161 protein-coding genes, 1 tRNA gene and 6 pseudogenes (2 of these 168 cut by a window edge) are annotated in these 230,686 nt (G+C 71.1%); 94 read left to right on the top strand and 74 right to left on the bottom strand.

The genetic code is table 11. The features are described 5' to 3' along the window. A protein-coding gene (locus WME89_RS32515; RefSeq protein ID WP_438003550.1) for a hypothetical protein crosses the window boundary here: on the bottom strand, positions 1-202 show its 5' portion. Its footprint begins 83 nt before the window's first position; the window shows 202 of its 285 coding nt (coding positions 1-202); it begins with the start codon at positions 200-202; its stop codon lies beyond the left edge, outside the window. Positions 203-223: 21 nt separating this feature from the next. Beyond that, positions 224-388, bottom strand: coding sequence for a DUF1328 family protein (locus WME89_RS32510; protein WP_081426868.1), 165 nt, complete (start codon positions 386-388; stop codon positions 224-226). A gap of 365 nt (positions 389-753) precedes the next feature. Between WME89_RS32510 and WME89_RS32505 the strand changes: the two genes are divergently transcribed. Next, a complete protein-coding gene (locus WME89_RS32505; RefSeq protein WP_438003549.1) occupies positions 754-2,061 on the top strand; it encodes a DUF362 domain-containing protein in 1,308 nt (435 codons plus the stop codon). Positions 2,062-2,172: 111 nt separating this feature from the next. Here the strand turns inward: WME89_RS32505 and WME89_RS32500 are convergent, their stop codons facing one another. Both WME89_RS32500 and WME89_RS32495 read right to left on the bottom strand, forming a co-directional pair. Further along, the gene (locus tag WME89_RS32500; RefSeq protein ID WP_438003548.1) at positions 2,173-4,704 is read right to left on the bottom strand and encodes a methyltransferase domain-containing protein; all 2,532 of its coding nucleotides are present in this window, start codon (positions 4,702-4,704) and stop codon (positions 2,173-2,175) included. Positions 4,705-4,752: 48 nt separating this feature from the next. Continuing rightward, positions 4,753-5,088, bottom strand: coding sequence for a protein secretion chaperonin CsaA (locus tag WME89_RS32495; protein ID WP_438003547.1), 336 nt, complete (start codon positions 5,086-5,088; stop codon positions 4,753-4,755). A 241-nt stretch (positions 5,089-5,329) separates the two neighbouring features. Here WME89_RS32495 and WME89_RS32490 point away from each other — a divergent pair, with 241 nt between their 5' ends. Beyond that, the gene (locus WME89_RS32490) at positions 5,330-17,704 is read left to right on the top strand and encodes an amino acid adenylation domain-containing protein (RefSeq protein ID WP_438003546.1); all 12,375 of its coding nucleotides are present in this window, start codon (positions 5,330-5,332) and stop codon (positions 17,702-17,704) included. Here the strand turns inward: WME89_RS32490 and WME89_RS32485 are convergent. After that, positions 17,619-18,662, bottom strand: coding sequence for a fatty acid desaturase family protein (locus WME89_RS32485; RefSeq protein WP_438003545.1), 1,044 nt, complete (start codon positions 18,660-18,662; stop codon positions 17,619-17,621). The two genes, WME89_RS32490 and WME89_RS32485, sit on opposite strands and share 86 nt — an antisense overlap. A 158-nt stretch (positions 18,663-18,820) precedes the next feature. Here WME89_RS32485 and WME89_RS32480 point away from each other — a divergent pair, with 158 nt between their 5' ends. Beyond that, entirely contained in the window at positions 18,821-19,162 is a 342-nt protein-coding gene (locus WME89_RS32480) for a nuclear transport factor 2 family protein (RefSeq protein ID WP_438003544.1), read from the top strand. Between the two features lie 333 nt (positions 19,163-19,495). Here the strand turns inward: WME89_RS32480 and WME89_RS32475 are convergent, their stop codons facing one another. Beyond that, a complete protein-coding gene (locus WME89_RS32475; protein WP_438003543.1) occupies positions 19,496-21,559 on the bottom strand; it encodes a B12-binding domain-containing radical SAM protein in 2,064 nt (687 codons plus the stop codon). Positions 21,560-21,663: 104 nt separating this feature from the next. Further along, on the bottom strand, positions 21,664-24,318 hold the full coding sequence (locus WME89_RS32470; protein ID WP_438003542.1) for a DNRLRE domain-containing protein: 2,655 nt from the start codon (positions 24,316-24,318) through the stop codon (positions 21,664-21,666). Positions 24,319-24,622: 304 nt separating this feature from the next. Between WME89_RS32470 and WME89_RS32465 the strand changes: the two genes are divergently transcribed. Both WME89_RS32465 and WME89_RS32460 read left to right on the top strand, forming a co-directional pair. Next, positions 24,623-25,654, top strand: a complete 1,032-nt coding sequence (locus WME89_RS32465; RefSeq protein WP_438003541.1) for a synaptic vesicle VAT-1 family membrane protein — start codon at positions 24,623-24,625, stop codon at positions 25,652-25,654. 627 nt (positions 25,655-26,281) lie between these two features. After that, entirely contained in the window at positions 26,282-27,211 is a 930-nt protein-coding gene (locus WME89_RS32460; protein WP_438003540.1) for a hypothetical protein, read from the top strand. Between the two features lie 144 nt (positions 27,212-27,355). Here WME89_RS32460 and WME89_RS32455 read toward each other — a convergent pair whose 3' ends face one another. Both WME89_RS32455 and WME89_RS32450 read right to left on the bottom strand, forming a co-directional pair. Next, positions 27,356-28,087 carry a sigma-70 family RNA polymerase sigma factor gene (locus WME89_RS32455; protein WP_438003539.1) on the bottom strand — a complete coding sequence of 244 codons (732 nt, stop codon included), beginning with the start codon at positions 28,085-28,087 and terminating at the stop codon, positions 27,356-27,358. Beyond that, complete coding sequence (locus tag WME89_RS32450; RefSeq protein ID WP_438003538.1) at positions 28,084-28,392, bottom strand: hypothetical protein; 309 nt, start codon at positions 28,390-28,392, stop codon at positions 28,084-28,086. Before WME89_RS32450 ends, WME89_RS32455 begins: the two co-directional genes overlap by 4 nt. A 162-nt stretch (positions 28,393-28,554) precedes the next feature. Here WME89_RS32450 and WME89_RS32445 point away from each other — a divergent pair, with 162 nt between their 5' ends. Continuing rightward, positions 28,555-30,150, top strand: coding sequence for a serine/threonine-protein kinase (locus WME89_RS32445; RefSeq protein ID WP_438003537.1), 1,596 nt, complete (start codon positions 28,555-28,557; stop codon positions 30,148-30,150). Positions 30,151-30,216: 66 nt separating this feature from the next. Here WME89_RS32445 and WME89_RS32440 read toward each other — a convergent pair whose 3' ends face one another. The 4 genes from WME89_RS32440 to WME89_RS32425 form a co-directional block, all read right to left on the bottom strand. Then, on the bottom strand, positions 30,217-30,399 hold the full coding sequence (locus WME89_RS32440) for a hypothetical protein (RefSeq protein ID WP_438003536.1): 183 nt from the start codon (positions 30,397-30,399) through the stop codon (positions 30,217-30,219). A 132-nt stretch (positions 30,400-30,531) separates the two neighbouring features. Then, positions 30,532-30,603 (bottom strand) — tRNA-Thr (locus WME89_RS32435). Positions 30,604-30,709: 106 nt separating this feature from the next. Next, positions 30,710-31,639, bottom strand: a complete 930-nt coding sequence (locus WME89_RS32430) for an alpha/beta fold hydrolase (RefSeq protein WP_438003535.1) — start codon at positions 31,637-31,639, stop codon at positions 30,710-30,712. A gap of 59 nt (positions 31,640-31,698) precedes the next feature. After that, entirely contained in the window at positions 31,699-32,469 is a 771-nt protein-coding gene (locus WME89_RS32425; protein WP_438003534.1) for a peroxiredoxin, read from the bottom strand. 78 nt (positions 32,470-32,547) lie between these two features. Between WME89_RS32425 and deoC the strand changes: the two genes are divergently transcribed. The 3 genes from deoC (at position 32,548) to WME89_RS32410 (ending at position 36,118) form a co-directional block, all read left to right on the top strand. After that, positions 32,548-33,495, top strand: a complete 948-nt coding sequence (gene deoC / locus WME89_RS32420; RefSeq protein ID WP_438003533.1) for a deoxyribose-phosphate aldolase — start codon at positions 32,548-32,550, stop codon at positions 33,493-33,495. A gap of 95 nt (positions 33,496-33,590) precedes the next feature. After that, the gene (locus tag WME89_RS32415) at positions 33,591-35,135 is read left to right on the top strand and encodes an aldehyde dehydrogenase family protein (protein ID WP_438003532.1); all 1,545 of its coding nucleotides are present in this window, start codon (positions 33,591-33,593) and stop codon (positions 35,133-35,135) included. Positions 35,136-35,278: 143 nt separating this feature from the next. After that, entirely contained in the window at positions 35,279-36,118 is an 840-nt protein-coding gene (locus tag WME89_RS32410; RefSeq protein WP_438012001.1) for an aldehyde dehydrogenase family protein, read from the top strand. 24 nt (positions 36,119-36,142) lie between these two features. Here the strand turns inward: WME89_RS32410 and fmt are convergent, their stop codons facing one another. Together fmt and WME89_RS32400 are read right to left on the bottom strand one after the other, a co-directional pair. Further along, the gene (fmt, locus tag WME89_RS32405) at positions 36,143-37,078 is read right to left on the bottom strand and encodes a methionyl-tRNA formyltransferase (protein ID WP_438003531.1); all 936 of its coding nucleotides are present in this window, start codon (positions 37,076-37,078) and stop codon (positions 36,143-36,145) included. A gap of 85 nt (positions 37,079-37,163) precedes the next feature. Beyond that, positions 37,164-37,976, bottom strand: coding sequence for a formylglycine-generating enzyme family protein (locus WME89_RS32400; RefSeq protein ID WP_438003530.1), 813 nt, complete (start codon positions 37,974-37,976; stop codon positions 37,164-37,166). Positions 37,977-38,444: 468 nt separating this feature from the next. Between WME89_RS32400 and lon the strand changes: the two genes are divergently transcribed. Together lon and WME89_RS32390 are read left to right on the top strand one after the other, a co-directional pair. Continuing rightward, positions 38,445-40,898, top strand: a complete 2,454-nt coding sequence (lon, locus tag WME89_RS32395; RefSeq protein WP_438003529.1) for an endopeptidase La — start codon at positions 38,445-38,447, stop codon at positions 40,896-40,898. A 237-nt stretch (positions 40,899-41,135) separates the two neighbouring features. Further along, entirely contained in the window at positions 41,136-42,302 is a 1,167-nt protein-coding gene (locus WME89_RS32390) for an FHA domain-containing protein (protein WP_438003528.1), read from the top strand. A 52-nt stretch (positions 42,303-42,354) separates the two neighbouring features. On the opposite strand, the gene WME89_RS32385 is transcribed toward WME89_RS32390, so the two are convergent. After that, positions 42,355-43,461 carry a hypothetical protein gene (locus WME89_RS32385; RefSeq protein ID WP_438003527.1) on the bottom strand — a complete coding sequence of 369 codons (1,107 nt, stop codon included), beginning with the start codon at positions 43,459-43,461 and terminating at the stop codon, positions 42,355-42,357. A gap of 104 nt (positions 43,462-43,565) precedes the next feature. Further along, complete coding sequence (locus WME89_RS32380) at positions 43,566-44,273, bottom strand: hypothetical protein (RefSeq protein ID WP_438003526.1); 708 nt, start codon at positions 44,271-44,273, stop codon at positions 43,566-43,568. A gap of 258 nt (positions 44,274-44,531) precedes the next feature. On the opposite strand from WME89_RS32380, the gene WME89_RS32375 reads away from it, so the two are divergent. Further along, positions 44,532-45,137, top strand: coding sequence for a hypothetical protein (locus WME89_RS32375; RefSeq protein WP_438003525.1), 606 nt, complete (start codon positions 44,532-44,534; stop codon positions 45,135-45,137). Positions 45,138-45,231: 94 nt separating this feature from the next. Here the strand turns inward: WME89_RS32375 and tssG are convergent, their stop codons facing one another. The 5 genes from tssG to tssD (WME89_RS32350) all read right to left on the bottom strand — a co-directional run bounded on the left by tssG (position 45,232) and on the right by tssD (WME89_RS32350) (position 49,771). Then, a complete protein-coding gene (tssG, locus tag WME89_RS32370; protein ID WP_438003524.1) occupies positions 45,232-46,332 on the bottom strand; it encodes a type VI secretion system baseplate subunit TssG in 1,101 nt (366 codons plus the stop codon). Then, a complete protein-coding gene (tssF, locus tag WME89_RS32365; protein WP_438003523.1) occupies positions 46,329-48,098 on the bottom strand; it encodes a type VI secretion system baseplate subunit TssF in 1,770 nt (589 codons plus the stop codon). The genes tssG and tssF overlap by 4 nt, the downstream gene beginning before the upstream one ends. 73 nt (positions 48,099-48,171) lie before the next feature. Then, positions 48,172-48,591, bottom strand: a complete 420-nt coding sequence (tssE, locus tag WME89_RS32360; protein ID WP_437661662.1) for a type VI secretion system baseplate subunit TssE — start codon at positions 48,589-48,591, stop codon at positions 48,172-48,174. 46 nt (positions 48,592-48,637) lie between these two features. Beyond that, the gene (gene tssD / locus WME89_RS32355) at positions 48,638-49,123 is read right to left on the bottom strand and encodes a type VI secretion system tube protein TssD (protein WP_438003522.1); all 486 of its coding nucleotides are present in this window, start codon (positions 49,121-49,123) and stop codon (positions 48,638-48,640) included. 141 nt (positions 49,124-49,264) lie between these two features. After that, positions 49,265-49,771 (bottom strand): type VI secretion system tube protein TssD, encoded by a 507-nt coding sequence (gene tssD / locus WME89_RS32350; protein WP_436622852.1) that lies wholly within the window; start codon positions 49,769-49,771, stop codon positions 49,265-49,267. 618 nt (positions 49,772-50,389) lie between these two features. On the opposite strand from tssD (WME89_RS32350), the gene WME89_RS32345 reads away from it, so the two are divergent. Continuing rightward, positions 50,390-51,307 carry a hypothetical protein gene (locus tag WME89_RS32345; protein ID WP_437618423.1) on the top strand — a complete coding sequence of 306 codons (918 nt, stop codon included), beginning with the start codon at positions 50,390-50,392 and terminating at the stop codon, positions 51,305-51,307. A gap of 294 nt (positions 51,308-51,601) precedes the next feature. Here the strand turns inward: WME89_RS32345 and WME89_RS32340 are convergent, their stop codons facing one another. Both WME89_RS32340 and WME89_RS32335 read right to left on the bottom strand, forming a co-directional pair. Further along, positions 51,602-52,357, bottom strand: coding sequence for a hypothetical protein (locus WME89_RS32340; protein ID WP_438003521.1), 756 nt, complete (start codon positions 52,355-52,357; stop codon positions 51,602-51,604). A gap of 22 nt (positions 52,358-52,379) precedes the next feature. After that, positions 52,380-53,672, bottom strand: a complete 1,293-nt coding sequence (locus WME89_RS32335; protein ID WP_438003520.1) for a type VI secretion system-associated FHA domain protein — start codon at positions 53,670-53,672, stop codon at positions 52,380-52,382. A 185-nt stretch (positions 53,673-53,857) separates the two neighbouring features. Between WME89_RS32335 and WME89_RS32330 the strand changes: the two genes are divergently transcribed. The 17 genes and pseudogenes from WME89_RS32330 to WME89_RS32250 all read left to right on the top strand — a co-directional run bounded on the left by WME89_RS32330 (position 53,858) and on the right by WME89_RS32250 (position 81,130). Beyond that, positions 53,858-55,738, top strand: coding sequence for a transglycosylase SLT domain-containing protein (locus WME89_RS32330; RefSeq protein ID WP_438003519.1), 1,881 nt, complete (start codon positions 53,858-53,860; stop codon positions 55,736-55,738). Between the two features lie 37 nt (positions 55,739-55,775). Further along, complete coding sequence (tssH, locus tag WME89_RS32325; protein WP_438003518.1) at positions 55,776-58,481, top strand: type VI secretion system ATPase TssH; 2,706 nt, start codon at positions 55,776-55,778, stop codon at positions 58,479-58,481. 258 nt (positions 58,482-58,739) lie between these two features. Beyond that, positions 58,740-59,354: a type VI secretion system lipoprotein TssJ gene (gene tssJ / locus WME89_RS32320; protein ID WP_438003517.1), complete on the top strand. Its 615-nt coding sequence runs from the start codon at positions 58,740-58,742 to the stop codon at positions 59,352-59,354. 174 nt (positions 59,355-59,528) lie between these two features. After that, the gene (gene tssK, locus WME89_RS32315; RefSeq protein ID WP_438003516.1) at positions 59,529-60,890 is read left to right on the top strand and encodes a type VI secretion system baseplate subunit TssK; all 1,362 of its coding nucleotides are present in this window, start codon (positions 59,529-59,531) and stop codon (positions 60,888-60,890) included. Positions 60,891-60,924: 34 nt separating this feature from the next. Further along, positions 60,925-61,602: a DotU family type IV/VI secretion system protein gene (locus tag WME89_RS32310; protein ID WP_438003515.1), complete on the top strand. Its 678-nt coding sequence runs from the start codon at positions 60,925-60,927 to the stop codon at positions 61,600-61,602. Positions 61,603-61,644: 42 nt separating this feature from the next. Then, a complete protein-coding gene (gene tssM, locus WME89_RS32305; RefSeq protein ID WP_438003514.1) occupies positions 61,645-65,358 on the top strand; it encodes a type VI secretion system membrane subunit TssM in 3,714 nt (1,237 codons plus the stop codon). A 549-nt stretch (positions 65,359-65,907) separates the two neighbouring features. Continuing rightward, a complete protein-coding gene (gene tagF / locus WME89_RS32300) occupies positions 65,908-66,903 on the top strand; it encodes a type VI secretion system-associated protein TagF (RefSeq protein ID WP_438003513.1) in 996 nt (331 codons plus the stop codon). Positions 66,904-67,005: 102 nt separating this feature from the next. Next, the gene (gene tssA / locus WME89_RS32295) at positions 67,006-68,703 is read left to right on the top strand and encodes a type VI secretion system protein TssA (RefSeq protein WP_438003512.1); all 1,698 of its coding nucleotides are present in this window, start codon (positions 67,006-67,008) and stop codon (positions 68,701-68,703) included. 112 nt (positions 68,704-68,815) lie between these two features. Next, positions 68,816-69,307 (top strand): type VI secretion system contractile sheath small subunit, encoded by a 492-nt coding sequence (gene tssB / locus WME89_RS32290; protein WP_436622864.1) that lies wholly within the window; start codon positions 68,816-68,818, stop codon positions 69,305-69,307. A 3-nt stretch (positions 69,308-69,310) separates the two neighbouring features. Next, positions 69,311-70,827 (top strand): annotated as a pseudogene (gene tssC, locus WME89_RS32285) (type VI secretion system contractile sheath large subunit). A gap of 87 nt (positions 70,828-70,914) precedes the next feature. Continuing rightward, positions 70,915-71,505 carry a TIGR00730 family Rossman fold protein gene (locus tag WME89_RS32280; RefSeq protein WP_438003511.1) on the top strand — a complete coding sequence of 197 codons (591 nt, stop codon included), beginning with the start codon at positions 70,915-70,917 and terminating at the stop codon, positions 71,503-71,505. A gap of 876 nt (positions 71,506-72,381) precedes the next feature. Continuing rightward, positions 72,382-73,536: a glycosyltransferase family 1 protein gene (locus WME89_RS32275; RefSeq protein ID WP_438003510.1), complete on the top strand. Its 1,155-nt coding sequence runs from the start codon at positions 72,382-72,384 to the stop codon at positions 73,534-73,536. Beyond that, positions 73,521-74,645 carry a UDP-galactopyranose mutase gene (glf, locus tag WME89_RS32270; protein WP_438003509.1) on the top strand — a complete coding sequence of 375 codons (1,125 nt, stop codon included), beginning with the start codon at positions 73,521-73,523 and terminating at the stop codon, positions 74,643-74,645. Before WME89_RS32275 ends, glf begins: the two co-directional genes overlap by 16 nt. A 50-nt stretch (positions 74,646-74,695) precedes the next feature. Beyond that, entirely contained in the window at positions 74,696-76,594 is a 1,899-nt protein-coding gene (locus tag WME89_RS32265) for a glycoside hydrolase family 2 protein (protein ID WP_438003508.1), read from the top strand. Further along, positions 76,591-77,712 (top strand): galactokinase, encoded by a 1,122-nt coding sequence (galK, locus tag WME89_RS32260; RefSeq protein ID WP_438003507.1) that lies wholly within the window; start codon positions 76,591-76,593, stop codon positions 77,710-77,712. Before WME89_RS32265 ends, galK begins: the two co-directional genes overlap by 4 nt. Continuing rightward, positions 77,709-79,889 carry a family 1 glycosylhydrolase gene (locus tag WME89_RS32255; RefSeq protein WP_438003506.1) on the top strand — a complete coding sequence of 727 codons (2,181 nt, stop codon included), beginning with the start codon at positions 77,709-77,711 and terminating at the stop codon, positions 79,887-79,889. The genes galK and WME89_RS32255 overlap by 4 nt, the downstream gene beginning before the upstream one ends. Before the next feature lie 137 nt (positions 79,890-80,026). After that, the gene (locus WME89_RS32250; RefSeq protein WP_438003505.1) at positions 80,027-81,130 is read left to right on the top strand and encodes a hypothetical protein; all 1,104 of its coding nucleotides are present in this window, start codon (positions 80,027-80,029) and stop codon (positions 81,128-81,130) included. A gap of 130 nt (positions 81,131-81,260) precedes the next feature. On the opposite strand, the gene WME89_RS32245 is transcribed toward WME89_RS32250, so the two are convergent. Further along, positions 81,261-81,821 (bottom strand): helix-turn-helix domain-containing protein, encoded by a 561-nt coding sequence (locus WME89_RS32245; protein ID WP_438003504.1) that lies wholly within the window; start codon positions 81,819-81,821, stop codon positions 81,261-81,263. 91 nt (positions 81,822-81,912) lie between these two features. Here WME89_RS32245 and WME89_RS32240 point away from each other — a divergent pair, with 91 nt between their 5' ends. Both WME89_RS32240 and WME89_RS32235 read left to right on the top strand, forming a co-directional pair. Next, positions 81,913-82,725, top strand: coding sequence for an SDR family NAD(P)-dependent oxidoreductase (locus tag WME89_RS32240; RefSeq protein ID WP_438012000.1), 813 nt, complete (start codon positions 81,913-81,915; stop codon positions 82,723-82,725). Then, positions 82,722-83,747, top strand: coding sequence for an S-adenosylmethionine:tRNA ribosyltransferase-isomerase (locus WME89_RS32235; RefSeq protein WP_438003503.1), 1,026 nt, complete (start codon positions 82,722-82,724; stop codon positions 83,745-83,747). The genes WME89_RS32240 and WME89_RS32235 overlap by 4 nt, the downstream gene beginning before the upstream one ends. Positions 83,748-83,836: 89 nt before the next feature. On the opposite strand, the gene WME89_RS32230 is transcribed toward WME89_RS32235, so the two are convergent. Beyond that, entirely contained in the window at positions 83,837-84,310 is a 474-nt protein-coding gene (locus tag WME89_RS32230; protein WP_438003502.1) for a cupin domain-containing protein, read from the bottom strand. Between the two features lie 414 nt (positions 84,311-84,724). Between WME89_RS32230 and WME89_RS32225 the strand changes: the two genes are divergently transcribed. Beyond that, positions 84,725-84,955 carry a VF530 family DNA-binding protein gene (locus tag WME89_RS32225; RefSeq protein WP_438003501.1) on the top strand — a complete coding sequence of 77 codons (231 nt, stop codon included), beginning with the start codon at positions 84,725-84,727 and terminating at the stop codon, positions 84,953-84,955. Between the two features lie 162 nt (positions 84,956-85,117). On the opposite strand, the gene WME89_RS32220 is transcribed toward WME89_RS32225, so the two are convergent. Then, positions 85,118-90,709, bottom strand: coding sequence for an nSTAND1 domain-containing NTPase (locus tag WME89_RS32220; RefSeq protein ID WP_438003500.1), 5,592 nt, complete (start codon positions 90,707-90,709; stop codon positions 85,118-85,120). A 290-nt stretch (positions 90,710-90,999) separates the two neighbouring features. Between WME89_RS32220 and WME89_RS32215 the strand changes: the two genes are divergently transcribed. Continuing rightward, on the top strand, positions 91,000-91,401 hold the full coding sequence (locus tag WME89_RS32215) for a group II truncated hemoglobin (protein WP_438003499.1): 402 nt from the start codon (positions 91,000-91,002) through the stop codon (positions 91,399-91,401). A gap of 46 nt (positions 91,402-91,447) precedes the next feature. Continuing rightward, positions 91,448-91,678, top strand: a complete 231-nt coding sequence (locus WME89_RS32210) for a hypothetical protein (RefSeq protein WP_437618395.1) — start codon at positions 91,448-91,450, stop codon at positions 91,676-91,678. Positions 91,679-91,693: 15 nt separating this feature from the next. Here WME89_RS32210 and WME89_RS32205 read toward each other — a convergent pair whose 3' ends face one another. Both WME89_RS32205 and WME89_RS32200 read right to left on the bottom strand, forming a co-directional pair. After that, positions 91,694-92,995 carry a dicarboxylate/amino acid:cation symporter gene (locus WME89_RS32205; protein WP_438003498.1) on the bottom strand — a complete coding sequence of 434 codons (1,302 nt, stop codon included), beginning with the start codon at positions 92,993-92,995 and terminating at the stop codon, positions 91,694-91,696. Positions 92,996-93,138: 143 nt separating this feature from the next. Further along, on the bottom strand, positions 93,139-94,302 hold the full coding sequence (locus WME89_RS32200; protein WP_438003497.1) for a M20 metallopeptidase family protein: 1,164 nt from the start codon (positions 94,300-94,302) through the stop codon (positions 93,139-93,141). Between the two features lie 337 nt (positions 94,303-94,639). On the opposite strand from WME89_RS32200, the gene WME89_RS32195 reads away from it, so the two are divergent. From WME89_RS32195 to argC, 5 genes are all read left to right on the top strand, one after another. Further along, positions 94,640-94,852: a YgaP-like transmembrane domain gene (locus WME89_RS32195; protein ID WP_438003496.1), complete on the top strand. Its 213-nt coding sequence runs from the start codon at positions 94,640-94,642 to the stop codon at positions 94,850-94,852. A gap of 8 nt (positions 94,853-94,860) precedes the next feature. Further along, positions 94,861-95,472: an RNA polymerase sigma factor gene (locus tag WME89_RS32190; protein WP_438003495.1), complete on the top strand. Its 612-nt coding sequence runs from the start codon at positions 94,861-94,863 to the stop codon at positions 95,470-95,472. A gap of 5 nt (positions 95,473-95,477) precedes the next feature. Further along, entirely contained in the window at positions 95,478-95,876 is a 399-nt protein-coding gene (locus WME89_RS32185; RefSeq protein ID WP_438003494.1) for a hypothetical protein, read from the top strand. A gap of 30 nt (positions 95,877-95,906) precedes the next feature. Next, positions 95,907-97,451 (top strand): IMP dehydrogenase, encoded by a 1,545-nt coding sequence (locus tag WME89_RS32180; RefSeq protein WP_438003493.1) that lies wholly within the window; start codon positions 95,907-95,909, stop codon positions 97,449-97,451. A gap of 75 nt (positions 97,452-97,526) precedes the next feature. Next, positions 97,527-98,477: an N-acetyl-gamma-glutamyl-phosphate reductase gene (gene argC / locus WME89_RS32175; RefSeq protein WP_438003492.1), complete on the top strand. Its 951-nt coding sequence runs from the start codon at positions 97,527-97,529 to the stop codon at positions 98,475-98,477. Between the two features lie 77 nt (positions 98,478-98,554). Here argC and WME89_RS32170 read toward each other — a convergent pair whose 3' ends face one another. Both WME89_RS32170 and WME89_RS32165 read right to left on the bottom strand, forming a co-directional pair. After that, positions 98,555-98,983 (bottom strand): YciI family protein, encoded by a 429-nt coding sequence (locus tag WME89_RS32170; protein WP_438003491.1) that lies wholly within the window; start codon positions 98,981-98,983, stop codon positions 98,555-98,557. A gap of 159 nt (positions 98,984-99,142) precedes the next feature. Continuing rightward, on the bottom strand, positions 99,143-100,120 hold the full coding sequence (locus WME89_RS32165) for a LysR family transcriptional regulator (protein WP_438003490.1): 978 nt from the start codon (positions 100,118-100,120) through the stop codon (positions 99,143-99,145). 76 nt (positions 100,121-100,196) lie between these two features. Here WME89_RS32165 and WME89_RS32160 point away from each other — a divergent pair, with 76 nt between their 5' ends. Beyond that, positions 100,197-100,859 (top strand): glutathione binding-like protein, encoded by a 663-nt coding sequence (locus WME89_RS32160; RefSeq protein ID WP_438003489.1) that lies wholly within the window; start codon positions 100,197-100,199, stop codon positions 100,857-100,859. A 369-nt stretch (positions 100,860-101,228) separates the two neighbouring features. Then, positions 101,229-101,831, top strand: a complete 603-nt coding sequence (locus WME89_RS32155; RefSeq protein ID WP_438003488.1) for a hypothetical protein — start codon at positions 101,229-101,231, stop codon at positions 101,829-101,831. Between the two features lie 95 nt (positions 101,832-101,926). On the opposite strand, the gene WME89_RS32150 is transcribed toward WME89_RS32155, so the two are convergent. The 3 genes from WME89_RS32150 to WME89_RS32140 all read right to left on the bottom strand — a co-directional run bounded on the left by WME89_RS32150 (position 101,927) and on the right by WME89_RS32140 (position 104,611). Next, positions 101,927-102,730, bottom strand: a complete 804-nt coding sequence (locus tag WME89_RS32150) for a hypothetical protein (protein ID WP_438003487.1) — start codon at positions 102,728-102,730, stop codon at positions 101,927-101,929. A 257-nt stretch (positions 102,731-102,987) separates the two neighbouring features. Next, a complete protein-coding gene (locus WME89_RS32145; protein ID WP_438003486.1) occupies positions 102,988-103,719 on the bottom strand; it encodes a transcriptional regulator in 732 nt (243 codons plus the stop codon). A gap of 385 nt (positions 103,720-104,104) precedes the next feature. Then, positions 104,105-104,611: a MarR family winged helix-turn-helix transcriptional regulator gene (locus WME89_RS32140; protein WP_438003485.1), complete on the bottom strand. Its 507-nt coding sequence runs from the start codon at positions 104,609-104,611 to the stop codon at positions 104,105-104,107. 173 nt (positions 104,612-104,784) lie between these two features. On the opposite strand from WME89_RS32140, the gene WME89_RS32135 reads away from it, so the two are divergent. Then, positions 104,785-105,552: a hypothetical protein gene (locus tag WME89_RS32135; protein ID WP_438003484.1), complete on the top strand. Its 768-nt coding sequence runs from the start codon at positions 104,785-104,787 to the stop codon at positions 105,550-105,552. 83 nt (positions 105,553-105,635) lie between these two features. Here WME89_RS32135 and WME89_RS32130 read toward each other — a convergent pair whose 3' ends face one another. The 3 genes from WME89_RS32130 to WME89_RS32120 form a co-directional block, all read right to left on the bottom strand. Then, the gene (locus tag WME89_RS32130; RefSeq protein ID WP_437661728.1) at positions 105,636-106,028 is read right to left on the bottom strand and encodes a hypothetical protein; all 393 of its coding nucleotides are present in this window, start codon (positions 106,026-106,028) and stop codon (positions 105,636-105,638) included. An 846-nt stretch (positions 106,029-106,874) separates the two neighbouring features. Then, positions 106,875-107,672, bottom strand: coding sequence for a phosphotransferase enzyme family protein (locus WME89_RS32125; protein WP_438003483.1), 798 nt, complete (start codon positions 107,670-107,672; stop codon positions 106,875-106,877). A 196-nt stretch (positions 107,673-107,868) separates the two neighbouring features. Further along, positions 107,869-109,599, bottom strand: coding sequence for a hypothetical protein (locus tag WME89_RS32120; RefSeq protein ID WP_438003482.1), 1,731 nt, complete (start codon positions 109,597-109,599; stop codon positions 107,869-107,871). Positions 109,600-109,984: 385 nt separating this feature from the next. Between WME89_RS32120 and WME89_RS32115 the strand changes: the two genes are divergently transcribed. Beyond that, a complete protein-coding gene (locus tag WME89_RS32115) occupies positions 109,985-111,088 on the top strand; it encodes an ABC transporter substrate-binding protein (RefSeq protein WP_438003481.1) in 1,104 nt (367 codons plus the stop codon). A gap of 125 nt (positions 111,089-111,213) precedes the next feature. Here the strand turns inward: WME89_RS32115 and WME89_RS32110 are convergent, their stop codons facing one another. The 3 genes from WME89_RS32110 to WME89_RS32100 all read right to left on the bottom strand — a co-directional run bounded on the left by WME89_RS32110 (position 111,214) and on the right by WME89_RS32100 (position 118,897). Further along, positions 111,214-116,757 (bottom strand): DUF4215 domain-containing protein, encoded by a 5,544-nt coding sequence (locus WME89_RS32110; RefSeq protein ID WP_438003480.1) that lies wholly within the window; start codon positions 116,755-116,757, stop codon positions 111,214-111,216. Positions 116,758-117,300: 543 nt separating this feature from the next. Next, complete coding sequence (locus tag WME89_RS32105) at positions 117,301-118,296, bottom strand: VOC family protein (RefSeq protein WP_438003479.1); 996 nt, start codon at positions 118,294-118,296, stop codon at positions 117,301-117,303. Next, positions 118,286-118,897 (bottom strand): pyridoxamine 5'-phosphate oxidase family protein, encoded by a 612-nt coding sequence (locus tag WME89_RS32100; RefSeq protein ID WP_438003478.1) that lies wholly within the window; start codon positions 118,895-118,897, stop codon positions 118,286-118,288. Before WME89_RS32100 ends, WME89_RS32105 begins: the two co-directional genes overlap by 11 nt. A 225-nt stretch (positions 118,898-119,122) precedes the next feature. Here WME89_RS32100 and WME89_RS32095 point away from each other — a divergent pair, with 225 nt between their 5' ends. Then, the gene (locus tag WME89_RS32095; RefSeq protein ID WP_438003477.1) at positions 119,123-120,043 is read left to right on the top strand and encodes a helix-turn-helix domain-containing protein; all 921 of its coding nucleotides are present in this window, start codon (positions 119,123-119,125) and stop codon (positions 120,041-120,043) included. 130 nt (positions 120,044-120,173) lie between these two features. Here the strand turns inward: WME89_RS32095 and WME89_RS32090 are convergent, their stop codons facing one another. The 6 genes from WME89_RS32090 to WME89_RS32065 all read right to left on the bottom strand — a co-directional run bounded on the left by WME89_RS32090 (position 120,174) and on the right by WME89_RS32065 (position 127,059). Further along, positions 120,174-122,000 (bottom strand): amidohydrolase, encoded by a 1,827-nt coding sequence (locus WME89_RS32090; RefSeq protein WP_438003476.1) that lies wholly within the window; start codon positions 121,998-122,000, stop codon positions 120,174-120,176. Beyond that, positions 121,997-122,554, bottom strand: a complete 558-nt coding sequence (locus tag WME89_RS32085) for an antibiotic biosynthesis monooxygenase (RefSeq protein WP_438003475.1) — start codon at positions 122,552-122,554, stop codon at positions 121,997-121,999. The genes WME89_RS32090 and WME89_RS32085 overlap by 4 nt, the downstream gene beginning before the upstream one ends. A gap of 11 nt (positions 122,555-122,565) precedes the next feature. Beyond that, entirely contained in the window at positions 122,566-123,243 is a 678-nt protein-coding gene (locus WME89_RS32080; RefSeq protein WP_438003474.1) for a hydrolase, read from the bottom strand. A gap of 355 nt (positions 123,244-123,598) precedes the next feature. Further along, positions 123,599-125,152 (bottom strand): hypothetical protein, encoded by a 1,554-nt coding sequence (locus WME89_RS32075; protein WP_438003473.1) that lies wholly within the window; start codon positions 125,150-125,152, stop codon positions 123,599-123,601. An 8-nt stretch (positions 125,153-125,160) separates the two neighbouring features. Next, a complete protein-coding gene (locus WME89_RS32070; RefSeq protein WP_437618373.1) occupies positions 125,161-125,766 on the bottom strand; it encodes a fused MFS/spermidine synthase in 606 nt (201 codons plus the stop codon). A 165-nt stretch (positions 125,767-125,931) separates the two neighbouring features. After that, the gene (locus tag WME89_RS32065; protein WP_438003472.1) at positions 125,932-127,059 is read right to left on the bottom strand and encodes a hypothetical protein; all 1,128 of its coding nucleotides are present in this window, start codon (positions 127,057-127,059) and stop codon (positions 125,932-125,934) included. 962 nt (positions 127,060-128,021) lie between these two features. Between WME89_RS32065 and xylA the strand changes: the two genes are divergently transcribed. Continuing rightward, positions 128,022-129,353 (top strand): xylose isomerase, encoded by a 1,332-nt coding sequence (gene xylA / locus WME89_RS32060; protein ID WP_438003471.1) that lies wholly within the window; start codon positions 128,022-128,024, stop codon positions 129,351-129,353. A gap of 132 nt (positions 129,354-129,485) precedes the next feature. Here xylA and WME89_RS32055 read toward each other — a convergent pair whose 3' ends face one another. Further along, the gene (locus tag WME89_RS32055) at positions 129,486-130,484 is read right to left on the bottom strand and encodes an SGNH/GDSL hydrolase family protein (RefSeq protein WP_438003470.1); all 999 of its coding nucleotides are present in this window, start codon (positions 130,482-130,484) and stop codon (positions 129,486-129,488) included. Positions 130,485-130,852: 368 nt separating this feature from the next. Here WME89_RS32055 and WME89_RS32050 point away from each other — a divergent pair, with 368 nt between their 5' ends. Both WME89_RS32050 and WME89_RS32045 read left to right on the top strand, forming a co-directional pair. Continuing rightward, complete coding sequence (locus WME89_RS32050; protein ID WP_438003469.1) at positions 130,853-131,698, top strand: helix-turn-helix domain-containing protein; 846 nt, start codon at positions 130,853-130,855, stop codon at positions 131,696-131,698. A gap of 623 nt (positions 131,699-132,321) precedes the next feature. After that, on the top strand, positions 132,322-132,948 hold the full coding sequence (locus WME89_RS32045; RefSeq protein WP_438003468.1) for a glutathione S-transferase family protein: 627 nt from the start codon (positions 132,322-132,324) through the stop codon (positions 132,946-132,948). A 69-nt stretch (positions 132,949-133,017) separates the two neighbouring features. Here the strand turns inward: WME89_RS32045 and WME89_RS32040 are convergent, their stop codons facing one another. After that, positions 133,018-133,857: an inositol oxygenase family protein gene (locus WME89_RS32040; RefSeq protein WP_438003467.1), complete on the bottom strand. Its 840-nt coding sequence runs from the start codon at positions 133,855-133,857 to the stop codon at positions 133,018-133,020. 300 nt (positions 133,858-134,157) lie between these two features. Between WME89_RS32040 and WME89_RS32035 the strand changes: the two genes are divergently transcribed. The 3 genes from WME89_RS32035 to asnB all read left to right on the top strand — a co-directional run bounded on the left by WME89_RS32035 (position 134,158) and on the right by asnB (position 142,938). Beyond that, positions 134,158-134,304 carry a hypothetical protein gene (locus tag WME89_RS32035; RefSeq protein ID WP_438003466.1) on the top strand — a complete coding sequence of 49 codons (147 nt, stop codon included), beginning with the start codon at positions 134,158-134,160 and terminating at the stop codon, positions 134,302-134,304. Next, a complete protein-coding gene (locus tag WME89_RS32030; protein ID WP_438003465.1) occupies positions 134,301-140,807 on the top strand; it encodes a pentapeptide repeat-containing protein in 6,507 nt (2,168 codons plus the stop codon). The genes WME89_RS32035 and WME89_RS32030 overlap by 4 nt, the downstream gene beginning before the upstream one ends. Positions 140,808-141,087: 280 nt before the next feature. Further along, entirely contained in the window at positions 141,088-142,938 is a 1,851-nt protein-coding gene (gene asnB / locus WME89_RS32025) for an asparagine synthase (glutamine-hydrolyzing) (RefSeq protein WP_438003464.1), read from the top strand. Between the two features lie 99 nt (positions 142,939-143,037). On the opposite strand, the gene WME89_RS32020 is transcribed toward asnB, so the two are convergent. Both WME89_RS32020 and WME89_RS32015 read right to left on the bottom strand, forming a co-directional pair. Next, on the bottom strand, positions 143,038-143,460 hold the full coding sequence (locus WME89_RS32020; protein ID WP_438003463.1) for a VOC family protein: 423 nt from the start codon (positions 143,458-143,460) through the stop codon (positions 143,038-143,040). Positions 143,461-143,600: 140 nt separating this feature from the next. Continuing rightward, entirely contained in the window at positions 143,601-144,620 is a 1,020-nt protein-coding gene (locus WME89_RS32015) for a sigma-70 family RNA polymerase sigma factor (RefSeq protein ID WP_438003462.1), read from the bottom strand. Positions 144,621-145,125: 505 nt separating this feature from the next. On the opposite strand from WME89_RS32015, the pseudogene WME89_RS32010 reads away from it, so the two are divergent. Both WME89_RS32010 and WME89_RS32005 read left to right on the top strand, forming a co-directional pair. Then, positions 145,126-145,731 (top strand): annotated as a pseudogene (locus WME89_RS32010) (hypothetical protein); the annotation flags it as partial. A 126-nt stretch (positions 145,732-145,857) separates the two neighbouring features. After that, a pseudogene (locus tag WME89_RS32005) lies at positions 145,858-146,445 on the top strand (pectate lyase); the annotation flags it as partial. 66 nt (positions 146,446-146,511) lie between these two features. Here WME89_RS32005 and WME89_RS32000 read toward each other — a convergent pair. From WME89_RS32000 to WME89_RS31990, 3 genes are read right to left on the bottom strand one after another with little or no spacing between them, the layout of a single operon-like run. Next, on the bottom strand, positions 146,512-147,129 hold the full coding sequence (locus WME89_RS32000; protein WP_438003461.1) for a serine hydrolase domain-containing protein: 618 nt from the start codon (positions 147,127-147,129) through the stop codon (positions 146,512-146,514). Beyond that, complete coding sequence (locus WME89_RS31995; protein ID WP_438003460.1) at positions 147,068-147,337, bottom strand: serine hydrolase; 270 nt, start codon at positions 147,335-147,337, stop codon at positions 147,068-147,070. Before WME89_RS31995 ends, WME89_RS32000 begins: the two co-directional genes overlap by 62 nt. Positions 147,338-147,372: 35 nt before the next feature. Next, on the bottom strand, positions 147,373-148,809 hold the full coding sequence (locus WME89_RS31990; protein WP_438003459.1) for an amidase: 1,437 nt from the start codon (positions 148,807-148,809) through the stop codon (positions 147,373-147,375). Positions 148,810-149,121: 312 nt separating this feature from the next. Here WME89_RS31990 and WME89_RS31985 point away from each other — a divergent pair, with 312 nt between their 5' ends. Then, positions 149,122-149,913, top strand: a complete 792-nt coding sequence (locus tag WME89_RS31985) for a VOC family protein (RefSeq protein WP_438003458.1) — start codon at positions 149,122-149,124, stop codon at positions 149,911-149,913. Positions 149,914-149,929: 16 nt separating this feature from the next. Here WME89_RS31985 and WME89_RS31980 read toward each other — a convergent pair whose 3' ends face one another. Beyond that, a complete protein-coding gene (locus tag WME89_RS31980; RefSeq protein WP_438003457.1) occupies positions 149,930-151,084 on the bottom strand; it encodes a hypothetical protein in 1,155 nt (384 codons plus the stop codon). A 205-nt stretch (positions 151,085-151,289) separates the two neighbouring features. On the opposite strand from WME89_RS31980, the gene WME89_RS31975 reads away from it, so the two are divergent. The 10 genes from WME89_RS31975 to WME89_RS31930 all read left to right on the top strand — a co-directional run bounded on the left by WME89_RS31975 (position 151,290) and on the right by WME89_RS31930 (position 168,524). Continuing rightward, positions 151,290-152,093 (top strand): N-formylglutamate amidohydrolase, encoded by an 804-nt coding sequence (locus WME89_RS31975; protein ID WP_438003456.1) that lies wholly within the window; start codon positions 151,290-151,292, stop codon positions 152,091-152,093. 245 nt (positions 152,094-152,338) lie between these two features. Further along, positions 152,339-154,774: a type VI secretion system Vgr family protein gene (locus WME89_RS31970; RefSeq protein WP_438003455.1), complete on the top strand. Its 2,436-nt coding sequence runs from the start codon at positions 152,339-152,341 to the stop codon at positions 154,772-154,774. A gap of 6 nt (positions 154,775-154,780) precedes the next feature. Further along, entirely contained in the window at positions 154,781-157,453 is a 2,673-nt protein-coding gene (locus WME89_RS31965) for a DUF2169 family type VI secretion system accessory protein (RefSeq protein WP_438003454.1), read from the top strand. Then, positions 157,450-158,529, top strand: coding sequence for a pentapeptide repeat-containing protein (locus tag WME89_RS31960; protein WP_438003453.1), 1,080 nt, complete (start codon positions 157,450-157,452; stop codon positions 158,527-158,529). Before WME89_RS31965 ends, WME89_RS31960 begins: the two co-directional genes overlap by 4 nt. A 79-nt stretch (positions 158,530-158,608) precedes the next feature. Further along, a complete protein-coding gene (locus WME89_RS31955; RefSeq protein ID WP_438003452.1) occupies positions 158,609-159,334 on the top strand; it encodes a DUF3540 domain-containing protein in 726 nt (241 codons plus the stop codon). A gap of 52 nt (positions 159,335-159,386) precedes the next feature. Continuing rightward, on the top strand, positions 159,387-159,779 hold the full coding sequence (locus tag WME89_RS31950) for a DUF4150 domain-containing protein (protein ID WP_438003451.1): 393 nt from the start codon (positions 159,387-159,389) through the stop codon (positions 159,777-159,779). Then, a complete protein-coding gene (locus WME89_RS31945) occupies positions 159,776-161,440 on the top strand; it encodes a hypothetical protein (RefSeq protein ID WP_438003450.1) in 1,665 nt (554 codons plus the stop codon). The genes WME89_RS31950 and WME89_RS31945 overlap by 4 nt, the downstream gene beginning before the upstream one ends. Positions 161,441-162,040: 600 nt before the next feature. Further along, positions 162,041-162,943, top strand: a complete 903-nt coding sequence (locus WME89_RS31940) for an NAD-dependent epimerase/dehydratase family protein (RefSeq protein WP_438003449.1) — start codon at positions 162,041-162,043, stop codon at positions 162,941-162,943. Positions 162,944-163,644: 701 nt separating this feature from the next. Beyond that, on the top strand, positions 163,645-164,490 hold the full coding sequence (locus WME89_RS31935; RefSeq protein ID WP_438003448.1) for a hypothetical protein: 846 nt from the start codon (positions 163,645-163,647) through the stop codon (positions 164,488-164,490). Positions 164,491-164,498: 8 nt separating this feature from the next. Beyond that, the gene (locus WME89_RS31930) at positions 164,499-168,524 is read left to right on the top strand and encodes a serine/threonine-protein kinase (RefSeq protein WP_438003447.1); all 4,026 of its coding nucleotides are present in this window, start codon (positions 164,499-164,501) and stop codon (positions 168,522-168,524) included. Here WME89_RS31930 and WME89_RS31925 read toward each other — a convergent pair. Next, positions 168,521-168,868 (bottom strand): YciI family protein, encoded by a 348-nt coding sequence (locus tag WME89_RS31925; protein ID WP_436622934.1) that lies wholly within the window; start codon positions 168,866-168,868, stop codon positions 168,521-168,523. The genes WME89_RS31930 and WME89_RS31925 overlap by 4 nt on opposite strands. 59 nt (positions 168,869-168,927) lie before the next feature. On the opposite strand from WME89_RS31925, the gene WME89_RS31920 reads away from it, so the two are divergent. After that, positions 168,928-169,656 carry a class I SAM-dependent methyltransferase gene (locus WME89_RS31920; protein WP_438003446.1) on the top strand — a complete coding sequence of 243 codons (729 nt, stop codon included), beginning with the start codon at positions 168,928-168,930 and terminating at the stop codon, positions 169,654-169,656. Between the two features lie 36 nt (positions 169,657-169,692). Here WME89_RS31920 and WME89_RS31915 read toward each other — a convergent pair whose 3' ends face one another. The 3 genes and pseudogenes from WME89_RS31915 to WME89_RS31905 form a co-directional block, all read right to left on the bottom strand. Continuing rightward, positions 169,693-170,895: a cytochrome P450 family protein gene (locus tag WME89_RS31915; RefSeq protein WP_438003445.1), complete on the bottom strand. Its 1,203-nt coding sequence runs from the start codon at positions 170,893-170,895 to the stop codon at positions 169,693-169,695. A 149-nt stretch (positions 170,896-171,044) separates the two neighbouring features. Further along, positions 171,045-171,695 carry a response regulator transcription factor gene (locus tag WME89_RS31910; protein ID WP_437661793.1) on the bottom strand — a complete coding sequence of 217 codons (651 nt, stop codon included), beginning with the start codon at positions 171,693-171,695 and terminating at the stop codon, positions 171,045-171,047. 582 nt (positions 171,696-172,277) lie between these two features. Further along, positions 172,278-172,619 (bottom strand): annotated as a pseudogene (locus WME89_RS31905) (carboxyltransferase domain-containing protein); the annotation flags it as partial. A 120-nt stretch (positions 172,620-172,739) separates the two neighbouring features. Between WME89_RS31905 and WME89_RS31900 the strand changes: the two are divergent. From WME89_RS31900 to WME89_RS31885, 4 genes are all read left to right on the top strand, one after another. Further along, entirely contained in the window at positions 172,740-173,468 is a 729-nt protein-coding gene (locus WME89_RS31900; RefSeq protein ID WP_438003444.1) for a DUF6531 domain-containing protein, read from the top strand. Then, positions 173,410-176,808 (top strand): RHS repeat-associated core domain-containing protein, encoded by a 3,399-nt coding sequence (locus WME89_RS31895; protein ID WP_438003443.1) that lies wholly within the window; start codon positions 173,410-173,412, stop codon positions 176,806-176,808. The genes WME89_RS31900 and WME89_RS31895 overlap by 59 nt, the downstream gene beginning before the upstream one ends. After that, on the top strand, positions 176,784-178,541 hold the full coding sequence (locus WME89_RS31890; RefSeq protein WP_438003442.1) for a hypothetical protein: 1,758 nt from the start codon (positions 176,784-176,786) through the stop codon (positions 178,539-178,541). Before WME89_RS31895 ends, WME89_RS31890 begins: the two co-directional genes overlap by 25 nt. Positions 178,542-178,870: 329 nt before the next feature. Beyond that, positions 178,871-183,355 (top strand): SIR2 family protein, encoded by a 4,485-nt coding sequence (locus WME89_RS31885; RefSeq protein WP_438003441.1) that lies wholly within the window; start codon positions 178,871-178,873, stop codon positions 183,353-183,355. 137 nt (positions 183,356-183,492) lie between these two features. Here the strand turns inward: WME89_RS31885 and WME89_RS31880 are convergent, their stop codons facing one another. From WME89_RS31880 to WME89_RS31865, 4 genes are read right to left on the bottom strand one after another with little or no spacing between them, the layout of a single operon-like run. Beyond that, positions 183,493-185,034 carry an amino acid permease gene (locus WME89_RS31880; RefSeq protein WP_438003440.1) on the bottom strand — a complete coding sequence of 514 codons (1,542 nt, stop codon included), beginning with the start codon at positions 185,032-185,034 and terminating at the stop codon, positions 183,493-183,495. Next, positions 185,027-188,764 carry an urea carboxylase gene (uca, locus tag WME89_RS31875; RefSeq protein ID WP_438003439.1) on the bottom strand — a complete coding sequence of 1,246 codons (3,738 nt, stop codon included), beginning with the start codon at positions 188,762-188,764 and terminating at the stop codon, positions 185,027-185,029. The genes WME89_RS31880 and uca overlap by 8 nt, the downstream gene beginning before the upstream one ends. Next, positions 188,761-189,441, bottom strand: a complete 681-nt coding sequence (locus WME89_RS31870) for an urea amidolyase associated protein UAAP2 (protein WP_438003438.1) — start codon at positions 189,439-189,441, stop codon at positions 188,761-188,763. Before WME89_RS31870 ends, uca begins: the two co-directional genes overlap by 4 nt. Continuing rightward, complete coding sequence (locus WME89_RS31865) at positions 189,438-190,286, bottom strand: urea amidolyase associated protein UAAP1 (protein ID WP_438003437.1); 849 nt, start codon at positions 190,284-190,286, stop codon at positions 189,438-189,440. The genes WME89_RS31870 and WME89_RS31865 overlap by 4 nt, the downstream gene beginning before the upstream one ends. A gap of 330 nt (positions 190,287-190,616) precedes the next feature. Between WME89_RS31865 and WME89_RS31860 the strand changes: the two genes are divergently transcribed. From WME89_RS31860 to WME89_RS31825, 8 genes are all read left to right on the top strand, one after another. Further along, positions 190,617-191,387 carry a TetR/AcrR family transcriptional regulator gene (locus tag WME89_RS31860; RefSeq protein WP_438003436.1) on the top strand — a complete coding sequence of 257 codons (771 nt, stop codon included), beginning with the start codon at positions 190,617-190,619 and terminating at the stop codon, positions 191,385-191,387. A gap of 875 nt (positions 191,388-192,262) precedes the next feature. Further along, positions 192,263-192,655: an effector-associated constant component EACC1 gene (locus WME89_RS31855; RefSeq protein ID WP_438003435.1), complete on the top strand. Its 393-nt coding sequence runs from the start codon at positions 192,263-192,265 to the stop codon at positions 192,653-192,655. Beyond that, positions 192,655-194,106 (top strand): hypothetical protein, encoded by a 1,452-nt coding sequence (locus WME89_RS31850; protein WP_438003434.1) that lies wholly within the window; start codon positions 192,655-192,657, stop codon positions 194,104-194,106. The genes WME89_RS31855 and WME89_RS31850 overlap by 1 nt, the downstream gene beginning before the upstream one ends. Further along, on the top strand, positions 194,103-196,205 hold the full coding sequence (locus WME89_RS31845; protein WP_438003433.1) for a hypothetical protein: 2,103 nt from the start codon (positions 194,103-194,105) through the stop codon (positions 196,203-196,205). The genes WME89_RS31850 and WME89_RS31845 overlap by 4 nt, the downstream gene beginning before the upstream one ends. A gap of 152 nt (positions 196,206-196,357) precedes the next feature. Continuing rightward, complete coding sequence (locus WME89_RS31840; RefSeq protein ID WP_438003432.1) at positions 196,358-196,597, top strand: hypothetical protein; 240 nt, start codon at positions 196,358-196,360, stop codon at positions 196,595-196,597. A gap of 18 nt (positions 196,598-196,615) precedes the next feature. Beyond that, on the top strand, positions 196,616-197,698 hold the full coding sequence (locus WME89_RS31835; RefSeq protein WP_438003431.1) for a hypothetical protein: 1,083 nt from the start codon (positions 196,616-196,618) through the stop codon (positions 197,696-197,698). Between the two features lie 633 nt (positions 197,699-198,331). After that, complete coding sequence (locus tag WME89_RS31830) at positions 198,332-198,604, top strand: hypothetical protein (RefSeq protein WP_438003430.1); 273 nt, start codon at positions 198,332-198,334, stop codon at positions 198,602-198,604. Positions 198,605-198,654: 50 nt separating this feature from the next. Continuing rightward, positions 198,655-199,908 (top strand): S8 family peptidase, encoded by a 1,254-nt coding sequence (locus WME89_RS31825; protein ID WP_438003429.1) that lies wholly within the window; start codon positions 198,655-198,657, stop codon positions 199,906-199,908. 89 nt (positions 199,909-199,997) lie between these two features. Here WME89_RS31825 and WME89_RS31820 read toward each other — a convergent pair. Continuing rightward, positions 199,998-200,117: pseudogene (locus WME89_RS31820) on the bottom strand (aminoglycoside N(3)-acetyltransferase); the annotation flags it as partial. A 179-nt stretch (positions 200,118-200,296) separates the two neighbouring features. Here WME89_RS31820 and WME89_RS31815 point away from each other — a divergent pair. The 4 genes and pseudogenes from WME89_RS31815 to feoB form a co-directional block, all read left to right on the top strand. Next, a pseudogene (locus tag WME89_RS31815) lies at positions 200,297-200,551 on the top strand (alcohol dehydrogenase catalytic domain-containing protein); the annotation flags it as partial. Positions 200,552-200,745: 194 nt separating this feature from the next. Further along, the gene (locus tag WME89_RS31810) at positions 200,746-200,943 is read left to right on the top strand and encodes a hypothetical protein (protein WP_438012089.1); all 198 of its coding nucleotides are present in this window, start codon (positions 200,746-200,748) and stop codon (positions 200,941-200,943) included. Positions 200,944-200,964: 21 nt separating this feature from the next. Then, a complete protein-coding gene (locus WME89_RS31805; protein ID WP_437302600.1) occupies positions 200,965-201,324 on the top strand; it encodes a FeoA family protein in 360 nt (119 codons plus the stop codon). Then, on the top strand, positions 201,321-203,270 hold the full coding sequence (gene feoB, locus WME89_RS31800) for a ferrous iron transporter B (protein ID WP_438003428.1): 1,950 nt from the start codon (positions 201,321-201,323) through the stop codon (positions 203,268-203,270). Before WME89_RS31805 ends, feoB begins: the two co-directional genes overlap by 4 nt. A 120-nt stretch (positions 203,271-203,390) precedes the next feature. Here the strand turns inward: feoB and WME89_RS31795 are convergent, their stop codons facing one another. The 5 genes from WME89_RS31795 to WME89_RS31775 all read right to left on the bottom strand — a co-directional run bounded on the left by WME89_RS31795 (position 203,391) and on the right by WME89_RS31775 (position 211,302). Then, the gene (locus tag WME89_RS31795; RefSeq protein WP_438003427.1) at positions 203,391-205,613 is read right to left on the bottom strand and encodes a cytochrome c peroxidase; all 2,223 of its coding nucleotides are present in this window, start codon (positions 205,611-205,613) and stop codon (positions 203,391-203,393) included. Positions 205,614-206,578: 965 nt separating this feature from the next. After that, positions 206,579-207,397 carry an aminoglycoside N(3)-acetyltransferase gene (locus WME89_RS31790; RefSeq protein ID WP_438003426.1) on the bottom strand — a complete coding sequence of 273 codons (819 nt, stop codon included), beginning with the start codon at positions 207,395-207,397 and terminating at the stop codon, positions 206,579-206,581. 22 nt (positions 207,398-207,419) lie between these two features. Beyond that, a complete protein-coding gene (locus tag WME89_RS31785; RefSeq protein ID WP_438003425.1) occupies positions 207,420-209,027 on the bottom strand; it encodes an FAD-dependent monooxygenase in 1,608 nt (535 codons plus the stop codon). Beyond that, positions 209,028-210,089, bottom strand: a complete 1,062-nt coding sequence (locus tag WME89_RS31780; protein WP_438003424.1) for a 3-oxoacyl-[acyl-carrier-protein] synthase III C-terminal domain-containing protein — start codon at positions 210,087-210,089, stop codon at positions 209,028-209,030. Between the two features lie 223 nt (positions 210,090-210,312). Continuing rightward, entirely contained in the window at positions 210,313-211,302 is a 990-nt protein-coding gene (locus WME89_RS31775; protein ID WP_438003423.1) for an AraC family transcriptional regulator, read from the bottom strand. A 71-nt stretch (positions 211,303-211,373) separates the two neighbouring features. On the opposite strand from WME89_RS31775, the gene WME89_RS31770 reads away from it, so the two are divergent. From WME89_RS31770 to WME89_RS31730, 9 genes are all read left to right on the top strand, one after another. After that, positions 211,374-212,303, top strand: a complete 930-nt coding sequence (locus WME89_RS31770; protein WP_438003422.1) for a zinc-binding dehydrogenase — start codon at positions 211,374-211,376, stop codon at positions 212,301-212,303. Further along, the gene (locus WME89_RS31765) at positions 212,300-213,031 is read left to right on the top strand and encodes an SDR family oxidoreductase (protein ID WP_438003421.1); all 732 of its coding nucleotides are present in this window, start codon (positions 212,300-212,302) and stop codon (positions 213,029-213,031) included. The genes WME89_RS31770 and WME89_RS31765 overlap by 4 nt, the downstream gene beginning before the upstream one ends. Before the next feature lie 121 nt (positions 213,032-213,152). After that, the gene (locus WME89_RS31760) at positions 213,153-213,782 is read left to right on the top strand and encodes a LysE family translocator (protein ID WP_438003420.1); all 630 of its coding nucleotides are present in this window, start codon (positions 213,153-213,155) and stop codon (positions 213,780-213,782) included. Between the two features lie 481 nt (positions 213,783-214,263). Continuing rightward, entirely contained in the window at positions 214,264-215,226 is a 963-nt protein-coding gene (locus tag WME89_RS31755) for a PEGA domain-containing protein (protein ID WP_438003419.1), read from the top strand. 378 nt (positions 215,227-215,604) lie between these two features. Beyond that, positions 215,605-216,816, top strand: a complete 1,212-nt coding sequence (locus WME89_RS31750; RefSeq protein ID WP_438003418.1) for a hypothetical protein — start codon at positions 215,605-215,607, stop codon at positions 216,814-216,816. Between the two features lie 15 nt (positions 216,817-216,831). Next, positions 216,832-217,608, top strand: coding sequence for a hypothetical protein (locus WME89_RS31745; RefSeq protein ID WP_438003417.1), 777 nt, complete (start codon positions 216,832-216,834; stop codon positions 217,606-217,608). A 247-nt stretch (positions 217,609-217,855) separates the two neighbouring features. Further along, on the top strand, positions 217,856-217,993 hold the full coding sequence (locus WME89_RS31740; protein ID WP_438003416.1) for a hypothetical protein: 138 nt from the start codon (positions 217,856-217,858) through the stop codon (positions 217,991-217,993). Beyond that, the gene (locus tag WME89_RS31735) at positions 217,990-218,226 is read left to right on the top strand and encodes a hypothetical protein (RefSeq protein ID WP_438003415.1); all 237 of its coding nucleotides are present in this window, start codon (positions 217,990-217,992) and stop codon (positions 218,224-218,226) included. The genes WME89_RS31740 and WME89_RS31735 overlap by 4 nt, the downstream gene beginning before the upstream one ends. A gap of 153 nt (positions 218,227-218,379) precedes the next feature. Beyond that, the gene (locus WME89_RS31730; protein WP_438003414.1) at positions 218,380-218,838 is read left to right on the top strand and encodes a YciI family protein; all 459 of its coding nucleotides are present in this window, start codon (positions 218,380-218,382) and stop codon (positions 218,836-218,838) included. Positions 218,839-218,957: 119 nt separating this feature from the next. Here the strand turns inward: WME89_RS31730 and WME89_RS31725 are convergent, their stop codons facing one another. Together WME89_RS31725 and WME89_RS31720 are read right to left on the bottom strand one after the other, a co-directional pair. Next, a complete protein-coding gene (locus tag WME89_RS31725) occupies positions 218,958-219,575 on the bottom strand; it encodes a hypothetical protein (protein WP_438003413.1) in 618 nt (205 codons plus the stop codon). 179 nt (positions 219,576-219,754) lie between these two features. Continuing rightward, the gene (locus WME89_RS31720) at positions 219,755-220,618 is read right to left on the bottom strand and encodes a DUF6209 family protein (RefSeq protein ID WP_438003412.1); all 864 of its coding nucleotides are present in this window, start codon (positions 220,616-220,618) and stop codon (positions 219,755-219,757) included. Between the two features lie 302 nt (positions 220,619-220,920). Between WME89_RS31720 and WME89_RS31715 the strand changes: the two genes are divergently transcribed. Continuing rightward, positions 220,921-221,982 (top strand): acyltransferase family protein, encoded by a 1,062-nt coding sequence (locus WME89_RS31715; RefSeq protein WP_438003411.1) that lies wholly within the window; start codon positions 220,921-220,923, stop codon positions 221,980-221,982. 51 nt (positions 221,983-222,033) lie between these two features. On the opposite strand, the gene WME89_RS31710 is transcribed toward WME89_RS31715, so the two are convergent. After that, positions 222,034-222,231, bottom strand: a complete 198-nt coding sequence (locus tag WME89_RS31710; RefSeq protein ID WP_438003410.1) for a hypothetical protein — start codon at positions 222,229-222,231, stop codon at positions 222,034-222,036. Continuing rightward, complete coding sequence (locus tag WME89_RS31705) at positions 222,228-223,202, bottom strand: GAF domain-containing protein (protein WP_438003409.1); 975 nt, start codon at positions 223,200-223,202, stop codon at positions 222,228-222,230. Before WME89_RS31705 ends, WME89_RS31710 begins: the two co-directional genes overlap by 4 nt. A gap of 242 nt (positions 223,203-223,444) precedes the next feature. On the opposite strand from WME89_RS31705, the gene WME89_RS31700 reads away from it, so the two are divergent. Further along, entirely contained in the window at positions 223,445-224,461 is a 1,017-nt protein-coding gene (locus WME89_RS31700) for a formylglycine-generating enzyme family protein (RefSeq protein WP_438003408.1), read from the top strand. Positions 224,462-224,615: 154 nt separating this feature from the next. Here WME89_RS31700 and WME89_RS31695 read toward each other — a convergent pair whose 3' ends face one another. Next, entirely contained in the window at positions 224,616-226,127 is a 1,512-nt protein-coding gene (locus tag WME89_RS31695) for a phosphotransferase (protein ID WP_438003407.1), read from the bottom strand. A gap of 434 nt (positions 226,128-226,561) precedes the next feature. Then, positions 226,562-227,863: a glycoside hydrolase family 43 protein gene (locus WME89_RS31690; RefSeq protein WP_438003406.1), complete on the bottom strand. Its 1,302-nt coding sequence runs from the start codon at positions 227,861-227,863 to the stop codon at positions 226,562-226,564. 1,395 nt (positions 227,864-229,258) lie between these two features. Between WME89_RS31690 and WME89_RS31685 the strand changes: the two genes are divergently transcribed. Together WME89_RS31685 and WME89_RS31680 are read left to right on the top strand one after the other, a co-directional pair. Beyond that, the gene (locus tag WME89_RS31685) at positions 229,259-230,461 is read left to right on the top strand and encodes an aldose epimerase family protein (RefSeq protein ID WP_438003405.1); all 1,203 of its coding nucleotides are present in this window, start codon (positions 229,259-229,261) and stop codon (positions 230,459-230,461) included. A gap of 76 nt (positions 230,462-230,537) precedes the next feature. After that, positions 230,538-230,686: the beginning of a sugar-binding protein gene (locus WME89_RS31680; RefSeq protein ID WP_438003404.1), read on the top strand. 871 nt of this gene lie beyond the right edge of the window; 149 of the gene's 1,020 nt are visible here — the first part of the coding sequence; its start codon is at positions 230,538-230,540; its stop codon lies off the right edge, out of view.

The raw sequence follows: 230,686 nt of genomic DNA, 5'->3' as shown, positions 1-230,686 counted from the left end.
GGGCAGGCACCTCGGGCTGGTGCTTCCCCGGATCCCCTCCGGGCCGCTCCGGTGTCGTCCCCGGGAGCTGGATCTCGCGATCCGGCGACGTGTGGCCGGGCGAGCCCGGCGTCTCCGGCTGCTCGCCGGGAGGGCTCATCATCGGCTGCGGCACGCCGGGCCGCCAGGGCTCGCCGTTCGCTGGTTGAGATGCGTTTCTCATGGCTTCACCCGTTCCTTGGCGTCACGAGGGGACGCGGCGCCCGAGCGCGAGCGAGATCACGGCGAGCACCAGGAAGGCGACGAACAGGATCTTCGCGATCCCCGCGGCGCTCGCGGCGATACCGCCGAAACCGAAGATGGCAGCGATGATCGCGATGATGAAGAAGGTGACAGTCCAGCCGAGCATGTTGTCCTCCAAGGTTTCTCAGGGGGTCGATCCGTTATCTTCGTGGAGACGACCTCAACGCGAGTCTTTAGGCCCTACTGCACCCTCTGTGCCGAGAGGCCGCAGAGGCCGGCGGCTGGCGCGTTCCCCGGCGTTCCGGCCCGGATGAGCCGGCCCGCGTCGGGCCGGGCGCCGACGTTTCCGTCCCGGGACGTGAGCGGGTCCCCATTTCGTGGGGCATGATGCCTCGATCGTGACAGGGTGCACCTGTGCGGGCCGGACCTGGGCGCGCGGCGCCGCGCGCGCCGCGCTGCACCGAGCCTCCACGGGGACGCCCCACAACTTCCCGGATCGGGCGACTCGGGACGAGCTATAAGGACCTGGCCATGCCGAAATCGAAGGTTGCTGTCATCCGCACGTCCCCCGCGACGGTGCTCTCGGACTATCACCGGCTGATGAACCTGGCCGGTTACCAGGACGTGATCGCCAAGGACGCCGACACGGCGCTCAAGGTGAACATCTCCTGGCACTTCTTCTACCCGAGCTCTTCCACGACGCCCTGGCAGCTCGAGGGCGTCATCCGGGCGATGACGCAGGACGGGTACTCGAAGGACCTGATCCACGCGTGCCACAACCGCACGGTCGTCATCGACGCCCACCTGGGCGAGCGGGAGAACAAGCAGATCGACGTCGTTCAGGCGCAAGGCCTGCGCAACGTGCACCTCTACGAGGGGGAGGAGTGGATCCCGATCGGGGACGCGGTCGGCGATCTGCGCAAGAAGTTCCTCTGTCTGAACGAGGTGTACCCGAAGGGGTTCTCGATCCCGAAGCGCTTCATCGGCGAGAACATCATCCACCTGCCCACGGTGAAGACGCACATCTTCACGACGACCACGGGCGCGATGAAGAACGCCTTCGGCGGCCTGCTCAACGAGCACCGGCACTGGACGCACCCCGTCATCCACGAGACGCTCGTGGATCTCCTGATGATCCAGAAGAAGATCCACCGCGGGGTCTTCGCGGTGATGGACGGCACCTTCGCGGGCGACGGGCCTGGGCCGCGCTGTATGGTGCCGCACGTGAAGAACGTCCTGCTCGCGTCCGCGGATCAGGTGGCGATCGACGCGGTGGCGGCGAAGCTGATGGGGTTCGACCCCATGCGCGACTGCAAGTTCGTGCGCCTCGCCCACGACCTCGGCCTCGGGACGGGGGACGTGCGCGACATCGAGCTCGTGGGCGACCTGGACGCGGCGAACGAGAACTGGAACTTCGATGGACCATTCAAGGAGATGACGTTCGCCTCGCGCAACCAGCACCGCATCTACTGGGGTCCGCTGAAGAAGCCGGTGGAGTGGTCGCTCAAGACCTGGCTCGCGCCCTGGGCCTACGTGGCGTCGGTCACGTACCACGACATGTTCTGGTACCCGCGCTACGCGAAGGAGAAGATGGCGCCGGTGCTGGAGAGCCCGTGGGGGCGGCTGTTCGCGAACTGGGGCAAGGTGCAGCCCGACGCCGAGGGGCAGGGGTATCCCGACGTGGGGCCGGCGAGCAACGAGCTCGTCCGGACCGGGGTGCGGCACTTCCTGGAGGGCATGCGCCTCGTGGGGATGGCGGTGGCGGAGTCGCCGGAGATCCAGGTCCGCAAGCGGGCGCGCGCGAAGGCGGCCGGCGGGCGCGGGACGGCGGCGGTGTAGTCCTGGCGGCGCGGCGCGAGCGGCGCCGCGCGCCTACGGCTGTGGCGGCGCGGCGCGAGCGGCGCCGCGCGCCTACGGCTGTGGCGGCGCGGCGCGAGCGGCGCCGCGCGCCTACGGCTGTCTCCTGGGGTCCCGTTCGGCGTCGCCGAGCGGCTTCCGGGACACGACCATGACCATCTGGCCGTGCGACTCGGGGAACACGGCCCGGAACGCGAGCTCGACGTCCACGAGCTGCCCGATCTGGTTCGGGCCGAGCCGCTGGAGGTCGAGCTCGTAGGTGAGGGCTTCGGGCATGAGCCCGATGGGCCGCACTTCCTCCACCGCGAGCCCCTGCTTGCGAACGAGGTCGGCGATCTCCCGCCTCGTGGGAGAGTTGCGTCGCATCTCTTCCATCTGCGCGTGCGAGTAGATGGAGAGAAAGCTGAGGTGCGGGCACTCGATGTCCCAGGTCGACATGATGAAGACGCCGCCCGGCCGCAAGCACCGGTGGACCTCCGCGAGGACGGTCTCCAGCTCTGCGGCGGGGAAGTGCGCCGCGGTCCCCATCATGCACGTGATGAGGTCGAAGTGGGCGTTATCGAAGGGGAGCGACCGGGCGTCTCCCACGCGATAGTCCGGGTTGCGCGCGTTCCCCCTCTTCCGCCTCGCGTACTCCACGGCTTCCGGCTCGACGTCGAGCCCGAACGCCTCGATGCCCATGCCGGCCAGGATCGTCGGATAGCGACCGGTCGCCGCGCCGATGTCGAGGCTGCGCTTGAACGGGCCGTAGCGGCCGACGTTGTCGAGGACGTGGACGAGCTCCAGCGACTTCTTCGCCTCGTCCTCGGGAACGGAGCGGTCGTAGCGCATGTACGCGGCGACGTCGTACTCGAGCCCCGCGCGCCGGCTCGGGTCGACGTTCTCGAGCGCGTGCTCGGTGATGATGTTCAGGATGCGCCGGCGCTCCTTGGCCGTCACCGCGAGCTCCTTGGAGCGCGCATGTAGGATCGGCTGGAGCGACGGGTCCACGTCCACCATCCGCGGCACGTCGGGACCGAGCAACCCGAGCAGCAAGCCGTCGTACCAGTCCGCCTTGGATGGCACCCCTCTCGGTCCCGGAGCCGGCGGGGCGTCGTCGAGCCGCTCGAGCCGCGCGAAGACGTCGCGGTACCCTGGATTGAACGTGAAGAGGACCTCGTAGTACTTGCGCGCTTCGGCCGGCTGCCCGATGTCCTCGTGCGCGCGCGCCAGGCTGTAGAGCGTCCGCCTCGCCTCCTCGGTGATCTGCTGTTCACGGGCCCTGCGGAACGACGACTTCGCGGCGGCTTCGAGCCCGGCCTTCGAGAACGCCTCGCCCGCCCTGGTCAGGCTCTGCAGCCTGAGCTGGTCGTCCTGCCCTGCCCAGATGTAGTGAAGGGCGGCGCGCCTCCAGTCCTGCTGCTCCTGGTAGATCGAGGCGAGCAGAAAGTGGCTCCGCCGGTGGGTCGGGTACGCGGCCGTATCCTCGCGGAGGACCTGGAGCGCGAGGTCGGCCGACGCCTTGTCTCCGAGGAGCGGCGCCCAGTCCTTGAGCCGGCGGACCGCGTAGTCGACGAGCCCGTACTTCCGGAAAGCGGCGACCGCCGTGGCAGCGCACGAGAGCGACTCGCCCCCTCCTCCCGCCCGCTCCACGCGGCCCTCGAGCGCCAGGAGCTCGTCGACCGCCGCGTCGTTCGCGTGGTTCTTCACCACGCGCAGCGTGCCGTCTCCCGATCCCACGACAACCAGCGACGCATCGGAAGAGAGCGACGTCGACCAGACCTCGCCGTCGGTGTAGAGCGACCACAGGAGGCGCCCCTCGCGGTTCGTGATGTACGCCCTGCCGTCGAAGCACCCGAGCGCGGCGGTGCCCTTCGAGGAGACGGCGGCGCCGCAGATCGGGCGCTGCGAGACCACCTCGGTGCGCGTGACCGCGCGCGGATGACCGAGGCGATGCATCATCGCCCGTCCGTCGCGCAGGCCGACCACGCCCCACGCGGCGTCGCGCGAGAGCGCGGCGTGGTAGGTGCCCGTCGGACAGCCTTGGCTGTCCACCACGCTCATGTCGCCGTCGAACAACGTCACCGAGCGATCGTAGGCAGCGGCCAGGATGCGCTGTCCGTCGCCCGAGATGGACACGCCGTAGACGCCGGCGTCCCCGAGCTTGACCCGGGCGACCTCGCCGAAGCGCCCGTTCGCTTCCTGGAACAGATAGGCACAGCCGTCCCAGCTCCCGACCACGAGGCGCTCGCCGTCGTCGGACAGGCTGACGCTCCACACCGGAGCTTCGAGCGCGTGGCGCCACAGCTCCTGCCCCGCGCGGTCGAGCACGAACACCGTGCCCGACGCGGGGTGTTTGGCCGCCGTACCGACGGCGATCCGCGCGCCGTCGGCGGAGATCGCGACCGCCCACGCCTCGTTGTCGAGCGAGCGCCTCCACCTCGGCTCTCCCGTGTCCGAGAAGAGGGCGACGGTCCGGTCGGTGCTCGCCGCCGCGACGAGCGAGGCGTTGGGCGTGGCGGACACGCAGATGACGGGCGAATCGAGGTTCCGGCTCCACACCTCGGTATAGGATGAATCAGGCCAGCCCGAGGCGCCGTGGGGCGCGCGGTCGCCGGGTCGTTTGCTCTCGGATCGGTTGCTCATCGAGTGCTTCCCTCAAGATGAAGAGTCTGCGAGGAGGGCTCAGTCAGCTCAGAAGACCGCGACGCCGAGCTCCACCTCGGACTGCGGCGTCAGGAAGATGGTCGCGCCGCCCTCCCCGGGGACGCCCAGGACGAGCACCTCGGAGATCTCGGGCCCCATCTTCTTCTGACCGAAGTTGATAACGCCGACGATCTGTCGCCCGACGAGATCGTGTTTTTCGTAATTGCGGAATGCACCGCAGGAGACCTTGACGCCGATCTCCGGGCCGAAGTCGATGCGCAGTCGATAGGTCGGCTTCTTCGTCGCGGCGTCTTCTACCGCGACGATGCGCCCGACCCGGATGTCAAGCTTCTCGAAATTGTCGAATCCAGCGATTGGTTTCATGCGCCTTCCTGGGTGACGACCGGACAGAAATTTCCCCCGGCGCCTGCGCACCGGGGCGGCTGCGCCGCGCGCGGCTACAACGTTCCCCTGGTCGCGCCTTGGCCCTCGCGAGAAGGCGGCGCTCCGGCGGCCGATGGCGCGGGCCCGCGGAGCGCTCGCCCTGGAGCGAGGAATGAAGGAGCAACCTGGAAGGCATCCTACTAGCGATTCGTATTCGAGGGTGATAATAAGTGCGCCGCCCATGGTTGAATCGCAGAACGCTCCCGACCTCGTGGAGCTGCTCGAGCGTCGCGCGGCGGATTCCAATGCGAGCAAGGCCTTCACCTTCCTTGTAGACGGCGAACGGACGGAGGAGCACCTCACGTACGGCGAGCTTCGCCGGCGCGCCCGGGCGATCGCATCGCTGCTCCAGTCCAGGCTACGACCCGGAGCCCGAGTCGTCCTCCTCTACCCTCCTGGGCTCGACTACATCTCCGCGTTCTTCGGCTGCCTGGCTGGCGGGTTCGTCGCCGTCCCTGCGTATCCGCCCAACCCCGCGCGACTGCAACGGACGCTGCCGCGCCTCCAGGCGATCGTGAGCGACGCGCAGGCCGACGTCGTGCTCACCACGAGCTCGATCCTGGGCATGACCGGAGCCCTCGCGGCCCTCGCGCCGGATCTGGGGCAAAAGGCCTGGCTCGCGACCGACACGCTCGATCTCGAGCTCGAAGGTGCATGGAGGAGGCCTGGCACGTCGCCAGACACGCTCGCGTTTCTCCAGTACACGTCGGGCTCCACGGGCAACCCGAAGGGAGTGATGCTCACGCATCGCAACCTGCTCGCGAACGAGCGGATGATCCAGGAGGCCTTCGACCTGTCGCCGCGATCCATCGGCGTGGGCTGGCTGCCGCTCTATCATGACATGGGTCTGATCGGGAACGTCATCCAGCCCATCTACGCAGGGTTCCACTGCATCCTGATGTCGCCGCTCCACTTCCTGGAGCGGCCGCTCCGCTGGCTGGAGGCCATCTCTCGCCACAGGGGAACGGCGAGCGGCGGGCCCAACTTCGCCTTCGATCTGTGCGTCAGAAAGAGCTCGCCCGAGGAGCGCGAGCGCCTCGATCTCCGCAGCTGGAAGGTCGCGTTCAGCGGCGCCGAGCCCGTCCGGGCGGAGACCCTCGCGCTCTTCGCCAGGGCGTTCGAGGGGTGTGGGTTTGCCGCCCAGGCGTTCCTTCCGTGCTTCGGGCTTGCCGAGGCCTCGCTGCTCGTGACCGGCAAGCCGCCGGCGAGCGCGCCGGGCGTGACGCGCGTCGACGCTCGAGCGCTGGAAGAGGGCCGCGCCGTCGAGTCGGCCGCTGAAGGCGCGCGCTCGCTCGTCGGCGCGGGGCGAGCGCCCGCGGGCACGCGCGTCCTGGTCGTCGATCCGGTCGGGCACCGCCCGTGTCCGGACGGCCATGTGGGCGAGATCTGGGTCTCTGGGCCGCATGTGGCCGTCGGCTACTGGGGAGATCCGGAGAAGAGCGCCTCGACCTTCGGCGCTCGTCTGTCGGGCGACGCGGAGCCCACGCTCGGCGATCTCCGCTTCCTGCGCACTGGAGACCTGGGCTTCCTCAGGGGCGGCGAGCTCACCCTCTGCGGTCGGCTCAAGGACCTCATCATCCTCCGCGGGCGCAACTACTACCCGCAGGATTTCGAGCGCAGCACCGAGGAGTCCCACGCCGCGCTCCGGCGCGGATGCTCGGCGGCCTTCTCGGTCGACGTCGACGGGGAGGAGCGGCTCGTCATCGCCGTCGAGGTCGACCACCGCGCGCTCGCGGGGACGAGCTCCGACGAGATCTTCGCCGCCGTCCGGGGAGCGATCGCCAGCGACTCCGACGTGCACGTCCACGCGATCGCCTTGCTCAAGGCCGGCTCGATCCCGAAGACGTCGAGCGGCAAGATCCAGCGGCACGCGTGCCGCCGTCTGTTCCTGGAAGGCTCGCTCGATGTCGTCAGCGCGACCGCCGGAGCCGACGCGCCGCCCCCCGGCGCGCTCGTCGCGGCGGCGGACGTGCGCGCGGCGGCGCCGCCGGCGCGGCCGGCGCTCATCGAGGGCCTCGTTCGCGCGGAGCTCTCGCGCGCGCTGCGCCTCCCGGTCGAGCGCGTCGACATGGCTGCTCCGCTGAGCGGGCTAGGGCTCGACTCGCTCATGGCCGTCGAGCTGAGCTACCGGATCTCGGAGCGCCTCGCCGTCGCCTTGCCCGTCACGGCGCTGCTCGGCGACGGGTCCGCGAAGGACCTCGCCGCGAGGGTCCTCTCGCTGTTCTCGTCCGCGCCCCCGGACGACGCGGCGGCCGCCTCGGCCCCCGCTCAGGAGGGGCCGGCCGGGCGGGGCGGGGGGGACGGAGCGCCGCTCTCGGCGGGGCAAGAGGCGATGTGGTTCCTGCAGCAGCTCGCGCCGGACAGCTCTGCCTACAACCTCGCGACGTCGCTCCGCATCAAGGGAGAGCTCTCTCCGCGCGCCCTCGAAGGCGCCCTCCGCGCGCTCGTCGCGCGCCACGCGGCGCTCCATACCACCTATGCGCAGGTCGGTGACCGCGTCGTGCAGCGAGCGCGTCCCGAGCTCGCGAGCGGGTTCAGGCTCGAGGTCGTCGACGCGTCCTCGTGGAGCGACGACGCGCTCGCAGCGCGGCTGAGCGAGGCGGCGGACCGGCCGTTCGATCTCGCGGCCGAGCCGCCGCTGAGGGCGCACCTCTTCTTCCGGTCCGAAGGCGACAGCACGCTCGTCCTCGCGGCGCACCACATCGCCACCGACCTCTGGTCGATCGTCCTCCTGATGAGCGAGCTCCGCTCCGTGTACCCCGCCGTGCGCGCGGGCCGGGGCGCGCCGAGCCTCGCCACGCCCAAGGCGAGCTACGGCGACTTCGTGGCCTGGCAGCAGCGCTACCTCGCGACCGCCGGCGAGGCCGACTGGGCGTACTGGCAGGCGCAGCTCGCCAAGGCGAGCCCGCTCGAGCTTCCGACGGACCGGCCGCGGCCGGCGGTGCAGACCTACCGAGGCGCGGCGCACCGAGCGCCGCTCGACCCGGGGCTCGTCGCGGCCGTCGCGGAGTTCGCGCGGCGCGAGGGCGCGACCCCCTACGTGGTGCTCCTGGCCGCGTTCGAGATCCTCCTCTCGCGCTACAGCGGCCAGTCGTCGTTCCTCATCGGCTCGCCGGTCGCCGGGCGGCTCGATGCGTCGTACGAGCGCGTGGTCGGCTACTTCGTCAACCCGCTGCCGATGCTCGCCGATACGAGCGGTGACCCGAGCGTGCGCGAGCTCGTCCAGCGCGTGCGCCGCACGGTGCTCGGCGCGCTCGAGCACCAGAGGTTCCCCTTCGCGCTCCAGGTGCAGCGGGCGCAAGGCGCGCGGGACGCGAGCCGATCCCCGCTGTTCCAGGTGATGTTCGTGCTCGAGCAGGCGTACCTCGAGCACGAGGCCGATACGGCGATGCTCGTGCTCGGCGCGGGCGATCGGCCCGTGCCCTTCGGCGGGATGGAGCTGTGGCCCGCCCCGCTGCCGCGCAGGTCGGCGCAGTTCGATCTGACGCTGAGCGTGGCGCACGCCGACGGGCGGATGTCCGCGAGCTTCGAGTACAACACCGACCTGTTCGATCGCGGCACGATCGAGCGGATGGCCATGCACTTCGAGGTGCTGCTCCGGGCCGCGCTCGCGGCCCCGCACGAGCGCGCGCGCCGGCTGCCGCTCATGCCCGAGGCGGAGCGGCGTCAGGTGCTGGAGGCGTGGAACGCGACCGAGGCGCCGCGCGCCCAGGGCACGCTGCACGGCCTCTTCGAGGCGCAGGCGAGGCGCACGCCCGACGCCACGGCGCTCGTGTCGGGGACGACGCGGCTCTCGTACCGCGAGCTCGACGCCCGGGCGAACGGGGTGGCGCAGCGGCTCGTCGCGCGCGGGGTGAAGCCCGAGCAGGTCGTGCCGGTGATGCTGGAGCGCGGCGCGGATCTCGTCATCGCGCTCCTGGGCGTGCTGAAGTCGGGCGCGGCGTACGCGCCGATCGACCCGGCCTACCCTCGCGAGCGCGTGGGGTTCGTGCTCGAGGACACCGACGCGCCGGTGGTGCTGACGCAGGCGTCGCTCGTGGACCACCTCGGCGAGGCGTACCGGGCGCGCGCGATGTTCATCACGGACGCGCGCGCGTCCTCGCCCGCGCGCGGCGGCGAGGGTGAGCTCGCGCAGAGCCACCGCGCGTACATCATCTACACGTCCGGCTCCACGGGGCGCCCCAAGGGCGTCGACATCGAGCACCGGAGCGCGGTGGCGTTCGCGTCGTGGGCGATGCGTGTGTTCGGCCCGGGCGAGCTCGAGGGCGTGCTCGCGGCCACCTCGGTGTGCTTCGACCTGTCGATCTTCGAGCTGTTCGTGACGCTCGCCGCCGGGGGCAAGGTGCTCATGGCGGAGAACGCGCTCGCGCTGCCGACGCTGCCGGCGCGCGACGAGGTCACGCTCGTGAACACCGTGCCGTCCGCCGCGGCGGAGCTCCTGCGGTGCGACGGGATCCCGCGGTCGGTGCGCACGGTCAACCTCGCCGGCGAGCCGCTGCCCGCGGAGACGGTCGCGGCGCTCTACGCGCTGCCGCACGTGGAGAAGGTCTACAACCTGTACGGCCCGTCCGAGGACACCACGTACTCGACCTACGTCGAGACAACGCGAGGCGGCTGGCGGCCGACGATCGGCCGCCCGATCGAGAACACGCGGGCCTACGTGCTCGACGCCGAGCTCGAGCCTGTCGCGATCGGCGTGGTCGGCGAGGTGTACCTGTCGGGAGCGGGGCTCGCGCGCGGTTACTTGAACCGCGCGAAGGAGACCGCCGCGCGCTTCCTGCCGGACCCGTTCAGCGAGGTGCCCGGCGCGCGGATGTACCGGACAGGCGACGTCGCGCGGTACCTGCCCGACGGGAACATCGAGTTCCTCGGCCGCACCGATCACCAGGTCAAGGTGCGCGGGTTCCGCATCGAGCTCGGAGAGGTCGAGAGCGCGCTGCGACGATGCGCGGGCGTCCGCGACGCTGTCGTTGTGGCGCGCGGGGATGCCCCGGGCACGAGGCGCCTCGTCGCGTACGTGACGGGGGACCCGCACGCGGGGTCGCTTCGCGAGCAGCTCCGCGCGCGCCTGCCCGAGTACATGGTGCCGAGCGGGTTCGTGGTGCTGGAGGCGCTGCCGCTGACGCCGAGCGGGAAGGTGGACCGGCGGTCGCTGCCGGAGCCTGACGACGCGCTGGGCAACGAGCACGTGGCCCCGCGGACGGCGGGCGAGGAGCGTCTGGCGGCGATCTGGCGCGACGTGTTGCGTGCCGAGCGCGTGGGGGTGACCGACAACTTCTTCGAGCTCGGAGGGCACTCGCTGCTGGCGACGCAGGTGGTCTCGCGTATCCGCCGTGAGCTCGGGGTCGAGGTGCCGCTGCGGTCGCTGTTCGAGGCGCCCACGGTGGAGCTGCTGGCGGCGCGGCTGGGGAGCGAGGGTGCGCGTGCGGCCGGGCCGTCGATCGTGGCAGCGGCACGGGGAGCCGGTCCGCGGCCCGCCTCGTTCGCGCAGGAGCGGCTGTGGTTCCTGGACCAGCTCGAGCCGGAGAGCGTGGCGTACAACATCCCGATGGCGCTGCGGATCGAGGGGCGCCTGGACGTCGACGCGCTGGCCAGGAGCGTGCGCGAGGTGGCGCGTCGGCACGAGTCGCTGCGCACCACGTTCGCGCAGGGCGCCGAGGGCGAGGTGGTGTCGGTGGTGCATGCGGAGCCGCTCGGGGGCCTCGAGCACGAGGACCTGCGCGGCGAGGCGGACGGGTCATCCCGCGCGCGGGCCGAGGCGGAGCGCGAGGCCAGGACGCCGTTCGACCTGAAGCGGGGTCCGCTGCTGCGGGCGCGGCTGCTGAGCCTGTCGGAGCGAGAGCACGTGTTGCTCCTGACGCTGCATCACATCGTGAGCGACGGCTGGTCGCTGGGCGTGCTGGTGCGCGAGGTGACGGCGCTCTACGAGGCCTTCGCCCACGACCGCGGGTCGCCGCTCGCGCCGCTGTCGATCCAGTACGCCGACTATGCCGCATGGCAGAGGGCGTGGCTCTCTGGCGCCGAGCTCGAGGCGCAGACGGCGTACTGGAAGGGCCACCTGGCGGGGGCCCCCGCGGCCCTGGAGCTGCCGACGGACCGACCGCGCCCGGCGGTGCAGAGCTACGCCGGCGCGACGGTCCGCCGGGCGCTGGGCAAGGACCTGTCCGAGCGCGTCGAGGCGCTGAGCCACAAGCTCGGCGCGACGCCGTTCATGACGCTGCTGGCGGGCTTCAGCGTGCTGCTGGGCAGGTACAGCAACCAGCGGGACATCGTCGTCGGCACGCCGATCGCCAACCGCACGCGCGCCGAGACCGAGCCGCTCATCGGGCTGTTCGTCAACACGCTCGCGCTGCGGACCGATCTGTCCGGGGACCCGACGTTCGTCGACCTGCTCGGGCGGGTCAAGCAAGCGACCCTCGGCGCCTATGCCCACCAGGACCTGCCGTTCGAGAGGGTGGTCGAGGCCCTCAACGCCCCGCGCGACCTGAGCCGCTCGCCGGTCTTCCAGGTGATGTTCTCCTTGCAGAACGCGCCCGCTCCCGCGCTCGAGCTCGCGGGCCTCACGCTCGGCCTGCTCGACCTCGATCCGGGCACGTCGAAGTTCGACCTCATGCTCGACGTCGTGCCCTCGAAGGAGGGCTACGTCGCCCGGTGGGAGTTCAACTCGGACCTCTTCGATGCGCCGTCCATCGAGCGTCTGGCGAGCCATTTCATCAACGTCCTCGATGGCGTGCTGTCGCGCCCGGACAGGTCGGTGTACGGGGTGCCGATCCTCTCGGCCGGGGAGCGGCGGAGCATCGTCAAGGGCTGGAACGCGACCCGCGCCGACCTCCGACCCACGCCGGTGCACGCGCTCTTCGAGGAGACGGCGCGCCGGCTCCCCGGCGTGCTCGCCGTGCTCTTCGACGGTCGATCGATGACGTACGCGGAGCTTCATCGCCGGTCGAACCGCTTTGCCCGCCATCTCCAGAAGCTCGGCGTCGAGCCGCACTCCCTCGTCGGCATGTGCCTCGAGCGCTCGCTCGACGTTCCTGTCGCGGTCCTCGCGATCCTCAAGGCCGGCGCGGCCTGCGTCCCCATGGATGCGAGCTACCCGAGCGAGCGGCTCCGCTTCATGGCCGAGGACTCGCGCGCGCCGGTGGTCGTGACGCAGACCCATCTCCGCCACCTCGTCGAGGGCAGCGGCTCGCGCGTCGTCTGCATGGACGACTGCGCGGCCGCGTGGGCGGAGCCCGACACGGATCTGGCGGTGGAGGTCGGCCTCTCGGGCCTCTGCTACGTCATCTACACGTCGGGCTCGACCGGCCGCCCCAAGGGCGCTGCGCTCCCCCACCTGATGCTCACCAACCTCGTCCAGTGGCAGCTCACCGAGTCGACGATGGGCGTCGGCGAGCGGACGCTCCAGTTCTCGCCGCTGAGCTTCGATGTCTGTTACGACGAGCTGTTCTCCACGTGGGCGTCGGGCGGGACGCTCGTCCTCGTGAGCGAGGAGACGCGCCGCGACCCGGCGCGCCTGCTCGAGGTGATCCTCCGCGACCGCGTCGCGCGCCTCTTCATCCCGTTCGTCGCGCTCCAGGGCATCGCCGAGGCCGCGCGCGAGAAGGCCACGCTCACGGCGCTGCGCGAGATCGTCTGCGGAGGCGAGCAGCTGCAGATCACCCCCGAGGTCGTCGATCTGTACAGGCAGCTGCCGGGCTCGCTGCTGCACAACCAGTATGGCCCGACGGAGAGCCACTTCGTCACCGCGTATCGCCTCACGGGCGATCCCTCGCTGTGGCCGAGGCTGCCGCCGATCGGAAAGCCCATGTTCAACACCCAGATGTACGTGCTCGACGCTCGGCTCGAGCCCGTGCCCGTGGGGGTGCGCGGCGACCTGTACATCGCGGGCGTGAACCTGGCGCGGTGCTACTGGCAGCGCGGCGACCTGACCGCCGAGCGCTTCGTGCCGGATCCGTTCAGCGACACGCCGGGCGCGCGGATGTACCGCACAGGAGACGTCGCGCGGTATCTGCCCGACGGGAACATCGAGTTCCTCGGCCGCTCCGACTACCAGGTCAAGGTGCGCGGGTTCCGCATCGAGCTCGCCGAGATCGAGCAGGCGCTCATGGCCATCGAGTCGGTCGGCGCTGCGTCCGCGGTGGTGCGAGAGGACCGGCCAGGGCTGAAGCGGCTGATCGGCTATGTCGTCCCCCGGCCCGGCGCGGCGCTCGACGCGAGGGCGCTGCGCGCGGCGCTCAGCCAGCGCCTGCCCGAGTACATGGTGCCGAGCGGGTTCGTGGTGCTGGAGGCGCTGCCTTTGACGCCGAGCGGGAAGGTGGACCGGCGGTCGCTGCCGGAGCCTGACGACGCGCTGGGCAACGAGCACGTGGCCCCGCGGACGGCGGGCGAGGAGCGTCTGGCGGCGATCTGGCGCGACGTGTTGCGTGCCGAGCGCGTGGGGGTGACCGACAACTTCTTCGAGCTCGGAGGGCACTCGCTGCTGGCGACGCAGGTGGTCTCGCGTATCCGCCGTGAGCTCGGGGTCGAGGTGCCGCTGCGGTCGCTGTTCGAGGCGCCCACGGTGGAGCTGCTGGCGGCGCGGCTGGGGAGCGAGGGTGCGCGTGCGGCCGGGCCGTCGATCGTGGCAGCGGCACGGGGAGCCGGTCCGCGGCCCGCCTCGTTCGCGCAGGAGCGGCTGTGGTTCCTGGACCAGCTCGAGCCGGAGAGCGTGGCGTACAACATCCCGATGGCGCTGCGGATCGAGGGGCGCCTGGACGTCGACGCGCTGGCCAGGAGCGTGCGCGAGGTGGCGCGCCGGCACGAGTCGCTGCGCACCACGTTCGCGCAGGGCGCCGAGGGCGAGGTGGTGTCGGTGGTGCATGCGGAGCCGCTCGGGGGCCTCGAGCACGAGGACCTGCGCGGCGAGGCGGACGGGTCATCCCGCGCGCGGGCCGAGGCGGAGCGCGAGGCCAGGACGCCGTTCGACCTGAAGCGGGGTCCGCTGCTGCGGGCGCGTCTGCTGAGCCTGTCGGAGCGAGAGCACGTGTTGCTCCTGACGCTGCATCACATCGTGAGCGACGGCTGGTCGCTGGGCGTGCTGGTGCGCGAGGTGACGGCGCTCTACGAGGCCTTCGCCCACGACCGCGGGTCGCCGCTCGCACCGCTGTCGATCCAGTACGCCGACTATGCCGCGTGGCAGAGGGCGTGGCTCTCTGGCGCCGAGCTCGAGTCGCAGACGGCGTACTGGAAGGGCCACCTGGCGGGGGCCCCCGCGGCCCTGGAGCTGCCGACGGACCGACCGCGCCCGGCGGTGCAGAGCTACGCCGGCGCGACGGTCCGCCGGGCGCTGGGCAAGGACCTGTCCGAGCGCGTCGACGCGCTCAGCCACAAGCTCGGCGCGACGCCGTTCATGACGCTGCTGGCGGGCTTCAGCGTGCTGCTGGGCAGGTACAGCAACCAGCGGGACATCGTCGTCGGCACGCCGATCGCCAACCGCACGCGCGCCGAGACCGAGCCGCTCATCGGGCTGTTCGTCAACACGCTCGCGCTGCGGACCGATCTGTCCGGGGACCCGACGTTCGTGGACCTGCTCGGGCGGGTCAAGCAAGCGACCCTCGGCGCCTATGCCCACCAGGACCTGCCGTTCGAGAGGGTGGTCGAGGCCCTCAACGCCCCGCGCGACCTGAGCCGCTCGCCGGTCTTCCAGGTGATGTTCTCCTTGCAGAACACGCCCGCTCCCGCGCTCGAGCTCGCGGGCCTCGAGGTGAGCCGGCTCGACATCGAGGACCGGATCGCGAAGTTCGATCTGTCGCTCCACGTGGCCCCCACCGCGCAGGGTTACGTTGCGACCTGGGAGCTCAACACGACCCTGTTCGAGCGCGAGACGGTCGAGCGGATGGCCGCGCACTTCGAGGTGCTCCTCCGCGGCGCGGTCCTGGCAGCGGAGCGCCCTGTGGCGATGCTCCCGCTGCTCGACGCGGGCGAGGAGCGGCGCCTGCTTGCCGAGTGGAACGCGACCGAGGCGCCGTTCGACGCGGACGCGTGCATTCACGACCTCTTCGAGGCGCAATCGCGCCGCACGCCCGACGCCGTGGCGGTCACGTTTCGAGGCGAGTCGCTGACGTACCGGCAGCTCGACGCCCGGGCGGACCGCGTGGCGGCGCGGCTACGGGAGCTCGGGGTGGGGCCCGACGTGTGCGTGGCCGTCTGCATGGACAGGTCGATCGACATGCTCGCGGCGCTGCTCGGGACGCTGAAGGCGGGCGGCGCCTACGTGCCGATGGATCCCTCGTACCCGCGCGAGCGGCTCGCGCACATGCTGGAGGACTCCCGTTGCCAGATCGTGGTGGCAGACGAGCGCCACGCGCGGGCATTCCAGGGCCAGGTGGCGCACGTGCTCCGCCTCGACGTCGACCGCCTCGACGTCGACCGCCTCGAAGCGAAGCCTGCACTGAAGCCGGCGATCCGGTCGACGCATCTGGCGTATGTGATCTTCACGTCCGGCTCGACGGGGCGCCCCAAGGGCGTGCAGATCACGCACCAGGCGGTGGTCAACTTCCTGACCTCGATGGCCGCGAGCCCGGGGCTCGACGCGCGCGACGTGCTGCTGGCGGTGACATCCATCTCGTTCGATATCGCGGCGCTCGAGCTCTTCCTGCCGCTCGTGCGGGGCGCGAAGCTCGTGCTGGCCGACCGCGATACGGCGGCGGACGGGCGCCGCCTCGTGGAGCTGGCTCGGTCGAGCGGCGCGACCGTCGTCCAGGCGACGCCGGCGACCTACTGGCTGATGATCGAGGCCGGGTGGCCATCGACGCTGCGCTTCAAGGCGCTGTGCGGGGGTGAGGCGCTCTCGGCGGCGCTGTCGAAGGAGCTCCGCGCCCGGGCGGAGTCGGCGTGGAACATGTATGGTCCCACGGAGACGACGATCTGGTCGACGTCGCGCCGGCTGGCGTCGGACACGCCGTCGATCGGCCGGCCGATCGCGAACACGACAGTGCGCGTGCTCGACGGCCACGGCCGTCCCTGCCCCGTGGGCGTCGCCGGCGAGCTCCACATCGGCGGTGTCGGCGTCGCGCGTGGCTACCTGGGCAGAGCCGATCTGACCGCGGAGCGCTTCGTCCCCGACCCGTATGCCGCTCATCCCGGAGCGCGGCTGTACCGCACGGGCGATCTCGTGCGATGGCGGGCGGACGGTGAGCTCGAGTTCCTCGGGCGAATCGACCACCAGGTGAAGGTCAGAGGCTTCCGGATCGAGCTTGGCGAGATCGAGACCGTGCTGGCGTCGCACCCTCGGGTCCGCCGGGCCGTGGCCGTCGTGCGGGAGGATGCGACGGGCGACAAGCGCCTCGTCGCCTACGTGGTCGCCGAGGAAGGCGACACGTCCCTCTCCGCCGCGCTGCGGAGTCACCTCGCGCTGTCGCTGCCGGAGTACATGATCCCGACCGCCTTCGTCGCGCTCGAGGGCCTGCCGCTCACCCCGAACGGGAAGGTGGACCGCAAGGCGCTCCCCGCGCCGGAGCTGGGCGGGGCCGCGGATCGCTACGTGGCTCCGGCCGATCCGACCGAGGAGGCGCTCGTGCGGATCTGGCGAGAGGTCCTGAAGGTCGAGCGTGTCGGCATGAACGACAACTTCTTCGAGCTGGGAGGCCACTCGCTGCTCGCGACGCAGCTCGTCGACCGCATCGGCCGACAGCTCGGAAGGGCTCTCTCCCTGAAGGATCTCTTCGAGGCTCAGACGCCCGCCGGCTTGCTCTCGCGGGCCTCCGCGCCGCTCGACCCCGCCGCGACGAACCCTGTCGTGCTTCGGTCTGGCGCGTCGCGGCCGCTCTTCCTCGTCCACGCCATCGGCGGCGGCGTATCCGAGTATGTGGCGCTCGCGCGCGAGATGCCCGACGGACAGGCCGTGCTCGCGTTCCAGGCGAGGGGGCTCGACGGCTCCGAGGCGCCGGACGAGACCGTGGAGGCGATGGCGTCGCACTACATCGCGTCGATGCGCGGGGCGCAGCGGACCGGTCCCCTGACGATCGCCGGCTGGTCGATGGGCGGCGTCGTCGCGTTCGAGATGGCCTGCCAGCTCGAGGCGTCGGGCCATGGGCCGAACGTCGTCGTGCTCCTCGACCCGCCCCTGCCCGAGGAGTACGCGGCGGCGACGGGCGAGCGCTGGGCGCTCGGGGAGTACCTCGCGGATCTCGCGCTATCGAGCGGGCGAAGCCTGCCGCTCTCGCGAGACGAGCTCACCCGCCTCGCGGCGCGCGAGGAGCGGGACGCGCTCGCGATCGCGGCCGCGCGTCGCGAAGGCATCCTCCCGCAAGCCGTGACGGACGAGCTCCTGCGCGCCCGCATCGCGGTCTTCGAGGCGAATCAGCGCGCGCTGCGCGCGTATCGCCCTCGCCGGCGCCTCGCGGGGGATGTCGTGCTGCTCCGCGCCCAGAGCTCGGCGTCCAGCAGCGGGGCGTCTGACAATGTGTGGACCGACTGGATCCGTGGGGCCGTCACGATCGAGACGGTTCCAGGGGACCATTACTCGATGCTTCGCCAGGCTGGGCGGTACCTGCGCCGATGCCTTCGGCCGACCTGAGGTCGCCTGTCCCGCTCCCGGCGCCGGCTCGCTTGCTCGCGAGCTCGGCCGCCGTCTTCGAATAGAAGATCGGCAGATTGATGTAGTGCGAGAACGGCACGATCCTGCGAGCGGCGGGCAGCTCCGCGGTGGTGCGCGAGAGCTTCAGCCAGTGGACGCCAGGGCGGAGGTGGTGCTCCTGGTGGTAGCCGAGGTTGAACGTCAGCAGGTTGTACAGCCTCGCGTAGCAGCTGACCGAGTCGCGCTTCGGATCCATGGGGTCGGCCGCACCCCAGTGTTGAAGGTAGTTCTCGGCCTGGCGCAGCGTGTCGATGAGGTAGGTGACCGGGATGAAGTAGAAGAAGAAGAACTTCCAGTCGATCGCGCAGAGCGTCGCGCGGAACGCGATCCAGGCGGCGATATCGAGCTTGGTCTTGAGGAGCGTGTCGCCCTGTTGAAGCTGCGTGAGCAGGCGGAGCCCCATCGCGGGATCCTTGGGCACGGCGAGCCGTGCCACCCGCTCGAGCGGCCATTGCTTGAGGAGGACGAGCAGCACCAGGTGCTTGAGGCCGAGCGACTCGACGACGTACATCGAGAACGCGAGGAGCTGCTTGTGGAGGGGCCGCTTGAGCCCGAGGATCTCGAGGATCGACTCGTCGTTCCAGGACTGTGCCGTCGCGTGGTGGAGCCCGTGCCCGATGTTGTAGGGCGTCTTCGGGGTCCCCGTCATCGAGAAGCCCATGGTCGCCAGCGTGTTGAGCCAGCCCGCTCGAAAAAATGGCGTGTGGTAGTGGTTGTGGTTCGCTCCTGCGTTCTGCAAGGAGAGCGCGAAGAGGACCGGCACCATGGCGACGAGCGCGAGCGGCGGCAGCCCCTTGTACGCGTAGGCGAGGACGATGTATACGGTCACCTGGAAGGGGATGACCGCGACGCTGGCGACATCCCAGCGAGAGAACCGGAACACTCGGCTCCGCGACATGGGTCGGATTTTCCTCGGGTTTGTCGGTCGACCTACGGGGACAGCGCTTGTGATGGTACCATTCGTCACAAGGCCGTCAAGCGCCTCTCGGCGGCGCCTGTCTTGTCGGTTTCATCTCGCAGTCCGCGAGCGCGTGCATTGGGCAAGGAGGAAATACCATGGTGACGCCTGTCGAGATCGTTCAACGCCAGTTCGATGCTTACAACGCGCACGACCTCGAGGGGTTCGTCGCGAGCTACAGCGACTCGATCAAGGTGTTTCGAATGCCGTCGTCCGAGCCGACGATCACGAGCAAGGCGCAGTTCTCCGAGTTCTACGCGACGAAGCGGTTCAACATCCCCGGGCTGCGCGCGGCGTTGCTGGCGCGCATGTGCGTCGGCAACAAGGTCGTGGATCACGAGCGCATCTGGGGGCTCGGCGAGCAAACGGTGGACATCATCGCCGCCTACGAGATCACAGACGGGCTCATCTCGACCATGTGGATCTTCCCCGCCACGTAGTCAGCGCCGCGAAGTCCCGAGTTGCCACCGGGGATGAGCGCGACTTCGTCCTGCAACCGTTTCATGCGATCTGCTTCCGGGCCGCAAGCCGGATGAGCCACTGTTCCCATGGCGCCGATGCGCGCGGCGCCGGTGCGCGAATGACACCCCAGCTCGCGCCGTGCGCGGCGCTCCGGACCGGAGGCTGTTCGCGCCCAGCCGCCACGGCTTGAGCAAAATTGGCAGGGGCCGGCGCGGAGCGCGCCCCGCCGCGATGGGCGCGCCCCGCCGCAATGGGCGCTCCCCGCTGCAATGGGTCGCGCCCCGCGCGCCGCGATCCCGCCGCAGCGGCGCTCAGCGCGCCGCGCTCGTCGCGTGCGACGGCCGCCGCCCGGACGTCACCGCCGGCGCGGCGCCCGCGGCGAACCGGACGCGCACCGGCCGCGGTCGGAGCGGCGGCAGCGACCGCGCGAGCGCCTCGTAGGCGTCGCGCCCCACGCGCCGCTCCTCGTGGACGAGCGTCGCCCAGATCTGCGCCTCGCGCGCCTCGGCGTGCTCGGCCGCGCGCGGGTCGAAGCGCAGCCCCCGCTCGATGACGGTCGCTCCGTTGAACGCTATAGCCACGCCGCCCTCGGGGCGGCGCGCCGCGCGGTCGCGGAAGACGCTGGGCCCGAAGCGGTCGTACTGGAGGATCGTGTGCGCGGTCGACACGGCGCCGGCCCACGGATAGCTGCGCAGGGTCCAGCCGCGCGACAGATCGGCGAGCCGCTCGTCGACGTCGGCCCGCTCGGCGTCGGTCTTCCACGGCTCGCGCGGGACGAAGAAGAGGCCGAGCCCGAGCTCGTCGCCCTCGAGCTCGAACACCTCGTCGATGCCGAAGCGCTCCGGGGTCTGCGCGACGAGCGAGCCGTGCGTGAGGCCGAACTCGCCGACGATGTAGACCGCGAGCGCCTCGCGCCGCGCGCGCAGGAAGTCGAGCGTCGCGACCGCCTCGGCGTGCGTCTCCGTGGGGAACTCGGTGAAGCACATCGCCTCGGCGGCCACGCCCGCGGACGCGAGGTGATCGATGACGTCGGAGACGACCTCGACGGGCGCGCCCTTGTCGATGAGGCCGAGGACGCGCGGCGACGCGGACTCGACGCCGAGCGCGCACGCGACGGCGCCCGCGCGGCGCAGCACGTCCGCGCGCTCCCTCGTGAGGTACTTCTCCGGCTTGAGGTCGGTCGCCCAGCGGACCTCGAGGCCGGCGTCGATGATCGCCTGCGACATCTTCACGAGCGTCTTCGGCGCGACCGAGTCCTGCGACAGGTAGAAGTGGCGCGTGCCGTGCCGCGCGGCGAGCGCGCCGAGGTGCCCGACGATGGTCTCGACGGCGCGCTCGCGGTACGCCGCGGTGCCGACCTCGGCGAGGCCGTAATGGCAGAAGGTGCACTTGCCCCAGTAGCAGCCCCGCGTCGGGTCGTACGGGAGCACGAGCGACGGCGCGAGGTACGCCTCCAGCGGCAGCCCGTCGAAGTCGGGCGCCGGGAGCGCCTTCAGGTCCTCCATGCCGTGCCCCGACAGCCAGCGCGCGCCCAGCAGGCGGTCGCGGACGACGACGTTCGGCACGTCGCGGAGCGGCTGCCGCTCGTCGAGCGCGCGAGCGAGGGCGAGCAGGGTGTGCTCGCCCTCGAAGAGGCACGCCGAGTCGAACGGCCCGAGCGCGCGCGCGAGGCGCTCGCCCGACAGCCGGAGGAGCATCTGCGTGACGCCGGGGCCGCCGCACGTGACGTGCACGGCGGGCAGCGCTTCCTTGATCTTGTGCGCGAACGCGTACGCCGGCTGGAGCTGGCCCGGGAAGCACACGGAGAGGCCGACGATGTCGGCGCGCGCGTCGCGGAGCCGGGGCACGAGCACCTGCTGCACCCAGGCGTCGAACGGGTCGTGCTCCGGCCGGCTCGACCGGGCGATCTCGTCCATCGACATCAGGCCGAACGGCGTCCGGTAGGCGGTGAAGTCGAGCTTGAGGGGGTGGTGGGTGGCGGACACGACGCCGAGCGCTGCCTCGATCGTCGCGACCGCGCGGGCGTAGGCGTCCGCGTCGTAGAAGGCGTCCGCGGAGCGGAGCGCGGCCTTGGCGGCGTCGACCGCCCCCGGGACGGCGTGCGCGTCGCCGCGCGCGCGGGCGAGCGCGAGGTACTCGAGCTGGTCCGCGTGGGGGAGCGCGGGGCGGCGGTCGAGCTCGCCGAGGCGCGCCTCGAGCCGGTCGAGGAGCCCGGCCATGCTCTGCGACGTGAGCAGCGCGTCGAACGCCTCGACGTTCGCGTCGACGGGCAGCACCTCCACGCCGTTGGCGCGCAGGAAGCCGGTCAGCATCGGCACCGCGAGGTACGGCGCGGTGGGGTCACAGGTCGGCGGGTAGACGAGCGCGATGCGCATTCGGGCGGCGGTCTAGCACAGGGCGGGGGGAGCGTCCGGCCCCGCCGTTTGCGGCGCGGCGGCGCGGCGGCGTGGAGGTGCGGCGGCGCGGTTGCGCGCGCGGTTCAGGGCGTGACGTAGCAGACGTCGAGCCTGGGATGCGCGTCGCTCCTCGCGTGCTCGCTCGACCGGAAGCTGTGCTTGTTCGGCCCGGGCTCGCGCAGGAGCACGCCGTGGTTCGGGAGGGACCCGTCGACCCACGCCTGGGTGAGGGCGGTCACGTCGCACGACTGGCGCGCGTCGATCCCGGCCGGGGCGACGAACGACGCCTCCACGGCGGGGTCGAAGGCGCCACCGAAGCTCGAGGAGGTGACCGTCGCCTCCGACCAGGGAGCGGTGATCGCGTGCGCCTCCACGACGCCTGACGTGGCCTGCCACTGCATCGAGAGCGAGAGCGTCGCCGACTGGACCGCGGCGTTCCCCGGGATGGCGCCGACGTCGAAGGCGAGGAGGCTCATCTTCTCGCCGGAAGAGTGCAGTCCGGTGCCGAGGAACTCGTACGCACCGGTGCGGTTGTTCGGCTCGCCCGTCGAGATGTACGCGTCCGCCACGCCGCCGGAGACGCCGCGCTCGATCGTCACGCACACCGGCTCGCAGGCATCGCCGAGCCCGTTCGCGTCCGCGTCGCCCTGCCCCGGATTGGGGTCGAGCGGGCAGTTGTCGCAGGCGTCACCCGCGCCGTCCGCGTCGGCGTCCGACTGATCGGCGTTCGCGAGGAGCGGGCAGCTGTCGGCGCCGTCAGGCACGCCGTCTTGATCGGCGTCGCCCTGACCGGCGCGATCGAGCTGCAGCAGCGCGAAGACCGAGAGGCTGTCCGTGCGCGCGCAGAGGACGTTCTCATCGACGTCCGCTTCCGCCCCGTCGAGCTCGGTCATCACGTGCCATCCGGGGTTGTGTACCCCGTCAGCGGTGCTGTCGGCGAAGCGCAGCATCCTCAGGTCTGCCTCGTCCGACGCGGTCAGCTCTGCCTGGGCATACGAGAGACAGACCCGGACCGGCGGCGTGAACTCCGCCTGCGTGGTGATGCTGTGATAGACGATGGGCGCTCCGCCAACCGTCGTCATGAACCCAGGGGGCGGGGCCGGACCGACAGGCGACGCGGTCACCGCGACGGGGCCGGGCGCGTCGATCTGCCCGAAGTCGAGCGTCACGGCGTGCTCGGGGTGGTCCGGGACGAGCTCGGTGAACGCGACCAGCGGGGCGTCGCCCCCGGCCTCGAGGGCGACCGGAGCCTCGATGCGGAACGGGAAATGCGCGAGCGTGATCACGGCGCCCGCGACGGTCGCAGACGCGTAGACGTCGTAGGTGCCGGGCAAGGCGATGATCTGGAGCATCGGATTGAGCAGCTCCGCCTCGCGCCCGACCGCCTGGAAGGAAGTGCCGTTCTCCTCCCAGCCGTGGAGCCTCGGGCTGGACACGCTCTCCGGAGCTCCCAGAAAAGGAGCGACGTCGTAGACCATCTGGGTCGATACGGTCGTCAGCTGGATGTCCTGGCCGCCCACGTCCTCGCCCGCGCTCAGGCTGATCGGCTCGCTGAGGTTCGAGTTGTTGGAGATCCACACCTCGGTCGGCGTCGTGGGATCCGGCTCGTGAATGTAGAGGTCATACCCGCTGATCGTCCAGGTCCCCGCGACGGTGGCCAGATCGAGCTCCCCCGATGACAGGTCCACGTCGTCGTAGGCGGTCCAGTAGCGGGTCTCCTCGGATCGCGCGGCCCGGACCGTCGCCGACGACAGATCCGCGAAGGTGTGGAAGCCCTGCACGTCCAGGTCGCCGCGGAGGAAGGCCAGATCGCCGCCGAAGCTCCGCGTCTCGCTGCCCTCCGGTGCCAATGTGACGTCCTGCCACGGGTAATGCAGGTAGCCATACGGCGCGTCGAAGTAGGTGCTTGCGCCGAGGAAATAGTCCCCTGCTGCCAGCGGAGAGAAATCGTGGCTGCCGCTGCTGGAATACAGCTCGGCGACCCCGGCGCTCGCGGCGCTCGTCTGAAGAGACAGGGTATGCGAGCGCACGATGTCGGGGCCGCTCAGGCTCATGTTCGCGGTGATGGTCCCCAGCAGGCGGGTCGTGTCCAGGGTCCAGCCGAGGCTCGCGCCGCCCGCGCCGAGCGACAGCGCGCGCGGCTCCAGCGGGAGCGTGACCGACGCGCCGGAGGGCAGCGTGATGACCGTGCTTCCCGAGATCTCCACGGCGCTGTCCAGGACCATCGGGAGCGAGAAGCTCGACGTGCCGTTCTTGGCCGAAGTCGTCACGTATTCCTCATCACCTTCATTCGCGCTGGCGATGATGGTGTAGCTGCTCACCGCGCCTCCGATGACGTTGATCGTGCCGGAGATGCGCGCGACATCGTAAGAGAAGTCGCGGGTTACCGTGGACCCCGGGGGCACCTCGGTCGACTGTCGCCAGCCGTAGACCGACAGATACGTTGACCCACTGCCGTTGTCCACGTAGGCAGCCAGCTGGATGTGATAGGGCCTGCCTCCCTCCACCGTGAGCGCGTAGGACGGCTCGCCGCCGCTGATCTCCGCGAGGTAATAGCTGCCGTCATCCGTGTTGGCATAGACCTGTCCCCAGGTCACCGCCTCGGAGCCCAGTGAAACGACGCCGGTCAGCGTGCCCGGTTGGGACGTGACCGTCTGGGATGCGGCCGGGCCGGCGGCCAGGAGAGCCAGGGCGATCCACGGGATGCACCGGGCGGTGTGGGGGATCCACTGTCTCATCGTGCTGTCCTCTCCGCTGCGCATCAGGGCGACGCGCGAAACCCGCGAGTCGGGGAGCCGAGCGGACCGATTCACGATGAGGGTAAAGAGGGCCAGTCGCGGAGGCAACGAAATAACGTTGAGGTGCTCCTGTCGTATCGACCTCGCTTTGCGGCAACGCCCTCACGCTACAGCAGAGACGAATTTGCGAGCTCGTCTCGACGGCACCGACGGACGTGAGGTCAGGGGGCCACCGATGAGGCCGGTGCGGCGCGGGCCTCTCCGGCTGATGCGCGCCGGGCGCGGATCCTCTACAGGAGGGCCCATGCGCAAGATCGTCGTCCACGAGCCCGGCAGCCACGACAAGCTCCGTGTCGAGGAGCACCCCGACCCGGTCCCCGGGCGCGGCGAGGTGCTCCTCGACGTGCAGGCGGCGGGCGTCAACTACGCTGATTGCGTCGTCCGCATGGGCCTTTACGAGTCGGCGAAGAAGTACGTCGGCTGGCCCATCACCCCCGGCTTCGAGGTCGCCGGCACCGTCGCCGCGCTCGGCGAGGGCGTCTCCGACCTGGCGGCAGGGGCGCGCGTCTTCGCCGTGACCCGCTTCGGCGGCTACGCCTCGCGCGTCGTCGTCCCGCGCCACCAGGTCTACCCGCTGCCGGCGCGGCTCACGCCGGAGCAGGCGGCCGGCTTCCCGGCGGTGTTCATGACGGCGTACTACGCGCTGTACGAGCTCGTGCGGCTCCGCCCGGGCATGGCCCTGCTGGTGCACTCGGCCGCCGGCGGCGTGGGCAGCGCGCTGGTGCAGCTCGGCAAGATCGCCGGCTGCCGCGTGGTCGGCGTGGTGGGCGCGGCGCACAAGGTCGAGACGGCGCAGCGCCTCGGCGCCGACGCGGTGATCGACAAGAGCCGCGAGCCGCTCTGGGCTGCGGCGGAGCGGCTCGCGCCCGAGGGCTACGACGTGGTCCTCGACGCAAACGGGGTCGAGACGCTGCGGCAGAGCTATCGGCACCTCGGGCCGGCGGGGAAGCTCGTCGTGTACGGCTTCCACACGATGCTGCCGCGGCAGGGCGGCCGCCCGAGCTACCCGAAGCTCGCGCTCGACTTCTTGCGGACGCCGCGCTTCAACCCGCTCGACCTCTGCAACGACAACAAGAGCGTGCTCGCCTTCAACCTCTCGTACCTGTTTCACAAGACGGAGATCCTGCGCGAGGCGATGGATCGGCTCCTGGGCTGGGTCGAAGAAGGGCGCGTCTCGGCGCCGCCGGTGACGACGTTCCCGCTGGAGCGGGTCGCCGACGCGCACCGCGCGATCGAGTCGGGCAGCACGGTGGGCAAGCTGGTGCTGACGATGTAGAGCGCTGCCGGGGTGCCCGCGCGCTGGGTCATGCAGGCCGCGCGCCGGGTCATGGGCGGGCGGCGCGTGCTGGACAGCATGAAACCGACAGCGCCGGCCGTCCGCCTCGACGCGGCGGGATCGAGGGCGCCGGGTAGACTTGAAACCAGCCTGGAGGGTGTCGAGAGGCTCCGGGGAGAATTGCAATTCAACCGGGCGGCTGTCGGGAGCCGTCGGATGAATTGAAATTCAACCCGCGAGGTGTCGAGAGGCTCCGGGGAGAATTGCAATTCAACCGGGCGGCTGTCGGGAGCCGTCGGATGAATTGAAATTCAACCCGAAGGCTGCAGAGAGCCCAGGGGCAGCTTTTTGCCGTCCCGACGGATCCCACGGGCGCGCCGGGCCCGTGCAGACCCACAAAAAAAGAGACGGGCCCTGGTCGATTTTCGTGACCCGATCTGGGTCGCGCTCCCGATCTGTCTCTTTGACGGGACAGAAGGGCGCCGCGCGACGATTCCCCTTCGCGCGGCGCGCTCCGTCCCGCTGGCCCTGGTCCATCGTCCGCTCGCGCCGCGCGCGGCGAGGCGGCGGCTCGGGTCGAGCCCAGCCAACAGCCTCCCTTTCGAGGAGACTTCAGGAGGAAGAGACATGCCTGCTGCGATGAAGACGAAGAAGCGCTCGCTGACCGCCGTGGCCTCTGGAGAGCCGTCGTACGCCCCGCCCATCTACACGCCTGCGGCCGGCAAGAAGGCGCTCGATGCGCTCGCCCCGGAGCTCGACAGCCTGACAGAGGCCGAGCTCGTCACCGTGAGGATGGACGTCGAGGCGGCCACGTACGCGGCGCTCGGTGTCGTCGGTTTCGTGTCCTCGCCGGACGTGCGCGCGCGCTTCGCGCGGTTGCCCGAGGAGGAGTTCGACATTTCGCACCTCGATGCGCTGGAGCTCGCGTGCTTCGCCACGCTCCACGCGCTCGCGGAGGTCCGGGCCGCCGGCGCGCTCGAGACGGACGCGCGGCTGCCGGTGGCGCTCATCACCGAGGCGACGGAGGTCGAGGGGCGCATGCAGGCGCTGTGCGAGTACCAGCTCGCGGACGATCCTGCGATCAAGCCGGAGCTCGACCGGCTTCGGCCGGGCACCGGTCATCGCGACCTCGCGAACGATCTGCTCGGCTACGCGCGGATTTACGAGCTGCGCGCCGACGTGGTGAAGGCGGACGGGAAGCACTACCGGGCCGGCGACGCGGCGCGGGCGCGGGAGCTGGCCGGGGCGATGATCCAGAAGCTCTCGGCGGCGCTGACGCCGAGGGCCCGTGAGGCCTATGACCGGTACGTGCGGGTGTGGACGCTGCTCTGCCAGCGCTACGACGAGGTGCGGGCGGCAGGGCTGTGGCTCTGGCGGAAGAACGCGCGCGTCCAGGAGCGGTTCCCGTCGCTGTTCGCGGCGGGCCGGCCGAACGTGGGCCGGTCGAGGAAGGAGGAGCCGAAGGGGAGCGAGGGGGACGGGGGTGGTGGGAGCGGCGGCGGAGACGAGCCGGGGCCGGCGCCTGTCCCGGATCTCGTGACGGAAAGCCCCGCCTGACCGAGGCAGCGGTGCCGTCCTGCGCGCGAGCTGGTTCGAGCGCAGGGCGGCAGCGGAGCGCTCACTCCGAGGTCGCGCTCGACGAGACCTTGGCGTGGAGCTCCGAACGCTCGGAGGGCCTTCATCACACGCGGGGCGTTCTCCTCATGTCGCATCGACGGAGAGCCCCACCCGCTCCGGCGCGGCGGCGCCCCCCTGCGCGCGCTCCCGGTCCGCGCGCAGCGCTGCGGCGAGGCGCTTCTGGGCTTCGGCCCCGCGCCGCTTCGCGGTCCGCTCCGAGCAGCCGAGCGCCTCGCCGAGCGCCTGCCAGGTCCGCTCCTCGACGTGGCGGAGCACGAGGACGCGCCGCTCCTCGTCCGGGAGCCGCGACAGCGCGGACTCCACCGCGCGGATGGCGCGGTCGTACGTGGCGCGGAGCCGCTCGCCCTCCTCGCCGGTCGCTCGCAGCGCGCGGCCCACGAGGCCGAGCACCGCCGCCGCGGCGACCTGATCGCCCATGCCGTCGACCTGCGCGGATGTCTCGGCGTCGCTGTCGGCGAGGAGGTCGCTCGTGTCTTGCACCGCCTCGGCGGCGTCGTACCCGTCCTCGCGGGCGGCGCGCCAGTGCTTCGACTCCTGCCGCAGCGTGTCCGAGAGCGCGCCGTCGACGCGCCGCCACGCGTAGACCGGGAAGGGGACGCCGCGGGCCGGGTCGTAGCCGAGCGCGGCCTCGTGGAGCGCCTGGAGCGCGGCGGAGCGGAGATCGTCGGCCACGTAGTGCGCGCGCGTGCGCCGTAGGAAGTGGTGGCAGAGCTTCTCGGCGAGCGGCACGGCCTGCGCGACGAGCGCCTGCTGGTCGGGGCTCAGGGGCCTCCGCGTCCGGTCGCCGTGGCTCATCGGGGGCTCCCTCGCCCGCGTCCCCGGGCTGCGCTCGCCTTCTCCGCGAGCCGCTGCGCGGCCTCGGCCAGCGCCGCGGGGTCGCGCCGGTCGACCTCGCCGCTCGACGCGGGGACCGTGCGCGGGCGGAGCCGGTCGACGAGCGGGGCGGCGACGGGGTGCGTCGCGAGGAAGCGCGTGGTCAGCGCGCGCAGCGCCTCGAGGTCCTCCGCGGGCAGGAGATCGGCATAGGGGGCGACGGCGTGGGCGACGCGGGCCTCGAGGGCCGGATCGACGTCATCGGGTTCGGGGCGCGGGCTCGACATGGGGCTCCAGAGGCGCGCTGCTCGCCGGCGCAGCGTGCGCTCAGCGCGCTGAATGCGAGGGACACCCGACGCTACCTTTCCGCGGGAGGGTCAACAAGGGTAGAGAAGCGATGATGGCCAGGGTGCCACGGCGTGGCGCGCTGCGAGGCGGGGTGTCGCGAGGTGACGAGCGTCGATGAGCTGCTGAGCCCCGGGGCGCTGTTCCAGAAGCGTTTCCTGATCGACCGCCTCCTCGGACGCGGGGGGATGGGCGAGGTCTGGGCCGCGCTCGACGCGACGCTCGAGCGGCCCGTGGCGATCAAGGTCATCCACCGCGCGCTCGCGGGGGAGGCGCGCTACGCCGAGCGCTTCCTCCGGGAGATGAAGCTCGTCGCGCGGGTCGCGCACCCGAACATCGTGCGGCTGTACGACGCGGGCGCGACGGCGGACGGGCGGCTCTTCATGGTGATGGAGCGCGTCTTCGGCGTCGCGCTGCGGGAGATGATCGCCGGCGGCGCGCGGCTCGACGTGGTGCGCGCGCTCCACTACGCGATCCAGGTCGCGGACGCGCTCGCGACGGCGCACGAGGCCGAGCTCGTGCACCGCGACGTGAAGCCCGAGAACATCCTGGTGAGCGGAGGCGTGCACGCGCGGCTGCTCGACTTCGGCGTGGCGAAGGACGCGCGCGCGCCTGGGCAGACGTCGCTGACGCTGCAGGGGAGCGTGGTCGGGACGTCGCGCTACATGGCGCCGGAGCAGATCGCCGGGCGCGCCGTGGACGCGCGCGCGGACCTGTATGCGCTCGGCGTGGTGACGTACGAGATGCTGGCGGGGGCGCACCCGTATGCGGTGCTCGACGGGGTATCGGGCATCCGGGAGACCGAGATCCTGGCGGCGCACGTGCACCTTTCGGCGACGCCCCTGCCGGAGGTGCTGCCGGAGTGCCCGGAGGCGCTGTGGCGCGCGGTGGCCAGGTGTCTCGCGAAGAGGCCGGAAGAGCGGTTTGCGCGGGCGGCGGAGCTCGCGGCGGCGCTGCGCGAGGTGGCGCGGACAGCGGCGCCGGCGGAGAGGGCGCTGGAGGACGCGAGCGCGCGGCAGCTCGCGAGCGAGGCCTGGGACGCGGCGCGGGAGCGCGCGATCCGCGGGGGCGGCGGGGAGCCGCGGGGAGAGGCGGGGAGGGACGCGGCGCGGCTGGCGACGGCGTTTCCGGTGGGAGGCGCGGCGGCGGGAGGCGCGGCGGCGGGAGGCGCGGCGGTGGGAGGCGCGGCGGCGGGAGGCGCGGCGGCGGGAGCGGATGCGCGGAGCAGGCTGGGGATGGCGCAGCGGTTCAAGGTGGAGCCGGCGTGGGGCCTGGGTGGGGCGAGCGCGGGGAAGGGGACCGGGGGCGAAGCGGCCGGGGAGCGATCGCTCTTGCCGGCGCGGTCCGTGGAGGGCGACACAGCTACGAGGCAGGGCGCGGGGTCGGCGGGACAGGGCGCGAGGGCGAGCACGCTGGTGAGCACGGAGACGTGGGACGGGGCGGTTGCTTCAAGGACGGGAGCGGCGACACTGGCGAGCACGGAGAAGTGGACGGGCGCAGCGGCCGTCAGGGCGGCGATGACGGGGGGAGAGCGGTTGGCGACGACGGAGCCCTGGAAGAGCACCCCGGCCGGCGATGGCGTGGTGGCGACGAGCGCGGCGCCTTCGCGGACGAGCTGGCGGCTGGTCGCGGTCGTGGTTCTCGTGCTCGGTCTGGCGGCGCTTCTTGCCGTCCTGCTGACTGGGCTGGTGAGGGGGTAAGGCGCCGTCGGAATCAGCCCGCTCGCCGCGGGCGCAGCCACCGGCAAGGGTGGAGCGAGCTCGGCTTCATGAGCGCAGGCTGCAATTACGATTCTTTTCGATACCGTGCTCGTCGTGCTGCTCGGGCCAGCGGATGACGCGGCCGGTGGCGGCGTTGCGCGGGCGCATCTCGACGCCTTCGACGAACTCCCACGCTCCGGACTCGACCCTCTTGCCGGTATCGTGACGGTGCTCCAGGAACACCGCCACGTGCTCGACAGAGCTGCGGTTTTCTGAACCGCAACACTCAGCGGTACAGACCCCTTGGAGAAGGAGCCTCATCGCACGCCAGCGGTCTTCTGCTCACCCCGCAGGTGAGCGTACACGCCGACAATCTCTTTGAGCCACCTTCGGGACTTGAACCCGAGACCTACGGTTTACGAAACCGTTGCTCTACCACTGAGCTAAGGTGGCACGCCTCTCGTCGAGGAGGCGCGCAGATTACCTATTCGCCCTGCCAAGTCAAGCGCTTTTATTCGCGCCCCTTGGAGCAGCCTCATCTTCCCCGTCACGTTCCCCGTCACGTTCCCCGGGTTTCCCCGGCTCCAGCTTCCCGCTGCGCCGGGCCCGAGCCCTCACCACCGCCGCGGCCGAAGAACTCCCGCAGCCGCTCCGCCAGCTCGCTCGCCGCCGACCAGTGCATCATGTGCCCCGCCTCCGGCAGCTCGACGTGCTCGGCGCGCGCGAGCCGCGCCGCCCGCTCCGCCTCATCCGGCGGGTGCCACCCGTGCGGCCCGCCGCTGACGACCAGCGTCGGGCACGCGATGCGCTCCAGGAACGCCATGAACGCCTCGGCCTGGAACATCAGCGGCGACGTCGTCCGGTGCACCGGATCGTACGCCCACGCGAGCCCTCCGTCCGGCTCCTCCCGCGTGAGCAGCGGCGCGCGCGTCACCAGCACCTCGCGCGGCACGCGCGCGTGGTTCGCCACGAGCCGCGCGATCGCGTCCTGCATCGACGAGAGCCGCCGCGGCCTCCGATCGATCCCCTTCATCTCGCGCAGCCACGTCTCCAGGCGCGTGACGGCCAGCTCGGTCGCGTTCGCCGGCGGCCCCATGCCCTCGAGCAGCGCCAGGCGCTCGACGCGGCCGGGGCACGCGCCTGCGTAGTACACCGCGACAGCGCCGCCCATCGAGTGGCCCACGACGCCGAGCCGCGCCGGCGCGAGCGCGTCGACGAGCGCCGCGACGTCCGCGATGTAGTCGGGGAAGTAGTAGTAGCTGCCCTCGCCGACGCGGGCGCTCCGGCCGAAGCCGCGCAGGTCGGGCGCGACGACGTCGTGCCCCGCCCGCGCGAGCGGCTCGGCCACGAGATCCCACGTGCTCCCGGCGTCGAGGAAGCCGTGGAGCAGCAGCAACGTCAGGCCGGTCGGCCGCGCGCCCTCGTCGCGGAAGCGATGGACGCACAGCTCCAGCCCGTTGACCTTCCAGGTGTCCGATGACCTTCGCACCACGCGCGTGCTCTCGCGTGCTCGTGCTCGCGTCAACTCCTCGCGCGAGCGAGGCGCCGTCACCTCTTCGCCGGCGTCGGCGCAGGCGCCGCCGGCGGCAGCATGGCCCCCGTCGCCACCGGCACGGCGGCGCCCGGCGCCGCTCCCGAGGGCACCGCGCCGGCGGCGCCCGGCGCCGCGCCCGCAGGGGCCGCGTCCGCGCCCGCCGGCGCCGCGCCGTCCGCGCCCGCCGGCGCCGCGCTGCCCGAACCCGCCGGCGCCACCGGGAGCGCGGCGCCCGTGAGCTGCGCGGCGTCCTTCAGCACGTCGTCCGCGTGCACCCCCGGATCCACGTCCGGGTACACCTTCGCGACCTTGCCGTCGGGATCGATCAGGAACGTCACGCGCGCCATCGTCCCGAGGCGCAGGGGCACGCCGAACGCGGTGGCCCACGTGTGATCGGTGTCGACCAGGATCGGGAACGGCAGCCGGTGCTCGGTCGAGAACGCCTCGTGCGACTCGCGGGTGTCGGCCGACACGCCGAAGACCTGCACGTTCGCCTGCTTGAAGCGATCCCACGCGTCGCGGAACGCGCACGCCTCCTCCGTGCAGCCCGGCGTCCCGTCCTTCGGATAGAAGTACACGACCACGGCCCGGCCCCGCTGGTCCGACAGCCGCTGGATCGCGCCGTGCTGATCGGCGGCGAACACGTCGGGCGCCGTAGCGCCGACCGGGAGTAGCCCTTGTCCACCGTCGGGTCGCTCGGCCGCGCCACACGCGAGCAGCGAGACAAAGGCAAAGACGACAGCAACAACGACAAAAACGAGGGCAGTCGGGAAGCGTCTCTTCATCAGAGCGCCACGTTAACACGCACTCGGTAGGATCGATCCGACGCTTCTGATACGTTGCGCCGACAGGAGACGAGACCGATGGCGATCTTCGGAGACGGCAGCGGCGCCGGCGCGGTGCGCCAGGGCAGGGGGATCACCTACCCCGATTTCTCTTCGCCTACCGTGGATAAGGTCATGGTCGAGGAGCGTGCAGCCGGGCTCGGCAAAAGGAGCATCAAGGGCCCGGCCAAGATCGCCGGCCTCAAGCTCGCCATTTCCATGATGGATCTCACCACCCTCGAGGGCAAAGACTCGCCGGGAAAAGTCCAACAGCTCTGCCAGAAGGCGCTGCGCCCCCACGAGCGCGCGGACATCCCTTCGTGTGCGGCGGTGTGCGTCTATCCCAAGCTCGTGCCCGTCGCCAAGCGAGCGGTCGAGGGCTCGACCGTCAAGGTGGCGAGTGTGGCGACAGCGTTCCCGAGCGGCCTGTCGACGCTGGAGGTGAAGCTGGCCGACGTGCGCCAGGCGGTCGAGCTCGGCGCAGACGAGATCGACATGGTGATCGACCGCGGCGCCATGCTCGCCGGCGAGTACGCCGCGGTCTACGACGAGATCGCCGCCACCAAGGAGGCCTGCGGGCAGGCGCACCTCAAGGTGATCCTGGAGACAGGCGAGCTCGGGAGCTACGACCGCGTCCGCAAGGCGAGCCGCATCGCGATGCTCGCCGGCGCCGACTTCATCAAGACCTCGACCGGGAAGATCACCCCGGCGGCGACGCCCCCGGTCACGCTGGTGATGCTGGAGGCGATCCGCGATCACGCGCACGCGACCGGCCAGCGCATCGGGATGAAGCCGGCCGGCGGCATCCGCACCGCGAAGCAGGCGCTCCACTACCTCGTCATGGTCAAGGAGACGCTCGGCGACGCCTGGCTCAGCAGCGATCTGTTCCGCTTCGGCGCGTCGACGCTCCTCAACGACGTGCTCATGCAGCTCGAGAAGGAGCGGACGGGCGTCTACCAGAGCGGCGACTATTTCAGCAAGGACTGACCGCGCGCGGCGCGGTGCGCCAGCCACGCGCGGCGCCGCCCCCTCCGGTGTTCAACCCGCGGCCGCGGGCGTCGACGTGGAGTAGAGTGCGCGGCATGAGCGACAAGAGCACCGCCGCGGCAGGCGGCGACGGGGGCTCGCCCCGGGGACCGATCGCCGCTCGGGACGCGAGCCCCGCGCGCGACGCGGCCGTCGTGTTCGGCGACGCGTGGCGCTACGCGCCGGCGCCCGAGGGGCGCGACCACGTCAAGATCGCGCCGCGTTACGACCTCTTCATCGGCGGCGCGTGGCGCGCCCCGGAGTCGGGCCGCTACCTCGACAGCGTCAACCCGTCGACCGAGGAGAAGCTCTGCGAGTTCGCCGAGGCCTCGGAGCGGGACGTCGACCTCGCCGTGCAGGCGGCCCGGGCTGCGTACGAGAAGCACTGGTCGCGCCTGCGCCCGCTCGATCGCGGCAAGTACATCTACCGCATCGCCCGCGCCCTCCAGGAGAAGGCGCGCGAGCTCGCGGTCGTCGAGTCGCTCGACGGTGGCAAGCCCATCAAGGAGTCCCGCGACGTCGACCTGCCGCTCGCCGCCGCGCACTTCTTCTACTACGCGGGCTGGGCCGACAAGCTCGACCACGCCTTCCCCGGGCGCGACCCGCGCCCGCTCGGCGTCGCGGGCCAGGTGATCCCGTGGAACTTCCCGCTCCTCATGGCGGCGTGGAAGCTCGCCCCGGCCCTCGCGGCGGGCAACACCTGCGTCCTCAAGCCCGCCGAGACGACGCCGCTCACCTCGCTCCTCCTCGCGAAGATCATCGAGGAGGCCGACCTCCCGCCCGGCGTCGTCAACGTCGTCACGGGCGCGGGCGCGACGGGCGCCGCGGTCGTCGGCCACCCCGGCGTCGACAAGGTCGCGTTCACCGGCTCGACCGAGGTCGGCAAGCGCATCCAGCGCGCGCTCGCCGGCACCGGCAAGAAGCTCACCCTCGAGCTCGGCGGCAAGGCGGCCAACATCGTCTTCGAGGACGCGCCGCTCGATCAGGCCGTCGAGGGCATCATCGGCGGCATCTTCTTCAACCAGGGGCACGTCTGCTGCGCGGGCTCGCGCCTCCTCGTCGAGGAGAGCGTCCACGACGCCCTCCTCCTCAAGCTGCGCGAGCGCATGGCGACCCTGCGCGTCGGCGATCCGCTCGACAAGAACACGGACGTCGGCGCCATCAACTCGCGGGCGCAGCTCGAGAAGATCCAGGAGCTCGTGGCGGCGGGCGAGCGCGAGGGGGCCGCGCGCTTCTCGGTGAGCTGCGCGCTCCCGCAGCGCGGCTACTGGTTCGCGCCGACGCTCTTCACGGGCGTCGCGCAGTCGCACCGGATCGCGCGTGAGGAGATCTTCGGCCCCGTGCTCTCCATCCTGACCTTCCGCACGCCCGAGGAGGCGATCGAGAAGGCGAACAACACGATGTACGGGCTGTCGGCCGGCGTCTGGACCGGCAAGGGCTCGAAGAGCTTCTGGGTCGCGCAGCGCCTGCGCGCGGGCGTCGTCTGGGCGAACACCTTCAACAAGTTCGACCCGAGCTCCCCGTTCGGCGGCTACAAGGAGAGCGGCTTCGGCCGCGAGGGCGGGCGCCAGGGGCTGCTCGCCTACCTCGAGGTGGACTGATGGCGCTCGGTAACCAGGACAGCGGCGGTGACGAGGGTCGCGCGTTGACCGACGCCGGCGAGGCCGCGCGCGGCCTGACGGACGCGCGGGCGGGCGGCCTCGCTGACGGGCGCGCGCGGGTCGGCGTGCGCAAGGCGTACAAGATGTTCGTGGGCGGCGCGTTCGTGCGCTCGGAGTCCGGGAGGTACACGCAGGTGCGCGATCACGGCGGCGCGGGCGCGGTCGAGAACATCCCGCGCGCGTCGCGCAAGGACGGGCGGGACGCGGTGCTCGCGGCCGCGGGCGCGTTCGGCGGCTGGTCGTCGCGCTCGGCCTTCAACCGCGGGCAGATCCTCTACCGCCTGGCCGAGATGCTCGAGGCGCGCCGCGCGGAGCTCGCGGCCTCGCTCGAGCGCGGCGGGCTCGACGCCGGCGCCGCGGAGCGCGAGGTCGTTTCGTCGATCGATCGCGCGGTCGCCTACGCGGGCTGGGCCGACAAGTACCAGAGCCTCTTCGCGAGCCTGAACCCCGTCGCCGGCCCGCACTTCACCTTCACGGTGCCCGAGCCGATGGGGGTCGTCGTCATCGCGGCGCCGCCGCGCCCGGCGCTCCTCGGGCTCGCGAGCTCCCTCCTGCCGGTGATCACCGCGGGCAACACCTGCGTCGTGCTCGCGAGCGAGGCGGACCCGCGCACCGCCCTCGTCTTCAGCGAGGCGCTCGCCACGAGCGATCTCCCGGGCGGCGTGGTCAACATCCTCACCGGCCAGCTCGCGGAGGTGCTGCCGCACCTCGCCGCGCACATGGAGGTCGCGGCGCTCGATCTGCACGGCGTGGACGCGGCGCTGGCGCGGCGCCTCGAGGAGGCGGCCGCCGCCACGGTCAAGCGCGTGCGCGCCCGCTCGCTCGACGAGGCCGCGTGGTTCGACGACAGGGCGGCGACGTCCCCCCGCTGGATCGAGCGGTTCGTCGAGATGAAGACGATCTGGCACCCGACGGGGCCGTGACGCTGGCGGCGCGCCGGGCGCGCCTCAGCTGCCGAGCACCATCCCCGTCTGCAGCGTCCGCCCGGCGACGAGGTCCGCCGCCGCGAGCGGCTTCCGCCCCTCGGCTTGCGCCCGCAGGATCTGGATCGCGCCCGCGCCGCAGGCGACGATCACGACGCCGCGGCCGGCCATGACGACGGTGCCCGGCGGCGCCTCTTCGCGCGCTGCCTCGCTCTCGACGCGCGCGGCCAGCACCTTGAGCGCCTTGCCGTCGATCGTCGTGAAGGCGCCCGGCCACGAGGTCATCCCGCGGATGTGATCGTGGAGCTGCCGGGCGCTCCGGTCCCACCGGATGCGCCCGTCCTCCTTCTTCAGGAGCGGCGCGTGCGTCGCCGCCCCGTGGTCCTGCGGCGTCGCCTCGATCTCGCCGCCGACCGCGCGGCGGAGGTCCTCGCGCACGACGCGCGCCGCGAGCGCCCCGAGCTCGACCGCGAGCTCGTCCGCGGTCGTGTCCGGGCCGATCGGCGTCCGGTGCACCGCGTAGACCGGCCCCGTGTCCATGCCCTCATCCATCTGCATCAGCGAGATGCCCGTCTCGGCCTCGCCCCCGACGATCGCCCAGGTGATCGGCGCGGCGCCGCGGTAGCGCGGCAGGATCGACGCGTGCAGGTTCATGCAGCCGCGCCGCGGCGCCTCGAGCACCGCCTTCGGCAGGATGCGCCCGTAGGCGATCACCAGCGCCACGTCGGCCTCGGCGTCCTTCACCCACGCGGCGAACTCGGGCGTGCGGATCTTCTCGGGCTGCACCACCGGGAGGCCGAGCTCCGCCGCCTTCACCTTCACCGGCGGCGCCTTCAGCTCGAGCCCGCGCCCCGCCGGCCGATCCGGCTGGCAGACGACGCCGACGACGTCCGCGACCGACGCGAGCGCCTCGAGCGAGGGCACGGCGATGGCGGGGGTTCCGAAGAAGAGCGCGCGCACGCCGTAGCTCTAGCAGGAGCTGCGCTTCGCCAGGCCGCCTTCTTGCTCCGCTTCCATCGCGGCGAGCTCGGCCGCTCCCGCGGCGTCAGGGCGGCGTCGCGGGTCGGCCGCTGCCGTCGCCCCCCGCCGCGCCGGGCGCGGGGCGAGGATCCGCGCAGCAGCGGAAGCCGGTCTCGTAGAAGACGAAGCTCGGCTCGTGCGCGTCGTTCGTCCCGCGGCAGCCTGTCCACGGCTTCGCCCAGAAGCCGCCCATGAGCGCGCCTGGCCACCGGCGGCCGCGGCGCGAGGCGACCCACTCCTCGACGTTGCCCATCATGTCGAAGATGCCGAACGCCGAGGCGCACCCGGGGTGGGAGCCGCTCGGGGCGCCCTGCCAGAGCCGCTCCACCTCGCGCCGCGCCACCTCGCCGGAGGCGCCGAGCTTCCGCTCGTCCACCTGCCGCCAGGCCTTGCCGCTGTTGCAGACAGCCTTGTCGACGCGCCAGCCGTAGACGAGGGGGCGCCGCTCGGGGCCCTCGCAAGCGAGCTCCCACTCCTGCTCGGCGCAGACGCGCTTGCCGCGCGCCGCGCACCAGGCGGTCGCCATGTCGAACGACTGCATGACGAGCGGCTTCGCGCCCCGCTGGTTCGGCGCCTCGAACTGGTCCATGCACACCGAGATCTCGGTCGTCGGCCCTTCCTCGGCGGTGATGTCCTCCCAGTACGCGAAGCAGTGCGTGGCCTTGCCGCTCTTGACCGGCTCGACGCAGACATGCTGCACCTCGTCATGGTGCGTGCCGGTGACGAGCCGCATGTCCGCCGGGCACGCCGCGCTGGGCCCGGGATCCAGGGGAGGGGCCGCTGGCAGGCCGAGCATCGCGATCGCGAGCGCGCCGAGGCCGAGCAGGGGATCGATCATCGTTCAGCGAGGGCTCCGGGGATCGCTCCGTTCCGAGCGCCGCGTCGACCAGGCTGCGCGGCGCGCGGCCTGGATGATGGTGGTGGCGACGCGAGCGCGACGACGAGACGCGCTTCTCCTCCGCCGTGGAGGAGACCCTGCGCTGGGTCGCGCGCGGGCGCGCCATGTGGTGACGGGCGTGACGGGCGTGACGTGCGTGACGGGCGAGCGCTGCAGGTCGGAGCTGACCGCAGCGTATCCTCATTCAAAAAAATGGCCAGGGCTGTGGCACGCGGCATGCGCCGTGTCTATGGTGAGCTCCCGTAGCCTCGCGGGCTGTCTTCACGCCAGCAGGGCTCCGCGTCGCACCATTCTCATCCGTCTGGATGCAAGCCAAGATGACCGGGGCGCGCGCGTTGACCGCGCGGCCCGGCCGCCGGTTCATGAAGGGGTTTACCTCCCCCGGTCGGGTGCCTAGAGGAGATCGCCATGTCCGAGAAAAAGAACCCGCCGATGCCGCCGCGCTCCGAGGAAGAGGTCGTCTTCGGCGACGAGCTGCCGGTCCTGCCGATTCGCAATGCGGTCCTGTTCCCGGGCGCCGTTGCGCCCTTCGATGTCGGCCGCGAGAAGTCGGTCGCGCTGGTCGAGGATGTCGACAACCTCCCCGGCCCGGTCATCGCGATCTTCGCCCAGCGCGATCCGTCGACCGACGATCCCGGGGCGGAAGACCTGTACCCGATGGGCTGCGCCGCCCGCGTTCTGAAGGCGCTCAAGCACAGCTCGGGCAACTACTCGCTGATCCTGCAGGGCCTCACGCGGATCCGGCTCGACACCGTCACGGCGCACACGCCGTACCTCCGCGCCAAGATCCGCCGCATGGATGAGCCGGCGACGGAGGACGTCGAGGCGGAGGCGCTCGCGATGAGCCTGCGCGACATCGCGAAGCAGGTCATCCAGCTGATGCCCGAGCTCCCGCGCGAGGCGGGCTCGCTGATCGACTCGATCCAGGCGCCCGGCGCGCTCGCCGATCTCGTCGCGGCCAACCTCGACGCGCCGGTCGAGGAGAAGGCGCAGCTCATCGAGACGATCGACGTCAAGGAGCGCATCCGCAAGGTGCTCCGGCTGCTCACGCGGCAGCTCGAGATCCTGAAGATGCGCGAGCGCATCAACTCCCAGATCAAGGAGGAGATGGGCAAGAACCAGCGCGAGTACGTGCTCCGCCAGCAGCTCAAGGCCATCAAGGAGGAGCTCGGCGAGGACGACGGCGATCAGGGCGACCTCGACGGGCTCGAGGACCGCATCGCGAAGGCGAACCTGCCGACCGAGGCGGAGACCGTCGCGAAGAAGCAGCTGAAGCGGCTGCGCACGATGCAGGTCGGGTCGGCCGAGTACACCGTGGTGCGGACGTACCTCGACTGGATCCTCGACGTGCCCTGGACGCAGTCGACGCAGGACAACCTCGACATCGGCAGCGTCCGCAAGGTGCTCGACGAGGATCACTACGGCCTGGAGAAGGTCAAGAAGCGCATCCTCGAGTACCTCGCGGTCCGCAAGCTGAAGCAGGACAAGAAGGGCCCGATCCTCTGCCTGCTCGGCCCGCCCGGCGTCGGCAAGACCTCGCTCGGCCGGAGCATCGCGCGCGCCCTCGGCCGCAAGTTCCACCGCGTCTCGCTCGGCGGCGTGCACGACGAGGCGGCGATCCGCGGCCACCGGCGCACCTACGTCGGCGCGCTCCCTGGCCAGATCATCCAGGGCATGAAGAAGTCGGGGACGATCAACCCGGTCTTCATGATGGATGAGGTGGACAAGATCGGGCACGACTTCCGCGGCGACCCCTCGGCGGCGCTGCTCGAGGTGCTCGACCCGGAGCAGAACAACACGTTCGCGGATCACTACCTGGAGATCCCGTACGACCTGTCGCACGTGATGTTCGTCGCGACCGCGAACGTGGCGGACCCGATCCCGCCGCCCCTCCGCGACCGCATGGAGATCCTGGAGATCCCCGGCTACACGCGGAAGGAGAAGCTCGCGATCGCGCGGCAGCACCTGCTCCCGAAGCAGCTGTCCGAGCACGGGCTCACGACCGAGCAGCTCGAGGTCACGGACAAGGCGCTGGAGGAGATCATCGATCACTACACGCGCGAGGCCGGCGTCCGCTCGCTCGAGCGGCAGATCGCGGGCGTCATCCGCGGCGTGGCGGTGAAGGTGGCGGAGGGCGACACGCAGAAGCGGCGCGTCGACAACGAGGACGACCTGCACGAGTTCCTCGGCGCGGCGAAGTACACGAGCGAGGTCGCCGAGCGCACCGCCGAGAGCGGCGTCGCGACGGGCCTCGCGTGGACGAGCGTCGGCGGGGAGATCCTCTTCATCGAGGCGACGCGGATGTACGGCACGGGCAAGCTCCAGCTGACCGGCCAGCTCGGCGACGTGATGAAGGAGTCGGCGCAGGCGGCGCTGTCCTTCGTGCGCAGCAACGCGGCGAAGTACAGCATCGCGAGGGACTTCCTCGAGAAGAGCGACCTGCACATCCACATCCCCGCCGGCGCGATGCCCAAGGACGGGCCGAGCGCGGGTGTGACGATGTTCACGGCGCTCGTCTCGCTCCTCACCGGGATCAAGGTCCGCCACGACGTCGCGATGACGGGCGAGATCACGCTGCGCGGCCGGGTGCTCCCGATCGGCGGCCTGAAGGAGAAGGTGCTGGCGGCGCACCGCGCCGGCATCAAGCGCATCATCGTCCCCGAGCGCAACCGGGCGGACCTCGAGGAGGTCCCGAAGGAGGTCGTGGACGAGCTGCAGTTCTTCTTCGTCAGCCGGATGGAGCAGGTCCTGGAGGCCGCGCTCGAGCGGCTGCCTGAGCCCGCGCCCGTGACCGAGGAGTCGAAGGACGGCGAGAAGAAGGACCTCGAGAAGTCGGAGAAGAGCTCGATCGCCAGCAACTGATCCCCTGAGCGATCCGTCTCCGTGGGCGCCGCGCGGCATGAACGCGCGGCGCTTTTTTTTGTCGGCCTGTCCATCAGGGAGGGCGGCGGCGCGGTGACTGCCGCCCTCCGCGGGGTGCCCTCCGCCTCAGCCGCGCTCCGCGGGACATCTCCGCCTCTCAGCCGCTCTCCTCTCGACGGATGTCAAGCGAATCGGTAGCCTCGTCGGCGCATGAGGCCGTGTCCGAACTGCGCGTGGATGCTCAAGGAGACCGACGCAGCCTGCACGATGTGTGGCGCGAGCGTGGCTGGCGCCGCCCCTGGAGCCTCTGTCCCGGTCGCGGCTCCGCCGCCGGTGCAGGCGGGGGGCGCCTATGCTCCGCCCGGCCCTGCGGGTTATCCTGGGCAGCCGGTCATCTCCGGCTATGGCGGCCCGGTGCCGCAGCCTGTGTCGCCAGGCTACGCCGCCGTGGGAGGCGTGCAGGGCGCCTATCCGCCGCCGCCTCAGCCGGTCGGGATCGGGGCGCATGGCTCGCCGGGGGGCGGCGTCCCGTTCTCGACGGGCGCGGAAGCGCCGTTCCCTGTCTCTCCCTGGGCGCGCGCGGCACCCTCGGCGGGGCTCACGTCGCAGCCGTCGTCTCCCCCGGTGAACACGCCGGGTGTCATGCCGGCCCAGCCGCCGCTCGCGTCGCCCATCCCTGGAATCGTGCCCGGCGCAGCGGTCGGCGGGGCGATGGGGCCGCAGCCTGTGTCGCAGGCGCCGGTCTTCGGCGCGCCGCCGCAGATGGTCGCGCCCCCGCCGATGGTCGTGCCGACGGGGACGCCGGGGCTCGTGGCGCCTCCCCCGATGGTGCAGCAGGGCGGAGCTGTCGCGCCGCCGCCGTTCGTGCAGGGCGGGGGGCCCGGGGTCGTGCCGACGGGGACGCCGGGGCTCGTGGCGCCTCCGCCGATGGTGCAGGGCGGAGCTGTCGCGCCGCCGCCGCTCGTGCAGGGCGGGGGGCCCGCGGCCGTGCAGGGCAGGGCGCCGGCGATCGTCGCGCCGCAGGTCGTTCAGGGCGCGGTCCCGGGCGTGGTGCAGCCGGTCTCGGCGCAGCCCTCGCGCGTCCTCGTCGGCTTCATCGTGACGTTCCAGAACGACCCTGGGGGCAGCTTCTGGCCGATCTACAGCGGCCGCACCCAGATCGGGCGCGCCGGGGCGGACCCCGCGACCGAGATCGGGCTCCCCGACGCGAGCGCCTCCTCGCGCCACGCGTCGCTCCACGCGGACCCGACGACGGGTCAGGCCTTCATCGAGGACGACGGCTCACGGAACGGCACCTTCGTCAACGAGCAGCGCCTCGCGCAGGGCGAGCGCCGTCAGCTGCGCGACAACGACCGGCTGCGGCTCGGGAGCACGACGTTCGTGGTGAAGGTGCTGGTGGCGTGAGCGCAGAGGAGGGCGACGTGGCAGGCGCCCCAGCTCTCTAGCTACGCGTAGGCTACTGTCCGCCTGCGCCGGCGGTACCCTCTGTGCCACCGGCGCCGCCTGCGCCGCCCGCGCCGGTCTCCACCTTCTGGCACTTGCGGAAGCCGTCCTCGACTTCACAGATCCCGGACGTGCAGTCGTCCTTCGAGACACAGGACTGTCCGTCGTCGCAGCGCGCTGCGCAGAGCGTCCCGCCGCAGTCGACATCGGTCTCCAGCCCGTCCTTCTCCCCATTGAAGCAGAGCGGCGCAGGGGCTGGAATGCTGCATTCGAAGTAGTTGACCGTATCGGCCTTGGTGCTCGTGCCGTCTGCCGCCGGCGCGCTCGGAGGGTAGTGGATGCTGAACCTGATGAAGCCTGCGAACTCCTCCGTATCCGTCGGATCCATCGTCGGTGGGGGCTGGTTGCCCGGGCTCGCCTCGAGCACGGCCTTCGGCAGCAGGCCCACCTGGTCGCTGCACTTCTTCTCGGCGTCGAGCCGGTTGAAATGGTGCGACGTGCCGTCTGCGCAGCTCACATCGAGGGTGTCCCGACCCTCCGGCGTCGTGATGGTGACTGTCCCACCGATCACGCTGACAGCACCGGCGGCGGCGCCGCTGCCGCCGCCACCACTGCCGCCGCCACCTCCTCCGGTGTCGCCGCCGCCGCCGTCGTCGCCGCTGCCGTCGTCGCACTGAGGGAGGGCGCCCCCGGAGCCCCCGGAGCCCCCGGCGTTCTCGGGCTCGCCGCACGGATCGATCGTCACCGAGTAGGTGAACTCCCCCGAGTACGTGAATGCGCCGCACTCCCGCGCTTGGGCGTCGATGCGCTTGAAGGAGACGGTCGTCGGGGGGAGCGCCGCGACGTCGAGCGGCGGATCGAAGACGACCTGCCCACCGCTGGTCAGGAAGCAGACGTCAAGCGTCTCTCGGCTGGCAAAGGTGCCCTTCAGCGTCTGCCCGTCGGCCTGTATCCCGCAGCGATCGCCGATCTCGCGATGAAAGTCCGCGTAGCAGCTGTCCGGATCCTTGAGGAACGCGCAGATGTTCTCGAACTCCTCGCCGCAGCCGGGCACGGTGACGGCTGCGGCCGTGACGAGGAGCGGACACACGGCGGCGGCGAGCATGACGTAACGGCGCATGGGCGCAGTCTACGCGGTCTCCCCGCGGGTGGGCCAGATCCGCCGAGGCCGCCAGGCAGGGCGGCAGCGGCGTGCGTCTCTGCCCCCGCCGCCGGCGGCTCCGCTCACAGCTCGGCGTAGGGCCCAGGGACCACGTACGCGTCGTCGTTGCCCGCGTAGGTGAACACCCCCCAGCAGACGAGCTTGTACTTGATCGCGAACGCCATCGCCTCCCGCAGGCTCGCCTTCGGCGCGAGCACGGCGAGGTTCGAGCGGCGGACGCCCCACCAGCCCGGGCCATGCTGCAGCACGGCGTCGTGCAGATCCTGCGTCGCGTGCTTCGAGTCCTCCAGCACCGCGAGGCGCAACCGGACGAAGGACTTGTCGCTCGCGGGGAAGTCGAACCAGTACAGGTTCGACCTCGCCTGCTTCGGGGCGATGCTCCCGGCGCCCTGCGCCGAGAGGAAGCGGCTGAGATCCTCGGGCGAGAGCTTCTGGGTGACCGGGTGCGTGTCGACGTCCTTGCACGTCTCGGGGCCGACCTTGAACTTGCCCAGCGTGAGCGACGGATCGGGGCCGTTCTCCGGCGTCAAGAGGAACCGATCGGGGTCGGGCAGGTCGCTCGGGTACTCGACGCCGGCGTCGATGCCGCTGCACGCCGGGACCCCCAGCGCGAGCGCGAGGGCCGCGGCGCGCGCTGGGCGCCGGGGCGCGCGGCGGCTCGGCGCCGGACGCTCGCGATGGGGGCTCATGCGGAAGGGGGGGCACGGCGCGCTCGCCGCCGGTGCTCCGGCGGGCACGCCCTCGCGGCTCGGTTTGCTTTCGTTCGACATGGCTCTCTCGCGGCATCTGGGGCACCGCCTCGATCGGCGGGCGCAGCGCTGCCCGGGCCGGGCAATCATTCAATGCCGGGTGCCCCGAGGGCAAACTCCTCTGCGAACATTTGGCTGGCGCGCCCCCGCTGGCCTAGAGTTCGCTCGATGAGGCACCTCGGAACGCCGACGCTCGCGCACGCCCTCGCCCTCCGCGCCCGGCGTCCGCCCGCAGCCGCGCTAGCCGCCCTAGCACGCGCCGGAGCGTCCTTCGCCGCCGTGGCCGCGATCGCGCTGCTCGCCGGCTGCGGCGGGTCGCCCACCGCGCCGAAGCAGGACGACGTCTTCTACCTCCACGGCGCGGCCGGCGCCCTGAGCAGGGACTCGAGCTTCGAGGTGTACTTCCCGCCGCTCGACGCCCCGGCGACGGAGCGGGTGCCCCGCAGGATCGGCGTGGGCCTCATGAACGGCGACGTCCGCATGAGCCGCCCGATGGACTGGAACGTCGGCGGCGCGGACTACACGCCCGAGCGCCGCTTCATCACGTACCAGTCGCCGCGGCAGTTCCTGTTCTCGATCTACGAGCGCATCGACAGCCCCGAGGACCCGTGGCCCGACGTGCTCAAGCGCTACGAGGCAGACCTCGAGGAGCAGGGCGCGACGATCCTCTCCGGCCGCGCGCCCGTGGCGACCGCGAACACGCAGGGGCGCAGCTACCTGGTCAAGGCGAAGATCCCCTCGAAGCCGGTCTCCGAGGCCTTCGCCCACGAGGTCCTCATCCGGAGCCCCCGCCGTGTCCTGCTCGTGCAGATCGTGCACCACCAGAACGTCGACGCGAACGCCGACGAGATCACGGCGGCGCTGCAGAGCCTCACCGTCTACTGAGCGCGTAGCGCCGCGACCGCCGCGCGCCGAGCGCCGCACGCGCCGCGATGGCCGCCCCAGCCCGGCGGCCCGACGCGGCTCCGCCCGGCGTCGCTCACATCGGCGGGGGCTCGCCCCGGTCCTCGTCGTCCCCGTCGTCGCTGCCCGCGAGGTGCTTGTCGTCGAGCGGGATCGTGATCACGAGCCGCTCGGCCGCTGAGCCGCCGATCCACGCGGTGCGCTTGAGCGTCGCGGCGCGCGGAGAGCCGAGCTGGAACCGGGGCGCCTCCTCCGTGTCCACGTGGATCTCGAGCATCACGTCGTGGATGCCCGGCGTGAACGTCTCGATGATGCCGCGGACGAGCTCCTGGCGATGGCCCCCGGGCAAGAAGGAGAGGTACTCGTCGTAGCCGACCGGACCGAGCACGACCTTGTAGCGGCCCGACCCGTCGAACACGTAGCGCCCCAGCGTCAGGCTCTCGCCGAGCTGGTGGTTCATCACGCCGAGCTTGTTCCTGAACGGCTTCTCGATCTTCGTCCAGTGGCCGATGAACTGCTCGATCCGCACGTCGATGTCGCCGAGCATCTCGGACAGCACGGTCTCGAGGTTCCTCGCCGAGCGCGACTTCGAGGCGAGGATGGGCGCGTAGCGGAGGAAGAAGAAGCGATCGAGCGGCGTCTCGTAGTCGCGGAACCCGTCGAGGCCGACCGCGCAGAGCATCCGGCGCGAGAAGGGGTCGGCGCCCTGCTTGCGGTAGGTGACCGGCAGCCGGTACTTGGTCCACGCGCGGTAGAGGAGCGACAGGAGCCGGTGGTGGAAGACGTCGAGGAGCTCGCGGATCGGCTGCGGCCCGCCCTGGTAGTCGGCCAGCGCGATCTGCTCGATGAAGTACGCCGGCAGCGGCGACACCGAGCCGTACAGGCCGAGGAACGTGGTCGAGACGCGCGCGCGCTGGACAGCGTCCGGGGACTTGACGACCGCGAGCTCGCTCACGTCGCTCGACGCGAAGACGAGCGACGGATCGCCGCGCAGCCGGATGCGCTCGTCCTGCACGGGCCCGAGCTGGCCCACCGGCGGCGAGGCGGGGAAGGTCCGCTCGAGCAGGTAGATGAGGCGGTAATACGAGAAGCGCGGCGCGGTCGCCGCGAAGCCCTGGACCGCCTCCAGCGCGGCGGGCTCGGCGCTCGCGGCGCCTCTCGGCGCAGCGGCCTTCAAATCAGGGTCAGGCTGCCGCTCTTCGGCTCCCATTTGTGCACCACGCGTGTGTTCGTGCCGGTGACCGTCAGCTGCGTGAACGAGTTCAACGAGACGTAGGACCCGAGCATCTCGTTCAGGATGCTCGCGAACAGGTACATCTCCCCCTCGCCGACGAACCCGCCCTCATCGAGCTCGATGTCGACCGCCACGCCGCGGACGGGCGCGCCACGGTACAGCCGATCGGTCGGACGCACCCGGATCGACTTGATCGCGGCCAGGCGGAGCTGGTTCGCGCGCGCGGCCTGGCGATCGACGATCGCCTGGAAATTGTAGAGATCGACCGTCGCTCGGAGCACCTCGAGCTCGGTGATCGAGCGGTAGCTCATCGCCATGTGCGCGAGCACGCGCCACTGCAGCTCGCGCCCTATCGGCGGCGGGAGCGGCGCGGTGACGCCGGTGAGGTTGGTGAAGCTCGCCACGGCGGGAGAGGTCGCCGTCGGCACCCTGAGGTCGCCCGTCTTCAGCTGCGCCGGCAGGCGGCGGTTCGTGCTCGTCGCCTCGATGCTGATCACGTCGAACTCGGGGAGGGCCCCCGCGTCCTGCGGGGAGCCGAACGACAGGTACATGTCGATGCCGTCGCCGATCGCGGCCGGGCGGAGGTGCGCCTGGTAGAAGATCGTCCGCGCCGCGGCCTCGGGATCGAGCTCGTGCTGGAAGCTGAAGAACGAGGGGATCTCGACGCGCTGGCTGGTGCGCCGGGCGATCCCGACGACCTTGTCGATGCTGTGGATCTCGAAGGCGGAGGGCGCCGCGCCCGCCGGACGGCAGAGGTACTCGTGCTTGGTGGCCTCGGGCTTGATCGGATCGCTCGTGTGATCGAACAGGTTCACGACCGGCGAGCAGAACAGCCGGATGTTCTCCCTGCTGACCCGGGTCCCCGGCGGGAGCCCGTCCTTGAACTGCAGCAGGATCGCGAATCGATCGGAGATCCGCTCCGCCGAGAGGGCCTGCAGGCCGGTCACCTCGAAGAACGCGAACTTCTGCGGGAGCGTGAAGAACTCCTGGAGCAGCCGGAAGCCGGGGTAGACCGTCTTCGGGTACGGGATCAGCGCCTCTTCGTCGGTGAAGCCCGTGAGCCGCACGGAGCGCGCCGGCAGCGACGCGATCGTCGTGTCGCGCCCCGCGGCGTCGACCGCGGCGAGCGCGACGGCATCGACGTGCGCGCCTACCCAGAGGCGGAGATCGTCCTGGAGCCTGCGCTCGCCGTGGATGTAGAAGCGGAGCGAGGAGAGCGACAGGCCCGAGAGCGCGGCGCCCCCGGTCAGGCGGAGCTCGATGCGGAGCGTCTGCGCGAGCTGCGCGCCCGTGTCGACGCGCACGTCCTCCACCGCGAGCGGGACGAGCTCGACGTCCTGGGTCGTGCGGAAGCGGCACGAGACGCCGTCGACCGGCACCGACCCGACCTCCGCGTGCCGGCCCACGACGAGCTTCTCGCGCACCACGTTCGGCAGCGGCGTGAACTCGATGATCGACGTCGCCGGGATCTGACGGAGGTAGTGCGGAAAGAGCAGCGACGCGACCGAGTGGATCACCTCGGGGAGCTCGTCGTCGAGCTTCTGACGGATCTTGCCCGTCAGGAAGGCGACGCCCTCGAGCAGCCGCTCGACGTCGGGGTCGCCGCCGCGCTCCGCGAGCATCGGCGCGATCCCGGGGTAGGCGGCCGCGAACTCCCGCCCCAGATCCCGCAGGTAGGTGAGCTCGTCCTGGTAGTACTTGTTGAACATCCTCTCGCCACCGCCAGTCGACCGCCGGGGCCGGGGCCTGTCAACCGCCGTGAGCCCGGCCGCCTGACAGACGCTACGTCATCCGGACGTTGCCGCTCTGGTCCACCGCGGCGCCGAGCCGGAGCGCCTGGCGCCGGCCGTCGGGAAACTGGATCTGCGCGGTGATCTCGAACTCGAGGATCATCGACTGCACCGAGTCGCCGCGCATGTGCCGGACCTGCACGTTCTTCAGCCGTGGCTCGTAGGCCTGGATGCAGTTCTTGAGCGAGCGCTGCACCAGGCCGATCGCCTCGGGGAACTCGTGCAACACCTCGGAGACCTCCATGAGGCCGTAGTCAGGGCAGGTCAGCGAGCTGCCCTGGCGCGTGTTCAGCATGTGCCCGAGGTGCGTCAGGATGGCCGACTCGAGGTCGTGATCCCGGTAGGTGCGCCGCTCCGTCGAGTGCGGGTCGGCCGCGTGCGTGATCCGGGTGAGGAGCGATGCGCCAGCCATGGCACCAGCGTAGATCAGCTCGCGCCTCGAGCGGAAGCCCGCCCGCTCAGCGCGGCGTGAGCCAGTCGTCCTCGGCCGAGACGTTCCCGTCGTTCCAGGTCCAGATGATCCTCTGGTACGTGAACGCGACCTCCTCCTGCTCGGGCATCCGCGCATGAGTCCGGTTCCGCACGTTGAGCATGTGGAAATGCATGCTCGAGATGTTCGCGTTCGTGAGCTGGACCGTGAAGGCCGGCCGCTCGACGCCCGTCGCCATCGACCTGTAGAACTGGAGCTCCCAGCGATCGATGTTCTCGTTGTGGCTGAGGATGCTGAGGAGGAGCGGGGTGGACCGATCGAGGTCCTTCGTGATGACGAAGGGCTTGTGCATGCGCTTGCCCGTCGGGCGCCCTGTCACCGGATCGCGCGGGCCCACCAGGCTGTGGAAGACCCCGGTGACCAGGATCGTGCCTTCACGGCCCTTCTGGGTGACGGAGCCCCTGACCTCCCCCTGCCTTGTTCCGACGATTCTGAGGTAGGCGTGGAGGGCCATGCCAGGATTCTGCTCCTACTGCGCGTGATGGCCATCCATGAACATGAGAACCCCAGCACTGGCCGGTCTGTCCGGTACGACAAACGTGGCCGGGCGACCCGAAGGCCGCCCGGCGTGAGAACCATCAGAGACGGGCAGCGCTCAGTTCGGCGTCTCCCAGTCGTCCGTCGCCTCGCGGGCGCCGTCGCCGTCGTCGTACGACCACACGATCTTCTGGTAGGTGAACGCGATCCGCTCGTACTCGGGGGCCTGCGCCTCACCGGGCTTGCGGGTGTTCTCCATGATGAAGTCGATGCTCGCGACCGTCGCGTTGATGAGCTTCACCGTGTAGTGGTTCTGCTCCTTGCCGACGTTCTTGGAGGCCGCGGTGCCCGGCGTGTAGAACTTGAGCTCAAACTCCGAGATGCTCTCGTTGTTGACCAGGGCGTTGTAAAGAAGGGGGGTCGACTTGTCGAGCTCCTTCGTGATGACGAAGGGCTTGTGCTGGCGCTTGCCGCTGGGCATGCCGGTCGCCGGATCACGCGGGCTCACGACCGAGTGGTGCACCTGGATGACAGCGATGGTCTTCTCGCGACCCTTCTGCGTGATCGAGCCGTCGATGGGACCCTGCGTGAGACCCTTCACCTTGAGATGAGCTTGCAACGCCATGTTCAGATGCCTCTACCTTCAAGGACTCGCCTCCTGGACTCAGTCTACGCCCCATTGCGCGCTGGCAGAAGGTCCGCCCCCTCTGGAGTAGGAGTTCGGATTCTTCGAGATAAGGCTCGCACCGTATCTCTATCCCTGTTCATCGCAGGGAGTCCCGAAGGTAACTCCCTAGATGGGAGCGTCAAGACTTTTGTGGCCCAGAAAGCGCGCTCCTTCTGCTCTCCATCGGTCCGCAATATTACATCGCGTCCATCCGTTTCCATCCGTCTCCATCGCCTTCCATGTGCTTCCGCCTGCTTGCATCGGCTTCGGTTCGGCTCCGCGCGTTCCGCGCGGCTCCGCTTCGATGACGAGACGTGGTCGTGTCGAGCGGGTTGCGGGCGTTGTGGGCGACGTGACGACGCGCGATCCGACGCCTGGATCCTGGGGTGGGCGCGACAGCCGACATGGGGAACAAGGTGGCCTGGCCAGCCAACGGCGCTGGCCGGCCACTGTGGCCAGCCAACGGCGCTGGCCGGCCGCAGTGGCCGGCCAACGGGCCTGGCCGGCCACAGTGGCCGGCCAGGGCGTTAGGTCGCGAACTCGCCTCGGCGAGGCCTTGCATGATACGAAGGGCGCGTGAGCATCGTTCGCTTCGGCTACCTCGTCGGCCTGGGGCTCGCCGCCGCCCTCGCGGGCTGCGGTTCGTACCCCGAGCAGCCGCACGGCGAGCTGCAGACACGCAAGCAGAACCCGATTCCCGTGTGCACCGCCCAGCTCCCGCCCGCGCGGCGCGCGGCGGGGGAAAAGGCGGCCGTCCGCACCCTCGACGCCGACGAGTGGCTCGGGATCGTCGTCCCGGGCTACAGCGAGGAGCGCGGCATCGGGCCGACCGACGTCGATTGCACCGGCCACTACGTGTTCGCCAACGAGACGCTGCGCGGCGGCATCTCCAGGTCGGGCTGGCCGCGCAAGATCGACCCGGACGAGGTCGAGATCCGCTCCGGGCCGGAGGGGCTGCGCGCCGTCTGGGTGCGCGTGCTCAAGTTCGAGAACGGCGACGAAGGCGGGCTCGTCGCGCTGGTGCGCGCGGCCGGCGATCGCGCGGACGTCTACGGCGTCGGCAGCTTCCGCGCGCCCGCCAAGGGGACCAGGCTGTCCCCGGTGCGCCTCGGCAACGACAACCTCGTCGTGGCCGAGACGAAGAACTGCCCCGATCCCGACGACTGCAGGCAGCGAGCCCACTTCTACCTGGCGCGGAGGGGGCGGCTGATCGAGGCGGCCTCCGTCGACCTGGAGCGCACCGCGGTCGTCCCCTCGGTCACCGAGCGCGGGCTCTACGCACGGTACGTGCTGCGCACCGACGTCTCGTACAAGCCGAACGGCATCCAGCTGCTCGAGCAGGTGCGGGTGAAGATCGTGAAGTCCGAGAACGGCAACCGCGACAGCGACCGTGAGCTCCGCCGCGTGGAGTTCCAGCGCTTCCTCCGGGTGGAGCGGGATACGCTCTTCTCGTCGAACGATCCGCTCTGGGAGCGCGTCGTCGGACAGGACTAGAACAGCAGCGGCGGCCCTGGGGACGGGGGTGGAGCGCGGGGGGCGGGCGGGGGCCCGCCGGACTCGCAGGACGCGCGCATCGCCCGCGCAGGGCGCGACGAGGCGCGCGTGCATCTGCTCGGACATCGGCCCGTCTCCGCCCGCCCCTCCGGCGCTCCACCCCCGTCCCCAGGGCGGCTCCACCGAGGAAAGGGGGGAGGGGGGCCGTCCTGGCGGTGCGGCCTTGTGCTGTCTGGAGACGGAAGAGGGGGTATCCGCCGGCGAGAGCATCGTCTCGCCGGCGGGGAGCGGTAGCTACCAGCAGAAAAGCGCGTTGCCGTAACCGCAGTTCGGAGGCTGGAACATCGCATAAGCGGTGCCGATGGCGAGGCCGCTGAGGAAGCCGGTGACGCCGCCGATCGCGATCTGGCCGGCGTCCTCGTAGGCCTCCGCGCTGCCAGGAGCGACGCCGCGGGCGATCGAGGTGACGACCGAGGCCGTGAGGGGGAAGGCCACGTTGCCGATGAAACCGCCGGCGTTGAAGCGGCCGGACGAGTAACGGAACGTGTCGACCAGGAAGATGCCGGTGCCCGCGCCCGTCGCACCCCACGAGGCGAAGGCGTGCGTCGAAGGGCCGCCGAAGGACTTGCATTCCGAGCTGGACAGGGCCGTCTTCGTCTCCTCGACGCTGCAGCCGGGGCGCGTCGACTCGATCGCGTCCTTGATCGGCAGGTCCACGAGCAGCGTCAGCGCGGTCATCGTCATGGCAGGCGCCAGGACCGAGAAATGCCAGCGCCCCTTCCAGCCGACCGTGGACTCGGGATCGCTGTAATAAACGCGCGGCATCAGGAAAACGGCCGAGGTTCCCAGCACGAGGCTCACGTCCGAGACCGTGCCCCAGTTCTCATCGCGCGTTACCTGCGCAGCCGCCTCGCTCGGCGCGAGGACGCACGCGGCCACGGCCAGACAACCTGCTGCTACGACTTTCTCCCTGATTCGCATGAACGGCGCCTCGCGTTCGGCTGCGCCACCGGCGAAGGTTCGGCGAGCACAAGGCGCGGCTCGCCGCACGAAGCCCCGCCGTCGAGGGGCGCTACCGTTTGTTCGGATTCCCAGAGACGGGGAAGCGGACGATGCTCCGGCCTCCCGGCTCGCCGGATGACACGTAGTCCTCTGCGGCGGTCGCAGCGTACGCCCGGTAGAACTGCTCGCCAAATATTTCCCGAAACGTCTCCTTGTCCTCGCCCGAGTAGTCGCCGTGGCGGCGCTCGTACAGCCGCCAGAGCTCCTCGTACTTGTTCGAGAACAGCCCGCCTTTCTTGCCCTCGCGCTCGAGCTTCTCCTCGAGCGTCTTCGGCGCGAGCTTCACGAGCAGCGACCGGACGCCCCCCATGACGCCGCTCAGGAGCGCCATCTGGTGGCTCATCACGTCCGCGAAGATCTCCTGCAGCTGGCGCGCGGTGTCCGCGCCGCCCTCGGGCGTGAGCAGCACCGTGCCGAGCTCCTTCGCGTCCCCCGCGGTCGCGACCCTGTCGGTCTCCGCGGAGCGATCGCGGGCGAGCACCTCGGCCTCGAACGTCTGGTAGCCGTCGCGCAGGCTGACGAAGCACTTCAGGAAGACCTCCATCGTGTCGCGGAGCCGCCGCGCGAAGTTGACGATGCCCGCGACGTCGTCCGGGGGCTTCGTGCCGGGCGCGAGCGCGCTCGCCAGCTCGGAGAGCGCCGCGAACGCAGCGTTCGCCGGGGCCAGCTCGCCGAGCGTGCGGTAATCGACGCCGTAGTACTGAGAGATCTTCTGGAAGTCCCGCTCCGCGAGCACGCTCGGGTGCTCCTCGCCCAGCCGGCGCAGGTAGCTCTGGCGCGCGTCGGGCGGGAGGCGCGCGAGGTGATCCCAGATCATCCGGTAGACCGCGGCCCACGCAGTCCGGTACGCCTCCAGGTAAGGGACCACCTGACGGAGGTACGGGTCCTCGCCGCCCGGAGCGGCGCGCTTGTGCGGCGTGAGCAGGGCGGAGAGGTTCTCGCCGCCCGTGCCGAGCAGCGTGCCGTCGCTCGGGCTCTCGGCCTTCAGCGGCGCCTCGATGATCGCGAGCCGGATCTGGATCGGGCCGATCGTGATCTCCGGCTGGTGGCTCACGTCCACCGAGGTGTCGCGCGCCAGCCGGTGCCCGGCGAACATCGTCCCGTTCGTGGAGCCGAGGTCGCGCACGAGGATCCGGCGATCCCGGACGTCCACCGCCGCGTGGAACTGGGAGATGTACGGCCGGTCGATGTGAAGATCGTTCAGCTGGTTCCTGCCGATCCGGACAGGGAAGCGCTCGAACGAAGCGTCGAAGCTTTGGTTGGCCTGGGTGTCGGACACGCGGGCCGAGAGCGCCGCCGGCATGGGTGCAGACTAGCAGACCCTCTCCACCGCACGGGAGTGCCTGACGTCCTCCATCCGAACCGGTCGTCCGCCGGCACGCGCCCGGCCACCGATCCGCAACGCCCGGCGCTCGCCCACACGGGTCGGTTCGTGGGTTTGTTGGTTTGTTGACCTGGTTGCCTACATGGTGCGACTTTAAACCACACATGAGCCTCGTCCATAAGATCCCTCCCATGGTCTCGGCCCTGGCGTTTGGCTACGGGGTCGGGATGGCGGCGCCCCAGTCGGCGATCTCGTCGGTCCAGTCGGCGGTGTCGACCTACCAGACGGACGGAGCGCGGACCATGGCGCCGGTCACGGCTGCGGCGCTCGTCGCCGCGCCGCCGCTGTACGCGCCGCCGACGCGCGGGATCGAGGCGCCGTCGGCGCGCGGGATCGAGGCGCTGGCGGGCGAGTCGCGGGAGCTGTCGCGGCTGCGCGACGCCGCGGGGCGCGACGCGCGGGAGGGCGCCTCCTGCGAGCTGGATCGGCCGAGCTACTCGCGGCCGCCGCGCGCGTTCTCCGCCGAGGGCAGCTACGCCGACGACGTGGACGACCTCGACTCGGCCGGCGCCGAGGCGCTCTCGAAGCTGCAGCTGCCGGACCTCCGGCTCGCCGTCTCGCGCCGCACCCTCAAGTACGTCCGGTTCTTCACGCGCACCGACCGCGGGCGGCAGATGTTCGAGACGTGGCTGAAGCGCAGCGGGCGCTACCAGGAGATGATCCAGTCCGAGCTCAGGGACCGGCGGCTGCCGGAAGATCTCATCTGGGTGGCCATGATCGAGAGCGGCTTCGATCCGAGGGCGAAGTCGCCGGCCGGCGCCGTCGGGCTCTGGCAGTTCATGCCCGCCACCGGGGAGGTCTACGGGCTCCAGCGGACGCGGCACCTGGACCAGCGGAAGAACCCGCGCCTCGCCACGCAGGCGGCCGCCCACCACCTGCGCGATCTCTACATGCGCTTCGGCAGCTGGGACCTCGCGCTCGCGGCCTACAACATGGGCTACGAGCAGCTGCTCGACCGCATCGATCGGTACGGCACGTCCGACTTCAACGAGCTGGCGCGCCAGGAGGCGATCCCGTCGGAGACGGCGGCCTACGTGCCGAAGATCGGGGCGGTGGCGATCGTGGCGAACAACCTGGAGCGGTTCGGGTTCGACCAGGTCGAGGTGAGCCGGCCGGTCGACGCCGCCGAGATCGCGGCGCCCCCGGGGACGCCGCTCAAGACGCTGGCGAAGGCGGCGGGCGTCGCGACCTCGACGCTGCGGAAGCTGAACCCCGACATCCTCGGGGACCGCGTGCCGCCCGGCCGGGGGGACTTCCTGGTGATGCTCCCGTCGGACACGCTGGCGCGGGCGCAGGCGGCGCTGCCCGCGATGCTCTCCACGGAGCAGCTCGCGACGGACGACGCGTCGGTCCTCGATCCGGTCGACCTGCTCGGCGGGCGCGACTTCATGCCGCGGAAGCGGGGCGGTGACGACGAGAGCCTGCTCTCGCTGCTCCCGAAGCCGGCGCGGAAGCGGGCGGTGGAAGCGGAGGCGGATGACGACGCCGGGCGCGCGTACGGCAAGCGGCGCTCGATGCGCGATCCCGTGGCCGTGTCGTCGGCCGACGACGGCGCGGAGGGCCCGCTCGACGACGACGCAGGCGACGCGCCGCTGCGCCCGCGGCCCGCGCGCGGGCGGTCCGCGCGCGAGGTGATGCTCTACCGCGTCGGTCCAGGCGACACGCTGATCGGCGTGGCCCGGCAGTTCGTGATCGACGTCGACGACGTCGCGCGCGATAACGGCATTGATGCGGACCAGAAGCTCCGCGTCGGTGCCCTGCTGAAGCTGCGGATACGGCCCGACATGGTGGACCGCGCCTCCGCCGGGGAGGCGCGCGCCGCGCAAGCGAAGGACGACAGGGCCCCGGGCGACGCGTCGCCGGCGGCGCGCGGCGACGCGGCCCGCGGCGGGGCCAAGCCGCCAGCGAGGGAGCGTGGAGAGGCCGGCGGCGCCGAGAGCCGCGCCCCGGAGACCGCGGAGAAGAAGCGCAAGGGGCGCGGCTGACGACGGCGCTTTCGGACGAGGGCGCGCCTCGGCTAGCATGCCGCACATGCAGCTCGTCGACACCAAGGCCATCGTCAAGCGACTAACCAAGAACTGCACTTCAGCCCTCGAGGCGGCGATTGGCCAGTGTGTCAACGCGCGCCACTACGAGGTCACGCTCGAGCACCTGCTCCTCGCGCTGCTCGATGACGCGAACTCCGACATCGCGTTTCTCGTATCTCACTATGATCTCGACCCGTCGCACCTCCGCGCCGCGCTCCAGCGCAGCCTGGAAGAGCTGAGGAAGGGCAACGCCGGGAGGCCGGTGCTCTCGCCGACGATGCTCGAGTGGATGCAGGACGCCTATCTCGTCGGATCCATGGAGTACGGCTACCAGCGGGTGCGGAGCGGCGTGCTCTTCCAGCGCCTCGTCCAGCAGCCGACCCGCTACTCGGTGAGCAGCATCGGCGCTTACCTCGAGGGCATCTCGAAAGACGACCTCAAGAACAACCTCTCCAAGATCGTCTCTGGCTCGAAGGAGGAGGCCGAGGCCGCCGCGGCGTCGGCGGGCGGGGGCGCGCCCGGGGCCGGGAAGCTGCCGGCAGGGATGGCGAGCGCCGGGCCCGACTCCGCGCTGGCGAAGTTCTGCGTCGACTACACCGGCAAGGCGCGCGCGGGGCAGATCGACCCGATCTTCGGCCGCGAGCGGGAGATCCGGCAGGTCATCGACATCCTCGCGCGGCGCCGCAAGAATAACCCGATCATCGTCGGCGACGCGGGCGTCGGGAAGACGGCGCTCGTCGAGGGGCTCGCGCTGCTCATCGTCGAGAGCACGCCGGAGAACCCGAAGGTGCCGCCGCTCCTGCAAGGGGTCGACATCCTCGGGCTCGACATGGGGCTGCTCCAGGCGGGCGCCGGCGTGAAGGGCGAGTTCGAGAACCGCCTGAAGGGCGTGATCTCCGAGGTGAAGGGGTCGCCGAAGCCGATCATCCTCTTCATCGACGAGGCGCACACGCTCATCGGCGCGGGCGGCCAGCAGGGCGGCGGCGACGCGGCCAACCTGCTCAAGCCGGCGCTCGCCCGCGGCGAGCTCCGGACGATCGCGGCCACGACGTGGAGCGAGTACAAGAAGTACTTCGAGAAGGACGCGGCGCTGGAGCGGCGGTTCCAGCCGGTCAAGGTCGACGAGCCGAGCGAGCCGGCGGCCGTCGTCATGCTCCGCGGCCTCCGGCCGAAGTTCGAGCAGGCCCACAACGTCATCATCCAGGACGAGGCGGTGACCGCGGCCGTGCGGCTGTCGGCGCGCTACCTCACCGGCAGGCAGCTGCCGGACAAGGCGGTCGACCTGCTCGACACCTGCGCCGCGCGGGTGAAGGTCGCCCTGCAGCAGCGGCCCGCCGCGGTCGAGGACGCCGAGGTCCTCATCGTGAACACCGAGACCGAGCTCAAGGCGCTCGAGCGGGATCGCGACAAGGGCGTGCACATCGACCAGGAGCGGGTCGGCGAGCTGAAGGACAGGCTCGCCAACGCGAAGGCCGAGCTCGAGTCGGTGCGCGCCGCGTACGCGAAGGAGACGGCGGGCACGCAGCGGGTCATCGACGCCCGCAAGAAGATGGACGAGGCCAAGACGAACGAGGATCGCGACGCCGCCCGCCGCGAGGTGGTGAAGGCCCTCGACGAGCTCAAGCAGAGCCAGGGCGAGGTGCCGCTGATCCGGCCGGACGTCGACGAGGCCATGGTCGCGAGCGTCGTCGCCGCGTGGACGGGCATCCCCGTCGGCAAGATGGTCCAGGACGACGTGAAGGCGCTCCTCGAGATGGAGGACCGGCTGACCCGGCGGATCAAGGGGCAGACGCACGGCATCGTCACCATCTCCAAGGAGCTCCGGAGCGCGCGCGCCGGCCTGAAGCCGCTGAGCACCCCGCAGGGCGTGTTCCTGCTCGTGGGGCCGAGCGGCGTCGGCAAGACGGAGACCGCGCTCGGGATCGCCGACCTCATGTTCGGCGGCGAGCGGATGATGACGGTCATCAACATGTCCGAGTTCCAGGAGAAGCACACGGTCTCCCGGCTGATCGGCTCGCCCCCGGGCTACGTCGGCTACGGCGAGGGCGGTATGCTCACCGAGGCTGTGCGCCAGCGGCCCTACACGGTCGTGCTCCTCGACGAGGTCGAGAAGGCCGACCCCGACGTGCTGAACCTGTTCTACCAGGTGTTCGACAAGGGCATGCTGAGCGACGGCGAGGGGCGGCTCGTCGACTTCAAGAACACGGTCATCATCCTGACGAGCAACCTCGCGACCGACAAGATCACGAACATGACGATCGCGGCGCGCGAGGAGGACCCGGCGCGGCGGCTCGACGCGGACGGCGAGTTCATCAAGGAGGTCGTCGAGGCGATCAAGCCGACGCTCTCGGCGCACTTCAAGCCGGCGCTGCTCGCCCGCATGACGACGGTGCCGTACCTGCCGATCTCGCCCGACGCGCTCGGCGACATCACCCGGCTCAAGCTCGACGCCCTCGTCGACCGCCTGCGCAAGAGCCAGCGCATCGAGGCGTCGTACTCGGACGCGCTCGTGGAAACGATCGCGGCGCGCTGCACCGAGGTCGACACGGGCGCGCGCAACATCGACCACATCCTCCGGGCGTCGCTCCTGCCGCAGCTCTCGGTCGCCGTCCTCGAGAAGATGGCGGAGGGGGCGCTCCCGAAGCGGCTCCAGATCGGGGTCGACGCCGAGAAGAACTTCACGATCGCCTTCTCCGACTGATCGACCGCGCTCGCGCACCGAAAGTTGTACGGGCCGCGAGACTCCGCATAAATTGGGTGGAGCATGGTCGCGTTCGCCAAGCTCCGACAGCGTTCGATGTGGATCGGGGAGCCCCGTCCGCCCTCTCCTGAAGGGGAGGGCGCGGCGCGCCGGCCAGCGCCGCGGCGTGGACCGGCGCCGCGGCGTGGGCCGGCGTCGCTCCTCCGCGGGGCGCCCCTCGCGCGGGCGGCCGCCGCCGCCGCCGCGGCGCTCCTCGCCGTGGGTTTCGGTGCCGCCGTGCCCGCCGCGATCGCGGGCTGCACGTCCGCCGCGCCGCCGCCCGCGGCGCCCGAGCCGTGCGACGTCCAGATCGTGACGCTCTCGATCTACGCGTCCGACAACATCAACCCCAACGAGAACGGGAACCCGAGGCCCGTCGTCGTGCGGCTCTACCAGCTGAAGAGCAGCGCGCGCATGGAGAACGCGACGTACGATCAGATCCTGCTCAGGGACAAGGAGACGCTCGAGGACGACCTCGCCAAGGTCGACGAGGTCGAGGTCTTCCCGAACGACCTCGTCGAGGTGAAGTTCGAGCGGATCCCCGACGCGAGCCACCTCGTCGGCGCCGCCTTGTTCCACAGCCCGAAGGGCAGCAGCTGGAAGACGTTCTACGAGTTCCCGCTCCCGCCCGGAGAGGCGCAGTGCGGCGGGCGCGAGTCCGACGCGGGGCCGCCGGTGGCCGACCCGCGCGTCGCGTTCTTCATCGACTCGACCAAGATCGACAACGGGGTCGAGTTCGACGAGTCGATGTTCCCCAACGCGAGCGCGGTGCGCCGGCTCAGCCTGCCGAAGAGGGCGGCATCGCCGGAGGCGCCCGCCTCGACGGGGAAGTAGGGCCATGGAGCGCCCCGGTCGTGCTGGAATCAGTCGTCGCAGCGGTGCTCGAGGCGGCCCCGCGACGAGCGGCTCGACGCGGCGTCTGCGCTCCCCGCGACGTCTGTGCTCCCCGCGCCCGGCCAGCTTTCGCGCCGCGGCGCGCGGCACATCTGATAAGACTGGACGGGCGACATGATCCACCCGCGTAAGCCTGTCTGGACCGAGGGGCTCTTCATGACCCCTCAGCATCTACAGCAGTCGGACCTGTACCACGAGACGCTGCTCCACGCGCGCCTCCACGCCGTCGTGGGCTACGACTGGGGCATCACCGCCGCGCAGTTCGATGAGCGCGCGCTCTCAGCCGGCCAGTTCAAGGTGGTCAAATGTCACGGCGTCTTCCCCGACGGGACGCCGTTCTTCATCGGCGATCGCGGCGAGGACCAGGTCGAGGCGCGCCCGCTCGAGGGCGCCTTCCCGGCCGCGCTGGAGGCGCTCGACGTCTTCCTCGGGATCCCGAACCTGCGCGAGACAGCGGCGAACATCAGCCTGGACCCGGCCAAGGCGGGGCCGGCCCAGCGCTTCGTGGCGTCCCAGACCACGGTCGCGGACGTGAACTCCGGGCGCAACGACACCTCGGTCACCTGGGCGCGCACCAACCTGCGGCTCATCTTCGGCACCGAGCCGCGCGACGCCTACCAGACCGTGCGGATCGCGCAGCTCATGCGCGACCGCGCCGGCGCGATCGTCCTCCGGAAGAGCTTCATCCCGTCGGTCCTCCGCATCAACACGTCGGACCACATCATGTCCGGCCTCCGGCGGGTGCTCTCGGCCCTGGTCGGCAAGCAGAAGTCGCTCGTCGAAGGGCGGCGCATGCGCACCGCGGCCTCGGTCGACTTCCAGGCCTCCGATCTCACGAAGTTCTGGCTGCTCCACACCCTGAACTCGTACATCCCCATCGTGTCGCACCTCGTCGACCACGGCGGCGCGCACCCGGAGCAGTGCTTCATCGTCATCGGGTCGCTCATCGGCGAGCTCTGCACCTTCTCCTCGAGAGACAGCGACCCCACGACGATCCCCAAGTTCAACTACCTCGAGCTCGAGGGCGTCCTGGATCCGATGTTCGACCGGGCGGTCACGCTGATCAGCGAGATCGTCACGGATCAGTTCCTCATCGTGCCGCTGGAGAAGCGCGAGGACGGCATGTACCTCGGCAGGTTCGACGACCCGAAGGTGCCGCGCACCCACGAGATGTTCCTGGAGGCGAAGGGCGCGGACGAGGGCACGCTGCGCGAGCGGCTCCCGCGCCTGCTCAAGATCGGCTCGTGGACGCAGATCGGGCACATCCTGCACTCCGCGACGCCGGGCGTGAACGTCGCCATCGAGTACCGGCCGCCGGGCGCGATCCCGGTCCGGCCGGGGCTCGTCTACCTCCGCGTCAACCAGGCCGGCGATTACTGGAACGATATCCTCGGCTCTGGCACGATCGCCATCTACCAGCCGATCGAACCGCAGAAGGTCGATCTCCGGCTGATCGCGGTCCCGGCAGGGAAGTGACCGTGCCGGGACACCCCTTCCGGGTGAGGAGCCCATGAGCCTCTCGCAGACGATGTACTTTGTTTGCTCCGACGTGCTCTCGCTGATCCTGCAGCTCAGGAACTCGCGCGATCTTCCGGCGCCGGACATCCTCCAGCGGCGCGTGCTCGGCCTGTTCGACACGATGATGCAGAACGGGCGGGAGGCACGCATCCCCGAGCAGGACATGATCGACGCGAAGTTCGCGCTCGCGGCCTTCGCCGACGAGGTGATCTTCAACTCGAACTGGCCGGGCAGGACGCAGTGGCTCCAGAACCCGCTGCAGTTCCAGTTCTTCCAGCTGAACACGGCCGGCGACGGGTTCTTCGCGAACCTCGACAACCTCTACGGCCAGCGCGGCAGGAACCACGTCGCGCAGATCTACTTCCTCTGCTTGGCCCTCGGCTTCCAGGGGAAATATCGTCTGCGCCAGCAGGAGGGCCTCGGCGCCGTCGTCGAGGGCGTGGGCAACTACGTCGCCGTCAGCGAAGGCGGCGGGGACGTCCTCGCGCCGAACGCGGAGCGCAAGGACGGAGGCGCCGGCGCGGTGCGCCGCGAGCTGCCCTATCTGGCGATCGCGCTCGGCCTGCTCGTGCTGGCCGTCCTCGTGGTCATCGTGCTCCGGCTCGTCGTGGCCTCGGACGCGGAGGGCGTCGCCGACCAGATCAAGAAGCTGATCAGCACAGGGACCTAGGCGGCTCCGCCCGTCCTCTGCTGTTCCCGAGGGAGACTTCCGATGTGGCTGTGGATCCTGAGCGCCCTGTTCCTCACCGCCGTGTGGGGAGTGTGGTTCATGCTGCGCCCCGGGGCAGGGGAGGGGGCCGAGGCGTTCCCGATCGAGATCCCGCTCGTGGCGACGGCCGCCGTCGTCGCGCTGCTCGTGGGGCTCGCGATCTACCGGCGCATCCGCGCGGCGCGCGCCGCGCGGGCGCTCGAGAAGGCGATCGCGCAGCAGGCGCAGGAGCAGGTGATCAACGCGAAGCCCGAGCGGCGCGCGGAGATCCAGGAGCTGAACCGGCAGATGCAGGAGGGCATCGCCGCCCTCAAGGCCTCGAAGCTCGGCGGGGGCAAGCGCGGCGCTGACGCGCTCTACGTCCTGCCCTGGTACGTGATGGTCGGCCCGCCCGGCGCCGGCAAGACCACCGCGCTCCGGCACTCGGGGCTCGTGTTCCCGTACATCGACCCGGAGCGCACCGGCGTGCGCGGCGTCGGCGGCACCAGGAACTGCGAGTGGTGGTTCACGAACGAGGCGATCCTCCTCGACACCGCCGGCCGGTACACGACGGAGAGCGACGACCACGACGAGTGGATGGCGTTCCTCGAGATGCTGCTCCAGTACCGCGAGCACAAGCCGCTGAACGGCGTCATCGTCGCGGTGAGCCTGAGCGAGCTGCTCGACGCGAGCGACGACCAGATCGACCAGACCGGCAAGAAGATCCGCGCGCGCATCGACGAGATGCAGCAGACGCTGCACATGGTCCTGCCCGTCTACGTGCTCTTCACGAAGAGCGACCTCGTGGCGGGCTTCACCGAGTACTTCGGCGACCTGAAGAAGAGCGAGCGCGCGCAGCCGTGGGGCGCCACGGTGCGGCTCGACGAGAACAAGGACGAGCCCGGCAAGATCTTCGACCGCGAGTTCGACGTCCTCGTCGAGAAGCTCCACGCGCGGCTGACGAAGCGCCTCATCGGCGAGCGCAACCGCGAGGTGAAGGAGCGGAGCTACCAGTTCCCGCTCGAGTTCGCGGCGGTGAAGCGGAACCTCTCGGACTTCATCGCGTCGGCGTTCGCGCCCGGCGCCGGCGCCGCGCCCACGCCGGTCCTGCGCGGGTTCTACTTCACGAGCGGCGTCCAGGAGGGGCGGCCGCTCGATCGCGTGGTCGGGGCGATGGGGCGGGCGTTCGGGCTGCGCGCGGCGCTCGGCGAGGGCGAGGAGGACGCCGCGCTCCCGAAGGAGTCGAAGAGCTTCTTCCTGCACGACGTCTTCACGAACGTCGTCTTCCCCGATCAGGATCTCGCGGCGCGCACCGAGGCCGAGCTCCGGCGGCGCCGGCTCCAGCGGATCCTCGTCGCGGCGGCGGCGGCGCTCGTCGCGCTCCTGTTCCTCCTCCCGGCGGTGATCTCGTACTTCAACAACCGGGAGCTCGTCGCCGAGACGCGGCGCATCTCGGACGAGATCGCGTTCGTGGACTGGTCCGGGAGGAGCGGCGGGCCGCCGAACGTGCCGGCGAACATCGACAAGCTCGACAAGCTGCAGGAGCACGTGGGGCTGCTCGACCGCTACGTCGAGAACACGCCGCTCGACCACGGCTGGTTCATGTTCCAGGGGGACAAGCTCTTCCCGCCGACGATGGCGCAGTACATCAAGAGCTTGAAGCAGGGGTTCGTCGGCCCGGCGAAGGCGCAGCTCGAGGCGAAGCTCGAGCGGGTGCGCGAGGGAGAGTTCCTCGACGGCTACAACGCCCTGCGCAGCTACCTCCTGCTCGGCAAGGAACACCAGGGGTACATGGACGACCAGGCGGCGCGGTGGCAGACCGGGCGGCTGGTCCAGGTCTGGGCCGACGTCCTGAAGCCCTGGACCGACCTGCCCGAGGCCGACCTCAAGGAGCGGCTCACGCCGCACGTCGCCTATTACATCGACCTCGTGAGGCGGAACAAGCTGGAGGCCGAGGAGCTGAACCAGCCCCTCATCGACAGGGCGCGCGCGGACCTCCTGCGGGTCGATCCGACGAAGCGCTACTACGACCAGTTCGTCACGAAGCTGATCGACCAGAAATACGACGAGTCAGGGCCGAACACGCCGGAGAACCTGAAGTACCCGCCGGTGTCCCTCAACGAGATGTTCGCGGACCGGTCCGATGTGCTGACCGTCATCCACAGCGCGCAGAAGAACCGGGGCGGGACCTGGTTCGAGGTGCAGGGGCCCTACACGGCCAAGGGGCACGCGCAGGTGATCGAGTCGCTCAAGGAGGGGAGGAAGGAGCTCGAGCGCGAGCTGTGGGTGCTCCCCCTGTCGAACGTCGAGAAGCGGACGGGCGATCAGATCCAGAAGGAGCTCGACCGCGTCCGGCAGGACTACGACAACGCGTACATCGCGCAGTGGGAGGCGTTCTTCCGCGACATCCAGGTCGACGTGCCGCAGACGAACCGGGAGGCGATCCACGAGTTCAGGGTGCTCTCCACGCCCGACTGGCCCTACCGGCGGCTGCTCCAGCGGCTCTCGGACGAGACGCAGTTCGCGAAGGACGAGAAGCCGAACGTGCTGACCGCGGACGGCGGCCTGATCGACCAGGCCAAGAACATGATCCAGCAGCGGGTCGATCGGCGGACCGGCGTGCGGAGCGGCACGCTCCTCCCGAGCGACCAGCGGCGCGAGCACTACGACCCGGTGCCCGACAAGTTCGAGTCGATGGCCGCCTTCGGGGTGCCGCCAGCGCAGACGCAAGAGGGGCAGCCCCCGCCGCCGGCGCCCAAGCTCAACCAGTACGTCGGCCACCTCGAGCGGCTCGCCGGGGAGATGAGCGTCGTCGAGGACGGGCCGCCGGACACGGACACGGCGAGGGCCACGGAGGCGTTCCAGGACGCGGTGAAGGAGACCGAGGGGCTCCTGCTCTCGATGGACCAGACCGGGCAGCGGCTGATGGAGCCGCTGCTCATGAACCCCCTCCGGCAGGCGTACAAGGCGGTCGTGCGGCGCGCCGGCGGCGCGGCGAGCGGGATCTGGGAGGTCGAGGTCTGGCCGCACTACCGCGACAAGATCAAGGACCGCTACCCGTTCAACCTGGCCTCGTCGCGGGACGCCTCGCTCGAGGACGCGATGACGTTCTTCAAGCCGAAGGACGGGGTGCTCTGGGGCTTCTACGAGACGTACCTCAAGGGCTTCCACTACCAGGTCGGGCACGAGTACTTCCCGAAGTCGCACCTGGCGGGGCAGCCGCAGGCGGCGAAGCCGTTCACGCCGTTCAACCCGAACCTGTACAACTGCCTGAGGCGCTCGAACGAGATCACCGACGCGCTCTTCGGCAGCGGCGGGGAGGCCAAGGTCGTCTTCCACATCAACATGAAGACGGTCAGCCCCATCGTGAGCGAGGTGGTCTTCGAGGTCGACGGCCAGAAGAGGCTCTATCGCAACGAGAAGGAGTTCTGGCACACCTTCAACTGGCCCGGAGAGGGCCAGAAAGGCGCGAGGATCCAGGTGCGCGGCGCGGGCGGGCTCGACGAAGAGCTGGTGCGCGAAGGGCCGTGGGGGATCTTCCGCCTGTTCGAGGCCGGGACGACGACCGCGCAGAAAGACAACGACGAGCTCTTCACGGTCACGTGGCAGATGACCGCACCTCCCGTGACGGTGACCATGGAGATCCGACCGACCCGCGGGAACCACCCGTTCCCGTCGAGCTTCTTCCGGGCCACCAACTGCCCGGCCAGCATCGGGGATCGCTTCGGCAAGGGGTGAGATCCGAGCAGCAACGGAGCCAGCGGGGGAGGGGGTGTCGTGCGGGGGGCCGGCGGGGCCCCCTCCCGCGAACTCGCGCCTCTTGGTGGCTAGTGCCGTGAGGACGGGGAGACTCGGGCTATGAGGGGGACGCTGCGGTGCGGGCCGGCGCTCGGGTTCGCGGGGCCCTACCCCGCCGGCCCCCCGCACGACACCCCCTCCCCCGCTGGCTCTTTGTGACGGAATGAGGGGGAAAGGGGGCGATCCGGCTTGAGAACGATCCGGGTTGCGATCTTCAGAACCCCATCCTTTCAAGGGTGAGACGGGTGGGGAGGGGGGACCGCGCGCGGGGGGCGGCGGGGTAGGGCCCCGCGAACCCGAGCGCCGGCCCGCATCGAAGCGAGTCGCTCCTGATCTCGACCCATCCGTACGTGAGGCACTAGCCACCAAGAGGCGCGAGTTCGCGGGAGGGGGCCCCGCCGCCCCCCGCGCGCGGTCCCCCCTCCCCACCCGGCTCCGTCGCCACCCGTCGCCATCGCCGGGAAGGTGGTAGCGCTGGGTGAGCGGTTCGTGGTTCACTCCCTGGCCGTCATGTTCTGGCGCCGCAAGAAGGGCCCTGCCGCTCCGCCGCAGATCGGCTGCTTCGGCAAGCTGCCCGCCACGGGCGATTTCATCCGGCTGAACGCCGGCGGAGAAGAGCTCGCCGCCTTCGATCGCTGGCTCGGCGCGGCCATCGATTTCGCCCGGCGCGCCATGGGCCCCCATTTCGACGCGCACTACCAGACGTCGCTGGGGCTCTTCGTCTTCCACGGCGATCCAAAGGGCGACGAGCCGCCCGCCCGCGGGCTCGTGGGCGCCTGGGCCGCGAGCGGCGACAACGCTGGCCGGCTCTACCCGATCGTCGTGTTCGGCTCGTACGATTACGACCAGCTCGTCTCGGCCGGAGCGTCGCTCCCCATCACCCTGTTCCCGCTCCTCGCCGCCGCCCACGACGCCGCGACGAGCGGCCGGCACATGCCCGTCGACGCCTTCCTCCACCGCGTCTCCCAGATCACCCCGCCGTCGCTCGACGACGCCGAGACGTCGTACGCCAACTACCGCGCATGGCTGAAGACCCAGCCGATGAAGGCGCTCTGGGACGCAGGCTTCGGCACGGACGCGAGCCGCTTCTGGGTGCTGCAGAACATCCTCGAGTCGGTGACGCCATTCCGCGGACAGGAGCTCCCGAGGACAGGGCTCGCGCTCAGGCTGCCGCTCGGCGCAGGCGACGCCTACGCCGCCGCCGTGTGGATGGACATGACCCTCCGCCTGTCGAAGTGGGGACGCACGCTGATGAACGCGTTCTGGACGCCGCAACGCACCCTGCTCCTCCACCTCGGTCCCCCCCACGTGGGCTCGTTCCGCGAGATGATCGCGCCCACCACCCAGGCCGAGCACATCGCCGACCTCTGCGGGCCCCCGCCGGTCGAGGAGCACGTTTCACGACACGCGCTCGGGCCAGAGCTCGACGCGCTCGTCGCGCGGACCGACCTGTCGCTCGATAGCTTCCTCGAGGCGCTCGGCTGACCGATGCCCGCGCGCCGACCCCCGACCGAACGCGTCCGCCGCCTCCACCGCCGCTCCGATTCGCCGTCCACGCCCGGGACGTCTTGATATCCTGCGCGACCCATGGCCGCTGAAGACGCGATCAACCAATCGAAAGCGCGCATCGAGGCGCTGTTCGCGCCCATCAACGGAGGCGTCGGCGCCGACGTCACGTACGACGAAGCGTTCGAGGCGCTCAAGAACGAGGTCGATAAGCTGCAGTCGCTCGCGGGCGGCAAGGTCGACTGGGGGCGCATCGCGAGCGGCGCCGACGAGATCCTGAGCGAGAAGTCCAAGGACTTCCGCGTCGCCCTCTACTACGCGGCGGCGAAGGCGCAGCTCGACAAGCTCCCCGGCCTGCTCGACGGGCTCGTGCTCGTGCAGGAGCTGACCAGCGCGTTCTGGGACACCATGTACCCCGCGATCAAGCGGCCCAAGGCGCGCGGCAACCTGTGCGCCTGGTACGGAGACATCGCGGCAGGGACGCTCGCCGGCCACGCGCCCTCCGCCGCCGAGCGCGACGTGGTGAACGCCATCGACCAGGTGAGCCGCGCCGTCGACGTCGACCTCGCCGACAGGCTCGGCGACGCCTACGGCGGGCTCGGCCCGCTCCGCAACGCGATCCGGAGCCTCGTCACCAGCCTGCCCGCGGAGGCGCCGCCGCCGCCGCCCCCTCCGCCGCCGCCGCCGCCCCCTCCGCCGCCGCCGCCGAAGGCCGAGCCGCCGAAGGCCGCCGAGGTGGCGATCGTGCAGGCGCCGGCGGTCACGGCGGTGGTCGTCACCCCGCCGCCGGCCGCGACGGCGATCGTCGCCACGGCGGACCCGGCGCTCAGCGTCGAGGCGATCGTCGACGAGGACTCCGCGCTCACCGCCCTCGGCCGCTGCGCGCCGCTCATCGCGCGCGCGGGCGACGCGCTCCGGATCGCGGATCCGAAGCGCGCGGCCGCGTACCGCGTCCTCCGGGTCGGGCTCTGGGTCGATCTCCTCGACGACCCCGGCGCCTCGTCCCAGAACGGCACGACCGCCATCCCGCCGCCGCCCGAGCACGTGCTGCAGACGCTCCCGGCGCTCACGAGCCAGGGGGCGTTCACCGAGCTCTTGCCGGTCGCCGACGAGTACGCGCAGAACTACCCCCTCTGGCTCGACCCGCACCGCTACGCGGCGAACGCGCTCGAGCAGCTCGGCGAGGACTACGCCGAGGCGCGGCGGGCCGTGCTCGTCGAGGTCGGCGCCCTGGTGCTCCGCGCGCCGCTCTTGCCAGGCCTCAAGTTCAGGGACGGCACGCCGTTCGCGGACGACGAGACGCAGGCGTGGCTCTCGACCGAGGTGGCGGCCGTCCTCGGCGGCGGCGGCGGCGGCGGCGCCCCGGCGAAGCCGAGGAGCTACCTCGACAAGCCGCTCTCCGAGGCCCGCGGGCTCGTCGCCAACCAGCAGCCCATCGACGCGATGGTGCTCCTCGAGAAGGCAGCGGCCGCCGCTCCGTCGGCGCTGGACCGCTTCCGCGTGAAGCTCGCCATGGCGCAGATCAACATCGAGCTGTCCCAGTTCGTCCTGGCGCGCGCGCAGCTCGAGGCGCTGGAGCAGATCGTCGACCACCACCGACTCACCACCTGGCAGCCGGATCTCTGCGCGGAGGTCTACGCCGCGCTCCACACATGCTACCGGGTGCTGAACCAGGGCTACGAGGCGTCCCCCGAGGCGAAGGCGAAGGAAGCGCTCTGCTTCGAGCGCGTCTGCCAGCTCGACGCTGCGCTCGCCCTGAAACTTTCGCTGGAGGCCTGAGGAGGCGGATGCGCGTCGCGCCGAGAAGCTTGCCCGGTGGACGGGGGTTTTGGTCTATGCTCGTGCGGCCTGCGGGCGCTCCGCCCGCTGCTGACGGGGAAAGGAGCCTGCGATGAAAGAGGGATCGGTCGCGCCGAAGGAGCGCGTGAACATCACGTACAAGCCGGCCACGGGGAACGCGAAGGAGGATGTCGAGCTGCCGCTGAAGCTCCTGATGCTCGGCGACTACACGCAGCGGCCGGATCCGCGGCCCCTCGAGGACCGCAAGCCGATCAACGTGGACAAGGACAACTTCCAGAAGGTCATGAGCGAGCAGAAGCTCGCGCTCTCCTTCAACGTGAAGGACGTCCTCTCCGAGAAGGAGAACAGCGAGCTCACGGTCAACCTCAAGTTCCGCCGGCTGAGCGACATGGAGCCCGAGGCGATCGCGACCCAGGTGCCGGAGCTCAAGAAGCTGCTCGACCTGCGCGCCGCCCTGACGGCCCTCAAGGGCCCGCTCGGGAACGAGAAGGCGTTTCGCAACAAGATCCAGCAGATCCTGAGCGACCCGGCCCAGCGCAACAAGATCGTCAGCGAGCTCGGGCTCGACAAGGAAGGGGAGTGAGCGATGGCGACAGAGACACAGGTCGCGGGGAGCGCAGGCGTCCAGACCCTCGAGGGAGGGTCCCTGCTCGACGAGATCCTCGCCGAGACGAAGATGACGCCCGGCGATGAGGGGTACGAGATCGCCAAGAGGGGCGTGCAGGCCTTCATCTCGGAGCTCGTCGCCCCGCGGCGCGAGGGCGAGAAGGTCGACAAGGCCTTCGTCGACGCGCTGATCGCGGAGATCGACGTCAAGCTCTCGCGGCAGATCGACGAGATCCTCCACAACCCGAGCTTCCAGAAGCTCGAGTCCGCCTGGCGCGGCCTCAAGTTCGTCATCGACCGCTGCGATTTTCGCGAGAACATCAAGGTCGAGATGCTCAACTGCTCCAAGGAGGACCTCCTCGCCGATTTCGAGGACGCCCCCGAGGTGCCGAAGAGCGGCCTGTACAAGCTCGTCTACTCGGCGGAGTTCGGCCAGTTCGGCGGCAAGCCGGTCGGCGCGATCATCGCGAACTACGACTTCGGGCCGGGGCCTCAGGACATCGCGCTCCTCCAGAAGTGCGCCGCGGTCGCGACGATGTCGCACGCGCCCTTCATCGCCGCGGCCGGCCCGCAGTTCTTCGGCCTGAAGGACTTCGGGGGGCTGCCGAACCTGAAGGACCTGAAGTCGCTCTTCGAGGGGCCGCAGTACACGAAGTGGAACGCGTTCCGCGAGACCGAGGACGCGCGCTACGTCGGGCTCGTGATGCCGCGCTTCCTCCTCCGCCTGCCGTTCGGCGCCAACACCGTCCCGGTGAAGGCGTTCAACTACGAGGAGGACGTGGTCGGCCGGCACGACGCGTACTGCTGGGGCAACGCGACGTACGCGTTCGCCACGCGGCTCGCCGACAGCTTCGCCAAGTACCGCTGGTGTCCGAACATCATCGGCCCGCAGGCGGGCGGCACGGTGGAGAACCTGCCCCTCCACCAGTACGAGGCGATGGGCGAGATCCAGACGAACAGTACGAGGCGATGGGCGAGATCCAGACGAAGGTGCCGACCGAGATCCTGCTCACCGAGCGGCGCGAGTTCGAGCTCTCCGAGGAGGGCTTCATCGGGCTCACGTTCCGCAAGGACTCGGACAACGCCTGCTTCTTCTCGGCCAACTCCACGCAGAAGCCCAAGTTCTACGGGCAGAGCGAGGAGGGCAGGGCGGCCGAGATGAACTACCGGCTCGGGACGCAGCTGCCGTACATGTTCATCATGTGCCGCATCGCGCACTACCTGAAGGTGCTGCAGCGCGAGCAGATCGGGACGTGGAAGGAGCGCGCCGATCTCGAGAAGGAGCTGAACGACTGGATCGGCCAGTACGTCGCCGATCAGGACGTCGTGTCGGCGGCGACCCGCGGGCGCAGGCCGCTCCGCAAGGCGAAGATCATCGTCACCGAGGTGCCGGGCAACGCCGGCTGGTACAAGGTCGACATGCAGGTGCGCCCGCACTTCAAGTACATGGGCGCGTTCTTCACGCTCAGCCTCGTCGGCAAGCTCGACAAGGAGTGAGCGGCCGGACAGGGCACCTCGCCGCGCGCGGGGTGCCCCCCGGATCGCCGCTGGAACGAGCCCGCCCGCCGGCGTAGGCTCGGACTCATGAGGACACTCTCGAGGATCTGCGTTTACTGCGGGTCGAGCCCCGGCGCGTCGCCGGCCTACCGCGAGGCGGCCGTGCGGCTGGGGGAGCTCCTCGCGGCGCGAGGGATCGGGCTCGTTTACGGGGGAGGCCGCGTGGGGCTCATGGGCGCGGTCGCCGACGCGGTGCTCGCGCGCGGCGGGGAGGTGACCGGCGTGATCCCCCACTTCCTCAACCAGCGCGAGATCGAGCACCGGGGGCTCACGGAGCTCCACGTGGTCGAGACCATGCACGAGCGCAAGGCGAAGATGGCCGCGCTGTCCGACGCCTTCATCGCCCTGCCAGGGGGCATCGGGACGCTGGAGGAGCTCTTCGAGATCTGGACATGGACGCAGCTCGGCTCCCAGGAGAAGCCGGTCGGGCTCCTCGACGTCCAGGGGTATTACCGCCCGCTCATCGTGTTCCTGGATCACGTCGTGTCCGAGCAGTTCATGAAGCCGGGCCACCGCGCCATGCTGCAGGTGGCCGACGACCCGGTGGCCCTCCTGGAGCACCTCGCCGCCTGGCGACCCAGCGCCGAGTACAAGTGGATGATGCCCGGGGAGAGATAGCGGGGCGCGGCGCCCTCCAGGGCGCCAGGAGCGCTGTGCATTCCGTCGAGGCGAGTCTTTTTCTCTCCTCATGAGCGTCCGGCCGAAAGAGCCAGTTTGCTCATGTGATCTCACTCACGGGTGCAGCGCGACACCAGGGGGCGATCACCCCTGTTCCCCACCCGACGGCAGCCGGAATACGCACGATCCCGTGCGAAACCCAGGGAGCTGGCGCGCGCTGCCAGCCTGGTTGTCACGCGGCGGGCCCTCGTCGACTATCCTCTCATATTCTTGACCACGGCAAGTCGCCGGCTGTCAAGGGGGCTTTGCGCCGAGGTCTCGCGAAACGCGCCGCGCTGCGGTGTTCCCCTTAGGGAACAGCCTTTATCATGTCCGGTGCTCTCCGGAGCTCCGCGGCGCCGAGGGCGCTCGCTCATCCGCCAAGAGCCCTCAGCGCGCGGAGCGAGGCGCGCACGAGGCCTCGACCGCCGCCGCACAGGCCTGGACGCACGGGTACGGAACGCACGAAGAGCGGTCCGGCACGCAGAGCGCCTCGGCGTGCGCCGCGCACCCGCGACTCGCCCACACGAGAGCGCCCGCGCGGGTTGCACCGGGAGTTGCATACTTTGTGAAGAACCGGCAGGAATCGCCCGATCTGCGGCGCATTTTGCCTCATCTGTGGCAGGTTCGTCCGTCGGGGCGTCCAGCGAGCACAGCGCGGGCGCACATGCTGTTCAGTGCTCAGCGCCCGCTCATGTAGCGGATTGCCGCGGTTCGATGGGCCTCGTTCGCACGCTGTCGCGACTTCTCCGTCGATGGCTGTGTCAAGGCATCGGGCCCGTTACTTGCTAACACCCGCCCGCGGACAGGTTCTCATTCCCACAAATTGGAGACGAGATGAAGCAGGCCGGGCCGGATCTCATCTGTTTGTCACACCTGCGCTGGAACTTCGTCTTCCAGCGGCCGAACCACCTGATGAGCCGCTTCGCGCAGGAGAAGCGGGTGTACTTCGTCGAAGAGCCGGTGTTCGAGGATGGACCGCCAAGGCTCGAGACGAGACACATCGAGGCCAATCTCACCGTCGTGGTCCCCCACCTGACCCACGGCACCGAGACGGAGGAGGCCCTCGCGCAGCAGCGCCGCCTGCTCAGCTCTCTCGTGAAGGAGCAGGACATCCGGCACCCGATCCTGTGGTTCTACACGCCGATGTCGCTGCCGATCGCCGCCGACGTGGAGCCGTCGCTCGTCGTCTACGACTGCATGGACGAGCTCTCCGCCTTCCGCGGCGCGCCGCCGATCCTCCGCGAGCGCGAGCGCGAGCTCTTCGCGCGCGCCGACCTCGTGTTCACGGGCGGCCAGAGCATCTACGAGGCGAAGCGCACGCAGCACCCGTCCGTGCACGCCTTCCCGAGCAGCGTCGACGCGGCGCACTTCACGAGGGCGCGCGAGGCGTCGCTGGACCCGGAGGACCAGCGCGGCATCGCGCGGCCGCGGCTCGGGTTCTTCGGCGTCATCGACGAGCGGCTCGACGTGGAGCTCGTCGCCCGCGTCGCCGAGGAGCGCCCCGACTTCCAGCTCGTGATGCTCGGGCCGGTCGTGAAGATCGACCCCGCCACGCTGCCCCGCCGTCCGAACATTCACTGGCTTGGCCAGAAGTCATATCAGGAACTTCCGGCCTACCTCGGCGGCTGGGATGTTGCTATCATGCCATTCGCGCTCAACGAAGCGACCCGGTTCATCAGCCCGACGAAGACGCTGGAGTACCTCGCAGCGGGCAAGCCGGTCGTATCCACCGCCATCCGCGACGTTGTCTCGCCCTACGGGGACAAGAAGGCGGTCCACATCGCCGACGCATCCACGTTCGTGGCGGCCGTCGAGGCGGCGCTGGCCGAGCCGAGAGAGGCTCGCCTCGCGATCGCGGACGAGATGGTGAGCGCGACGTCGTGGGACAAGACATGGCGCTCGATGTCGAGGCTCATGTCAGACGCACTCCAAGCCAAGCGTCCGGCGGCCGTCCGGACGGAAGGGAACGTACCGTGTTCGACTATCTGATCGTTGGAGCTGGGTTTGCTGGCAGCGTGCTCGCGGAGCGCCTCGCCACGCAGCTGAACAAGTCGGTCCTCCTGTGCGACAAGCGGCCTCACATCGGCGGCAACGCGTACGACTGCTACGATGACGCCGGGGTCCTCATCCACAAGTATGGCCCCCACATCTTCCATACCGCGTCGCCGCGCATCTTCCGGTACCTGTCGCAGTTCACGGAGTGGCGTCCCTACGAGCACCACGTGCTCGCGCACGTCGACGACAAGCTCGTCCCCTTCCCGATCAACGTCGACACGGTGAACGCGCTCTACGGCACCAACTACTCGCCCGCCGAGGTCGAGGCGTTCTTCACGCGCGTCGCCGAGCCGATCAAGCACTGCCGCACCTCCGAGGACGCGGTCGTCAGCAAGGTGGGCCGGGAGCTCTACGAGAAGTTCTTCCGCAACTACACGCGCAAGCAGTGGGGGCTCGACCCGTCCGAGCTCGACGCCGCGGTCGCGTCCCGCGTGCCCGCGCGCACGAACTACGACTCGCGGTACTTCACGGATGAATTCCAGGCGATGCCGCTCCGCGGCTTCACCCGGATGTTCGAGAACATGCTGGACCACAAGAACATCCGCGTCCTCTTGAACACCGACTACCGCGACATCATGAACGAGGTGAACTTCAGGGAGATGATCTACAGCGGGCCGGTAGACGCGTTCTTCGACTTCCGCTACGGGAAGCTCCCGTACCGGTCGATCGACTTCAAGTTCGAGACGCACGACAAGGAGGTCTTCCAGCCGGGCGCGGTCATCAATTACCCGAACGACCACGACTATACCCGCGTCACCGAGTTCAAGTACCTCACCGGACAGCAGCACCCGAAGACGAGCGTCGTGTACGAGTTCCCGACGTCCGAGGGCGACCCCTACTACCCGGTGCCGCGGCCCGAGAACGCGGAGATCTACCGGAAGTACAAGGCGCTCGCCGACGCGACGCCGAACGTCCACTTCGTCGGGAGGCTCGCGACGTACCGGTACTACAACATGGACCAGGTCGTGGGGCAGGCCCTCGCCACCTACGACCACATCCGCGAAGCCAAGAGCAACGGCGCAGCGGTGACCGTCGCTGCCTGATAGGACCCATGCCTCGACAGCACCTCGCACAGATCGGTATCCCAGGTTCGGTGCCGCCGCCGGCTGACAGCGGCGGCGGCGCCCGCGGTTATCCCCGTCCGCTGCTCCGGCGAGAAGAATGGACCTCGCTGAACGGGACGTGGGAGTTCGCGATCGACCCCCGGGCGGACTGGTGCTCCCCGGCCGACGCGCGCTTCGACAGGACGATCGAGGTGCCGTTCGCCCCGGAGACGCCGCGGAGCGGGGTCGGCGAGACCGGCTTCTACAAGGCCTGCTGGTACCGACGGCAGGTCAAGGTGCCGGAGCTCGAGGCGTCCGAGCGGCTCGTCATCCACTTCGGCGCCGTGGATTACGTGGCCAAGGTGTGGGTCGACGGCGGCTTCGCCGGCGAGCACGAGGGCGGCTACACGCCGTTCAGCCTCGATATCACCGAGCTCGCGCGAGGGCGCGAGAGCGTCACGATCGTGGTGCAGGCGCACGACGATCCGGGCGACCTCGCGAAGCCGCGCGGCAAGCAGGACTGGAAGCTCGAGCCGCACTCGATCTGGTACCCGCGGACGACCGGGATCTGGCAGACGGTGTGGCTCGAGCGCGTGCCGCGGATGCACATCGAGTACGTGCGGTGGACCCCGAACCTCGAGCGCTGGGAGATCGCGGTCGAGGTCCGGGTCGCCAACGCGCCCGTCGAGGGCGCGCGCGTCGGGGTGCGGCTGCGCGTCGGCGACGTGACGATCGCGAACGACCAGTACACGGTCGTGGCCGGGGAGGTCCACCGGCGCATCACGCTCTCCGATCCGGGCATCGACGACTTCCGCAACGAGCTCCTGTGGTGCCCGGAGCGGCCGACGCTGATCGACGCCGACATCGTCCTCCACGACCAGGCGGGGATGACGATCGATCGGGTGAAGAGCTACACGGCCCTGCGCTCGGTGGCCGTCCGCGGCGACCGCTTCCTCCTGAACGGGCGGGCGTACGTCCTCCGGATGGTGCTCGACCAGGGCTACTGGAACGACACGGGGATCACGGCCCCGGACGACGAGGCCCTCCGCCGCGACGTCGAGCTCACGAAGCAGATGGGCTTCAACGGCGCCCGGAAGCACCAGAAGATCGAGGATCCGCGGTACCTGTACTGGGCGGACAGGCTCGGCCTCCTCGTCTGGGAGGAGATGCCGAGCGCCTACAGGCACACGCGCAAGTCGATCGATCGGCTCGCGCGGCAGTGGCTCGAGGCGATACGGCGCGACATCAGCCACCCGTGCATCATCGCGTGGGTGCCGTTCAACGAGTCGTGGGGCGTCCCGAACCTGCCGGACAACCCGAACGAGCGGCACTATGTGCAGGCGCTCTACCACCTCACGCGGTCGATGGACTACACGAGGCCGGTCATCGGCAACGACGGGTGGGAGAGCGTGGCGACCGACATCATCGGGATCCACGACTACGATCCTTCGCCCGAGCGCATCGCCCGGCGCTACCACGCTCACGACGTCGTGCCCAAGCTGCTGAAGCGGGAGCGGCCCGGGGGCCGCGCCCTCGTGCTCGACCCCTCGGTCAACCACGAGACCGCCATCGTGCTGTCGGAGTTCGGCGGGATCGCGGTGGCGCCGACGAGCAGCGGCGACAACGGCGGCACGTGGGGGTACTCGGCGTGCAGGACCTCGGAAGAGTTCGCCGAGCGCTATACTAGGCTGATGAAGGTGATCAACTCCCTCGAGCTGCTGGCCGGCTTCTGTTACACGCAGTTCTCCGACACGTACCAGGAGGCGAACGGCCTCCTCTACGCCGACCGCACGCCGAAGTTCCCGCTGCATCAGATGGCGGCCGCGACGCAGGGGCTCCCGTTCGTCGGCCCCAACGAGACGCTCTCGACGCTGAGCGACGGCGGGCTGGCGGACATGCCCGCGCTGGCGGACATGCCGGGGCTCGTCGACATGGGGGCGTCGCGATGAGCGGGCGAGGGCAGGGCTTCGAGGCCGTCTTCGGCCGTCCGGCGAAGCTCATGGCCGAGGCGCCGGGGCGCGTGAACCTGATCGGCGAGCACACCGACTACAGCGGCGGGTACGTGCTGCCGACGGCGATCCCGCAGAAGACGCGCGTCGAGCTCGCGCCGCGGGACGACGGGCTCATCCAGGTCGCGTCGGTCAACGTGGGCGACGTGGACGGCGGCGCCCAGCTCTCGTTCCGCGCCGGAGAAGAGTCGCGCCGCGGCCTGTGGCTCGACTACGTGCAGGGGATCACGGCGGTCCTCCGCGGCCGGGGGGTCTCCGTCCCCGGCTTCGACGCGCGGATCGAGTCGACGGTGCCGCTCGGCAGCGGCCTCTCGTCGAGCGCCTCGCTGCTCGTGGCGCTCGCCCGCGGCCTGCGGGCGATGCTCGGCCTTTCCATCGACGACGTGGAGATCGCGCGGATCGCGCACGCCGCCGAGCACGACTTCGTGGGCGCCCCCGTCGGGACGATGGACCAGATGGCCGCGAGCCTCGCCGACGAGAACACGGCGCTCTTCATCGACACGAGGACGCTCGCGTTCGAGCGCGTCCCGCTGCCGGCCGAGGCCGAGCTGCTCGTCATCAACTCCGGCGTGGCGCACCAGCACGCGAGCGGCGACTACAAGACGCGGCGCGCGGAGTGCGAGCGCGCGGCCGCGGCGCTCGGCGTCCCGCAGCTCAGGGACGTGGACGCGGCGGCGGAGCAGCGCATCGCGTCGCTCCCGGCGCCGCTCGACCGCCGCGCGCGCCACGTCGTGACCGAGAACGCCCGCGTGCTCGCGGCCGTGGCCGCGCTCCGCGCCGGGGACCTCGCCCGGCTGGGCCAGCTCTTCGACGCGTCGCACCGCTCGATGCGCGACGATTTCGAGGTGTCGGTGCCCGAGATCGACGCGCTGGTGGAGAGCGCGCGGGCGCAGCCGGACGTGTTCGGCGCGCGGCTGACCGGCGGCGGCTTCGGCGGCTCGATCGTCGCCCTCGTGAAGCGCGGGTGCGCGGCGAGGGTGGGGCAGGCCGTCGTGGACGCTTACGCGCGCATCCCGGACCGCCGGGCGACGGTGCTCGTGGGAGGGCTCGTCGCATGAGGGAACGCTCCGGGATCGCCCTCTGGGCTGGCGTCGAGTGCACGGTCAACCGCGTCGGGGACCAGTACTTCAACCAGCTGGAGCGGACAGGCCATCACGACCGCATCACGGATCTGGACCTGCTCGCCGAGCTCGGCGTCAAGGCCGTCAGGTACCCCGTGCTGTGGGAGCGAACGGCCCCGAACGGCCCCCGGAGCGCCGATTTTTCCTGGGCAGACGAGCGGCTGCACCGGCTGAAGGAGCTCGGCATCGACGTGATCGTCGGGCTCGTCCACCACGGGAGCGGGCCGCCGCGGACCAGCCTGATGGAGGACAGCTTCGTCGACGGGCTCGCGGAGTTCGCCGGCGCGGTGGCGGAGCGCTACCCCTGGGTCCGCGACTTCACGCCGGTGAACGAGCCGCTCACGACGGCGCGCTTCAGCGCGCTCTACGGGCACTGGTATCCGCACCTCCGGGACCCGGCCGCGTTCATGCGCGCGCTGCTCGTGGAGACGCGCGCCACCGCGGCCGCGATGCGCGCCATCCGGCGGGCGCGCCCTGACGCGCGCCTCGTGCAGACGGAGGACCTCGGCGCCGTCGCCAGCACGCGCAGGCTCGACTACCAGGCCACGTTCGAGAACCACCGGCGCTGGCTGAGCCTCGATCTGCTGTACGGGCGCGTGGACGCCGCGCACCCGCTCCACCAGCACCTCCGCGACTGCGGCGTCGCCGACGAGGACCTCGCGCTCCTCATGGCCGAGCCCTGCCCGCCGGACATCGTCGGCGTGAACTACTACCTGACGAGCGACAGGTTCCTCGATCACCGCCTCGACCTGTACCCGTCATGGACCCACGGCGGTAACGGGCGCGACGCGTACGCCGACGTGGAGGCGGTGCGCGTCCGCGAGGAAGGGATCTTCGGCCACCGCCACGTCCTGCGCGAGGCGTGGGAGCGGTACCGGACGCCGCTCGCGATCACCGAGGTCCACCTGGGGTGCACGCCGGAGGAGCAGATCCGCTGGCTGGTGGAGGCCTGGGAGGGCGCGCACGCGGCGCGCGCGGAGGGCGCCGACGTGCGCGCAGTGACGCTGTGGTCCGCCTTCGGGGCGTACGACTGGGACAGCCTCGTCACGCAGGCGCGCGGCCACTACGAGCCGGGGGTGTTCGACGTGCGCGGGCCAGCGCCGCGCCCCACGGCGATCGCGGCCGTCGCGAAGGAGCTGGCGCTCACCGGCCGGTCCGAGCACCCGCTCGCCGCGGCCCCGGGGTGGTGGCGCCGCGACGAGCGGCTGCTCTACGCGGCGCCGCGCTCCTCGACGCGGACCATCTGCCGGCAGCGCGAGCGGCCGATCTTGCTCACCGGCGCGGGCGGGTCGCTCGGCGCGGCGCTCGTGCGCGCGTGCGAGGAGCGCGGCATCCACGTCCGGGCCGTGACGCACGGCGAGCTCGACATCACCGACGCGGCGGCCCTGGAGCGCGCGGTGGCGGAGGTCCAGCCGTGGCTCGTGATCAACGCGGCGGGGTACACGCGCGTGCACGACGCCGAGGACGAGCTCGAGGCGTGCCACCGCGCCAACGTGGTCGGGCCGATGCTGCTGGCCGAGGTGTGCCGGCGCCACGGCTCGCGGCTGCTGATGTTCTCGTCGGCGTTCGTCTTCGACGGGAGCAAGCCCGACCCGTACGTCGAGGATGATCCGGTCGCGCCCATCAACGCGTTCGGCGAGGCGCAGGCGCTGGGCGAGCGGGGCGTGCTGGAGGCCCTGCCGGGCGCGCTGGTGGTGCGCACGGGCAGCCTGTTCGGGCCGTTCGAGGCGCGCAGCTTCGCCGCGCTCGCGCTGTCGGCCGCGCAGCGCGGGGAGCCGTTCCGCGCTGCGGACGACCTGTTCGTGTCGCCGACCTACCTGCCGCACCTGGCGCACACGTGCCTGGACCTCGCGATCGACCAGGCCGACGGGGTGTGGCACCTGGCGAACGACGGTGTCCTGAGCTTCGCCTCCTGGGCGAAGATGATGTGCGACGCGTTCGGCTTGCCCTCCAGGTCGGTGCACCCCTGTCCTGCGCACGCCCTCGGGCTGCGGGCGAACCTGCCGCGGCAGGGGGGGCTGCACAGCCGCCGCCGCGCGACCCTGCCGACGCTGCCGGAGGCCGTCGAGCACTACGTCAAGCACCGGGCGGAGACCGTGCTGGCGGCGATCTAGCGCGGCGGCTGGGCGAGCGCGGATTCGAGCCGTCAGGGCGCGCGGGACGCCAAGAGAAGAAACCTCGTGGTTCTCTCGGCGTCCCGGGCGCCCTGGCGATTTCTCGATCCGGGCTCGACCTTGATAGGCTCACGTCCATGACAAAGCACTGCTCATGGACCGCCGGGATCGTCGTGGCGCTGGCCTGTACCGCGGCGATGGAGTCGCGCGCTGACGCGTGCAGCCCTCCGCTTGCGGGGCTGACGGGCACATTTCCGGCGAGCGGCGGGACCCTCCCCGGGAACGCCGCGATCTTCTTCGAGGGCTACTCCATCTCGCTGGACGGGGTGTCGGTGACGGTCGACGGGGAGCCGGCGAGCCTCGTGCTCGAGCCGGACGTGCCGGCCACGGGATACAGCATCGTGGCGCGGATCGAGCCGGCGCCCAGCGAGGGGCAGGCGATCGCGATCGAGGGCGATTTCTGCAATCCGGTGGAGTCGTGCGGGGTGAAGCGCCTCGAGCTCACGGCCGGCGCCGCGGACACCGAGGCGCCTCCGGGGCCGAGCGGGCTCTCGTTCGACCTTTATGATCATGTCGATTTCAAGTCGAGCGGCGGAGACTGCCAGCTCGACACCGATCTCTCCTGGTGGGTCACGGCCGAAGGAGAGGTCGCGCAGGGCGGCGAGGCCACGGTGATCGCGACGATCGAGGTGTTCCGGGACGATACGTTCACGGACCCCCTGTTCTCGGTGAGCAGGTTCATGAACGCCGCTTCGGTGACCATCGCCATCGGCCAGACAGCGGAGGTGCTCGACGGCGCCGACGCCCCCGAGGCGCTCTGCTTCCGCGCCACGGCGATGGACACGGCCGGGAACGTCGCTGGCGAGACGGTGCACGCCTGCAGGCCTTGCTACTACAGGGAGGACCCGGCGACGGCACAGCCACCCTTCGCCACGCCGCCCGAGCCGGCGTGGACGGAGGCGGACATCTATCCCGGGGGAACGTGCGATTCAGGGATGGGGCCGGGCAGCGGCGGCGCGGGCGGCAGCGGCGGTGTTGGCGGCAGCGGCGGTGTTGGCGGCAGCGACAGCGCAGGTGGCGCCGGCGCGGGCGGCGGCGGCGGAGATGGCGAGACGGGCGAGACGTCGGAGGGCGGCTGCAGCTTCGGCGCTGCGGGCGGGGCGGGCGGCGGGGGAGCTCCCGGGGCCGCGGCGCTCGCGCTGCTCGCATGCGCGGCGCTCGCCGGCCGACGACGGCGCTGAGGGCCGGACGGCCCGAGCACGGACCCTCCGGCGCTCGGCAGAGAGGGCCAGAGAGGCCTGGCGGCCGCCAGGCCACCTCGACACCCGAGCGCGCTCTCGGCCGGTAGAGCGGCAGGAGCGCGCGACTCCATCACAGCACCCGCGCCAGGACCACGACCGAGTAGCCGACCGCCGGCTGCTTCCCGGGGTTGTGGTACGAGTGTCGCTGATCGCCGCGGAACACCGCTACGTCGCCCGAGCCGAGCGTGAACCGCTCGCCGCTCACGACGAGCAGGAGCTCCCCCGACTCGCACGTCAGGTACTCGCGGGTGCCCGGGGTGTGCGGGACGCCCGTCATCCGCCCGCCCGGCGGGATCTCGACGCGATCCATCTCCATGCCCGGGATCGGGTCCGGCAGGAGCTTGCGGACGAGCGCCTGCCCGGGCGAGCGCGTGGGCAGCGTGTCGCGCGCGTAGAGCTGGCACGTGGCGCGCGGCGCGGCGAGCATCTCCTCGATCGAGACCTGGAGCGCGGCGGCCGCGCGGTGCAGGACGCCGAGCGTCGGGTTCGCCGCGCCGGACTCGAGGTGCGCCCAGGTCGCCCGGGGCACGCCGGCGAGCTTCGCCAGCTGCTGCTGCGTCAGCCCGCGGGCCTCGCGCAGCTGCTTGATGTTCCTCGCGAGCCTGCCGGCCAGCTCCGCGTCCTGATCCATGTCCGGACATTAGCACGTTTCCAAGCCGTTGGAGCGCGCTCCAACAAACTAACCAGCGCGGATTAGGGTGTGAGTCGAGGAGGAACTCATGATGAACAACGAATCGACCGGAAGCGATGTGCTGATCCAGGCCGAGGCGATCTCCCGGCCCTCGCTCCCCCGCGGCGCGGGGGGCGAGCCGTTCGCGCCGCGCGCCGCGCTGGTGACGGGGGCGAGCCGCGGGCTCGGCGCCGCGCTCGCGCGGGAGCTCGCGCGGCGGGGCGCGAAGGTGGTCCTCGTCGCGCGCGAGCGCGGGCCGCTCGAGGCGGTGGCGGCCGAGATCACCGCGGCGGGCGGGGTCGCGCACGCGCTCGCGGCGGACATCGGCGACAAGGGCCAGACCCACGCGATCGCCGGCGGGGCGGCGGCGCTGGTCGGGCCCATCGACCTGCTCGTCCACAACGCGAGCACGCTCGGCAAGACGCCGCTGCCGATCCTGCTCGACACCGAGTGCGAAGATCTCGGCCGCGTGCTCGAGGTCAACGTGGTGGGCCCCTTCCGCCTCACCAAGGTGATCGCCGGCGCGATGGCGCTGCGGCGGCGCGGGGTCGTCGTCCACATCAGCTCGGACGCGGCGGTGAACGCCTATCCGCGGTGGGGCGCTTACGGCGTCTCCAAGGCGGCGCTCGATCACCTCTCGCGCACCTGGGCCGCCGAGCTCGAGGGCACGGGCGTCGCCTTCTATGCGGTGGATCCCGGCGAGATGAACACGAGGATGCACGCCGAGGCCATCCCGGACGCCGACCCGAGCACGCTCGCGGATCCCGCGGACGTCGCCCGCCGGATCGCCGCCCTCGTCGCCCGCGCGGGCGAGGTGCCGAGCGGCGCGCGCGTCGAGGCCGCGAGCCTCCCGGAGGCGCCATGAGCCCTGCCACCTGGCCTCGCGACAACCCCCTGGAGGAGCGGCTCCTCCACGTGGACCCGCGCCTCGGGCGGCTGCGCGACGGGCGCATCGCCGATCTGCCGGCGCTCCTCGAGCCGGGCGATCTCCTGGTCGTCAACGACGGCGCCACGCTGCCGGCGTCGCTCCACGGCGCGACGGCGCGCGGCGAGGCGGTGGAGGCGCGCCTCATCGGCGAGCTCTCCGAGGGGCGGTATTCGGCCCTCCTGTTCGGCGCCGGCGACTGGCACACGCGCACCGAGGATCGCCCGCCGCCGCCCGCGCTCGGCCCGGGCGACGCGGTGACGTTCGGCGACGACCTCGCGGCCGTCGTCGAGCGCGTCTCCGCGGCCTCGGCGCGCCTCGTCGAGATCGCCTTTCGCGAGCGGGGGGCCGCGCTCTGGTCGGCGCTCTACCGCCGGGGGCGCCCGATCCAGTACGCGTATGTCGCGGCCCCGCTCGAGATCTGGCACGCGCAGACGCGGTACGCGAGCCGGCCTCTCTGCGCCGAGCTCCCCTCGGCCGGCCGGCCGCTCGCGTGGGGGCTCCTGCTCGAGCTGCTCCGCCGCGGCGTCCGGATCGCCTCGCTCACCCACGCGGCCGGGATCTCGTCGACAGGCGATCCGGCGCTCGACGCGCTGCTCCCCCTGCCGGAGCGCTTCGAGATCCCCGAGGAGACGGTGGCGGCGGTGCGCGAGGCCCGGGCGCGCGGGCGCCGGGTCATCGCGGTGGGCACGACGGTGACGCGCGCCCTCGAGGGCTGCGCTGCCCAGCACGGGGGCGAGCTCCGGGCGGGCCCTGGCGTGACCGATCTCGTGCTCCACCCCGGCTTCCGGCCGCGGGTGGTCGACGGGCTGCTCACCGGCGTGCACGACCCGGCGGAGAGTCACTTCCGGCTCCTCGAGGCCTTCGCGCCGGCCGAGCTGCTCCACCGCGCCAACGCCCACGCCGAGCAGGCGGGGTATCTGTGCCACGAGTTCGGCGACTCCTACCTCGTCCTCAGCTGAGCCGTGGCGGCCTTCCACGCCATGGGTTTCACCAGGTCACCGGTGCCGGTGTAGCGACCGCTCCAGCCGCTCGTCGGGTATGCTGACCGCTAATACGGCGCCCCGTCTTTGTGCTGGAATTGCCACTTGCCGTCAGCCCCCATGACTGCCTTCAGATCATCGTCCGGGTACGACCCCGAATCACCCGGCAGGCGATCTCCGACCTCCAGATACACGACATCCTCCGTCGACCGGTTCACCAGATGATGCCCGTCGGGATCTCCCCCCTTGAACCCCATGCACATGCCGGGCTGGAGCGTTGTTTCTCCGGCGTTGGTTATGAGCGTGGGGTGGCCCGAGAGAACGTAGATGAACTCATCCTGGGCCGAGTGCCAGTGACGCAGGGCCGAGATTGCGCCGGGCTTCAACGTGGTGCGATTCACGCCAAAGTTGCCAAGCCCGAAGACATCACCCAGGGCCTGCTTCTGCCGGCCGGCGACGCGTGAGGCAAACGGCTCCGGGTAGTTGGACGGCTTGGCTCGGGGCGGAACATCCGAAGCGATCACTGGACCTGGCTTGGTCACGTGCTCTCTCCTTCCTTGCGTACCTGACTATCCGTCGATCGGTCGACCGACGCCGCCAGACCAGGGCTGTCTGGAACGTCGCCTTTGTGACCTTCTCCCACGGAAAGTCTCACGGATCGGCCCTGCGCCGCAAGGCCCAGACGCTGTCCAGCGCCATGGGGTGGAGCCTCCAGGCGGGGCGCTCCGGCGCGTGGCGCCGCGCGGCGGGGCGGGGGGCTGCTCCGCTCGCGTCGGCGGCCTTCCCCGACTCTGCCCGGGCCGTCTCTCCCGGCGCTCGATCTTCTTCACGAGCAGCGCTGCGGGGAGCGCTCCTTCGCGCGGGCGGCGTGGCGCGCGGGTGCGGCGACCGCCGCGCGGCGTGCTACACCGCGGGCTCACGCCGGCCCTCCCGGGCGATCGCCCCCGAGCATCGATATGACTCAGCCCCAGCCCAACAATCCTCTTCACGGCGTCACGCTCCAGATGATCCTCGAGCACCTGGTCGCGCAGCACGGCTGGGAGCAGCTCGGGCGCATGATCGACGTCCGCTGCTTCAAGTACGATCCCAGCATCAAATCGAGCCTGCAATTCCTGCGACGGACCCCGTGGGCCCGGCAGCAGGTGGAGGCGCTCTACCTGCGGGACAAAGCCAGGCCTGGCCCGTGACCGGCCCGCGCGATCGCACGCCGACCCGGCGGTCCTGGGCACCCACGGTCGAGGTGCCCTCGCGTCCCCGCAAGGGGCTGCGCGTGCTCGCGGTCGAGGAGGAGCTCGGCCGCGCCTTCTGGCCTCCCTCACCCGCGCGCAGCGCCAGCCCCGCCCGTCGCTCTACGGCTTCCTGGCGGCCGCGAGCGCCTCCTCGCTGCGGCGCACGCAGGCCTCCCGGCTGGCCCTGGCGGCGGCCTCGGGCACGCGCAGGAGCTCCATCCTCCGGTCGATCGGCATGCAGTAGGTGGTCGCGGCCCACAGCTTCGGGTCGTCGACGCCGCGGAGCTCCTCGAGATCGGTCCACACCCGCACCACCATGTCGTCCGCCGCGGCGACGACGCGATGGCCATCCGGGCTGAACGCCACGGCGTTGATCGGCGCATCGGAGGCGCGGAGGACCAGCGGCTCGCCCGTGCCGTCGGCGTTCCACACCCGCACGGTCTTGTCCTGCGATCCGGTGGCGATGCGCTTGCCGTCGGGGCTGAACGCCACCCCCAGCACCCAGTGCTCGTGACCGCGGAGGACGAGGGGCTCGCCGGTGCCGTCGGCGCTCCACACCCGCGCCGTCCTGTCCCAGGACGCGGTGACGATGCGCTGGCCATCGGGACTGAACGCCACCGCGCCGATCTCGCCGTCGTGACCACGAAAGACGATCGGCTCGCCCGTGCCGTCGGCGCTCCACACCCGGGCGGTGTTGTCCGACGAGCCGGAGAGGATGCGCTTGCCGTCGGGGCTGAACGCCACCGAATAGACCCGATCGTCGTGGCCGCGGAGGACGAGCGGCTCGCCGGTGCCATCGGCGTTCCACACCCGCACGGTCCGGTCCCATGACCCGACGGCGATGCGTCGGCCGTCGGGGCTGAACACCACCGAGTAGACCTGATCCTGGTGACCGCGGAGGACGAGGGGCTCGCCGGCGCCGTCGGCGTTCCACACCCGCACGGTCTTGTCGGCGGACCCGGTGGCGATGCGCTTGCCATCGGGGCTGAACGCCACCGAGGTGACCTCGTCGCTGTGACCGCGGAGGACGAGGGGCTCGCCGGTGCCGTCGGCGTTCCACACCCGCGCCGTCCTGTCCAGCGACGCGGAGGCGGCGCGCCGGCCATCGGGGCTGAACGCCACCGCGTAGATCCGATCCGTGTGGCCGCGGAGGACGAGGGGCTCGCCGGTGCCGTCGGCGTCCCACACGCGCGCGGTCTTGTCGTAAGACGCGGTGACGACGCGGCGGCCATCCGGGCTGAACGCCACGGAATAGACCTGATCGTCGTGACCGCGAAGGACGAACGGCTCACCCGTGCCGTCGGCGTTCCACACGCGCACCGTCTCGTCCTGCGACCCGGTGGCAATGCGCTTGCCATCGGGGCTGAACGCCACCGAGTAGACCCGATCGTCGTGGCCGCGGAGGACGAGGGGCTCGCCCGTGCCGTCGGCGTTCCACACCCGCACCGTCCTGTCCCAGGACGCGGTGGCGACGCGCTTGCCATCGGGGCTGAACGCCACCGAATAGATCCGCTCGTCGTGGCCGCGGAGGACGACGGGCTCGCCGGCGCCGTCGGCGCTCCACACCCGCGCCGTCCTGTCCTGCGCCCCGGTGACGATGCGCTTGCCATCGGGGCTGAACGCCGCCGCGTAGACCTGATCCGTGTGGCCGCGGAGGACGAGGGGCTCGCCGGCGCCGTCGGCGCTCCACACCCGCGCCGTCCTGTCGGCCGACGCGGTGACGATGCGCTTGCCATCGGGGCTGAACGCCGCCGAATAGACCCAGTCCTCGTGACCGCGGAGGGCGAGGGGCTCGCCCGTGCCGTCGGCGTTCCACACCCGCGCCGTCCTGTCCCACGACGCGGTGACGATGCGCTCGCCATCCGGGCTGAACGCCGCCGAATAGACCCGATCCTCGTGACCGCGGAGGACGAGGGGCTCGCCGGTGCCGTCGGCGTCCCACACCCGCGCCGTCCTGTCCCACGACGCGGTGACGATGCGCTTGCTGTCAGGGCTATAGTCCGCGTCCAGCACCCCGTCCGGGTGGACGAGCACCGCGCGCGAGATCCTGCTGTACAGCGCCCAGCGCGCGAGGGCGGCCCACCCCCGCGGCTCGTCGCGCGGCTCGACCTCGCGCAGGATCGCGAGCACGCTCGTGGGGTCGGCCTGCAGCTCGCGCGCCGCGGCCACGCGGGTGGCGTTGCGCGCGCGCAGGGCCTCCCGATCGGCGCGCGTGGCCTGCTGGTCGGCGCGGAGCGCCAGATACGACACCGTGACCGCGAACGCCGTGAGCGCGGCGATCACGCCCGTGGTGAGCTGCCGGCGCAGCCGGCGCGCTCGTTCGCAGTGGGCCACCACGGCCAGGAGATAGCGCTCCTCGCGGCCGCTGAGCCCGGCGCGCCACTCGCCCCCCTGCTCAGCGCGGCGGCGCTCGTACCAGGCGCGGGCGTCCTCCGCCGCACGATCGCGCCAGAGCAGCCCCTCGGCCTGCCCGCTCGACTCCCATTGCTGGGCCGCAGCGCGGAGCCGGGCCAGGAACTCCACGTCTTGCTCGCTCTCCGCGAGCCACTGCCCGAGCTTCGCCCACCGATCGATCAACGATTCGTGCACGAGCTCCACGGTCGTGCCCTCGCGCTCGTCGCCGGTCTCGATGAGCAGGAGCCGCGCGCCGGCGAGGTGCTGGACCACCTGCGCGATCGCCTGGGCGGCGTCTCCCTGGCCGTCCCGCGCCAGCTCGCGGAGCTCCTCCATGCGCACGACGGCGCGCGTGCGCTCGGGCGTCACGAGGCGCAGGAGCACCGCCCGGGCCAGCCGCTGTTCGGAGAGCGGCAGCGCCGAGAGCACCGCGTCTGCGTGGGCGGACAGGGCACCGGCCACGCCGCCGAGCCGTCCGTAGCTCTCCTGCGTCAAGATCCGGCGCTCGCGATCCCGCGCCTCCCACAGCTTCGAGGCCGTGAATTGCAGGAGCGGCAAGGGGCTCCGGGTGCTCTCGAGCGTGCCCAGCATGTGCTCGACCATCTCCGCCGTCTCGAACCGGTGACCGGTCGCCTCGGTGGGCCGCGTCAACGCCTCGCGCAGGCCGTCGCGCCCCATGGGCGGCAGGAACGAGAGCCCGCGGGTCACCTCGGTCATGAAGTGGTGGTCGTCCGCGATGCGATCGAGGAAGTCCGAGCGGATGGCGAGCAGCACGCGCAGCGGCGACGAGGCGTCGTCGGCGGCGCCTGCGAGGCAAGCGACGAACGCCGCCCGCGCCTCGGCGGCGGCGCCGAGCGTGTAGAGCTCCTCGAACTGATCGACGAAGAGCAGGATGCGGTGCCTCCTCCCCTCCCGGCGACAGCGCGCGCGCAGCCGGGCACCCAGGTGGCCGGGCTGGGCTCGCAGCGTGGCGACGAGCTCGTCGTGATCGGGGAGCTCGGGCGCGCCGGTCGCGCCGGCGGGCTCCGCGTCGGCGATCTGCGCGAGCACGTCGACGAGCGCGGACAGCGGGCGGTGCCCCGGGCGCAGGATGAACGCTTCCCAGCGGTCGCCCGAGCGCTTCAACGCCGGGATCACGCCCGCGCGCACGAACGACGACTTGCCCGCCCCCGAGGGCCCGGCGACGGCGACGAGCTGCTGGTTGCGCAGCCGCCTCACCAGGGCGGCGACCTCGCGCTCGCGCCCGAAGAAGCGCGGCGCGTCCGCCTCCTGGAACGCGGCGAGGCCGGCGAACGGGCTCTCGTCCTCGTCGAGAGCGAGCGCCGTTCGACCGGGCAGGAGGGCCTCGAGCTCGGTGAGGAGCTCCCTGGCCGAGCCGATGCGCTCGGCCTGTCGCTTCTTCAGGCAGCGGTCGATGAGGGCGCCGAGCGCGCCCACGTCCGGGCGCCGCTGGCTGGCGAGAGGCATGGGGACATCGATGTTCACGATCTCCATGAGCCGCGCGGCCGAGAACGGGTCGAGCGGGTGCGCCCCCGTGACCAGCTCATGGAGGATGATGCCCACTGCCCAGAGGTCGGAGCGAGCATCGATGTCCCCGCCCCGCAGCTGCTCGGGAGACATGTACCGGGGCGTGCCGAGGAGCGTGCTTTGCCCGTTCGGCCGACCCCCTCCCGCGAGCACCATCCGCACGCCCGTGAACATCGAGATCTTCTCGCCCTCGATCTGCTTGGCGATGCCGAAATCGAGCACCTTGATCGCGCCGGTGTCGTCCAGGAGGATGTTCTCCGGCTTGAGATCGCGGTGCACGATCCCGATCTCATGCGCGCAGATCAGCGCGCGGACCACCGGGATCATGAGCTCGACGGCCAGGTTCGGCGACACGGGGCCGGACGGCGTATGCGCGACGGGCGACCCGGGCGCGCTGGGGTGCTCGCGCTGCGCCATCCATTCGCGCAGCGTGCGACCCTTGACGTACTCGAGCACGAGGTAAGGGTGCCCGTGGATCTCGTCCACCTCGTGGATGACCACGATGTTCTCGTGCCTGCAGCGCGCCGTGGCCCGCGCCTCGGCCAGAAAGCGCCCGCTTCCTTGTCCGCTGTGCTCGCGGAGGAGCTTGATGGCGACCAGGCGACCGAGCCTCGTGTCGCGGGCCAGGAACACGACCCCCATGCCGCCCTGGCCGAGCTTGCGGATGATCTCGTAGTGCTTGATGTTGGCGCCGATGTCCGGGGGCACGTAGCCCGCGATGGCGTCCGCCGGCGTCGTCGGCGCCTCCTCCGGGGTAGGCGTGTCCCCTTCCATCACCGGCGTCTCCACCTGCTCGGGAAGCTCGTCCGCCGCGGGCCGCTCCGGCTGCCGTGGCACCGGGGTCGCCGAGCCCCGGATCTCCGCCGTCGCCGCGCCGAGGGGCGCGGCGAGCTCGATGGCGCCTGCCCGGCGGAGCCCGCCCGGCTCGCAGGCGTCGAGCTCGCGCAGGAGGCCCTCGGCCGTGGCGGTCCGCGCGCCAGGCTCCTCGATCAACGCCCGCCCCAAGATCGCGCCGACCGGGTGGCCGAGGAGCGCGGGAGGGATCCGGACTGGCCCGCGGCTCTCCCGCTGGAAACCCTCCCTGTCCGAAGAGCAGGCCCGTTCCACGCGCCTGCCCGTGAGGCACTCGAGAAACATGAGCCCCCAGGCGTACAGATCGGAGCGCGCCGTCGGCGAGAGCCCCTGGAGCTGCTCGGGCGCTGCATAGGCCAGCGAGCCCAGGGGCTCGGTGCCCGAGGCGGGCGCGCCGCCCCGGCCGTTCCGCAGGGGCGCGGCGACGGTGGCGAGGCCGAAGTCGAGCACCCGCGCGTCCCGCCGCGCCGCCGAGGGCACGACCATCACGTGGCTCGGCCTGAGCGCCCCGTGAACGATGCCCTGCCGGTGCGCGCACGCCAGCGCTTCGAGGACCTGCCGCATCAGGTGCCACGCCTCCTGCAGATCGAGCGCGCCCTGGTCCGACAGCAAATCGGCCAGGCTCTGCCCGGGCACGAGCTCACTGACAGCATAAAGCTGTCCCTCGTCCGTCTGCCCCCAGTCGATGAGCCGGACGATGTTGGGGTGCTGGAGTCGCTCGCAGCGACGCATCGCCTGCAGGCAGAGCGCGCGGTCGCCTCTCGCTGGATCCGCGGGGTCTCCGTCCCGGGCGAGCGGTATCAGCGTGAGGGCGATCGGCTGCCCAGTGCCGATCCGTCGCCCTTCGTAGACGGCGCCGAGGCTGCTCTCCCGGAGCAAGGAGAGGAGCTCGTAGCGGCTCTGGAACACCATCCCTGGAGCGAGAATCTCCCGGTTCATCGCAACCCCTCTGGTGGCAGCCGCCTCCCCGCGGCGGCTTCGGGCGGAACCCCCCACGCCACGAGAGCATCGCGACCATCGCGGCTGTCGAGCTCGTTCAGCGCGTGTGCCGGCAGAGCTCGACGATGTAGTCGGTCCGATGCTCGGGCAGCCGATGTCGCTGCCCACCATTTCATAAAGGGGCCCCCGCACGTCGTCCGGCGCCGGCGCGCTGTCAGCGCGTCGAGCGCAGAGCGGACGACCCGGCCCACGTTGACGACGCCGCGGCAGATCCGCTAGACGGCGTGCCGATGGCCGAGCCGTCCGAGACCCCCTTCGCCTTGCTGGGCGGCGAGCCGGCCGTACGCCGGCTGGTCGAGCGCTTCTACGACCTCATGGCCCGCGACGAGCCGGCGCTCGCTCGCCTCCACCTCTGCGACGAGAACGGCCAGGTCTCCCGGGAGAGCCGCGACCGCTTCGCGCTCTTCTTGATCGGCTGGCTCGGCGGCCCTCAGGACTACATCGCGGCCCACGGCCACCCGCGGCTGCGAATGCGCCACGGCCGCGTCCCTGTCGATGTGGCAATGCGCGACGCCTGGCTGCGCTGCATGCGCGCGGCGATGACCGAGCTCGCCGTGCCAGCGCCGCTTTACGGCCTCCTCGACGAGCGCTTCGGCGAGGTGGCGGACTTCATGCGCAACCGTCCAGGCTGAGCCGCTCTGCCGCCAGGCTGGTGCGGCTCTTGCAGTCATCTTCGCCATGAAAAAGCAGAAGAAGACTCCGCCCGCGAAGACCCCCGCGCCGCAGCAGCCGCCCCCGGCCGCCGAGAAGGAAACGAGGGAGTCCTCGACGGAGGGCGATGTTGCCGGAGGCGCTGCCAAGGGCGCCTTCGTCGGAGGGCTTCTGGGCGGCGCCGGCGGCGCGGCGGTGGGCGGCGCCGCCGGCCTGATCGGCGGCGCGCTCGGCGAGGACAAGGGCTCCGGCTGGTGATCCGGAGCTGACGGCTCAGGCGCCCGCGGCCGTCTCCGGCCCCGCCGGCGCCTCGCCCGCCTTCCGCTCGCCCCAGCGCGGGCCGTCCAGGAGGCGGGCCACCGCCATGCAGCTCACGTTGTCGCCGACCGCGTTGACCAGCGTTGCTGGCGGATCCACGAGCGCCCCGACGGTGGAGATGATCGGCAGCGCCTCGATCGGGAACCCGAACAGCGAGACGATCACCAGCTCGCCGATGAACCCCCCGCCGGGGATGCCGCTCATCACCGTGCCGCTGAGGATCGCGACCCCCACCACGGCGAGGTAGGTGTCCGCCCCGGCGAGCTCGCGGCCGAAGAGCCCGAAGAGCAGCGCCACCTTGAGCACCGCCGAGAGGCACGAGCCCTCCATGTGGATGGTCGCGCCGATCGGGATGACCACCTCGGCGATGTCGTCGGGCACCCCGGCGCGCCGCGCCGCCTCGATGTTCGAGGGGATCGTCGCCATGCTGCTCGAGGTGGCGAGGGCGGTGAGCGCGGGCGCCGGGATGTTCCGCCAGAACGCCCTCACCCCGCGCCCGCGGCCGGCGAGCCACGCGTACAGCGTGAAGGCGATGAAGAAGTACGCGACCGCGAGCGGGTAGAAGAGCCCGAGCGCGCGGACGTACGACGACAGCAGCGTCGGGCCGAAGGTCCCCACCAGGTGCGCGAAGTAAGCGCCGAGGCCGATCGGCGCGTAGTACATCACGAGGTCGACCACCCGGAGCATCACCTCGTTCGCCGAGGCGAGCAGCCGCGCGAAGGGCTGGCCGCGCTCGCCGGCCGCCGTGGTCCCCAGCCCGACGAGGAACGCGAGCACGATCAGCGGCAGCACGTTCTTGCGGGAGAGCAGCTCGCCGAAGTCCGCGACGCTGACGGCGCCCACCAGCTGGTCCCCCAGGCTGACCGGCGCGACCTCCGGCCGCCCAGGCAGCGCCACCTCGAGCCCCGCCGCGGGCGGGTACAGCTTCACCGCGACGAGCATCAGCACCGACGCGACGAGGCCTGTCGCGACGAAGACGCCCAGCATCGCGGTCACGATGCGGCCGAGGCGCCGCAGGCTGCTCATGCCCGCCACCGCCGAGGAGATGGAGAAGAAGATCAACGGCACGATGAGGGTGAACAGCAGGTTGAGGAAGAGATCGCCGAGCGGCTTGAGCGCCGCGGCCCGCTCGCCCAGCGCGAGGCCGAGCCCCGCGCCGGCGGCGATCGACGCGAGCAGGAGCAGCGTGAAGCCGTACGACGTGAGCAGGGTCCGCAGCGTCTTCGTCATCGCGCCCGCCAGCATGCCGCCCAGCATGCCGCCCAGCATGCCCCGACGAGCGCGCGCGTGTCGCCGTCCGCCGCGGCGCCCCGCGCCGCGACGAGGGCCGGGCTCACCCCGGCACCCGGTTCGCCGGGCTCACCCCGGCGCCGCGCTGGCCGAGCCCGGCCGCGGCCGCGTCACTCCGGCCGGAGCGCGGTGAGCGCGGCGCGGGCGAAGATCTCCGCGATGAGCCCGATCGCGCGCTCGTCGAGATCGAAGGCGTGGTGATGGTGCGGCGCCGCGGTGGGCCCGCCGGCGCCGACGGTGAAGAGGCAGCCCGGGACGCGATCCGTGAACTCCGAGAAGTCCTCGCTGACCGTCAGCGGGCCGGGATCCACGACCTCGGCGCGCTCCGTCGCCCGCGCCGCGGCCGTGACGAGGTCCACGGGCGCGGCGGCGTTGGTCATGACAGGCGAGCTCGACACCACCCTGAACTCGCACGCGGCGCGCAGGGCCGAGCACACGCCCGAGGCGATCTCCTGGATGCGCTCGAGCGCGTGCTCCCGGTTCGCCTGCGAGAACCAGCGCACCGTCCCCTGCAGCGTCACGCGCTCCACGACGACGTTGGCCGCGCTGCCGCCGGAGATGGCCGAGATGCTCACGACGACCGGCTCGCCCGGCTTCGTCTCGCGCGAGACGATCGACTGGAGCGCGGTCACGACCTGCGCCGCGGCGTAGATCGGATCGACCGACATGTGCGGCAGCCCGCCGTGCCCCGCCTTGCCGACGACGACGATCTCGAAGGCGTCGATCCCCGCGAAGAACGGCCCGGTCCGCGTCGCCACCACGCCGAACGGGAGCGGCGAGAACACGTGCGCGCCGAGCGCCTGATCGACGCCGTCGAGCACGCCCGCCTCGATCATCTGCAGCGCGCCGCCGGCGAGCTCCTCCGCGGGCTGGAAGAGGAAGCGGACCCTGCCGGCGATGCGGTCCCTGCGCGCCGAGAGCAGCTCGGCCGCGCCGAGGAGCGCGCTCACGTGGGCGTCGTGGCCGCACGCGTGCATCACGCCCCGCGTCTCGGACGGGAAGTCATGCCCTGACTGCTCCACGACGGGGAGCGCATCCATGTCGGCGCGCAGCAGCAAAGTGCCGCCGGGGCGCTCGCCCGCGAGGTCGGCGATGACGCCCGTCCCGGCCACGCCCGTGCGCACGGACAGGCCGAGCTTGCGCAGGCGCTCCGCGACGATCTGCGACGTGCGCACCTCGTTGTAGCCGAGCTCGGGGTGCCGGTGCAGGTCGCGCCGCACGGCGACGAGATCGCGATCGAGGAGCTGCATGTCCTTGCTGAGATCATCGGCCATGCGGCGATGCTAGCACTCCACCCCCGTTCGTGAAGGTCGGAACCGCTCTGAACTCGACATGTCCGAGCGAAGATCCATGTTTGCTCCATCGTCTCGATTGACCATCGATGTTTGTAAAATAGGATGTTCGAGCGCGGTCGGCCGAGCCGATGGGGGGAGCGCACGAGGGTCGAGGCTGGGTTCGTGCCGGTCGTGGACGAGTGTCGGCGCGCGTCGGTCACCTCGCCGAGCGCCGCCCGTGCCTCGTCCGGTCGGGGAGCGCGCCTCGCGCCGGTGACGATTTCCTGAATCCTTCGCTCCGCGCCGGGGCTTCTCCGGGCGAGAGATGGAGGAGCGCATGAAACGCAATCTGGGGAAGATGGATCGCCTGTTCCGTGGTCTGGGGGCGCTGGCCCTGCTGGCGTGCGCCTGGGCGGCGCCGCTGCCGCTCGCGGCGCGCCTGGCCGCGTTCGGGGCCGCGGGCGTGTACCTGCTGTTCACGGCGCTCTCGGGCACGTGCCTCGGGTATGCTCTGATGGGCAGGTCGACCTGCCCGCTCCCGCGGGGCTGAGGCGCTCGATGGACGCTTCGACCTTACACGATACGGTCCTCACGGCGGCGGCGGCGGCGGCGGCGCGCGGCGACGACGGCGCGCTCGAGCTGCTCGTCCGCGCCTACCACGACCGCGTGTACCGCTTCGGGCTGCGCGCGTGCCGCGACGCTTTCGACGCGGACGACGCGGTCCAGGAGGCCTTCACGAAGCTCGCGCGCCGCCCGGATGTGGCGCGCGACCCCGGCGTCCTCTCGTGGCTCATGACGGTGGTGCGGAACGCGTGCCTGCGCATGCTGCGCCCGTTCGCGCGGGAGCGCGCGCACCTCGGGGCGCGGATGGACGATGCCGACGCGGCGCCCTCGGCCGAGCTCGACCCGCACGCGGCGCTCGAGCGCTGGCGGCTCGTGCGCGCCGTGCACGAGGCGATCGCCGCGCTGGACCGGCCCTACCGGGAGGTGCTCGTGCTGCGCGACGTCGAGGGGATGACGGGCGAGGAGGTGTGCCAGGCGCTCGGGCTCGGCGAGGCGGCCATGAAGAGCCGGCTCCACCGGGCGCGGCAGCTCGTGCGGGAGGAGATCCTCCGGCGGGAGGGCGCGCCCCGCGCGCAGCGGGCGCGGCCGGCGCGGGGAGGAGGCTGAGGCCCATGTTCGCGAGCCAGAGCCTCGTGGAGCACGTCGCCCGGGGGCTGCTCGGCCTCGGGGCCCTCATGGCCTCGGCGCTCCTCGCGCCGACGTCCCCCTGGGCGGCGCTCGCGCTGCTGCCCGTCGCGCTCGTGGCGCTGCGCGGCTGCCCGATGTGCTGGACGCTGGGGCTGATCCAGATGGTCATGGCCCGGGCGCGCGGGGAGCGCCCGGGGGGGCGTGTCGGCCGTGTCACTCGGATCGCTGCGCGGCGCCCGCCTCCCCGCGGCGAGCGGCAGGCGGCGCGCGGCGCTGAAGCCGAGACTGAAGCCGAGAAGGACGGTCGGCTGGAAGCGTGGGAAAGCGTGGACCGCGGACCCGGAGCCGAGCAGCGCCGCGCGTGGGCCGCCCGGTCGCGTTGACAGGCCGGGGAGCCCGCACTAGTAGCCGACATGGCATTCATCTACGATGAGCCGAGCAGGACGTTTGGCGAGTACCTGCTCGTCCCGAACCTGACGACCAAGGACTGCGTCCCTGCCAATGTCGACCTCACGGCCCCCGTGGTGAGGTTCAGGGCCGATCCGAGCGCGAGCCCGCCAGACCCGAGGCAGGCGCCGCTCACGATCAGCGTGCCCGTCACCAGCGCGCTCATGCAGTCGGTGTCGGGCGCCGAGCTCGCGATCGCGCTCGCGCGCTGCGGCGGTCTGTCGTTCGTGTACGGCTCGCAGGGCATCGAAGAGGAAGCCGCGATGGTGCGGCGCGTGAAGAACTACAAGGCCGGGTTCGTCGTCAGCGACTCGAACCTGCGCCCGGAAGCGACGCTGGCAGACGTGCTCGCGCTGACCGATCGCACCGGCCACTCCACGATCGCGATCACCGAGGACGGCACGCCGGCGGGCAGGTTCCTCGGCATCATCACGAGCCGCGATTACCGCATCGGCAAGACGCCGCTGAGCACGCCGGTGCGCGAGATCATGACGCCGTTCAAGTCGATCCACTGCGGCAAGGTCGGCCTCGATCTGCAGGAGGCCAACGAGCTCATCTGGCGACACAAGCTCAACACCCTGCCCGTGATCGACGAGCGGCAGCACCTGCAATACCTCGTGTTCCGCAAGGACTACGAGTCGCACCAGGCGCACCCGCTCGAGAACGTCGATCGCGAAAAGCGGCTGATCGTCGGGGCCGGCATCAACTCGCGCGACCACAAGGAGCGCGTGCCGGCGCTGATGGAGGCGGGCGCCGACGTGCTCTGCATCGACTCGTCGGACGGCTATTCGGAGTGGCAGCGCGACACCATCGAGTACGTGAAGTCGACCTACAAGCACGGCTTCATCGGCGCTGGCAACGTGGTCGATCGCGAGGGGTTCCTCTACCTCGTCGAGGCCGGCGCCGACTTCGTCAAGGTCGGCATCGGCGGCGGCTCGATCTGCATCACGCGCGAGCAGAAGGGCATCGGCCGCGGCCAGGCGTCGGCGGTGATCGAGGTGGCCAAGGCGCGCGACGAGTACTTCCAGAAGACCGGTATCTACGTGCCGATCTGCTCCGACGGCGGCATCAGCCAGGACTACCACATCACGATCGCGCTCGCGATGGGCGCCGACTTCGTCATGATGGGCCGCTACTTCGCGCGCTTCGACGAGGCGCCCGGGCGCAAGGTCCGCGTGAACAACCAGTTCATGAAGGAGTACTGGGGCGAGGGGAGCAACCGCGCGCGCAACTGGCAGCGCTACGACCACGGCGACGCCAGCAAGAAGAAGGATCAGCTCGAGTTCGAGGAGGGGGTCGACAGCTACGTGCCGTACGCCGGCAAGCTGAAGGACAACCTCGACGTCACGCTCGCCAAGGTGCGCTCGACGATGTGCAACTGCGGCGCCCTCTCGCTGCGCGAGCTGTACATGCGCGCGCGCCTGACCGTCGCCTCGGCGGTCAGCATCCACGAGGGCGGCGTGCACGACGTGATGCTGAAGGACACGCGCATGAGCCCGCGCGAGGCCTGAGGGCCCGCGGAGGGCCCCCCGGGCCGCGCGAGGCGCTGGTCCCGGGGGCGCGCCCGGCGTATGGAAGGGACCACCATGCATCGGGTGTTCATCGACGGACAGGAAGGGACGACAGGGCTCCAGATCCGCGACCGGCTGCAAGGCCGCCGCGACCTCCAGCTGCTCGAGATCGACCCGGAGCGGCGCAAGGACCCGGCGGCGCGCCGCGCCCTGATCAACGAGGCGGATGTCCTCATCACGTGCCTCCCCGACGACGCTGCCCGTGAGTCCATCGGGCTCATCGAGAACCCGAGGACGCGCGTCGTCGATCCGAGCACCGCGCACCGCACCGCCGACGGCTGGGTGTACGGCTTCCCGGAGCTCCGCCCCGGTCAGCGCGACGCCATCCGGAGCGCGCGGCGGGTCGCCGTGCCCGGGTGTCACGCGACCGGGTTCCTCGCCCTCGTGGTCCCGCTCGTCGCGCGCGGCCTCCTGCCCCGGGACGCCCGCGTCGTCGCCCACTCGCTCACCGGCTACAGCGGCGGCGGGCGCAAGACGATCCAGGCCTACGAGCAGGCCGACGCGGCCCGCCGCGAGCAGCTCCGCGGCCCGCGCCCGTACGCGCTCACCCTGCAGCACAAGCACCTGCCGGAGATGCGCGCGCTCGCCGGCCTCGACCGGGCGCCCTTCTTCGAGCCGGTCATCGGCGACTTCTACAAGGGCATGCTCGTCTCGGTGCCCCTGTTCGCGGACGCCCTCAGCCAGCCGGCGACGCCGGCGGCGGTCCACGAGCTCTACGCGTCCTATTACGCCGGCGAGCCGTTCGTCCGCGTGATGCCGCTCGGCGGCCAGGGCGCGCTGGACGAGGGCTACCTGAGCGCGCTCGGGTGCAACGACACGAACCGACTCGACGTGTTCGTGTTCGGCAGCCCGGACCAGATCCTGCTCGTGGCGCGGCTGGACAACCTCGGCAAAGGCGCCTCCGGCGCGGCGGTGCAGAACATGAATCTGATGCTGGGCACGCCGGAGAACACCGGCCTCGACTGACCCGGACGCGCGGCGGGGTGGCCGCCGGGCGACGCTGACGCCGGTGATCCGGACGCAGACCGACCCGCGACGGCGCGCTACGGCGCCCCGCCCGGCTCGGCCTGTCGCAGGATCTCGGCGAGCCCGGGCGCGGCCTGATGGACCTCGGCGGGGAAGTCCGAGATCTCCTGCACCTGGCGGACCTCGATCACCGCGTCGTCCGAGGCGGGGCAGCGCGACGCCCAGGCGATCGCCTCCTCCTTCGACTTCACCTGGATCATCCAGTAGCCGCCGAGCACCTCCTTCGCCTCGGCGAAGGGCCCGTCGGTCACCTGGGGCTTCCCGCCGGGGAACGAGACGCGCGCGCCCATCGAGGGCGGGTGGAGGCCGTCGAGCGCGAGCAGGACGCCCGCCTTCTGCAGCGACTCGTTGTACTTCATCATCGAGGCGATGGCCTCGGCGTCCGGCATGGTGCCCGGCGTTGCGCTCTCGTATCCCCTCGGGATCATCAGCATCATGAACCGCATCGTCGTGTCTCCTTCTGGCGGGTAGCTGGGCTCCGGGGCGGCCTCGGCCGGGGGGAGCCCTCGCCCTCTGCAGGCACGACGAACGAGGGCCCGCGCGATCGACACGCCGGCCGACTTTTTTTGCAGGCGGCCGCCGCGCGCTGACGACGGTGGGGCGCCTCACCCGGCGCGCCGCTGGAGCCGCGGCGCCGAGCTCTCGAGCGCGGTGACGAGGCGCTCCGCCGCGTCGACCGCCTCGCGCCGGTAGGCGATCCGCCAGGGACGTCGCAGCGCGCCGGATGACAGCCGCTTGACCGCGAGGTCGCCGCCGCCGAGGTACCCGTCCGCCATCCACTCCGAGAGGACCGCGATCCCCATGCCGGCGCGCGCCGCGTCGATCACGGCCTCCGTGAGCGGGAAGCGCAGGAACTCGAGCCTGGGCTTCTGGCGCCCGAAGACGGTCGTCATGAACCAGCGCGCCTCGGCGGGCGGCGTGTTCGACGTGATGAGCGGGCTCCTCCGGAGGTGGTCGCGCGTGATCGAGCCCCGCCCGGCGAGCGGGTGCGAGGTCGAGACGACGAAGACGACCTCGTCCGAGAAGAGCGGCCGCTCCACGAGCGCGCCGCGCGCCTCGCGGTCGCCGGGCAGGGGGGCAGTGGTGAGCAGCGCGACGTCGATGTCGCCCCGGGCGAGCGCGCCGACCGGGTCCTGGGTGTGCTCCACCGCGAGGTCGACCTCGAGCCGGGGCAGCCTGCGCCGGAGGTTCGCCATGGCCGAGGGTAGCCAGCGGTAGGCCGTGTAGCACTCGCACACGAGGCGGACGCGCGTCGTCGCGGCGGCCGGCGCCGCGACCTCCCGCTCGAGCTCCCGGAGCTGCGCGAGCACGAGCCCGGCCCCCGCGATGAGCCGCTCCCCCGCGGCCGTCGGCGTGACCCCGCGCGCGGTGCGCTCGAACAGGCGCGCGCCGACCCGCTCCTCGGCCTGGGTGAGCGCCCGGCTCACGGCGGACTGCGTGATGTGCACCGCCGCCGCGGCGCCCGCCGTGGTGCCGGCGGCCGCCAGCGCGAGGACGAGCTCCAGGTCGCGGATCTCGAGCTGGGGCCGGGGCCCAAACGACGGCGGCGAAGAAGGCGAAGGCGAAGTGGCTATGCGTGGCACGCATCGAGGCTATCACGACGATGCGTTGGACGCACAGGGCCGCGAGAGGCATTTTCGTCGCCGTCAGGAGGTCTTCATGAAGCTCTATTTCTCACCGCTCGCATGCTCTCTCTCCGCGCGCATCGCGCTCTACGAGGCCGGCGCGGACGCCTCGTTCATCGAGGTCGACGCGAAGACGAAGAGGACCGAGGCCGGCGCCGATTATCGCGCGATTCACCCGCTCGGCCTCGTGCCCGCGCTCGAGATCGAGATCGAGGGCGGCGAGGTCGTCACCGAGAACGCGGCGATCCTTCAGCTCATCGCCGACCGGTTCCCGCAGGCGGAGCTCGCGCCGCGCGATCCGCTCGGCCGGGCGCGGCTCCAGCAGTGGCTCTCGTTCATCGGGACCGAGCTCCACAAGGCCCTTTACATGCCGCTCCTCGACAAGGCGGCGCCGGCCGAGGTGAAGGCGTACGCGCTCGCAAAGGCCGACGCGCGCCTCGGCTGGGTGGCCGAGCGGCTCGCCGCGCGGGAGTTCCTGCTCGACCGCTTCTCGGTGGCGGATGCGTACCTCTTCACGATCCTCAACTGGTCCTCGGTCACGCCCATCGACCTGAAGAGGTGGCCGGCGCTCGCCGCGTACCACGCGCGCCTCCTGGAGCGCCCCGCCATCGCGCGCGCCTTCGCCGAGGAGCGGGAGCGCTACCTCCGGGAGCTCGGGCGGCACGCGAAGGCCGCGCCTGCCAGCGCCGCGCCCTGATCGCGCGCTTCGACATGGATGGCCACGCCGCGCTCTAGCTAGAACACCAATCAATCATGTTGAAACCCGGAGAATTTTCACAGGGAGGCGGGGAGGCGGGGAGGAAGAAAAAAAGAATCTCTCCGTCTCTCGCTCTCCGCCTCCTCGCCTCCCTGTAGAATTCCTGCTTTTTCTCGGGGTTTCAACCCGTTTGTCGCTCTAGCAATCCGGTGTTGTCATCGGCCCACGGGGCGCCGGTGTGCGTTTCCTGCTCTCGCTCGAGCGTGGTTCAGGTCTCCTCTATACGAGTATTTCTCGGCCGGCGCCGCCGAGGCAGGACGAACGCGGCGCTGGATCGAGGCTCATTTTTACAACCAAGGAGACCAGCTCATGCAATGGCGGTCATCTCTGCTCGGCGCATTCGTGTGTTCTTCGCTGTTCACGGCCGGCTGCTATGCGACGTACGAAGGCGACGCCGAGGATGTCGGCGAGGTGGCCTCACCGCAGCTCGATCCGAGCGTCAAGGCCTGGCGGCTCTTCACGCTGACCCTCGGCGGCGATCCGCTCGCGAGAGCGCTGGTCATCGGCGGCTCGAATGTCGGACAGTACAGCGCGGCGACCGAGTACTGGTACGTGGACACGGCGGCTCTCCCGGCGCTCGGGACCAAGAAGCTCGTGTTCTCTTACACCGATGGCGACAGCTCCCCGCCTTCGCAGAGCGGCGGTCAGACGTTCGCGTTGCCCAGGGATGTGACCTGGTCGTCGTTCACGACGGACCCGGTGAGCGGCGGATCCCTCTACCAGAATGACAACGTCTACCTGCGCATCGCGAAGAGCTCGAGCGGCCTCACCCGGCTCACCTGGTATCAGGTCCTCCCCAGCGGCGCTGTCGCCGTCAACATCGTGCCTTCCGGGACGTTCTTGCCGGTCAGCGGGCCCGTGAGCGTGCCGAGCGGGTATGCAGGCCGCTACATCGACCAGCCGATCCAGTAGCCCCTGGCGCGATGCGATGGTGCCAGCTCAGGCGCTCGCTCCGGGGGCCCTCGCCGAGGGCTGAGCCGCGCCGGAGCGCCGCGCGCTGCGGAAGCTCAGCCGCCGGAGCCGGCTCCCTCGGTCGGCATGCCGAGCAGATAGAGCTTCTTGCCCCTGCCGCTGATCACGCCCTTCTCCCACCTGTAGCCCTCGTCGCCGAGCCCTCTCAGCAGCTCATCCATGTCGTCGAGCGTGTACGTCCTCGCGTTCGAGACGGCTCCGTCCCACGCGAAGCACAGGGGGATGATCGGGATGAGGTAGGTGAAGATGAGCTGCCGCGCGGTCATGGGCCTCGCCATGGGGGTGATGAGAAAGCACATCGCGAAGCTGAACGGCAGCGCGGTCCACCAGAGGAAGCTGGGATAGCTGTTGTCGCTGATCTCGAAGATGCAGATGGGCTGCCTGCTCTTCTGCGCCGACTCGAGGATCTTCCTCGCGCCGTCCGGCTTCATGTGGTGGAAGCTGCTGACCATGGTCCTGAGCCCCGCCGTCTCGCCGTCGACCTTGGTCGCGTCGACCGGCTTGAGCCAGTAGGCGACGTTGCTCCCCTCCTGGCCGTTGATGCTCCGCGCCGCTTCCTCGTTGGGGTAGAGGTCCGTCAGCGTCAGCTGGACGTGCTCGAGCCCGGGCTTCTCGTTCAGGTGCCGGATGACGTCGAGCATCGGCCCCCCGTTCCCGGAGCACAGGTCGATGATGCTGGACGCGCGCGACTCCTTCAGGGCCCGGGCGAGCAGCTCGGCCAGCTCCTCGCTCGAGCCCATGAGCTTGTGCATGGTCACGAGCAGGCGCGTCATGCAGGCCCGCAGCCAGCCTGGAAACCAGCCGAAGTCCTCGAGCTCGAACAGGTGTATGCGCTTCATCTTGTCCCTTCGACGTGTGTGGGTGCTGGTTCTGGGGGGCGGCGCGGCGGGCTGCTGTCTGGGTTTCGTATCCCGCCGGACGTGACGCAGGGCCGTCCGAGAGCGCGCCGCGTCGCCACGGCGTGCTGCAGGCGATCCGCGACGCGTTGTCGGTGGTAGGGTACGCCGGACCCGCGGTCGAGGTCGCCCGCGGCGCCCTGGTCACTGGACCTGGGCCGCGCAGGTCCTGCGTGACGAGGTCGCCCGCGGCGCCCTGGTCACTGGAGCTGGGCAGCGCAGGTCTTGCGGAGGGCGCGCGCCCTGTCGATGCACGCGGCGAGGGCGTCCTCGGCCGGCTCGTCCGGGCACGCGGCCTCGAAGCCGCGGATGGCGTCGCGGAGCCCCCGCATGCCCGGGCCGCCGGCGTCGAGGCCGAGCTTGTGCTTGCGCTGGTCGTCGTCGTCGTCGTCGCCTCCGACCAGCAGGAGCGTGCCCACCACCGCCCCCACGACGACGACGCCGGTGACGACGCCGACGACGATCACCCCTGTCTTGCCCTCCACGTCCGGCGGCTCGGCGTCAGGGAGCGACGGCGTGCCCGCCGGGACCTGCGGCGCCTCGAGGCCCGCGGCCAGCACCGTGGTAGCGACGCCGCCCGCGAGCCCGAGGCCGCCGATGACGAGGCTCGACAGGGTGAGCGCGCTCGGCCCCGCGTCCGCGCTCGCGTTGACGTTCACGCTGGCCGAGAGGCGCGCCTGCGCCGCGTTGCACACGGCGTGGGCGTCGAGGCGGTGGATCTCGAGCGACGCGCGAGGCGCGGTCTCGGGCGGCAGCTTCGCCGCCAGGATGATGTCGTCCGCCGATCGCCGGAGCGTGAACGGCTCGGGCGCGGCGGCTGCGTCGGGCGCGGCCGCCGAGCGCGGCGTCGAGGCCTTGCCGCAGCCGGCCAGTCCACATGCGATGATCAGGAGCGTTGTGCAGGAGAGGACATGATCGCGTCGCAGGGTCATGATGCAACGCTACGCCGATCGGCCGCGGCTGCGTCGAGCGAAATCGACGCGTCGCGAGCCGGGCCATGCCGACGAGCGGACTCTGCGCGGGATGACAACGTGGTGTGTTCGGCGCGCGGAGGAGCTCAAGGTGCGATGTGGGTGGCCCCGCGACCGCGTGGAGCGTGAGCTTCTCCGCATATCCGATGATATCGCTCGTGAGCGCGACGAGCGCAGGCTCTCCATTCTGCCATGCTCGTGCTCCTTCTCGTCCCAGCCTCCAGCGCCGTTGGTGTGCCCTCGGCCGAGTATACTTCGACCCGGACCGCCGAGGCCGCCGCCGCCACGGCCTGAGCGGTACCTGCGTTGCCCCAGGTCCGCGAGGGGTGCGGCGCGACGCTGGCGCTCAGCCGTCCGGTCCTCCTTTGCCCTTGCCGAGCTTGCGGTACCCCGGGTGGACGCCGGCCGTGAGCTCCTGCTCGGCCGCGATCCGCCGGAGGAGGGCCGCGAGCTGCGCCTGCTCCGCGTCGTCGAGCGCCGCGCAGAGCGCCTGCCGGTGCTCCTGGGCGACGCGCCCGATCCGCTGCACCATCTCCTGTCCGGCCCTGGTGAGGTGGAGCGCGTAGGAGCGCCGGTCCTCGGGGCTGCTCCGCCGCTCCAGGAGCCCGCGCTCCTCCAGCGCGTCGAGCAGGACGACGAGCCGGCTCGGGAACATGCCGAGCCGATCGCTCAGGGCGGCCTGGCTGATGCCGTTCGACTGGCCGATCGCGCGCAGGATGCCCGCGTGCGGCGGCAGCAGCTGCAGCGGCGCCAGCCGCTCGGCGAACTGCGCCGCCGCGTGGGCCCCCACCTGCGCCAGCAGGAACGCCAGATCCGCGCCGGAGGACGGGTCGGAAGATCGCGCCGAGCTCATCCGTGCGCCTCCCGGATAGTTATCGACATGAATGATTCATGGTGTTAACGTTGTCGCGTCGGTCCGAAGGGTCAAGCCGGAGCTGCCGCCCTGCTTCCGCGATGGTGCGGGCCAGGAGATCGGGCAGCGCCGGCGAGCCCGTTGGATCTCACGGGAGGCACCCTATGACGGACTTGAACGACCCGAAAGCGGCAAGCGGCAGCGTCCACCTGGGTCCGAACCCCGGCGCTGTCGCGGCGGTGTTCATGCTGCTCTTCCTCGCGAGCCTCGTGCCCGTCACGCTCCTCATGAGCGAGGCGCACTTCCCGTCTCCGCTGCAGACGCCCGAGGAGGTGGTGGCCTATTTCCGGGGCGACGTCGGCGCCCGGGTGCGCCTGTGCGCCTTCCTGCAGTTCTGCGCGGCGATACCGCTCGGCGTCCTCTCGGCCACGATGGTGAGCCGCCTGCGGTTCCACGGATCGAGCGCGGCTGGCCCGTCGATCGCGTGGTTCGGCGGCCTGGCCTCCTCGACGGCCATGGCGATCTCCGCGCTGATCCAGTGGTCGCTCGCGCAGCCTGGCCTCGCGGAGGACGCGGCGCTCACGCGCGGCCTGCACTTCCTGATCTTCGCCGTCGGGGGCCCCGGCTACACGGTGCCGCTCGGCCTGCTCCTCGCGGGGATCTGCGTCCCTGCGCTGATCATGAGGCTGCTGCCCCGCTGGCTGGCGGTGTCCGGCCTGGTGCTGGCGGCGATCGGCGAGCTCAGCGCCCTGAGCCTCGTCATCCCGGGGGCCCTGTTCCTCATCCCGCTCACGCGCTTCCCCGGGTTCATCTGGCTCATCGTGGCGGGCTTCAAGCTGCCACGGGAGCGGGCAGGCCATGGCCGGCCCGCCGGGATCGACGGCCCTCTTTCCCCGGAACGCCGCATCCAGGGCGCAGCGATCCTGGCCGCGCCGCGGTGAGGTACGGGGCGCAGCTCACCGCGCTGTGGTGAGGTACGGAGCGCTGCTGGCCGCGCTGCGGTGAGATGGGGTATCTCGCCGGTTCACCGTTCCGTGCCGGTGCGCCTCGCGCCGTGCAGGCCACGGAGCCGGTTCCACAGCTCGTAGTCCGTGTGCTTCTTGGGCGCGATCAGGTCGTCGGGTCGGGTCACCTTCTCCCCGGTCACCGTGAACTCGCCCCGCTCGCGGTCGTTGAGGTCGATGTACGTCGCGTTCTGCTCCAGGCGCCGTCCCGGCCGGACGATGCGCAGCGCCCTGAGCTCCTCGTTGTTGAGCTCGGGGAGCAGGATGCGCGTCTCCTTGAGATCGAAGGCGGACATCGTGTCGTCCGCCGGCGAGGGCGCGCCGATGTTCTGGCCCGCCATGGCGTTCGGGTTCAGGTCGCTCTCGTACTCCGCCGGGTGCTTGTCCGGCGTCTCGGCTTGGTGTCTTGTCATGGTCGTTCCCTCGCCGGCCCTGTGGTGCCCGGAGGGGCCGACCGCAAGCGCCGCCGTCGCCAGCGCGGGCTCAGCGGCGGCGGCGGCCCTCGGCTCCGCGGCCTCAGCCGTGATCCCGCGCCGCGCCCACTCCCTCACGGCCTCGGCCGTGAGGGATGCTGGCACCGGGGCCGCCGGGTCATCTCTGGAGCGGCTCGAGACGTCAGGGACATGAGCACGCGCACGAGGCAGGGCCACGGACGAGGGTCCCTCCCGGGTCCCAGTTGCAATACTCCCAGCCTGTAGGGATGAACCCACAGACGCCATCGAAGCGGTGCAGCTCGATCGTCCCTCCGACGCGGCGGTAGAGCAGATGCTGACCGTCGTCTCGACCACACTCCAGGCTCGCAGCGCAAGCGCCGGGACCTCCAGGGGGCAGCCTGAGGCAGCGGTGCTCCTCGCTGATCTCATCACAGGATGCTTCGTCGGCGGTCACGCGAACCGGCTTCCAGGAGCACATGTAGCCTTCATCTCTCGATGCATGGGCTTCGCAGTCTTCCTGGGTCAAGCGCTCATCACAGGTCGTCATCGTGTTCCCGGTGCCAGCGCTCGTCGTCCCGGTGCCAGCGCTCGTCGCCTCCGGCGCGCCCCCCGCGCCATCTTCCTCGGTGCCGTCTCGAACGCTCGAGGTGCAGCCGAGAAGCGTCGACAGCGTCGACGCGGCAAGCCCAAGGACCGAGAGCGATCCACGGCCCATCCAGCTCCCGTCGCGCTGAAGCGGCGAGCGCCGGAGACGCGCTGGTGTAGGCATCCGGCCGGAACCGGAACCGGAACCGGAGCGGCCGCTGACCGCGCCAGGAGGGGCCGTCACCTCGGGCCGCTCGGGGGAGCGGCGAAGACCCTCAGCAGCCGATCACGCTCCGCTCCCAGATAGCGGATGTCCTCTTCGTAGAGCGCGGGGTGGCCGGCGGCGATGTGCGCCCGGGATGCCGTATCGCCGGCCTCGGCCCGCGCGCGCATGGACGCGAGGAGCGCCGCCAGCCGGTCGACCACGGTGTCGAGCAACAAGGCTCCGGGCTCGAGCCCGGAGGCCCGGCAGAACCAGGCTGCCCGCCGCGCCTGCTCCTCCGGGCTGCCAGCGCTGTCCGGGTTGGTCGGCGCGTGCAGCGGCGCGAACCGGTAGACCGCATATGCCACGTCCCACAAGCGCGGGCCAGGGTGCGCTGTGTCGAAGTCGATGAAGCCCACCACGCGGCCGGCGCGGAAGACACAGTTGTAGGGCGCGATGTCGCCGTGACAGATCACCTCGGCTGGCGACCGGGCCGGGAGCGCCCACCGGTCGTCTGGCCCCGCGACGAACGTCGCGCTCGCGTCGTGAAAGCGGCGGAGCAAGGCGCCGGCGGACGTCAGGAGATCGTCAGTCCGCAGCTCGGCGGGGAGCGCAGGGTGCACGTCGCCCTCGAGGTACGAGAGCACCTCGTTCCCCTCGTCGTCGTGGCCGAACGGCTCCGGCGCCCCGTCGAACCCCGCTGTCCGCAGGTGCCGCAGCAGCCGGTGGATGGCGGGCGCCGCCGCCGTCGCCGGCCGGTGGACCCTGTCCCCGCGCCGGCGTACGGTGTTCACCCCGCCCTGGAATACTGTCTCGTCAACCGTCTTGTCGACCATGCCGAGCCATCCTGTCACGTGCAGGCGTGTCCGGTCGAGAGGCGACCGGAAGCTCGAGGCGGCGTTGCTGGCTCCTGTCTCTCTGGCGCGGGTCGCCGCTCGGTCCGGCTCCGCACCCCTGCGTGGCGCCGCGCCGCTCTCCGCGGGGGCCCCCGACCCGAGGGTGCGGCGGGGGCGCGACGCCATTGACAGCCTTTCAGTAGAGCGTCCGCGAGGCGCGGAACGAGACGAACGGTTGGGTCGGGCTGCTGGTGTAGAACACGGCCTCCCAGCGGTAGTCTCCAGCATAGGGGGGGACATCCGCCGTGAAGTACACGCGGAGCTGTCGGCTCTGGCCGGGCGCCAGCGTCACCGGGAAGGTGACGACGTCGGCGGGGTCGATCATGAACCTCGGCTCGAGCACGGCGCCGAGCCCGCCCCACGACGCCCACTGCTCCTGGAGGTAATACAGGCTGACCGGCGCCGAGCCTGTATTCGTCAGCGTGACGAACCGCTCCGCGACGTGCGGAATGGTGACCGCGTACGACGAGATCGGCGGGAAGACCAGCTCCGGCTCGCTCACCGCGAGCGTGGCGCCGCCTGTGCCGCGCGGGCGCAGCCGGAGCGTCGGATCGCCGAGCAGCACGTCGATGTTGAGCGGCGTCGTCGCCTGCCGGACCTCGCCCAGCGTGAGGCCGTGGGCCAGCAGCTGGAGCTCCGGGGAGGGGGTCGGATCCCCGGCGACGAAGACGAGATCCGTGTAGGCGCGCACGGCGAGCGTCTCGCCGGAGAACAGGAGCCAGCCGCCCATGTAGTCCGGATCCGCGAAGTGCCCGTTGGTGCATGATTGCAGATCGATCAGGAGCGCGCGCGGCGGCGTCGCCTGGTAATCGCTGCCGCTCAGGTACGTCGACCCCCCCAGCCATTGCGAGCTCGACGTGCCGTGCACGTTCACGAAGGCGTACTCGCTGGTCTCGTTCAGCCGCGAGAGCCAGAGCTGGCGCTGGGCGGCGATGTCCGGCGACGAGACCGTCGACAGCCCCTGGGCCGGCGGCTGCGTGAACAACCAGCCAGCCGAGTAGAAGTCGCTGGCCTGCTGCTGAACCTGAGCCTGGCTGAGCTCTCCGTCGCCGGGGTCCCCGTTCTGCCCGAGGCTGTTGTAGAAGACCACGCGGGAGCCGTAGCTCTTCGCGCCGGTGCGGTAGGCGTGGTTGCGATCGAGGTACGCCCGGAGCTGCGCCACCCGCTCGGTCAAGGGTAGCACCGCCGGCGGCGTGAGCCGGCCGCTCCACACCTGGCGCCGCCGGTCGACGGTGAACGCGTCGTAAGAGACGTCGTTCTCGGGCCCGGACACGATGTCGCCCCCTCGATCGTAGGTGCCGTTGTGGTTGCGGTCCTGCCAGTACTGATCGTCGAGCACCTCGTAGAACGCATCGGTGATGTGCGCGTAGTTCACGCCGCCGACGATCAGATCGCCGAGCCACACGTAGGGAATGTCGCCGATCAAGAGGTTGCCGATCAGGCCCGCCTGCTGGTGCAGGCCCTGGAGCCGCGCGTGGACCTGCCGGGCCGTCGTGCTGGACGTGTCCACGAGCTCGGTCACCACGCAGACATCGAGCTCTCCCTCGATGTCGTCGGAGAGGCGCGCGAGCTCCGCCTGAAGCGGCGCATGGAACGCCTGGTCCACCACGAGCGCGACCGTGCCCGGACGATCGCACTCGGCCCCGAGCGCGACGTCGGACACAAGGGATCCATCCGAGCCATGGACGCGGAGGCCCTCGCGTAGATCGGCCGTGTCCACCGCGACGGCCGCCCGCGCCGAGCTGGAGCCCGCGCCGTCCGTGGGCTCCGAGCCGGAGCCGATGCACCCCGCGGGCATCAGGCTCATGAACGAGGCGATCGAGGCAATCCGCCGTGCGTGTCTCCGGATATCAAGTATGTTCATCATGACTCCGATCTTGTGGTCGCGAAAGATGTCACCGGTGTCGCGACACGCAACGTCGATTTCTTGCCAGGGTGGCTGTGCGGCGCGCGGGGCGGCGCGATCGAGGCAATATGAAAACGCTGCATGAGGCGCATGCTGTATACGAGCTGGAGGTGCGCTGTCCGCCGGGGTAGTGCGGTGTGGCGTCGGACCGACTCGAGAGCTCACAGGGGCAGCCCTGCCCGCGGCCGGAGATTGCGCTATAAGCCGCCGGCCGAAGGAGGCGTGAACGATGCGAGCTCTCCACCGTTTCATATTTTTCTCTGCGATCGGATTGATCGCTTGTGACGGCAAATCGGATTCCAGCGCGGACGCCACCACGGCGGGCTCAGGCACGACGGGTGGTTTCATGGCTGGCGGCGCGGGGGGCGCGTCCGCGGGCGGCGCGGGCCCTGGTGCTGCCGACGCGAGCAGCGGCAGCGCCGGCCAGGGCGGCGCGGGCGGGAATGGCGGCGCGGGCGGGGACGCGGGCGGGAATGGCGGCAGGGACGCGGGCGCGGGCGGGAATGGCGGCGCTGCCGGGAATGGCGGCGCCGGCGGGAACGGCGGAGCAGCTTCGTTTCCTGCGCTCAGCATCACGAGCGACACCTCATCCATCGAGTTCACCCCTGCGCTGATCGCGGCCCAGGACTTCTATCCCGGTGAAGCGACCGTCGAGCCCGGCGGCATCGTGGGCCTGCTCAACGACGCCAGCGTCGATCTCGGCACCAACGCGGAGACGCAGACGCTACGACAATCGGTGGCTCACCCCGACCTGCGTATCATCTTCACGGTGACGGAGACGTTCTACCGCATCGTGGCCAACCGGGCGGCGGGGATCAGCTCGCTCGCGGACCTGCGAGGCAAGCGGATCGGCTCGATCGCCAACACCTCCGCGGCCTACTTCATCCACAAGTACCTGGGCACCGTGGGCCTCACCGACGCCGACTACACGGTCGTCTCCGGGGGCATCTGCATGGCCGCGCCCTGCGCGGCGAACACCTTGCCGGCCATGCTCGAGGAGGGCGTCGTGGACGCCGTCGCGCTCTGGGAGCCATCGACCCAGCTCGCGGCGAACGCGATCGGGAGCGACGCCATCGTGTTCCAGGATCGCTCGCTCTACCGCGAGATCGTGAACCTCCACAGCACCGCCGAGAAGCTCGCGGATCCCGAGGAGCGGCGCGGTATCGTCGAGTTCGTGCGCTCGCTCGCGAGCGCGCAGGAGCTCTACCGCACCAACCCAGAAGCGGTCTGGCCGAGGATCTCGGACGCGATCGGCATCGAGCCCTCCGTGCTGGAGCAGGTCTGGGAGGACGAGCGGTTCCAGGGCACGCTGGTGCCCGACATCCTGGACGTCCTCGAGGAAGAAGAGCCCTGGGTCGCCGCGCAGACAGGCCGCGCCCCGCGTACCCGCGCGGAGCTCGCGCCGCTCGTCGATGACAGCGTGATGCGGGAAGCCCTCGGGCGCCCGTAGGGGCTCAGGCGGCCGGTGGCCGCCGTCAGCGGCTGGATCGAGGGAGGGTGGGGGAGCGGGCGGTGAGCTCGCGGGGGCAGGCCTCGGACGAGGCCTGCTCCCCGCGCGCCCGCTGGCGGGCGGGGCTAGTTGGGGATGCTGTCGTACTGGCAGGTCAGGCTGCAGCCGTCGCCAGCCATGCGGTTGCCGTCGTCGCAGTCCTCGTACAAGCTCTGCAGCTTGCCGTCGCCGCAGTACGGCCCGTAGACGCAGCCCGGCGCGCACTTGCCGTAGCCGCCGGTGTTGTGGCCGTCGCCGTCGTCGCACTGCTCGGTGCCGTTGCGGATGCCGTCGCCGCAGCGCGGGCCGAGCTGGCAGCGCGGGCCGCACTGGCCGTAACCGCCGTCGTTATCGCCGTCGTCGCACTGCTCGCCCGGCTGCACGACGCCGTCGCCGCACTGGGCGCCGAGGCGGCAGTTGTTGCTGCAGCCCGTCGCCGCGTTCGGGGGATCGCACTGCTCGCCCCACTCGTCGTCGACGTTGCTGTCGCCGCACCTGGCCGCGGGGGTGCAGTTGGGCAGGCAGCTCCCGTACACGCCGTCGTTCACGCCGTCGTCGCACGTCTCGGCGCCGCTGACGATGCCGTCGCCGCAGTACGGCCCGTACTGGCAGAGGAGGTTGCACCCGCCGTAGACGCCGCTGTTCATGTCCTCGCCGAGGTCGCACTCCTCTTCCTCGGGCTGGACGATGGCGTCGCCGCAGCGCGGCCCGTACACGCACGAGGGGTTGCACTGGCCGTACCCGCCGTCGTTGATGCCGTCGTCGCACTCCTCGCCGAACTGCGACTGAACCACCCCGTCGCCGCAGTGCGCGCCGAGCCGGCAGCTCGCGCAGCTCGCGTCGGCCGCGTTGTCGCACTCCTCGCCCCAGTCCGCGTCGACGTGGTTGTCGCCGCACCGCGGGGCCGGCAGGCAGCCCGGGCTGCAGGTGCCGTAGGTGCCGTCGTTCACGCCGTCGTCGCACGCCTCGCGGCCGTTCCTGACGCCATCGCCGCAGTAAGGCGCGTAGCGGCAGGTGGAGGTGCACCCGCCGTAAGCGCCCGTGTTGTTGCCGTCACCGAGGTCGCACTGCTCCTCGCCGGGCTGCACGATGCCGTCGCCGCAGCGGGGACCGTACACGCACGAGGGGCCGCACTGGCCGTACCCGCCGTCGTTCACGCCGTCGTCGCACTCCTCGCCGAGCTCGGGCTGCGTGACGCCGTTACCGCACTGCGAGGCGATGTGGCAGCTGATGCAGTACGGGTCGGTGGCGCTGTCGCACTCCTCGCCCCAGTCCACGTCGACGCGGTTGTCGCCGCACTTCGGGGCCGGCGTGCAGCCCGGGTTGCAGGTGCCGTACGCGCCGTCGTTCACGCCGTCGTCGCACCCCTCGGCGCCGTTCCTGATGCCATCGCCGCAGTACGGCGCGTAGTTGCAGGTACGGGTGCACCCTCCGTGCGCGCCGGTGTTGTTGCCGTCGCCGAGGTCGCAGTTCTCGTCCTCGGGCTGGACGATGCCGTCGCCGCAGCGGGGCCCGAGCACGCACGAGCGGTTGCACTGGCCGTACCCGCCGTCGTTGATGCCGTCGTCGCACTCCTCGTCGAACTCCGGCTGCACCACCCCGTCGCCGCAGTGCTCGCCGAGCTGGCAGGCCACGCAGTACGGGTCGTCCGCGTCGTCGCACTCCTCGCCCCAGTCCGCGTCGACGCGGCCGTCGCCGCACTTCGGGGCCGGCGTGCAGGTCGGGTTGCAGGTGCCGTAGGTGCCGTCGTTGATGCCGTCGTCGCACTGCTCGGTGCCGTTGCGGATCGCGTCGCCGCAGTAAGGCCCGATGTCGCAGGACGTCGTGCAGCCGCCGTAGCCGCCCGCCGTGTTGCCGGCGCCGAGGTCGCACGCCTCGTACGGGGCGTTGACCGCGCCGTCGCCGCAGCGGGGCGGGGCCACGCACCCCGGCGCGCAGGCGCCGGAGGCGTTGGCGTACGTGCTGTTGTTCACGCCGTTGTCGCAGGCCTCGGGGCCGTTCCTCACGCCGTCGCCGCAGTACGCGCCGAGCTGGCAGTTGTTGCACTTGCCGTAGCCCGTCCCGTTCCGGGTGCCGTCGTCGCACTCCTCACCGGGCGTCACGACCGGCGGGTCGACCCCGCACTGCGGCGTGCAGGCCGATCTGCCGGCGCTGAAGCCCGCCAGCGTGAGCTGGTAGTTCGACCCGGTGACGTGGCGCTCGGCCTGGAACACCGCGATCTCGTAGACCTTGCCGTTCTCGAGGCCCAGGTTGACGGTGTAAGGCGCGCGATCCGGGCAGTTGGTCTCGGTGCAGGGGGTCACGCGGGCGTTGCCGTTGTCGAGGATGGTCACGCTCTCCTGGTTGCGCTGGTGGATGCCGCCGATGTCCGCGGTCAGCGTGTTCTTGATGAACACCCAGACGTCGTCGTCACCGTAGAACGTGAGCACAGGGTCGGCCGCCCTCGTGTCCGAGTTGAACTGGAACCAGTAGCGGACCTCGCTCGTGAAGTAGAAGTTGTGCCTCTGGCCGGCTTCGCCGTTCTGCTGCAGCTCCAGGCCGCTTGCGACCAGGCTCTCGAGCACGGGATCCCCGCCGGGCGGGGCGAGGTCCAGCGGCCAGAACGGGCTCCGCTCGTAGACGAAGGTCCCGGGGCTCGTCTCGACCAGGTCGATCGTGGTCATGATCGTCCTGTTGAAGTTGGGGTTGTCCCGGTACCACCACTGGAAGTTGGTTTGCCCCGTGGTCCAGCCGTTCGCGGCGGCCGGCGTGAGCGTGCCGGTTCCGCGTGCGTTCACGGGCTTGCCGTCGGCGTCGAGCGTCGTCGCGACGGTGCCGTCGATCTGCGCGCCGTCGGGGCTGATCTCGAAGTCGAGGTGCCCGCGGAGCGCATCGCCCTGGTTGGCGTCGCAGGCGCCGTTGGCCGTGGAGCTGAAGGTGTTGTTCGTCGGGCAATAGCCGATGAAGTCGCGGAGGACCATCGGCAGCCGCATCTCGGTGGCCTCCACCGTGCAGACGTAGCCGGCCTCGACCGCGCAGTCGGCGGAGCAGCCGTCGCCGCTCTCGTTGTTGCCGTCATCGCACTGCTCGGTCGCGTCGCCGGGCAGGAGGATGCCGTCGCCGCACTCCGAGACGCACGCGCCGAGCGGGCAGTTCGGCTCGCGCTTGCAGTCCGGCGTGCAGCCGTCTCGCCAGTTGTCGTTGCCGTCGTCGCAGACCTCGGTGCCCTCGGCGATGCCGTCGCCGCAGAGCGAGAAGCCCAGGCAATCCTGGGGCTCGCCGTCGTCACACACCCGGCCCGGCTCGATCTTGCAGGTCTCGTCGCAGCCGTCGCCCGGGAAGAGATCGCCGTCGTCGCACTGCTCGGCGCCCATCTTGATCCCGTCGCCGCAGATCGTCTTGCACGGGAACCCGACGCGCGAGCAATCCCACCCATCCTCGACGAGCTGGCAGTCGGCGCTGCAGCCGTCGCCGCTGGCCGGGGGCTTCTGTCCGTCGTCGCACGTCTCGGTGCCGCCGATCACGCCGTCTCCGCAGACGGGAGGCGCAGGCGGGGTGCAGTGCCCGCCGGTCGGCGGGCACGTCCAGCCGAGCTCGATCTTGCACTGCGGCGTGCAACCGTCGCCGCCGACAGGGCTGGCGTCGCCGCCGTCGTCGCACTGCTCGCCCGGCTGGACCACGCCGTCGCCGCAGTACGTCCTCCGCGTGCAGGGCTGGCCCGGCCTGCAGATCCAGCCGTCCTCGAGCCGGCAGGCGGCCGTGCAGCCGTCGCCGGACGCGGGCGGGTCGTCGGCGTCGTCGCACTCCTCCGAGCCGTTCACGCGGCCATCGCCGCACCGGTAGAGGAGGACGCAGGGCTCACCGGGCTCGGGGCACACATACGCGGTGTCCACCGTCTTGCAGTCCGCGCTGCAGCCGTCGCCGCTCGCCGTGTTGCCGTCGTCGCAGAGCTCGCCCGGGTTCACCACGCCGTCGCCGCAGCGGATCTGCAGCTGGCAGGGCTGCCCCGGGTTCGGGCAGGTGTAGAACGCCTCCTGCCGGCACAGGCTCGAGCAGCCGTCGCCGCCGGCGGTGTTGCCGTCGTCGCACTGCTCGCCGGTCTCCTTGGCGCCGTTGCCGCAGACAGGCAGCCGCGTGCACGGCTGGCCGGGCCGGCTGCACTGATATCCATCCTCGCGCATGCACGTCGCGCTGCAGCCGTCGCCGGACGCGGGCGGGCTGTCGCCGTCCTCGCACTCCTCCGAGCCGTTCACTCGGCCGTCGCCGCACCGGAACGGGACGACGCAGGGCTCACCCGGCGTGGTGCACACGTAATTCGGCTCCACCGCGCTGCAGTCCGCTCTGCAGCCGTCGCCGCTCGCCGTGTTGCCGTCGTCGCAGACCTCGCCGGGGTTCACGACGCCGTCGCCGCACCGGAGCTGCAGCTGGCAGGGCTGCCCGGGGATCGGACAGGAATAGAACGCCTCCTGCCGGCACAGGCTCGAGCAGCCATCGCCGCTCGCGACGTTGGCGTCGTCGCACTGCTCGCCGCTCTCCAGGAACCCGTTGCCGCAGACGGGCAGGAGCTCGCACGCCTGCCCGGGCCTCGGGCACACGTAGCCCGGCTCGCGCATGCACTCCGCGCTGCAGCCGTCGCCGGACGCGGGCGGGTCGTCGCCGTCCTCGCACTGCTCGCCGCTGTTCACGCGGCCATCACCGCAGCGGTAAAGCCGGATGCAGGGCTCGCCCGGCTCGGGGCACACGAAGAGCGGGTCGAGCACCCTGCAGTCGGCGCTGCAGCCGTCGCCGTTCAGCGTGTTGCCGTCGTCGCAGAGCTCGCCGGGGTCGACCGCGCCGTCGCCGCACCGGATCTGCAGCTCGCAGGGCTCTCCCGGGGTGGGGCACGTATAGAACGACTCCTGCCGGCAGAGGCTCGAGCAGCCGTCGCCGCTGGCGGCGTTGCCGTCGTCGCACTGCTCGCCGCTCTCCTTGTCGCCGTTGCCGCAGACCGGCACGCGCTCGCAGGGCTGCCCCGGCCTGGAGCAAACGAAGCCCGCCTCGCGCCGGCAGTCGGCGTTACAGCCGTCGCCGGACGCCTCGTTGCGGTCGTCGCACTCCTCCGAGCCGTTCACGCGGCCGTCGCCACAGTCGTAGAGCAGCGTGCACGGCTGGCCCGGCATCGGACAGACGTACGAGGGGTCGACGAAGAAGCAGTCGGCGCTGCAGCCGTCGCCATCCGCGGTGTTGCCGTCGTCGCAGAACTCGCCCGGATCGAGCACGCCATCGCCGCAGGCGATGGTCAGGACGCACGGCGCGCCGGGCGTGGGACATGCGCAGTAGGGCTCGATCTCGCACAGCCCGGAGCAGCAGTCGCCGGGCAGGCTGTTGCCGTCGTCGCACGCCTCGCTGGCCTGGTTGATCTGGCCGTCGCCGCACGCTGGCTCCTGCGGCAGCTCGCACTCGGGGGGCGGGTCGTCGCCGGCGCACGGGTCCGGCCCGCCGCCCTCGCCGCCGGTGCCGACGCCGACGCCGGCAGCGAAGTCGTCGCCGCCGGTGCCGGCAGCCGCGCCGCTGCCGGAGACCGCGCCGCTCCCCGCGCCGCCCGCGCCTGTTTCGCCGCCCGTGGAGGGGGCATCCCCTCCACAGGCGGCAGCTACTTGCAGTAATCCCACCGCCAAAGCCAGATAAGACGTTCTCAAACTCACGACACACCTCGACGAACACGAGCGACTGCGCTCGGGCAGGAAGTCGACGACCCCGGCACAGGGTAGATCGGGCGCCCCTCGCACCTCTAGCCGAAAATCACTTCATCCTGCTCCACTCGGCTCTTCTTCACGACGTCTTCCGCGGCGGATTCCACCAGAGCTCACGACGTCTTTCCGCGGCGGATTCCACGAGCACCGCGGACGAATGACGCACGTTGCGCGACGCGGCGCGGGGCGGACTCGGCTGCTTCCTCTCAGCTTCTGAGGTCACCCGGGCAGGCGCCGCGCGTCACAACCTGGTTCGGCCTTGACATTTGCGCCCTCGCCGGCGGCCGGGAAATGATTGGAACGCAAAGGAACTTACGGTGCGTGCCGGGGCGCGCCGGGCAGGTGGCTGTCATGACCTTGCCGCGCGAGAAGCCGGGGTACGTGAACACGCATCTCGAGAATGCGTTCTTGACGTGAGCGCCGCCCCGGCGGCCTCGCTCAGCTGGCCTGCCGCGGGCGTGCTCAGTCAGCCTGTCGAAAGACGATCGCGGCGCCGAGCGCCGCGGCGGCCGGGACGAAGAGGTCGCCGGCCGCCGACCGCCGCAGCGGCAAGCCGTTCTCCTCCAGCAGCCTCCGCGCGGCGCCGAGGTCGCGCACCGCGACAGCGTAGGCGGCGAAGGCCGGGAGCGCGGGGGCCCGCTCGCCCGGCAGGAGCGTGTCCAGGTCGGCGTCGGCGACGAGGGTGACCTGGGAGCCCTCGAGCTCGAAGACGCGCGTCGGCCCGTCGGCGCGCGCGGGGCGGCCGAGGTACTTCTCGTAGCGGCGCTCGACGTCGGGCAAGGCGGCCCGGGCGACGCAGAGCACGGACCCCACGAGAGCGACCGCGCCGTTCGGGTGATCGAGGTCGAGCTGCGCGTCGAGCACCTCCGCCGGCGGGTCCTCCGCCACCGCGAGCCTCCCCTCGGACACGCGGCCTGCCCTGGCCTCCTCCGGCTCGTCGCTGTCGATCTCGACGAGGCGGGTCGGCTCCATCCGCGTCCCGCTCGCGGTGTCGATCGGGCGCCGGACGGTGTTGACGCCCCCGTGACGGACGCCCTCCGCGCTCAGCCGGCCGGCGGTGGCGTCGGCGTCGGACGTCTTGAAGACGAGGATGTGCAGGCCCTGGAAGCGCGCGAGGCACGAGGCGACCCTGGCGACGGTGCTGCGGATGGCCGCGGTGATCCGCGGCAGGTGCTCCGGGGGAGCCTGGATGGGGATGCGCCTGGCGCCGCGCGGGAGCCGGTCGGGATCGTCGTCGCTGACGCAGCTCATGAGCTCGACGAAGCTGCGCGGGAAGTTGGCGTGGGTGTTCGCCGCGCCGATCGGCCGGGGAGGCTCGCCCTCCCTGAGCGACAGCACGGGGCAGGCGGGCGGCGACAGGTGAAAGCCGAGCCGCCGATAGAGCTCGAGGCCTTCCTCGAGGTCGCTCACCACATGGCCTACATGGTGCAAATGCAGACGATCGATGTCATGCCCCATGGACGTCACCTGTTCCTGAAGGGGCTCCGGGCGTCGAGCCGCCCGCGTCCCCGGGCGGCGGGGGCAAGCCCGGCAGGCCGTCGATGCTCTTCGTGTTCTTCTCCAGCCGGTAGCGCGGGAGGCCCTCCGGCCCCTTGCGCTCCGCCCATTTCGACAGCGTGTCCCGCTCGCCCTCGTACGCCATGAGCGGCACGGCGTAGCCGCACGACGTGGCGATGCGCTCGAGCGCCACGCGGATCACCGACCGGACGCCCGGCAGCGGCGGGAACAGGCTCGCCAGCGCGTCGAAGCGCGGGTCGCCGGGGAAGACCGGCTCGCCGCGGCCCTGGAGGCGCACGATGCGGGGTGGCCCGGCGAACGCGCAGAACATCAGCGTGATGCGGCCGTTGTCGCGCAGGTGCGCGATGGTCTCGACGCCGCTGCCGGTCAGGTCGAGGTAGGCCACGGTCCGCGGGTCGAGGACGCGGAAGGTGTCGTACCCCTTCGGCGACACGTTGACGTGCCCGCCGTCGCCCGAAGGCGCGGAGGCGACGAAGAAGAGGCGCTGCTCGGCGAGGAAGCCGGTGAGGTCGTCGTCCAGCTCGGAGAAGGTCCGTCCCATACACCCTCCTGTGACAGGCACGGCCAGGCCGCTCCAGGGCGCCGTGCTGCGCGCGATGGAGCAGGGCCGTGGCTCGCTGCCGCGTCACGCGGTGCTGTGGGGGCCGCGCGGCGCGTGGGGGAGGGGGAAGCGGACGGGCTCGCCCGCGAGGCGAGACGTCGCTCTGGGCTTCGATGAAGCGCGGCCGTAGAGTGACCGTGCAGCTGGCCGACGACGCACCGCTTCATGAAGGACATCTCGGAACGCAACCTGTACCTGCGCTACGCGGACGCGGCGCAGATCCGGACCCTGGTCACGCGCGACCTGGGAAAAGGGATCATCGGCTTCTCACGTATACGCTGCGATTTCGACGACCTCGGCATGCTGGACGCCCACGAGCCGGAGCATGCCTACCTCGTCACACTCCGCCTCAGCGACTCCCACGAGGACGTCTGGGTGGACGACCGCCACATCTCCACGTTGAGGCCGCCCGCCGGCCTGGCGAGCGTGCTCGACTACCGCCAGGACTGGCGCGCTTGTATCCACAAGCGCTTCGACGCGGTGAATTTCCACGTCCCCCAGGCCGCGTTGAAGGCGCTCGACGCCGACGAGCGCCGGCTCCAGAGCTCGGAGCTCCACGTCGCGCCGGCGGTGCCCGTCGACGATCCCGTGATCCGCGCGCTGGCCAGCGCGGTCATCCCGGCGCTGGACCACCCCGAGCAAGCCAATGCGCTGTTCCTCGATCATATCGGCTGGGCGCTCGTCGCTCACCTCGGCAAGACCTATGGTCACGCGGCGCCGGCCGCCAGCCAGGGCTGCCGGCGCCTCACCCGGTGGCAGGTGCGCCGAGCGACGGAGCTCATCGAGGAGAACCTCGGCAACGACCTCCGGCTCGCCGACCTCGCCGACGCTTGCGGCGTCTCGATCAGCCATTTCGCGCACGCGTTCCGGGAGAGCATGGCCATGCCGCCCCACCGCTGGCTGCTCCGCCGGCGGGTCGAGCGGTCCAAGGCCCTGATGCTCGACCCGAACCGCTCGCTCGCCGAGATCGCGCTTCGCTGCGGCTTCAGCGATCAGAGCCATTTCACGCGCGCGTTCCGGAAGATCATCGGTGTGCCCCCGAGCTCGTGGCGCCGGAGCCACTGCGCCGGCACCTCGCCCCCATGACCCGTGGCTCCGGCGCGGGTCGCGGAGGTTCACACCTTCAATGCCATCGTGCTTCCGGTGATGGGGATTCGTCCCTGTAGCGAGCCTGGCTGGAGCCCGTCAGGGCGCGGATCAGGCGCGCTCGCGCGCGTCAGAACGCGAAGCACTCGCACCCGCCGTCGAGCAGCCCGCGCAGCCCTGAGAGCCACCGCGGAAGCTCCGTCGAGCACCGGTGTGTCGGCGCTTGCCTGTGCGCTCGATCGACGATGCCCTCCTCCGCGGGCGAGCGCCGCCACGCGCCGGGGTGGTGGTGCACCGGCGACCAGTCGGGCATGACGGGCAGGTCCCCCGGGTCGAGCGGCTTGAACTCGCCGGCGGCGTACACCGGCTTGCCGCCGAGGATCGTGAGCACCGACTCGAGCGACTGGATCTCCTCGTCGGGAACACGGAAGTAGTCGTCGCTCAGCACGGCCAGATCGGCGAGCTGACCGGCCGCGATCGCGCCGCGCGCGCCCTCGTCGCGCGACATCCAGGAGCTCCCCTGGGTGTACAGCCGGAGCGCCTCCTCCCGCGTCAGCCGCGACGCCGCGGGGTAGAGGGAGAGCCCTCCGAGCGTCCGCCCCGTGGTCATCCAGTACAGCGAGACGAACGGGTTGTAGCTCGCCACGCGCGTGGCGTCCGTGCCTGCCCCGACAGGGATGCCCATCTCGAGCATGCGCCGGATCGGCGGCGTGCGCTCCGCCGCCTTCGCCCCGTACCGCGCCACGAAGTACTCTCCCTGGAAGGCCATCCGGTGCTGGACCGCGATACCGCCGCCGAGCGCCTTCACGCGTTCCATGCTGCGGTCCGAGATCGTCTCGCAGTGGTCGAAGAACCAGTGCAGCCCTCCGAGCGGCACGTCGTGGTCGACCTTCTCGAAGACGCCGAGGAATCGCTGGATCGACTCGTCATACGTGGCGTGGAGCCTGAATGGCCAGCGGTTCTCGGCCAGGAAGCGCACCACGCGCTCGAGCTCGGCCTCGAGCGTCCCGGCGAGGTCCGGGCGCGGCTCCAGGAAGTCCTCGAAGTCCGCCGCGGAGAAGACCAGCATCTCTCCGGCGCCGTTGCAGCGGAGCAGGTCGTCGCCCTCACCGGGCCTCACGGCCCTGGACCAGCGCGCGAAGTCCTCGAGCTCCGCGCCGGCCTTCTGCGTGAAGAGGTTGTACGCGATGCGCAACGTCATCTCGCCGCGCTCGTGGAGCTGGCGGATGATCTCGTAGTCCTCGGGGTAGTTCTGGAAGCCGCCGCCGGCGTCGCACACGCTCGTCACGCCGAGGCGGTTCAGCTCCCGCATGAAGTGGCGTGTCGAGTTGACCTGGTACTCCGGCGGGAGCTTCGGCCCCTTCGCCAGGGTCGCGTAGAGGATCGTCGCGTTCGGCCGCGCGATCAGCAGGCCGGTGGGGTTGCCCGCCCTGTCGCGGGCGATCTCGCCGCCGGGCGGGTCGGGCGTCTGCTTCGTGTAGCCGCAGGCCCGCAGGGCCGCGCCGTTGAGCAGGGCCCGGCCGTAGAGGTGCAGGATGAAGACCGGGGTGTCCGGCGCGGCGGCGTTGATCTCGTCCAGCGTCGGCATGCGGCGCTCGGCGAACTGGAACTCGCTCCAGCCGCCGACGACGCGCACCCACTGCGGGGCCGGCGTGCGCGCCGCCTGCTCGCGGAGCATCCGGAGGGCGAGCGACAGCGAGGGCACGCCCTCCCAGCGCAGCTCCATGTTGTAGTTCAGGCCGCCGCGGATGACGTGGAGATGGGAGTCGTTGAGGCCGGGGATGACCCTGCGCCCGCCGAGGTCGACGACCCTCGTCCCCGGCCCGCGGTGGAACGCCGAGGCGTCGTCGACCCCGGCGATGCGCCCGTCGACCACGACGACCTCCCGCGCCTCGGGGCGACGCGGATCGAGCGTCGTGATGCGTCCGTTGACGAGGATGAGATCAGCCGTCTTCATGAGTCTCCTTTCGCCTGGTCCTGGTGGAGCCACCCGGCGGCCGCCTTCACCAGGAGGGGCATCACCGCCCACGTCAACGCGACGACGATGCCGGCCGCGACGATGCCCGCCGAGAGCGCGCGAGGGAGGCTCGCTCCGAGCAGGGGCATGAGCGCCGCCGGCACCGCCATGCTCACGGGCCAGACCGCGATCCACGTCAGCAGCGCCATCTTCCAGCGGGGCGGGCTCGTCGCGTGGGGGTGGGGGAACCACGCTTCGAGCCCGCCCAGCTCCCGGGTCGTGGGGTCGCCTTCGACCATGGGCTCGCTCTTCGCGAGCCACTCCCTGTACAGGTCTGTCTTGTAGAACGCCTCTCGATCGGCCGCGCTGGCGAAGCTGCGGAGGATGCCGTACTCCATCGAGCCGGAGCCCGGCGCGGGGAGCAAGAGCTGCACCCCCAGCGCGCCGTGCTCGGCCAGGGACCGGCGCGCGAACTCGGCGAGGCCTCGCTCGAACGCCGCGGCGTGCTCTCGCCGGACGCGCCGGGTGATCGCGATGTGGATGGTCTGACCCATGCGCGGCCGGCCTAGTGACTGCCCTTCTTCGGCACGATCTGCGGCTTCGCCGCGGACTGAGGCGCGTGGTGGACCATCGTGTAGGCGTACTCGACGCCCACGCCGTAGGCGCCGGCGTGCTGCTTGAGCAGCGCCATGAGGTTGTCGTAGTGCTCGCGGCGCGCCCAGTCGCGCTGCCACTCCAGCAGCGCGGGGATGGTCGTGAGGCGCACCGCCCCTGCCTGGACCATGCGCGACAGGGCCGCTTCCTGGGCCGCAGGAGAGGTGGCCCCGCAGCAGTCCTCGACGACGTAGACGTTGTAGCCGGCGCCCAGCAGCTCGATGGTGGGCCACGTGACGCAGACCTCGGTCCACAGCCCCGTCATGAGGAGGTTCTTCTTGCCGGTCGCCTCGATGGCCGCCCGGAACGCAGGGTCGTCCCACGAGTTCATCGAGGTGCGCTCGATGACAGCCTGGCCGGGGAACACGTCGAGGAGCTGAGGCCACACGTAGCCGCTGAAGGACTCCGTCTCCACCGACGTGATGACGGTCGGGACGTTGAACTCCTTCGCCGCCTTCGCGAGGAGGGTCACGTTGTTGATCAGCGTCGCGCGGTCGATGCTGGCGACACCGAAGGTCATCTGCGGCTGATGATCGATGAAGACGACGGCGGTGTCCTGCGGTGTGTACAGCTTGTGGTACTGGTTCATGTCTCGCCTATCACTCCTGCCACTGACGGTCATTGACGTCATCGCGGGGCACCGACGGCCGCTCACGATCGAGCCGACAGGCTTGCCGGCCGCGAGCAACGTGCGCACAACCTCTCTCGGGCTGACGCGTACGTCACACTGCCCGTTCATCGCCGGATCCTCTTGAACAAACCTGCCGGAACCGGATCGTCCTTTCATCCCCGAAACGGCCGCTGATCGGGGGACGAAGGTGACAGGTTCGTCCTAGCGCTGCGAGCGCGGAGCGGACGGGGGCCGGCGGAGCGGCCTCCGCCGGGCGCGGGACCTGCTCTCGCGATGGTCCAGGTGCCCGGGCGGGCAGCAGGCACCGGGCCGCTCAGGGATAGGTGTCCAGGTCCCACCACTCGTTCGCCATGTTGTCGTCCGTGATCACCGGCTGATCCTGGGTGCGGCGCAGGATGGATTCACGGCCCTCCCAGGTGGGGATCCCGCGCCAGTCCTGCTCTCGCAGCAGGTCGAGCTCCGCGGCGCGCGCGCCCGGGGGGAGGACGGGCTGTCGGTCGATCCGCCACTGCTCGAGCTTCCGCTCGAAGCGCCCGTGGTCGATCGCGATCGGCTCGTCCGATGCGATGAGCATGTTCTGGTATCTCATGGCGTACGGAAACACGGTCGCCACGGTCTTCTGGGCGGCAGCCGAGTATGTCGCGTTCACGTAGAGGATCCCCCCGGGCTGGAGGCGTCCGCGCGAGATGGCGAGGTACTCGCGCGAGAGCAGGTTGGCCGCCTGGGCGCGCCAGTAGACGATCGTGTTCTGGATGATGACGTCGAACCGCTGCGCCGTTCGCCCGAGATGGCGCCTCCCGTCGTCGATGATGATCTCCACCTTGGGGTTCTCGAGAGCGCTGGCCAGCGTGGGAGTCTGGCGCATCACCTCGACGTAGCCAGGGTCGATCTCGACCACGGTGATCCGCGTGACCTCGTCGAGGTTGGCCAGCACCTGCAGCCATGCGCCGGCGCCCAGCCCGATCATCAAGATCTCCCGCGGACGGGGGTGGAAGGCCGGCACCAGGTAGGCGCGCAGCACGCGGTTGTCGTCCGGACGCGGGAGCGGATCGGTGTTCGTCTGCCCATCGTAGGAGCCGTTGCCGTAGACGACCCCGCTCGTCGTCAGATTGACGACGCCGCTGCGACCTTCGACGGTGTGAGCGAACCGCTCGCCCGTCACGAACTCGTCCTTGTAGAGGAGCCGCTCGTACAGCTGGTCGTGCAGCGCCGGGGAGCACCACGAGAAGAGCCCGAACAGGAGCGCCGCCGTGGCGCCGAGGACCACCCTCGAGAGAGGCGTGGTGAGCCCGGTGATCACGAGCGCCGCGCCGAGCGCCGACCCGGCGGTCGCCAGGGCGGTGTTGAGGCCGCGCAGGGAGATCGCGTCGAGGAGCCAGAGGCCGGTCGCCAGGCTGCCGAGCGCCGAGCCGACGATGTTGCCGACGACCATATAGGAGAGGCGGCCGCCCGCCCGCTCGTCCGCGGGGATGGCGAAGTGCGATAACAACGGGAGCCCTGCGCCGAGCCCGGCCGCGCCCACGGCGAAGAGCGGGAGCGTCGACTCCGGTGGTACGCCGGGCCAGCTTGCCCCCAGGCCTCGCGCGCTGACCAGGCGGGCCGTCGCCGGGATCACGAGGAATGCCGCCGAGCTGGTGAGCGCCATCACGGTCCCGACGATCGCCAGCTGCGGGCGGCGACCCGGCGCTGCTCGCCGGCAGTACTCTCCTGCGACGAATGCCCCGAGGGCGAGGCCGACCAGGTACGCCGCGATGAGCAGCCCGAAGGCGTCGGGTGGGCCTTCGGTCGCGAAGGCATACGTGCGCACCCACAGGATCTCGTAGGAAAGCGCGATGAAGCCACTGAGGGCGGCGGCGACGCAAGCCACGGGCAACCTCATTCACACCTCCGGCGTACGTCCCCGAGCCGGGTGCCGACCACGACCGCGACGCCGAGGACGACGTTGAGGCAGGCCGCCGCCGCGACGGTGCCGCTCAATCCCAGCGCCGGCAGCAGCGTGCGCACCGACACATAGGCGCCTGCCGACGCCCCCAGCGTGTTCACGAAATAGAGCGTCCCCACCGATCGGCCGACGTTCCCCGATCGCGACACCGCGTGTCCGACGAGCAGCGGCAGGGACGCCCCCATGAGCGTCGTCGGCAGCAGCAGCAACGAGAACGCGACGAGGCCGGTGGTGAGGTGGCCGATGACTCCGGTGATCCTGGCGACGCTATCGAACAGGCCGAGGCTGAAATAACCGAAGATGCCGATCCCGATCTCCGCAGCACCGAACACGGGCAAGGCCGCACCAGGGCGAGCCCGTGAGATCGCGCCTCCGAGCGCGCTGCCCGCGCCCAGCCCGAGCATGAACGCCGTGACCACCATCGTGACCGAGGTGATATCGAGCCCGTACAGGGAGAAGAGCGCCCGCTGCCAGACGATCTGATACACCAGCGCCGCCGCGCCGGAGAAGAAGAACACGATTCGAAGCCAGAGCGCCATGGGTGCACAAGGGCACTGCCAGTCTAGTGGCAAACGCCCGCGCCGTCACGCGCGACGCGCGAGGCGAGCCGGTCGGCGCGCGCTGCCCCGACGGAGCGAGCAGCAAGTCGAGATGCTCCTTCCTGCACCACGCCTCCGGCCCTCCGGGCCAGCGCCGTCACCCCTTCAGGGGCCGAGGTCGCCGTTGAACGTGAAGCCCGTCCCCAGCGGGGTCATGACGAGCTTGATCAGCGGCACGTCGACGTGCGCGCGCAGCGCGCCGTTGTCCAGTCCGCGCCCGGTGCAGCCGGAGAACGCGACATGGACAGCGCCGCGGCCGGCGGCGTCTTCCACCAGCAACACCGCGTCTGCCGGGGGCGGCGCCGGCGGGAGCAGGCACTCCTTCGGGTCGACGTCGGGGTTGGGGCCGGGCGCTGCCGAGCTCAAGGCGGCGGCCAGCGCGGCGGCCTCTTGCCCGGACAGGCGTGCTGAGGTCAGCAGCGCATCGGCGGCTGTGCCGTAGTAGCAGATGGAGATCGAGCTCGGGTTGCCGGGGGCCATGGCCGAGCGCGCGGCGGGGTGCGTCGCCTGGGGGCGCTTCCCCGCGGGGCGCCTGGCGGGACACCCGTTGTGGTCGACGCTGACCAGCTGCGCGCTGTCGAGGATCCGGCGTGCGATCTCGGGATCGTGGGCCCGGACCGAGACCAGGACACGCTGCGACGGGATCCTCAGCCAGCCGAGATAACGGCCGTCCGCGCCCCGCCCCTCCGTGCGCTCGGCGCTCACGCCGCCGAGCGACACGCCACGTCGCGTGAGCCCCGGACCTTTCATGGCGTCCTCCGGCGCATCGGGGCCGATGATCGCGACCTGCTTGCTCGGCGTCTCCGGCGTCAGGCACTGGCGCTGCGGCCCCTGCGCCCGGACGACGGTGGGCCCCTGGGTCATGTTGCAGCCGTAGTCGTTGACGGCCCAGCCGGCCGGGACCTCGATCTGCACGCCGAGGGAGCTCTCGATCCGCCACCCCGCGGCGCCCGCGGGCGGGGGCGTCGCGGAAGGCGCGGCGCTGGCGACGGGCGCGGGGCTGTCGATCGGCGCGGCGCTGGCCGCCGGCCCAGCGCTGGCGGCCGGCCTGGACCCGGCAGCGGCCGTTCCTGACGCGTCCGGGGCGGCACGCGCGCAGGCGGCCATGCCGAGGCCGAGCGCGCCGGCCGCGAGCGCGAGCGCCATCGCGCGGGCAGCCGGGCGCCCCCGCCGGTCCGGACGCCACGGGCGCTGTCGTGCGTCGCGCTCGCCGCCGCCGGCTCCGGTCCACACGCCCCTTGTCCTCTCGCCGCCTCGATCTGCGTTGGTCATCTCTGTCCCTCAGGGTCCGGGCGGCAGAGCGGCGCCGCCGCGGCACCTACCGACGGAAGAAGCGGTGATCCGGTCTACTTGTCTACACGATCGGCGGCGCCCGTCGCGATCGGCGCGAGCCAGTCAGCTATGTGACCGGGGGCGGTGCTGGTCCCGATGGAGCGCGGCGGCGGGAGCGGCGGGAGAGAGCCCGGGGAGGGCGGCGGCGGGAGCGGCGCGAGCGAGCTCGGCGAGCTGCGGAGAGCGGCGGCGGCACCGCGGACCCGCCCGAGCTCCTCGCCCGCCACGGAGGCCGCGCGCGCCGCGTCCGCTTCCGCGGCCCCCGGGACGTCGAGCTCGTCGACGGTCCACTCCCGGGCACGGACCTCAAGGACAGCTCCGTGTGTCAGAGCACATCCCGGTGAACGACCTGGAGGCGCGGAGGTGGTGCTCCGAGCGTACCTTTCATGCCGCCGCCTGCTGCATCGCCACTTCTCCGCAGCGGCGCCGACCTGCGCCCCCGCGACAGGCGATCCCTCGTCGGCTCGCGCCACCCGCCGCCCCGGACGCCAGAGGGCGGTGCGTTCCGCCTTACACACTTAGTAAAGAGTATTGACAAGGGCGCGCTGAGCTGGTATTCAAGCGTAACGTCCGCGCGAACGCTGCTGACGGCGCGAGCTGCGGGCGAGTTCTTGCCTCCCGGGGCGACGGACGCGCAGGGCTCGGTCCCGCTCACGGTTAGCTCACGTCGACGGTCCGCCATCACGCGCTGAAGTACCATGTCGCTGCAAACATACCGCCGCCGTCGTGGACCAGCTCGAGCAGCAGGCGGGCGCGGCAGGGGGCGGCGGTACTTTACCTCGCGGACTACCTCGCGGACGCCTTCTTGTCGAAGGCGCCCTCTGATATAAGGTGCACGCAGACCACCAGCTGGAGATCCGTTTATGACCGTTGTGACTGGCGACAAAGAGTACTTCCCTGGTGTTGGCAAGATCCCCTACGAGGGGCCTGAGTCCGACAACCCCCTCGCCTTCAAGTGGTACGATGCCAACCGAGTCGTCGCTGGCAAACCCATGAAGGACCACTTCAAGTTTGCTGTGTGCTACTGGCACACGTTCTGCGGTCGTGGGCACGATCCGTTCGGTCCTGGGACGATCAACTTCCCCTGGGATGAGGGCAAGGACGCGCTGACCCGCGCTCGTATGAAGATGGACGCGAACTTCGAGTTCATCACCAAGCTGGGTGCGACGCATTACTGTTTCCATGACATCGACCTGGTGGAAGAGGGCGACAGCCGCGCCGAGACGTCGCGTCGTCTCCAGGGCATCGTCGAGTACGCCAAGCAGAAGCAGTCGCAGTCGGGCATCAAGCTGCTGTGGGGCACGGCGAACCTGTTCTCCAACCCGCGCTACATGAACGGCGCCTCCACGAACCCGGACTTCTCCGTGCTCGCCTACGCCGGTGCTCAGCTCAAGGACGCCCTCGACGCCACCATCGCCCTGAACGGCGAGAACTACGTGTTCTGGGGCGGCCGCGAAGGGTACATGAGCCTGCTGAACACGGACATGAAGCGCGAGAAGGCTCACTTCGCTCGCTTCCTGACCATCGCTCGCGACTACGCGCGCTCGCGCGGCTTCAAGGGCACCTTCTTCATCGAGCCCAAGCCGATGGAGCCCTCCAAGCACCAGTACGACTTCGACGCGGAGACCGTGATCGGGTTCCTGCGCCAGCACGGCCTGGACAAGGACTTCAAGCTCAACCTGGAGACGAACCACGCGACGCTCGCCGGTCACACCATGGATCACGAGATGCAGGTCGCGGCGGACGCCGGGATGCTCGGCAGCATCGACGCCAACCGCGGCGACTACCAGAACGCGTGGGACACCGATCAGTTCCCCTACAGCATCAACGAGACGGTGGAGATGATGCTCATCCTGCTCCGCAGCGGCGGGTTCCAGGGTGGCGGCGTCAACTTCGACGCCAAGCGCCGTCGTAACTCGACGGATCTGGTCGACACCTTCCACGGGCACATCGGCGGCATGGACGTGTTCGCTCGCTCGCTCATCATCGCCGACGACCTGATCCGCAAGTCGCCGCTCGAGTCGATGCGCAAGGCTCGCTACGCGTCGTTCGACAACGGCAAGGGCGCCGACTTCGAGCAGGGCAAGCTGACGCTGGAGCAGCTGGCCGAGCTCGGCAACGCCGGTGGTGAGGTCAAGCTCACGAGCGGTCAGCAGGAGCTCTACGAGAACATCGTCAACCGTTATATCCGCTAAGCCGAGCGACCGAGGGAACGACAGCCGGGCGACGCCGCTGCGCGCCCGGCTGTTCTCTTCGGGGCGAGCGCGCCGCTCAGGTCGTCGACCTGAGCCGAGCGACGCTCGCCTTCGACCCGACCGCGGGCCGGCTCACCTCAGGTAGTCCTCGATCGCTTCGTACCAGACGCCCGCCATCCGGGCGTAACCAGCCTGATTGGGGTGGACCTGGTCGCCGAGCTCGGACGTGGGGAAGCCCGTGAACTGATCGGCAAAGATGATGTGCGCGCCCGCGCTGGCTCGCTCCTCGACCAGCCCGGGGATGGCGGCGTTGAACGTATTCACCGAGCTCGCGGCGAACGGCAGGGGAATGATGCTGCTCACGACGATCAGCGCGTCCGGCGCCTCGGCGATCAGCTCGTCCAGGAGAGCGCCCAGGCGGGTGTCGGCGCCGTTCGCGCTCGACACCATGTCATTGGTGCCCGCATGGAGCAGCACGATGTGCGGCATATCTCTGAGCGCCGGGGTCGGCACGCGATTGGCGATCTGCTGGATGGTCTCTCCGCTGATCCCCTCGTGGTTGCGGGGGAACGGCACGCCATCGACCATGGCGGGGCCGTTCATCTGCTGCGTGCCCGTGAAGGTGACGTCGTGGTCGTCCTGCTGGGCCAGGTGGAAGAGCTCGACGCGGTACCCGCCATCGAAGCCGAGGCCGAAGGTGATCGAGTCCCCGAGGGGCAGGATCTTGCAAGGGCCCGTCTCCGGGCAAGGCTGGAACCCTGCGTCGGGGGAGCCCCCAGTGCCGCCCGAGCCCGTGGACGTCGCGGTCGTGGAGGAGCTTGTACTTGTACCCGTGCCGGCCCCGCCGCTTCCCGTGGTTGCTCCCGTGGGCGCCTGCCCACCCGAGCCAGAGGTCCCCGTCGTGACGCCCGCTCCGCTCGTGGTCGAGGCGCCTTCCGAGGCCCCACCCGTGCCCGCCGCGGTGCCGCTGGAGGTCGCGCCTCCGGACCCGCCCGAGCCATCGGACGACCCGTCCGAGGTGCTGGAGCAGGCCAGTGAACCGAGAAGGAGAAGGCTCGCCAGGGGAATCCCGCGGGCGAAGGCGCCGAGTGCACCACGGCGAACGAGGTGCGGAGAGGTCAAGGTTGACATGTGAGCAGAGCTCCCGGTCGTATTCGACCGATAGGGTGAAAAATTGTATTTCAGACAGAAGCCCAGCGGGAGCTCGGCGCAATGCCACGCCCCCCGCGCAGCCTCTGCGAGGAAGTGGCGGGAAGGGTAGGCAGCGCTCGCGGCGATGTCGTTCAAGTTCTCGGCGAAGCTTTTCAGGATCTCGACACGCGGGCTCCGATCCGCGCGACGCAAGCGAGCAGAGGTGTGCGGTCGGGCACGCTTCGTGCAGTTTCGTGCAATTCGTGCAATAGCTCTGTGCAAGAAACGCTTGACCCCTTGTTCTTCGAAGTCGACGATGTTCCGGGTCGACCCCGAGCATGACCGCGGCGTTTTCAGCAAAGTATGGAGTGGCTCTCACCGGCTCGGACTGGGTGGGGCTGCCTCTCCGGATCGGGCACGTGCCCGAGAGCGGTCGGCTCGAGGGGTTATCGACGGAGTCGGATGCGGTCCTGGTCTGGGTGGGAGGCCCCTCGCAAGTCGACATCTGCTTCGTGGAGCCGGCCTCGGGAGAGCCTCGGGAGCATTCCTTCGAACGGCTCTCGGGCATGATGGACCTCTTGCCGCGGCGGACGCGGCTCCTCAGCGTCGAGTGGCGGGGGCGACCGTCGGTGTGCACGTCGGTGAACTTCCCCGAAGCGTCGATGTCGGCGCTCTGTTCGTCTCCGTCCCCCGGCCTGGTCCCGGAGCGGGGCCCACAATTCGGTCTGGTCGACGCCCACGTGGTCGACCTGGTTCATCGCCTGCAGGCGCAGGCCATGGGGCAGGAGTACTTTGGGGCCGTCTACGTGCAGTCGCTCTCCCTGGCGCTGGCTTCGTACGTCTCGGCGCGGTACGGAGCGGGGGCCAGGGCGGGGCTCGCGCTGCGCAACGCGAGCCTCTCGAGCGACCAGCGCGCTCGGATCGAGAAGTTCGTGGACGGCGAGCTTTCCTCGAACTTCGGGCTCGTCGACCTGGCGGGGCTGGTGGGCTACTCGCCGGACCATTTCTCGCGCTTGTTCAAGCACGCCTTCCAGCAGACTCCCTATCAGTACGTGCTTTCACGACGCATCGAGCGGGCGATGACCATGCTCCGGGACGAGCGGCTGTCCATCGCCGAGATCGCTCTGGCTTGTGGCTTCGCCAATCAGGGACATCTCACGACGGCGTTCAAGCGTCGTACGGGGACGACGCCCGGCGCATATCGAAAGAAGTGAGCCTCGTCCACCTCCGTGTACCCACCCGCGACGAGCACCCGGCCGTCCTGGAGCACCGTGGCCGTGTGCTCGCCTCGCCGGGTGATCATGGGCGGAACGCTCTCCCACGACGGCGTGCCGTCCGCCCACGCGGCGCCCGCGGGCAGCATCGCAAGCCCGCAGGCAAGGGGGATCCCGAGCCTCCACATCGATCGCATCATCCCCTATCCCTCCGCCGCCCTTCGTTGCCTGTGGCCGGGTGAACATTCACCGCAGCACGAAACCGCGCGGCGGCGCGTCGCGACGACCTCGCGTCTGGCCGCCGCGCGCGCTCGCGCTCCGGCCGGCCGAACCGGCGGGCGAGGGGACATCCCTTGTCCGGGCGATCCCTCGTGACGGCAAATCGACACCAGCTCAGCGGCGCGTCCTCGCGACGCCGCTGCGGGCGCCCCTCGCGCGGCGAGGAGGAGGACGGCCCGCCGCGGACTCCGGCGCTTGACGGGGCAGCGGGCCCGCGGTATGCGCCAGTGGGCTGGATGGAGGTCTGTTCTCCAGTCTGCTTTCCAGTTTCCAGGGAGAGCGACCATCGCTGTGGCGGCCGAGGACGCACGGCGCTGCCACACGTCGCGAGCGAGGGGCCGCAGATGATCAAGATCTACAATTTCCCGCGCGGCGCTCGCGGCCTGCGCGCGATGTGGCAATGCGAGGAGATGGGCTTGCCCTACGAGGTCGAGGCTGTCTCCTACCCGCCGAGCGAGGCCTATCGCGCGCTGAACCCGCTGGGCTCCGTGCCGTTCCTCGAGGACGAGGGCGGCGTGGCGATCAACGAGTCTGTCGCGATGATGCTCTACCTCGCGCAGAAGTACGGGCCGACGCCCCTCTTGCCCGGCAAGGACGACCCGGCGCTCGCGCGCGTGCTTCAGATGACCGTGTTCGGCGAGGCGACGATCGGGGCGGGGTTGAATCCGCTCATGGCCGCCCACTTCGGCGCGCCGGAGGCGGACAAGCGCAACTGGTCGGTGCGCTGGCAGGAAGCGCGAGTAGAGGACTCCGCGCGCTTCGTGGCCGACATGCTCGGCGATGGCCCTTTCATCGCCGGGGCCGAGCTCACGCTCGCCGACATCTGCTTGAGCACCGCGTTCGGAATATGGCGCGGCGCGCTCGGCAAGACGCTGCCGGACAGGCTCGCCGCCTACCACGAGCGGGTGGCCGCGCGGCCCGCCTACCAGCGCGCGCGGGCGCACTGCAATGGCCAGAGCGGTGCGACGTGAGCAGGAGGGCGGCGTCGCGCCGGCCCGAGCGTCGACCCGGGCCTGGCGCTCGTCGAGCAGGAGTTCGCTTCACCAGCGGAGCTCGGCCGGCAGGAGCTCCGCGATCAGGTCCTCGTAGAACGGCTTCAGCCGCGCCACGTCCGGCGGGGCGTCGGCCTTCGAGTACAGATCGTACGGGTTGAACCGCCGCACCCACTCCATCATCCGCCGATCTTGCTCGTTCATCAGGTGCGCGTAGGCGCCCTCGCGGTGCGCCGCATAAAACGAGTGATATCGGATCATGTAGAGCGCCTCGAGCGGCAGGTGGTCCTTCACCACATGATACAGGTACTCGTCGTGCCCCCACGACATGTGCACCCGGGAGAGCCCCGCGCCCTCCTCGTAGATCCCGCACGGCGTCTGGTATGCCGGGTTCGCCCTGTCCGGGTTCCGCGCGAAGAGCTCGGGGAAGACGATCCGGTCCGAATAGGCGCAGCCCACCGGGAAGGTGTCGCCCACCACCGCCCACTGCGGCTCGCCCCACGTGCACAGGATCTTCCCGGCATCGTGGATCAGCGCGGTCAGCACGAACCACCGCGGCTGCCCGTCCCGCCGCGCCGCCTCGGCGGACTGGAGCGCATGCGCGATCTGCGATAGCTCCGTGTCCGGATCGCTGTCGTCGACCACCTGATCGAGCAGCTCGAGCACCTCCCACATGCCCATCCGGCGCCGGTCGAGGCCGAGGTACTGCCGCTCTTTCTCCTGCACGAAGGCGAGCGTCTGCCCCTCGTGGTTCAGCCGGTAAAGCTCCTGCACGCTCGGCCGCGCCTCGGCGCGGTGATCGCGGAACGCCGAGATTTCCTTGTTTTCCGCTGCTGCGCGCGCGGCGCTCCCCTCAACGCCCGACGTCTGCTCACGCTGCTCGCCCATCGCTCCGGCCCATAGCGTACCACCCTGTCCAGCGCCAGCCGCCCCCGCGGCGCCGCGCGGGTTCCGAGCGGTTCGATGCGGCGGTGCTCGCGCCGCGCCCCACACCGGGCCAGCGCTGGCCCATGTCGCCCCCGTCCCGCGTCGCCCGCGCGTCTGCGTCGCACCTACGCCGGCGCCATCTACAGCCTGGCGCCATCTACAGCTATTGCGGGGCCGCACGCTTTGGCCGCACCATGGGCTCGTGTGACGTGGGCGGAGGGCCGGGCGCGCCCCGGCCCGGCATCGCGGGGGGAAGGCATCTTGTTGATCTCGTCGACGAAGAAGATCTCTTCGGGGAGCCCCGCGCTCGCTCCGTCGCTCGACGGCGCCGCGCCGCGCGCCGTCCGCCCGTCCGCTCGTCCGCCCGCCGCGCCCGACGAGGCCGAGCGCCCGGTCGCCCCGTCATGACTGCCTCCACCCCGCCGCTCCCCGCCTCGATGTCCCCGTTCCTCGGGAGCTTCCGCGAGGTGCACCGGCTCGTCGAGCGCGTCCCCGGCTTCGTCCTGCTGCCCATCGAGGTCCCCGGCCCGGACGTGGGCCGCGCGCTCGGCGACTTCCTGACCCGGGAGGGGCGCCGCGCGCTGGTGCTCGAGCCGCGCGACCACGAGGCCACCTGGAACGATCTCGTCTCCGCCCTCTACAGGGCAGAGCCCGAGCCGAGGGGCGTCGTGATCCTCATCGGCTCCGACCCGCCGCCCGCGGCCGCGCGCGCGGGCCTCAGGCTCCTCAACCAGCACCAGCGGCACGACACGCTGTCGAGCCGCCTCGGCTGCCCGCTGATCTGGTGCGGCTCGCCGGGCTTCCTCGCCCTGTGCCGGGAAGAAGCGCCCGACTTCTGGGCCACCCGCACCACCGAGATGCGCCTCTCCGAGGAGCCCGCCCAGGGCCCCTCCGACACAGCAGCGCACCGCCTCAAGGCCGCCGCCTGCTCGCAGCGCACGCCGCCGCGCGGCGCGGCCGCGGGCGCCGTCGAGCGGCACGGCGATGCCGCGCGCGACGTCCTCGAGGCGGCGCGGGCCCGGGGCGATCGGGCCGCCATCACGTCGTCGCCGAGCGGCGCGGCGGCGCTCGCCGACGCGCTGCTCGCGGAGGGCGCGCTGGACGACGCCGCGCGCGTCATCGCCGAGGCGCTCGACAGCGCCCGCGGCGGCGGCGCGGCGGAGCCCCCGGCCGAGCTGCTCCTGCGCCAGGCGACCATCGAGCGGCGCCGGGGCCACGCCGTCGCCGCGGCGGCGACCCTCGGCGCCCTGCTCGCGCGGCCGGGCGCCGCGCCGGCGGTGCGCCTGCGCGCCCAGCTCGAGATCGCCGGCCTGCTCGAGGACGGCGGCGACCTCGCCCGCGCCGAGGCGAGCTACCGCGAGGCGCTCGCGCTGGCGCGGCAGGTCGGCGACGCGGAGCCCGAGGCCCGGGCGCTGATCGGCGCCTTCAGGATCGCGGCGCGCACGGGCCGGGCCGCCGAGGCCGAGGGGCCGCTCGCCGAGGCGCGCGCCATCGCGCAGCGGCTCGGCGACCGCGCCCTCGAGGCCTCCGCCGTGGCAGCCCAGGCGCTCGCGGCGATCGGGCGGCACGACGCCCAGAAGGGCCGGGAGCAGATCTCCGAGGCCAAGGCGCTCCACGCCGCCGGCGCGCGGCAAGGCGCCGCGCCGCGCGCGGGCGCCGAGCGCGAGGTGGGGCCCGTGGACGTGCTCATCGTCACGTCGCAGAAAGACGAGCTCGAGGCGTTGCTCGCGCTGGGCGACGGCGGAGAGGGCGAGGGGGGCGAACGCGCGTGGCGCGAGCGCCGCGACCTCGGCGGCTTCCGCTACTACCGGCGCACGCTCCCGAGCGCGCGCGGCGGCCCCCTCGTCGTGACCGCCGCGTGGATCGGCGAGGCGGGCCTGCGCACCGCGGCGATCCGGGGGCAGCACCTGCTCGCCGAGCTCGATCCGGCGTGCCTCGCGATGTGCGGCGTCTGCTTCGGCGACCCGCGGAAGGTGGCGCCCGGCGACGTGATCGTGGCGGACCAGCTCTACAGCTTCGACCAGGGCCGGCGCGCCGCGCAGCCGGGCAACGACGCGGAGCTCTGCCACGACCTCCGCGCCTTCAACCTCCAGGCCGCGTGGAAGATGGACGCCGCCTACCTCGCGCGCGAGCTCGACCTCTCGGCGCTCTCCCGCGCGCGCCCGCCCTCCAGGGCGGCCGAGCGGCGGTGGCTCCTGCACGCGCTCCACGCGCACGAGGCCGAGGGCGGGCCGACCCCCGTGGCGCACCCGGAGCGGCGGCGCGCCTGCCCGGGGTGGACCGCGCGGCTCCAGGAGGCGCTCCAGGACGGCCTCGTCGCGATGAAGGGCGGCGCGCTCGGCCTGACGCAGGCGGGGCGCGAGAAGGTGCTCGAGGAGCGGCTCCTCTACCCGGACGCGCTGCCCGCCGACCCGCCGCTCCGCGTGCACGTCGGGGCGATCGCCAGCTTCACGGCGGCCGCGCCCGACCCGGGCGTCTGGGACCGGCTGCAGCGCGTCGTGCCGGGCACGCTCGGCCTCGAGGCGGAGGTCGCGGCCGTCGGCGATCTCGCGGCGCGCTTCCCGCGGCGCGCGATCCTGATGCGGGCGGCGGGCGACAGCGCCGGCCCGCAAGGCGACGACAGCCTCCGCGCCTTCGCGTGCCGCGCCTCGGCGGCGGCGCTGCTCGCCTTCCTGCAGCAGCACCTCGCGCCCGAGCCGCGGCTCGATCGACCTTCCATGCCCGATCTGCGCGAGCTCGCGCTCGGCGAAGACGGCGAGCGCCACCCGCGCGAGAGGGAGCTCGCCCTCGAGGAGCGGCGCGACAGCTTCCTCGACCGGGTCGAGCGCGTGGCGCTCCTGCGCGACCCCGCCGCGGCCGTGACGAAGCACCGGGCGCCCCCGCCGTTCGCGGGCGTGCTCGAGGTCGCGGTGCAGGACGGCCGGCGCGTCGACGTCCGGGTGATCGGCGTGCTCGACCGGTCGATCACCGAGGAGCTCGTCACGCGGTACGTGACCGAGGTGGAGCACCGCTTCCGGCAGCAGGACCCGTACCTGCGCTCGACGCTGGTCCACACCGACCCGCAGGCCCCGCCCGACCTCGCCCGGAGCGCGGCGCGCCGCGGCGTCGTGCTGAAGAGCTTCTCCGAGTTCCAGGGGCTGATCGACTTCGGCCGGTACCTCGCGTGGCAGACCGATCGCATCGAGGCCGACCCGTCGTACCCGCCGTGGCTCTACGTCGAGCAGCCGGCGGTGGTGAGCCTCGGCGACCGCGAGAAGAGCGCGACCGAGAGCGCGCTCGACGCGCTCTGGCGGCTGCTCGACGCGCCCCACCGGCGCTTCGCGCTGGTGCTCGGCGACTTCGGCGAAGGCAAGACGTTCCTCCTGCGCGAGCTCTCCCGGCGCATGGCGCGGGAGAAGCACCCGCTCGTGCCCGTGCTCATCGAGCTCGGCCGCATCGAGAAGCAGCGCTCGCTCGACTCGCTCCTCGCGCAGCATTTCGCGCTCGCGAACGAGCCGGTCGACCTGCGGGCCTTCCGGTACATGCTCGCCGAGGGGCGGATCGCGCTGCTCTTCGACGGCTTCGACGAGCTCGCCCTGCGGCTCACCTACGACCGCGCGCTGGAGCACTTCGACACGGTCGTCCAGGCGGCGGAGGGGATCGCGAAGGTCGTCGTGGCCAGCCGGACGCAGCACTTCCTCACCGATCCGCCGATCAAGCGGGAGCTCGCCCGGCGGGCGGAGCAGCTGCAGGGCTACCGGCTGGTGCAGCTCCAGGGGTTCGGGGAGAAGCAGATCCAGCGGTTCCTGGGCAACCTGAGCCCGGAGCCCGCGGAGGCCGAGGCCCGCTACCGGCTGCTCCACGAGGTCAAGGACCTGCTCGGGCTGTCGGAGAACCCGCGCATGCTCGGGTTCATCGCGAAGATCGAGCCCGACAAGCTCCGGCAGGCGAAGGCGCGGACCGGGACGATCACGGCGGCGAAGCTGTACGAGGTGCTCGTCGAGCAGTGGCTCGACCACGAGCACGCGCGCGCGAACCCGCGGGGCGCCCCGCGCGGCATCCCCCGCGACGCGCTGCGGGCCGCGATGACGACGCTGGCGCGGCTGCTCTGGGACCGGAACACGCCGGCGGTCGCGCTCGGCGAGCTGCCGGAGAGCCTGATCAAGGGCGCGCAGCCGCCCGACGCCCCGCCGCTCGAGCGGGCGATCATCGAGCACCTGATCGGCTCGGGCTCGCTGCTCGTGCGCGACGCGGAGGGGGCGTTCTCGTTCGTCCACAGGTCGGCGCTGGAGTGGCTCGTGGCCGAGGCGGCGGCGCGCGAGGTGAAGGCGACGGGCGACAGCGCGGCGCTCGGCGCCGACGAGATGAGCGAGCTCATGGTCGACTTCTTCGTGTCGCTCGCGGGGCGCAGCGCGGCGGCGGCGTGGGCGCAGCGGATCCTCCACGGCGCGGCCGAGGGCAACGCGAAGGACAACGCGCTGCGCGTCGCGCGCTGGCTGGCCAAGGACGAGGGGGCCCGCAGCGACCAGGGAGGGGAGCTCCGGGACGACACCGACGTCGCGGCCGGCGTCAACCTGGCCGGGCAGGACCTGAGCGGGTGCAACCTCGCCTGCGCCGACCTGCGGAAGGCCAATCTGACGCAGGCCAACCTCTGGAGCGCCACGCTGGTCGAGGCCCGGCTGGCCGGCGCGTCGCTCGGCGCGGCGCTGCTCGCGCGGGCGGATCTCACCGGCGCCGACCTCCGGGGCGCGGATCTCCGGGGCGCGGATCTCTCGTTCGCCCGGCTGGTCGGGGCGGATCTGACCCGCGCCGATCTGACCGACGCGCAGCTGCGCGGCGCCAAGCTCATCGGCGCTCGCGGGGTGTCTGTCGCGTCGCTGGCCGCGGACGGCGCGGCGCTGGCCGCGGAGGGCGCCGCGCCGCCGCGGCCGCGCGAGGCCGATCCGATGTGGGCGCCTGCCTCGCCGTGCAACGCGGTGGCGTGGAGCCGGCTGGGCGATCTCCTGGCGGCGAGCCACGAGGACGGCTCGGTCCGGCTCTGGGACGCCGTCACCGGGCAGGCGATCCGGGCGATGCACGGGCACCACGGCGCGGCGATGAGCGTGGCGTTCAGCCCGGATGGCCTCCTGCTCGCGTCGGGCTCCTCGGACCGGACGGTGCGCCTGTGGGAGGTCGCGACCGGCCGCGCGCTGCGCACGTTCGAGGGCCACTCGCACGGGGTCCGCAGCGTCGCGTGGAGCCCGGACGGGCTGCTGCTCGCGTCGGGCTCGTCGGACAAGACGGTGCGCCTGTGGGAGGTCGCGACCTGCCGCTTGCTCCGCGCGTTCAAGGGTCACACGCTCGGGGTCCGCAGCGTCGCGTTCAGCCCGGATGGCCAGACGCTCGCGTCGGGGTCGTCGGACAAGACGGTGCGCCTGTGGCGGGTCCGGAGCGGCCACGCGCTGCGCTGCCTCGAGGGGCACACCGACTGGGTCCTCGGCGTCGCGTGGAGCCCGGACGGCCACGCGCTCGCGTCGGGCTCGTCGGACCGGACGGTGCGCCTGTGGGACGCCGCGGGCGGCCGCGCGCTCCGCGTCTTCGCGGGGCACACCGACTGGGTCTTCGGGGTCGCCTGGAGCGCCGACGGCCTCACGCTCGCCTCGGGGTCGCTGGACCGGTCGTTGCGCCTGTGGGAGCCCGGGAGCGGCCGCGCGCTCCGCGTGCTCGAGGGCCACACGCACGGCGTGTGCAGCGTGGCGTTCAACCCGACCGGCCAGACGCTCGCGTCGGGGTCGCGCGACAAGACGGTGCGCCTCTGGGAGGTCGCCCGGGGCCACGCCCTGCGCAGCTTCGAGGGCCACACCGACTGGGTCCTCCACGCGGCGTTCAGCCCGGATGGCCACACGCTCGCGTCGGCGGCGGACGACAGGACGGTGCGCCTCTGGGAGGTCGGGAGCGGCCGCGCGCTGCGCACGTTCAAGGGCCACACGCACGGGATCCGCAGCGTGGCGTTCAGCCCGGATGGCCACGCGCTCGCGTCGGGCTCGGACGACAAGACGGTGCGGCTCTGGGAGGTCGCCCGGGGCCGGCTCCTGCGCTCGTTCGAGGGCCACGCGCACGCGATCCGCGCCGTGGCGTTCAGCCCGGAGGGCGAGACGCTCGCGTCGGCGTCGGACGACAGGACGGTGCGCCTCTGGGACATCGAGAGCGGCCGCGCGCTGCGCACGTTCGAGGGGCACGCGCACCGGGTGTGCAGCGTGGCGTGGAGCCCGGTCGGGCTGACGCTCGCGTCGGGCTCGGACGACAAGACGATGCGCCTGTGGGAGGTCGCCCGGGGCCGCGTGATCCGCACGTTCGAGGGGCACACCGACGGCATCCGCGGCGTGGCGTTCAGCCCCGACGGCCTGCTGCTCGCCTCGGGCGCGGACGACCGGGCGGTGCGCCTCTGGGAGGTCGGGAGCGGCCGCCCTCTTCTCGCCTTCGAGGGGCACACCCGCGGCGTTCGCGGCGTGGCCTGGAGCCCGAGCAGCCAGCTGCTCGCGTCGGGGTCCTCCGACAAGACGGTGCGTCTCTGGGACGTGCAGCGGGGGCGCCTCGTCCGCACCCTGGAGGGCCACAAGGCCTCTGTTCAGGGCGTCGCCTTCAGCCCCGACGGCGCCCTCCTCGCCTCTGCGTCCGCCGACGGCACCCTCCGTCTCTGGGACGTCGCCCTCGGCACCTGCCTCGCGATCCTCCTGCCCTGCCCGGAGGGGTGGGCCGCGTTCAGCCCTGACGGCCGCTACAAGCTCGGCGGCGATATCGCCGGCTCCTTCTGGCACGTGATCGGCCTCTGCCGCTTCGAGCCAGGCGAGCTCGACCCGTACCTGCCGAGCCCCCTGCGCATCCCGGGCGAGGAGCCCCTGGGCGCGCGCCCGCGCTCCGGGGCGCCGCCTGCGAACGGAGCGAGCCGGTAGGGCCGAGCGCGGCTCCGGACTCGAGCCCACGTTCCGCGCAGGGACGGACATCCAGGTCTCAGGCACCGAGTCGCGAGATCGGCAACACGATTCCTGGATCGTGCCCGGATGCTCCGTGGATCTGCGTTCGAAGCTTCGATGTCGCGCTGGCCAGGCTGGTTGCACGATGCGGCTGCGCTGCCTACGCTCGCGTCCAAACGACGAGCGACCCGCGAGAGGAGCGGCGAGCCCACCGAGCTCGCCGCCGGGCCGCGGCAGCGTTGCAAGGAGGCGATCGTCCATGTGCGGCATTGCTGGATGGGTGGATCACGCGCGCGATCTGACGCGGGAGCGCGACGTCCTGCAGAAGATGACGAATACGATGAAGAACCGCGGGCCGGACGACGAAGGCACCTGGCTCGCCCCGCGCGCGGCCCTCGGGCACCGCCGCCTCTCCATCATCGATCTCGAGGGCGGCCGACAGCCGATGATCGCCGAGGAGAACGGCGAGCCGATCGCCGTCCTCATCTACACCGGCGAGGTCTACAACTTCCGCGAGCTGCGCGGCGAGCTCCGGGCCCGCGGCCACCAGTTCAGGACGCAGAGCGACACAGAGGTCGTCCTCCGCGCTTATCTGGAGTGGGGCGCGGGCTTCCCCCGGCGCCTCAACGGCATGTACGCGTTCGCCCTCTGGGACGTCCGCCAGGAGGAGCTCCTGCTCGTCCGGGACCGGATGGGCATCAAGCCGCTGTTCTACCAGCCGACCGGCACAGGGGTGCTCTTCGGCTCGGAGCCCAAGGCCATCCTCGCGAACCCGCTCGCCCCGCCCGAGGTCGACGTGAGCGGCCTGCGCGAGCTCTTCGCCTTCACCAGGACGCCTGGGAACGCCGTGTTCCGCGGCATGCGCGAGGTCCGCCCGGGGCACGTCGTGCACGTGCGGAGGGAGGGAGTCACCGAGCGGCGCTACTGGGCGCTGGAGTCCCGGCCGCACACAGACGATCTCCCGACGACGATCCGCACCGTGCGCGAGCTGCTCGAGGACATCGTCGCTCGCCAGCTCATCTCCGATGTGCCGCTGTGCACGCTCCTGTCCGGAGGGCTGGACTCCAGCGCCGTGACCGCGCTCGCGCAGAGGGCGCTGCGCGCCGAGGGCGCGGGGCCGGTGCGCTCCTTCTCCGTCGATTTCACGGGCCAGGCCGAGAACTTCAAGGCGGACGAGCTGCGGAGCACGCCGGACGCGCCGTACGTCGTCGAGGTCCAGCGGCACGTCGGGTCCGACCACTCGGATATCGTGCTCTCCGCCGTCCAGCTCGCCGATCCCGCCGTGCGCGCGGCCGTGCTGCGCGCACGGGACCTCCCCCTGAGCTTCGGGGACATGGATGCCTCGCTGTACCTGCTCTTCCGCGCCATCCGCGAGCGCTCCACCGTCGCGCTCTCCGGCGAGTCGGCCGACGAGATCTTCGGCGGGTATCTCTGGTTCCACGACCCCGAGGCGGTGGCGGCCGAGACGTTCCCGTGGAGCGCCATGCGCACGAGGATGAGGGGCCCGAGCTCCGCCTCCACGCTGCTCGCCCCCGCGCTCCTCGGTCAGCTCGACCTCCAGGCCTACATCGATGGTCGCTACCGGGACGCCCTCGCCGAGGTCCCGCGCCTGCCGGGCGAGGCCGGCAAGGAGCGGCGCATGCGCGAGATCAGCTACCTGCACCTGACGCGCTTCCTGCAGCTGCTGCTCGACCGCAAGGATCGCATGAGCATGGCGACCGGGCTCGAGGTCCGGGTCCCGTTCTGCGATCACCGGCTCGTGGAGTACGTGTTCAACGCGCCCTGGGCGATGAAGACCTTCGACGGGCGCGAGAAGAGCCTGCTGCGCGCCGCGGCCGACGGTCTCCTGCCGCGCTCGGTGATCGAGCGGCGCAAGAGCCCGTACCCCGCGACGCAGGATCCCGCGTATGCGCGGGCGCTCCGCGGCCAGCTCGCCAGGCTGCTCGAGCAGAAGGACGCGCCGGTGCTGCCGCTGCTCGACGTGGCCCGCGCCCGCGCCGTCGCCGCGGATCTCGATGGACCGGCCGACGAGGTCTCCCGGTCCAGCATGGAGCAGGCGCTCCTGCTGAACGACTGGCTCGCTCGCTACGAGGTCAGGCTGGCGCTCTGAGCCGCCGCGCCGGGCTCCTCCCCGCGCCGACGGGGCGAACACCGATCCGCGCCGGCGGGGCGGGGGATTGCCATCCTGGGACGGGCCCGGCGCTCAATCTCACTCCTGGGGCGGGATCGCGCCCGGCTCCATGTAGGCCACCTCCCAGTGGTGACCGTCGATGTCGTAGAAGCTCCAGACGTACATGAAGCCGTGATCCGTGGCCTTCTGCGCGTGCGTCCCGCCGGCCGCGATCGCGGTGTTCACGAGCTCGTCGACCTCCGCCCGGCTGCTGGCCGACAGGGCGAAGATGCCCTCGGTGGACGTGGTGGTGTCGCAGATCTGCTTCTGGGTGAAGTCCTTGAAGCGCTCCTCGACGAGGAGCATCACGTACGCCTCCTCGCTGAGGATCATGCAGGTCGCCTTGTCGTCGGTGAATGCCGGGTTGAACGAGAAGCCGAGCTTGGTGAAGAACTCGACGGACCGCTTCAGGTCCTTGATGGGGAGATTGACGAAGAGCTTGCGGGAACGGTTCGTTGTCATGGGGGCCTCCAGGTTGCGATGGATTCGAACGTCGATGGATTTGAACGTGGTGAGTTCGAACGTACTGACGCCCGCCGGGCGTCGGGTTCATCGGTCGCGTCGAAAAAAATCGACACGCCCCGGCAGCGCCGCGGCGGCCGTCAGCCGCCCTGCGGCTCCGGCGGGAGCTCCGGGGGCAGGCCGAACCGCGGGAAGAGCGCCTCGGTGTCGAGGAAGGAGTTCAGCGCCGCGATGCGGGTGCCCGAGAGCTCGAGCACGATGAGCGCCCAGGGCCGGTGGGGCCCCCCGGGCTCGCCGGGGGGCCGGTACTGCCCGAACGCAGGCGAGCCGCACGCCGCCGTCGGCACCAGGCGCGACCCGCGACAGCCCGCGCCCGGCCCCAGCAGCCAGCCGCGGATCGGCTCCTGGCCGCGCAGCCACAGCGCGTACGGCGGCATCGACAGCGTCGCCTCCTCGTGGAGCAGCGCCGTCAGCGCCGTCACGTCGTACCGCTCGAACGCGTCGACGTAGCGGTCGACCAGCACGGCCTGCGCGTCGGACAGCGGCGCGCGCGCGTCCGTCAGGTCGCGCGTCGCGAGCGTCGCCCGGGCGCGCTGGAGCGCGCTGTTGACCGAGGCGACCGAGGTGTCCAGGGTCTCGGCGACCTCGGCGGCGGGCCAGCCGAGGACCTCCATCAGCAGCAGGACCGCGCGCTGCCGCGGCGGAAGGTGCTGGAGCGCGGCCACGAACGCGAGGCGGATGCTCTGGCGCAGGGCGACGAGCTCGGCGGGATCGGCGTCGGCGGGCACGGCCCGCACGTCCGGGATCGGCTCGACCCACCGGTACGAGGGCAGGGTGGTGAGCGGCCCTTCGAGCGCGTTGGGCGGGCCGAGCTCCATCGGGCGCGCGCGGCGGCTGCGCTCGTTCAGGGCGTCGAGGCACACGTGCGTGGCGATGCGGTACAGCCAGGTGCGCAGGGCCGCGCGCCCCTCGAACTGGTCCAGGCTGCGCCAGGCGCGCACCATCGTCTCCTGGACCGCGTCGTCGGCCTCCGCGGCCGACCCGAGCATGCGGTAGCAATGGCCGGTCAGCGCGGCGCGGTGCTCCTCGATGAGGCGGGCGGTCGCGTGGGCGACGTCGGCGCCAGCGGCGTGCTTCTTCGGGGGCGAGAAGTCAGCCATCGAGGCCGTGTGTAACAGGTCCGCCACGCGCGGAAAAGAGCAGGAACGGCCGCATCGGGGCGCAGCTCACCTTTCCCGGATCTGCCCCGAGATTGCCATTCTGCCGCGAGTTCGCCGGCAGCTCGCTCTGGCGCCGCGCAGCCGCAGCGCCAGGACGCGCGCTCGCGCTGCTGTGGCCGCCGGCGGGCTCCACCTGTCAACCTCCGGTTGACGTCGTGTACAGTCCAGCATGACAGGGCCGGGCGAGCGGCGAGCGCGGCTCTCGGCCAGCGCGGGGAGGCGGCCGTCTCTCGGCGGAAAAATGCAGCGAAAACGCGCTGTTCCGTCGATCGTGGCGACGGCGCTCCGTGGCCCGAGCGTTGCAACGAAGTACTGGACGAAGCGCTGGTGAACCGCGCGGCAGGGCGCTGCGTCGGGCTGAAGCGCGCGGAGCGCTCGACCGCCGAGCAGGCTGAAACCGTCGTGAGACAGCCCGGGTTTCACGGGAAGCGAGGAGAGCTCATCGATGTATGCCCCCCGCTCCTCGATCGACTCCTGGGGTTTCAACCCTGAGGCATCCCCTCGAATTCTACGAAAAAATTCGGGCGGTCGTGTGGAAAGTCAACCAATGAGGGACATGATCATGAGCTTGAAATTGACCTGTGCTCTGGGGACGCTGCTCTCGCTCGGTCTCGTGGGCTGCCTCGCGTCGGACGATGCCTCCGTGGACGTGGACTCCCTGAGCGACGCGCTCAGCGCCGTCAAGATCGAGGCCGAGGCGCAGTCCTGGTCGATCTCCTCCGGGGACAGGATCGAGACCAACGCGGACAACGTGAAGCTCCGCGCCAACCAGAGCGGCGATACGTTCAAGTTCTCGACGTCGGTCGCGTCGGGCAAGTACAAGATCGTCCTCCGCTACGCGAAGCGGAACGTGTACGGCAAGTACGAGCTCAGGGTGAAGGGCTCCTCGGTGAAGTCCTTCGACGCTTACGCCTCCTCCACGGGCGACAGCTGGACGACCGCGACGCTCGGGGAGAAGTCGCTCTCCGGCGACGTCGAGTTCACGCTGAAGTGCAAGGGCAAGAGCTCCTCCGCCTCGGGCTACGACCTGAAGGTCGATTACATCGAGCTCGTGCCGGCCGACGGCGGCGACTCGGGCGGCGACTCGGGCGGCGACTCGGGCGGCGACTCGGGTGGCGACTCGGGCGGTGATTCCGGCGGCGACTCGGGCGGCACCACGACGCCCGGTGACGGCGGCGTCGTGAGCTCGACCATCATCGTCAAGGCCGGCGAGACGTTCGACGGCGGCGGCAAGCGGTACATCGCCGACAAGGACACGCTCGGGGACGGCAGCCAGAAGGAGGGGCAGAAGCCTGTGTTCCGCCTCGAGGAAGGCGCGAAGCTGAAGAACGTCGTCCTCGGCGCGCCGGCCGCCGACGGCATCCACACTTACGGCAACGTCACGCTCGAGAACATCGTCTGGGAGGACATCGGCGAGGACGCCATGACGATCAAGAAGTCCGGCACCGTGGTCCTGAACGGCGGCTCCGCGAAGAACGGCGAGGACAAGGTGTTCCAGATCAACGCGGCCAGCACGTTCAAGGTCTCGAACTTCAAGGCCGAGAGCGCCGGCAAGTTCATCCGCCAGAACGGCGGCACCGACTTCAAGGTCGATGTCGTCATCGACAGGTGCGACATCTCGAAGATGAAGGAGTCCATCTTCAGGACGGACAGCAGCTCCAGCACCGTCAAGATGACGAACACCCGCTACAGCAACATCGGTGACGAGCTGTTCATGGGCGTGAAGTCCTCGAACATCACCACGTCGGGCAACACCGAGTACTGACCAGGACGGCGCCGGGGCGGAGGAGACGGGCGGGCCCGCTCGACCGCCCCCGGCGAGACCCGGGCGTCAGTCGTCGATCGCCTGGTAGACCGAGGTCCAGAAGTCGAGATAGACGCTCGAGAAGAGGGGGAATCCGGCGCGCTGGGTCATCAGGATCCCGACCAGGTCCTCCCCGGGGTCGGAGCTCCAGGACGTGCCATAACCGCCGTCCCAGCCATACCGGCCGGGGACCGCCGTCATGTCGTCGCGCCGGGTGACGATGGACACGCCGAACCCCCAGCCGCGGCTGTCCCAGTAGCCGGGGAAGAAGCCGGACGCCGCCTTCTGCTCGGGCGTCAGCTGGTCCGTGGTCATCGCCTCGACCGAGGGCCTCGACAGGATGCGCTCGCGCCCGAGCTTCCCCTTGTTCAGCATCATCTGACCGAAGGCCAGGTAGTCGTCGATCGTCGAGACGAGCCCCGCGCTGCCGTCCGGGAAGGCGGGCGGGCGGCTCCACTGGCTGTCTTCGACGCCGTCATGCAGCTCGAGCGCCCCGGTCTGGTCGTTGACCCAGTAGCTCGTCGCGAAACGGTCGAGCCTGTCCGCCGGCACGCTGAAGCCGGTGTCCTTCATGCCGAGCGGCTCAAAGATGCGCTCGCGGAAGAACGTCTCCAGCGGCTGGCCCGAGGCGCGCGCGATCAGCACGCTCCTCCACCAGGATCATCGCGGCCACGGCCGTGACCGGCTTGGTCATCGAGGTGATGCGGAAGATCGTGTCGCGCCGCATCGGGTCGCTGCCGCCGACCGCCTTCGTGCCGATGGCGTCGACGTGCACCTCGCCCCGCCGGCTGACCAGCAGGACGAGGCCCGGCACGTCGCCGCGCTCGACATGGCCGGTCATGACGTCGCGCATGCGGCCGAGCCGCGACCTGGAGAGCCCTCCGGCGCTCACGCCGCGCAGATCCGCGGCCGGCGCCGGTCCCACGGCGCGGCCTGCTCGAGCTGACCCGCGAGCCGCAGCAGGGTCGCGTCGTCCGCGTACCGGCCCGCGAACTGCACGCCCACCGGCAGGCCGTCGGCGCTCACGTGGAGCGGCACCGACATCGCCGGGCCCCCCGTCACGTTGAACAGCGGCGTGAACGCCGCGAAGGCGAAGATCTGGTCGAGCCAGGCCTCGGCGCCGACGCTCGGGTCGTTCGCGTTGAGCGTGCCCGGCGGGATCGGGAGCGTCGTCAGCGTCGGCGTGAGCAGGACGTCGAACTCCGTGAAGAACTGCCCCACCTGCCGCGAGATCTGGTCGCGCGCCACGAGCACGTCGTGCAGATCCACGGCGCTCATCCGCCGGCCGGCCTCGGCCATGGTCAGCGTCGTCGCTTCCACCGCGTCGCGCCCCGGCGCGAGTCCGAGCACCGGGCAGACGCGGTCGAACAGGTGCGCCTGGTACGACAGCAGCATGCGGAAGGCGATGCGGACCCGCTCCCAGTCGATCTCCGGCCGCGCCAGCACGACCTCGTGCCCCAGCTGCTCGCACAGCGCCGCGGCCCGGCGCACCGCCTGCTTGCACTCGTCGTGCACCGCCGCCCCGCTCCAGGTGGCGTCGGTGAACGCGATCCGCAGCCGCCCCGGCGGCGTGCGCGCCTCCTCGAGGAACGACCGCGCGGGCGGCGGCGCGAAGTACGGCGTGCCCGGGTCGGGCCCGGCGATGGCGTCGAGCAGCGCCGCGCTGTCGCGCACCGAGCGCGTCAACGCGTGATCGGTGGCGAAGCCCAGCAGGACCTCGCCCTCCACCGGCCCGGTCGGGATGCGGCCGCGGGTGGGCTTCAGCCCGAAGAGGCCGCAGCACGAGGACGGGATGCGGATCGACCCGGCGACGTCGTTGCCGTGAGCCATGGGCACCATCCGCGCCGCCACCGCCGCGGCGGCGCCGCCGCTCGAGCCGCCGGGCGTGCGATCGAGCCGCCACGGGTTGCGCGTCGGCCCGTGCACGGCCGGCTCCGTGACCACGTTCATGCCGAGCTCCGGGGTGTTCGTCTTGCCCAGCGACACGAGCCCCGCGCGCCGGAAGCGCGTCATGAGCTCGTCGTCCGCGGGCGAGACGAGGCCCTGGAAGAGGCGAGAGCCCATGCCGGTCGGCGTGCCCGCGACGAGGATGCCGAGGTCCTTCACGAGGTACGGCACCCCGGTGAACGGCCCCTCCGGCAGCCCCGCGCGGAGCGACCGCTCCGCGTCCTCGCGCAGCGAGCCGATCACCGCGTTGAGCGCAGGGTTGACCTGCTCGATCGCGGCCGAGGCCACGTCCATGAGCTCGGAAGGGGTGACCTCGCGCCGGCGGACCAGCTCTGCGAGGCCCAGGGCGTCGAAGGCGGTGTACTCGGAGATCTTCATGGTGCAGGTCCCTTATACGAGCCCGCCGCGCGCCGCGGGGTGAAGAAAGAAGCCATGCCTCGCGCGTCCTTCCCCGAGGTGGACGCGAGGAGCTCGCGGCGATTGGTCGAGCCGAAGCAAGGTCATTCTCATGGAGCGACGTTACCGCGATGCGGGCGCGATCGCGAGCGCGCCAAACGCGGGCTCCGGGAGGCAGGGCTCGTCGTTCGTCGTTCATCGCTCGTGGGCCGCGCGCGGGCGGGGCGAGCGCCTTCGAGGGACGGTGAGCTGTGGTAGGGTCGCGCCGTCGAGGCCACTGACGGAGGGACTTCCATGAGCACGATTGAGCGACATACCCCGGGCACCGTGTCCTGGGTCGATCTGATGACGCCCGATCTCGAGGGCGCGCTGAGTTTCTATGGCAGCATCTTCGGGTGGACATTCGAGGTCGGCCCGGCGGAGCTCCATTACTACACGACGTGCAGCCTGGGCGGGCGCCGCGCGGCCGGCATGGGCAAGCGGCCCGAGGGCGCCGCGTTTCCCTCCCTGTGGAGCGTCTACTTCGACGGTGAGGACGCCGGGCAGCTCGCCGAGCGCGTCCGCGCGAGCGGCGGGCAGATCGTGGCGGGGCCGATGGACGTGATGGACTTCGGCCGCATGCTCGTCGCGTCCGACCCGACGGGCGCCGTCTTCGGCGTCTGGGAGCCGAAGAACCACACCGGCGCGCAGGTCATCCACGAGCCCGGCTCGATGCTCTGGCACGAGGTCAACACCCGCGATCACAGGAAGGCGGCGGACTTCTACTGTCGCGTCTTCGGCCTCGAGGCGCGCAAGCTCGAGGCGCCAGGGATCGATTACATGACGCTCCACAAGGGAGACAAGACGGCGGGCGGCGTGCTCCAGATGAACGAGCAATGGCCGGCCGAGGTCCCGCCGCACTGGATGGCGTATTTCGCCGTCGCCCACGTCGACGCCTCGATCGCGCAGGTCGAGAAGCTGGGCGGCAAGGTGCAGGTCCCGCCGTTCGACACGCCGTTCGGCCGGCAGTCGGTCGTCACCGATCCCTGGGGCGCGGCGTTCACCCTCATGACGCCGAGCAAGCTCCCGGACCAGTCGTCCGGCTGACGGATTGTCGCGCTGTCTAGCCCGGAGCGGGCTTCTTGCGGCGGCGGCCTTCCGGCCGCTTCGGGGCCTGCTGCGCGGCTGACTCGCTGTCTGGCAGCTTGCCGCTCCCCTGCTCGACGAGCTTCTGCTCGTACCAGGGTCGCGTGGAGTGCGCGCGGAGGACGTAGGCGAGCGCGAGGGCGCCGAAGAGCGGCAAGGCGACGAAGGCGGCGGAATGGACCGTCACGTCGGGGCCGACCGTGCTGGCTGACCTCCACGACGGGACATAGCGCGCCTTGAGCCGCTCCACCCCGCGGAGCCGGACGAAGTCGCTATGGGACACCTCATCCGAGAGGGCGGCGCCGTCGGCGGCGCGCATCGAGACCTCGAAGTGGGTGTTCTCGTCGTCCGCGTCGTCCTCGCGCAGCTGCGTCACGCCGACAGTGACCGTCTCCCCCAGCCAGCGGCGCGCGTGGAAGGGCGCGAACACGGCGTTGAACGCGAGCGCCGCGACGGCGACCGCGACGGCCCACCGCAGGTGGAACGCCGCCCTGCGCGCGAACCGCTGCCCGAGCGGCTCGGACGAGAGGAGCATGGGCCGCCCGTACGAGGGGGGCACGAGCAGGTATCCCTGCGCCCTCCCGCGGTATCCCTCGGTCGGCGCCTCGGGATCCGGCGCGCGCCGGAGCTCGCCGACCGCGAAGACCTCCTCGCCCGGCACGAGCTCGGCCACGCGGACGCGCTTCGTGCGATCGACGAGGATCATGCCGTCCAGCGCGTCGACGAGCATCACGTCCTCGTCCGGCTCCACCCGGATGCGCGCGCCGGAGGCGTGGCGAAGGTAGAAGGGGTGGACCCGGACCTTGCGGTTGGTCTCGGTCCATTCGTGGCTCCAGACGCCGGAGCTCTCGGCCTCGGTCCCTTCCTGCTCGACCTCGACGCGCACGGCCACGTCCGCCCCTTGCTCGCGCTCGACGGTGCCCATGACGACGGCCTCGCCGGGCTCGAGCTGGACGTCGGGCCTGAACGAGGCCTCGGCCTGCGCGGCCGCGCGGCGCTCGCGGCGCGACCGCCGGAGCGCGATGGCGGCGAGGGCGAGCAGGCCGGCCGTCGCGACGACGTCCACCAGGAGCGACGACAGCCAGGCGTCGAGGTGGTAGCGGCTCACGAGCAGCCAGATCCGGTGTTCCATGGCCCGCCATGAGAGCGCAAACCGGGGCGCCCGTGCGAAAAACCCGGCGCCGCCACGGCGTCGCCTCCTCGCGGACACGCGGACCGGCGCGCGGGCGATCGTCGGATGGAAGCGCGGCGCGGCGGCTGCGGCGATCGACCGGGAGCCCTTGCCCTCCGGCGCGTCCCGCGCGTACACCCGGTCGCGACAAGCTCCCGGAGGAACGATGTCCGCGCCGCCGTCTCCCCCGTCTCCCTTCCGCGTCCACGAGCCCGCCGCGCCCGGGCCGGTCGTCGTCGAGGTCCCGCACGCGGGCCTGCTCGTGGACGATGTCTCGGCGCGCTTCACCCGCGTGCCGGCGCGCGCCCTCGAGGCGGACGCGGACGTCGCGGCCGACGCGCTCTTCGGCGACGTCGCGCTCGAGGGCGCCGCGCTCGTCGTCGCGACGCTGAGCCGCTACGTCATCGACCTCAACACCGCCCCGCGCGTGCCCACGCCGTACGAGGACAAGCTCCCCTACGGGCTGCGGGAGGTGCGGCGGCGCTCGGTGAGCGGCGAGCAGTGGTTCGAGGGCCCGCCGCCCCGCGCCGAGGTCGAGCGCCGCGTCCGCGACGTGTTCGAGCCGTACCACGCGGAGGTGGCCGCGCGCCTCGCGGCCGCGCGCGCGCGCCACGGCGTCGCGATCCTCGTCTCTGCGCACGCGTACCCCGACGTCCTCTTTCCGGGCGCGGCCGACGTCGTGCTCGGGACGCGGGGCGGCGCCAGCGCGGCCGGCTGGGCGCGCGACGCGGTCGCCGACGTCGCGCGCGCGCACGGCCTGTCTTTGGCACTCGACAAACCGTTCCCGGGCGGCCACGCCCTCGAGCGGCACGCGCGCCGCGACGAGGGGGTCCACGCGCTCCAGATCGAGATCGCCCGCCGCCTCTACTGCGACGCGCGCGCCCACGCCCCGCGCGCTGACGACGTCGCTCGCCTCCGCGCCTTCACCCGCGGCGTCGCCTCCGCGCTCGCGTCCGCCGCCGCGCCGTGAACCGCGGCGCGCGCGCCCGCCACGCCCCGCGCCGCCGCCGCGCGCGCGCCCGCCACGCCCCGCGCCGCCGCGGCGCGCGCCCTCGGATCCCCGCCGTCCGGCGCCATGTTCCACAGGTGCGTGTTCCTCCCACGCCGGCCCCTCCCATCACGACGATGTGTCGGCGAGCATCCGATCGTTGACGCCGCGCCGCGGACCACGGAAATTCCGCCCTTAACGCCCATGCCAGGGATGGGGAGGCTTTCATGCGTCACGACGGTTTCTCGCTTACGTGCTCGGCGCTTGCCGGCGTCACGTTCATCGGTTTCCGGGGCACCGAGCACGTCTCGCAGCCGTACGAGTTCGAGCTCTTCTTCGCGGTCCCCGCGAACACCGACGTGCGCAAGGCGGTGGGCGAGCGGGCGACCGTCCGGGCGAACCGGGGCGAGGGGATCGACCCGCTCGTCCTGCACGGCGTGATCGCGAGCGTCCGCCTCCTGCACCAGAACGCGGAGCGGTCGCTGTACCAGGCGCTGCTCGTGCCGAAGCTCTGGCTCCTGCGCCACTTCTGGCGCAGCCACGTCTTCACGAACCAGCCCGTCAAGGAGTTCCTCTCGGCGACGCTCACGAACGGCGGGCTCGCGGCGAGCGAGTTCCGCTTCTCGATCGACGAGGGCGACTACCCGACCGAGGAGTTCGTCGCGCAGTACCGCGAGACGCACCTCGCGTTCTTCCACCGGTGGCTCGAGCGCGAGGGCCTCTACTACTACTTCGAGCACCCGGACGACGGGTCGAGCGAGGTGCTCGTCATCGTCGACGACCGCGGGCTGCACGACGACTTCCCGGGCGGCGGCGCGGTGCGCTACGTCCCGCTCTTCGGCGAGGACGTGACCGCGCCGCCGGGCCTGCACCACATCGAGCAGGACGTGCAGTGGCTCCCGAAGAGCGTCACCATCGCCGACTACAACTACTCGAACCCGTCGGCGTCGGTGAAGGGCGAGAGCAGCATCACCGCGAAGGGGCTCGGCACGATCCGCGAGTACGGCTACCGCGTCTTCATGCAGAGCGACGCCGAGCGCCTCGCGCAGGTGCGCGCGCAGTCGATCGGCTGTCGCGAGGTCACCCTCCGCGGCAGCGGCGACGCGCTCGGGCCGCGCGCCGGCTACAGGTTCTCGCTGGACGACCAGCCGGACGACATCGTCGACGACTGGCTCGCGCTCGAGGTGCACCACGCCGCGTCGGTCGCCGGGATCACGCCCGAGATCGCGCGGCTGACGGGGCTGTCGGACAGGAACATCTACCGGATGAAGCTGCTCGCGATCCCGGCCGACGTGCAGTTCCGCGCGCCGCAGGCGACGCCGTGGCCGCGCATCTACGGGTTCGAGAACGCGATCGTCTGCGGCCCCGCCGACAGCCAGTACGCGCAGATCGACGCCGACGGCCGCTACCTCGTGCGCTTCGAGTTCGACACGAGCGGCCTGCCCGACGCGCGCATCTCGACGCGGGTGCGCATGATGCAGCCCCACGGCGGGACGACCGAGGGCTTCCATTTCCCGCTGCGCAAGGGCACCGAGGTGATGATCGCCTTCCTCGGCGGCGACCCGGACCGGCCCTTCATCGCCGGCGTCGTGCCGAACGCGCACCGGCCGAGCGTCGTCGCCGAGCGCAACCACAGCCAGAACATCATCCGGACGGGGAGCGGCAACCAGCTCGTGCTCGAGGACGAGCTGGGCAAGGAGTTCATCTTCCTCCACACGCCGAACAACCGCACGGGCGTCTACATGGGGACCCCGAGCGGCGGCCACTCGTCCGTTTACACGGGCGACGGCGACTCGCAGGTCGGCTCGTTCCTGTCCCCCGAGAACGCCGACCCGGCGATCGCCGGCAGCAGCCTCGTCAGCGTCGAGTTCAGCTACCTCGAGACGACGGCGGGGAACGGCGGCACCTGGATCGGCGGCGACTCCTGGGAGAACGTCAGCGGCAACAAGTCCAGCATGGTGGTGTGCAACCTCTGGGCGGGCATCGGGGGGACCTACACGCTCCAGGTCACCGGCGCGGCGACCGAGACGTACTACGCCACGCGCACGACCACGATCAAGACGGGCCGCGTGGACACCGTCGAAGCCGGGGGGATGAAGCAGACGATCACCGGCGGGCTGGAGCTGACCATCACGAGCGGCGGGATGAAGCACGACGTCCACGGTGAGCTCACGCAGACGATCGAGCCGGGGGGCTCGTCGACGGTGACCGGGCCGTGGAAGCACAAGGTCACGGCCGAGAACTTCGACGACTACAAGAGCTGGAAGACGGAGGTCGCCACCACCTGGGGCGGCCACTTCGGCGGGAACGTCGACCTGAAGAGCGACACGAGCTTCGTGATCAAGGCGCCCTCGGCGAAGATCACGGCCACCGACCTGAAGTGGGAGGTGCTCGGGATGACGTTCGACCTCACGCCGAACAAGCACGAGCTCTACGTCTACAAGGGGGCGAGCGGCGTCCTGAAGACGGACCACGCCGTCATCTACCAGGCGGCGTACGGGCTGAAGCTCGACTTCGCGCTCGTGAAGGTCGAGAACGCGGGGGCCAAGAAGTACACCTACGGGGCCGTGATGAAGCAGACCGGCGCCTACCTCAAGCAGCAGGCCATCGGCGCGATCATCGGGGCGGTCCTCGCCCACCAGATCGCCATCACGAAGCTGTGAGCGCGGATGCGAGTCGTTAAACCCCTCAAGGTCCCGGCGCTCACGCGCGTCGTCGAGATCGCGCGCCGGCTCAGGTTCCACGTGGGCGCGATGGTCGCGTTCCCCCTCGACGCGCCGCGCGCGCTCCTCGACGAGATGACGTTCTGGCAGGCCGCGACGGCGGAGCTCGGCGGCATCACGCTCGACGACAGCATCGCCAAGGCGCGCGGCGAGCTGCTCGTGGCGGGCCGGTGCCATGCCCCGGAGGGCCGCCGCGTCGCCGCGTCGTTCGTCCGCGCGCGGCTCGGCTCCATCGACAAGCGCCTGGCCGTGCTGGGCGACAGGTACTGGACCGGCCGCGGCTTCACCGAGCCCGAGCCGTTCTCGGAGATGCCCATCGACTGGGCGCGCGCGCTCGGCGGCCCCAGGGATCCGTCGAACCCCTACGGCAAGGGGATCGAGGAGATCGAGCGCGGCGGGCAGCGCGTCCGGCCCCTCCCGAACGTGGAGCACTACGGCGCGCTGATCCGCTCGCCGGGCGACCGGCCGGGCCCGGCGTCCTTCCTCCCGATGGATGTGACGTTCGCGCAGCGCCGCGCCCGCGCCGGGACGTACGGCGCGGACTACGCCGAGAAGTGGGCGCCCGGCCTGCCGCCGGACGTCGACCCTCTGTTCTTCAACGTCGCGCCGAGCGACCAGTCGAGCGCCGAGCCTTTCCGGGGCGACGAGGCGTTCCTCGTGGAGAACATGCACCCGTCGCGGCCGCGCATCGAGGGCGCGCTCCCCGGCCTCTGCGCGCGCGTGTTCGTCACCCGCCGCGACGCGGCCGGCGACGCGTTCGCGGAGATCCCGGTCCGCTGCGACACGGTGTGGCTGTTCCCTTCGGCCAACCTCGGCGTCGTGATCTTCCACGGCGCGACGCCCGTGGTCGACGACGACGCGGCGGACATCGTCGACCTCGTCGTCGCGTGCGAGGAGATCGGCCGCCCGCGGCCGATCGAGCACTACCGCGAGGCGCTCGCCCGGCGGCTCGACAAGGACAGGGGCGCGATCGCGGGCCTCAGCGACAGCGACCTCATGCCGCCGCGCGAGTCGGGCGTCGCGGCGAACATCGCCGGGCTCGACCTCATGCAGTGGATCAAGAGCGAGAACCTGGCCGCGCAGAACCAGCGGCGCGGCGTGGAGCGGGACCGGGAGCGCCGCCGCCAGGAGCTGCTGGCGGACGGCATCGACCCGGCGCGCTTCGGCCTCGACGAGCCGCTGCCGGAGCCGGAGCCGCCGCCGCCCGTCGACGATCTCGACGCGCTGGTCGTGTACCTGGACGCCACGTCCCGCAAGCTGGAGGAGGAGGAGGCCAGGGTCGCGCGCATGAAGGAGGAGGCCGAGGCGCGCGCGAAGGTGAAGGCGGCGGAGCTGGAGGTGTCCGAGGAGGCGCTCCGGCGCGGCGAGTCCGAGGAGGAGGCCCAGGGCGGCCCGCCGTCGTTCTCGGCCCGAGCGCAGCTCCAGCAGTACGCCGAGCTGGCCGAGGCGGGGCGCCTCGGCGGCGTGCCCAACGTGGAGCTCGAGGCGATGCTCGCCGATCCGGCGTTCCACGAGCAGCTGGTCCGCCTGGAGCAGACCGTGCGCGAGGGCTACCGCGGCGCGGCGCACCTGACGCCCCCCGCCCAGCCGATGACCGCCGAGGCCGCCCAGATGGCGCGCGTCGTCGTCGATGCGGCGCGCGAGGCGGGCGAGCCGCTCGACGAGCGCGACCTCACCGGCGCCGACTTCCGCGGGCTCGACCTGCGGGGGATGAGCTTCAACCGCGCGTTCCTCGAGGGGGCCGACCTGCGCGGCTGCGACCTCTCCGGCGCGTCGCTCGAGGGCGCTGTGCTCGCGAAGGCCGACCTCACCGGGGCGAACCTGACGGGCGCGCGCCTCCGGGGCGCGAACCTGGGCAAGGCGAGCCTCGAGGGCGCCGTGCTCGAGCAAGCCGACCTGACCGAGGCGATCCTGATGGGCGCGCGGCTCGCCGGGGCGCGGCTCGGGCGCGCGCGGCTCGAGCGCGCCGACATGCTGCAGGTGAGCTGGGACGGCGTGGATCTCTCCGGCGCGGAGCTCGTGACCTGCACGTTCCTCCAGGCGAGCCTCGTCGGGGCGAACCTCTCTGGCGCGAACCTCGAGCGGACGATGCTGCTCGAGTGCGCGCTCGAGGGCGCGGACTTCTCGGGCGCGCGGCTGGACAAAGCGACGCTCATGAGCTGCACGGGGGCGCGGGTGCGCTTCGCGGGGGCGCGCTTCTCCGAGGGGGTCGCCATGCACAAGAGCAGCCTGCCCGAGGCCGACTTCCGCGACGCGGTGCTCGACAAGACGTGCTTCCGGACGACGGACCTGCGCGGCGCGCGCTTCGATCGCGCGCAGATGACGATGACCGATCTCTCCGAGGCGGACGCGACGGGCGCGATCTTCGACCGCGCCGTCATGAAGGGCGCGCTCCTGATCCGGACGAACCTCGACCGCGCCTCGCTGCGCGGGTGCAACCTGACCGAGGCGCTCCTCTCGAAGTCGCGCATGGCCGGCGCCGATTTCACGGGCGCGCAGCTCTGCCGCGCCGATTTCAGCCGCGCGCGCGGGGACAGCCGGACGACGTTCGCCGAGGCGGGGGTCGAGTTCACCCGGTTCGACAGGCAGGGGGCTCCTGCCGTGGGAGGCGCTACATGAACCGCGACGAGCTGCTCGACAAGGTGCGCCACGGCGAGCCGGTCCAGGCCGAGGACCTCTCCGGGCTCGATCTGACGGGCGCGGATCTCTCGGGCGCGGTGTTCGATCGCGTCCGCCTGCCGCGCGCGCTGCGGGGCGCGCTCATCAAGGAGTCGTCGTTCTCGGAGTGCGACCTGTCGGGCGCGGACATCACCGGCGCGGACCTGCACCTGACGACCTTCTTCCAGTGCCGCCTCGACGGGGCCGTGCTGTCGGGCTCGAAGCTCGTCGGCGTGGGCTTCATCGAGTCGACGTTCGAGGGCGCCTCGCTCTCGGGCGTGGAGGCGCCGGTCGCGACCTGGACGAAGTGCTCGCTCGAGCGCGCCTCGTTCGAGGGGGCGAACCTCGACCGGACGAACCTCATCGAGGTCACGGTAGGCGGCGCCAATTTCTCGCGCGCGAACCTCGAGAAGGCGACGATGTACAAGCTCGACCTGCGCACCGCGCAGCTCGACGGCGCGAACCTGACGCTCACGACGCTGCTCGAGTCCGACCTCGGCGCGCGGGCGTTCCAGGGGATCAGGCTCTTCCGCACGCAGTTCATGCGCGGCAGCGTCGCGGGCTCGAGCTTCGCGGGCTGCGACGCGACGCAGTGCAACTTCACCGGGGTCGACGTGTCGGGCTGCGATTTCTCGGACGCAGTCCTGACGCAGGCGCTCTTCGGCGAGGCGAAGGCGGCGAAGGCGCGGTTCACGCGGGCGCGGCTCCAGAACGCCATCTTCGAGAAGGCGGTGCTCGCGGAGGCCGACCTGTCCGGCGCGGAGCTCGTCGAGGCGTACGCCGCGTTCGCCTCGTGCCCCGGCGCGCGCTTCGTCGGCGCGAAGCTCACGTATGCGGACTTCTCGCACTGCGACCTCTCCGGCGCGGATTTCACGCACGCGTCGATGTTCCGCACGAAGCTGCACCGCGCCCGCCGCGACGGCGCGCGGGTGCCGAGCGGGGCGGGCTGGCTCGGCGACGACGAGAAGCTCGCCGCGCTCGAGGACTGGAAGCCGCGGCGCGGCGGCGAGCGCGACGCCCAGCCAGCAACCCGTTGATCTTCATGAAGAACCCCACGAAACTGGCCTGGTGGTGCGTTCGCCCTGGACGGGCGGAGCCAGGCCGAGGAGACCCGAGATGCAGAGCACGGCGTCCCGCGAGCCCCTGACGGTGGCACACGACGACAGCGCCCAGGACGACCTCCTGGCCGCTGTGGATCTGTCGTCGCTCGAGCCCGCGTCCTCGCCGCGGCGCGCGCCCTCCCTCGAGACGGGCGTCGTCCGGGGCACGGCGTCGGGGCTCCTGATCGAGCTCGGCGGCGGGCCGGTCCTGGCGCGGCGCGCGAAGAGCTGCCTCGTCGCGCCCGACGCGGGGGATCGCGTGCTCTGCGCCACCGACGGCGATCAGGTCTTCGTCCTGGCGGTGCTCGAGGGCGAGGCGGGGGCGACGACACGGATCGTCGCCGAGGGCGACCTGAAGGTGCACGCGACGGGCCGGCTCGGGCTCGGCGCGGGCGATCAGATCGAGATCGCCGCCGCGCGGGAGGTGGGGCTGTTCACGGGCAAGCTCCAGGTCCGCGCGCAGGCGGCGGCGGCGGCGATCGAGGAGCTCGGGTTCGTCGGCCGCTCGCTCGACGCGCACCTCCAGAAGGCCGTCGTCGTCGCCGAGCGCCTCGAGACGCGCGCGGACCGCCTCGTCCAGCGGGCGAAGCAGGCGTTCCGCTTCATCGAGGCGCTCGAGCAGGTGCGCGCGGGCGTCTTCGACCTCCGCGCGGAGGGGCTCGCGGCCGTGCGCGGGGAGAACACGATCGTCGCGGCGCGGACGCTCGCGAAGCTCGACGGCGAGCAGGTCAAGATCGGCTGAAACGGCGCGCCGCGCGGCGCCGCGGACGCCAGCAAGGACGAGGGGTAAAGCGATGCTCGCGAAGACGACCGCAGGGGGGATGTGCCTGGCATTTCCCGACGTGTGCCTGACCCCGACGCCGGCTCCGGTGCCGATCCCGTACCCGAACATCTCGCTCCACCCGATGAGCGTGCTCTTCGTGCCGAACGTGCTCGTCACGTGCGCGCCGGCGCACAACATGCTGACCGTCGCGCCGCTCACGATGGGGGACAACCCGGGCGTCGCGATGGGCGTGGCGTCCGGCATGGTGATGGGCCCGTCGCGCAACATCACGGCGGCCTTCACGGTGATCGTCGGGTGCGCGCCGATGACGCGCCTGACGAGCCTCTCGCTCCAGAACAGCACGAACGCGCTCGGGATGGCGATCGTGCCGAGCGTCACCACCGTCATCGTGCTCTCTCCGTGACGGTCGCGCGCGCGATGCCCGAGATGGTGGACGCGCCCGCGCCCGAGAGGGGCCCGCTCGCCGAGGCGCTGGCGAAGCTCGCCGAGGCGACGCGCTCGCCGCGGGGCAGCAGCCGCGATCCGGAGCGGCGCCGCGTGGCGGCCCGGCTCGCCGATCTCGCGCGCTGCGAGGACGACGAGCTCCAGGCGTTCGCCAGGCGGCACCTGCCCGGCCGCGCCGTGGACGAGCCCGCGCTGCGCGCGGCGCGCGAGATGGTCCTGGCGATCGGCCGCGTCCTCGGCCCCGAGGGCGAGAGCGTCGAGGCGCTGGGCGTGCTCGAGGATGCGCACCGCGCGCTCGCCGAGCGGCTGGCGGACGCGAGGCGCGCCGCGGCGCTGCGCGAGGCGGAGGCTGCCGCCGCCGCGACGAGCGCTGAGGCCGAGACGACGGGCGCGCCGGCGCTGGTCGAGGGGCCCGCTCGCCCGGGCCTGCCGTTCGCGCCCATGCCGGTCGGCGTGCCGGTGCCCCCGCCCGCGCCGATGGCGGTGCTGGCGCCCGCGCCGGTGGCCGTGCCCGCGCCGATGGCGATGCCTGCGCCCGTGCCGGTGGCCGTGCCCGCGCCGATGGCGATGCCGGCGCCCGCGCCGGTGGCCGTGCCCGCGCCGATGGCGATGCCGGCGCCCGTGCCCGCGCCGATGGCGGTACCGGCGCCCGCCCCGCTGGCGTTCGCGCCTGCCCCTGTGGCGCCCGCGCCGGCGCCTGTCGCTGCTCCTGCGCCCGTCCCGGCGCCTGCACCGGCGCCCTCGCCGCTGTCGATCACGATGCCCGCGACGGTCCCGGTACCCGCGCATGTCTCCGCGTCGGAGCCTCCGTCGGACGAGCCGCCGGCTTCTCGGACCGAGCCGCCGGATCCGCCGGCGTGGAGCGCGGAATCCAGGCCCGCCGGCAGGACGATCCCCGAGTCGGGGAGGCTCGTCGACTCGGCGCTGCCCTTCAAGCAGGTGGCGTCCGAGGAGCGCCCGCGGCCGCCCGTGGCGCGCTTCGACGCGGCCCTTCCTTTTCAGCCCGTCGTGAGCCCCGGCGAAGCGCCGTCGCGCGACCTCCCCCCGAGGGCCGCGCACCGCGCCCCGGCGGCGGCGTCGTCTCATCACGAGCGTGCCGCCGTGGCGGCCGGTCCGAGCGCCGCGCCCGCCGCCAGCCCGAGCGCCGCGCCCGCGTCTGCTCCGAGCGTCGCGCCCGCGTCTGCTCCGAGCGTCGCGCCCGCCGCCAGCCCGAGCGCCGCGCCCGCCATCAGCCCGAGCGTCGCGTCCGCCATCAGCCCGAGCGCCGCGCCGGCGTCTGCTCCGAGCGTCGCGCCCGCCGCCGGTCCGAGCGCCGCGTCCGGCGCCAGCCCGAGCGCCGCGCCGGCGTCTGCTCCGAGCGCCTCGACCTCCGGGGAGCCCGTCAGCATGCGCGCGCCGCCCCCGCTCACGCTCAACCAGTACGCGGGGCTCGTCGTCGCGTGCGAGCTGTACCCCGCCTACGTGGAGAGCACGCAGGCGCGCTACGGCGTTCCGACCCCCGCCGCGCGTGCAGCCCTCGACGCGTTCTGGGCCGGCCGCCTCGCCGCCGATCCGGCGCTCGCCCAGCGCTGGCCGGAGCTCTGCGAGGCAGCGCGCAGGTACTTCCTGCAATCGCGCTGAGCGCTGGCGCCGCCGGGGCAGCCGAGGCGTGCGCTCCCCGGAGCGGCAGCGGCTCACCCGTCGCCTGTCCTCGTGCTCGTCCCTCGTGTGCCCGCGCGTTCCCCCGTTGCGCCATTCGCTTGCGCGCCTGTCCGGGGATCTCGCGGCCGTCGACGCGCTCGACCTGGTCGCGCCCGCGCCCGCGCACGTGAGGACGCAGAGTCAATGAGACGGTGATGCGCGAGCCGTGAGGTGATGAAACGTCGGAAATGAGATGGCGATATGTGAATTGTGAGTCAATGAGATATCGTGTGTGAAACATGGGGTATGGAGCGTTCAGGTGCGTTGGTATGCCCCTCTGCGTCCAGGCGCGTGAGCAGGGCCACGAACGAGCGCGGTGCTCGACGAGACAGGCTCTCTCGCTGTGGTGCTGCTGTCAGGGCGGGCGCGGGGCAGGCGGCGGAACCTCGGTGACCTCGCCGCGGGCCAGAGCGAGCCAGCAGCTCTCAACCATCGACCGCTCTTGCGTCCTCTCGTCCCGCCGGGCGTGACGCGGTGACGTCGCTGGAGTACGCGAGCCACCGGGCTCCACCCTGATCGTGAGCGCCGGGAGGTTCACAGATGAATCTGAGTTTGAAAGACAAGGTCGTCCTCGTCACGGGGGCCAACGGCTTCGTCGGACACCACGTCGCCAGGCGCCTGTGCCAGGAGGGCATGCGGGTCCGCGCCCTGGTGCGGCGCCCGGAATCGCGGGCGGAGCTCGACCCCCTGGGCGCCGAGGTGGTGCTGGGCGAGCTGACGGACAGGGGCGCTCTGGAGCAGGCCGTGCGCGGCGCGCATTTCGTGGTGCATTGCGCGGCGACCAACACGCCGGATCTGGCCGAGGCCCGGCGGGTGAACGCGGAGGCCACCGCGACCCTCGCCGAGGCCGCGCTGGCGGCAGGCTGCGAGCGCTTCGTGCACATCTCGACGGTCGCCGCGTACCCGCTCATGAACGCGAGCGGCGTCGTGACCGAGGCCGCGCCGCTCACGACCGAGGGCGACGCCTACGCGGTGACCAAGGCCGACGCGGAGCGGGTGCTGTCCGCGGTGGCGGCCCGAGGCCTCCGCACGGTCGTCCTGCGCCCGGCCGTCGTCCTCGGCGTACACCCCACGTCCTTCTGGGGCACCCGGTTCCCGCAGGCGATCGCGGCTGGGCAGTTCCCCCTCGTGGACGGCGGGGAGCCCACGATGGGCTATCTCCATATCAGCAGCCTGGTCGAGGCCGTGGTTCGCTCCCTCGGCGTCGACGAGGCGGTCGGGCAGGCGTTCAACCTCCTCGACGGCCACTTCCGCTGGCGCGAGTACACCGCTTTCTTCAGCACCGGCCCGCTGCCCGCCGCCGCGGCCGAGCAGGTGCCTGGGTTCCTGAGCTTCCGTGGGACCTTCTCGACCGAGAAGGCCCAGCGCGTGCTCGGCCTCGCCCCAAAGGACACCTTCGCATCGAGCATGGCCGAGATCACGAGCGCCCCCTGGCAGGCATAGACGTGTCGCCGGCGCGCTGATCGCGGCCCTCGAGCGCACGGTATGCAGGCTGGCTTACAGCCAGATGCGCGAGCCGTGTCACGTTGCTATCGTCCTGGGCATATGCCTCATCGCTGCCCTCCCGTTGAGCCTTTTCGCCGTCAGCCCCGCAGCGTCGACTTCGAGCAGCATCGAGCAGCCTCACGCTGCGCGGCCGAGCCGAGCAGTTGGCGATGGCGCTCGCCTGAATATCCCGCGGGATCCCGCGGGATCCAGCGGGATCCAGCGAGATCCAGCGGCTCATCCCGCCTGTGTGCGCCGCGGCGAGCGCCGCGCACACAGGCCCCCTCCGCGGCGGCGCGGCCCGGGGCGCGAGCCGCGTTTCGGTGCGGATCAGCGCGCTGAGCGTCTAGCCATCGAGGTGCTCCATCGTGTAGAAGGTATGCTGGCTACTTAGCTCACCTACTTCGGATATTTCCAGGCTGCGGGGGTGGGATACCAGGGGCAAGGCGTCGAGCGAGGTCGTACCGACAGTGCCTGCCAATCAAGCGATAGTTTTTCAATCGAGCAATAGTTCTTATAAACTCGTATACAGGAACGTTTCTCGATGATATCCTAAACTTTGCCGTTATTCGGCCTTGAGGCTGGGACCCAGCTCCGAAAGGGGGACCATCATGGTGTTTTCCTGTGCACGAATCGTTGCGCTTCTCGCAGTTCCTCTGATGACCGCCGCCTGCATTGGCGCCGAGATCGACGAAGAATCGGAAGAGCTGGTCGGGGAGGACCAGAGCGCGATCATGAGCGAGAACGGCCACCTGCCGAACGCGCTGAATGGGAACGGGTTGAACCTGAACGGGCTGAACCTGAACGGGCTGAACCTGAACGCGCTCAACCCGGCCGCGCTCAACTTGAACAACCCGAACGCGCTCGCGGCCATCAAGAATCCGGGGCCGAACGGCGTCCTGTCGAGAGATCTCATGCGCTACCTCGTGAGCTGTGCGCTGCGCCCGGACCAGACGTTCTCGTTCTCCTGGACCGACAGCGCCGGGGTCGTCCACCCGGAGGTGTACCGGGGCGATCTCGGGATGGCGCACTGGTGGGCGACCGGTGCCATCACGAACGATACCTATGTACAGCGTCAAATCACGGCCTGCATCGCCGCGCGGACGAACTGGTACGGCACTCATGTGACGATCTCCTTGCGCAACGCGGAGTCAGCGATGTCCTCGTCGGTGACGGAGCGCCAGACGTATACGGTGAGAGAGGGGGCGTTCTGGGGAAACCTGTTCGCTTCGACGCCCTACGTGCGGGCCTGCTACACGCCAGCAGGCGTGGCGCGCGCGCGCCAGCTGCAGCGCGACTGTGCGGCAGGCCACCTCACCGTCGACCCCGCGACCGGAGCCACGACCGTTCAGCAGTGCGGTCCCATGACGATCGTGGGCTCGTGCGACGCGGTGTGCAACAGAGTGGACCCGGGCGCCGGCTTCTATGCCGGCTGTCTCGAGAACCCCGCCGCCTCGCCGTGGGCACGCACGGACGTGGTGGTCACCTCGTTCTTGACCCCGTAGGGTAATGAATGCGCTCGGAAGCCCTGCCAGGCGAAGAGACGGGACGCGCGGCCTTGAAGGTCGGGCGCTGCCCGGCCTGCGGACGGCGGAACCAGGGCTCGTGCCCCGAGTGCGCTCCGTCTGAGCGGCGGCTGCCCGGCGAGTCGAGCCCTCCGGACATCACCGCGGTCGTCCCGGTGTCGCTGCCGCGGTTCGCCGGCTACTGGACCCGCAGGGTGCTGGGGCAGGGCGGCTTCGGGTTCGTCTTCGAGGCCGAGCCCGAGGACGGCGGGCCGCCAGTGGCCATCAAGCTCGCGCGCGCCGACCGCCGCGGCGCAGGCGCGCAGCTCCAGCGCGAGATCGAGGCGCTCTCGGCCGTGGGCGCCCCCCACGCCCCGGCCGTGCACGCCTCGGGCACGCTGGATGACGGCGCTCCGTATGCGGTCCTCGAGCGCATCGCGGCGCCGACGCTCGCCGCGCGCCTCTCGTCGCGCCCTGCGCCGCGGGTGGAGGAGGCCGCGCGGCTCGGGCTCGCGACGCTCGCGGCCCTGGAGGCGGTGCACGCGCGGGGCTACGTGCACTGCGACCTGAAGCCCGAGAACCTCTTCGTCGATGGCGCGGGGCAGGCGACGATCATCGACTTCGGCATCGCCCGGGTGGTGGGTCGCCTCGGCGATGCGCCGGACGGCGACCTGGGGATCGGGACGGCGGAGTACATGGCGCCCGAGCAGTCGGCGGGACGGGCAGACCTGGACGCGCGCGCGGACATCTACGCGATGGGCGTGATCCTGTACGAGCTGTTCGCGGGGCGGCCGCCGTTCTGGGGGCCTCGCGCGGCGGTGCTGGAGGATCACAAGAGCCGCAGGCCCCCGCGCCTGTCGTCGCGCGTGGCCGTGCCCCAGGCGATCGAGGACGTGGTGCACCGCTGCCTGGCCAAGGAGCGCGGCGAGCGGTTCGCGAGCGCCACCGAGCTCCGCGCCGCCCTGGAGCGCGCGCTCGGGGACGAGCTCGCGCCGAGCGAGCGCGAGGGGCCGCGCTCCGAGGCAGGCGCCGAGCGGCGCGCGGTGGGGCTCCTGTTCTTCGAGGGCGCGGCGGACCGGATGGCCGTGCAGCGCCGGATCCGCGCGCTCGGCGGCGAGCTCGCGCACGCCTCGGGCTCGCGCTACGTGGCCGTCTTCGGGCACGAGGGCGCGGCGAGCCCCGCGCGGCACGCGCAGCGCGCGGCCGACGAGCTGCTGCGAGGAGGGCTGTGCGCGCGGGTGATGATCGACCTGGCGCCCGTGTCGGTGCAGGTCCGGCCGGGCGGGGCGAGGCGCTTCCTGAGCCCGCTCTTCTCGCGCGCCGACCGCTGGCCGCCCGCTTCCGGCCCGCTGGGCGCGTTCCTCACGCCCGCGGCCGTGGCCGCGCTCCCCGAGGCGCCCCTCGCGGCGGGAGACCAGCGCGGGCCAGGGCGCCGGCCCGACGAGCAGGCGCGCGACGAGGACCCGCGGGAGACGACGAGCCCCGACGCGTTCATCGGCCGCCGCGACGTCCTCGATCAGCTCCTGCGCAGCGCCGAGGAGGCGCTGCGCCTCCGGCAGCCCACGGTGGTGTCCGTGGTCAGCGGGCCCGGCTATGGCAAGAGCCGCCTGTTCGTCGAGCTCGGCAAGCAGCTCCGGGCGCTCCTGCCGCACGCGCAGCTCATCGATCTGCGCGGACAGGAGCCGACGAGCGGCGTGTCGGACGCGACGCTCCACGAGCTCGTGCGCGAGGCGCTCGACGTGGGCGAGGCCCCCCCGCAGAGCGGCGTCCGGGCGGCGCTCGCGGAGCGGCTCGGTCCGGCGCTCGGCGACGAGCTCGGCTCGGGGCTGGCGATGGCGCTCGGCTGGGTGGATGAGCGGACCGGCGGCGAGCTCTACCCCGAGCTCAAGGCGCTCCAGGCCGCGCCCGGCGCGCTGCGCTCGGCGCGCGTGCGGGCGGCGGGCGAGTGCCTTCGCCGGCGCGCGGCCGCCGCGCCGCTCGTCGTCATCCTCGACGACGCGCACTTCGCCCAGGATGCGACGCTCGCGGCGCTGGAGTACGCGGCGCTCGCGGACGCGTCCGCGCCGCTGTGGATCTGCGCGATGGGGCGCCCGGCCTTCGCGGAGGCGCACCCGTCCTGGGGCGAGCGGGCCGCGCGGCGTGAGCGCTTGCGGCTCGAGCCGCTCGATCCGGAGAGCGCGCGGGCGCTGTGCCGGCGGCTGCTCCTGCCCGCGCGCGACGTGCCAGAATCGGCGATCGAGCGGCTGCTGGAGCGCTCGCAGGGAGTGCCCCTGCTGCTCGTCGAGCTCGTGCACGGGCTCAAGCGAGAGGGGATCCTGCGGCGGCACCCGCGGGGCGACGCGTGGTATCTGGCGACCGATGAGCTCGATCGGTTGCCCGTGCTGCCGCTCATCGACCCGCTCGCGGAGGGCGAGATCGCGGCGCTCGGGGCGGCGCTCGGGGCGCACGCGCGGCTCCTCTCGCGGCTCGGCGCCGACGTGGTGCTCGACGAGATCGCGGGCGTGCTGCGCCTCCTGGATCGGCGCGGCGAGGGCGAGGCCTTCCCGCTCGACGCGCGCGTCGGGACCGAGCGCCTGCTGACGGCCGGCGTGCTGGCCACCGATCGGAAGGGCCGACTCGGCTTCCGCCACGCCCTCGTGCGGGAGGCGATCGCGCGCGGCGCCGACGACGCCGAGCGGCGGCGGATTCACCTGGCGGCGTACGAGTACCACCGCGACGCGGCCCACGAGAGCCCGGAGCAGCGGCGGTTCAAGATCGCGTCCCATGCGGCCGAGGCGGGCCTCGCGGAGGTCGCGGAGGAGGCCTACGTGGAGCTCGCCGAGCGGGCGCGGGCGCGACACGCCTACGTCGAGGCGGAGCTGCACTACAGCCGGGCGCTCGCGCAGCCGGTCGAGGACCGCGGCGCGCGGCGCAGGGCAGCGTACCGGGGCCGGGGGCTGATGCGCTACCGGCTGGGGCGCTACCACGACGCGCTCGGCGATCTCGGGCGCGCGCGCGCGATGGCGGTCCTGGAGGGCAACGTGACCGAGCAGATCGAGATCCTGCTCGACGAGGCCACGGTGCTCGATTGGATGGGCGACTACGGGCAGTTGAAGGAGCGGAGTGCGGCAGCGAAGGCGCTCGTCATCGGCGAGCTCCCCCCCGCGCTCGCGGCGCGCCTCACCATGGGGGCGGCTCTCGCGCTGCACCGGGAGAGCCACGAGGAGGAAGCCGCGCAGGAGTTCGAGGCGGCCGCGGCGCAGGCCGAAGCCCTGGGCGACGAGGGCTACGAGACGCTGGTCGTGTCGCTGATCGTCCTCGGCTTCATCTACCAGGGGTTGGGCAAGCTGAACGAGGCAGGGGCGGCGCTGGATCGGGCGGTACAGATGTGCCAGGCCCGTGGCGATCTCCTGCACCTCGGCCCGGCGATCAGCAACCGGGCACTCCTGCGCGCATGCCTGGGCGACAACGAGGGGATGGTCCTGGATCTTTGTCGCCTGCTCTCCATCTCGCGTGAGCTCGGTCTCGGGACGATGGAGCTCGTGGGGGAGTACAACCTGGGCGAGTACCTTTACCTGATGGGCAACCTGGACACGGCGATGCCGCACGCGGAGCGGGCCGTCGCGCTGGAGCGTCACCTGCGGGGGGACGAGGCGCGGGCGGTCGTGGAGCTCCTCCTGGCGCGGCTGCTCCTCTACAAGGGCGACGAGCACAGGGCGCGGGAGATCATCGAGGCCATCCAGATCCAGCAGGCGAAGGCCATCGCGGAGGGGCGCGGGGGCGTGGAGATGGTTCCCTCGGAAGAGGTGCAGTGGTCGATGATCGACCTGGCGACGCGGGACGCGAGCGACGAGGCGTGGGACGAGCTCGAGGAGCGATCGGCGCGCTTCTCCGTGGGGCAGGAGCAGATCGAGCTCATCGAGGCGCGGGCGCGCGCCCTCTCCCGGCGCGGCCGCCACGAAGAGGCGCGCGCGGCGCTCGCGCGGGCGATCGACGTGGCCGGGAGGATCCCGAACGTGATGCGGGAGCGGCTCGAGCGGCAGCGAAGCGCCTAGGGCTCGTCGAACACCTCGCGGACCTCCGCGGCCGTGCCGTCGCCCGCGACGCGCAGGAAGCGCTCGCCCAGCTCGACCGCCGCCTGCCTGGACGCCACCTCCACCAGCGCGAACCCCGCGACGAGCTCCTTGGCCTCGGCGAAGGGCCCGTCGATCACGGTGACCTTTCCGCCCGAATGCCGGAGGCGCGCGCCGGCCGCGCTCGGCTTGAGCCCCTCGGTCGCGAGCAGCACGCCGTCGTCCTTGAGCTGCTCGATCAGGCGCCCCATCTCGGGCAATACCATGCACGCGGGCGCGGCCGCCTCGGTGTCCGCGTCGGCCTTGAACATGATCATGAATCGCATGGTCCGTGTCTCCTCCTCGCCAGGGCCGAACGCCTATACTGCAGGTGGAGGTGGCTCCGGTGCCTGCTCAATACGATGCGTTGGCCGACATCTACTCGCTTGCGAACGACCTGCCCTACCGGTCTCACGTCGAGCGCTACACGTACTGGGAGCTCCTCGGGTCCGTCGAGGGTAAATCGGTCCTCGACGTCGCCTGCGGCGATGGCATGTACTGCCGCCTGCTCACGCAGCGAGGCGCCAGGGTCGTGGGGGTCGATGTCTCGGCGGAGATGATCCGCGCCGCGCGGCGCATCGAGGAGCAGGCGCCGCTCGGGATCGAGTACCGGGTCTGCGACGCATCCCGCCTCGGCGCGCTGGGGGCGTTCGACGTGGTCACGGCGATGTACCTCCTCCACTACGCATCGACCCGCGACGACGTCCGGCGCATGTGCCAGGGGTTACACGCGAACCTGAAGCCGGGCGGCCGGCTCCTCACGTTCGTGCTCAACCCGGATTTCGACCCGCAGCGCTCGAGCGCGACGAAGTATGGCTTCACCATGCACATGCCCGAGGGGCAGAAGGAGGGCGCCCCCGTCTCCGTCGATCTGCACGTCGACCCGCCGTTCTCGATCCATTGCTATTACTGGGGCCGCGCCACGTACGAGCAGGCGCTCGAGGAGGCGGGATTCAAGCGCATCCGCTGGACGATGCCCGCGTGCTCTCCGGAGGGGGAGGCGAAGCACGGAGAGGCGTTCTGGCGCGATCTCCTCGAGAACCCGCACGCCGTGTTCATCTCGTGCGACGCCTGAGCCGGCGTGACGCGACCCGGCCCAAGCTGGGTCGGGTCAGAACGAGACCGGCAGCGCGACGGGCCCGCGCACGAGGAGGCTCGGGCGGATCTGGATCGACTCCAGCGGCACCTTGAGCGCCAGATCCGGCATCCGCCGGAGGATCGTGCCGATGGCGATCTGCCCTTCGAGGCGGGCGAGCGGCGCGCCCAGGCAGTAATGGATCCCCAGACCGAACGCGATGTGCCGGTTCGGCTCGCGCGCGAGGTCGAGCGCCTCCGGCGACGGCGTGAGCTCTGGATCGCGGTTCGCGGACCCGAGCACGACGACCACCAGATCGCCCTCCGGGATCACCGCGCCGCCGAGCTCCACGGCCTCCCGCGCGAACCGGAACGTCGCCGTCTCGACAGGGCTGTCGTAGCGCAGCAGCTCCTCGATCGCGGTCTTCATGAGCGACGGGTCCGCCCGGAGCTTCTCGCGCTCGGCCGGGTGCGTGAGCAGCGCGAGGGTGCCGTTGGCGATGAGGTTGACCGTCGTCTCGTGGCCCGCGACGAGCAGCAGGAACACCATCGAGAGCAGCTCCCTCTCGTCGAGCTTGCCGGCCCCCTCCTCCTCGACATGGACCAGCGCGCTCAAGAGGTCCTCCCTCGGGGCCTGGCGCCGCGCTTCGACCATGGCGAGGAGGTAGTCCTTGAACTCCTTGAACAGCGTGCCGACGCGCTCCATCCGCTCCCGCGTGGGTACGCCGCCGACGACGGCGTCCGACCACGCCCGGATCCGGTGCCTGTCCTCGACGGGGACGCCCAGCATCTCGGCGATGACGATGATGGGCAGCGGGAAGGCGTAGTCGGCGACGAGGTCCATCTCCCCTCGGCCCTGCACCTCGTCGAGGAGGCCGTCCGCGATGGCCTGGATACGGCCCCTCAGCCCCTCGACCAGCCGCGGCGTGAACGCCTTGTTCACGATCGCCCGGAGCCTCGTGTGGGTCGGCGGGTCCATGTTGAGCATGTGCCGCTCGAGGTGCATGCGCTCGTTGTCCGCGCCGAAGAGCTCCAGGCCGAGGGACGTCCAGTCCTTCACCAGGCGCTCGTCCTTCAGCGCGGCCACGCAGTCCTCGTACCGCGTGACGAGCCAGAGGGCCCTGCCGTCCGGCAGCGTCGTGCGGTGCACGGGCTCCTCCGCTCGAAGGCGGGCATAGATGGAGTAGGCGTTGGCCTTGAACTCAGGGCTCGCGAGGTTCACCGGGTCGATCTTGGGCACGGTCGGCTGTCCTCCGGGAGGTGTCGAGGTGGGGTCTCCTCGCCGGACCGTATCACGCGCAGCGCCCCGTCGACGTCGACCGCGCTCGTCGCCGTCGTGCGCAATCATGCGCAGGCACGCGGGCGGCAGGCGCCGGAGCTCGACGCGCGCTATCCGCTCCTGAGCCAGCCCTGCTGCAGCGCGTACCTGACCGTGTCCGCGCGGCTCTTCAGCCCGAGCTTCTCCATCGCCCGTACCTTGTAGGTCTCGACCGTGCGCGCGCTCAGGTCGAGGCGGGCCGCGATCTCCTTGATGGCGTGCCCCTCGGCGACCATCCGGATCACCTCGGCCTCCCGCTCGCTCAGATCGGCGCCCGAGCCCGGGTCCCCGGCCGTCCGGCCGGTGACGCTCGACAGGACGTGCGCCGCCATCGCCGGGTCGAGGTACACGCCCCCCTCGGCCACGGCGTGGATGGCCCGGACCAGGTCCGTGGCCCTCGACAGCTTGACCACGTACCCGGAGGCCCCGGCCTGCAGGACGGGCTGGACACTCGCCTTGTCCTCGTAGCCCGTCAGGGCCACGACCTGGACGTCCGGGCGCGCCTGCTTGATGCGCGCGGTCGCCTCCGCGCCGCCGAGCTTCGGCATGGAGATGTCCATCAGCACGATGTCCGGCCTGAGCTGCGTCACGGCCTCGACCGCGGAGAGGCCGTCCGCCGCCTCGCCGACGACGGTCATGTCAGGTTGCGCGTCGATCAACGCCTTCAGCCCGTCGCGCACGATCGGGTGATCGTCGACCAGGAGGATGCGGAGCTTGGTCATGCGATATCTCCATCGGGGCCGGCCGAGCGCTGGCGCGCGAGCCCCTGGAGCGGAACGTGGGATGCGCGCGCGTGGCCAGACTCGGTGAGCACGAGGCGCCCACCCTAGCACGGTCTCGAGGGCGATCTCAGGCGGTCTCTACGGTGACCCCGGGCGAAGGCGCCCCGTAGACGAGGCGTTTGCAGCGCCCGGTCGCCGTAGATCGGCGCGCGCCGCGTTGCGGGAGGCCCCCGTCGCGAGCCCCGCGCCCGCGCCAGCGGCACTGGCGGTCACGTCAGGACGTCAATCTGCGCCGAGCTCGCCTCCCGCGCCGCGAGGGCGCCGCGCGCGCCCCGCCCCTCGCTCGGCCTCTGCATCGCGACGAACGGCCCGAGCCCGGCGACCGCAGCGCCGGCGACCCCGAGCACGGGGAAGTACGGGAGCCACGGGGGCCCGCCGCCCGCCGCCCGCCCGCCGTCCCGCGCTATCGAGAAGGCCAGGCGCGAGGCGCCGGTCTGGATCGTCAGCGTTGCAGATGCACACTGCCAGCGCCACGTCAACCAGAAATGCCTTGCCCACCGTCGGACCGAGTGCGCTGACGACCACGTAGGCGTACGCGCCGCCGATGCCGACGGCGTTCTCGGGCGTCCAGGTGCGCGCCGGGTTGTACTTGGTGGTGACCATCCGGTGGCGCGGGTCGAGCGGCGTCGCGACCGGCGCGCCGAGGTACACGTCGCCGAGGCCGAGCACGAGGTAGCTCGCCGCGAGGAAGAGCTCCTGGACCGCGTCGATGTCCGGCAGCCCGTTGACCCGGCGGATGAACTCCAGGTTGCTCGGGCACCAGGGCGCGTCGTCGCGCACCGTGCGCTCGTAGCGCGCGATCGCCTCGCGCGTCGCCGGGTCGTCCCAGCTGAGCGGCATGTGCACGACGCGGCTCGGGATCCGGACCTCGTCCGGGGCGTCAGAAAGGCGCCCCGATCCGCGGTCAGCTTCACGGGCGGAGCTTTCGTGCGGCTCTGCGTGCAGGTAGCATGGGCTCTGCCTTAAGAAGCGAAGGACGACCTCATGGCGCGCACGGCCCCTGTTCCGAACATCCCCGCGATCCCCGGCATGAACCCCGGGGTTTTCATCATGGGCGGCGGAGGCGGCGGAGGCGGCGGGAATGGCCGCGGCGGCCGCGGCGGCGCCAACGGTCAAGGTGCCAGCGGGGAAAACGGGGGCAACGGGGCACAAGGCGGCGGCAAAGGCGCAAACGGCTCCGGTCCCGGCGGTGGGGGCGCTTGCCCGAACCCCCGACACGGCAACCGCGGGGTCAGCGCGGGCGATCCCGTCGATGTTCTCACGGGCCGCGTCTACACCCTTCCCGTGGTCGATCTGGCGCTGGGCGGTCCGCTGCCGCTCGTGATTCAGCGCAGCTACTCGAGCCAGGCGTGCGACCGCGACATCGGCCTGGGCCGCGGCTGGAGCCACTCGCTGGGCTGGGAGATCGAGGAGCGCCGGCGCTCCGTCCTGATCCACACGCCGTGGGGGCCGCCCATCAAGGTCCTCGACGTGCCCGCCAACGGCATCGCGCTGGAGTGTGGGCGGTTGTCTCGGCGCCCGTGGGGCTTTTCGCTCGTCGACGCCCGGCGTGGCATGGTTGTTCGCGCCCGTCGAGGGGTCGCCTCGCCTGTGGCGGCCTCGTCGGATCACCGATCCCGACGGAAACGCCATCACACTGCAGCACCGGGGCGGGTTGCTCGCCGGCGTCATCGACAGCGCCGGCCGGCGGGTGCGTGTGAGCCGGCACCGTGACGGCCATGTGAGCGCCTTCGAGGTGCTCGACGCGACCATCAACCAGTGGATCGCGTTTCGCAGGTATGACTACGAGGGCGACCTCCTGGTGCGGGCGACAGATGGCGAGGAATTCGCCGTCCAGTACGACTACCACGATGGCCTGCTCACCACCCACACGTTGGCAGGAGGCCTCCGGATCTATTACCGATATGATTCGGCGGGCCGGTGCACGGAAACCTGGGCGGTGAGCCCTGACGGCCACGACCCCTCGCTGGATCCTTCCGTTCCGGAGCTCCTGGCCGACCGTCGGACCCGGGCCAAGGGGATCCTCCACGCCAAAATTGAGCGATTGGACGACGGCTACGTCGAGGTGATCACGTCGACGGCGGTGCAGCGGTACGAGGGTGTAGGCGGCGACTGCACGAAGGCTGTCATCGGCGCGGGCGTCCATACAAGGCAATTTGATGCGACGGGCGCGATCACTTCCTACGAAGATCCGCTCCACGCGCTGCACCGCTGGCGTCGCGACGAGGAGGGTAAGCTGATCGAGGCCGTGAATCCCCGCGGCGGGTTGACAGCGCTCGAGTACGATGACCGAGGAGCGCTGCGGCAGGTGCAGGATCCGCTCGGAGACTGGGTTCGTTACGAGCGGGACGCCAGAGGCCACGTTGTCGGCGTCGACGATAGGCTTGGGCCCGTTGTGCGCTACGAGTACACCAAGAATGGTCGGATCGCCGAGGCCGTGCTGGCCGACGGAGCTGTGACGCGGATGCAGTACGATCAGATGGGGAACCGCATCCGGATCGTCGAGCCGAGCGGGGCGGCGCGCACCATGCGCTACGATTTCTACGGGCGTCTCCTCGGGTACGTGGACGAGCTAGGCGCAGAGACGAAATACCTGTACGATCAGCGGGGCCTGCTTATCGCCGTCGAGCACCCGCAGGGCGTCTCTCAACGGTTTTCTTACGACGAAGACAGAAATCTCACCCGCATCGTGGACGGCGATGGTCGCACCACGGAGCTGCTCTGGGCCGGCTACCGGGTGGTGCACGCTGTACGGCGCGCGGATGGATCCACGGTCCACTACCGCTACGATCGCGAGCAGCGGCTCGTCGCCCTTATGGACGAGCGGGGGCACGAGCACCGAATCGAGAGAAACGGCGCCGGCTGGGTCAAAGGCGAAATGACATTCGACGGCAGGCGCGTCGAGTACCGCCACGACCTGCTCGGCCGCATCACCGAGGTATCGGTGGCCGGCGAAGCGACCGAGATCAGCTACGATGAGGAAGGCCGGGTCTGCATGCGGTCGTACAGTGACGGAACGAGTGAGTCTTTCGAGTACGACGCACTGGGACGGCTTTCTAGCGCCACGCGCGGCGATGTCGTTTGCTCGTACACGTACGATGCGCGCGGGTGCATCACGAAGGAGGTGCTCGACCTCGCGGGGCATCGATTCGAGGTGGAGAGCACCATCAGCTCGGTGGGAGACCGCGTCGAGCGCTCGACGTCCGTGGGACATCACGAGCGCGTGGAGTATGATCTGATGGGGCGTCCGCTCGCGATCCGACTGGATGACGACTCCACTGTGCGGATGCGGTACAACGCCGTCCGGGAGGAGGTGCGCGAGCTGCCGGGTGGTGGGGTCATCCACCACGACACCGATGCGTTAGGCCGTGTGCGCCGGGTCTCGGTGCAGTCACCGCGCCGGCGGCCGGTCGTTCGCGAGGGGCAACCCGACTGGGTGGGAGCGATCGACGACGGGCGCACCATCGATCGAGGTTACGCTTATTCGGCGGGCGGTCATCTACTCGCGATGCGGGACGGCGTGCGGGGATCATCGTACGAATACCGCTACGACGCGCTCGGGCGCGTTGTGGAGACGGCTGTTAGCGGACGTCCAATGGAGTCATATCACTATGACGCAGGGGGCGCCGTGTACGACAGACGCCACCGGGTTTATGGAGCCGGGGGGCGGCTGCTTCGGTGCGACAACGTGGAGCTTCGCTACGACGGCAGCGGCCGGGTGGTGGAGCGGCTCGCCGACGCTGGGAAGACGTTGTACTCGTATGATGGCCGGGGGTTACTCGCGTCGGTCACGCTTCCGGACCGATCGACGATCCAGTTCGGTTATGACGCGTTCGCCCGGCGGGTGCTGAAGCGAATGGTACGCGACGGGGCGACGGTGTCGCAGACCCATTATGGTTGGGACGGAGTCGCGCTCGCCTACGAGCGCCTGGAGCGAGAGGTGGGGGCGGAGCGCGTCGTGCGCGAGCGCTTCTACGCGCACGAGCCTGGGGGGCTTTGGCCGCTCGCTCACCGCGACGTCGTGACGGTTGCATCCGGGCGGCGGGAAGGGCCGTGGGTGTTTTACGTCTGCGCACCAAACAACGGTTTTCCAGAGCTGCTCCTCGACGAGCATGGCGAGCTGCTTCAGGAGATAGAGCGAACCATCTGGGGCAAGACAGCCGTCGCGCAGACGGCCCTCCGGCATCCAGGGCAGTACCAAGATGAAGAGACGGGTCTCTTCTGGAACGGTTACCGGTACTACGATCCGGACACCGGACAGTACCTGAGCCCGGAGCCGCGGGGAATCGAGGGTTCCTTGAGACCCTATGCGTACGTCGACTCATTTCCGCTCTGGTGGATCGACGTCGACGGCGCGATGCGTGCCACGGTGCAGAGCACCCGGACGAACAGCGCGGGGACGCGGCGGCCGAATCAACCCACGAACGCGTCCAGCGGCGGGGGAGCGCCCCTGCATCCAGCTGTCGCCGCGGCGCTCCCGCCGAGCCAGGCGCGCGATCCCGCGCTAGGCGACAGTCCACCTGCCATTGGGTCATGCGCTGAGCCGGCAGCTCTGAGCCAGCGGCTGTACGAATTCCAGCGAAGGACAGGGCGGATGTGCTACCCTACCTCGCCCGACGATCAGGCGTGGCGCCAGAACCTGTCCGACGCTCTCTCGGAGGTCCACGACAACGACGGCATCGCCAGCAGCGACGAGGACGGGCCCGCTGCCGCGTGCCCCAACTGCACGCAGATGATCGGGCGGCTGTGGGCGCTCGCCGGTCACCAGCAGGGTCCGCCCGCCAACGTTATCGCTCGCGGCCGTGAAACTGGCGTCGCCGATCCGCGGCCGAGCGTCCGGACGAGTCGCCCTTCCCAGCAGTACGTCGATAATGCTGCGGCGAATGCGGGCATCCGGCAGGATGCGCCGCCCACGCGCCCGGTGAGGCCCGGTGAAGGGCGGCTGCCTCAAGGAGGGCAGAACTATCCTGCGGCGCAGCCATTCCCCGAACAGAACCTCGGGGTGTGGCAGCACGATGACCAGAACGGTTGGCAGCGTCTACCGGGCACGTGATGGATCTCTCCGACTCTGCTCGCGCGTTCCTTCGCGCCCGCGCCCGCGGCGATGCGGGCTGGACGCGGCGCCGGCTCACGTCCTGGATGCTGAAGCGCGGCGCTCCCGCGTTTCATGAGCACATACGCTGGGAGGAGACGATCGCCCAGATCGTCACGCAAGAGCGTCTCACGCCCGGCCAGGGCGGGCTCCTCGAGGTCGGCGATCTGCGCTTTGGCAGCGTGGGGCTCTTCGAATCGCAGCCGGAGTGGCTCGTGGAGCGGCGCGCCGGGGGACCTTATGTCCTCGTGGGTGCGTTGGCGAACACTCGGGCGAGGCTCTACCTGGACGCCCATGGACGGCTCTTCGAGCGGCGTGGCGCGCTCTGGCGCTGCGTTGCGGTCTCTCCCTTCGTTTACCTGGAGCGCCTCGTCGCCCGCGAGGGCGAGCGCGCCACACCCTGGTGGATCGAGATTCCGGGGCGCCACGGCGCTGCGCTCGGCATGGCGCTCTCCATCCCGCGGTCCAACGCGGCGTCGGACGAGCTGGCCGGCACCTGGGCGGACGGTCGTTTCTGCGTGCTCGACGGCAGAGCGGACTGGCCTTCTGCGCCGGCGACGACGGTGCTCGTCAGAGCCTTCGAAGCCGTGGCGGAGCTGCTCGACGCGCTGAGCGATCTGGATCTCCCTGTCCGGATCTCGCCTTCTGGCCACGCCACGAGTTTGGAGCTTTCCGCAGGGGAGGCGTCCGAACCATCTGCAGAGGCCATGGCCGAGGCGCCGCTGCCGGCGTCGAGCCGGCAGTATGCAGCGCCCACGGACGTGTGCGACGGCACGGTCACGCTCCGGGGCGGTGCGCTCGTGCAGGAGGTGCGGGATGAGCGCGGGGTGGTGGTCGAGCGCGGGAGCTTCTCGGCGACGGGCGTTACCCTCGCGCGGCACATGCGTGCATCGGAGGCGCTGGCGGCCCGCGCCTCGCCGGAAGCGCGCGATTACCTCGATGCAGGGCGCTACGTGCGCGATCCGCGTCGGACCTGCTCTGCCGGCGCCCTTGCCGAGGCCCTCGCGCGCTATGCAGTGCCTGCGCTCCCCGGTGCGCTCGAGTTCGAAGGGCTTCTCGGGGGGCTGGCGTGTGAGCCGGGTGGCTTCGGTCACCGCTTCGGCACGCTCGACATGTTGCTGCGGTACGAAGAGAACGGGATTTCAGGGAAGAGCACTCCATCGCGGCGCGGGGGGCTGGTCGTACACGACGCGTGGCCGCGGGTGAGCTGGAAGGGCAGGCAGCTGGTCCCCGTCGGAGACATGGTCGATACGCGCCTGTACGTGGACGAGGGCGGTCTGGTGGTCGGGCATGTGTGGGAGGTCGACGCCGTGCATCCGGTCGCGGCGGGGGCGCTCACGTTGCTCGAGGGGCTCGCGGTGCGCCGCTCCTTCCTCGGGTTGCGACTCAGGGAGGTGCGCATCGACGCGGACCTGGGGGAGACGCTGGGCGTGACGCTCGGGCTCGCCCGGTGTGCGCGCGCCTCCGATCCCGTGCGCAGCTTCTGGCAGGGGGAGGCGATCGTCATCTGGGCCAGGCACGGCGTGGCCGGCGAGCCGGCGGAGACGCGGATCGCGGCGGACCGTCCGGAGCTGCTCGTCGCGGCGGGTCGCGCGGCGCTCGCCGCGGCGCCGGAGGCGAGGCTGCGCGCGACACACGCTGCGTTCGAGCACCTGCGCGATCTCGACGCGCGCGTTGAGCGGGCGTCGTTCTGATGGGAGCCGCTCGGCGCGCCGTCCGTCATGACCGGAGCTCCCCGTCGGGACCGCTCGCAGCAGGAAGTTGTCGATGCCGAGCTCTCCCGCGGCCGGCTGGTGGTGACCCGCTCCCGGTCCGGCGCTTGGGTCGCGACGAACAGCCCGAGCCCGCCGCGCGCCGCACCGGCGACCCCGAGCAGCGGGAGGTACGCCACCCACGGGACGCACTTCCGCGAACCACACGTCCAGTGTATCGTCTGGGCGTAATTGTTGCGCCTTGATGCTCCTCGACGACGAGCCCGTCGCCTATATCGTCGAGGACAAGTAGGCGCAGGCCAAGGTGGGTGATGGCGGGGATGCTCGGCGAGATCGACGTTCCGTGGACCCGGTTCTGGATCCCGCGCGAGACGGCGCCCGCGTTCGATGGGCGCGGGTACCTGGCCGATCCCGAGCTGTTCGGGAGGGACAGCAACCCGCAGGCGTGGACGTTGGAGCAAGTCGAGGACAGGCCGTGCGTCGCGTTGCTCGGGGAGCCGGGGATCGGGAAATCGTATGTGGTGCGCGCATACGTGGCTGGCCTCCGTGCAGGTAGCTCCACGAGGTTGCTCGATGTCGACTGCCGCTGGCGCCCCGACCTGGAGAAGCAGCTCTTCGCGACGGACGAGTTCAAGCAATGGCTCGCAGGTCGGGTGCCGCTCACGCTCGTCATTGACAGCCTCGACGAGCACCCGTGGGGGGCCTACGAGGTCGCGGCGCAGCTCATCGACCAGATCCGTCGTGGGCCGGTCGACTTGCTGCGGCTGCGGATCGCGTGCCGAACGGCGGAGTGGCCCGAGGTGCTCGACGAGCATCTCCCGCTGCTCTGGAAGCCGAGGCGAGAAGAACCGCAGGCGATGTTCCTGGCCCTGGCGCCGCTGCGGTGGAGCGACGTCGCGCTGGCCGCGGGGAAGGACGCGGCCGGGTTCCTCGCCGAGGTCTCGCGGGCGGAGGCCGAGCCGCTGGCGATCAAGCCGGTGACGCTGGGGTTCCTGCTGGAGGAGTACCGGCGGCGCGGGGAGCTACCGCGCACGCGGGTAGAGCTGTACGAGAAAGGGTGCCGTATCCTCTGCGAGGAGCCGAGCAAGTCGCGTAAGGGGGCACGCCGTACCGGGAAGCTGCGCGGCCCGGAGCGCCTGGCGGTCGCCTCCCGGATCGCGGCGGTCTGCATCCTGGGACGTCGCAGCGTCGTGTTCACGGGCCCGGATCTAGGGACGGTGCCGCCGGAGGCCGTAACGCTCGAAGACCTCGCCGGGGCCACCGAGCCGAGCGCGTCCGGCCAGGTGACCGTCGACGCCGACACGCTCAAAGAGGTGCTCAACGTGAGCGGCTTGTTTGCGCCGCGCGGCAGCGACCAGATCGGTTGGGCCCACCAGACGTATGCCGAGTTCCTGGCTGCCATGTTCCTGTGCAAACGAGGGCTCTCGGCAGCGCATCTCGTGGAAGAGGTCTCGGATCGGCACACGGGCCGCGTGGTTCCGGCGCTGCGCGAGACGGCGGCGTGGCTGGCGAGCATGGACAAGGAGTGCTTCCAGCGCTTGCTCGTCGCGGATCCCGAACCGCTGCTCGGGAGCGACTTCGCGCTCGTGGGGAACGTGGAGCGCGAGGCGTTGGTCGGAGCTCTCCTGGAGAAAATCGACCGGCGAGAGATATCGTTCACGACGATTCTCCACAGGAGTGAGCTTCTGGTGCGCTTCGAACACGCCGGGCTCGCCGACCAGTTGCGTCCCTACGTCGTCGGGCGTGACCGCTACTCCATGGTCCGATGGGCGGCTTTGGACATCGTGGATGCCTGCAAAGTGGTGGCGCTCCAAGACGTGCTGGTGTACGTGGCGCTCGATGGGAGCGACGACAGAGAGGTCCGCTCGCATGCTGCGCGCACGGTCGTGCGCATCGGATCTCGGGAGACCAAACGACAGCTGAAACCGCTGATTCATGGCGGCTGCGGCCCGGATCCGGAATACGAGCTGAAGGGGCATGCGTTGCTGGCCCTCTGGCCTGACGAACTTACTGCCGCCGAGCTATTTGCGAGTCTGACGCCGTCACAGAAGAAGAATCCCCGCGGAACTTACAGGCATTTCCTGCAGAAGCTGACGAAAACGTTGCCCCCAGCGGCGCTGCCGGAGGCGCTCCGCTGGACTCTGAGCTTGCCCTCACGCCGTCACGCGCCGCTGGCGCTCACCGACTTGTTAGACGAGATCTTACGCATGGCCTGGGAGCGGCTCGAAGACGCCGAGGTGCGAGCCCTGCTCGCCCGGGCCGTGATTCAGCGTCTGGCGGTTTATGACGACATCTTCGAGCGTCGCGGTCTCCGCGGCGATGACGTTCCGGATCCAGCACGAGACGATGATAGGCGACACTTGCTCGCCAGCGCGATCGTTGCCTTATTACCCTGGGGACAGTTTAACACGTCCTCGCTCGTTTATCACGGAATCGTCCTCCCGCAGGACGTGCCCTGGATGCTTGAGCAGCTCCGCTCCGGCAGGACGCCGGCAGAACGCGAAAGTTGGGCTTCTATATTGAGCCAAGTTGCAAACTCGAGCTTGAACTGGACCTTCGAGGTGGCAGACCCTATCCTGGTAGCGCTGGATGAGTTCGTCGAGCTTCGCCAGGCGATGCCATGGCTCATCAAGTACGTGGAACTCGGGTCACCTGAGTCCCGGTGGATGCGCCGCGATTATCGTCGGCATCGCAAGCTCCGTGATCGCTTTCGGGAACGATGGTACGAGCCCAGAAAAACGCCGCGCGCACACAAGCGTGTCCAGGCATGTCTACAGCGGTTCGAAGGGGGCGATGTCGATGCCGGCTGGCAATTGCATCGTTGGCTTGCGGTCGATCCCGAAGGTAAAGCGTCTTGCGATCTAGATGAATGGGATCTCATAAAATTTCCCGGCTGGCAACGCGCCGACGAAGCGACCAGGAGTCGCATTATCGACGCCGGACGCAAGTACTTGCTACTTACCGACGACCGCTACGGTAAGTGGCTTTGCAAAGATCGCTTGTGCTTCCCTGCTGCCGCCGGCTATAGATATATATGCCTGATCGACACGTGCGATCCCTCGTGGCTTGACGAGCATTCGGTCGCGGTCTGGACAAACTGGAGTGCGATTACTCTTGCCTTTTCACGCCCCGCGGACGCGCAGATTCAAAGGCTCGTGTCGCGCGCATATCATTCAGAACCCGCGCGCGTGCTGCATGTGCTGCGCGCTCTCCTCGATGAGGCTCATCGCAAGAGCGACAACCCGTCTCCCCTGTTCAAGATGGCAACCTGTTGGGATGTGGAACTTGGGCGCTTCTTGCTCGAGTACGCGCGACGTCCTGAACTGAAGCCTCGATTCCTCGGCAAGCTGCTGGATGAGCTGATCCTGCATCAAATCCAGGGTGCAGTAGACGCGGTGGTGTCGATCCTCGTTAATCCGGTTCCCGAGGCTGGTCCTGAACGGCTGCGCGCCCACGCGGCAGCCCACGCGCTCATGGCCCATGACCCCAAGGTCGGATGGCCCGTCGTGCGTCCTCTTGTCGAGGCGGATCCTGCCTTCGGTAACGAGGTGTTTCTCACGTTCGTCCGTGACGTCGCGCGGCCGGATTCCGCCGCCTGGTGTCAATGCCTGCCGGTCGCTGACGCTATATCGATCTACGTGTGGATCGAGCGACGTTTTTTAAGCGACAGCGATCCTCGAGAGATAAGGGACACGCCGCGCCGAAGGGTGGCTGAACTACGGGATTCGCTCCTCGACGACTTGAGATCGCGAGGCACCACCGAGGCGGTCGCCGCGATCGAGCATATCCAGCAGACCTTCCCCGACCGCGACGTCACCTGGGTGCTTCACGGCGCCAGGGAAGCCGCCGCCCAGCGAACCTGGATCCCACGTGCCGCGCGGGCGATCATCGACCTCCGCCCCGCCGCGTCCACAGCCATGCCCGACCATCGGCTCCTCGCCGCAGTGCCCAGCTTCACGTTCCCGCATTCCATCGTTGAAGCGTACCAGCAGAACAAGCTCGCCGTGCTCTTCGGCTCGGGCCTCTCCATGGCCCGGGATGTCAAGGGTAACTTCCCGCGCTGGAACGACCTGCCCGAGCGGTTGCTTGAACAAGTCGAGAAGCACGGCTCGCTCTCAGCTAAGCAGATCGACGCCATGCGCAGCCTCTTCGGGGGAGGTCATGTGTCGCTACAAATGATGCCGAGCGGCCTCGATTTGTTAAAGACGACGCTCGGTGAGGTTCGCAAGTACCGGGCAGCGCTCAGCGATGTCTTCCGACCGAAGGGCATGGCGCCCGGCGACGTCCACCGCGCGCTCGCCGAGCTGGACCTCGGCCTCCTCGTGACCACCAACTACGATCAGCTCCTCGAAGCTGTCGAAAATTCGCCTGTTCGCGCGCCTTATACATGGAAGGAGTCCGATGGCGCGCTCTCGGACATCAATGAATGTCGCAAGGTACTCTTCAAAGTCCACGGAACCGCGGAGCGCGATGACACCGTTGTCCTTACGCGGAGCGAATACAGGAGCGCGGCGGCGCACGTTCCCTACCAGCGCACCTTGAGCTACCTGCTCCAGAGCTTCACCTTCCTGCTCGTCGGCTACGGCATCAATGATCCGCTCGACCTCGATCTCGTCTTCGAGCTTAACGACGGCGCCTTCGGCGCAGCGGCACGCACGCACTACGCGCTGATGAACGGCGTAAACCCGAACGACCGCGATCGCTGGCAGCGCGACCTCAACGTGCAGGTAGTGCCCTACCAGGACCACGACGACCTCCCGGGCATCCTCCGCGCGCTCCGAGCGACCAAGCTGTGACCTCGACCAGGCTCCTCTCCGTCGCGGGGAAGGATCTATGGCGGACTGAGTCGTTACGCGCCCCGGCCGCAACGGCCATCGGCACGCCGCGGCCTGTGAACCGATCGCTCCGGAGCGGCACGTCCAGATCGGGAGCCTCAAGACATCATTGACACCGAGCTTTCCCGCGGCCGGCTGATTGCATCCTGCTCCCCGCTCGGCCTCTGCATCGCGACGAACAGCCCGAGCCCGGCGACCGCGGCGCCGGCGACCCCGAGCACGGGGACGTACGAGAGCCACGCGGCCCCGCCGCCGTCGTGCCGCGGCCACGCGATGTTGACGATGAGCGCGACCCCCCACGCCACGGCCGCGACGTTCAGCGCGAGCCCGGCCCGCCCGAGGGAGAACACCCCGGACGCCGCCTCCGGGCGGCCCGGCCACCCGCGCAGGCGGCGGAGGAGCATCCCCGCCGTCACGAGCAGGTACGAGAGGTTCACGAGGAGCACGGCCGTCTCGGTGATGAGCACGAAGAGCTGCGCCTCGCCGTAGTTCACGACGAGCATGCCGCACGCGAGCGCGCCGACCACGATCGCCGGGGCGACGGGCGTCTTCGTCCGCGCCGACACGCGCGCCAGCGCCGGCGCGCACGGCAGCGCCCCGTCGCGCGCCATCGAGAAGGCCAGGCGCGAGGCGCCGGTCTGGATCGCCAGCGTGCAGACGCACACGGCCAGCGCCACGTCGACGAGGAAGACCTTGCCCACCGTCGGGCCGAGGGCGCTCACGACCACGTACGCGAGGCCGTCCGTGGAGAGGCGGCCGTCCGTGAGGCTCGGCGCCGCCATCAGCGCCGCCAGGATGAGCAGCGCCCCGCCCACCCCGGAGGCCACGATCGCCTTCAGGATCGCCCGCGGGATGATCCGCCGAGGGTCGCGCGTCTCCTCGGCCAACGACCCGGCCGAGTCGAAGCCGTACAGCACGTACGCCGGCATCAGCGCGGCCGCGAGCAGGCCGGCCACCCCCGTGCCGAGCGACGACGTCGGCCCGTGCACGGGCTCGAGCACCACGTCGGGGCCCCGCACCGCGTGCACGAACAGCGCCCCGATCAGCAGGACCACGCCGCCGAGCTCCGCCATCACGCCGACGTCGTTGACGTAGGCCATGGCCTTCACCCCGGCCATGTTGATCGCCGTCGTCAGCACGATGAGCCCCGCGCCGAGCAGCACGGCGTTCGCCGCGCCGTCGCGCGACGTGAGCGACGGGTCGCCCCCGAGCAGCTGGAAGCCGCCCCAGACGCTCGGCAAGATCGCCTGCAGCGCGATGGCCGCCGCCGCCACGCTCACGACGTCGCCGAGGAGCTTCAGCCAGCCCGCGAGCCACCCGGGGAAGCCGGGCGCGACGCGGCGCCCCCACTGGTACACCGAGCCCGCCACGGGGTAGTGCGAGCCCACCTCGGCGAGGTTGAGCGCGACGGCGAGCTGGCCGAGGAAGACCACCGGCCAGGTCCAGAAGAACCGGGTGCCCCCGAAGGCGTACCCGATCACGAACAGCTGGAAGACGGTCGTGAGGATCGAGACGTACGAGAAGCCCGCGGCGAAGGCCGACAGGCTGCCCAGGTCCCGCCGCAGCTCCTGCCGGTAGCCCAGGCGGGCGAGGTCCTCGGCGTCGCTGCGCGGGGCCCCTGTCGAGATCGGGTCAAGCATGGGCCGACACCCCCACGAGCGGCTGGCCCGCGCTGACCATCTGGCCCGGCCGGCAGCCGATCCAGTCGACCGCTCCGGCCACGTCGGCCACCACGGCGAACTCCATCTTCATCGCCTCGAGCACGGCCACGCGCTGGCCCGCCTCGACGCGCTGCCCCGGCGCCACGTCGACCTTCCACACGCACGCGGTCAGCGGCGCCGTCACCGGCAGCATCCCGGCCGGGATCGCGTCGTCTGCGGCGGGCGAGGCGACCTCGAGGCGGGCGCCCGCGCGGCGCACGCGGTCGAACTCGCCGTCCGCCTCCCAGCGGCCGCGCTCGGCGTCGAACGCCGCCCGCTGCCGCGCCTGCGCCGCGCGGATGCCCTCCGCGTTGTCCGCGAGGAACCGGTGGTGCGCGCCCAGGTCGAACGTCGTCTCCTCGATGCGCACCTCGCCGCGCCCGGCCACCATGTCGGCGCGGAGCTCGAGCAGCTCCTCCGGCGACACGAGGTGGAAGCGCAGCTGGTCGAAGAAGCGCAGGAGCCACGGCGCCTCGCGCGTCGTCTGCCGGAACGGCCGGTGGCGGCTCCAGACCGGCACCGTGCGCCCGAGGAACTGGTACCCGCCCGGGCCCTCCATCCCGTAGATGCACAGGTACGCGCCGCCGATGCCGACGGCGTTCTCGGGCGTCCAGGTGCGCGCCGGGTTGTACTTGGTGGTGACCATCCGGTGGCGCGGGTCGAGCGGCGTCGCGACCGGCGCGCCGAGGTACACGTCGCCGAGGCCGAGCACGAGGTAGCTCGCCGCGAGGAAGAGCTCCTGGACCGCGTCGATGTCCGGCAGGCCGTTGACCCGGCGGATGAACTCCAGGTTGCTCGGGCACCAGGGCGCGTCGTCGCGGACCGTGCGCTCGTAGCGCGCGATCGCCTCGCGGGTCGCCGGGTCGTCCCAGCTGAGCGGCATGTGCACGACGCGGCTCGGGATCCGGACCTCTGTCGGGGCGGGCAGGTCGGCCTCGACCTCGCGGAGCAGGTCGAGCGCCCTCGGCACGGTGAGCTTCGCGCCGTCGACGTGCACCTGGAGCGAGCGGATGCCGGGGGTGAGGTCGACGACGCCGGGCACGCGCAGCTCCTCGAGCCGGCTCATGAGCAGGTGCGCGCGCACGCGCAGGTCGATGTCGAGCACCGGCGGGCCGAACTCGACGAGCACGTAGCGGTCGCCGCTCTGGCGGAAGACGACAGCGGGCCGGTCGTCGCGCGCCGGCACGCGGCCGATCACCGGCTCGCCGCGCGGCCGTCGCGGGGCGCTCGGCGCCGCGAGGGGCGTGTGGCTCGCCGCGACGCCGTTGCTCGCGCCGCTGGCGCCGTTCGCGGTATGCGCGAGCTGCGCGCGGTCCGCCGCGACGCCGTCCGCGCCGCCCGCGAGCCCGCGCCGCGCCACGAGCGCGTCGGTCCTCCGCGCCAGCGCGTCCGCCTCCGCGGGCACGATCGACCGGAACCGCACCCTGTCCCCGGCGCTCAGCTGGCCGAGCTTCCACCGCTCGGCCGCGGCGACCGTCAGCGGACAGACGAAGCCGCCGAGGCTCGGGCCGTCGGGGCCGAGGATGACGGGCATGTCGCCGGTGAGGTCGACCGCGCCGATCCCGTAGGCGTTGTCGTGCAGGTTCGAGGGGTGCAGCCCCGCCTCGCCGCCGTCGGTGCGCGCCCACCTCGGCGCGGGCCCGACGAGGCGGACGCCGGTGCGGGCCGAGTGGTAGTGGACCTCCCACTCGGCCTCGTAGAGCTGCTCGATCCCCTCGCGCGTGAGGAAGTCCGGCGCCCCGTGCGGCCCGTCGAGCACGGCGAGCTCCCACGCCTTGACGATCTCCGGCCGCGCCTCGGGCGGCAGCGCGCCGGGGGCGAGCGCGGGGTCGGTCTCCTCGCCGAGGCGCAGCACGTCGCCGGGGCGCAGCGGCCTGCCGGCGTGGCCGCCGAAGCCGCCGAGGGTGAACGTGGCGCGGCTGCCGAGGTGCGCCGGCACGTCGACGCCGCCGCGGAGCAGCAGGTACGCGCGCGCGCCCGGCCCCCGCACCGGCCCGCAGGCCACGGTGGCGCCCGGCGCGACCTCGACCGGCGTCCACGGCGCTACCTCGACCCCGTCGACCAGCACGCGCATCGCGGCGCCCGAGACGCACACGACCGCGCGCCGGTGGAACACGAGCGTCGGCCCGTGCACCTCGCACTCGAGCCCCGCGGCGCCGGCCGGGTTGCCCACGACGCGGTTGCCGAGGCGGAAGGACAGGTCGTCCATGGGCCCGCTCGGCGGCACGCCGACCGACCACAGCCCGAGCCGCCCGGGCCAGTCCTGCACCGTCACGGCGCCCGGCGCCGCGGTCACCTCGACCGTCGGCGGCCGGAACGGCAGCGCCGCGAACGTGCCCGTGTGGTGGCGGACCTCGCGGAAGTCCGGGTGGTCGAGCGCGGCCGCGACCCACTCCCGGTTGGTCTCGATCCCGCCGAGCCGGGTCTCCCCGACGGCGTCGCGCAGCGCCGCGACGGCGGCGGCCCTGTCCGCGCCGCGCACGAGGAGCTTGGCCAGGAGGGGGTCGTAGAGCGCCGACACCTCGGTCCCCGTCTCGACCCACCCGTCGACCCGCACGCCCTCGCCCTCGGGGTAGCTCACCTCGGTGAGCAGCCCCGCGCTCGGCAGGAACCCGCGCGCCGGGTCCTCGGCGTAGAGCCGGGCCTCGATCGCGTGGCCGCGGAGCGGCGGGTCGCCGCCGGCGAAGAACGCCGTGTCGCCCGCGGCGATGCGCAGCATCCACGCCACGAGGTCGACGCCGGTGCAGAGCTCGGTCACGCCGTGCTCGACCTGGAGGCGCGTGTTGACCTCGAGGAAGTAGTGCTCCGCGCGGGCCGGATCGACCAGGAACTCGACCGTGCCCACGTTGCGGTAGGCGACCTTCGCGGCGAGCGCGCGCGCCGACTCGGCGAGGGCGCGGCGCAGCGCGGCCGGCAGGTCGGGCGCGGGCGCCTCCTCGATGACCTTCTGGTTGCGCCGCTGCACCGAGCAGTCGCGGTCGCCGAGGACGAGGACGTTCCCGCGGCCGTCGCCGGCGATCTGGACCTCGACGTGCCGGGGCGCGGCGAGGAAGCGCTCCAGGAACACCTCGCCCGAGCCGAAGTTCGAGCGGGCGAGGCGCTGCACGCGCTCGAACGCGGCGGGGAGCTCCGCCGGCTCGTCGCAGCGGGCCATGCCGATGCCGCCGCCGCCGGCGCTCGCCTTGAGCAGCACGGGGTAGCCGATGGCCGCGGCCTCGGCGGCGGCGTGCTCCGCGTCCCGGAGCACGCCGGTGCCCGGCAGGAGCGGCACGCCCGCCTCGACGGCGATCTCGCGCGCCCGGTGCTTGCTCCCGAACGCCTCCATCTGGGCCGGAGTCGGCCCGATGAACGCGAGCCCCGCGCCCTCCACCGCGCGGGCGAAGTCCTCGGATTCGCTCAGGAATCCGTAACCCGGGTGCACGGCGTCGGCGCCGGCTTCGCGGGCGGCGTCGACCACGGCGTCGATGCGCAGGTAGCTCTCGGCGGGCGTCTGGCCGCCGAGGCGGACGGCGCTGTCGGCGAGGCGCACGTGGAGCGCGGCGCGGTCGGCGTCGGAGAACACGGCGACCGACGCGACGCCGAGGCGCCGGAGGGTGCGGATGATCCGGCACGCGATCTCGCCGCGGTTGGCGACGAGGACGCGCCGGAACGGCGGGGCGGCGGCGCTCATGGACGCACCACCACGGCGCGGATCGGCGTCGGGTTGAAGGCGTTGCAGGGGTTGTTGATCTGCGGGCAGTTCGAGACGAGCAGCAGCAGATCGAGCTCGGCCCTGAGGTCGACGTGCTTTCCGGGCGCGGAGAGGCCGTCGACGATGCCGAGGGTGCCGTCGGCCTCGACGGGCACGTTCATGAACCAGTTGATGTTGCCGACGAGGTCGCGCTTGCCGAGGCCGTACGGCGCGGTGGCCATGAGGAAGTTCTCGACGCAGGCGTGCTGGTGCTTGGTGTGGTGGCCGTAGCGGACGGTGTTCGACTCGCACGAGCAGGCGCCGCCCGAGGTGTCGTGCCGGCCGCATGTGTCGCCGGTGAGGGTCATCATCGTGCGGCCGCGGTTCGAGCGGAGCTGCGCGCCGGTGGTGAGGAAGATGTTGCGCTGGGCGACGATGGTCTCGGCGGCGCTGTAGCGCTCGGCCGTGTCGGCGAGGACGTAGGCGAGGAAGTCGACGGCCTGGTTGCCCTCGAGGTCGATGATGCGCAGGACCTCGCCGGCGCGGACGACCTTCGCCCACGGCGCGCGCGCGGGGACGACCTCGTCGGAGACGAGCGAGCCGGAGAGCCCGGCGAGGGCGGCGTCGTTCAGGGCCGCGACCGGCTTGAGCCACGCGGCGGGTACGGCGGGGATCATCGCGCGCCTCCCGTCCGGACGGCGAGGGCGAGCTCCTCGGCGGTGTTCTCGAAGGCGCGGCGCGCCTCGGGCGTGGCGGTCCGCACCGGGTCGTCGGCGGCGGCGGGGCGGCCGCGCCAGGCGGTGAGGCGGACCTTGCCGGCGCGGTAGGCGGGGCGCGGGTCGAGCCGGTGCGGCACGACGGCGACGCTGAAGAGCACATCCTGCTCGGCGCGGAGGAGCACGTGGGCGCCCGGGCGGGACGAGTCGGGCAGGAAGGTGATCGCGCCGTCGGCCTCGATGCGGACGCCCTTGAAGAGGTTGATGGGCGTGGGCAGGTCCCGCTCGGCGAGGCCGTGCTTGGCGAGGGCGAGGAGGAGCCGCTCGCGGCCGGAGCGCAGGGCGCCGCCGTGGGCGTCGCTGCCGTGGCGGGCGGCGATCTCGGCCGGGAGCGAGGTGCCGCAGAAGGTGTCGTGGTGGCCGGCGGTGTCCTCGAGGAGGGACGCGAGGACGCGCCCCATGTCCGAGATGAGCAGGTAGCCGGGGCCGGGATAGGCCTGCCACTGGAGCTTCACCGTGTCGGGGAGGCAGAGCCGCTCGATGGGGCGGTCCGCGCGGTGGAGCATGAGCGCGACGCAGGTATCGCCCTCGATATCGACGAGCCGGATCCGGCTGCCGGCGGGGAGGGCGCGCGCGGCGTAGCCGCCGGCGCCGAGGGTCTCGTCCCAGAGGACGTCGCGCGCCTCCACCCCTGCGGGCGGATCGCCGATCGACGTGCTCGGCACCGTGGGTTGCGTCTCGACGACGCTGCCTTCCTGGGCGCGCGCGTGCGCGCGCGCGGCGTACGTTGTGGCCGTTTCAGACATCGCCCGCCTCACTTTCGATAGAGAATCGAAACAACGAGGCGACTATCCGGGGGCCGGGTTTCCGGTCTGTTTCCCGGGGGTGAAATGCAGGGCGCGCGCTTTTTTTCCCGGGCGCCGGGATCGGTCCCCCAACCCGGGTGAACAAGACCGCCGGGCATCAAGCAAACCCAAAAAATCTCTTCTTGGCGTCCTTGGCGCCTTGGCGGTTTGTATTCTTCGCGTGTTGACGTGCGAGCACCGCACTGGAAGAGCGGATGGCGCAGGGACGCGAGCGCGGATTCACGAGCGCGACGGCGACAAGGCCACTCCGGGATGATGATGAAGACCGACATGCCCCCCGCTCAGAGCGCCGGAGGCGAGCAGAGCGCCGAAGGCAGGCAGAAGGCCGAGGGGAGCCCGCGCCGCATGGGCCGGCCGCGCAAGGCGCCGCAGCGCAGCGAGCTCGCGCCGCGCGAGCAGATCCTGGCGGCGGCGGGCCGGCTCTTCGCGGAGCGGGGGGTCGTCGAGGTGTCGATGCTCGAGATCGCGGAGGCGGCGGGGCTCCGGCAGTCGTCGCTGTACTACTGGTACCGGCGCAAGGAGCTGATCGTCGCGGAGATCCTGCAGCAGGTGAACCGGCTGCCGCTCTCCTATGCGCGGGCGCTCGAGGAGAGCGGCGGGACGGCGGACGTGCAGCTCTGGCGCTTCGTGCGCTTCGACGTGGAGACGGTGTGCGGCTTCCCGCTGGAGATCACGGAGATCCACCGCTTCAGCGAGCGGGATCCGGCGGCGTTCGCGACGTACTGGGCCGAGCGGCGCGCGCTGACCGAGGCCGTGGCCGCGATCGTGGGGCGCGGGGTGGGGGAGGGGAAGTTCCGCGCGGTGGACGCTTACCTGTGCGCGCTCACGGTGCTGGCCCAGGACGAGAGCGTGCAGAACTGGTATCGGCCGGAGGGCTCGGGGCGGGTCCACCCGCTCGCCGCGAGCGATCCGGCGGCGCTGGGGTACGGGACGGCGCAGGTCGCGGAGCTCGTCGCGGACCAGACGGTCGGCGGGCTCCTGGCGCGGCCGTCGCGGCTCGCGGCGCTCCGGAAGAAGGCCGCCGCGGAGGATAGCCGCTGAGCTGCGGCTGTATGTGAGCGCTGCGTCGGGCCTCCCTGGCGGTCGCGCCGTCCCCGTCAGAGGGCCTTGGCGCGCAAGACCCGGAGCCCTCGTCGCGCCCCTGCCGCCGCACGGCGCTCGGCGGCACACCCGAGAATCGCCTGAAGGCGCGAAGGCGCGTCTGAAGGCCGCCTCGGAGTCGTCGCCTAGCCGCACGGCCGCCTCGGCGACGGTAACGCGGTCGTCACGCAGCCAGCCGCTCGCGACGTGCATGCGCCAGCGCGCCGGCGGCACGCCGACCACCGACGCGAAGCGCTCCGACAGGTTGAAGCGCGACACCCTCGCGACGTCGGCGAGCGACTCCACCGACCAAGGCTCGCCCAGACGCCGGTGGCTCGAGGCGGGCGCGCGGCCGATCTGCGGGTCTTGGACCGCGGCGAACCAGGCGTCCGTGTCCTCGCTGCGCGACTCGACACACGCGCAGATGACCCTCGTGAGCACCACGTCGGCGAGGCGCGTCATCACCGTCGCGGCGTCGACGCGCCGGTTGAGCACCTCGTCTGCCAACGCATCCAACGCATCGAGGAGGCTCGGCAGCACCGCGTCCCGCGTGCCGCCGCCCCGCACGACGAGCAGCGGAGGCATCAGCTCAAGGAGCGTATTCACGGCGGGCTGGGCGAACCCCCACGCTACAGCACACGAGGATCGTGCGCGACCCGGCGCCACCGGCGCGCATGTCGAATCCCCGGTCGCCGATCTCCTCGAGCGGCTTCACGCGTCCTCGCGTCCTGTCCGCCCGACCTTGGCATTGACTCCATGGCCAAGGATCGATATTCTTATGGCTTTGGGGCAGTCGTCAGCAGCTCGATCGAGCTCCCTCCAAGAAGGACTAGTCGATGGACGAGGTGCGCAAATTCATCATTCGTTTCGAGGGCATCGAGCAGGCCGAGGCAAACCTCGCCGCCATGGATCTCAAGGCCGCCCTTGAAGAGGTGGCCGGGCCAGAGGAGGTCATCAGCATCGTCAAGGAGACTAAGAATACTCTCGATTTTGGTGCAACGATCGCTCTCGTGTTGGGCGCGCCAGCTGCCGTCGCGATCGCACAAGGGATTGCCGCGTATTTGCGAAATCGAAACGACGGATCCACGGTGTGCATCATCAAGGTTGATGGGAATGAGGTCGTCGCGACAGGAAAGGCAGCAGAGTCGCTGGACGTCGAGCGCGTAGCCGCCGCGCTGAGGGGCGAGACCGATGTCTCCAAGAAAGGCAAAGTCGCAAGGAAGCGTTGATGCTGCCCCAGCAGAGCGACCAGCCCAACCTTGTGATCATCAAAGGGGTTGACTCCAGTACGGTGCTCGGAGTCGTCTTGGGCGCGAGCCGCTTCTCGCGCGCTCCCGACATTGATTCCGAGGAGTTGGGTCCCGTCTTCGCGGCGACGAAGGCGGCAGTCGTCGAGCACCTAAGGCGATTTTGTCGATGTATACTCGACGAATTTGACGTTGATTTAACACCGAACGAGATCTGTGTGCGGTTGCGCACCTACCTGAACGGGGCGCCGCCGTATTCGGATGTTTTGGTGTACTATGTCGGTCATGGCGGTTTTATCGATTCGCAGGAGTACTTCCTCGCTCTACGGCAGACTGATGCCGATCACAAGCACGTCACGGGTCTTCAGGTCAAAGACCTGGCGCGTACGCTCGATAAGTCAATAAAGTCGAAGAAGCGTGTCTATCTCATCTTCGATTGCTGCTTTGCCGGTCGAGCCGTCGCCTATTTTCAAGGACCGGTCGCCGACCTTATCGCAGTCAGGGCGGAGGAGCTCTCGACCGGGGTCGCCCTCCTCAACGCCTCCTCGCGAAGCCACGCCGCGCTCGTCCCACCGGGCGAGAGGTACACGATGTTCTCCGGGATGCTAATCGATGTGCTCGAAAGAGGAATTCCTGACAAGCCTCCACTCCTGACGCTACGGGAGCTGGGTGACGCGATCACGGCCGAGATCCTGGCTCGCTACCCGGGGACAGCGGTACGCCCGGAGATCCACTCACCGATCCAGCGCACCGGAGATCCCGCCAACCACCAACTCTTCCCCAATCGAGCGCCCCGATCATCCGAGGAGCGCAAGGAGACGAGGACGGTCCTGCCGTCAGCCAGTCCGCAGCAAGCGATAGCGGCACCCCCGGCCGCCGCAAGGAAGGCGGAAGGAATACACCCGAGATCGTCTCTCTTGGATTCTGAGCTCATCGCGAAGATCGCGTCACGATGGCCGCTGTGGGCGCTCCTCCTCGGGATCGCGCTGGCGGTGCCCGTCGCCGCGAAGTGGGCGGCGCGACGCGACGGCAGCGGTGATGTGCTGGAGGCGCGCCCGCCGTCGCTCACGCTGCCAGAGCCTCCGTCGCCGAGCACTGCTCAGATCTCAGCCGAGAGCGTGTCGCCTCCGTCGCCCTCCAGCGCGGCCGCAGCGCCGGCTTTGCCCCCCCGCACAGACAAGAGCGGAGCAAGAACGCCCATGGCCTCTGGCAGAGCGAAGACAGAGGCTCCCGAGGTCGCTACCTCGGAAAAGTGTGTCGAGGCTACGGTCGAACAGCCAAGTCAGACGAATGTTTGGCTCCTTGTATGTAGATGCCCCGGGAGAACGATCCGATACAGCCGTCAGTTCGTCATCCCAGGGAGCGCGACTCCAGAAGACCGGCAGAGCCGCGTCACGACGGCGAAGCAGCAACAGCAGTGGACGTGCGAATGATGCCCACCATCGCGCTCCTTGTTGGGGCATTTGTCCTCCTTTTTGCGATCCCAGCCACAGGTGCCGACGGGGTCTCTCCCGCGCTTCCCCGCCTTTACATGACGGCCGAAGGCACTCAGAGCGCGATTCCAGAGCGATACCTTCGCGAGCTGTGCGAGCTCATCAAGGCCGACGACGCAACACGCTCAAAATTTCGTTCAGTGTCAGTGTATCGCTACGCGCCGGATCTCTCCACGATCGCCGGGAAGGTCATCGAGAATGTCGTCACGAACGGCAGCGCCAACGCCGACGCCCTAGCCGCGCTGTCGGGTCTCATGCACAAGCAGGAGCATCGGTGCTTCGGTCGGGACGAGGATGTACCCACTCCGCAAGACACGTACGTCCTCTTACGCTTGGAGTGGATCGGCGGACCGATGAGCGGTGAGATGCGCGCGCAGCGGGCCTTCATCGATCGCTCGACGAGCGACGTCAAGGAGGCCGAATATGTACGCGTGCTCGACAGTTCCCGCAACACGGCGCGTTCGATAGGCGTCCGGTTTCTTCCCATCGACTCATTCCTGAACGTGAGGCTCCGCGTCGGCGTGCCGCCGAAGGCGCGCTGCCTCGACCAGGGAGCCAGTAATTGCGTCATGCTGGGCGAGTCAGTCGACGTCGAGCTCGATGTGGGTGAGAACGTCTGGAGCAGCGCGCGCGACGTCACCCACACGTGGGAGGGATCGTGCAGTGGCAGCGACAGCCCGGCGAGTCCTAAGGTCGGAGAGAGGGAGGGCATCGCGTGGGCGGACCGCCGAGCGCGCTCGACGAGCGGTCAGGTGCTGAGCACTGGATCCTGCACGGTCGCGGCCAACGTGAAGGCGTTCGGCAAGGAGATGCGTGTCGCGTCGCGGGAGCAGTTCCTCGTCAAGGCCGGATCGATGCTCGTGCGGAGCAACGAGGACTATGGTGTTGCTGCCGTCCGAACCATCGAAGCGAAGCTCCGCGAGCCGCGCTATTTCCCTTTTATCCCCGCAAGCACAAACGCTGATAGCGCCTGGAAGGAGGCGTTCGGCGGGTTGTACACCGTGTCGCCGGCGGCGATCCTCGAGTTCGGGCGCGCTGTGCGCGCGCGTCTGAAGAAGCTCGGCGCATCGGCCGCCTTGAGCGAATATGCCACCGAATCGACTCGTGTGTTAGGTCGCGTGCTCGACGAGCAGGGTGATCTGCTCGGGTACAATATTCTCTCGACTAATCCTCGGTTGGAGGTGACTCGGTATTCGGCTTTTGGTCCCTCGTTGTCTTTGGTCGAACCTTTTTGCCTGAATTTGTATAAGCGGATGGCAGAGATGTGGAGGCGCGAGAAAATCGACTCTCCCGCGCTTGATGATTGGTCCATGAAGTGTAGCGAAATCGCCCTCCAGGAGCGATCAAAGTTAGCTTATCAGGTGAAGGCTGTCGAGCAGGTTCGGCTCCGGCGTGTGGAGGGTGAGCGAGTCTATCGATTTATACCGATGCTTCAGGAGAAGCCCGCAGCGACCTTCGCGTTGGACAGCGGTGGATTCGCACGAACATTGGATTCAGCACGAAAGCAGATCGAAGCATATGACGTCCACGGCGTCGATATAGCAGGTGTGCAGACGCGGCCTGTGCGCTTGTCCGTTCGTGCACGGGCGCCGGTGCCGAGCGCGGGATTTTTTGGTTATCTCACCGCGGGTACGGACATTAGCGAGGCAGGGTTTGGTGGTGGATTTACGATGGGCGTTTATGCCCTGTTTCTTGAGGAGCTGGTTCAGCTGTCGATGTCGTGCTCGCTTCTGTACGGCAGGAAATTTTTTGGTAGGCCGTCGGATGCGAATTTGAATGATTTACTCCGTTTGCGTGGTGATCTGGCGTTTAACGGTTTGTGTACGTTTAATGGTTCTCATCGATTTGATGAGAGTTGCTTGTGGATGTTCGCGCCTTTGGTGGGTTACGAGATGTTGTCTGGTGAGCCGTACATTGGTGTTAGGTTGGGCTATCAATTCGAAAGAAAATGGATCCGTCGCTCCGGACCCAGTCTGATGGTCGAATATAGCTTCCGTGACGCAGCCGTTTTTTACGGCGGCGTCACGTCATCTTTTTAGCAGCCGGATCGGGTCCGCGGACCATCGCAGGAGGGGTTGGCCCCGCGCTTCGTGGCGCGGCGGTTCGGTGCTATGATCTGGTAAGCCTCCTCAACGCACGCGGCTGCCAAGCTCCAGCCGACGTTGACGTCGAGGCGCGTGCCGACTCGGCCGTGCTCGTGCTTGTACATGAACATCACAGCGAGCGGGATCCGGCGGCATTCGCGACGTACTGGGCCGAGCGGCGCGCGCTGACCGAGGCCGTGGCCGCGATCGTGGGGCGCGGGGTGGGGGAGGGGAAGTTCCGCGCGGTGGACGCCTACCTGTGCGCGCTCACGGTGCTGGCCCAGGACGAGAGCGTAGCGTGGTCCTCGCCAGGGCGCGAGGGAAGAGCCCCGATGGGCTGCCCGTAGAACACGGCGAGCGAGGTGATGATGCACAGGGTAGCGCAGACGACGGCAGTGGCTGCGGGCGCCGTGATGATGGCGCTGGTCCTGGTGGGTTGCGGGTCCGATGCTGTTGACCCACCGGGTGGATCGGGCGGGAACGCGGGCGAAGGAGGCGCGCAAGGGGAAGGCGGGAGCGCCGGCGCCGGCGCGCAGGGCGGAGGCGGAGCAGGCGAGTGCGAGTACCTCGACCTCCAGCCCGATGAGGTCGGCCCTCACGGCGCTGTGGCGCTGTTCCAGACGGATGACGTCTTCGCCTTCGGCGAAGGGCACGCGCTCTCGGACAGCCACGTCTACTTCAGCTCGGGGGAGCAGCTTCTGCGCGTGCCGATCACCGGCGGCTCCGTGGAGGTGCTCGGGACGTTGCCCAACGGACGGAAAGCCATGTTCGGCGACACCATGGTCTGGACCGAAGAGCAGGGCTCGCCGGACAGCGTGCGCCTGCTCGCCGCGCCGGCGATGAGCCTGAGCACCTCGGCTGTGCTCGCGGAGAACATTCGTCTTCCCGGCGTGCTCACGCTCGACGCCACGAACGTTTATTACGATCAGAGCGAGCCGCAGGCGATATGGAAGGTCCCTCTGGCCGGCGGCGGCGCCCCCGAGGCGCTGGTGCCGAGCGGCCACCCGCTCGGCATGATCAGCCACGACGACGCGCTGTACTGGCTCGACTTCGAGACGACCCAGCTCGAGCGCGTGGCGCGCGACGGCGGCGCCCGTGATCCGCTCGCGGACGTGTTCTTCGGCGGGCCGATGGCGGCGGCCGGCGCGAGCGTCTTCTGGGCCGACACCAGCCTCGGCACGATCAACCAGTGGCGCGACGGCGCAGCCGCCATCGACGTCCTCCTCGATGCCTCGAGCTCGGACGACAGGCCCGCTGCGATCGCGGTGAGCGGTGATACGGTCTACTGGCTTCAAGGCTTTGGCTGCGTCGAGCTGTGGCAGGTCCAGACGAACGGCACGGGCGCTCGCCGGACAGCGGTCGGGTTCTCCGACGCCGCGTGGCTCGCGGCCAACGAGAGCCACGTCTTCGTGGTGGGGAGAGATTCGGTTTACCGCGTCGACCGCTGACGGGCGATCCCCGACAAGGGGCTACTCCGCCGGGCATCGCCCGGCGCCAAGTTCGTCCCTGGTTCCGTCATCGGACGCTCGGTGAGCGTTCGACATCGCTCGGAAGGTCGCCGACCGGCACGCGCGCCTCTACGCCAGCCCGGCCTACCTCGAGCACATCGGCAACCCGACCTCTCCGGCGGATCTCTCCCGCGCCGACTTCTTCGGCTTCGACCGTACCTCGCCGAGGAGCTCGGCGACCGGCGCGATCCCTGAGCGCGAGAGGTCAGCCCCCTCGCGCGGCGGGCGCCTGCCCACGCTCCCAGGACACGTCGCGAGTCATGAGCGCATCCCGCGACATCGTTCAGGACGTCATGCGCCCAAGGCACGCGCGCGCCCTGATGTTCAGATTCAAGGGGACTGCGCCGAGGATCAGCGGAATCCGCGCCGGCCATACTGTCCTGAAAATCAAGGATGCTCGTTGCGAAAAGGGGAAGAGGTCGTATGGTGGGCTACCTCGGGGAGGATTCGTGAATCCGTTGCTGTCGCAGCGGTATCTGGGCTGCCCTGGGCGAACATCAATTCTCTGGGCGGGGGCTCGATTCAATGCGTGTCTTGCGTGCCTTGCGTGTCGAGCCGGTCAAGGAGGGCAGGATGAAGCTTTGGGGGATCTCTGTCTGGGCTCTATCGATGGCCCTGGTGGGGTGTGTAGATGAGCTCATCGACGATGAAGAAACGATGGAATCGCGGCAGGCCCTGCTGGAGCTGCAGCAGCTCAAGCTCGACGTGACGTCGGGGCCGGGCGCGAAGCTGGGGCCCCATCTGCTCGCGCTGCAGCGAGCCGTGGCGACGCACCCGCACTCAGGTGATGCCGAGACGCGGACGACATCGTCAGTGGCGACCTGCCGTCGGATATCCACGTCCTGAAGGATCTGCACGATGAGCCGAACGACGAGTGCACCGATGAAGGGCGCGCCATGATGCAGATCATCCACGATGTCGCGCCGGGAGCGGGCCTGTCCTTCTACACCGCGGCGGTCAGCGTGGAGGACTTCGCCGACGGGATCGTCGCGCTCGCGGAGGATGGCGCGGACGTCATCGTCGATGATATCATTTATTTTGCCGAGCCCATGTTCGAGGACGGGATCGTCGCCGACGCGGTGGACGAGGTGGTCAAGCGGGGCGTGGCGTATTTCTCTTCGGCGGGTAACGGAGAACGCCACTCGTATCAGTCGAAGTTTCGCAACTCTGGACGACGCGGTCTGTCCGGCGGGCGGCGCCACGACTTTCAGCCGGGTGGGGGCGTCGACGATCTGCAGCGCGTCTCGGTGAGCGCGGGCGCGACGACCGTGGTGGCGTTCAACTGGGATCAGCCCTCGATCTCGGCGAACGGCGTGCGCGGATCGCGGAGCGACATGGACGTGATCTTCTACGACACGAACGGCGACCCACTGGAAGAGTGCACGCTGGATGGTTCGCAGGATGTCTGCCAGCTGGCAGGCGTGGCCGACAACATCGGCGGCGATGCGGTCGAGGTCGCGGCGATCATCAACGGATCTGACGAGGCGCTGGATCTCCAGCTCGGCCTGGAGCTGGTCGCCGGTCCGGCGCCGGGGCTCATGAAATACGTGTGGTTTGACCGGGCCGGCACCTTCAGTGTCGAGGAGTTCGACACGCGGAGCTCCACGATCTACGGCCATGCGAACGCCGCTGGCGCCGAGGCGGTCGGCGCGGCGGCGTGGTTCGACACGGAGGAGTGGGGCAGCCCGCTCGAACCAGCGTGTGTGCCCGCATGCCTTGAGTTCTTCTCGGCAGCGGGCGGGACGCCCGTCCTGTTCGGTGAGCGCGGCGAGCGTCTCTCGTTCCCGCAAGTGCGGCTGAAGCCCGGCGTGACAGGACCGGACGGCGGCAATACGACGTTCTTCGTCGCCGACCTCACAATGCCGATCCCTGGCACCACCGAGCCGGACGGGTTCCCGAACTTCTTCGGCACCTCGGCGTCCGCGCCGCACGTCGCGGCCGTCGCCGCCCTGATGCTCGACAAACGCGAGCACCTCTCGCCGTCTCAGATCTATGCGGCGCTGAGGCTCACCGCGGACGACATGCGGCTGCGGAATTTCGAGGGCGAGATCGGTCCCCAGCCGGTGCCCGGAGCCGCTGGCTTCGACTTCGACACGGGCTTCGGCTTCGTGGACGCGGTGCGCGGGCTGCGAGCGATCTCGCACTTCTAGCGCACACAGGCGTGAGGCGGCCGGCGCGGGCGATCGACTCTCTGTGGGGCGATCCGGCGGCGTCCTGACCGCTCCTCGTGTGGCGAGGGCTATCTGCGGTTTCGCTGCATCCACCCGACCCCGTAGTCCACGAGCGCCCGCTGCGGCATCAGCAGTGCGGTCGCCGCGCCGACGCGGCCGCGGCGCTCCAGGCCCGTATCCCTCGCGAAATCGGCGCCGGCGCTATCCCGTCAGGGCTCCGCGGCGCGCGACGCGGGGGGGCGCGCATCTCGAACACCCGGTCGCCGATCTCCTCGAGCGGCATCTCCTCGAGCGGCTTCACGCGCCGCGCGCCCTGTCCGATCACGTGAATGCCCGCGGTGCCGGCCTCACGGTGCCGGCAGGAGGCATGAAGAACACCATGCGTGCACTTGTGTCTGACCCCAGCCAGCCGCGAGGGCTCCGCTTTGCGCACGTGTCGACTCCGGATCCAGCGCCGTCGCAGGCGCTCGTGGAGGTCCACGCGATCTCGCTGAACTTCGGAGAGGTCGCGCTCCTCCCGGAACTGCGCAAGCCCGGCGAGGTGCCGGGGTGGGACGCGGCCGGCGTCGTGGTCCGCGCCGCCGCCGACGGCTCCGGGCCGACAGTGGGGGCGCGCGTCGTGACGTGCGCGCGGAGCGACGCGTGGGCGGAGCTCCGCGCGGTCGATACTTCCGACATTGGCGTCGTGCCGGACTCGGTCGAACTCGGCGCGGCGAGCACAGTCCCGGTGGTGCTACCCGACCCAGGTCGGGATCGCGGAGATATGTCACGGCTCAGCGTGCGCTGGCGCTCGAGGAGCGCGGCGGGACCGCGGACGTGCAGCTCTGGCGCTTCGTGCGCTTCGACGTGGAGACGGGGTGCAGCTTCCCGCTGGAGATCACGGAGATCCACCACGTCAGCGAGCGGGCTCCGGCGGCGTTCGCGACGTGCTGGGCCGAGCGGCGCGCGCAGACCGAGGCGATGCCGTGCGCCGCTGTCTTTCGCCCGATGGGGTCACAGGAAGATGGCAATTGAACTAGGTTTTCAATATCATCTATGGCGATGACCTCGGACGTCTCGTCTCCCAAGAACCCGCTCCTCTCGTCACCGCTGGCTCCGGCGGGCGTGGCCGCCCCGCAACGCGAGGAGCGCGCCGCGACGACCGCGGGCCAGCTCGCGGCCTTGCGCGCCGGCGACCCGGCGCTCGTGGTCGAGGTGAGCCTCGAGGCCGACCTCGCCGGGTGGCTCGAGGCCATGGGGATCGGCCCCGGCCAGACGCTCACGGTGCTGAGGCGGGCCGCGTTCGGCGGCCCCATCCACGTGCGCGCAGGCTCGGGCGGCGAGTTCGCGATCGACGCGGCGCTCGCGCGCTCGATCCTGGTCGCGCCCGTGACCCCGCAGGGGCGACGCGCGTGACCTCCCACTGCGCCGGCGCGCCCCCGGCGCGCCCGGTCCTCCTGCAGGGCAGCGCCGGGCAGCCGCTCGTCGTGCTGCTCGGGCGGCCGAACTCGGGCAAGTCGTCGCTCTTCAACCGCCTGACCGGCGGGAGCGCGCACGTCGGCAACTTCCCCGGCATCACCGTCGACATCCTCACCACCGACGTCCGCCTCTCCGGCGGAGCGGTCGTGACGGTCGCCGATCTGCCCGGGCTCTACTCCATCGAGTCCGTCGTCGACCCTGCGACCGACGAGGGCGTCGCGCGCCGCTTCCTCGACCGCGCCCGCGAGGGCGGGCGCGCGAGCCTCGTGGTCCAGGTGCTGGACGCGACGCAGCTCGCGCTCGGCCTGCGGCTCACGCGCGAGCTCGTGCGGCGCGGGCTCGCGCCGCTCCTCGTGGCCACGCAGCGCGACGTGCTCGAGGGCGAGGGCCGCGCGCTCGATCTCGGCGCCATCGAGCGCGCCGTCGGCCTGCCCGTCCTGCTCGTGAGCGCCAGGGACCCTGGCGCGCGCGGCACCGTCCTCGAGGCGATCCGCGCGCGCCTCACGGCGCCGGCGCCGGGCGCCGAGCCGCCGGTGTGGGACCCGGACGCCGTCGCGCGCGCCGCGTACGTCGACGGCGCCGTCCGCGACGCCGCCGCCGAGCGGAGGCGGACGTTCACCGCGCGCGCGGACGCCGTGCTGCTCCACCCGGTGGCCGGTCCTTTCCTGTTCCTGGCGCTCATGGCGCTCTGCTTCGCCGCCGTGTTCCTTGTCGCCTCCCCGGTCACCGAGGTGCTCGACGCGGCGCTCGGCCAGCTCGGGAGCGCCGTGTCCGGCGCGCTCGGCGGCGGGCTCATCGCCTCGTTCTTCGTGGACGGGCTGCTCGGCGGCGCGGGGACGGTGCTCGCCTTCATGCCGCAGATCGTGATCCTCACCGTCGCGATGGAGCTGCTCGAGGCGAGCGGGTACCTCGCGCGCGGCGCGTTCCTCGTCGACCGGCTGCTCCAGGTGCTCGGTCTGAGCGGCCGGTCGTTCCTCCCCCTCCTGATGGGGCACGCGTGCGCCGTCCCCGCGGTGCACGCGACGCGCATCATCCGCGACCCGCGCGAGCGCCTCACGGCGATCCTCGTGCTGCCGCTGATGACCTGCTCCGCCCGCATCCCTACCTACGCGCTGATCCTGACCACCTTCTTCGCCGCGTACGGCGCGTGGGTGCAGGCGCTGCTCTTCGTCGGGCTCTACTTCTGCGGGATCCTCGCCAGCCTCGTCGCCTCGCTCGCGCTCCGCCGCACGGCGACCCGCGGGCGCTCGCTGCCGCTGGTGCTCGAGATGCCGGCCTACCGCACCCCCCAGCTGGGCTTCATCGCCCGCAAGGCGGCGCAGACAGCGGGGCGGTTCATGCGGGACGTCGGGACCGTGATCCTGGCCGTCTCGGCCGTCCTGTGGGTGCTGCTCCAGGTTCCGATGCCGGGCGCTGTGCCCGCGGAGCCGCCGGCCGCCGCGAGCGAGCGTGCGTCCACCCCGGTCGCGTCGAGCATCGCCGGCGGCGTCGGGCGGTCGCTCGAGCCGATCACCGCCCCGCTCGGCTTCGACTGGCGCATCAACGTCAGCCTCATCGGCTCGTTCGGCGCGCGCGAGGTCATGGTCGGGACGATGGGGATCATCTTCGGCATCGAGGACGCGGAGGACGAGCCGGCGCCCCTCGCGGCGCAGATCCGCGAGGCGAAGCGCCCGGACGGCTCGCCCGCGTACACGATGCGCACGGGCATCGCGCTGCTCGCGTTCTTCGTCCTCGCCTGCCAGTGCATGAGCACCGTGGCGGCGATCCGCCGCGAGACGAAGACGTGGCGCTGGCCGGCGTTCGTCCTCGCCTACAGCTACGCGGCGGCGTACGCCGCCGCGTTCGTCGCCTATCAGGTCAGCGGGCTGCTCGGGCTCCCGTGACCTGTCCGGCCCAGGACCGGGACGGCAGCATGCTCCCGGCGCGAGCCCGCGAAGGGACGCCGCGCGCGGGCGGAGGGGCCGCCCGCGGGCGGAGTGGCTGACCGCGGAGGCGCGCGGCGCTCAGAGCGGGTTGAACGGCTCGAGCCCGGGCAGGTTCTTCGCCCTGCGCCCCTCGGCCCCGACTGCCGAGATCTCCTTGACCTTCTCGCGCGCGCGGCCGGTGCCGTCGTCGACCGCGGTCCACTCGTTCCAGAAGTGGCCGTCGGCGACGAAGAGCTGCGGGTGATCGAACGGCGCCTGCTCGAACCGGACCCGCTCGTCCGTGAGCGCCTCCAGGAACGCCACCAGCGCCTCCTTCTCACCGTCCGTCAGCCCGAGCGGCTGGATGTCCGGATCGAGGTTCGTCCGGTTGGGCCCGAACCCCGTCGTGTCGCCGTCCTCCCTGTCGCGCCGGTTGCCGCCGCGGTTGTAAAATTCAACGACCTGCGCGAGCGTCAGGGCGCTGCCGTTGTGGAAATAGGGGCCTGTCAGCCCGACGTTCCGGAGGGTCGGGACCTTGAAGGCGCCGTCGACCGCGTCGCGCTCGCGCCTGTCGATCGGCGCTCCCGGATGGACCTCGAACGACGCCGGGTCGATGCGGAAGGGATCCGGGACGTCCTCGCCTGCGGCGAGGCGCTCGCCTTGCCGCGTGAACGAGAGCGGATTGCCGAAGGGGTCGAGGCCTCCGACACCCACGTCCTCTTCGGTCGGCCGGACGCCGATGTTGTAGAAGCCGCTGTCGTAGAGCGCGGGGCGGCCGTCCCCCATCCGCATCCGCTCGATCAACCCGCCTTCCTCGGCCTCGTCCTGCAGGTGGGTGGCGGCGCCGGTGAGCTCGGGGCCACGATGGCAGTTGATGCACTTGCCCTTGCCCTCGAAGATCGCGAGCCCCGCGCGCTCCTTGTCGCTCAGCGCGGCGCTGTCCCCGTCGGCGAAGCGGTCGAACCGGGTGTCGTCGGACACGAGCGTGGCCTCGTAGAGCTGGATGGCGATGCCCCAGAACAGCGAGAAGTTCGCCTCCACGAGGGGCCGGTCGTCGACGCGCTGGTCCGGGCACCAGTACGCGTCCGTGAAGGCCCCCTCGATGAGCTCCCGATAGGAAGGCGCGAGCCCCTTTCCGCTCGGATGGCGCAGCGCTCCGAGGACGCTGTCGGTGGGGTCCACGCCCTGACCTGCGAGCGGCCTCAGCTTCAACAGCTTCCTGCCGATGTCGGGGAACGTCCTGCCCTCGCACGACATCTCGAAGGGGCTGAGCGGCGGGCCGACCGCCTGCGACGCGAGGCTCGCGTTGTCCAGGTCGACCTCCTCGCGGACCAGCACGCCGTCGCGCAGGGCGTGGACGGCGGCGTCCGGGTCTCGCCTGCCGAAGGGGTTCACTCCGTTGAAATGGTTGTTCGCGCGTCCGTCCCAAAAATTGCGGTAGTTGAACGCGGCGTTGATCACCGTGGGCGTATGCCGCGGCTCGACGCGCCGCACGTTCAGCCCTTGCACCTGGAAGATGTCCGGCAGCAGCGTGCAGTCGTCCTTCGCGTCCCCGCGCACGACGGCGTTGAACCGGGCGTGGAACACGCCTTGTGAAGAGACGACGTCATCGGTCTGGAACAGGACGTCCGACTCGCGGTCATCCGGGTCGGCGAGGCGGAAGAGCGGCCAGTCGCTCGCCTGGAGCGCGAAGTTCGGTCCACCCCTCGAGCCCGACGCCAGGGAGTCGAACCGCTCGCGCCGCTCGGGGTCCACGTGGATGAGCCCGGGGCTGAGCTGGTTTCTCTTGCGGTGATCCGCGCCCGCGTGGAAGTGGCATGTCGCGCACGCCACGCCGTCGCTGCCCGCCTGCATGTCCCAGAAGAGCGCCTTCCCGAGCGCGACGGCCTTCTCCCGGTCCTTGACGTAGTGAGACAGGTTGGCCGGCTCCGGGACGCGGACGCCCCGGAGCGAGCCGATGGTCGGCGGCGGATCGTTCGGCGCGGGCGTCTCGCCGTCGTCCGGCGAATACGACGGCGGCGGCTCGCCGCTCCCGGGCGCAACAGGCGGCGATGACCCGCCCGCCGCGAGCGACGAGCCCGGTCCGGGATCTGCGCCTCCCGAGCCCTGAGGCCCCTGTCCCGCCGAGCCCTGAGGCCCCTGTCCCGCCGAGCCCTGAGGCCCCTGTCCCGCCGAGCCCTGAGGCTCGCTTCCCCCCGAGCCCTCGGGCTCGAAGTGCCCCTCCGAGCAGCCGGCGGTCATCGACAAGCCCATCAGGGTGCCGGCGATCATCGCTCCGAGCCCGCGCGTGCGCGGGCCGCCAGAACAAGCTCTAGCGATCACGAGGAAACCTCCTTCGCTGCTGCGCGAGTGAATGCCAGGCGGAGCGGACCGGCGCCCTCGCGCGACGGCGCGAGTCGCGGGCCTGTTCGTCCGTCCGGCGATGAGCGGATCTCGCGAGCCTCGACGCTCGACGGCGCTCCGCCCCTCGTCGTTCGAGTTCCTTCAGTTCATCCGAGCCTCAGAGAGACACCGCGTGTCCAGGGCGCGCATCGACGTCTCTTCTCGCCACGGCGATCTCCTCGCGTCGCGAGAGCGCACCGGCCCGCGCGATGGATGCGCGGGACAGGACGGCCTCTGTCGAGGACCGTGCGAGGAGGGGTGACGAGGCAAGACGTATCCCCTCATCGCCCCGGCGCCGCGCCGAGCAGGGTCAGCCGTGCGCGCCGCCGAAACCCTGACCCATCCACCGGCCCGCGGCAATGTCGTCGATGCCGCATCGCAGGCAGGAGCGACCCGAGCGCGGAGCGCCTGGCGATCGAGGTCAAGGCGAGATGGCTGGACTGCCCTCTTCGAGGAGGCCTTGAAGGAACGGGAAGGACGCCGCGCGAGCGACGGTGTCCGCGTTCGCGACGGCGCGGCGTCGCGCGGCCGATCCAGGATGGAGCGCCGCCGTCCGCGACGGCGGCGCGACCCGACCCAGGGTGGGGCTGAACTGCGCAGGCCCGGTGAGGTGCCGGGGTGGGACGCGGCCGGCGTCTCACCGGCACCCCATCCGCCGTGTACTGGGGACGTGCCCTGGCCTCGGATCGATCCGGATCGCCCGACTACTGGAAGCGGACCGCGAGCGGCTCGGGGCAAAGCTCCGCGCTGCACGAGGTCGGAGGGGGCAAGGTCCCCCTGCACCCGTACTCGGGCGAGACGGTGTCGGCGGCGCTCGTGTTCCTTTGCGATCAAGCCTGCGCACAGAACCTCGTGTGGATTCGCTCGCCTCGCCGGGGGCGCGTGCCCCGAGGCTCGCGGCGACCCTACCTGCGATGGCGCTGCATCCACCCGATCCCGTAGTCGACCAGAGCTCGCTGCGGCATCAGCAGTGCGGTCGCCGCGCCGACGCGGCCGCGGCGCTCCAGGCCCGTATCCCTCGCGAAATCGGCGCCGATCCGGTCGAAATCCCCGTCGTCGGTCGCGATGTCCTCGAAGGCGACCCGCTGGCGCGCCCCGTCGACGAGGATGGGCGCGTGCTGCACCACGACCCGCTTGCCCGGGAAGTCGGCGCGGTGCTCGGCCAGGTGGAGCGAGGTGTTGTTGCCGTGGCCGACGCCGAGCAGCAGCACCCAGCCGTCGAGCTCGTGGATGCGCGCCAGCGGCGATCCTTCGCCGAGGTCGTAAGCGAGGCTGTGGTTCGCCGTCACCCTCTCTGCATGCCGGCCCCAGGCGGCGAACGACGTCAGCGGGTGCGCGCTGCGGCGCACCCCGCGCTGCTTGCGGAACGTCTCGGGGATCACGCCCATCTGCCGCGTGGGCGTGAGGTCCGGGTCGTAGGCCGGCATGGTCTGCCGGATCGGCTCCCACCACGCCTCGGGCACCGGAGGAGCCTGCCACAGCGCCGGGTCGGAGAGGCCGGCCGAATGGGTCGGCATCACCAGCGTGCCCTCGGAGGTCAGTATCTCTTCGAGCGCCAGGATCACCGCGACTGGCCCGCCCGAGACCCAGCCGAGCTTGCTCAGCGACGAGTGGACCAGCAGCGTCATGCCGGGCTGGACGCCCAGCGCCGCGAGCTCCTCGACCAGCGACGGGAGGGTGACGAGCGCGTCCGGGCGGTGCTGGATGACCTCTTCTTCGCTCATGGCATCACGTGAGTCGCCCCCCCTACGTCAGGAAGACGCGGCGCAGGTATCCGCGCAGCTTGCCGCGATCCGCAGGCAGGTTGCGGTAGCCGATGTAGCCGTCCGGCCGTATCAGGTACAGGCACTCTGAGCGCGCCCCGTAGCGGCGGTGCAACGCGCGGTCCGCGTCCAGCACCACACGGTGCGGAGCGCCCGACAGCGCCGCGGGGCGTTCGGCCGCCGGCACCACCAGGACCGGCTCTACCACGTCGCCGTGGCGCTGCCCGATCTCCTCCGCGAGGTCCACCAGCCTGCCCTCCGTGAACAGCAGCAGCGTGTGGCGCGGACCGCGCGAGAGCGGCGCCGCGTCCGGCGCGCGATCCCCGGCCGCCAGTCCTGGCGTGCCCCGCGATGCCGGCCAGTCCTCGGCGCATAGCGAGCTGCCGCGGTAGTTGCGGGTGAGCATGCCCAGCGCAGGCCCGGCCCGTCTTTTCAGCTGCGGCCTGCTGGTGATGAAGGAGATGGCTCCATCGCGCAGCGCGCAGCCGAGGGGGTGGCGCAGCGCGGACAAGGTCCGGATGGCCAGGGTGGTGCCGTGGGTGCTGCGCAGCGTCTCTGCGGCCAGCGGCCGGCGTTCGGCAGCGTAGGAGTCGAGCAGCTCCGGCCGGCCGACGCCGCGAATCACCAGCGCCAGCTTCCAGGCGAGGTTGTAGGCGTCCTGGATTCCCAGGCTGATGCCCTGGCCGCCGAACGGGCTGTGTACGTGCGCCGCGTCTCCGGCCAGAAACACCCGCCCACTGCGGTAGCGATCGACCATGCGGCAGTGAATCCGGAAGGTGTCGATCCAGGCCGGATCGCGGACGGTCACGCCGGCCGGCCCGCGCGCCGCGGCCTGCGCCTGGAGGTTCTCCAGCGTCGCTTCGCGGCTGATGCCGTCGCCCGGACGCAGCAGGAAGACCAGGCGGTAGTGTCCGTCGGCGGCCAGGGGCAACGCCGCCATGAAGCCGGGCGGGCCGAGAAAGAAGATGTTCTGGTCCGCCGGGGGCTGGAAGTGGGCGGGCCAGGTCAGGCGTACGTCGGCATGCAGCCCTTGTTCTTCGTAGGTCGTGCCCGTGAACGGGAGCCCGAGGACATTGCGCACCTCGCTGCGGGCGCCGTCGCAGGCGATGAGCCACGGGACACGCAGCGTCTCCTGCGCCCCGTCTCCGAGCCGCAGCCGCGCGGTGACGCCGTCTGCGTCCTGCTCCAGGCCCTCGAACCGCACCCGGCGCTCGACCTGGATCCCGAGGCGCAGCAGGTGCTCCGCCAGCATCTGCTCGGTGTCGCCCTGCGCGATGCCCAGCTCGAACGAGTAAGGGGTGTCCATCCCCTCGAAGGTGATGTGCGCCACGCGGCGTGTCCCGGAGTGCCAGCTCAGCCCGACGAGCCGCCGGCCGCGCCGCAGCGCCTCGTCGATGACACCCATGGATTCGAAGATCTCGAGGGTGCGGGCGTGAACCGACACCGCCTTCGACCTGCTCGACGCACCCTCGCCCTGATCGACGATGCGGCAGGGGATGCCGTGGCGAGAGAGCTCCGCGGCCATGACCAGGCCAACTGGACCAGCGCCCACGACCAGGACGGCTGGGGTCTCGCACCTGTTCAGATCCATCTACGCGACCCGCGCCTCGGCGGGTGGAAACAGGATTCCGGCGCTGCCGCTGAAGCTCAGCCCGAACGACACGAGCAGCATGGGACCTCGCGCCCGCGGGAGCGCATCGGCGAGCATGAAGCCCAGCGAGGCCCCGGTGAGGTTGCCATACCGGGCCAGGACCTCGTACGAGGAGGCGACCTGCTGGCCGCCGCAGCCGAGCTGCAGTCTGCCGCAGATTCCATCGAGGATCTTGCGGCTGCCTGTGTGGATCAGGACCTGGTCGGCCTCGTCCGCGGCGCGGATCGGGCATCCGGGGTGGGCGAGCAGCCGTTGCACCGTGTCGAGCGCGTAGAAGGTGCCGCGCTCGGTGATCCCTGGTCCGAGCTTGTACACCGGCCGCCCCTGGATGGCCGGCATGTCGCTGCCGGCGCCCACGATGTGGCCGAGCTCGGCGTCCAGGGGCTGGTCGTTGGTCAGATGCGTTGTCGGTCCGAACGCCGCACCGGGGCCGTCGGCCTGCAACAGCAGCGCGACCGCCCCGTCGGCGAACAGGAAGCCATGGAGCACATCGACGGTCCGCTGCACCTCGTCCGGGGCGCGCGCCTCCTTGAAGGAGAGATAGCGCGGCGCGGTCAGCGGCTGCGACATGGCGGTGGTCGACTCCATGCAGACGATCAGCACCCGCCGCTCCGGGTTCGCCTGCAAGTACCACCGCGCTGCATCGACGGCCTTGAGCAAGGGCGAGCAACCCTGCCCCTGGAGGCTCAGGTTCATGGCCTCGCGCGGCAGCTCCGCCATCTGCGCGAACAGGTCGGAGACCAGCCCCGGCACCAGCCGCGACGGGGTGTTGGTGGCGGCGATCACCAGCCCCAGCTCCGTCGCATCGCACCGCGCCTTGGCCAGACAGCCGCGCGCCGCGCGGACGGCCATCTCCGTGCCGCGGACGGAATACTCGGGTGTCGCGCCTTCAAACAGAACCTGCGGATAGTTGGACAGGATTGAATGGCGCTGCTCGACCCCCAGGCGCCGCAGCATCGCTTGCAGATCCGGAGAGAGCTTGCCGCCGCTCGCGTCCAGCAAGCAGTCCGTGGTGTAGGAAGGCTCGGGGAGGAAGGTCGCGATCGCGCCGATTGTGATGTTCATCTATGCGTTTTCCTTGCCACGTCCCGTTGCGAGCGCATCGAATCTCATCGCTATCCGCAGGCCACGATGAACCATCTCATGGCATCGTCGTGCTTTGCAAGCGCCCGTCTCGTGAGTGGAAGACAGGCTTGTTTCACAGGGCATGTCCGTGGTATTTCCGTCAGCGATCCACGGCGCGCGCGGCCCGAGCCTCCTCGTCGCGGCCCTGCCGCCGCAAGGCGCTCGGCGGCACGCCCGAGAACCGCTTGAAGGCGCGGCTGAAGGCCGCCTCGGAGTCGTAACCGAGCCGCACGGCCGCCTCGGCGACGGTCACGCGGTCGTCGCGCAGCCAGCCGCTCGCGACGTGCATGCGCCAGCGGGCGAGGTAGCGCGCCGGCGGCACGCCGACCACCGCCGCGAAGCGCTCCGAGAAGATCGAGCGCGACATCCTCGCTACATCGGCGAGCGACTCCACCGACCACGGCTCGCCCGGGCGCCGGTGGATCGCGGCGAGCGCGCGGCCGATCTGCGGGTCTCGTATCGCGGCGAGCCAGCCCTCCGTGTCCTCCGTGCGCGACTCGACCCACGCGCGGACGACCCGCGTGATCACCACGTCGGCGAGGCGCGTCATCACCGTCGCGGCGCCGACGCGGCGCCTGAGCACCTCGTCCGCCATGGCGTCGAGGAGCACCGGCAGCAGCGCGTCCTCGGCGCCGCCGCCCCGCACGAGGAGCAGCGGCGGCATGAGCTCGAGGAGCGGATTCACCGCAGGCTGGGCGAACCCCACGCTGCAGCAAACGAGGACCGTCCGCGCGCCCGCGCCGCCGGCGCGCATCTCGTAGGTGCGGTCGCCGATCTCCTCGAGCGGCATCTCCTCGAGCGGCTTCACGCGCCCGCGCGCCTTGTCCGCGATCGCGTGGCCCGTCCCGTGCGGCAGGAGGGCGACGTCGCCGGCGTGGAGCTCCAGCCACCCGCGCTTCGGCGCGCGCAGCCAGCAGACGCCCGAGACGACGAAATGGAACCGCGCCTGCGCCACCGGCGGGAGGTCGATGCCCCACGGGCGCTTCAGCTCGCAGCGGCCATAGGTCCCCTCCGAGAGCCGGAGGTCCTGGAGCACCTCGCTCAGCGCGTCGGGGGAGAGCGCCTCCGGGTCGGACGAACGGTCAAGCATTGGCGACAAACTAGCATGGAACGCCCGCCGCGCCGGCCGCACGCTGCGGCGCAGGAGGCATGAAGAACACCATGCGTGCACTTGTCCACGATCCCAGCCAGCCACGCGGCCTTCGCGCCGCGGAGGTGCCGCCCCCGGTCCCGGCGCCGTCGCAGGCGCTCATCGAGGTCCACGCCGTATCGCTGAACTTCGGCGAGGTCGCGTTCCTCTCCGACCTGCGCAAGCCCGGCGAGGTGCCGGGGTGGGACGCCGCCGGCGTCGTGGTCCGCGCGGCCGCCGACGGCTCCGGGCCCAAGGAGGGGGCGCGCGTCGCGTCGTTCGCCTATAGCGGCGGCGCGTGGGCCGAGCTGCGCGCCGTCGACACGTCCGACCTCGGCGTCGTCCCGGATGCGGTCGATCTCGGCGCGGCCAGCACGATCCCGGTGGCGGGCGTCACGGCGCTGCGCGCGCTGCGCGCCCTCGGGCCGGTGGTGGGGCGCCGCGTCCTCGTCACGGGCGCCTCGGGCGGCGTCGGCCGCTACGCCGTCCAGCTCGCGCGCCGCGCCGGCGCGCACGTCGTGGCCGCGGTCGGGAGCGCCGCGCGCGGCGAGGGGCTGCGCGCGCTCGGCGCCGACGAGGTCGTCGTCGGCCTGGACGCGGTGAAGGAGCCCGTCTTCGGCGTGCTCGACAACGTCGGCGGCGCGCAGCTCGCCCGGGCGCTGAGCCTCGTGGAGCGCGGCGGCTCGGTGCAGAGCATCGGCATGGCGTCGGGCGAGCCGAGCACCATCGACTTCGAGCAGGAGCGGCGGCGCGGCGGGGACCGGCGCGTCGAGGTCTTCGTCGTGGGCGCCGGCTTCGGGCCGGACATCACCTACCTTGCCTCGCTGCTCGAGCGGCGAGAGCTCGACCCGCAGATCGGCTTTCGTGGCGGCTTCGAGCGCGCGGCGGAGGCGGCCCAGGCGCTGCTCGACCGGCGGGTGGCGGGCAAGGCGGTGCTGGAGCTCCGGAGGGAAGGGCGATGAGCGAGCTATCGAGTCAGTTATCGGGTCAGACCGTGGCCGTCGTCGGCGCGAGCTCGGGGATCGGGCTCGCCACGGCGCGGGCGGCGGCGGCGCGGGGCGCCCGCGTGATCCTGCTCAGCCGGTCGCAGGCGAGGCTCGACGAGGCCGCGGCGAGCGTCACCGGGGGGACGGCCCGCGCGGTCGCCATGGACATGCTGGACGCCGCCGCCGTCGATCGTGTGATGGCGTCGATCGGGGGCATCGATCATCTGGTGCTCACCGCGGTCGCGGACGAGCTGGCGAGCCGCGCGCCGATAAGGGCGCTGACCGCCGAGCAGGTCGAGCGCAGCTTCGACAAGCTGCGCGGGTTCGTGAACGTGCTGCGCGCGGCCGCGCCGCTCCTCCGCGAGCGCGGCTCGGTCACGCTCGTGGCCGGCGCCTCGGCGGAGAGGCCGCCGCGAGAGGGGTTCTCGGTCCTCGCCGCCGCGAGCGGGTCGCTCCTGAGCTTCGGGAAGGCGCTGGCGCTGGAGCTCGCCCCGATCCGCGTCAACGTGCTGATGGCGGGCGTCGTCGACACGGCCATTCACGCCGGGCGGCGCGAGCAGATGAAGGCCTGGGCCGAGAAGGACCTTCCCGTACATCGCTTCGGCCAGCCGGAGGACATCGCCCATGCCATCGAGTTCCTGATGACCAACCCGTACATGACCGGCCACACGCTCACCGTCGACGGCGGCTTCGTCGCGATCTGAGGAGACCATGGCAGCGAGCAACCAGCAGGGATGAGCGAGGCATCGCCGGCTCGACCTCCGGCCCCGAGCTCGCGCGGCGAGGCCTGGCCGGCGGAGCGTCGAGCGGGTACACAGGTCCCGCATGAGCTCGACCCTCCTTGCCTTCTGCGGCGCCGCCCTGGTGCTGGCCATGATCCCGGGGCCGAGCACCGCCGTCATCGTGCGGCAGGCCCTGCGCGGCGGGCGCCGCGCCGCGCTCGCGACCATCGCCGCGAACGAGCTGGGACTCCTCTTCTGGGCCTCCGTCGCGGCGCTCGGGGCCACTGCGCTCGTCGCGGCCTCCGAGGTCGCCTATGACGCGCTCCGCCTCGCCGGCGCGGCCGTCCTCATCGTGCTCGGCGTTCAGTCCATCCTCGGGCGGCGTCGGGCCGGCGCCGGCGGCGCGGGGTCGGGAGCTCGGGAGCCCGCTGCCGGCGGGTGGAGCGCCTTCCGCATCGGCCTCCTCACCATCCTGGCGAACCCCAAGGCGGCGGTGTTCGCCGCGTCCTTCCTGCCGCAGTTCGTGCCGACCGGCGCGCCGACGCTGCCGGCGCTGCTCCTTCTCTCGCTTGTGTGGGTCGCCGTGGACACCGCCTGGTACCTGGCGCTCGTCCTGCTCCTCGGCCGGCTCCAGGCGGCCATGGCCGGCGATCGCGTGCGCCGGACGCTCGAGGCGGTCTCCGGCACGATCCTCGTGGCGCTCGGCGTGCGGATGGTCCTGGAGCGTCCCTGAGGAGCGCTGCCGCTCCCTCGGCCGAACCGCTCAGCATCGCCGATGCGGTTCGGCTTGCGCGCGAAGGCCGGGACCTGGCGGTTTGACCTCGAAGACGGGTTCGTTGTGGTTGATTCTGCCGGTCGCGTTGAGAATTTTGTGCGCTCGATCGGAATGAGTTCTCGGAGGATTCGGCGCGCGGTGGATGCGACAGACGCATGACCGTGCGATGAGGAGGTGCTATCGGTGACGAATGAAACGACGCCGCGCCGGGGAATCAGGTCCCCTCGATGACGCGAGGCGACCCGTGGGGGGTTCTATCCTGCGAGAGTGCTTGTCCCAAGCAGGGGTCACGCCATCGTGCGTGACGGCGCTGTTGTTTCTTGCTGCAAGCCTGGCTTTCGCCGCGCCGAGCCGTGCTGACTCACCTCGGCGCGACGATGGCGGGCCTCCGGCGAAGGCGCAGGGCAAGCCCAACATCGATGTCCAGGCGCTGATCCGCGTGGGAGACATCGCCCGCGACCAGGGAAGATGGGAGCGGGCAGAAGAGGCCTATTTCATCGCGTACAGGCTCGGCGCAGGCGGTAGGATCCGCTGCGAATGGGGAATGGCGCTGCTCGCCCTCCAGCGGCACGTCGATGCCGCCATGGCCATCGACCGGTGCCTCAAGGATCCGGGCGCGGGAACAGCCGCGCAGCGGCGCCGTTACGCGGATGGCCTCGAGAGAGCCCGGCGCGAGGTGGGCCAGATCGACTTCGACTTGAGCCATCACGGCGCGCTGGTCACGATCAGCGGGGAGGTCCGGGACAGGGACGCGTCGACAAGCGGCTACACGTACGTCGAGCCCGGCGCGCACACGATCAAGGCCACGCTCCCTGGCTTCCTCGATGCCGAGCAAACCGTCCAGGTGGAGAAGGGGAAGGCTGTCCAGGTCGCGCTCCAGTTCGTCGAGAAGCCCAAGGAGGCGCCGCCGCCCGCTCGGGCCTCGGCCATGCCCGCGACCCCCAAGAAGGCCGTGGCCAGGCCACCGGCCAAGCCCTTGGCCCAACCGGCTCCGCCCGGGCCATTCGATGGGATGGCGGGCTCGCAGCGGATTTGCGGGATCGGCGTCACCGCGCTCGCGCTCACCGGCGGCCTCGTCGCCTCGTCGCTCGCGGCGCAGTACGCCGAAGAGGCGGAGCGGCGCGCCGCGCCGCTCCTGCGGAACAACGGCAACAGCCGCTCGATCTGCGCATCGCCATCGCCCGAGAACGCCCCGGCGTGCGCTGAGATCAACGATCTCTACGATGCGCACGAGGTGGGCCGGGACGTCGCGACAGGCTTCTTCATCGGCGCGGGTGTCGTCGGCGCCGCGACGATCGGCTCGTTCATCGTCCATGGCATCGAGCGGAGCCGGCGTCCCGTGCGTGTGGTGCCGATGATCGCCGGCGATCAGGCCGGCATCTCGTTCAGCGGGGTGTGGTAGGTGACCTCGATGTCGCGACCCCTCCAGCGCACGCGCTCGTGGCGCTCTGCCGTCGCGGAGGCCGTTGTCCTGAGCCTGGCCTCTTGCGCCCTCGGCGCCGGGTGCGCGGAGGTCCCCTGCGGGCCTCGCCTGCGCTGTGAGCCGCCGGTCGAGGAGGCACGGCCCGACAAGGAATCGCCTTGTCCCGACGAACCCTACGAAAACCTCGTTGCGACGGACGAGTGCGGCGTCTTCGTCAGCTCGAGCCTTGGCCACGATCAGAACGGGGGGACGCGCGAAGCTCCCGTCAAGACGATCGCGAGGGCCATCGAGCTCTTGGCCCAGGAACCCCAGAGGCGTCCGAGGGTGCATGCCTGTGCCGAACGTTTCTCCGAGGCCGTGCGCGTCCGCGGGACCCTGGAGATCTGGGGTGGGTTCGAGTGCAATCGGGGGTGGCGCCACGGTGGCGGAGAGAACAACACCGTGATCGAGCCCGAGCCGGACGAAACACCGCTCACGTTCGAAGCCGATGCCACGGCAACGGCCTTCGATCTGGAGGCACGGTCGGCGCCGGCCACGGCGCCGGGCGGCTCCTCGATCGCGGCGATCGCGCTGGAGGGCGCTGAGGTCACCCTGCACCGCGGCGAGCTGATCGCGGGCGATGGCGCGCGGGGCCGCGACGGTGCGTCTGGCGATCCGAAGAACGAGCCGGCCGGGGCGGGGCGCCACGGACGATTCGGGCAGGACGCGTGCACCGGCGACGTCGTGCCCGGCGGTGACCAGGTGGTGCAGACCGGCTGTGGGCTAGGGGACTCGATCGGGGGGCGAGGCGGGGATGGAACGGTCGACCACGGAGCGCCCGGCGGCGACGGCGAGCTGATGCCGATCCCGAACCCCGGCGGCTTTGGCCTCGGTGGCCAGGGGGCGACCCGCACCGACGGTTGCTTGGACGGGCGTACCGGCGCGGATGGGCTCGACGGCGCGCACGGGCTGGGCGCGCGCGGCCTGGGCGCGTTCAGCCCGCGAGGGCACTACCTCGGGGTGAACGGCGGCGACGGCGGCGACGCGTTCCCCGGGCAGGGGGGCGGCGGCGGGGGCGGCACGCGGGCCGGCGCGATGTTCTGCGGCACCCCGCGCAAGGCCGGCGGCGCGGGCGGCGGCTCCGGCGGCTCGGGAGGCTGCGGCGGGTACGGCGGGCACGGCGGTGGCCATGGGGGCGCGAGCATCGGCCTCGTGATCCTGAGCGCGCGCGTGGAGCTCCACGGCACCGGGATCACAGCCGCGCGAGGCGGCGATGGCGGCCATGGCGGCGTCTTCCAGATCGGCGGGGCGCCGGGGCTCGGGGCGCCGGGCGGGCAGGGCTTCGGCGGCTCGCCTTTCGGGTGCTCCGGCGGCGATGGCGGCAAAGGGGGCAACGGCGGGCACGGCGGCGGAGGGCAGGGCGGGCCCTCGATCGCCGTCGCCGTGGTAGGAGCCTCGCTCCCGGTGGCGATGGAGGCTGAGCTCAAGGCGGGAACGGGTGGCAAGGGCGGGCTTGGGGCGAGCCCGAGCGTAGCTGGGTCCGCCGGCGACGATGGGCTGGCCCTCGACGTGGCCGGCTTTCCCCAGTGAGCCGAGGAGGAACGGATGCAGCGGTTGAAGCTCGTTGGAATCGCGATGGTCGCGCTCGCGGCGGTCTCCTGCGGCGATGACGGGGGCGATCACCCCCCCATCCCCGTCGATGTCGCGGAGCTGCTCGCGCGAGCCGGGCACAGCAGGAACGATCACAGCTTGGCTTCGGGCCTTTGGGAGCGTGGCCTCCTGTGCAAGGACGACCTCTGGCTCGCTGAGGTCTACTGGCCCCCGCTCGGACCGCCGCGGCTCGATCGCATCGTGTTCGTCGCATGGGACATGCCCGCTGGCACGCTCAGAGGCTGGGAGCTCGTGCGGAACGAGGCGGATCGCCGCTACTGGTCCGTGGCGCTGTCCGCCGAGGAGGTGGGCTTCGGTTGCGAGGAGCGCTACACGACGAGCTTCTTTCTCCTGGCGAGCTGGCCGGACAACAACACCTCTCGAGCGATTGGCCTCGATCGAGCCGCTCAACTGGCCCTCCAGGAGGACATTTTCTCTGACGACGCTGTCCTGGTCAACCATCACACCTTGATCGACGTCGAGAGGGCCAGCGTGCCGGTGCCGGACACGGCGACCTATTACCTGCAGAATCTGTTCACGGGCGCCACATTCAGCATCGACGTTCCAACCGAGGGCGACGGTTCTCCGGATTATGTGACTCAGCTCGAGGTCGATTACGGCGAGCTCGGCCTTGGTGCGATGACCGATGTGGCGACCGGCGTCGTGTACAAGCGCGAGGGCGTGGAGCTGACGAACCATTGCCTTACCGTGACGGACACTACGCTCCCGTAGCTCGCGCTTGGGCTGTTCGACGGCGGACACCGGCGACGTGGCCGCGCTTTCCAATGGAGCGGTCGCGGTCGGGTCGATATGGATCCCCTCTCGCTGCTGTGCCGGCTTTGGGTCACCGGACCGCCACCCCGGGCGGGTGCGGGTCGAGAGAGGACCCAGCAGCTGCAGCAGAAGATGTTGCTGCTGCAGCAGGAGACGATCCAGGCCATCTCCACGCCGCTCTTGCCCATCGCGGAGGGGGGTGCTCGTGGCGCCGCTGGTCGGGGATCTGACGCGCGAGCGGGGCGCGCAGTCCACCGCGACGCTGCTGGAGGGGATCTCCCGCCAGCGAGCCCGGATCACGATCCTCGACGTGACCGGGGTGCCGCAGGCAGGCCGGAGGTGACGGACGCGCTGATCCGGGCGGCGCGGAGCGCGCGATGGCTCGGGGCCGAGGTGGTGATCACCGGGATCCGGCCGAGCGTGGCGCAGGCGCTCGCGGAGCTGGGCGCCGATCCGGGAGGGATCGCGACGCGGGCGACGCTGGAGCGCGGGGTGACCTATGCGCGCTCGATGCGCCAGGGGGCGCGGGTAGCAGCGCAAGACCCGGACGGGCGGGCGCGCACTGGCGCGCGGTAGGCGGAGCTCGCCCTCGAGGCGCGCTCGGCGACATCAAAAAAGATCGCTCGGCGTGTCGATCGCGCGCCCCCTCGTTCGTCGTGACGGTAGAGCCAGGGCCCAGCCGGTCGGGACCGGCCGGGCGCCCGCACGACGAGAGAAGGAGACACGACCATGCGCTTCATCATCACCGCAGCACCGGGCACCAGCGAGACCGCAGCGCCGGGGGGCAACGACGCGAACGCCGACGCGGAGGGGGCACCGGGCGAGGAGCTCTTCGCCGCCTACATGAAGTACAACGAGGAGATGATGAAGGCCGGCGTGCTGATCGCGTCCGAGGGCCTCAACCCCGGTGGGGCCCGCGCGCGCGTCGGGATCTCCGGGGGCAAGCGCGTCGTGCTCGATGGGCCCTTCGTCGAGACGAAGGAGCTGGTCGGCGGCTTCTACCTGATCGAGGTGAGCTCGAAGGAAGAGGCGATCGCGTGGGCGCTGCGGTGCCCCGTCGGGTTCGGCAGCGCCGAGGTGCTCACGATCCAGCAGATGACGGATGCCTCCGACATCCCGCCGCGGTTCAGGGAGATCATCGCGGACGTCGCGCCGACGTGGAGCGCGCTGTTCTCGAGGTCGCGGTAGGCCGGGCCGACCGGCGTCACGCGCCCTGCGGCCAGGAGGCCCGGCGCTGGCGCCGGGGGCCCGCGGCGCCGTGGAGCCCGCTCCCGCGGCGGGCAGGAGAGGGCGCGCCCCGGCAAGGCTCACCGGCCCGCGTCGAACTGGACGTCCACGCTCTCTCCCTGGGACGACTCCCCCGGCCCTGACGCGGCGGCCTGGGCTTCCAGGTGGCTCGAGGCGATCGCGTCCCGCGCGAAGAACTGCAGCACCGGCTGCACCTCGTTGATCTGGTCGAGCGTGGACCTGGCGCGCACCGCCTGCGCGGCGACCTCCCGGTCCATCGACGCCTTCACGCCGGCGATCTTGGACTCCAGCACCTTGATCTGCTGGTTTCCTTCGGCGAGCACCCGCTGCGTGTGCTCCTCGCCGGTGCGCGTGAACGCCCGCAGCGCCTCGACCTGCTTCGACGCCGCGGCCACGATCTCCTGAGTCGAGACGTCGAAGGCCTTGAATGCCGCCTCAACGATGTCCCGCTTCACCGGGACGGGGGTTTCGCTCGGCAGCGTCCTCAGGAGCTCCTGCGCCTTCAGGATCTTGCTCCGCTGCTCGGGGGTCACGCCGGCAGCCAGCAGGATGGCCGCGAAATCGACCTCAGAAGGCGGCGCGACGACGTCGTCCTCCGGTGCCAGCGGCGGCGAGGGCAGCGACGACACGTCGGACCGCCGGCTGAACGGCGACTTGAAGAAATCGGAAAAGCTCAAATTCACCTGCTTTCTGAGTGCAGCGCCATCCTACATGGTTCCGGCCGGCTGCACAGTTATTCCCGGGAGCCGGCCCTGGCGTCGTGTGCAAGCGGGCGTGGGGCCGGGAGCGTGGACAGGAGGTTCCCGGGGGGGGGGGCGCGATCTTGACCGCGCATGACGTGGCTGGAGTGCGCGGCTCAGATCAGCGCGTCCTCCGGGACCTCCGCCTGGTGCAGGATCCCATCCGTGAACACCTGACCGTCGATCTCGTAATACAGGCGATACTGGACCTTGCGCGCGTCCGGTCGCGGCGACACCGATCCTGGCGTCGCCGTGGGTCCCTGGTAGATCTTGCCGGCAAAGCCAACCTGCTGGATCGGCCCCCAGCCGGTATATGCCAGCGTGAGCGTCTCGGCGTGGATGAGCGCGTCATGGCCGTCGAACACATGGAAGTCGATCCATGCGTTGGCGCCCCACGCCGTGTGGCTGACCCACGCGACGAGGTCGAGGTGCACCTGGATGTCCTTCCCGATGCTCGGCCCGTCCGCGGGCCGCGGGAACGCGTTCACCTTCGCGATCGTCGCGGATCGCACGTTCGTGACGTCGGGCCGCGGCTGCGCCCCTGCGCGGTAGACGACCGGCTGCGCCGGGAGCCGCGGCGACGGGCCGCCCACCTCGAACCAGTAGTTGTCGCCGAAGCGGCTATCCCAGGCGTCGCACCGGTCGCTGGTCTGGTGGTAGCCGTGGAACCACACCTCCACGTGCGTGGCGTCGTCTGGCACGGAGACCTCGAGCGGCGCGGGCGTGTGCGCGACGACCGCCCCGGGCGGGTCCCCCGGAGCCCGCTGCTCCTCGACGACGCTCCCCTGCACGATCTCGCCCCGCGGGTGGAAGCGGACAGTCGCGGTGATGTCGCCGATCTCGGCGCCGCGCCACGTCGTGAAGCAGCGCGACAGGCGGGCCATGGCATAGTCGATCCTGAGCTCCCCTCCGCGCTCGATCTGGCCCTGCTGCGCGTGCACCCAATCGGGGAAGAACTGCAGAACAGCGGTCGTCGCCATCGGACCCTCCTCGGTGAGCGGCTGTCGAGGACCGCGCGAGCTCGCGCTCCACGACGTCGCGGCCACGGTCGCACGCTTCGCGCTCGCGTTCAAGCCCGCCCTGGCCACCACGCCGGCGCGCCCCGCTGCGCTCGAGATCAGGCCACATGGCGCCGTCGCAGGCGCGCGGGACACACGCATGTGTCGCGGTCGAGCCAGCCGGTCTCCAGGGACTTCGATCGTGCTGGCCTGCTGCCCTTGTCGATTCCATGCTCGGATTCCAGACGAACGGCGCGCCGGGGGGCTAGCCGGGGGGGAACAGCATGGATCGAAGCGGGCGAATCCGATCGCTCGACGGCCTTCGTGCCGTCTCGGTGACGATGGTGATCGTCGCGCATCTCACGAGGCACACGGCCTTACCCGTGCACTTCAACCTCGGCAATCTGGGCGTGCGCGTCTTCTTCGTCCTGTCCGGCTTCCTCATCACCGCGCTGCTCTCGCGAGAGCAAGCCGCGACCGGCCGCATCTCCCTCTCCGCGTTCTACCTGCGACGCGCGCTGCGCATCTTCCCGCCGTTCTATGCCCTCGTGCTCGCCGTCACGGCCGCGCGCGCCACTGGCCTCGTCTCGCTGTCCTGGTCCGACGTCGCCCACGCGGCCACGTACACCATGAACTACAACACGGCCGATCGCGCCTGGGTGCTCGGCCACACGTGGTCTCTCGCGGTGGAGGAGCAGTTCTATCTGCTCTGGCCCGCGGCCATCGTCCTCGCCGGCTTCCGCCGTGGCCTCGCCATCGCCGCGCTCGCCATGCTCGCCGCGCCGCTCGCGCGCGTGGCGACCTACCTGGCGTTCCCCGCGGCGCGCGCCGGCATCGGCGAGACCTTCCCCACCGTGGTCGACGCGCTCGCCGCCGGCTGCGCGCTCGCCCTCGCGCGCGACGCCCTCTGGCGCTGGCCGCGTTATAGACGCTTCCTCGGCTCACCCGCCTTCGTCGTCGTGCCCCTCGTCGCCGTGGCGGCCCACGCCGGCGGCAAGCACCCGCTCTTCGCCCTCCTGGTCGGCGAGAGCCTCGTGAACGCCGCCATCGCGCTCTCCGTCGACCGCGTCGTGCGCTTCCCCGACGGCCCGATCGGCCGCTTCCTCGACCGTCGTCCCGTCGTCCTCGTCGGCGTCGCCAGCTACTCGATCTACCTCTGGCAACAGCCCTTCCTCGACGTCCGCTCGAACGCCTGGTGGACCGCCTTCCCGCAGAACCTGATCCTGGTCGCCGTCTGCGCCGCCGCCTCCTATCACCTCGTCGAGCGCCCCTTCCTCCGCCTCCGCTTCTCCCTCGAGACAGGCCGCGCTCCGCGCAAGGCCCGCCCCGCGCGCCAGGCCGCGTGACCAGGCGGGGCGCCCGTATGCCCTGCTGTGGCAAACGGCCCTCCGTGAGCGCTACTTCCGGGGCAAGATCTCCTCCAGCGCGTTCTCCAGGCGCCGCTCGATCTCGGGATCGTCGAGCGCGGGCGTGATCTCGTCGGGCACGACGCGCGCCCGCATGATGACCCGCGCGTAGATGAAGGCGCTGCGCGCGTTCGGAGGGTTCCTGTCGCCGAGGCAGGAGCGGAGCAGCTGGTACGCTCTGCCCTTCATGACGCCTCCGGCGCCCGCATGCGCTCCGCCGTGGTGATGATCCGGCGCACCGCGGCGGAGGCCGTCTCGTGCGCGGCGAAGGCGTCCCGCACCACGTGCGCCGCCCTGGCGGCGGCGCCCCCGTCGATCGTGCCTTGCAGCACGCCCTCGGCGAGGCGGACGAGCGGGCCTATCTCGACCATGTCCCGCGTGAGCGAGCGCGTCGCCAGGGCGAGCTCGGACGCCGCGCCTGCCGGGGAGGCGCGCGAGAGGGCCATGGCGTCCTCGGCCAGCTCCGCCGCGATCGCGAACATGTCGCGGTAGCAGTCGACCGCCTCGCGCAGATCGACCGAGCTCAGCGCGGCCAGGGGCGCGTCCGCCAGCGTCGCCGCCGCGCGCTGCGCCCCGGCGATCGCCGGGCCGATGACCCCCAGCGCGTGCTCCAGCGTGCGCGCTGTCTGCTCCAGCCGGGCGAGGCGCCCGTTCGCGGCGCTGCTCGGCGGCGGCGCGTCGCTCCCCAGGGCCTCGATCCGCGCGCCCACCTCGGCGGCGAGCCGCTCGAGCCCCTCGACCACGTGCGGCCCGAAGCGGCGCGGCACGGCGTCGAGCACGCAGAGCGTGCCGACCACGTGCCCGCGCGCCCGCAGGGGCACCCCGGCGTAGGCGCGGATGCCGTAGCGCTCGACGAGCTCCCTGGGCACCCGCTCGTCGCGCGCGGCGTCCTCGATGACGAGCGGCGCCTCGTCGCGGACCACGAGCTGGCAGAAGGAGTTGCTCCGCGATGTGGCGCAGCTCACGCACAGCTCCGGCGGCAGGCCGTGGTGCGCGCGGAACAGCTGGATGTGCCGGACGACCAGGCTCACCAGCGCCATGGGTGTCTCGGCGAGCTCGGCCGCCCGCGCGACGGCGGCGTCGAGGAGGGCGTCCGCCCCGTCGTGCAGCAGGACGTGGTGCAGCTCGGCGAGGCGCGCGGGATCGTTCAGATCGGCCATGGTGGGTGCTCGTGAGGGGGCGCGGCGAGGAGGGCGGGGCCCGCTGCTGGCGTCGCCAGCCGCAGAAGATTACCGCATGCGCGCGGCGCGGGCCGCTCCCGCCCGCATTTCACCTGTCGCGCGCGCGGGAGCGAGGGTTGCGCGCCGGCGCGAGCGAGCCGCCGGGGTGACCGAGCCCGATGTGTCCCCGATGCGCCGCGAAACCGAAGCTGCGGTGTTCGCACCTAACCGGTCGAGTGACCATGCGACGATCTCGACCGCTGCCCTCGGCCTCCCTGGCTCTCTGCATTTTCGCGACAATCCTCGGGTCCGGTCAGGCGCGGGAGGCCCCTCCGCCGAGCTGCGCGGGGGGCGCGCCGGGCGCGGGCGACACCTGCGGTCTCGGCCATGGCGACGACTGCTGCGCCAGCTTGCTCGTCCCCGGCGGGACGTTCAATCGCCTCAACGACCCGCGCTATCCGGCGACCGTGAGCAGCTTCTACCTCGACAGGTATCTGGTCACCGTCGGGCGGTTCCGCCGTTATCTGGAGGAGACCGGCGGTCCGACGCAGGCGAGCCCGCCGCGGGCCGGCGCGGGGGCGCACCCGAGGATCCCGGGCAGCGGGTGGGACCCCGCGTGGAACTCGATGCTCGCGGCGAGCACGGACGCCATCCACCAGGCGCTCCGCTGCGACCCGTACGTGTGGCCGACGTGGACCGACGCGCCGGCCGCGAACGAGGACAAGCCGATCGTGTGCGCGACATGGCTCGAGCTGTTCGCCTTCTGCGCGTGGGACGGCGGGCGCCTGCCGACCCAGGCCGAGATGAACTACGCGGCTGCCGGCGGCGACGAGCAGCGGCGGTATCCGTGGGGCTCGTCGCACATCACGCCCGAGGACGCGGCCTTCTGCTGTCAGGGCGACGGCTCGAGCTCTCTGCCGTGCGAGGACTCGTTCCCTCCCTGGAGCCTCCTGCGCTGCACCACCGATGACCTCGCGCCCGTCGGGTCGTTCCCCCGGGGAGCCGGGCGCTGGGGCCAGCTCGACCTGGCCGGGGAGGCCTACAAGGTCACGCGCGACGCCGCCGACGACGACCGCCTGCTCGTGCCGTGCGTCGACTGCTCTCGCCTGGACAACGGATCCGTCATGCGCGTCGCGCACGGCGGGAGCTTCGTCGCCGCCGGGATCCGGCAGACCACCACCTACCGCGCGCCCTACGAGACCAACGGCCGTCACTACTATGTCTCGGCGATGTGCGCGCGCGACGTGCCAGCGCCGTGACCGCGCTCGAGCTCGCGCGCCAGCTGTCGCGCGAGCCGGCGCTCGACGGGCGCGCGCCAGGACCTCCACCTTCGCGGCGCCATGATGAGGGACGCGCGCGGCCGCCCGGGGCCCGCGCCCTCGAGCGCCTTGGCCCCGGGCCGCCAGCGCGCCGTCACGGCCGGTCGCGCGCGGCGCCCAGCGCGCGGGCTTCCCGCCGCATCTCGTGCAGGAGGGCGGCGGCGACGGTGCCGGGGTGGGTGCGCTCCGGCGCGGCGCCGAACGCGGCGATGACGTCCGCGAGCGGGCCGGGCTCCTCGTCCGCGGGGGGCGACCTGAGCGACCCGCCGACGCGCGCTCCCGCCAGGAAGAAGCCCGCGGCGTAGAAGGCGAGGGCGATGGCGCGCGCGACGTGCGCCCGCGCGCGCTCCTCGTCGCTCGCGCTCCGGCCGAGGTACGCGTGGAGCAGGGCGTCGCGCTGCTCGGGGCGCGGGAGCGCGAAGACGCCGAGCTGCGCGAGATCGACGAACGGATCGCCCGCGCCCGCGGTGGTCCAGTCGACGAAGACCACGCGGTCGGCGGCCACGAGCACGTTGTTCGGGTTGACATCGCGGTGGCACGGCGCCGCGTGCGCGTGGGGCGCGCTCACCCGCTCGAGCTCCTCGGCGGTGCGGACGAGATCCGCGGGGAGGCCCGCGCCCGCGAGCGCGGCGCACTGCGCGTCGAGGGAGCGCAGGAAGTCCATGCGCGACGGGCCGCGCGGGAACGGCGGGCCGTCGTGGAGCCGCCGCAGCGCGGTCGCGACCTTGTCGAGCAGCGTCGGGTCCCCGCTCGGGCGGAGCGGCGCGCCCGCGAAGCGGTCCATGATCGTCACGCCCGTGCGGGCGTCGGCGTGGCGCAGGCGCGGGGCGACGCCGCGCTCGGAAGCGATGCGCAGGCACGCGATCTCGCGCGCGGCGCGCTCCGGGTCGCCCGGCTCGAGCGCGTCGACGCGCTTCGCGACGTACGGGGCGCCGTCGACGACGAACGCGATCAGCGTGGCCCCGGAGAACCCGCCGGACAGCGACGTCACGTCGCGGACCGGGCGCCCGGGGAACGCGGCCGCGAGCGCGGCGGAGAGGTCCGGGTGCAGCTCCGGGCCGCTCGCGACCTGCCCCCGCATCGCGGCGAGCCGCCTTCCGTAAAGACGGCTCCGCGCGGCGGGGTCGGCGGGCCGCGCCCAGTCCCATCCGATCGCCTGCCAGTCCGGGTCGTCGGGGTCGAGCCCGAGCGCCGCGACGAACGCGCGGCCGGCGACGAAGAAGTGATGCCTGTACGCGAGCAGGTAGCGGCGCGGCGCCTCCGGCAGCGCCGCCACGTGGGCGCGCGCCTCGTCGTGGGTAGCGAACCAGTGGTGCAGCACGCTGTCGTCCCCGCCGTGGAGCAACGTCCCGAGCTCGGGCGCATCGGGCGCTCCCTCGAGGGCGAGGCGCGCGCGCTCCCAGCTCGAGAAGCCGCACTCGCGCGCGACCACCGCGAGGCATTGCTCCGGGCGGATACCGGGAGCGGCCGCGGCGAGGGCCGCCTCGTCGGCGCGCCGCAGCTCGGGCAGCGCGCGCAGGCGCGCCAGCGCCGCCGCGTCGTTCGACGCGAGGCGCGTCTGCAAGAGCTCGGCGCGGATCTTCAGCTCGCGAACGGGATCCATCATGAACGTCTCCTCTCGAATCGGCCGCTACCCGCTCCCTCGGCCCGAGGATGTCGACGTGGTCATGACGGTGCGAGGTGACTCGCGATCGTCGCGTGCAGGGTGAAGGCTTCTTTCCGGCGGGGAGGGCGCCCCTGCGCACCCTCGAAGGACGTTAGCGCTTCGCGTCCGGGCGCGCCAGACCCAGGGCGCACGGCCCGCGGCCGGGTGCAGCGGCCGACGAGGTCATCGCCGGCGGGGCCGAGCGCGTCGGCGGATCTCGTCGACCCGTCAGATGAGCGTGTACCCCCGGGGAGTGTCCTCCTTCCGGATCGAGCGGCCAGGTACGTTCGTTGTCCTCGACCTTGATGTGCTCGCCGCGCGGGTCGTCGTGGATTCCCCTGGTGGTCCGGATGGAAGAGTCGATCCGGCTCCTGGAGGCAGGCGCCCGGTCGCGATCAATGATGCGTCTGTATCAGCTTCTGCAGGGTGCCGTCGGCGTTGTAGTAAATCCGGTCGACGCACGTGGACCGCCGGAAGCTGCCGCCCGTCGGCAGCGCACCGTTGTGGTACGTCATGTAGCTCGCACCGCCGAAGTCGAAGACCGAGTGGTGGACTGTATCGCTGTTCGGCACGCGATCGATGACCACTCCCCGGTACTGCCATGGTCCCTTCGGCGAGGTGCTGGTCGCGTAGGAGATCGTCTCCGGAAATCCCGAGGCGTAGGTCAGGTAGTACAGGTCGCCGTGCTTCGAGAGGTAGGGCGCCTCGGTGTAGTCGGTGAGGCCCGTGACGACGTTCAGCTCGACGCCTCGGGAGCTCCGGTCTCGCATCACCCCGCTGCTGTCCGTCGTGTAGGTCTCACCCTTCAGGTGGATCATGTCGTCCTCGAGCTCGACCCAGTACAGGATCTTGTTGCCCCAGTACATGTAGGCCTGGCCGTCGTCGTCGATGAAGACCGTGGGGTCGAGGTTGCGCCACGAGTGCGTCGCGCCCGTGCCCGCCGTGTCGGCGAGGAAGATGAGCGGGATCCCGCGCGTGTCCTTGAACGGGCCCTCGGGCCTGTCGGCCACCGCGACGCCGATGGATATCCCGTAATCGGACTGGCCACCTTGCAGGGGCACGTAGAAATAGAACCTGGGGTTCCCGTTCCTGTCGGTGCGCTCGACCACCTGGCCCGCGTTGGCGTTGCCCGTCGAGGTGTCGCCCCTGGCCCAGCTGAAGTCGCTGTAGCGCATCACCGCGCCCTTGTTCTCCCAGCGGACCATGTCTTCCGATACCCACAGTCGGAAGTCGAACATGCGGTAGCCCTCCACGCCCTGGGCCTGTTCGTCGTGCCCTGTGTAGAGGTAGACCTTGTTGTCCCAGGCCATGGCGGCGCCGTCGGCGGTGAAGATGTAGTCGCCGGGACCGCTCGTGGGGTCCGGCGCATCGTACTTGATGATCGGGTTGTCGAACGAGACGGGGGCCGCCGCGCTGCCGCCGCTGCCTCCCTCGCCGCCGGTCGCCTCGCCACCGCCGGCTGATCCGGATGCGCCGCCGGAGCCTGGCGCGCCGCCGCCCTGGCTCGCGCCGCCCGTCGCGGCCGCGTCCCCCGTCGTGCTGGCGCTGGCGCCGCCGCCGCCCTGCTGGCCGCCCGCGCTCGTGCTGCTGCTCGTGCTGCTGGAAGAGGCGGCCGTCCCCGCGGAGCCGCCGCCGTCCCCGCACGCCGCAAGAACCAGGAGGCCCATCAGGCCACAGAGACATGAATTCGACTTCACCCTGAATGCTCCTTCGCGGGGGCAACTCTGGACGAGCTCCCGCAGGCTGTGGAGTGATCGCGGTCGCCTGGGAGCGAGCCGGTGCCCCGCGTCCAGACCCCCTCGCCAGAGCGCCACCGCGTCGTCGTACAATCCAATGAGGCTGCCTGTGCGAGCGGCGACAGCGGAGAAGCGAAGACTCATCGTGCTGCAGCGTTGAACATCGCGCTGTCGATGGCTGCGCTGCCGCCAGCGGCCTGGGCGCCGCTGGCGCGTCGACACACGGCACAGCCGGACGATGATGCCAAAATGTGAACGCTCACAATACCGATGTCAACCCCAATCGGCCCGGCTGCCGCCGGGCTCGTGCCGGGATGGCTGACGAGCTTCCCGGAACGGCGCGTCGAGCGAGGCGGGCGCTGGACCGCGGTCCTGGTCGATGTGGATTCAATCCTGCCGCCCGGGCTCCGTGGCTCGGGCGCTCGTCACCGGCGGTGCTCGCGGCTCCTGGGGTGGTCAGCTTCCCAGCTCCGGCTTCGAGACGACGCTCCACGGCCCGGCGTCGACGCTCCTCAGGCTCGACGCTCCTCGGGCTCGACGCTCCTCGGGCTCGACGCTCCTCGGGCTCGAGGAGGCGGCGCACGACGCCGGGTACGGCGTCGGGCATCCGATCCGGGCCAGCGGACGGTGTGGAACATTACCAGTCCGCGACTGGCCCGAAGTCGACCGCCGCGACCGGGATCGAGGATGGCCGCAGGCGGGTCAATTTGGGTTGACACAGATCGTGTGAACGTTCACAATAGCTGACGGGGTGTCCTGATGCTTTGCCCTGGATGGGCAGTCCTGCGCACCGTGCCCTTCGTCCTGGGCTCGGGATCGAACTCTGCACCGACCCTGTTTTTTCGGCCGTCGCGGCACGAGGGACGGTGAGGTCGCGGGGGCATTGCTCGTTCCGTACTCCGCGTTTGCTGTCCTGACGTAAACTTGGCTTCCGAGCCGAACGCCGGGGCCTCAACGATTTGCATTTGACTCGGCAGATCGTGTGATCGAATATCACGATGTCCGGAAGTGAGCAGGCGCCCGTCGGCGCCGAGCGCTCGCTCCGGCAGGGCCTCGTCCGGCGACGAGGCGGCGCTTCGTCGCGCGTGTCATGGCGTTACCATCGTTGCTCGTCTCTTCGATCGGTCGTGTGGCGGATTCGAGATGGCATCCTGTCGAAGGTTGATCGCCTTCCGCATCGGGCGTCGTGTGTCTCGCCCCGTGTCGTGGGCGGAGCTCGCGCGGAGGGGGCGAACGGGCGCTCGCGCTGCGGGATGAGAACTGGGAGGCTTGTTCATGCATCGACATCGGGTCTGGGATTGGAGATCTGGACGAGCGAGCCGGACCTGGGTCAAGCACGGCCCAGCGAGCGTCGCCGTGGCGTTGCTGCTCATGCTCGGGTGCTCGGGAACGCAGGATCCTCCCGCCGGAGAGGCCGTGACGCCTGCCCCCACGCCGGCGTCGACCCCGAGCACGCCAGCGCCCGTGACCCCGAGCGCGCCAGCGCCCGCGCCAGCAGCGGCGCCCGAGAACCCCCGCGCCATCACCAAGGCTGGTTTTGGCAAGCTCGGGTCTCAAGATGTGGACATCTACACTCTCTCGAACGCGAACGGGCTCGTGCTCAAGGTGACGACGTATGGCGCGATCATCACCGAGCTGCACGTGCCCGACAAGGCCGGAAAGCTCGCCGACGTCGTCGTCGGCTTCGAGGACCTAAACGGTTACCTGACCGACAATCAGTTCTTCGGCGCGACGGTCGGTCGCGTCGCCAACCGCATCCGCAACGCGAAGTTCAAGCTCGAGGGCAAGGAGTACGCCCTGGCCGCGAACAACAAGCCGCACCACCTGCACGGCGGCGCCAAGGGCTGGGACAAAGTGGTGTGGAGCGCCGACACCGCCGAGACTCCCGACGGCCCGAGCATCCGACTCACGTACGTGTCGAAGGACGGGGAAGAGGGGTACCCCGGCACCGTGACCGCGAAGGTCGCGTATACGCTCACGAACCGGAACGAGCTCCGCGTCGAGATGGAGGCGGTCACGGACAAGACGACGCTCGTCAACATGGCCCACCATTCGTACTGGAACCTCGGCGGGCACGGATCCGGCACGATCCTCGATCACGAGCTCACGCTCCACGCGGACAGCTACACGCCGGGTGATCCGGCCGTCCCGACCGGCGCCGTGAAGCCCGTCAAGGGCACGCCGTTCGACTTCACGACACCCAAGGCCATCGGCAGGGACCTGAAAGCCGTCGGCGGAGATCCGGTCGGCTACGATCACAACCTCGTCGTCAAGGGAGACCCGGCCGCCCTGCGGCCCGTGGCGCGCCTCAAGGATCCGAAGTCCGGCCGCGTGATGACCCTGGAGGCGGATCAACCCGGCCTGCAGTTCTATACCGGGAATTACATGAACGGTTCGAAGCGAGGCAAAGGCGCGACGTACGTGCAGCACGCGGCGCTGTGCCTGGAGAGCCAGAAGTTCCCGAACGCGATCAACGTGCCTGCCTGGCGTGAGCAGCCGATCCTCAAGCCGGGACAGCCCTACAAACACACAATGATCCACCGCTTCACGGCGGAGTGAGCGAGTCCGCCATGCCTCCCTTCGGCGTCCGTGGTGTCAATGCGCTTTCGAAAGTGAATCAGCAAGGAGACCTGTCGTGAAAGAGACGAAGTCCTGGATCAAGGGTTGGGCGGCCGCAGCGCCCTTCCTGCTGGCGGTGCTCGCGATGGCGGGGTGCAGCAACAAGAGCGAGGGGACGGGCGCCGCGCCCGCGGCGGGGGGTGAATCGAAGCCGAAGATCGTGAA

Origin of the sequence: Sorangium sp. So ce321 (genome assembly GCF_051530195.1) — a bacterium.
Lineage (GTDB): Bacteria > Myxococcota_A > Polyangia > Polyangiales > Polyangiaceae > Sorangium.
This window is presented reverse-complemented; position numbering and strand designations above follow the sequence as displayed.

Coding starts and splice junctions, on each gene's coding strand:
- WME89_RS32510 (WP_081426868.1), bottom strand. CDS start 388: ATGCTCGGCTGGACTGTCACCTTCTTCATCATCGCGATCATCGCTGCC.
- WME89_RS32505 (WP_438003549.1), top strand. CDS start 754: ATGCCGAAATCGAAGGTTGCTGTCATCCGCACGTCCCCCGCGACGGTG.
- WME89_RS32500 (WP_438003548.1), bottom strand. CDS start 4,704: ATGAGCAACCGATCCGAGAGCAAACGACCCGGCGACCGCGCGCCCCAC.
- WME89_RS32495 (WP_438003547.1), bottom strand. CDS start 5,088: ATGAAACCAATCGCTGGATTCGACAATTTCGAGAAGCTTGACATCCGG.
- WME89_RS32490 (WP_438003546.1), top strand. CDS start 5,330: ATGGTTGAATCGCAGAACGCTCCCGACCTCGTGGAGCTGCTCGAGCGT.
- WME89_RS32485 (WP_438003545.1), bottom strand. CDS start 18,662: ATGTCGCGGAGCCGAGTGTTCCGGTTCTCTCGCTGGGATGTCGCCAGC.
- WME89_RS32480 (WP_438003544.1), top strand. CDS start 18,821: ATGGTGACGCCTGTCGAGATCGTTCAACGCCAGTTCGATGCTTACAAC.
- WME89_RS32475 (WP_438003543.1), bottom strand. CDS start 21,559: ATGCGCATCGCGCTCGTCTACCCGCCGACCTGTGACCCCACCGCGCCG.
- WME89_RS32470 (WP_438003542.1), bottom strand. CDS start 24,318: ATGAGACAGTGGATCCCCCACACCGCCCGGTGCATCCCGTGGATCGCC.
- WME89_RS32465 (WP_438003541.1), top strand. CDS start 24,623: ATGCGCAAGATCGTCGTCCACGAGCCCGGCAGCCACGACAAGCTCCGT.
- WME89_RS32460 (WP_438003540.1), top strand. CDS start 26,282: ATGCCTGCTGCGATGAAGACGAAGAAGCGCTCGCTGACCGCCGTGGCC.
- WME89_RS32455 (WP_438003539.1), bottom strand. CDS start 28,087: ATGAGCCACGGCGACCGGACGCGGAGGCCCCTGAGCCCCGACCAGCAG.
- WME89_RS32450 (WP_438003538.1), bottom strand. CDS start 28,392: ATGTCGAGCCCGCGCCCCGAACCCGATGACGTCGATCCGGCCCTCGAG.
- WME89_RS32425 (WP_438003534.1), bottom strand. CDS start 32,469: ATGAAGAGACGCTTCCCGACTGCCCTCGTTTTTGTCGTTGTTGCTGTC.
- deoC (WP_438003533.1), top strand. CDS start 32,548: ATGGCGATCTTCGGAGACGGCAGCGGCGCCGGCGCGGTGCGCCAGGGC.
- WME89_RS32415 (WP_438003532.1), top strand. CDS start 33,591: ATGAGCGACAAGAGCACCGCCGCGGCAGGCGGCGACGGGGGCTCGCCC.
- WME89_RS32410 (WP_438012001.1), top strand. CDS start 35,279: ATGTTCGTGGGCGGCGCGTTCGTGCGCTCGGAGTCCGGGAGGTACACG.
- WME89_RS32400 (WP_438003530.1), bottom strand. CDS start 37,976: ATGATCGATCCCCTGCTCGGCCTCGGCGCGCTCGCGATCGCGATGCTC.
- lon (WP_438003529.1), top strand. CDS start 38,445: ATGTCCGAGAAAAAGAACCCGCCGATGCCGCCGCGCTCCGAGGAAGAG.
- WME89_RS32390 (WP_438003528.1), top strand. CDS start 41,136: ATGCTCAAGGAGACCGACGCAGCCTGCACGATGTGTGGCGCGAGCGTG.
- WME89_RS32385 (WP_438003527.1), bottom strand. CDS start 43,461: ATGCGCCGTTACGTCATGCTCGCCGCCGCCGTGTGTCCGCTCCTCGTC.
- WME89_RS32380 (WP_438003526.1), bottom strand. CDS start 44,273: ATGTCGAACGAAAGCAAACCGAGCCGCGAGGGCGTGCCCGCCGGAGCA.
- tssF (WP_438003523.1), bottom strand. CDS start 48,098: ATGTTCAACAAGTACTACCAGGACGAGCTCACCTACCTGCGGGATCTG.
- tssE (WP_437661662.1), bottom strand. CDS start 48,591: ATGGCTGGCGCATCGCTCCTCACCCGGATCACGCACGCGGCCGACCCG.
- tssD (WP_438003522.1), bottom strand. CDS start 49,123: ATGGCCCTCCACGCCTACCTCAGAATCGTCGGAACAAGGCAGGGGGAG.
- tssD (WP_436622852.1), bottom strand. CDS start 49,771: ATGGCGTTGCAAGCTCATCTCAAGGTGAAGGGTCTCACGCAGGGTCCC.
- WME89_RS32335 (WP_438003520.1), bottom strand. CDS start 53,672: ATGCCGGCGGCGCTCTCGGCCCGCGTGTCCGACACCCAGGCCAACCAA.
- WME89_RS32330 (WP_438003519.1), top strand. CDS start 53,858: ATGAGCCTCGTCCATAAGATCCCTCCCATGGTCTCGGCCCTGGCGTTT.
- tssH (WP_438003518.1), top strand. CDS start 55,776: ATGCCGCACATGCAGCTCGTCGACACCAAGGCCATCGTCAAGCGACTA.
- tssK (WP_438003516.1), top strand. CDS start 59,529: ATGATCCACCCGCGTAAGCCTGTCTGGACCGAGGGGCTCTTCATGACC.
- WME89_RS32310 (WP_438003515.1), top strand. CDS start 60,925: ATGAGCCTCTCGCAGACGATGTACTTTGTTTGCTCCGACGTGCTCTCG.
- tssM (WP_438003514.1), top strand. CDS start 61,645: ATGTGGCTGTGGATCCTGAGCGCCCTGTTCCTCACCGCCGTGTGGGGA.
- tssA (WP_438003512.1), top strand. CDS start 67,006: ATGGCCGCTGAAGACGCGATCAACCAATCGAAAGCGCGCATCGAGGCG.
- tssB (WP_436622864.1), top strand. CDS start 68,816: ATGAAAGAGGGATCGGTCGCGCCGAAGGAGCGCGTGAACATCACGTAC.
- WME89_RS32280 (WP_438003511.1), top strand. CDS start 70,915: ATGAGGACACTCTCGAGGATCTGCGTTTACTGCGGGTCGAGCCCCGGC.
- WME89_RS32275 (WP_438003510.1), top strand. CDS start 72,382: ATGAAGCAGGCCGGGCCGGATCTCATCTGTTTGTCACACCTGCGCTGG.
- galK (WP_438003507.1), top strand. CDS start 76,591: ATGAGCGGGCGAGGGCAGGGCTTCGAGGCCGTCTTCGGCCGTCCGGCG.
- WME89_RS32255 (WP_438003506.1), top strand. CDS start 77,709: ATGAGGGAACGCTCCGGGATCGCCCTCTGGGCTGGCGTCGAGTGCACG.
- WME89_RS32250 (WP_438003505.1), top strand. CDS start 80,027: ATGACAAAGCACTGCTCATGGACCGCCGGGATCGTCGTGGCGCTGGCC.
- WME89_RS32245 (WP_438003504.1), bottom strand. CDS start 81,821: ATGGATCAGGACGCGGAGCTGGCCGGCAGGCTCGCGAGGAACATCAAG.
- WME89_RS32240 (WP_438012000.1), top strand. CDS start 81,913: ATGAACAACGAATCGACCGGAAGCGATGTGCTGATCCAGGCCGAGGCG.
- WME89_RS32235 (WP_438003503.1), top strand. CDS start 82,722: ATGAGCCCTGCCACCTGGCCTCGCGACAACCCCCTGGAGGAGCGGCTC.
- WME89_RS32225 (WP_438003501.1), top strand. CDS start 84,725: ATGACTCAGCCCCAGCCCAACAATCCTCTTCACGGCGTCACGCTCCAG.
- WME89_RS32220 (WP_438003500.1), bottom strand. CDS start 90,709: ATGAACCGGGAGATTCTCGCTCCAGGGATGGTGTTCCAGAGCCGCTAC.
- WME89_RS32215 (WP_438003499.1), top strand. CDS start 91,000: ATGGCCGAGCCGTCCGAGACCCCCTTCGCCTTGCTGGGCGGCGAGCCG.
- WME89_RS32210 (WP_437618395.1), top strand. CDS start 91,448: ATGAAAAAGCAGAAGAAGACTCCGCCCGCGAAGACCCCCGCGCCGCAG.
- WME89_RS32205 (WP_438003498.1), bottom strand. CDS start 92,995: ATGCTGGGCGGCATGCTGGCGGGCGCGATGACGAAGACGCTGCGGACC.
- WME89_RS32200 (WP_438003497.1), bottom strand. CDS start 94,302: ATGGCCGATGATCTCAGCAAGGACATGCAGCTCCTCGATCGCGATCTC.
- WME89_RS32195 (WP_438003496.1), top strand. CDS start 94,640: ATGAAACGCAATCTGGGGAAGATGGATCGCCTGTTCCGTGGTCTGGGG.
- WME89_RS32190 (WP_438003495.1), top strand. CDS start 94,861: ATGGACGCTTCGACCTTACACGATACGGTCCTCACGGCGGCGGCGGCG.
- WME89_RS32185 (WP_438003494.1), top strand. CDS start 95,478: ATGTTCGCGAGCCAGAGCCTCGTGGAGCACGTCGCCCGGGGGCTGCTC.
- WME89_RS32180 (WP_438003493.1), top strand. CDS start 95,907: ATGGCATTCATCTACGATGAGCCGAGCAGGACGTTTGGCGAGTACCTG.
- argC (WP_438003492.1), top strand. CDS start 97,527: ATGCATCGGGTGTTCATCGACGGACAGGAAGGGACGACAGGGCTCCAG.
- WME89_RS32170 (WP_438003491.1), bottom strand. CDS start 98,983: ATGCGGTTCATGATGCTGATGATCCCGAGGGGATACGAGAGCGCAACG.
- WME89_RS32160 (WP_438003489.1), top strand. CDS start 100,197: ATGAAGCTCTATTTCTCACCGCTCGCATGCTCTCTCTCCGCGCGCATC.
- WME89_RS32155 (WP_438003488.1), top strand. CDS start 101,229: ATGCAATGGCGGTCATCTCTGCTCGGCGCATTCGTGTGTTCTTCGCTG.
- WME89_RS32150 (WP_438003487.1), bottom strand. CDS start 102,730: ATGAAGCGCATACACCTGTTCGAGCTCGAGGACTTCGGCTGGTTTCCA.
- WME89_RS32145 (WP_438003486.1), bottom strand. CDS start 103,719: ATGACCCTGCGACGCGATCATGTCCTCTCCTGCACAACGCTCCTGATC.
- WME89_RS32140 (WP_438003485.1), bottom strand. CDS start 104,611: ATGAGCTCGGCGCGATCTTCCGACCCGTCCTCCGGCGCGGATCTGGCG.
- WME89_RS32130 (WP_437661728.1), bottom strand. CDS start 106,028: ATGACAAGACACCAAGCCGAGACGCCGGACAAGCACCCGGCGGAGTAC.
- WME89_RS32125 (WP_438003483.1), bottom strand. CDS start 107,672: ATGGTCGACAAGACGGTTGACGAGACAGTATTCCAGGGCGGGGTGAAC.
- WME89_RS32120 (WP_438003482.1), bottom strand. CDS start 109,599: ATGATGAACATACTTGATATCCGGAGACACGCACGGCGGATTGCCTCG.
- WME89_RS32115 (WP_438003481.1), top strand. CDS start 109,985: ATGGCTGGCGGCGCGGGGGGCGCGTCCGCGGGCGGCGCGGGCCCTGGT.
- WME89_RS32105 (WP_438003479.1), bottom strand. CDS start 118,296: ATGGGGCATGACATCGATCGTCTGCATTTGCACCATGTAGGCCATGTG.
- WME89_RS32100 (WP_438003478.1), bottom strand. CDS start 118,897: ATGGGACGGACCTTCTCCGAGCTGGACGACGACCTCACCGGCTTCCTC.
- WME89_RS32095 (WP_438003477.1), top strand. CDS start 119,123: ATGAAGGACATCTCGGAACGCAACCTGTACCTGCGCTACGCGGACGCG.
- WME89_RS32090 (WP_438003476.1), bottom strand. CDS start 122,000: ATGAAGACGGCTGATCTCATCCTCGTCAACGGACGCATCACGACGCTC.
- WME89_RS32085 (WP_438003475.1), bottom strand. CDS start 122,554: ATGGGTCAGACCATCCACATCGCGATCACCCGGCGCGTCCGGCGAGAG.
- WME89_RS32080 (WP_438003474.1), bottom strand. CDS start 123,243: ATGAACCAGTACCACAAGCTGTACACACCGCAGGACACCGCCGTCGTC.
- WME89_RS32070 (WP_437618373.1), bottom strand. CDS start 125,766: ATGGCGCTCTGGCTTCGAATCGTGTTCTTCTTCTCCGGCGCGGCGGCG.
- xylA (WP_438003471.1), top strand. CDS start 128,022: ATGACCGTTGTGACTGGCGACAAAGAGTACTTCCCTGGTGTTGGCAAG.
- WME89_RS32055 (WP_438003470.1), bottom strand. CDS start 130,484: ATGTCAACCTTGACCTCTCCGCACCTCGTTCGCCGTGGTGCACTCGGC.
- WME89_RS32045 (WP_438003468.1), top strand. CDS start 132,322: ATGATCAAGATCTACAATTTCCCGCGCGGCGCTCGCGGCCTGCGCGCG.
- WME89_RS32040 (WP_438003467.1), bottom strand. CDS start 133,857: ATGGGCGAGCAGCGTGAGCAGACGTCGGGCGTTGAGGGGAGCGCCGCG.
- WME89_RS32030 (WP_438003465.1), top strand. CDS start 134,301: ATGACTGCCTCCACCCCGCCGCTCCCCGCCTCGATGTCCCCGTTCCTC.
- asnB (WP_438003464.1), top strand. CDS start 141,088: ATGTGCGGCATTGCTGGATGGGTGGATCACGCGCGCGATCTGACGCGG.
- WME89_RS32020 (WP_438003463.1), bottom strand. CDS start 143,460: ATGACAACGAACCGTTCCCGCAAGCTCTTCGTCAATCTCCCCATCAAG.
- WME89_RS32015 (WP_438003462.1), bottom strand. CDS start 144,620: ATGGCTGACTTCTCGCCCCCGAAGAAGCACGCCGCTGGCGCCGACGTC.
- WME89_RS31995 (WP_438003460.1), bottom strand. CDS start 147,337: ATGCGCGACGTCATGACCGGCCATGTCGAGCGCGGCGACGTGCCGGGC.
- WME89_RS31990 (WP_438003459.1), bottom strand. CDS start 148,809: ATGAAGATCTCCGAGTACACCGCCTTCGACGCCCTGGGCCTCGCAGAG.
- WME89_RS31985 (WP_438003458.1), top strand. CDS start 149,122: ATGAGCACGATTGAGCGACATACCCCGGGCACCGTGTCCTGGGTCGAT.
- WME89_RS31980 (WP_438003457.1), bottom strand. CDS start 151,084: ATGGAACACCGGATCTGGCTGCTCGTGAGCCGCTACCACCTCGACGCC.
- WME89_RS31975 (WP_438003456.1), top strand. CDS start 151,290: ATGTCCGCGCCGCCGTCTCCCCCGTCTCCCTTCCGCGTCCACGAGCCC.
- WME89_RS31970 (WP_438003455.1), top strand. CDS start 152,339: ATGCGTCACGACGGTTTCTCGCTTACGTGCTCGGCGCTTGCCGGCGTC.
- WME89_RS31965 (WP_438003454.1), top strand. CDS start 154,781: ATGCGAGTCGTTAAACCCCTCAAGGTCCCGGCGCTCACGCGCGTCGTC.
- WME89_RS31960 (WP_438003453.1), top strand. CDS start 157,450: ATGAACCGCGACGAGCTGCTCGACAAGGTGCGCCACGGCGAGCCGGTC.
- WME89_RS31955 (WP_438003452.1), top strand. CDS start 158,609: ATGCAGAGCACGGCGTCCCGCGAGCCCCTGACGGTGGCACACGACGAC.
- WME89_RS31950 (WP_438003451.1), top strand. CDS start 159,387: ATGCTCGCGAAGACGACCGCAGGGGGGATGTGCCTGGCATTTCCCGAC.
- WME89_RS31940 (WP_438003449.1), top strand. CDS start 162,041: ATGAATCTGAGTTTGAAAGACAAGGTCGTCCTCGTCACGGGGGCCAAC.
- WME89_RS31935 (WP_438003448.1), top strand. CDS start 163,645: ATGACCGCCGCCTGCATTGGCGCCGAGATCGACGAAGAATCGGAAGAG.
- WME89_RS31930 (WP_438003447.1), top strand. CDS start 164,499: ATGCGCTCGGAAGCCCTGCCAGGCGAAGAGACGGGACGCGCGGCCTTG.
- WME89_RS31925 (WP_436622934.1), bottom strand. CDS start 168,868: ATGCGATTCATGATCATGTTCAAGGCCGACGCGGACACCGAGGCGGCC.
- WME89_RS31910 (WP_437661793.1), bottom strand. CDS start 171,695: ATGACCAAGCTCCGCATCCTCCTGGTCGACGATCACCCGATCGTGCGC.
- WME89_RS31900 (WP_438003444.1), top strand. CDS start 172,740: ATGGCGCGCACGGCCCCTGTTCCGAACATCCCCGCGATCCCCGGCATG.
- WME89_RS31885 (WP_438003441.1), top strand. CDS start 178,871: ATGGCGGGGATGCTCGGCGAGATCGACGTTCCGTGGACCCGGTTCTGG.
- WME89_RS31880 (WP_438003440.1), bottom strand. CDS start 185,034: ATGCTTGACCCGATCTCGACAGGGGCCCCGCGCAGCGACGCCGAGGAC.
- uca (WP_438003439.1), bottom strand. CDS start 188,764: ATGAGCGCCGCCGCCCCGCCGTTCCGGCGCGTCCTCGTCGCCAACCGC.
- WME89_RS31870 (WP_438003438.1), bottom strand. CDS start 189,441: ATGATCCCCGCCGTACCCGCCGCGTGGCTCAAGCCGGTCGCGGCCCTG.
- WME89_RS31865 (WP_438003437.1), bottom strand. CDS start 190,286: ATGTCTGAAACGGCCACAACGTACGCCGCGCGCGCGCACGCGCGCGCC.
- WME89_RS31860 (WP_438003436.1), top strand. CDS start 190,617: ATGCCCCCCGCTCAGAGCGCCGGAGGCGAGCAGAGCGCCGAAGGCAGG.
- WME89_RS31855 (WP_438003435.1), top strand. CDS start 192,263: ATGGACGAGGTGCGCAAATTCATCATTCGTTTCGAGGGCATCGAGCAG.
- WME89_RS31850 (WP_438003434.1), top strand. CDS start 192,655: ATGCTGCCCCAGCAGAGCGACCAGCCCAACCTTGTGATCATCAAAGGG.
- WME89_RS31845 (WP_438003433.1), top strand. CDS start 194,103: ATGATGCCCACCATCGCGCTCCTTGTTGGGGCATTTGTCCTCCTTTTT.
- WME89_RS31835 (WP_438003431.1), top strand. CDS start 196,616: ATGATGCACAGGGTAGCGCAGACGACGGCAGTGGCTGCGGGCGCCGTG.
- WME89_RS31830 (WP_438003430.1), top strand. CDS start 198,332: ATGAAGCTTTGGGGGATCTCTGTCTGGGCTCTATCGATGGCCCTGGTG.
- WME89_RS31825 (WP_438003429.1), top strand. CDS start 198,655: ATGATGCAGATCATCCACGATGTCGCGCCGGGAGCGGGCCTGTCCTTC.
- WME89_RS31805 (WP_437302600.1), top strand. CDS start 200,965: ATGGCGATGACCTCGGACGTCTCGTCTCCCAAGAACCCGCTCCTCTCG.
- WME89_RS31790 (WP_438003426.1), bottom strand. CDS start 207,397: ATGAGCGAAGAAGAGGTCATCCAGCACCGCCCGGACGCGCTCGTCACC.
- WME89_RS31785 (WP_438003425.1), bottom strand. CDS start 209,027: ATGGATCTGAACAGGTGCGAGACCCCAGCCGTCCTGGTCGTGGGCGCT.
- WME89_RS31775 (WP_438003423.1), bottom strand. CDS start 211,302: ATGCTTGACCGTTCGTCCGACCCGGAGGCGCTCTCCCCCGACGCGCTG.
- WME89_RS31770 (WP_438003422.1), top strand. CDS start 211,374: ATGCGTGCACTTGTCCACGATCCCAGCCAGCCACGCGGCCTTCGCGCC.
- WME89_RS31765 (WP_438003421.1), top strand. CDS start 212,300: ATGAGCGAGCTATCGAGTCAGTTATCGGGTCAGACCGTGGCCGTCGTC.
- WME89_RS31760 (WP_438003420.1), top strand. CDS start 213,153: ATGAGCTCGACCCTCCTTGCCTTCTGCGGCGCCGCCCTGGTGCTGGCC.
- WME89_RS31745 (WP_438003417.1), top strand. CDS start 216,832: ATGCAGCGGTTGAAGCTCGTTGGAATCGCGATGGTCGCGCTCGCGGCG.
- WME89_RS31730 (WP_438003414.1), top strand. CDS start 218,380: ATGCGCTTCATCATCACCGCAGCACCGGGCACCAGCGAGACCGCAGCG.
- WME89_RS31720 (WP_438003412.1), bottom strand. CDS start 220,618: ATGGCGACGACCGCTGTTCTGCAGTTCTTCCCCGATTGGGTGCACGCG.
- WME89_RS31715 (WP_438003411.1), top strand. CDS start 220,921: ATGGATCGAAGCGGGCGAATCCGATCGCTCGACGGCCTTCGTGCCGTC.
- WME89_RS31710 (WP_438003410.1), bottom strand. CDS start 222,231: ATGAAGGGCAGAGCGTACCAGCTGCTCCGCTCCTGCCTCGGCGACAGG.
- WME89_RS31705 (WP_438003409.1), bottom strand. CDS start 223,202: ATGGCCGATCTGAACGATCCCGCGCGCCTCGCCGAGCTGCACCACGTC.
- WME89_RS31700 (WP_438003408.1), top strand. CDS start 223,445: ATGCGACGATCTCGACCGCTGCCCTCGGCCTCCCTGGCTCTCTGCATT.
- WME89_RS31695 (WP_438003407.1), bottom strand. CDS start 226,127: ATGATGGATCCCGTTCGCGAGCTGAAGATCCGCGCCGAGCTCTTGCAG.